Source organism: Marinimicrobium sp. ARAG 43.8, assembly GCF_050113635.1.
Classification (GTDB): domain Bacteria; phylum Pseudomonadota; class Gammaproteobacteria; order Pseudomonadales; family Cellvibrionaceae; genus Marinimicrobium.
Map to the genome: position 1 here is coordinate 113,252 of NZ_JBNJLT010000002.1, position 230,686 is coordinate 343,937.

General features: G+C 56.9%; 207 protein-coding genes, 3 tRNA genes, 1 other RNA gene, 1 pseudogene and 2 CRISPR repeat arrays (1 of these 214 only partly in view). Of the genes and pseudogenes, 111 read left to right on the forward strand and 101 right to left on the reverse strand.

Features of this window, described 5'->3' with window-relative positions; all coding sequences use genetic code 11:
* The 3 genes in view from ACQCLF_RS05740 to ACQCLF_RS05750 are tightly spaced (at most 2 nt apart) and all read right to left on the reverse strand, a layout consistent with a single transcriptional unit that may run on beyond the window.
* Window positions 1-159: the 5' end (the start) of a HipA domain-containing protein gene (locus ACQCLF_RS05740; protein WP_426985348.1), read on the reverse strand. It extends 828 nt beyond the left edge of the window; the window shows 159 of its 987 coding nt (coding positions 1-159); it begins with the start codon at window positions 157-159; its stop codon lies off the left edge, out of view.
* The gene (locus ACQCLF_RS05745; protein WP_426985349.1) at window positions 156-488 is read right to left on the reverse strand and encodes a HipA N-terminal domain-containing protein; all 333 of its coding nucleotides are present in this window, start codon (window positions 486-488) and stop codon (window positions 156-158) included. Before ACQCLF_RS05745 ends, ACQCLF_RS05740 begins: the two co-directional genes overlap by 4 nt.
* Before the next feature lie 2 nt (window positions 489-490).
* Window positions 491-793, reverse strand: a complete 303-nt coding sequence (locus tag ACQCLF_RS05750) for a helix-turn-helix domain-containing protein (RefSeq protein ID WP_426985350.1) — start codon at window positions 791-793, stop codon at window positions 491-493.
* Window positions 794-1,189: 396 nt separating this feature from the next.
* On the opposite strand from ACQCLF_RS05750, the gene ACQCLF_RS05755 reads away from it, so the two are divergent.
* The 5 genes from ACQCLF_RS05755 to ACQCLF_RS05775 all read left to right on the forward strand — a co-directional run bounded on the left by ACQCLF_RS05755 (window position 1,190) and on the right by ACQCLF_RS05775 (window position 7,872).
* The gene (locus ACQCLF_RS05755; protein WP_426985351.1) at window positions 1,190-3,673 is read left to right on the forward strand and encodes a ThuA domain-containing protein; all 2,484 of its coding nucleotides are present in this window, start codon (window positions 1,190-1,192) and stop codon (window positions 3,671-3,673) included.
* 36 nt (window positions 3,674-3,709) lie between these two features.
* Window positions 3,710-4,432 carry a spermidine synthase gene (locus ACQCLF_RS05760; protein WP_426985352.1) on the forward strand — a complete coding sequence of 241 codons (723 nt, stop codon included), beginning with the start codon at window positions 3,710-3,712 and terminating at the stop codon, window positions 4,430-4,432.
* A 114-nt stretch (window positions 4,433-4,546) separates the two neighbouring features.
* The gene (locus ACQCLF_RS05765) at window positions 4,547-6,268 is read left to right on the forward strand and encodes a glycoside hydrolase family 43 protein (RefSeq protein WP_426985353.1); all 1,722 of its coding nucleotides are present in this window, start codon (window positions 4,547-4,549) and stop codon (window positions 6,266-6,268) included.
* A gap of 135 nt (window positions 6,269-6,403) precedes the next feature.
* Window positions 6,404-7,588 (forward strand): WD40/YVTN/BNR-like repeat-containing protein, encoded by a 1,185-nt coding sequence (locus ACQCLF_RS05770; protein ID WP_426985354.1) that lies wholly within the window; start codon window positions 6,404-6,406, stop codon window positions 7,586-7,588.
* A gap of 5 nt (window positions 7,589-7,593) precedes the next feature.
* Window positions 7,594-7,872, forward strand: a complete 279-nt coding sequence (locus tag ACQCLF_RS05775; RefSeq protein WP_426985355.1) for a MoaD/ThiS family protein — start codon at window positions 7,594-7,596, stop codon at window positions 7,870-7,872.
* On the opposite strand, the gene ACQCLF_RS05780 is transcribed toward ACQCLF_RS05775, so the two are convergent.
* The 4 genes from ACQCLF_RS05780 to ACQCLF_RS05795 all read right to left on the reverse strand — a co-directional run bounded on the left by ACQCLF_RS05780 (window position 7,859) and on the right by ACQCLF_RS05795 (window position 12,984).
* Complete coding sequence (locus ACQCLF_RS05780) at window positions 7,859-8,803, reverse strand: alpha/beta hydrolase (RefSeq protein ID WP_426985356.1); 945 nt, start codon at window positions 8,801-8,803, stop codon at window positions 7,859-7,861. The genes ACQCLF_RS05775 and ACQCLF_RS05780 overlap by 14 nt on opposite strands.
* Before the next feature lie 171 nt (window positions 8,804-8,974).
* Entirely contained in the window at window positions 8,975-10,273 is a 1,299-nt protein-coding gene (locus tag ACQCLF_RS05785; protein ID WP_426985357.1) for a type II toxin-antitoxin system HipA family toxin, read from the reverse strand.
* Window positions 10,267-10,638 (reverse strand): helix-turn-helix transcriptional regulator, encoded by a 372-nt coding sequence (locus ACQCLF_RS05790; RefSeq protein ID WP_426985358.1) that lies wholly within the window; start codon window positions 10,636-10,638, stop codon window positions 10,267-10,269. Before ACQCLF_RS05790 ends, ACQCLF_RS05785 begins: the two co-directional genes overlap by 7 nt.
* Before the next feature lie 222 nt (window positions 10,639-10,860).
* Window positions 10,861-12,984: a hypothetical protein gene (locus ACQCLF_RS05795; protein ID WP_426985359.1), complete on the reverse strand. Its 2,124-nt coding sequence runs from the start codon at window positions 12,982-12,984 to the stop codon at window positions 10,861-10,863.
* Window positions 12,985-13,266: 282 nt separating this feature from the next.
* On the opposite strand from ACQCLF_RS05795, the gene ACQCLF_RS05800 reads away from it, so the two are divergent.
* Complete coding sequence (locus ACQCLF_RS05800; RefSeq protein WP_426985360.1) at window positions 13,267-14,466, forward strand: lytic murein transglycosylase; 1,200 nt, start codon at window positions 13,267-13,269, stop codon at window positions 14,464-14,466.
* A gap of 354 nt (window positions 14,467-14,820) precedes the next feature.
* On the forward strand, window positions 14,821-15,108 hold the full coding sequence (locus ACQCLF_RS05805; RefSeq protein WP_426985361.1) for a hypothetical protein: 288 nt from the start codon (window positions 14,821-14,823) through the stop codon (window positions 15,106-15,108).
* A gap of 52 nt (window positions 15,109-15,160) precedes the next feature.
* Here ACQCLF_RS05805 and ACQCLF_RS05810 read toward each other — a convergent pair whose 3' ends face one another.
* The 8 genes from ACQCLF_RS05810 to ACQCLF_RS05845 all read right to left on the reverse strand — a co-directional run bounded on the left by ACQCLF_RS05810 (window position 15,161) and on the right by ACQCLF_RS05845 (window position 26,140).
* Complete coding sequence (locus tag ACQCLF_RS05810) at window positions 15,161-15,748, reverse strand: serine protease (protein ID WP_426985362.1); 588 nt, start codon at window positions 15,746-15,748, stop codon at window positions 15,161-15,163.
* Window positions 15,748-17,238 carry a phospholipid carrier-dependent glycosyltransferase gene (locus ACQCLF_RS05815; RefSeq protein ID WP_426985363.1) on the reverse strand — a complete coding sequence of 497 codons (1,491 nt, stop codon included), beginning with the start codon at window positions 17,236-17,238 and terminating at the stop codon, window positions 15,748-15,750. Before ACQCLF_RS05815 ends, ACQCLF_RS05810 begins: the two co-directional genes overlap by 1 nt.
* 158 nt (window positions 17,239-17,396) lie before the next feature.
* Window positions 17,397-21,467 (reverse strand): YhdP family protein, encoded by a 4,071-nt coding sequence (locus tag ACQCLF_RS05820; RefSeq protein ID WP_426985364.1) that lies wholly within the window; start codon window positions 21,465-21,467, stop codon window positions 17,397-17,399.
* A 65-nt stretch (window positions 21,468-21,532) separates the two neighbouring features.
* Window positions 21,533-22,996 (reverse strand): ribonuclease G, encoded by a 1,464-nt coding sequence (gene rng, locus ACQCLF_RS05825; RefSeq protein WP_426985365.1) that lies wholly within the window; start codon window positions 22,994-22,996, stop codon window positions 21,533-21,535.
* 16 nt (window positions 22,997-23,012) lie between these two features.
* On the reverse strand, window positions 23,013-23,615 hold the full coding sequence (locus tag ACQCLF_RS05830; RefSeq protein WP_426985366.1) for a Maf family protein: 603 nt from the start codon (window positions 23,613-23,615) through the stop codon (window positions 23,013-23,015).
* 26 nt (window positions 23,616-23,641) lie between these two features.
* Window positions 23,642-24,133: a rod shape-determining protein MreD gene (gene mreD, locus ACQCLF_RS05835; protein WP_426985367.1), complete on the reverse strand. Its 492-nt coding sequence runs from the start codon at window positions 24,131-24,133 to the stop codon at window positions 23,642-23,644.
* Complete coding sequence (gene mreC / locus ACQCLF_RS05840; protein ID WP_426985765.1) at window positions 24,126-25,013, reverse strand: rod shape-determining protein MreC; 888 nt, start codon at window positions 25,011-25,013, stop codon at window positions 24,126-24,128. The genes mreD and mreC overlap by 8 nt, the downstream gene beginning before the upstream one ends.
* A 92-nt stretch (window positions 25,014-25,105) precedes the next feature.
* Complete coding sequence (locus ACQCLF_RS05845) at window positions 25,106-26,140, reverse strand: rod shape-determining protein (protein ID WP_426985368.1); 1,035 nt, start codon at window positions 26,138-26,140, stop codon at window positions 25,106-25,108.
* Between the two features lie 430 nt (window positions 26,141-26,570).
* Between ACQCLF_RS05845 and gatC the strand changes: the two genes are divergently transcribed.
* The 5 genes from gatC to rrtA all read left to right on the forward strand — a co-directional run bounded on the left by gatC (window position 26,571) and on the right by rrtA (window position 30,967).
* On the forward strand, window positions 26,571-26,858 hold the full coding sequence (gatC, locus tag ACQCLF_RS05850) for an Asp-tRNA(Asn)/Glu-tRNA(Gln) amidotransferase subunit GatC (protein ID WP_426985369.1): 288 nt from the start codon (window positions 26,571-26,573) through the stop codon (window positions 26,856-26,858).
* A 103-nt stretch (window positions 26,859-26,961) separates the two neighbouring features.
* Entirely contained in the window at window positions 26,962-28,416 is a 1,455-nt protein-coding gene (gene gatA, locus ACQCLF_RS05855; RefSeq protein WP_426985370.1) for an Asp-tRNA(Asn)/Glu-tRNA(Gln) amidotransferase subunit GatA, read from the forward strand.
* A gap of 183 nt (window positions 28,417-28,599) precedes the next feature.
* Entirely contained in the window at window positions 28,600-30,045 is a 1,446-nt protein-coding gene (gene gatB / locus ACQCLF_RS05860; RefSeq protein ID WP_426985371.1) for an Asp-tRNA(Asn)/Glu-tRNA(Gln) amidotransferase subunit GatB, read from the forward strand.
* 12 nt (window positions 30,046-30,057) lie between these two features.
* Entirely contained in the window at window positions 30,058-30,357 is a 300-nt protein-coding gene (locus ACQCLF_RS05865; RefSeq protein WP_426985372.1) for a PA4642 family protein, read from the forward strand.
* Between the two features lie 64 nt (window positions 30,358-30,421).
* The gene (gene rrtA / locus ACQCLF_RS05870; protein WP_426985373.1) at window positions 30,422-30,967 is read left to right on the forward strand and encodes a rhombosortase; all 546 of its coding nucleotides are present in this window, start codon (window positions 30,422-30,424) and stop codon (window positions 30,965-30,967) included.
* Between the two features lie 463 nt (window positions 30,968-31,430).
* Here the strand turns inward: rrtA and gdhA are convergent, their stop codons facing one another.
* Genes gdhA through ytfE form a run of 3 tightly spaced genes read right to left on the reverse strand, consistent with a single transcriptional unit; the run spans window position 31,431 to window position 35,900 of the window.
* Complete coding sequence (gdhA, locus tag ACQCLF_RS05875) at window positions 31,431-32,777, reverse strand: NADP-specific glutamate dehydrogenase (RefSeq protein WP_426985374.1); 1,347 nt, start codon at window positions 32,775-32,777, stop codon at window positions 31,431-31,433.
* Between the two features lie 59 nt (window positions 32,778-32,836).
* Complete coding sequence (locus tag ACQCLF_RS05880) at window positions 32,837-35,257, reverse strand: nitric-oxide reductase large subunit (RefSeq protein WP_426985375.1); 2,421 nt, start codon at window positions 35,255-35,257, stop codon at window positions 32,837-32,839.
* Window positions 35,199-35,900 (reverse strand): iron-sulfur cluster repair protein YtfE, encoded by a 702-nt coding sequence (ytfE, locus tag ACQCLF_RS05885; protein ID WP_426985376.1) that lies wholly within the window; start codon window positions 35,898-35,900, stop codon window positions 35,199-35,201. The genes ACQCLF_RS05880 and ytfE overlap by 59 nt, the downstream gene beginning before the upstream one ends.
* 150 nt (window positions 35,901-36,050) lie before the next feature.
* Here ytfE and ACQCLF_RS05890 point away from each other — a divergent pair, with 150 nt between their 5' ends.
* From ACQCLF_RS05890 to ACQCLF_RS05905, 4 genes are read left to right on the forward strand one after another with little or no spacing between them, the layout of a single operon-like run.
* Entirely contained in the window at window positions 36,051-36,452 is a 402-nt protein-coding gene (locus ACQCLF_RS05890; protein WP_426985377.1) for a YbaN family protein, read from the forward strand.
* On the forward strand, window positions 36,452-37,636 hold the full coding sequence (locus ACQCLF_RS05895; protein ID WP_426985378.1) for an NnrS family protein: 1,185 nt from the start codon (window positions 36,452-36,454) through the stop codon (window positions 37,634-37,636). Before ACQCLF_RS05890 ends, ACQCLF_RS05895 begins: the two co-directional genes overlap by 1 nt.
* Before the next feature lie 26 nt (window positions 37,637-37,662).
* Window positions 37,663-38,100 carry an RrF2 family transcriptional regulator gene (locus ACQCLF_RS05900; protein WP_426985379.1) on the forward strand — a complete coding sequence of 146 codons (438 nt, stop codon included), beginning with the start codon at window positions 37,663-37,665 and terminating at the stop codon, window positions 38,098-38,100.
* 14 nt (window positions 38,101-38,114) lie between these two features.
* Complete coding sequence (locus ACQCLF_RS05905) at window positions 38,115-38,483, forward strand: SirB2 family protein (protein ID WP_426985380.1); 369 nt, start codon at window positions 38,115-38,117, stop codon at window positions 38,481-38,483.
* A 139-nt stretch (window positions 38,484-38,622) separates the two neighbouring features.
* Here the strand turns inward: ACQCLF_RS05905 and rhlB are convergent, their stop codons facing one another.
* Window positions 38,623-40,266 (reverse strand): ATP-dependent RNA helicase RhlB, encoded by a 1,644-nt coding sequence (gene rhlB / locus ACQCLF_RS05910; RefSeq protein ID WP_426985381.1) that lies wholly within the window; start codon window positions 40,264-40,266, stop codon window positions 38,623-38,625.
* A 320-nt stretch (window positions 40,267-40,586) separates the two neighbouring features.
* On the opposite strand from rhlB, the gene ACQCLF_RS05915 reads away from it, so the two are divergent.
* Window positions 40,587-41,300, forward strand: coding sequence for a type 1 glutamine amidotransferase (locus ACQCLF_RS05915; protein ID WP_426985382.1), 714 nt, complete (start codon window positions 40,587-40,589; stop codon window positions 41,298-41,300).
* Between the two features lie 24 nt (window positions 41,301-41,324).
* On the opposite strand, the gene ilvD is transcribed toward ACQCLF_RS05915, so the two are convergent.
* Entirely contained in the window at window positions 41,325-42,998 is a 1,674-nt protein-coding gene (ilvD, locus tag ACQCLF_RS05920; RefSeq protein WP_426985383.1) for a dihydroxy-acid dehydratase, read from the reverse strand.
* A gap of 218 nt (window positions 42,999-43,216) precedes the next feature.
* On the opposite strand from ilvD, the gene ACQCLF_RS05925 reads away from it, so the two are divergent.
* Complete coding sequence (locus ACQCLF_RS05925) at window positions 43,217-44,002, forward strand: ZIP family metal transporter (protein WP_426985384.1); 786 nt, start codon at window positions 43,217-43,219, stop codon at window positions 44,000-44,002.
* Window positions 44,003-44,004: 2 nt separating this feature from the next.
* Here ACQCLF_RS05925 and ACQCLF_RS05930 read toward each other — a convergent pair whose 3' ends face one another.
* The 9 genes from ACQCLF_RS05930 to urtA all read right to left on the reverse strand — a co-directional run bounded on the left by ACQCLF_RS05930 (window position 44,005) and on the right by urtA (window position 52,697).
* Complete coding sequence (locus ACQCLF_RS05930; protein WP_426985385.1) at window positions 44,005-44,364, reverse strand: FmdB family zinc ribbon protein; 360 nt, start codon at window positions 44,362-44,364, stop codon at window positions 44,005-44,007.
* Window positions 44,365-44,369: 5 nt separating this feature from the next.
* Window positions 44,370-45,602 carry a formamidase gene (gene fmdA / locus ACQCLF_RS05935; protein WP_426985386.1) on the reverse strand — a complete coding sequence of 411 codons (1,233 nt, stop codon included), beginning with the start codon at window positions 45,600-45,602 and terminating at the stop codon, window positions 44,370-44,372.
* Window positions 45,603-45,696: 94 nt separating this feature from the next.
* Window positions 45,697-46,818 (reverse strand): AAA family ATPase, encoded by a 1,122-nt coding sequence (locus ACQCLF_RS05940; protein ID WP_426985387.1) that lies wholly within the window; start codon window positions 46,816-46,818, stop codon window positions 45,697-45,699.
* Window positions 46,819-46,824: 6 nt separating this feature from the next.
* Window positions 46,825-47,868 carry an aliphatic amidase gene (locus tag ACQCLF_RS05945; RefSeq protein ID WP_426985388.1) on the reverse strand — a complete coding sequence of 348 codons (1,044 nt, stop codon included), beginning with the start codon at window positions 47,866-47,868 and terminating at the stop codon, window positions 46,825-46,827.
* Window positions 47,869-47,895: 27 nt separating this feature from the next.
* The gene (gene urtE / locus ACQCLF_RS05950; protein ID WP_426985389.1) at window positions 47,896-48,585 is read right to left on the reverse strand and encodes an urea ABC transporter ATP-binding subunit UrtE; all 690 of its coding nucleotides are present in this window, start codon (window positions 48,583-48,585) and stop codon (window positions 47,896-47,898) included.
* A 17-nt stretch (window positions 48,586-48,602) separates the two neighbouring features.
* Complete coding sequence (urtD, locus tag ACQCLF_RS05955; protein WP_426985390.1) at window positions 48,603-49,352, reverse strand: urea ABC transporter ATP-binding protein UrtD; 750 nt, start codon at window positions 49,350-49,352, stop codon at window positions 48,603-48,605.
* A complete protein-coding gene (gene urtC / locus ACQCLF_RS05960) occupies window positions 49,339-50,490 on the reverse strand; it encodes an urea ABC transporter permease subunit UrtC (RefSeq protein ID WP_426985391.1) in 1,152 nt (383 codons plus the stop codon). The genes urtD and urtC overlap by 14 nt, the downstream gene beginning before the upstream one ends.
* A gap of 13 nt (window positions 50,491-50,503) precedes the next feature.
* Window positions 50,504-51,430: an urea ABC transporter permease subunit UrtB gene (urtB, locus tag ACQCLF_RS05965; RefSeq protein ID WP_426985392.1), complete on the reverse strand. Its 927-nt coding sequence runs from the start codon at window positions 51,428-51,430 to the stop codon at window positions 50,504-50,506.
* 106 nt (window positions 51,431-51,536) lie between these two features.
* Window positions 51,537-52,697: an urea ABC transporter substrate-binding protein gene (gene urtA, locus ACQCLF_RS05970; RefSeq protein WP_426985767.1), complete on the reverse strand. Its 1,161-nt coding sequence runs from the start codon at window positions 52,695-52,697 to the stop codon at window positions 51,537-51,539.
* Between the two features lie 497 nt (window positions 52,698-53,194).
* Here urtA and ACQCLF_RS05975 point away from each other — a divergent pair, with 497 nt between their 5' ends.
* The 5 genes from ACQCLF_RS05975 to yacG all read left to right on the forward strand — a co-directional run bounded on the left by ACQCLF_RS05975 (window position 53,195) and on the right by yacG (window position 59,103).
* Window positions 53,195-56,581: a hybrid sensor histidine kinase/response regulator gene (locus ACQCLF_RS05975; protein WP_426985393.1), complete on the forward strand. Its 3,387-nt coding sequence runs from the start codon at window positions 53,195-53,197 to the stop codon at window positions 56,579-56,581.
* A complete protein-coding gene (locus ACQCLF_RS05980) occupies window positions 56,556-57,473 on the forward strand; it encodes a response regulator (RefSeq protein ID WP_426985394.1) in 918 nt (305 codons plus the stop codon). Before ACQCLF_RS05975 ends, ACQCLF_RS05980 begins: the two co-directional genes overlap by 26 nt.
* Window positions 57,474-57,565: 92 nt before the next feature.
* On the forward strand, window positions 57,566-58,684 hold the full coding sequence (locus ACQCLF_RS05985; protein WP_426985395.1) for a phospholipase A: 1,119 nt from the start codon (window positions 57,566-57,568) through the stop codon (window positions 58,682-58,684).
* A gap of 65 nt (window positions 58,685-58,749) precedes the next feature.
* Window positions 58,750-58,845: a DUF3833 family protein gene (locus ACQCLF_RS05990; RefSeq protein WP_426985396.1), complete on the forward strand. Its 96-nt coding sequence runs from the start codon at window positions 58,750-58,752 to the stop codon at window positions 58,843-58,845.
* Between the two features lie 57 nt (window positions 58,846-58,902).
* Window positions 58,903-59,103: a DNA gyrase inhibitor YacG gene (gene yacG, locus ACQCLF_RS05995; RefSeq protein ID WP_426985397.1), complete on the forward strand. Its 201-nt coding sequence runs from the start codon at window positions 58,903-58,905 to the stop codon at window positions 59,101-59,103.
* Here yacG and ACQCLF_RS06000 read toward each other — a convergent pair.
* The 22 genes from ACQCLF_RS06000 to rsmI all read right to left on the reverse strand — a co-directional run bounded on the left by ACQCLF_RS06000 (window position 59,069) and on the right by rsmI (window position 85,415).
* Window positions 59,069-60,073: a Nudix family hydrolase gene (locus ACQCLF_RS06000; protein ID WP_426985398.1), complete on the reverse strand. Its 1,005-nt coding sequence runs from the start codon at window positions 60,071-60,073 to the stop codon at window positions 59,069-59,071. The genes yacG and ACQCLF_RS06000 overlap by 35 nt on opposite strands.
* Complete coding sequence (argJ, locus tag ACQCLF_RS06005) at window positions 60,054-61,274, reverse strand: bifunctional glutamate N-acetyltransferase/amino-acid acetyltransferase ArgJ (protein WP_426985399.1); 1,221 nt, start codon at window positions 61,272-61,274, stop codon at window positions 60,054-60,056. The genes ACQCLF_RS06000 and argJ overlap by 20 nt, the downstream gene beginning before the upstream one ends.
* Window positions 61,275-61,314: 40 nt before the next feature.
* Complete coding sequence (gene secA, locus ACQCLF_RS06010; protein ID WP_426985400.1) at window positions 61,315-64,038, reverse strand: preprotein translocase subunit SecA; 2,724 nt, start codon at window positions 64,036-64,038, stop codon at window positions 61,315-61,317.
* Window positions 64,039-64,144: 106 nt separating this feature from the next.
* Window positions 64,145-65,083 (reverse strand): M23 family metallopeptidase, encoded by a 939-nt coding sequence (locus tag ACQCLF_RS06015; RefSeq protein ID WP_426985401.1) that lies wholly within the window; start codon window positions 65,081-65,083, stop codon window positions 64,145-64,147.
* Between the two features lie 348 nt (window positions 65,084-65,431).
* The gene (gene lpxC / locus ACQCLF_RS06020) at window positions 65,432-66,343 is read right to left on the reverse strand and encodes a UDP-3-O-acyl-N-acetylglucosamine deacetylase (protein WP_426985402.1); all 912 of its coding nucleotides are present in this window, start codon (window positions 66,341-66,343) and stop codon (window positions 65,432-65,434) included.
* A 375-nt stretch (window positions 66,344-66,718) separates the two neighbouring features.
* Window positions 66,719-67,900: a cell division protein FtsZ gene (gene ftsZ, locus ACQCLF_RS06025; protein ID WP_426985403.1), complete on the reverse strand. Its 1,182-nt coding sequence runs from the start codon at window positions 67,898-67,900 to the stop codon at window positions 66,719-66,721.
* A gap of 64 nt (window positions 67,901-67,964) precedes the next feature.
* Window positions 67,965-69,200, reverse strand: a complete 1,236-nt coding sequence (ftsA, locus tag ACQCLF_RS06030) for a cell division protein FtsA (RefSeq protein WP_426985404.1) — start codon at window positions 69,198-69,200, stop codon at window positions 67,965-67,967.
* 83 nt (window positions 69,201-69,283) lie between these two features.
* A complete protein-coding gene (locus ACQCLF_RS06035; RefSeq protein ID WP_426985405.1) occupies window positions 69,284-69,976 on the reverse strand; it encodes a cell division protein FtsQ/DivIB in 693 nt (230 codons plus the stop codon).
* Window positions 69,977-70,077: 101 nt separating this feature from the next.
* Window positions 70,078-71,022: a D-alanine--D-alanine ligase gene (locus ACQCLF_RS06040; protein WP_426985406.1), complete on the reverse strand. Its 945-nt coding sequence runs from the start codon at window positions 71,020-71,022 to the stop codon at window positions 70,078-70,080.
* 27 nt (window positions 71,023-71,049) lie between these two features.
* The gene (gene murC / locus ACQCLF_RS06045) at window positions 71,050-72,438 is read right to left on the reverse strand and encodes a UDP-N-acetylmuramate--L-alanine ligase (RefSeq protein ID WP_426985769.1); all 1,389 of its coding nucleotides are present in this window, start codon (window positions 72,436-72,438) and stop codon (window positions 71,050-71,052) included.
* Between the two features lie 43 nt (window positions 72,439-72,481).
* Window positions 72,482-73,576 carry an undecaprenyldiphospho-muramoylpentapeptide beta-N-acetylglucosaminyltransferase gene (murG, locus tag ACQCLF_RS06050; RefSeq protein WP_426985407.1) on the reverse strand — a complete coding sequence of 365 codons (1,095 nt, stop codon included), beginning with the start codon at window positions 73,574-73,576 and terminating at the stop codon, window positions 72,482-72,484.
* A complete protein-coding gene (gene ftsW, locus ACQCLF_RS06055; RefSeq protein ID WP_426985408.1) occupies window positions 73,573-74,793 on the reverse strand; it encodes a putative lipid II flippase FtsW in 1,221 nt (406 codons plus the stop codon). The genes murG and ftsW overlap by 4 nt, the downstream gene beginning before the upstream one ends.
* Window positions 74,790-76,133 carry a UDP-N-acetylmuramoyl-L-alanine--D-glutamate ligase gene (gene murD / locus ACQCLF_RS06060; RefSeq protein WP_426985409.1) on the reverse strand — a complete coding sequence of 448 codons (1,344 nt, stop codon included), beginning with the start codon at window positions 76,131-76,133 and terminating at the stop codon, window positions 74,790-74,792. Before murD ends, ftsW begins: the two co-directional genes overlap by 4 nt.
* A gap of 16 nt (window positions 76,134-76,149) precedes the next feature.
* Entirely contained in the window at window positions 76,150-77,232 is a 1,083-nt protein-coding gene (gene mraY, locus ACQCLF_RS06065; RefSeq protein ID WP_426985410.1) for a phospho-N-acetylmuramoyl-pentapeptide-transferase, read from the reverse strand.
* Window positions 77,232-78,596 (reverse strand): UDP-N-acetylmuramoyl-tripeptide--D-alanyl-D-alanine ligase, encoded by a 1,365-nt coding sequence (locus ACQCLF_RS06070; protein ID WP_426985411.1) that lies wholly within the window; start codon window positions 78,594-78,596, stop codon window positions 77,232-77,234. Before ACQCLF_RS06070 ends, mraY begins: the two co-directional genes overlap by 1 nt.
* Window positions 78,593-80,158, reverse strand: a complete 1,566-nt coding sequence (locus tag ACQCLF_RS06075) for a UDP-N-acetylmuramoyl-L-alanyl-D-glutamate--2,6-diaminopimelate ligase (protein ID WP_426985412.1) — start codon at window positions 80,156-80,158, stop codon at window positions 78,593-78,595. The genes ACQCLF_RS06070 and ACQCLF_RS06075 overlap by 4 nt, the downstream gene beginning before the upstream one ends.
* Window positions 80,155-81,891 (reverse strand): peptidoglycan D,D-transpeptidase FtsI family protein, encoded by a 1,737-nt coding sequence (locus ACQCLF_RS06080; RefSeq protein WP_426985413.1) that lies wholly within the window; start codon window positions 81,889-81,891, stop codon window positions 80,155-80,157. Before ACQCLF_RS06080 ends, ACQCLF_RS06075 begins: the two co-directional genes overlap by 4 nt.
* Entirely contained in the window at window positions 81,884-82,186 is a 303-nt protein-coding gene (gene ftsL, locus ACQCLF_RS06085) for a cell division protein FtsL (RefSeq protein ID WP_426985414.1), read from the reverse strand. The genes ACQCLF_RS06080 and ftsL overlap by 8 nt, the downstream gene beginning before the upstream one ends.
* A 16-nt stretch (window positions 82,187-82,202) precedes the next feature.
* Window positions 82,203-83,132 carry a 16S rRNA (cytosine(1402)-N(4))-methyltransferase RsmH gene (gene rsmH, locus ACQCLF_RS06090; protein ID WP_426985415.1) on the reverse strand — a complete coding sequence of 310 codons (930 nt, stop codon included), beginning with the start codon at window positions 83,130-83,132 and terminating at the stop codon, window positions 82,203-82,205.
* Between the two features lie 186 nt (window positions 83,133-83,318).
* Window positions 83,319-83,759 carry a division/cell wall cluster transcriptional repressor MraZ gene (mraZ, locus tag ACQCLF_RS06095; RefSeq protein WP_426985416.1) on the reverse strand — a complete coding sequence of 147 codons (441 nt, stop codon included), beginning with the start codon at window positions 83,757-83,759 and terminating at the stop codon, window positions 83,319-83,321.
* A 354-nt stretch (window positions 83,760-84,113) separates the two neighbouring features.
* An RNA gene (rnpB, locus tag ACQCLF_RS06100) (RNase P RNA component class A) lies at window positions 84,114-84,465 on the reverse strand.
* A gap of 47 nt (window positions 84,466-84,512) precedes the next feature.
* Window positions 84,513-85,415 carry a 16S rRNA (cytidine(1402)-2'-O)-methyltransferase gene (gene rsmI, locus ACQCLF_RS06105; RefSeq protein ID WP_426985417.1) on the reverse strand — a complete coding sequence of 301 codons (903 nt, stop codon included), beginning with the start codon at window positions 85,413-85,415 and terminating at the stop codon, window positions 84,513-84,515.
* A 114-nt stretch (window positions 85,416-85,529) separates the two neighbouring features.
* On the opposite strand from rsmI, the gene ACQCLF_RS06110 reads away from it, so the two are divergent.
* The 7 genes from ACQCLF_RS06110 (at window position 85,530) to ACQCLF_RS06140 (ending at window position 92,938) form a co-directional block, all read left to right on the forward strand.
* A complete protein-coding gene (locus ACQCLF_RS06110) occupies window positions 85,530-87,467 on the forward strand; it encodes a penicillin-binding protein activator (RefSeq protein WP_426985418.1) in 1,938 nt (645 codons plus the stop codon).
* Window positions 87,436-87,819 carry a YraN family protein gene (locus ACQCLF_RS06115; protein ID WP_426985419.1) on the forward strand — a complete coding sequence of 128 codons (384 nt, stop codon included), beginning with the start codon at window positions 87,436-87,438 and terminating at the stop codon, window positions 87,817-87,819. The genes ACQCLF_RS06110 and ACQCLF_RS06115 overlap by 32 nt, the downstream gene beginning before the upstream one ends.
* Window positions 87,820-87,845: 26 nt before the next feature.
* On the forward strand, window positions 87,846-88,433 hold the full coding sequence (locus ACQCLF_RS06120) for a D-sedoheptulose-7-phosphate isomerase (protein WP_426985420.1): 588 nt from the start codon (window positions 87,846-87,848) through the stop codon (window positions 88,431-88,433).
* Entirely contained in the window at window positions 88,433-89,017 is a 585-nt protein-coding gene (locus ACQCLF_RS06125; RefSeq protein WP_426985421.1) for a BON domain-containing protein, read from the forward strand. Before ACQCLF_RS06120 ends, ACQCLF_RS06125 begins: the two co-directional genes overlap by 1 nt.
* 27 nt (window positions 89,018-89,044) lie before the next feature.
* Window positions 89,045-89,644: a LemA family protein gene (locus ACQCLF_RS06130; RefSeq protein ID WP_426985422.1), complete on the forward strand. Its 600-nt coding sequence runs from the start codon at window positions 89,045-89,047 to the stop codon at window positions 89,642-89,644.
* 15 nt (window positions 89,645-89,659) lie between these two features.
* The gene (locus ACQCLF_RS06135; protein WP_426985423.1) at window positions 89,660-91,549 is read left to right on the forward strand and encodes a M48 family metallopeptidase; all 1,890 of its coding nucleotides are present in this window, start codon (window positions 89,660-89,662) and stop codon (window positions 91,547-91,549) included.
* Between the two features lie 111 nt (window positions 91,550-91,660).
* Window positions 91,661-92,938 (forward strand): aminotransferase class I/II-fold pyridoxal phosphate-dependent enzyme, encoded by a 1,278-nt coding sequence (locus ACQCLF_RS06140; RefSeq protein WP_426985424.1) that lies wholly within the window; start codon window positions 91,661-91,663, stop codon window positions 92,936-92,938.
* Between the two features lie 123 nt (window positions 92,939-93,061).
* Here ACQCLF_RS06140 and ACQCLF_RS06145 read toward each other — a convergent pair whose 3' ends face one another.
* Together ACQCLF_RS06145 and dinB are read right to left on the reverse strand one after the other, a co-directional pair.
* Window positions 93,062-93,487 (reverse strand): ExbD/TolR family protein, encoded by a 426-nt coding sequence (locus ACQCLF_RS06145; protein ID WP_426985425.1) that lies wholly within the window; start codon window positions 93,485-93,487, stop codon window positions 93,062-93,064.
* Between the two features lie 170 nt (window positions 93,488-93,657).
* Entirely contained in the window at window positions 93,658-94,716 is a 1,059-nt protein-coding gene (gene dinB, locus ACQCLF_RS06150; protein ID WP_426985426.1) for a DNA polymerase IV, read from the reverse strand.
* Window positions 94,717-95,010: 294 nt separating this feature from the next.
* Here dinB and ACQCLF_RS06155 point away from each other — a divergent pair, with 294 nt between their 5' ends.
* Window positions 95,011-95,811, forward strand: coding sequence for a hypothetical protein (locus ACQCLF_RS06155; RefSeq protein WP_426985427.1), 801 nt, complete (start codon window positions 95,011-95,013; stop codon window positions 95,809-95,811).
* Between the two features lie 44 nt (window positions 95,812-95,855).
* On the opposite strand, the gene ACQCLF_RS06160 is transcribed toward ACQCLF_RS06155, so the two are convergent.
* From ACQCLF_RS06160 to ACQCLF_RS06170, 3 genes are all read right to left on the reverse strand, one after another.
* Window positions 95,856-96,563, reverse strand: coding sequence for a hypothetical protein (locus tag ACQCLF_RS06160; protein WP_426985428.1), 708 nt, complete (start codon window positions 96,561-96,563; stop codon window positions 95,856-95,858).
* A 64-nt stretch (window positions 96,564-96,627) separates the two neighbouring features.
* Window positions 96,628-97,305: a flagellar brake protein gene (locus tag ACQCLF_RS06165; RefSeq protein WP_426985429.1), complete on the reverse strand. Its 678-nt coding sequence runs from the start codon at window positions 97,303-97,305 to the stop codon at window positions 96,628-96,630.
* A gap of 136 nt (window positions 97,306-97,441) precedes the next feature.
* Window positions 97,442-98,077, reverse strand: a complete 636-nt coding sequence (locus ACQCLF_RS06170; RefSeq protein ID WP_426985430.1) for a cyclic nucleotide-binding domain-containing protein — start codon at window positions 98,075-98,077, stop codon at window positions 97,442-97,444.
* Window positions 98,078-98,477: 400 nt separating this feature from the next.
* Here ACQCLF_RS06170 and ACQCLF_RS06175 point away from each other — a divergent pair, with 400 nt between their 5' ends.
* Window positions 98,478-99,599 (forward strand): TonB family protein, encoded by a 1,122-nt coding sequence (locus tag ACQCLF_RS06175; RefSeq protein ID WP_426985431.1) that lies wholly within the window; start codon window positions 98,478-98,480, stop codon window positions 99,597-99,599.
* On the opposite strand, the gene ACQCLF_RS06180 is transcribed toward ACQCLF_RS06175, so the two are convergent.
* The 5 genes from ACQCLF_RS06180 to ACQCLF_RS06200 all read right to left on the reverse strand — a co-directional run bounded on the left by ACQCLF_RS06180 (window position 99,600) and on the right by ACQCLF_RS06200 (window position 105,624).
* Window positions 99,600-101,177 carry a peptide chain release factor 3 gene (locus ACQCLF_RS06180; RefSeq protein ID WP_426985432.1) on the reverse strand — a complete coding sequence of 526 codons (1,578 nt, stop codon included), beginning with the start codon at window positions 101,175-101,177 and terminating at the stop codon, window positions 99,600-99,602.
* Window positions 101,178-101,285: 108 nt separating this feature from the next.
* On the reverse strand, window positions 101,286-103,226 hold the full coding sequence (locus tag ACQCLF_RS06185; RefSeq protein WP_426985433.1) for a sensor histidine kinase: 1,941 nt from the start codon (window positions 103,224-103,226) through the stop codon (window positions 101,286-101,288).
* Window positions 103,227-103,289: 63 nt separating this feature from the next.
* Window positions 103,290-104,654, reverse strand: a complete 1,365-nt coding sequence (locus ACQCLF_RS06190; RefSeq protein ID WP_426985434.1) for a sensor histidine kinase — start codon at window positions 104,652-104,654, stop codon at window positions 103,290-103,292.
* Window positions 104,651-105,322 (reverse strand): winged helix-turn-helix domain-containing protein, encoded by a 672-nt coding sequence (locus ACQCLF_RS06195; protein ID WP_426985435.1) that lies wholly within the window; start codon window positions 105,320-105,322, stop codon window positions 104,651-104,653. The genes ACQCLF_RS06190 and ACQCLF_RS06195 overlap by 4 nt, the downstream gene beginning before the upstream one ends.
* Window positions 105,319-105,624 (reverse strand): PepSY domain-containing protein, encoded by a 306-nt coding sequence (locus ACQCLF_RS06200; RefSeq protein WP_426985771.1) that lies wholly within the window; start codon window positions 105,622-105,624, stop codon window positions 105,319-105,321. The genes ACQCLF_RS06195 and ACQCLF_RS06200 overlap by 4 nt, the downstream gene beginning before the upstream one ends.
* A gap of 255 nt (window positions 105,625-105,879) precedes the next feature.
* Here ACQCLF_RS06200 and ACQCLF_RS06205 point away from each other — a divergent pair, with 255 nt between their 5' ends.
* Window positions 105,880-106,353 carry a hypothetical protein gene (locus tag ACQCLF_RS06205; protein ID WP_426985436.1) on the forward strand — a complete coding sequence of 158 codons (474 nt, stop codon included), beginning with the start codon at window positions 105,880-105,882 and terminating at the stop codon, window positions 106,351-106,353.
* A gap of 97 nt (window positions 106,354-106,450) precedes the next feature.
* Here the strand turns inward: ACQCLF_RS06205 and ACQCLF_RS06210 are convergent, their stop codons facing one another.
* From ACQCLF_RS06210 to ACQCLF_RS06220, 3 genes are read right to left on the reverse strand one after another with little or no spacing between them, the layout of a single operon-like run.
* On the reverse strand, window positions 106,451-106,969 hold the full coding sequence (locus tag ACQCLF_RS06210; protein ID WP_426985437.1) for a response regulator transcription factor: 519 nt from the start codon (window positions 106,967-106,969) through the stop codon (window positions 106,451-106,453).
* A 3-nt stretch (window positions 106,970-106,972) separates the two neighbouring features.
* A complete protein-coding gene (locus ACQCLF_RS06215; protein WP_426985438.1) occupies window positions 106,973-108,190 on the reverse strand; it encodes a sensor histidine kinase in 1,218 nt (405 codons plus the stop codon).
* Entirely contained in the window at window positions 108,177-109,580 is a 1,404-nt protein-coding gene (locus ACQCLF_RS06220; RefSeq protein ID WP_426985439.1) for an MATE family efflux transporter, read from the reverse strand. The genes ACQCLF_RS06215 and ACQCLF_RS06220 overlap by 14 nt, the downstream gene beginning before the upstream one ends.
* Window positions 109,581-109,807: 227 nt before the next feature.
* Here ACQCLF_RS06220 and ACQCLF_RS06225 point away from each other — a divergent pair, with 227 nt between their 5' ends.
* Both ACQCLF_RS06225 and ACQCLF_RS06230 read left to right on the forward strand, forming a co-directional pair.
* Window positions 109,808-110,119, forward strand: coding sequence for a hypothetical protein (locus tag ACQCLF_RS06225; RefSeq protein ID WP_426985440.1), 312 nt, complete (start codon window positions 109,808-109,810; stop codon window positions 110,117-110,119).
* A complete protein-coding gene (locus ACQCLF_RS06230) occupies window positions 110,120-111,340 on the forward strand; it encodes a type II toxin-antitoxin system HipA family toxin (RefSeq protein WP_426985441.1) in 1,221 nt (406 codons plus the stop codon).
* A gap of 13 nt (window positions 111,341-111,353) precedes the next feature.
* On the opposite strand, the gene rimI is transcribed toward ACQCLF_RS06230, so the two are convergent.
* Both rimI and ACQCLF_RS06240 read right to left on the reverse strand, forming a co-directional pair.
* Entirely contained in the window at window positions 111,354-111,848 is a 495-nt protein-coding gene (gene rimI / locus ACQCLF_RS06235; RefSeq protein ID WP_426985442.1) for a ribosomal protein S18-alanine N-acetyltransferase, read from the reverse strand.
* A gap of 20 nt (window positions 111,849-111,868) precedes the next feature.
* The gene (locus ACQCLF_RS06240) at window positions 111,869-112,657 is read right to left on the reverse strand and encodes a hypothetical protein (RefSeq protein ID WP_426985443.1); all 789 of its coding nucleotides are present in this window, start codon (window positions 112,655-112,657) and stop codon (window positions 111,869-111,871) included.
* A 151-nt stretch (window positions 112,658-112,808) separates the two neighbouring features.
* Between ACQCLF_RS06240 and cysQ the strand changes: the two genes are divergently transcribed.
* The 3 genes from cysQ (at window position 112,809) to ACQCLF_RS06255 (ending at window position 114,394) form a co-directional block, all read left to right on the forward strand.
* Window positions 112,809-113,582: a 3'(2'),5'-bisphosphate nucleotidase CysQ gene (gene cysQ / locus ACQCLF_RS06245; protein ID WP_426985444.1), complete on the forward strand. Its 774-nt coding sequence runs from the start codon at window positions 112,809-112,811 to the stop codon at window positions 113,580-113,582.
* On the forward strand, window positions 113,583-114,149 hold the full coding sequence (locus ACQCLF_RS06250; protein ID WP_426985445.1) for a sugar O-acetyltransferase: 567 nt from the start codon (window positions 113,583-113,585) through the stop codon (window positions 114,147-114,149).
* A gap of 77 nt (window positions 114,150-114,226) precedes the next feature.
* A complete protein-coding gene (locus ACQCLF_RS06255; protein WP_426985773.1) occupies window positions 114,227-114,394 on the forward strand; it encodes an EAL domain-containing protein in 168 nt (55 codons plus the stop codon).
* 74 nt (window positions 114,395-114,468) lie between these two features.
* Here ACQCLF_RS06255 and ACQCLF_RS06260 read toward each other — a convergent pair whose 3' ends face one another.
* The 3 genes from ACQCLF_RS06260 to ACQCLF_RS06270 form a co-directional block, all read right to left on the reverse strand.
* Window positions 114,469-114,723, reverse strand: a complete 255-nt coding sequence (locus ACQCLF_RS06260) for a DUF4282 domain-containing protein (RefSeq protein ID WP_426985446.1) — start codon at window positions 114,721-114,723, stop codon at window positions 114,469-114,471.
* 129 nt (window positions 114,724-114,852) lie between these two features.
* Window positions 114,853-116,163 (reverse strand): hypothetical protein, encoded by a 1,311-nt coding sequence (locus ACQCLF_RS06265; RefSeq protein WP_426985447.1) that lies wholly within the window; start codon window positions 116,161-116,163, stop codon window positions 114,853-114,855.
* 61 nt (window positions 116,164-116,224) lie between these two features.
* Window positions 116,225-116,752, reverse strand: coding sequence for a pilin (locus ACQCLF_RS06270; protein WP_426985448.1), 528 nt, complete (start codon window positions 116,750-116,752; stop codon window positions 116,225-116,227).
* A gap of 432 nt (window positions 116,753-117,184) precedes the next feature.
* Between ACQCLF_RS06270 and pilB the strand changes: the two genes are divergently transcribed.
* The 15 genes from pilB (at window position 117,185) to ACQCLF_RS06345 (ending at window position 132,667) form a co-directional block, all read left to right on the forward strand.
* On the forward strand, window positions 117,185-118,906 hold the full coding sequence (gene pilB / locus ACQCLF_RS06275; protein WP_426985449.1) for a type IV-A pilus assembly ATPase PilB: 1,722 nt from the start codon (window positions 117,185-117,187) through the stop codon (window positions 118,904-118,906).
* A gap of 5 nt (window positions 118,907-118,911) precedes the next feature.
* Window positions 118,912-120,186, forward strand: a complete 1,275-nt coding sequence (locus ACQCLF_RS06280) for a type II secretion system F family protein (protein WP_426985450.1) — start codon at window positions 118,912-118,914, stop codon at window positions 120,184-120,186.
* Window positions 120,187-121,056, forward strand: a complete 870-nt coding sequence (locus tag ACQCLF_RS06285; RefSeq protein WP_426985451.1) for a prepilin peptidase — start codon at window positions 120,187-120,189, stop codon at window positions 121,054-121,056.
* Window positions 121,057-121,059: 3 nt separating this feature from the next.
* Window positions 121,060-121,662, forward strand: a complete 603-nt coding sequence (coaE, locus tag ACQCLF_RS06290) for a dephospho-CoA kinase (RefSeq protein ID WP_426985452.1) — start codon at window positions 121,060-121,062, stop codon at window positions 121,660-121,662.
* A 337-nt stretch (window positions 121,663-121,999) separates the two neighbouring features.
* Window positions 122,000-124,813 carry a monovalent cation/H+ antiporter subunit A gene (locus ACQCLF_RS06295; RefSeq protein ID WP_426985453.1) on the forward strand — a complete coding sequence of 938 codons (2,814 nt, stop codon included), beginning with the start codon at window positions 122,000-122,002 and terminating at the stop codon, window positions 124,811-124,813.
* Window positions 124,813-125,160 (forward strand): Na+/H+ antiporter subunit C, encoded by a 348-nt coding sequence (locus tag ACQCLF_RS06300; protein WP_426985454.1) that lies wholly within the window; start codon window positions 124,813-124,815, stop codon window positions 125,158-125,160. The genes ACQCLF_RS06295 and ACQCLF_RS06300 overlap by 1 nt, the downstream gene beginning before the upstream one ends.
* Window positions 125,157-126,668 (forward strand): monovalent cation/H+ antiporter subunit D, encoded by a 1,512-nt coding sequence (locus ACQCLF_RS06305; RefSeq protein ID WP_426985455.1) that lies wholly within the window; start codon window positions 125,157-125,159, stop codon window positions 126,666-126,668. Before ACQCLF_RS06300 ends, ACQCLF_RS06305 begins: the two co-directional genes overlap by 4 nt.
* Window positions 126,669-126,671: 3 nt before the next feature.
* Window positions 126,672-127,199, forward strand: coding sequence for a Na+/H+ antiporter subunit E (locus tag ACQCLF_RS06310; protein ID WP_426985456.1), 528 nt, complete (start codon window positions 126,672-126,674; stop codon window positions 127,197-127,199).
* The gene (locus tag ACQCLF_RS06315; RefSeq protein WP_426985457.1) at window positions 127,184-127,453 is read left to right on the forward strand and encodes a K+/H+ antiporter subunit F; all 270 of its coding nucleotides are present in this window, start codon (window positions 127,184-127,186) and stop codon (window positions 127,451-127,453) included. Before ACQCLF_RS06310 ends, ACQCLF_RS06315 begins: the two co-directional genes overlap by 16 nt.
* Before the next feature lie 12 nt (window positions 127,454-127,465).
* Window positions 127,466-127,804 carry a Na+/H+ antiporter subunit G gene (locus ACQCLF_RS06320; protein WP_426985458.1) on the forward strand — a complete coding sequence of 113 codons (339 nt, stop codon included), beginning with the start codon at window positions 127,466-127,468 and terminating at the stop codon, window positions 127,802-127,804.
* A gap of 108 nt (window positions 127,805-127,912) precedes the next feature.
* Entirely contained in the window at window positions 127,913-128,179 is a 267-nt protein-coding gene (gene rpsT / locus ACQCLF_RS06325) for a 30S ribosomal protein S20 (RefSeq protein ID WP_426985459.1), read from the forward strand.
* Window positions 128,180-128,352: 173 nt separating this feature from the next.
* Window positions 128,353-128,688: a DUF413 domain-containing protein gene (gene maoP / locus ACQCLF_RS06330; protein WP_426985460.1), complete on the forward strand. Its 336-nt coding sequence runs from the start codon at window positions 128,353-128,355 to the stop codon at window positions 128,686-128,688.
* 89 nt (window positions 128,689-128,777) lie between these two features.
* Complete coding sequence (locus ACQCLF_RS06335) at window positions 128,778-129,293, forward strand: gluconokinase (RefSeq protein WP_426985461.1); 516 nt, start codon at window positions 128,778-128,780, stop codon at window positions 129,291-129,293.
* A 91-nt stretch (window positions 129,294-129,384) separates the two neighbouring features.
* Entirely contained in the window at window positions 129,385-130,734 is a 1,350-nt protein-coding gene (locus tag ACQCLF_RS06340) for a GntP family permease (protein WP_426985462.1), read from the forward strand.
* Window positions 130,735-130,915: 181 nt separating this feature from the next.
* Window positions 130,916-132,667, forward strand: coding sequence for an alpha-amylase family glycosyl hydrolase (locus ACQCLF_RS06345; RefSeq protein ID WP_426985463.1), 1,752 nt, complete (start codon window positions 130,916-130,918; stop codon window positions 132,665-132,667).
* 60 nt (window positions 132,668-132,727) lie between these two features.
* Here ACQCLF_RS06345 and ACQCLF_RS06350 read toward each other — a convergent pair whose 3' ends face one another.
* From ACQCLF_RS06350 to ACQCLF_RS06360, 3 genes are read right to left on the reverse strand one after another with little or no spacing between them, the layout of a single operon-like run.
* Window positions 132,728-133,939, reverse strand: coding sequence for a glycosyl transferase (locus ACQCLF_RS06350; RefSeq protein WP_426985464.1), 1,212 nt, complete (start codon window positions 133,937-133,939; stop codon window positions 132,728-132,730).
* 46 nt (window positions 133,940-133,985) lie between these two features.
* The gene (locus ACQCLF_RS06355) at window positions 133,986-134,807 is read right to left on the reverse strand and encodes an HAD-IIB family hydrolase (protein ID WP_426985465.1); all 822 of its coding nucleotides are present in this window, start codon (window positions 134,805-134,807) and stop codon (window positions 133,986-133,988) included.
* Window positions 134,804-135,781, reverse strand: coding sequence for a hypothetical protein (locus ACQCLF_RS06360; protein WP_426985466.1), 978 nt, complete (start codon window positions 135,779-135,781; stop codon window positions 134,804-134,806). Before ACQCLF_RS06360 ends, ACQCLF_RS06355 begins: the two co-directional genes overlap by 4 nt.
* Before the next feature lie 137 nt (window positions 135,782-135,918).
* On the opposite strand from ACQCLF_RS06360, the gene ACQCLF_RS06365 reads away from it, so the two are divergent.
* The 4 genes from ACQCLF_RS06365 (at window position 135,919) to ACQCLF_RS06380 (ending at window position 140,428) form a co-directional block, all read left to right on the forward strand.
* Entirely contained in the window at window positions 135,919-136,464 is a 546-nt protein-coding gene (locus tag ACQCLF_RS06365; protein WP_426985467.1) for a GbsR/MarR family transcriptional regulator, read from the forward strand.
* A 13-nt stretch (window positions 136,465-136,477) separates the two neighbouring features.
* A complete protein-coding gene (locus ACQCLF_RS06370) occupies window positions 136,478-137,866 on the forward strand; it encodes a cytochrome ubiquinol oxidase subunit I (RefSeq protein WP_426985468.1) in 1,389 nt (462 codons plus the stop codon).
* Complete coding sequence (locus ACQCLF_RS06375) at window positions 137,863-138,870, forward strand: cytochrome d ubiquinol oxidase subunit II (RefSeq protein WP_426985469.1); 1,008 nt, start codon at window positions 137,863-137,865, stop codon at window positions 138,868-138,870. Before ACQCLF_RS06370 ends, ACQCLF_RS06375 begins: the two co-directional genes overlap by 4 nt.
* A gap of 82 nt (window positions 138,871-138,952) precedes the next feature.
* On the forward strand, window positions 138,953-140,428 hold the full coding sequence (locus ACQCLF_RS06380) for an AAA family ATPase (RefSeq protein WP_426985470.1): 1,476 nt from the start codon (window positions 138,953-138,955) through the stop codon (window positions 140,426-140,428).
* 15 nt (window positions 140,429-140,443) lie between these two features.
* Here the strand turns inward: ACQCLF_RS06380 and ACQCLF_RS06385 are convergent, their stop codons facing one another.
* From ACQCLF_RS06385 to ACQCLF_RS06420, 8 genes and pseudogenes are all read right to left on the reverse strand, one after another.
* Window positions 140,444-140,917 carry a DUF4442 domain-containing protein gene (locus tag ACQCLF_RS06385; protein WP_426985471.1) on the reverse strand — a complete coding sequence of 158 codons (474 nt, stop codon included), beginning with the start codon at window positions 140,915-140,917 and terminating at the stop codon, window positions 140,444-140,446.
* Entirely contained in the window at window positions 140,914-142,050 is a 1,137-nt protein-coding gene (proB, locus tag ACQCLF_RS06390) for a glutamate 5-kinase (protein ID WP_426985472.1), read from the reverse strand. The genes ACQCLF_RS06385 and proB overlap by 4 nt, the downstream gene beginning before the upstream one ends.
* A 38-nt stretch (window positions 142,051-142,088) precedes the next feature.
* Complete coding sequence (gene cgtA / locus ACQCLF_RS06395; protein WP_426985473.1) at window positions 142,089-143,279, reverse strand: Obg family GTPase CgtA; 1,191 nt, start codon at window positions 143,277-143,279, stop codon at window positions 142,089-142,091.
* A gap of 512 nt (window positions 143,280-143,791) precedes the next feature.
* Window positions 143,792-144,049, reverse strand: coding sequence for a 50S ribosomal protein L27 (gene rpmA, locus ACQCLF_RS06400; protein ID WP_426985474.1), 258 nt, complete (start codon window positions 144,047-144,049; stop codon window positions 143,792-143,794).
* Window positions 144,050-144,063: 14 nt separating this feature from the next.
* Entirely contained in the window at window positions 144,064-144,375 is a 312-nt protein-coding gene (rplU, locus tag ACQCLF_RS06405; RefSeq protein WP_426985475.1) for a 50S ribosomal protein L21, read from the reverse strand.
* 146 nt (window positions 144,376-144,521) lie between these two features.
* Window positions 144,522-145,283: a rhamnogalacturonan acetylesterase gene (locus ACQCLF_RS06410; protein WP_426985476.1), complete on the reverse strand. Its 762-nt coding sequence runs from the start codon at window positions 145,281-145,283 to the stop codon at window positions 144,522-144,524.
* A gap of 73 nt (window positions 145,284-145,356) precedes the next feature.
* Window positions 145,357-145,917: pseudogene (locus ACQCLF_RS06415) on the reverse strand (alpha/beta hydrolase); the annotation flags it as partial.
* Between the two features lie 13 nt (window positions 145,918-145,930).
* The gene (locus ACQCLF_RS06420; RefSeq protein ID WP_426985477.1) at window positions 145,931-146,311 is read right to left on the reverse strand and encodes a hypothetical protein; all 381 of its coding nucleotides are present in this window, start codon (window positions 146,309-146,311) and stop codon (window positions 145,931-145,933) included.
* 143 nt (window positions 146,312-146,454) lie between these two features.
* On the opposite strand from ACQCLF_RS06420, the gene leuS reads away from it, so the two are divergent.
* The 7 genes from leuS to ACQCLF_RS06455 all read left to right on the forward strand — a co-directional run bounded on the left by leuS (window position 146,455) and on the right by ACQCLF_RS06455 (window position 155,876).
* The gene (leuS, locus tag ACQCLF_RS06425; RefSeq protein ID WP_426985478.1) at window positions 146,455-148,917 is read left to right on the forward strand and encodes a leucine--tRNA ligase; all 2,463 of its coding nucleotides are present in this window, start codon (window positions 146,455-146,457) and stop codon (window positions 148,915-148,917) included.
* Window positions 148,918-148,955: 38 nt separating this feature from the next.
* Window positions 148,956-149,522, forward strand: a complete 567-nt coding sequence (lptE, locus tag ACQCLF_RS06430) for an LPS assembly lipoprotein LptE (protein WP_426985479.1) — start codon at window positions 148,956-148,958, stop codon at window positions 149,520-149,522.
* A complete protein-coding gene (gene holA / locus ACQCLF_RS06435) occupies window positions 149,503-150,555 on the forward strand; it encodes a DNA polymerase III subunit delta (RefSeq protein WP_426985480.1) in 1,053 nt (350 codons plus the stop codon). The genes lptE and holA overlap by 20 nt, the downstream gene beginning before the upstream one ends.
* A 49-nt stretch (window positions 150,556-150,604) precedes the next feature.
* Complete coding sequence (locus ACQCLF_RS06440; protein ID WP_426985481.1) at window positions 150,605-151,360, forward strand: GDSL-type esterase/lipase family protein; 756 nt, start codon at window positions 150,605-150,607, stop codon at window positions 151,358-151,360.
* A 2-nt stretch (window positions 151,361-151,362) separates the two neighbouring features.
* Window positions 151,363-152,505 (forward strand): GDSL-type esterase/lipase family protein, encoded by a 1,143-nt coding sequence (locus tag ACQCLF_RS06445; protein WP_426985482.1) that lies wholly within the window; start codon window positions 151,363-151,365, stop codon window positions 152,503-152,505.
* A 289-nt stretch (window positions 152,506-152,794) separates the two neighbouring features.
* Window positions 152,795-154,528 carry a hypothetical protein gene (locus ACQCLF_RS06450; RefSeq protein ID WP_426985483.1) on the forward strand — a complete coding sequence of 578 codons (1,734 nt, stop codon included), beginning with the start codon at window positions 152,795-152,797 and terminating at the stop codon, window positions 154,526-154,528.
* Between the two features lie 112 nt (window positions 154,529-154,640).
* Entirely contained in the window at window positions 154,641-155,876 is a 1,236-nt protein-coding gene (locus tag ACQCLF_RS06455; protein WP_426985484.1) for a hypothetical protein, read from the forward strand.
* 67 nt (window positions 155,877-155,943) lie between these two features.
* Here the strand turns inward: ACQCLF_RS06455 and ACQCLF_RS06460 are convergent, their stop codons facing one another.
* Window positions 155,944-158,484, reverse strand: a complete 2,541-nt coding sequence (locus ACQCLF_RS06460; RefSeq protein WP_426985485.1) for an efflux RND transporter permease subunit — start codon at window positions 158,482-158,484, stop codon at window positions 155,944-155,946.
* Window positions 158,485-158,665: 181 nt separating this feature from the next.
* On the opposite strand from ACQCLF_RS06460, the gene ppa reads away from it, so the two are divergent.
* A complete protein-coding gene (gene ppa, locus ACQCLF_RS06465) occupies window positions 158,666-159,199 on the forward strand; it encodes an inorganic diphosphatase (protein WP_426985486.1) in 534 nt (177 codons plus the stop codon).
* Here ppa and ACQCLF_RS06470 read toward each other — a convergent pair.
* On the reverse strand, window positions 159,196-159,894 hold the full coding sequence (locus tag ACQCLF_RS06470) for a hypothetical protein (RefSeq protein WP_426985487.1): 699 nt from the start codon (window positions 159,892-159,894) through the stop codon (window positions 159,196-159,198). The two genes, ppa and ACQCLF_RS06470, sit on opposite strands and share 4 nt — an antisense overlap.
* Window positions 159,895-160,089: 195 nt before the next feature.
* Between ACQCLF_RS06470 and ACQCLF_RS06475 the strand changes: the two genes are divergently transcribed.
* Window positions 160,090-160,371 (forward strand): hypothetical protein, encoded by a 282-nt coding sequence (locus ACQCLF_RS06475; RefSeq protein WP_426985488.1) that lies wholly within the window; start codon window positions 160,090-160,092, stop codon window positions 160,369-160,371.
* A gap of 7 nt (window positions 160,372-160,378) precedes the next feature.
* On the opposite strand, the gene cysE is transcribed toward ACQCLF_RS06475, so the two are convergent.
* From cysE to ACQCLF_RS06490, 3 genes are read right to left on the reverse strand one after another with little or no spacing between them, the layout of a single operon-like run.
* Complete coding sequence (cysE, locus tag ACQCLF_RS06480; protein ID WP_426985489.1) at window positions 160,379-161,194, reverse strand: serine O-acetyltransferase; 816 nt, start codon at window positions 161,192-161,194, stop codon at window positions 160,379-160,381.
* 12 nt (window positions 161,195-161,206) lie between these two features.
* Window positions 161,207-162,565 (reverse strand): MFS transporter, encoded by a 1,359-nt coding sequence (locus ACQCLF_RS06485; RefSeq protein WP_426985490.1) that lies wholly within the window; start codon window positions 162,563-162,565, stop codon window positions 161,207-161,209.
* A 36-nt stretch (window positions 162,566-162,601) separates the two neighbouring features.
* Entirely contained in the window at window positions 162,602-163,288 is a 687-nt protein-coding gene (locus tag ACQCLF_RS06490; protein ID WP_426985491.1) for a M15 family metallopeptidase, read from the reverse strand.
* A 207-nt stretch (window positions 163,289-163,495) separates the two neighbouring features.
* On the opposite strand from ACQCLF_RS06490, the gene ACQCLF_RS06495 reads away from it, so the two are divergent.
* The 4 genes from ACQCLF_RS06495 (at window position 163,496) to ACQCLF_RS06510 (ending at window position 166,914) form a co-directional block, all read left to right on the forward strand.
* On the forward strand, window positions 163,496-163,774 hold the full coding sequence (locus tag ACQCLF_RS06495; RefSeq protein ID WP_426985492.1) for a TfoX/Sxy family protein: 279 nt from the start codon (window positions 163,496-163,498) through the stop codon (window positions 163,772-163,774).
* Window positions 163,775-163,817: 43 nt separating this feature from the next.
* On the forward strand, window positions 163,818-164,591 hold the full coding sequence (locus tag ACQCLF_RS06500; RefSeq protein ID WP_426985493.1) for a Crp/Fnr family transcriptional regulator: 774 nt from the start codon (window positions 163,818-163,820) through the stop codon (window positions 164,589-164,591).
* 385 nt (window positions 164,592-164,976) lie between these two features.
* Entirely contained in the window at window positions 164,977-165,867 is an 891-nt protein-coding gene (gene htpX / locus ACQCLF_RS06505) for a protease HtpX (RefSeq protein ID WP_426985494.1), read from the forward strand.
* A 6-nt stretch (window positions 165,868-165,873) separates the two neighbouring features.
* Entirely contained in the window at window positions 165,874-166,914 is a 1,041-nt protein-coding gene (locus ACQCLF_RS06510; RefSeq protein ID WP_426985495.1) for a S1C family serine protease, read from the forward strand.
* A gap of 12 nt (window positions 166,915-166,926) precedes the next feature.
* Here ACQCLF_RS06510 and sfsA read toward each other — a convergent pair whose 3' ends face one another.
* On the reverse strand, window positions 166,927-167,637 hold the full coding sequence (sfsA, locus tag ACQCLF_RS06515; RefSeq protein ID WP_426985496.1) for a DNA/RNA nuclease SfsA: 711 nt from the start codon (window positions 167,635-167,637) through the stop codon (window positions 166,927-166,929).
* A 25-nt stretch (window positions 167,638-167,662) separates the two neighbouring features.
* Here sfsA and ACQCLF_RS06520 point away from each other — a divergent pair, with 25 nt between their 5' ends.
* From ACQCLF_RS06520 to pelA, 11 genes are all read left to right on the forward strand, one after another.
* Window positions 167,663-167,800 (forward strand): hypothetical protein, encoded by a 138-nt coding sequence (locus ACQCLF_RS06520; protein WP_426985497.1) that lies wholly within the window; start codon window positions 167,663-167,665, stop codon window positions 167,798-167,800.
* Window positions 167,801-167,981: 181 nt separating this feature from the next.
* Complete coding sequence (gene dksA / locus ACQCLF_RS06525) at window positions 167,982-168,425, forward strand: RNA polymerase-binding protein DksA (protein WP_426985498.1); 444 nt, start codon at window positions 167,982-167,984, stop codon at window positions 168,423-168,425.
* Window positions 168,426-168,485: 60 nt separating this feature from the next.
* Window positions 168,486-169,481: a tRNA glutamyl-Q(34) synthetase GluQRS gene (gene gluQRS, locus ACQCLF_RS06530; protein WP_426985499.1), complete on the forward strand. Its 996-nt coding sequence runs from the start codon at window positions 168,486-168,488 to the stop codon at window positions 169,479-169,481.
* Entirely contained in the window at window positions 169,478-169,657 is a 180-nt protein-coding gene (locus tag ACQCLF_RS06535) for a hypothetical protein (RefSeq protein ID WP_426985500.1), read from the forward strand. Before gluQRS ends, ACQCLF_RS06535 begins: the two co-directional genes overlap by 4 nt.
* The gene (locus tag ACQCLF_RS06540) at window positions 169,647-172,613 is read left to right on the forward strand and encodes an ATP-binding protein (RefSeq protein WP_426985501.1); all 2,967 of its coding nucleotides are present in this window, start codon (window positions 169,647-169,649) and stop codon (window positions 172,611-172,613) included. The genes ACQCLF_RS06535 and ACQCLF_RS06540 overlap by 11 nt, the downstream gene beginning before the upstream one ends.
* 79 nt (window positions 172,614-172,692) lie before the next feature.
* Window positions 172,693-174,102 (forward strand): sigma-54-dependent transcriptional regulator, encoded by a 1,410-nt coding sequence (locus tag ACQCLF_RS06545; RefSeq protein WP_426985502.1) that lies wholly within the window; start codon window positions 172,693-172,695, stop codon window positions 174,100-174,102.
* Between the two features lie 967 nt (window positions 174,103-175,069).
* On the forward strand, window positions 175,070-176,410 hold the full coding sequence (gene pcnB / locus ACQCLF_RS06550; protein WP_426985503.1) for a polynucleotide adenylyltransferase PcnB: 1,341 nt from the start codon (window positions 175,070-175,072) through the stop codon (window positions 176,408-176,410).
* Window positions 176,411-176,420: 10 nt separating this feature from the next.
* On the forward strand, window positions 176,421-176,921 hold the full coding sequence (gene folK, locus ACQCLF_RS06555) for a 2-amino-4-hydroxy-6-hydroxymethyldihydropteridine diphosphokinase (RefSeq protein WP_426985504.1): 501 nt from the start codon (window positions 176,421-176,423) through the stop codon (window positions 176,919-176,921).
* 12 nt (window positions 176,922-176,933) lie between these two features.
* The gene (locus ACQCLF_RS06560; RefSeq protein WP_426985775.1) at window positions 176,934-177,608 is read left to right on the forward strand and encodes a deoxynucleoside kinase; all 675 of its coding nucleotides are present in this window, start codon (window positions 176,934-176,936) and stop codon (window positions 177,606-177,608) included.
* Window positions 177,609-177,628: 20 nt separating this feature from the next.
* A complete protein-coding gene (panB, locus tag ACQCLF_RS06565; RefSeq protein WP_426985505.1) occupies window positions 177,629-178,456 on the forward strand; it encodes a 3-methyl-2-oxobutanoate hydroxymethyltransferase in 828 nt (275 codons plus the stop codon).
* 113 nt (window positions 178,457-178,569) lie between these two features.
* Complete coding sequence (gene pelA, locus ACQCLF_RS06570) at window positions 178,570-179,769, forward strand: pectate lyase (RefSeq protein ID WP_426985506.1); 1,200 nt, start codon at window positions 178,570-178,572, stop codon at window positions 179,767-179,769.
* Window positions 179,770-179,791: 22 nt separating this feature from the next.
* Here pelA and ACQCLF_RS06575 read toward each other — a convergent pair whose 3' ends face one another.
* The 8 genes from ACQCLF_RS06575 to ACQCLF_RS06610 form a co-directional block, all read right to left on the reverse strand.
* A complete protein-coding gene (locus ACQCLF_RS06575) occupies window positions 179,792-180,262 on the reverse strand; it encodes a nuclear transport factor 2 family protein (protein ID WP_426985507.1) in 471 nt (156 codons plus the stop codon).
* 192 nt (window positions 180,263-180,454) lie between these two features.
* Window positions 180,455-183,062: direct repeats of the CRISPR family, unit length 28 nt; unit sequence TTTCTGAGCTGCCTGTGCGGCAGCGAAC.
* A gap of 129 nt (window positions 183,063-183,191) precedes the next feature.
* Window positions 183,192-183,755 carry a type I-F CRISPR-associated endoribonuclease Cas6/Csy4 gene (gene cas6f / locus ACQCLF_RS06580; RefSeq protein ID WP_426985508.1) on the reverse strand — a complete coding sequence of 188 codons (564 nt, stop codon included), beginning with the start codon at window positions 183,753-183,755 and terminating at the stop codon, window positions 183,192-183,194.
* 3 nt (window positions 183,756-183,758) lie between these two features.
* Window positions 183,759-184,778, reverse strand: coding sequence for a type I-F CRISPR-associated protein Csy3 (gene csy3, locus ACQCLF_RS06585; RefSeq protein WP_426985509.1), 1,020 nt, complete (start codon window positions 184,776-184,778; stop codon window positions 183,759-183,761).
* A 26-nt stretch (window positions 184,779-184,804) separates the two neighbouring features.
* Window positions 184,805-185,785: a type I-F CRISPR-associated protein Csy2 gene (gene csy2, locus ACQCLF_RS06590; protein ID WP_426985510.1), complete on the reverse strand. Its 981-nt coding sequence runs from the start codon at window positions 185,783-185,785 to the stop codon at window positions 184,805-184,807.
* Complete coding sequence (gene csy1 / locus ACQCLF_RS06595) at window positions 185,778-187,136, reverse strand: type I-F CRISPR-associated protein Csy1 (RefSeq protein ID WP_426985511.1); 1,359 nt, start codon at window positions 187,134-187,136, stop codon at window positions 185,778-185,780. The genes csy2 and csy1 overlap by 8 nt, the downstream gene beginning before the upstream one ends.
* Before the next feature lie 43 nt (window positions 187,137-187,179).
* Window positions 187,180-190,584, reverse strand: a complete 3,405-nt coding sequence (gene cas3f / locus ACQCLF_RS06600; RefSeq protein ID WP_426985512.1) for a type I-F CRISPR-associated helicase Cas3f — start codon at window positions 190,582-190,584, stop codon at window positions 187,180-187,182.
* On the reverse strand, window positions 190,581-191,561 hold the full coding sequence (cas1f, locus tag ACQCLF_RS06605; RefSeq protein WP_426985513.1) for a type I-F CRISPR-associated endonuclease Cas1f: 981 nt from the start codon (window positions 191,559-191,561) through the stop codon (window positions 190,581-190,583). The genes cas3f and cas1f overlap by 4 nt, the downstream gene beginning before the upstream one ends.
* Window positions 191,562-191,677: 116 nt before the next feature.
* A complete protein-coding gene (locus ACQCLF_RS06610; protein ID WP_426985514.1) occupies window positions 191,678-192,514 on the reverse strand; it encodes a WYL domain-containing protein in 837 nt (278 codons plus the stop codon).
* Between the two features lie 248 nt (window positions 192,515-192,762).
* Between ACQCLF_RS06610 and ACQCLF_RS06615 the strand changes: the two genes are divergently transcribed.
* Both ACQCLF_RS06615 and ACQCLF_RS06620 read left to right on the forward strand, forming a co-directional pair.
* Window positions 192,763-193,059 carry a type II toxin-antitoxin system RelE/ParE family toxin gene (locus ACQCLF_RS06615; RefSeq protein ID WP_426985515.1) on the forward strand — a complete coding sequence of 99 codons (297 nt, stop codon included), beginning with the start codon at window positions 192,763-192,765 and terminating at the stop codon, window positions 193,057-193,059.
* A 3-nt stretch (window positions 193,060-193,062) separates the two neighbouring features.
* Window positions 193,063-193,365, forward strand: coding sequence for an addiction module antidote protein (locus tag ACQCLF_RS06620; RefSeq protein ID WP_426985516.1), 303 nt, complete (start codon window positions 193,063-193,065; stop codon window positions 193,363-193,365).
* 164 nt (window positions 193,366-193,529) lie between these two features.
* Here the strand turns inward: ACQCLF_RS06620 and ACQCLF_RS06625 are convergent.
* Window positions 193,530-193,606: transfer RNA gene (locus ACQCLF_RS06625), tRNA-Pro, on the reverse strand.
* A 174-nt stretch (window positions 193,607-193,780) separates the two neighbouring features.
* On the opposite strand from ACQCLF_RS06625, the gene ACQCLF_RS06630 reads away from it, so the two are divergent.
* Complete coding sequence (locus ACQCLF_RS06630) at window positions 193,781-194,194, forward strand: tetratricopeptide repeat protein (RefSeq protein ID WP_426985517.1); 414 nt, start codon at window positions 193,781-193,783, stop codon at window positions 194,192-194,194.
* Window positions 194,195-194,447: 253 nt separating this feature from the next.
* Here ACQCLF_RS06630 and mrcB read toward each other — a convergent pair whose 3' ends face one another.
* Window positions 194,448-196,784 (reverse strand): penicillin-binding protein 1B, encoded by a 2,337-nt coding sequence (mrcB, locus tag ACQCLF_RS06635; RefSeq protein ID WP_426985518.1) that lies wholly within the window; start codon window positions 196,782-196,784, stop codon window positions 194,448-194,450.
* Window positions 196,785-196,903: 119 nt separating this feature from the next.
* On the opposite strand from mrcB, the gene ACQCLF_RS06640 reads away from it, so the two are divergent.
* Window positions 196,904-197,905, forward strand: coding sequence for an adenosine kinase (locus ACQCLF_RS06640; RefSeq protein ID WP_426985519.1), 1,002 nt, complete (start codon window positions 196,904-196,906; stop codon window positions 197,903-197,905).
* Window positions 197,906-197,908: 3 nt separating this feature from the next.
* On the opposite strand, the gene ACQCLF_RS06645 is transcribed toward ACQCLF_RS06640, so the two are convergent.
* Genes ACQCLF_RS06645 through hemA form a run of 4 tightly spaced genes read right to left on the reverse strand, consistent with a single transcriptional unit; the run spans window position 197,909 to window position 201,941 of the window.
* Window positions 197,909-198,655, reverse strand: a complete 747-nt coding sequence (locus ACQCLF_RS06645) for a HesA/MoeB/ThiF family protein (protein ID WP_426985520.1) — start codon at window positions 198,653-198,655, stop codon at window positions 197,909-197,911.
* Window positions 198,656-198,691: 36 nt separating this feature from the next.
* On the reverse strand, window positions 198,692-199,534 hold the full coding sequence (gene prmC / locus ACQCLF_RS06650; RefSeq protein ID WP_426985777.1) for a peptide chain release factor N(5)-glutamine methyltransferase: 843 nt from the start codon (window positions 199,532-199,534) through the stop codon (window positions 198,692-198,694).
* Window positions 199,535-199,578: 44 nt separating this feature from the next.
* The gene (gene prfA / locus ACQCLF_RS06655; protein WP_426985521.1) at window positions 199,579-200,658 is read right to left on the reverse strand and encodes a peptide chain release factor 1; all 1,080 of its coding nucleotides are present in this window, start codon (window positions 200,656-200,658) and stop codon (window positions 199,579-199,581) included.
* Window positions 200,655-201,941, reverse strand: a complete 1,287-nt coding sequence (hemA, locus tag ACQCLF_RS06660; protein ID WP_426985522.1) for a glutamyl-tRNA reductase — start codon at window positions 201,939-201,941, stop codon at window positions 200,655-200,657. The genes prfA and hemA overlap by 4 nt, the downstream gene beginning before the upstream one ends.
* Window positions 201,942-202,170: 229 nt before the next feature.
* Between hemA and ACQCLF_RS06665 the strand changes: the two genes are divergently transcribed.
* The 10 genes from ACQCLF_RS06665 (at window position 202,171) to ACQCLF_RS06710 (ending at window position 211,340) form a co-directional block, all read left to right on the forward strand.
* A complete protein-coding gene (locus ACQCLF_RS06665; protein ID WP_426985523.1) occupies window positions 202,171-203,952 on the forward strand; it encodes a tetratricopeptide repeat protein in 1,782 nt (593 codons plus the stop codon).
* Complete coding sequence (gene lolB, locus ACQCLF_RS06670; RefSeq protein WP_426985524.1) at window positions 203,949-204,569, forward strand: lipoprotein insertase outer membrane protein LolB; 621 nt, start codon at window positions 203,949-203,951, stop codon at window positions 204,567-204,569. The genes ACQCLF_RS06665 and lolB overlap by 4 nt, the downstream gene beginning before the upstream one ends.
* Window positions 204,566-205,408: a 4-(cytidine 5'-diphospho)-2-C-methyl-D-erythritol kinase gene (ispE, locus tag ACQCLF_RS06675; protein ID WP_426985525.1), complete on the forward strand. Its 843-nt coding sequence runs from the start codon at window positions 204,566-204,568 to the stop codon at window positions 205,406-205,408. Before lolB ends, ispE begins: the two co-directional genes overlap by 4 nt.
* Before the next feature lie 25 nt (window positions 205,409-205,433).
* Window positions 205,434-205,508: transfer RNA gene (locus ACQCLF_RS06680), tRNA-Gln, on the forward strand.
* A gap of 225 nt (window positions 205,509-205,733) precedes the next feature.
* Window positions 205,734-206,663, forward strand: a complete 930-nt coding sequence (locus ACQCLF_RS06685; protein ID WP_426985779.1) for a ribose-phosphate pyrophosphokinase — start codon at window positions 205,734-205,736, stop codon at window positions 206,661-206,663.
* A gap of 108 nt (window positions 206,664-206,771) precedes the next feature.
* Entirely contained in the window at window positions 206,772-207,419 is a 648-nt protein-coding gene (locus ACQCLF_RS06690) for a 50S ribosomal protein L25/general stress protein Ctc (RefSeq protein WP_426985526.1), read from the forward strand.
* Between the two features lie 134 nt (window positions 207,420-207,553).
* Window positions 207,554-208,138, forward strand: a complete 585-nt coding sequence (gene pth / locus ACQCLF_RS06695; protein WP_426985527.1) for an aminoacyl-tRNA hydrolase — start codon at window positions 207,554-207,556, stop codon at window positions 208,136-208,138.
* Window positions 208,139-208,217: 79 nt separating this feature from the next.
* Window positions 208,218-209,309, forward strand: a complete 1,092-nt coding sequence (gene ychF, locus ACQCLF_RS06700) for a redox-regulated ATPase YchF (protein WP_426985528.1) — start codon at window positions 208,218-208,220, stop codon at window positions 209,307-209,309.
* A gap of 298 nt (window positions 209,310-209,607) precedes the next feature.
* Window positions 209,608-210,366, forward strand: a complete 759-nt coding sequence (locus ACQCLF_RS06705) for a type IV toxin-antitoxin system AbiEi family antitoxin domain-containing protein (protein WP_426985529.1) — start codon at window positions 209,608-209,610, stop codon at window positions 210,364-210,366.
* Window positions 210,367-210,374: 8 nt separating this feature from the next.
* Window positions 210,375-211,340, forward strand: a complete 966-nt coding sequence (locus tag ACQCLF_RS06710; RefSeq protein ID WP_426985530.1) for a nucleotidyl transferase AbiEii/AbiGii toxin family protein — start codon at window positions 210,375-210,377, stop codon at window positions 211,338-211,340.
* 106 nt (window positions 211,341-211,446) lie between these two features.
* On the opposite strand, the gene ACQCLF_RS06715 is transcribed toward ACQCLF_RS06710, so the two are convergent.
* Window positions 211,447-211,523, reverse strand: a tRNA-Met gene (locus tag ACQCLF_RS06715).
* 172 nt (window positions 211,524-211,695) lie between these two features.
* On the opposite strand from ACQCLF_RS06715, the gene csm6 reads away from it, so the two are divergent.
* The 16 genes from csm6 to ACQCLF_RS06795 all read left to right on the forward strand — a co-directional run bounded on the left by csm6 (window position 211,696) and on the right by ACQCLF_RS06795 (window position 230,638).
* On the forward strand, window positions 211,696-212,823 hold the full coding sequence (gene csm6, locus ACQCLF_RS06720; RefSeq protein ID WP_426985531.1) for a CRISPR-associated ring nuclease Csm6: 1,128 nt from the start codon (window positions 211,696-211,698) through the stop codon (window positions 212,821-212,823).
* Window positions 212,820-213,845 (forward strand): RAMP superfamily CRISPR-associated protein, encoded by a 1,026-nt coding sequence (locus ACQCLF_RS06725; RefSeq protein ID WP_426985532.1) that lies wholly within the window; start codon window positions 212,820-212,822, stop codon window positions 213,843-213,845. Before csm6 ends, ACQCLF_RS06725 begins: the two co-directional genes overlap by 4 nt.
* Before the next feature lie 10 nt (window positions 213,846-213,855).
* A complete protein-coding gene (gene cas10, locus ACQCLF_RS06730; protein ID WP_426985533.1) occupies window positions 213,856-216,933 on the forward strand; it encodes a type III-B CRISPR-associated protein Cas10/Cmr2 in 3,078 nt (1,025 codons plus the stop codon).
* Entirely contained in the window at window positions 216,930-218,069 is a 1,140-nt protein-coding gene (locus ACQCLF_RS06735; RefSeq protein ID WP_426985535.1) for a type III-B CRISPR module-associated Cmr3 family protein, read from the forward strand. The genes cas10 and ACQCLF_RS06735 overlap by 4 nt, the downstream gene beginning before the upstream one ends.
* A gap of 137 nt (window positions 218,070-218,206) precedes the next feature.
* Complete coding sequence (gene cmr4 / locus ACQCLF_RS06740) at window positions 218,207-219,106, forward strand: type III-B CRISPR module RAMP protein Cmr4 (protein WP_426985537.1); 900 nt, start codon at window positions 218,207-218,209, stop codon at window positions 219,104-219,106.
* 2 nt (window positions 219,107-219,108) lie between these two features.
* A complete protein-coding gene (gene cmr5, locus ACQCLF_RS06745; RefSeq protein ID WP_426985539.1) occupies window positions 219,109-219,480 on the forward strand; it encodes a type III-B CRISPR module-associated protein Cmr5 in 372 nt (123 codons plus the stop codon).
* Entirely contained in the window at window positions 219,480-220,598 is a 1,119-nt protein-coding gene (gene cmr6, locus ACQCLF_RS06750; RefSeq protein WP_426985541.1) for a type III-B CRISPR module RAMP protein Cmr6, read from the forward strand. The genes cmr5 and cmr6 overlap by 1 nt, the downstream gene beginning before the upstream one ends.
* A gap of 34 nt (window positions 220,599-220,632) precedes the next feature.
* Window positions 220,633-221,820, forward strand: coding sequence for a Card1-like endonuclease domain-containing protein (locus tag ACQCLF_RS06755; protein WP_426985543.1), 1,188 nt, complete (start codon window positions 220,633-220,635; stop codon window positions 221,818-221,820).
* A gap of 155 nt (window positions 221,821-221,975) precedes the next feature.
* On the forward strand, window positions 221,976-222,806 hold the full coding sequence (gene cas6 / locus ACQCLF_RS06760) for a CRISPR system precrRNA processing endoribonuclease RAMP protein Cas6 (RefSeq protein WP_426985545.1): 831 nt from the start codon (window positions 221,976-221,978) through the stop codon (window positions 222,804-222,806).
* Window positions 222,807-222,912: 106 nt separating this feature from the next.
* Window positions 222,913-224,888: direct repeats of the CRISPR family, unit length 36 nt; unit sequence GGCTGAATCATTGCCCCGTCTAAAGGGGATTAAGAC.
* A 94-nt stretch (window positions 224,889-224,982) separates the two neighbouring features.
* Window positions 224,983-225,360, forward strand: a complete 378-nt coding sequence (locus ACQCLF_RS06765; protein ID WP_426985547.1) for a hypothetical protein — start codon at window positions 224,983-224,985, stop codon at window positions 225,358-225,360.
* Window positions 225,357-225,689 carry a CRISPR-associated protein Csx16 gene (gene csx16, locus ACQCLF_RS06770; RefSeq protein ID WP_426985549.1) on the forward strand — a complete coding sequence of 111 codons (333 nt, stop codon included), beginning with the start codon at window positions 225,357-225,359 and terminating at the stop codon, window positions 225,687-225,689. Before ACQCLF_RS06765 ends, csx16 begins: the two co-directional genes overlap by 4 nt.
* Window positions 225,690-225,694: 5 nt before the next feature.
* Window positions 225,695-225,976 carry a CRISPR-associated endonuclease Cas2 gene (gene cas2 / locus ACQCLF_RS06775; RefSeq protein ID WP_426985551.1) on the forward strand — a complete coding sequence of 94 codons (282 nt, stop codon included), beginning with the start codon at window positions 225,695-225,697 and terminating at the stop codon, window positions 225,974-225,976.
* 31 nt (window positions 225,977-226,007) lie between these two features.
* Window positions 226,008-227,000 carry a CRISPR-associated endonuclease Cas1 gene (cas1, locus tag ACQCLF_RS06780; protein WP_426985553.1) on the forward strand — a complete coding sequence of 331 codons (993 nt, stop codon included), beginning with the start codon at window positions 226,008-226,010 and terminating at the stop codon, window positions 226,998-227,000.
* Window positions 226,997-227,752 carry a hypothetical protein gene (locus ACQCLF_RS06785; protein ID WP_426985555.1) on the forward strand — a complete coding sequence of 252 codons (756 nt, stop codon included), beginning with the start codon at window positions 226,997-226,999 and terminating at the stop codon, window positions 227,750-227,752. Before cas1 ends, ACQCLF_RS06785 begins: the two co-directional genes overlap by 4 nt.
* A 1-nt stretch (window position 227,753) precedes the next feature.
* A complete protein-coding gene (cas2, locus tag ACQCLF_RS06790; protein WP_426985557.1) occupies window positions 227,754-228,023 on the forward strand; it encodes a CRISPR-associated endonuclease Cas2 in 270 nt (89 codons plus the stop codon).
* Between the two features lie 230 nt (window positions 228,024-228,253).
* A complete protein-coding gene (locus ACQCLF_RS06795; RefSeq protein ID WP_426985559.1) occupies window positions 228,254-230,638 on the forward strand; it encodes a TonB-dependent receptor domain-containing protein in 2,385 nt (794 codons plus the stop codon).
* Window positions 230,639-230,686: the final 48 nt, after the last annotated feature.

Consider the following 230,686-nt stretch of genomic DNA (forward strand, 5'->3'; position numbering starts at 1 on the left):
ACGGCCTCCGGCCTGGAAGAATTCAGCTCGGGTAAACGGTAATACAGGTTTCATTTTCAAGCTGCCGAAAAGGCGCTTATATTCAGCATCCCGGTAGCCTGGGTGCGTCTCTTTGCCCGTCAGGGGCTTGAGGCTGATGTGACAATACTCATTCATCATTCTTTACTCGGCAAAATGCTGACCGCACCCACCAGGTCACGGCCATTGGCCAGAAGAAGCCCAAATCGATCCTCTTCGGCAATACGCTGGGTTTGCGATTGGGTGCGTCGCAGCCAGCCCTCGGACACCAGGTTGTCGAAATACCCGGGAAAGTGTTCAAACTCATAGACCGCTTGGCTCAACGGAAACTGAACCCCGATCGGCCGACCGCCGTTGACTGGGTAGTTGGGGTCATAGGTGAACCGGTACCCGGCACCGGTTTCCTCGAGGACGCCAGCGAATACTTCCAAAAAGTACACATCTGCCTTTCGTTTTTCGGCGCTGGCCATAATTACTCTCCGATGTACAGTCTCAGCCCCAGGGCGCCAGCGAGCCGTTTCAGAGTATCGAGCTGCACCGATAGCTGTCCGTTCTCCACATTGACGACAGAGGTGATGCCCACGCCCGCCAAATCCTGGAGGTCGGCCTGCTTGAGCCCTTGGCGGAGCCTGGCCTCGCGGATCACCTCACCAGCGTTTTCAATGGGCACCGGTGGCGCCGCCCCTTTGGACCGGTACTGGGCCAACTCCTGCTCCAAGGCCTTTGCCAATTCGGCCAACTGCTCCAGTTGCTGGCTCAAACGATTAGTCTCCATAGAAAATCACCAGAAATCTATAAATTGATATATTTATCTATTAAAACCTACAGAATTTCGTTAATTCTATAGAATAGAACCGGTTATTCAACTATTTACTCTATTTTTTTAGATAAAAACCGCAAATTAATAACTTCGCACTGTGTAGTGCCTAGTGGCGATATCCCTTGAATCCAGTGACACGTTTTCGCACAGATTGTTTGGCAAATTGCGCTCTATAAGAGAAGCACTGCAAAGGCTTTTCCGTCCCAGCCTCACCTTCGGATCGTTATTGTCATTGCGACTCGCATCACTCCCCCGTCTGGTTTATAGTGACGGCCGTTCGATTTTCGCACTTAGCTTGTACCCCCATAAACAAGCGAGTAATAACACCCCATAGGCAATGTGATATTCCCCATGACTGTGAATACCCCTCGTATTTTCGCTGTTTTCGCCCTCGTACTCTTGGGCGCCTTTACCGCTGCTTGCTCTGAATCCGACCGAGAGGCGAAACAGCCCTCCACCGCTGAGCAGGGCGCTACTCTGAACTCTGTGCTGATCTTCTCCAAAACCACCGGATGGCGGCATGATTCAATTCCGGCGGGCATCGAGGCTGTGACGGAACTGGTGGAAGAGAAAGGTCTGACGCCGGTGGCGACGGAAGATGCCAGTGTGTTCACTGACGAGGAATTGCAGAAGATGGCCGCGGTGGTGTTTGTAAACACCACCGGGGATATCCTCAATGGGCAGCAGCAGCTGGCGTTTGAGCGCTATATCCAGGCGGGCGGCGGTTTTGTGGGCATTCACTCCGCCACGGATACAGAGCACGGAGGCGACTGGCACTGGTTCCAGCGCCTGGTGGGCGCGGCTTTTGAGTCCCATCCGGGTGACCCTTCGAATGTGCAGGGGGCCACGCTCAACGTGGTTAACCCGAACCACCCCGCGACTGAGGCACTGCCGGAGCAGTTTCGGCTGGCCGACGAATGGTATGACTTCAAGCTGCTCTCAGACCGGCGCCATGACCTGCTGACCGTTGACGAACGCAGCTACCAGGGCGGCCAGCATGGTGCCTACCACCCTATTGCCTGGTATCACGAGTTTGATGGTGGCCGGGTGTTCTATACGGGCCTTGGCCACACCAGCGAGATGTTCAGCAACACTCTGTTTTTGCAGCATCTGGACGGTGGGCTTGAATATGCGTTGGGTGAGCGTCAGGCACTGGATTACACCCAGGCGAAGCCCGATCCGCGCCGCTTCCAGCGTCATGTTCTGGTGGATGACCTGAACGAGCCGATAAGTTTCGACGTGACCAGCGATTACAGCGCGGCCATGATTGCCCAGCGCGAGGGCACGCTGTTCTGGCTGGATGTGGCCACTCAGGAAACGTCTGTCATGGCCGAGTTTGATGTCTTTGCGCCGGAGAAGCGCATCGAGTTTGGTCTGATTGCGGTGGCTTTCGACCCCAATTTCGCGGACAACCAGATCATCTACGCCATGTACAACCTCCCGGACGAGAGCGGTGAGCACGATTTGTTGCAGCGTCTGGCGCAGTTTACGGTGAGCGGCAAAACCCTCGATATGGACTCCGAGCAGGTGTTGATGGACATTCCCAACGATAACACCTGTTGCCACACCGGCGGCAATCTGGAGTTTGACCGTCACGGCAATATGTTTGTCGCATTGGGGGATAACACCAACCCCTTTGAGTCCAACGATTCCGGCCCGATGAACAACACCGCCGAAGGCAAGCACAGCGACGCCCTGCGCAGCGCGGGCAACACCCAGGACCTGCGCGGCAAGATCCTGCGCATCCACCCGGATAAAGACGGCGGCTACACCATTCCCGAGGGCAACCTGTTCACCTCGGCCGAAGAAGGTCGCCCGGAAATCTATGTCATGGGCACCCGCAACCCTTACACCATCGCCGTGGACGACAAAACCGATACCCTGTACTACGGCGATATCGGCCCCGATGCCAAAGAAGAGACCGACGACTTCGGCCCGCGCGGTTACGATGAAATCAACAAGGTGACCGAAGCCGGTAACTTCGGCTGGCCCACCATGGTGGGCAACAATATCCCCTATCGCATGTACGACTATGAGGCCGGCACCAGCGGCGAACTGTTCAACCCCCTGGCACCGGAGAATTTCTCACCGCGCAATACGGGGCTGAAAGTGCTCCCTCCGGCCCAACCGGCGCTGATCTGGTACCCCTACAACAGCTCCGAACGCTTTCCTGAGCTGGGCCAGGGCGGGCGCAATGCGTTGGTAGCGGGTGTGTATCCGGAATCTGGCGACCTGGCCTACCCTGAGTACTATCAGGGCAAGCTGATTATCGGCGACTTCATGCGCAGCTGGATCAAAGTCGTCACGCTGGATGAGTACGACAATGTGGTCAAGATCGAAGACCTCGCTCCCACCGTGGACTTCGCTGGCCCGCTCGACTTGAAGATTACCGACGACGGTCGCCTGTGGGTGCTTGAGTACGGCTCCCAGTGGTGGGCCGCCAGCAAAGCGGCCAAACTGAGTGTGGTGGAATACGACGCGAACGCCGACCTGTCAGAGCTGCAAGAAGAAGACACCGCTGTTGCCGCTGCCGCTGAAGGACTGGGCCATGAAGCCCAGATGGAAATCGCCGAGGGTAAAACACTCGCCAAGGACAGCAGCTGCTTAGCCTGCCATCAGGAGCGCGACGTCTCCGTGGGGCCAAGCTTCCTGCAAATCAGCCAGAAATACGGCGAGCTGGACGACCCCAAAGGCTACATTACCAACACCATTGCCAACGGCAGCACCGGCAAATGGGGCGAGCACACCATGCCCGCTCATGGTTTCCTGGACGACGATACCCGGGCGAAGCTGTCCGCCTATATCCTGTCCATCACCCCGGAAGGCGAGGAATAAAGGCCCGCCGACCAACATCGCCGGAAACCAATCGTTATGGCCTTCATGTTCGAGGAAATTGACAGCCAGGCATCCCCGCTGGGCGAGATATCCCTCCGCCGCCGTCGCATGCCGGCGTTCGGCGACAGGGATATTTACGAAGTCAAACTGGGCGAGGAGTTTCTGATGTCCAGCATGTTTGTCGAGGCCGAAGAAGCCTTGGCGACGCTGGGGCTGGCGGCCACTCAGAGCGATCCGCTCCGCGTGGTCGTCGGCGGGCTCGGTCTGGGTTATACCGCTGTGGCCGCACTTAACGACGCACGAGTATCGGAGTTGTTAGTGGTCGAAGCGCTGGAAACCGTCATCGGCTGGCACAAGGACGAAAAAGTACCGCTCGGGAAAACGCTCAATGCGGATGCGCGCCACCGTTATGTGTTGGGCAGCTTCTTTGATTTGGCCACGAACCCCGACGCCGGTTTTGACCCGGACAGTCCCACCCGGCGGTTTGATGCAATCCTTCTGGATATCGACCACTCCCCGACCGAGTACCTGAACGCCAGCAATGCCGGTTTTTATACCACGGAGAACCTGACGCTGATGGCGGAGAAGCTGACACCCAAGGGGGTGTTTGCCATGTGGTCCCAGAATCTCCCGGACGAAGGCTTCGAGGCTTTACTGAACACCGTGTTCAAACACGTCGAGTCGCATGTGGTTTCATTCTATAACCCATTTCAACATGGCGAATCGACAAACTCGGTGTATGTGTGCGTGAAGAGTTAGCGTATTTGTACGCGACGGCAATAAGCATTATAGTTACACTTACCATAAGATATTGTCATAATATATTAGAATCGTCTTAGCACACGATTTCAGAACCTCCCGAGGATTGACCCCATGAAAAAAATGATGAGCATGCCGCTTATGGCACTGGTCGCCCTGCTGGCCGGCTGTGATTCGACCAACGATAACACCCGTGAATCCCAGGCATCGTCGGCCCAGGAAGCCACTTCATCCAACGAGAACGCCCCGGCTTCGGCCCGGTTCACGAAGTTTGACTACCAGGGGCAATCCCAGGAGCAGGTCACCCTTGGCGAGAACGAGTTTCGCAACCCTATTATTTCCGGCTATGCGCCAGACCCCACCGTGACGCGCGTGGGTGACGACTATTACGTAGTCACCTCTTCGTTTACCCACTTCCCCGGGCTACCGATTTATCACTCCAAAGACCTGGTGAACTGGACCCAAGTAGCTACCGCGATTGACCGGCCAGACCAGTTCGACTTTTTCGGTCTTGAGGTCTCTCGCGGGATTTTCGCACCGGATATCTCTTTCCACGAAGGCACGTATTATCTGGCCTCTACTTGCGTCGACTGCGGCGGCAATTTTGTGATGACCGCCGACCACCCCGAAGGCCCCTGGTCGGACCCCCACTGGCTGGGTTTTGAGGGCATTGACCCCTCCATCCACTGGGATGACAGCGGCAAGGCCTATATCCTCAATAACGGCGCGCCCAACGAGGAGCCACGGTATGACGGTCACCGGGCGATCTGGATACAGGAGTTCGACTGGCAAAACCTGACCATGACCGGCGAACGCAAGCAATTGATCAACGGTGGCGTGGATATTTCCGAAGAGCCGGTATGGATTGAGGGGCCGCACATTATCCAGCGCAATGGCTATTACTACATCACAGCCGCCGAGGGCGGCACCAGTGTGCACCACTCCCAGACGATTTTCCGTGCAGACGATGTCTGGGGCCCCTATAAGCCGGCCGATCATAACCCGATCCTGACCCAACGCGATCTGGCGTTCGAGCGTGAATATCCCATTATCGCCGCCGGACACGCCAAATTTGTACAGATTCCCAATGGGGACTGGTGGGCCACTTTCCTGGCGATCCGCCCCTATGATAACGACATGTTCAATATTGGCCGGGAGACGTTCCTGCTGCCGGTTCGCTGGGAGGACAACTGGCCCTATATCCTGCCCCAGGGCGAGCGCATTCCGTTTGCGCTGGAAAAGCCGAAGCTACCGGAGCAGAACGAAGCGACACCACCGAACGCTGGCGATTTTGGCTACACCGACGAGTTTGACGGTGACGAGCTGGCCTTGGGCTGGATGGGTATTCGCGCCCCGGAAACGGCCTTCTACGACGTCAATAACGGTGCGCTGACTCTGAGCTGCCAGGGCGGACTGGGCAATCTCGACGCGGTGCCCGCTTTCCTGGGCAAGCGCCAGCAGCACCATGTTGCCACGGCGTCCACCACCGTCTCATTCGATCCCGCCACCGCCGATGAAATGGCCGGTATTGCCGCGGTTCAAAATGACGAGCATTTCATTTTCCTGGGCATCACTGAGCACGAGGGAGAACCTCAGGTAGCGCTTTACCGGCACCAGGGCTCTGGTGAGAATACGCTGGTCAAGGCCGAACCGCTGACCAGCACGGAAGACGTTACTCTGTCTTTGGAGTTCAACGCGGGGACGATGAACGCCCACTACGAGGTCGGCGGCGAACGCCACACTCTGGCCGAGAACGTGGATGCGACCAACCTCAGCACCAACGTGGCCGGAGGGTTCGTCGGCACCTTGATCGGACCTTACTGCACTACTCTATAACCCGCCTCACCCTTTTGGTTCCGCTTCCTGTTGCCGGGAGCGGAACCTCTCAATAAATTACGCCTGCCCGCCCGCTTCTTGTCTATATTGACTATTGCCACTCGACCAGCTTTGGGATCTGATGAGGGCAATTTTATGACTGACACTCTGCTTCTGGGCACCCGCAAGGGCACCGTTATTATTGATCGACACGCCTCCGGCTGGCGGGCTCGCCCGATTCTTCATCCCGGCATGCCCGTCTGCTATGCCACACGAGACCCGCGCGACGGAACGCTGTGGGCCTCGCTGGACCATGGCCACTGGGGCCCCAAACTGTCACGCTCGCGGGATGGAGGCGAGAGCTGGGACGATATTTCATCTTTGAAGTACCCGGAGGGCGCACGCCACATCGCCCAGGTTCTGCCGACGCCGGATTTCGACCCCGAGGCGCCGCTCGGCCAACCCGACTATGCGGACGCCACGGTGTACAAAATCTGGCACCTGGCTTTTGGCGGCCCGAAGCAGGCCGGGCGAATGTATGCCGGAACTATTCCCGGCGGACTGTTTATCAGCGATGACGGCGGCGATACCTGGACGCTCAATCGGCCACTTTGGAACCATGAAAGTCGCGGCGGTAATCTGTTCTCCGGCGAAGCCACTCATGAAAACCACTGGGGTGGTACGCCAGCAAGTATCGACTATGGGGTATTTGAGCCTGGCATCCATTCCATTATGGTGGACCCGCTTGATCCCGATCACCTTTATGTGGCCGTCTCCTCGGCGGGAGTGCTGGAAAGCACCGACGGTGGCCAGACCTGGGCCGGACGCAATCGCGGCATGCTGATGGATTACCTGCCCAATCCCGAAGCCGAGTGGGGGCACGACCCGCACTTTGTGGCGCAGTGCCCCGGGCAGCCAGATCATCTATGGCAACAAAATCACTGCGGTGTGTTTTATAGCGACGATGGTGCCAGACAATGGAAAAAGGTCAGCCAGCCGGAACTCGGTGTGCACTTTGGCTTCCCGATAGCCGTGGATGAGCAGGACGGGCGCACGGCCTGGGTGGTGCCGGGGCGCAGCGATGCCCAACGCATGACGCTCGACGGCAGCCTGTTTGTTGCCCGCACGGAGGATGGCGGCCAATCCTGGCAAGCGCTGCGCAACGGGCTGCCGCAGGAAAATGCCCACGACATCGTGCTGCGCCACGCTCTGGACGCTTCGGGTGACTGCCTGTGCTTTGGCAGCACCACCGGTAACGTCTACCTGTCGGAAGATCGCGGCAACCACTGGCAGAGTCTGGGTCACCACTTTCCGCCGGTTTACTCGGTGCGTTTCGGTTAACGCCTATGCCAGCCATAAAGATGACCTCGCACCTTTACCGGTTCTTCCCTCACCTGAAGGGCCGAACCCTCACGGCACCGCCAGGCTCCGTCGCCGAGGTACTGCATACCCTCAACGAGGTGGCGCCCGGCTTTACCGATTATGTGCTGGATGACCGAGGCGCGGTACGACGACATGTAAAACTGAGTATTAACAACACCGTCGTACTTGACCGAAAGGCGCTCACAGATCGTGTCGGTGAAAACGACACGCTGTTTATTTTTCAGGCACTTAGTGGTGGTTAGGCAGGAATCCGTTGACATCCAGCCAGTGTATAAAGGCGTCAAACCACTTATTACTGGTGCGGTCGGGGTTCCCTAAACCAAAGCCGTGACCGCCGTTTTGGTAAAGGTGAAATTCCACCGGCACATCGGCTTCGTACCAGGACTGAATCAAACCGAACTGACCGTTAAACAGGAAGTCATCCGAGGCGATGGCCGCGAACATGGGCGGCGCGTCTTCGGGCACATCAACCGCGTTCATACCCCCGTAAATCGGGCCGATAAACGCCAGGTCCACTTTCTTAGATTCCAGCGTGGTCGCCATGGTCAGGCCCGCCCCGGCCGAGAAACCGATCATCCCGATTCTATCGGTATTGACGCCCCACTCGTCTGCCCGCTCCAGGATCATCGCGTAGGCCGCTTCAACATCTTCGAGCTGGTCTGAAAGATCCCAGCGAGGGCGCTCGGGGGCAGACTCCGAATCGCTTTCCTCCGACGACTCGCCCGCTTCCTCGAAGCGGCGATTCATTTGTTTTTCAAATGCTTCCAGAGACGGCTCTGTCGGCTGAAGGCGGTATTTCAATACAAAAGCGTTGATGCCCTGCTCGGCGAGCGCCTCAGCCACTTCCCAGCCTTCATTGCCCATCGACAGCCACATAAAACCACCGCCTGGGGCAACAATCACGGTTGTGCCATTGGCTTTCTCAGGGTCCGCCAGTACCGGTGTCAGCGTTGCTTTTGAAATATTGCGCGCCATGGGATCGCCCCATTGACGGAACCAGCTCTCCGACGCCGTCTGCCCCTCCACGCCGCCGGTTTCCAGCGGAATAGCCCGAGGTTCATCGGGTGCGTCTATCGGATACATTTTGCCATCCTGCGCCCATACCAGGGTGCTGAACGTCATCAATAAAGCCATCAGGCTCCGACAGAAGAAAAAAGTCTGTTTCTTGTTCATCACGTGTCTTCCTGTATTTATTGGTTGGTTGGAGTGCAACGGACAGAAGCGTTATGGTTATGTTAACCATATGCAATTATCATAATATATTGCAATGGCCTGCGTCGACCCATTCAGGAAAAGAACGCTGATCAGGAAAAGAGTGCTCGTTCAGGTGGTGCGCTTATCGTTTTACGAAAACAGGCGGAGGTTGCTTTGAATTTCTTTTGCCAGTGAAGCAGGCACCTGGGCTTGCTCGGCATATTTGGGCCAGCGCGCCACGATATCACTGATTTCTTCAATCACCCGCCGGGCTTCGGTCTTGAACTCTCCGATCTGACCCGCCACGGCCAGCAAGTCATCCACGGTAAACTGCTCGCGCTTGCCGTTCAGGGACAGCTGGTGACTGTTCACCCAGGGGGAACCCGGTTTATAGCTGTACGCGACATCGAAGGCGGGAGCCAGTCTCCAACGGGCGGCCGGCCCATCGAGCAGGAAGCCAAAGTTCTTGGTGTGATCGTCGTGGTTGCGGGCCATGACGTTGAACACCATTCGCCGGTAGAGCTGAATCGCTTCGGTGCGGCTCAGACGCAGGCGTCGAGCCGTTGTGAACAGTTCTTCATAGCTGTAATGACCGGGCTTTTTATAATCGGCATGATCGATTGCACACAGGGACTGATAGTGGAGCTTGTCGTTGCCATCCCGATCAAACCGCCGCGTCAGAAAGTGGGCCCTGTTACCCTCTTCAAGCAGTTCACAGGGTTCCATGGTGATGCCGGCATCGGTCGCCATCAGGGAGTAAGCGTATTCCATTCGTCCAAAACCCTGGGGATCACCAAACGTCTCTTGATCGGTGCGGTGTTCCATCACGCCGTCAAACTTCAGCAGATAGTGGGTGAAACCTTTCGGGGCGTCCACCTGGCCGGAACGGATTCGGGTGCGATCCTCGTTAATCGCCACGATGGCTTTGGGCCGCGCGCCCCCAGCGGAAGTACCGACTTGCAGGATACTTTTCAAAGCGCTTGCTTCGCTGAGCTTTACACCGAGCTTCGCCCGCTGGTCGAGAATGTCCTGCGCGACCTGTAATAGGGAGTCCAGTTGAATATCCTCGCCGCGGTCATCCGACAGGCGTTTCGCCGGGTGGTACTCCAGCGCCCCCATGCCACGGGAGCCGGTATAGAGCAACCGATCCAGCGTTCCAAAGTCTTCCCTGGGGATACCCTGGCGCTCAAGCCACGCATTAATCACCGCATTTCCAAAGTCATCCGGCAGCGTATCGGCAAAAGCGCCGGGCAGGCCTCGAAAAGTCTCTGGATTCAGGCCGGGAAACTGAAAAATGCCGGGCCTGGCCGGTAGCCTCAACGGTGAAATTTCAATGCCGCGAGCCAGCCATTGAGGGTCGTACTCAAACGCGATACTGGCGTCCGGCTGTTGAGCTAGCGCGCCGACCGTATGCCCCCAAAGGGTTACCCTCGCCACCGTGGCTACCATTTCAGATCATCCTCTGGCCGGAGTGAATCCGTGGAGCGCGTTGAGGCTTTGGGTTTGCGCACGCGCTTACGCTTCGATGGCTTTTTTTGTTCGCTCGCCAATTGCTTCAGGGGGCTCAGGGTGGCACCTTGCGGCAACCACTGTTCCAGAAGATCCAGACGATCCAGTTGGCGAAGCACAGCCACTACCGTGGAAAGCTTGCCGGAACCCGAGCTTTCCAGGCGACTGATTCGTCCCCGATCCATACCAATAGCGTCGGCCAGCTCGTCCTGGGTCAGCTCGGCGTTAATACGAACCTGAGCCAAGCGCTGGCCCAGCTCTTTCGCAATCGCCTCATCGGTCATGGCGTTTCGAATTTTGGGCATACCCGAACCCCGAATAATGATGCACTAATAAACCATTAAATCTTAATATAGGTATAAAAACCCAATATTACAACAATAAAAACATCCATCAGATAATTTAAAATAGCAAAAACGCAGCATTATATTTAAAAATTGATTTAGTGATGCAAAAAAGCACCATTAATAAAAAAGCCGCCCAGAAGGCGGCTTTTCAAAACGCTCAGCATCCTTGCCGACACTCTATTACTGGCGCTGATAGCGCACCAGATTAACGTGCTCGTCCTCAACCGAAGAGCAAAAAAAGCCTTCATCGTCCACGGCCAACACCTCACAGGATACTCCCGGCACATCCGCCACGGTCTCCCACTCCTCCTCACAGGACGAGCGGAACTCTTGCGACCCCGGGGTCTGCACCATCAGGCTGCCGGTCAGACTCCATTCAAATTCACTGCGGAAGGTATCGCACTGCGGCGCACTTTCATCCGGCCCGACGAAGCCACCATTGAAACCACCCGTGCCATCTTCCTCCAGGGTTTCCGTACCAAACTCGTTCCAATTGCACGAGTATGGATCAAGCTGGCTCAATGCATAAGTGCCAGACAGCTCGCTCATTGAGGCAGGCCCTACTGTGGTGATTTCAAAGCCAAGCTGGCCATTCCAGCCGCGCTGAGTAAACTGCTCCTGATACGTGGCCGAGAACGGCATTTTAGTCAGTGAAAGCAAGGCATCGTATACCCGGCCACACTCACCCATACCGGCAGCGGAATGGCTCAACGCTGGCTCAATAATGTCAAACAGCTCGCGCGGCTGCTTCAGGTTTAACGCCAGTGCCGACACACCCGTAGCTTCTAGCGGCTCACTGCTCATGTCTTCCGCCACTTCACGCGCGGCCTCACCACGATAAACCACCAGGTGCTTGCCTTTTATGGCCACAAAATTACCACCGAGCCCCATTGGATCAGGGATTTCCACCGCCGTACCATCGGAGGGAATCTGCAGCCCACTCACACCCGGCATATACGCCGAGGCCATGGACGCCAAAGCGGCCGGATTTTCGGAGCTGAGGGTGATGAGGGCAGAGCCGTCCAGTCCCAGCGGGGTGGTATCGCTTTGCTCAATATTGAACAACGCCACACCGACGCCGCGCACCGAATCAAACATGGCAGTTCCCATGCCCAGCATGGCAGGGTTAGTCATCTGGACGCTGCGCTGCATTTCTTGCAACTGCGGACAGCTGAACGTTGCCGTAGTGAACTGATTCCAGAATTCCGTCAACACCGGCACCAACTGGCTGACGTTAACGCCCAGGGCAAACGCGCCGAGCTTGTCTTCTGTGGTACGAGCGTAGGCCGGGATATGGCCGTGAAGTTTTGGTAACGCCGCCACCACGCTCTGGTTTTTAATTTCCCACAGGAAGCTCATTGCCTGCTCCACGTCGTCACCGCTGACGGAAAGACTGTCGGAGCCAAAGGTCAGGCGCGGGACATTGCCGGCCAGCGCCAGGTAATCATCACGGCAAGCTGCATCCATTTCGCGGTCAAGGGATTCCCGCAATTTCGGAAACCACTCGCGCAATTCACGTCCGGTGCTGCTCTGTTCCGGCAACAGCATGGCACGGGTCAGCTGCTCTATATCGAGAAAGCCCATAGCCTGATCGGCAGCGGCGTAATCCTCGCGCAACTGTTCGATAATATCGCTTCCCGCCAGACTTTCCGACACGGGTTGACGGGCAAAGCGAACCATTCGTGCTTCATCATTTTCTCCGTCTTTCAGCAGCGACAGAGTCCAACTGTTTTCAGCAATCGCAAAACCCAGAGCAATGCCTTCGTCTTCGCTCAGCTCCACCTGGTACAACGAGGCGCTACCCAATGTGCTCTCTTCCAGAGTGACACCCGTGGCTTCTTGAGCTTCCTGAAGGACGGCGTGCAGAGCCTCCGCATTGGTCAGGCTGCCGCGTAATACGGGTGCGGCGCCACTAACGTACAAGCCAAACGGTGCTTCCAGATCAATGCCGTAGCGAGTCTTCAGGCCTTCATAGCCGCCAGAGGCCGCCGTCTTGAGGTAATCATCCAACAGCCAGAGCAGCGCGTAAGCGGGAGAGTCATCATCCATCCCCTCCAGCAACTCAAACACCGGCCTCAGCTCTTCCGGATTCGTGTTGCGCAGAGTCTTGTCATACGCTTCCAGATATTCGGCGTCCGTTTGCCCCACAATCACAAACGGGGAATCCGCGGGAATATACCCCAGAAAATCATCCAGGCCACTGCCCGTATTTTTCTGGCTGTTGAAAACACCGGCGGCAATCGCTACCACCACGGCGCCGACCACTAGCAGTAGCGCTATTGTGATTTTTGCAGTTTTCTGCATAACGGGAGATTTCCTTAAGTTGAAACGTTCAGCGTGTCCTGAGAGACATGACCTGCCCTGAAAGACATAACATAAAGAGGTACGCGAATCAGCGCGACGCATATTTTGCCAGAAGGCTCACGCTCACGCCATGACAGAGTTCACGTCGCCTGAATGATCTAATGAGTGCGGTCGCACAGTTGATTTCTCTCACTGCCTTGTGATTTATTGGTACGACGTCAACCATTTGTCCCCGAGCTGGTCTCGGGGCAAGACTATCGTAGCCTGTCTACCGGAGCGTGTATGAAGTGGGGTATTGTGGGATGGGCGGGTGCGCTCATATTGAGTTCGGCCAATGCGGCACAAGCCATGACCGATGAGGCATTTTCGCAGTGCCGTGAACGCTTCGCGCAACAGGCTGAGCAGGAAGATCTCACCTCCGAGTCCGTGCGCAATGCACTGGCGGGATTGCAATGGTCAGAGCGCGTCATTGAACTCGACCGGCGCCAACCGGAATTCACCACCCCTTTCTCAGACTACCTGGGCCGCCGGGTCACCGACCAGCGAGTAGAGGACGGGCGTCGCCTGTTGCGGGAAAATCGCGACCTGTTGCGTAAAGTAGAGCGCCAATACGGCGTACCCGCCCCTTATCTGGTGGCTTTTTGGGGCCTGGAAACAAACTTCGGCCGCTTTTTCGGAAAGATGTCCGTGCTGGACTCACTGGCTACGCTCGCCTGTGACGAGCGCCGGAGCACATACTTCACCCGAGAGCTAATGGCGGCACTGAAAATCATTGAGGAAGGCGCCATCAACCCTCCGCAAATGGAAGGCTCCTGGGCCGGAGCCATGGGTCACGTTCAATTCATGCCGTCGGTTTTCCTGCGCTACGCGGTGGACTATGACGAAGACGGCAAACGCGATTTATGGAACAGCCTGCCGGACGCCATGGCATCGGCGGCCAATTTCCTGAACCATCTTGGGTGGGACGATGAGTATCGCTGGGGTCGCGAAGTCACCCTTCCGGAAAACTTTCCCTATCTTGAGGCCGGATTGAAGAATCGTAAAACGCTGGCCGAGTGGCAGCGCCAGGGCGTGCGCCAAACCAGTGGGGCCGCTCTGCCCGATGCCGATATTGAGGCCGCATTGCTCATTCCTTCAGGCCATCGTGGACCCGCCTTTCTGGTGTATAGCAATTTCCGCGTGATTATGGGTTGGAACCAGTCCGAGTACTATGCGGTGGCAGTCGGTCACCTGGCTGACCGTATTGCCGGTGCCGGTCAATTGCATCAAGCCCCTCCGGCGGACAGCCCACGCTTGAACCGCGAGCAGGTGATGGCTCTGCAAGAGGCGCTGAATGATAAAGGACATGATGCCGGGAAAGTGGATGGCATCTGGGGTCCCGGCACTCGCGCCGCGCTCAGCCGTTTTCAGGATGCACAAGACATGGTCGCCGATGGCTTCCCGGACCCGAAAGTCCTGTCCGCCCTGGGCATTACTCTATAGGGACCACACTGATTTGGCGAGGCGGGATCGCGTGCTCAACACACGTAATCCCACCTCTGCTGGAGCGCCATGTTTTCGACGAAAACCCTCCAACCGCCCTACCCCAAGGCACGATCGCCAGAATGCCGTGACAGGCGTGCGCATTGACAGGATTTTGATAACTTTTCCCTGGCATATTCCACTATTCCATAACTAAAAGTTCCTTTTAGAACCTTTTCTAATAGTAAGGCTTGTGGGAAAATGCGCCGCGTGATCAGGATATTGCGAAGTCGGTCACAGATCAGTCTGTCAGTGAACGGTTCCAGGGTGGGTGACGCCACTGGGCCGACGATGTCAATGAATAGGTATTTGACCATGAAGAAGTTGTTGTTTGCAGCTGCCTGCACGGCGGTCCTTAGCTCTCCAGTGTTAGCTTGCACCGCTCCCGGTAAGGCGCCCGAGATCCCCGATCCGGCCACGGCCGTTACGGCTCAAATGGTAAAATCCAATAACGAAGTGAAAGAATACGTTCGCGCCCAGGAAGAGTACATTGCGTGCTCCGGCCTGGGAAGTCGCGAAAAACGCCAAGCGTTGGAAAGCTTGCAAGAGTACGCGGACCGGTTCAACCAAGCCGTTCGTGCATTCAAACTGGCGTCGAACTAAGTTCGGACCCAGCGTTTGATTCGGGGTTCACTGCCCCACCGCTTTTTCAGATTTAGCCCCCGTTTTTCGGGGGCTTTTTTTTGAAGCGCATCCAGTCAGAATTCTCGCCATAAAAGTAAGCCTGGTCTGCACCTTGAGGCAGGTATTCCACCGTCAGCCCCGCAAATCCGCCGCCTTGAAAGTAGGACATTTCGAAACGGTGCTCCCCTTTTTCGAGTTGCACGGCGCACGTCTGTTTTCGGTAGGGCCGATCACGATCAAATCGACACAACGCATTGCCATCAATTCGGGCGGAAAAACCATCGTCACTGCCAATCAAAAACCGATAGGTTCCTGTCTGAAGCACCTCAAAGGTGTGGTCGATATCAATAAAGAAGTGTTCGGCGTAGCCAATTTGCCCCAGCTTGGGATGGCGCAACTGGTTTCGATCAGAGAAATTCAATTGATCCACCCACAGGGTACGCTGGTACGCCACCTGGCGTGGCTGATCAATGGTGCGAATCGCCGCGTCGTTTTTTACCAGCGTCAATTGAATCACATCGGGAACAAAGGGCGGCAGCAGGCGCAGCACAATGGCCAGCAACACCACCCCCAACACCCCGGTAAAAACCGTATTTTTATTCCACCAGGCCATTGTCATCAGCGCACCACATTCATTTGCCAGAGCCGAAACCAATTGCGAGCTTCAAACTGGTCCTCGTTGATGGGCAATCCATAGGTGAACGGTGAGAACCAGGCAAAAATAGCGACAACCAACAGAACAAACAACCCCAGGTTCACCATGGTGTGTCGTCGATTGACCCGTATGTCGTCGTGATAGATGTATGTAAAAAGCACCGCCAGATTCAACATGCCAAACACCAGCGGCACCAGATAGTGATACAGGTACATGACCCTTTCGATTTGCAGGATCGCCGCCATGTAACTCACATAGAGCCCGGTGAACGCCAGTACCCAATAGAATAACCGGACGTCCTTCACGGGGTTGCCGTAGACGAACCGACTGATTAACAACCCCAGCGATAACACGATACCCGCCGCCACGGAGAACCACACAACCGGGTTGGCGATAATCTGGATGTAGCGAACTCGGGTCTCACCGTCGATGGTGTTTTTGTCCCATCGGTAGTTAATGCTTTTATTGCCCAGCGGCCAGCCAATCGCGTAGCTGCCGTTTTCCCCCGGTTTGCAAATATCCAGACGCGCCACGCCATCGGAGTACTCCAGCATATAACGCAAGTTATCGCGAAAGCCGTAATAGAACGCTTTGGGCCCGGCGCTGTGGCCCTCGCGCACTTCGTTCAGATACGCTTCCGATGCTTTGTAGGTGCGGTTGCTGACAATGTTTTCCCCCAGGGCAATATGCACGTACAACACGCTGGCAAAACTCGCCACCAGCGGCACTACCGCTGCGGGCACCGTCACTGCCAGGCGCTTAAACAGCGCAAGCCAGTCGAAGCGTTTGATATTTTGCCACTGGTCCACGCCCCACAGCATGACGAACAATAGCAGCAGTACCGCACCATTGAGCTTTACCGATATCACCAGACCGACCAGAACGCCAAGCATGGCGTACTGAGGAAGGCGCACAGGCCGGTCTCGGGTGAGTACCACCACGAAATAGTAGAGCGCCGCCAGGATAAAGAACAGCTGAATGCCTTCCAGCATTGCCGAGCGGGAGTGAACCACCAGGGCATTGTCGAAAATCAGCAGCGCACTGAAGCCGGCGGCCACCCAGGTGCGCCGGGAAATTCGCCAGACAATGCCATAAAAAAACAGCACCGATGCGGCCATCAGGAAGGTGGAAGCGAACCGGAACCCGGTGTAGCTCATACCGCCCGGCACTTGTGAGCCTTGCAGGTAGTCTGTGCGGCTGAAAGCGCGTTTATCCAGCGCTTCATTACCACCGAATACCGCCTCTCCAGCCGCGATCAGTAATTTGCCCAGCGGCGGATGAAGCTCCATGAAGAGGGTGCCGTCCAGGTATTTCTGGCCGGAGGTGATATGGTAATTCTCATCCCAGAACATGGATTTCGGCGAACCGTAGTTGATGCCGTAGACCAGTAAAGAAACAAGCAGAACCAGAGCGGGCACCCAAAAGCGCCGGTAACGTGCGATGGTTTGAAGCATGGTTTTATTAATGTCGTTATGAACCCGGGCCGTCCCTGGACGACCACCACGAACGGGCCGCTCATTGAATCGCGTGAGCCAGCCTGCCTCGGAAACACTATCACAAACCACCGCCGAGCGGCAGTCCCAGAGGGGAAAGAGGTCAGCTATTACGCTCTTCAGGGGGATTCAGACGCCTCTTCCGGCTCTGGATGGGCCGGATCATCGCTGACGTCCAGATTGGCGCCGCCTTCAAACAGTCGATCAAATTTAATCACCGGATCGTCCCAATCGCCCCGAATGGTGTAGCTAATGCTGGTCGCCTGATCCATTTGCTTCTCGAACAGTTTACTCACCAGAAATACCCCGGCCGCCGCCGGCAGCCCGGCGGCAAGCGCCGTGAGGAATGTCAGGTTACCAGCGACTGGCAAGGTGGCCACCAGACGCGCATCCAGCGTTTCGTTCAACAGATCCGCTCGTCCGCCCAGTTGCAGGCGACTCGAGGGGCTACGCACCAGAACGGGTTCGGAGAACACCACAGAACCTCGCTCAAAGGTCATTCGCCCTTCGATACTGTCGAAGGCCAACCCGCTTTGATACAGGTCTGAAAAATCGAGGCGCAAGCGGCGCGCCAGCGCATCAAAATTCAGGATTGAAAACAGCCTCAGGATACCTTCGCTGCCCGCTGCGGGATTTCGTTTGAAGCGCCCGGCACGCACATCAAAGCCTACGTCGCCTTCTAGTTTTTCCAATTGAACGCTTTGCGGTGGTCCTGTCCATTCCAAGTCCACCCCATAGGTGGCAGCCTCACTCTCAATGATGTCGCCTTGCCCCCACTGGCTCATGACGTCGGCCAAATCCCCCGCCCGCAGAAGCGCCTGAAGACGGGTGCGCTCGGCAGCCCCGCCGGGTGAATGCCAGACCAGTTGAGCGCCCTGCCCTTCCTCTTCACCCTCGATGTGAATCCCGCGAATGTCACCCACCAGGTTTTCCAGACGGATGCTATCGCTGCCGGGACGCCAATGAAACGACCAGTGGCCATAGTCCTCTCCATCTATTGTCAATTGGTCCACCGCGACATTCGCCGCCGGCACGGTGGTGGGGTCAAAAGGCTTTTGCGCTTCCTCAGCGCTGGCTTCCGTGTCTGCGGCATAATCGCTCAATGCACTTTCTGACAAGGCGAGCCTGGCGAGATGAAGTTCCGGCACAGCGTCTTCGCCCCAGACCACGTCTCCCATCGCTTGCGCGCTCTCGAATGACAGCCGCCAGCCTTGACGACGAGAGGTAAGGTTCAGATGCAGATCTTCCAGGTGCAGCGGCCCCAAACGATGCGACGCCAGTGTGAGGTTGGCTTGTAATGGCAAACGCTGCAACACTGCGGAGGGAGTCGCCTCCGGCGCCCTCGCCAGCGTCGTGGCGTCGTTCTGTGGGCTCAACCCGTCACCCAGCCCGTCAACTGGCCCAAGCGGTGAAGCCAATGCCTGATACCGTTCAAACGCGGCCTTCCATCCTTGCAAGTCAAGCGACGCTAGTTGACCATCCAGCCGAATGCCCGGCGCGTCTGGCAACGTGGCGGCGGCATCGAATCCCAGTGCCGCACGCCGTAACTGTTTCTCCTCGTTCAACTGGGCCACGGCGTGCACCTCGTCTCCATAACGCAGGTCTGCCAATGATGAGCGACGGCCCAGTATCAGATTGAATACCGCTGGCCGGGCCTCGTCGGCCGTTTTTCCGATGGGCGCGGGTAAGTTCACCGTTACCCTAGTGAGGTCCGTCGTCACCGTCAGGGATGCCAGCCGCTGGTCCTGTTCAGAATCGGGAGCCGGGTGATGATTTAGAATCAGGGTGCTATCAAAATCAAACTGGCCTTCTATCAACCGTAGCTCGGGGTGCTGACTCCACTGCGCCAGCCGTGCGCCGGACACTGTTCCCGAAAAGGCCAACTCCGTGGTGGGTGTGCCGTCTTGCTCACCCCCGGAAATGGCCAACGTCAGTGGTGCACCAAACAAGTGTCCTTCAATCCCCTCGCTGCTCAACCCGCCGTCATTGGACCCGCTACCACTAACGTAGCGCAGCGGACCCGTCACATCCCTCACGGTCAGCCCCAGATCTCCCATCGTCAACCGGGGCAGCATCAGTTCCATATCGACCCGCTGGTACGCGCCCGGTTGGCCGTCATCCAACGGGATGGCCAAATCAAGGTCGGCCACCAGTGACCCCTGCACACTCCAACTGTCCATGTTGTCGCCGACGAACCGGCGCAGGTAATCGCCCCGAAGCAGTTGCAACCCATCGCTGGCCAGCGCTTGAACCTGGCCATCAACGGTCAGTAGTAACCCCTCACCCTGCGGGTTGTCTTTAACAACAATACGGGCGGCGCCCACCTCACTCTGATACAAGCGGGCATGATCCACGCGCGCGTCCACCCGATTATCATTCAGTACCAGTTGCCCGGATAGATCGCTCAACACAGGCCAATCCGGGTGATAGGCGAGGTCGGCTCCCGTCATATCCAACGCCAGCTGATAGCTGCGTGACAAGGGGTGGTCGGGCCGGTTAATCGTTCCGCGAAACACGAAATGCGCTTGCGCCGCGCGACCGGCGTTATCACGGCCAATGCTTTGCTCCAGCCAACGACGGAGTGAATCCGGAACAACTTCCGGCAGATATTTTTGATAGACGTTAGCACTCAATTGCTCGCCGTATACATCCAGATACAGGTCGATATCGCCGGTGTTTCGCTCCCAGGGCAACGACAGCCACATACTGCCCCGCGCCTGCTCACCCTGCCCTCTTAACGTCAGTGGTCCAGAGTTAACGTAGATCCGGTTCTGTTCTGGCAACAGGTGCCACGCCACTTGCCCGCGAGCCGTTTGATACTCCATCGGCCCGGCGTAGGTTTTGGCAAAGTACATGCTGAAACCGTTGCGACTGTCGAGATCGATAAAACCGCCGTCCCGGCCCGCTTCCAGGTAGCCCGTCACTCCGCTAAGGCCCGGCACTCCCTGCCAGGGCTCCACAGCGACCGCCTCCATTTCGGCTTGCAGCGTCCAGTCCTGCCACTCTCCGTGTGGCAATTCCAGGTTGAGGTGGCGCAGGCTGCCGTTCGGGGCGAGCGTCGTGATCACTTCCCTCAACCGGGGCGGATTCAGTAAACCGAGTTGTTCGGCCAATTCCGTCCAGTAATCGAGTTTCAGGTGATCCACTTGTACGGCCACCGGGGCTTCGCGCCCTTCAGAGGAGATTGACACTTGCAGGGGCTCCAGCTCGCGGTCACGCCAGTCCGCGGAGAGGTTGCCCAGCGCCAGCTCCCAGGCACCGTCACGCTGCCACTGACCACTGAGATCGGTGCTGACACGATCGAGCGTCAGCGACTCTACGGGCAGCGCGACATCGTCCAGCGATACTGTGCCGCTCCAGTCGTATCCCAGACCCTCTTCCTGACTGGAAAACCAGAGGCTCGCGTCCATATGGCCCTCGCGATACCACTCCTGTTGCGCCCCTTCACCCAGCAAAATGCCACCGAGTACACTCAGCGGCTCCAGCGTGGGAAAATCGCGCAATTGCAGATAACCACGGGTGCGAAACTGCTCAGGTTCCCGAGGGTCTCCCTGTCCCTCAATCACGGCCACCAGCGCCCGGTCCTGCGCTTCAAAATCAATTTGCAGCGACATTCGATGGAAGTTGTCGCGGTGTTCCAGCAGGAGGTACGGCGCCACGAACCGCTGTTCGTGGCCACTGGCGAAGCTCAGATCAATACGAGCCTCGAGCAATTCCACACGAGTACCCAGCTCAAACAGGGTCAGCAGGTCGTCGGGGGCCAGGGGCTCATTGTCAGAGGAGGAAAGAACCGGTAACCCCCAAAACCCATCCGCTCCCTGGGACAAGCTCAGACGCGGTCGGCGCAGCTCGACTTTGTCCCAGGCAACGCGGCCCTCAAGCACGCTGCTCAGTAAATTCAGTCGCAGCAGTACGCGATTGGCATCCAGCAGCCGGCGACCCTCGCCGTCATTGACCACCAGATCGTGAAGCACGATTTCCGGGCGCAAGTCTTGCCAGTCTGCCTCCAGGGAAGCCACCTGGATATCGAGATCCAGCTGCCGGGACAACCAGCCGGTCAGCTCCGTATCGTAGTGCTCGAGCAAAGGGAAAAGGCTGCGGCCACCCTGAATCAGCACTGCCAGACCAATGATCACGACAGCGCACAGGATGTAGAACTTTTTCAGTAAATACGCTAACACTGAAACCATAATTCGAGGTTGTTTCCAAAGCGGCGGTCGCTATTCCCGCCAACCCTCATTCCGCGTCACTGTCTTTAAACCAATACAATGTCGTATTGTTCCTGAGTAAACAGTGCCTCGACCTGAAATTCGATAGTACGACCAATAAACGCTTCCAGGTCAGCCACGTAGGCCGCCTCCTCGTCGAGCAACCGATCCACGACCACCTGGGAGGCCAGCACCAGAAATTTGTCATTATCGTATGCTCTCGCCTCGCGCAATATTTCGCGAAACAGTTCATAGCACACCGTCTGCGCTGATTTTAGCTGGCCTCGGCCAGAGCACAGCGGGCAAGGTTCGCACAGCATTTGCCCAAGCGACTCGCGCGTGCGCTTGCGGGTCATTTCCACCAGCCCCAGCTCGGACACGCCGGTAATGCTGGTTTTGGCGTGATCCTTCTCAAGCGCCTTTTCCAGTGTTCGCAACACTTGGCGCTCGTGCTCGGGGTCTTTCATATCGATAAAATCGAGTACGATGATCCCACCGAGGTTACGCAGCCGCAATTGTCGCACAATCGCACTGGCCGCCTCCATGTTGGTTTTGAAGATGGTTTCTTCAAGGTTGCGCCGCCCGACGAATGCTCCGGTGTTCACATCCACCGTGGTCATTGCCTCGGTCTGCTCTATGATCAGGTAGCCATTGGACTTGAGCGGTACGCGCGTATCCAGCGCTCGGGCAATTTCATCCTCCACACCGTACAGGTCGAGCAATGGGCGTTCGCCACTGTAGCATTCGATCAGTTTTTCCAGTTCGGGATAGTAGCTGGCGGCGAATTCCCGCATCTGGGCCCAGCTCATGCGGGAATCCACCCGGATTTTTTCAATCGGCGCCCGGGCCATATCCCGCAACGCGCGCAGGAACAGCGGCATGTCGGTATGAATGGCCTCGGGGACTGTGGCGCTGCTGCATTTGTCTTGAAAGTCTTTCCAGAGTTTCTGCAGAAAATCGATGTCGTTGCGCAGTTCATCCGCCCCGACGCCTTCGGCCACGGTACGAAGGATAAAACCGCCTGGCACACCCGACTCGGACGCCAGCGTCTCTACCAGCGTCCGCAGGCGCTGACGTTCGTCTTCGTCATCGATACGCGTGGACACACCGATATGTGTGCTGTTGGGCATGTACACCAAATAGCGCGAAGACAAGCTAAGGTTGGTGGTGAGGCGGGCACCTTTGGTGCCTATCGGGTCTTTACTGACCTGCACCACCAACATTTGGCCTTCGCGCACCAGCGTGCGGATATCCGGCACGTCACCGCGACGCTCTTCTTCATCAGTGTCCGCCATATCCGAGGCATGGATGAAGGCGGTACGCGCCAGCCCGATCTCCACAAAAGCGGCTTGCATACCGGGCAGGACCCTGACCACTTTGCCTTTGTAGATGTTGCCAACGTACCCTTTGCCGTGACTGCGCTCGACATGCAGCTCCTGCACTACGCCATTCTCTACCAGCGCCACCCGGGTTTCTACCGGGGAAACGTTTACCAGCAACTCTTCTGTCATCTAGTGTCCCACCTGTTTATCCCCTTGAGACGGAGCCCCACCAGGGTACTTCAAACCGGTTGAGCAGCGTCGCCGTTTCCGCCAAAGGCAACCCAACCACAGCACTGTAGCTGCCCTCGATTCGCTCGACAAAAACACCGCCCAACCCTTGAATGCCGTAGCCACCGGCCTTGTCCCTCGGCTCGCCCGTGGCCCAATACGCCAGCATCTCTGCTTCTGACAGAGTCCGAAAATGTACGCGAGTACTTACTCGACACACCTGCTCTTTCTCGACGGAACACAGGGCCACGGCCGTCAGCACTTCGTGCGCGCCCCCGGACATCAGGCGCCACATTTCCAGCGCCTGCTCCCGGTCCTGAGGCTTCTCCAGCACGCGCCCGCGACAAACACCCAGGGTGTCAGATCCCAGCACGGGCCTCAGTGCTGATCCCGACTCCTGTATATGCGCCAGCCCGGCCCGGGCTTTCTCCAGCGCCAGTCGCTCCACATAATCCTCAGGCGCTTCCCCGTCAGCCCGCACCTCTGGCACTGAAAGGCTCAGAGTGGAAAACCGAACACCAAGTTGTGCCAATAATTCGCGGCGACGTGGAGACTGGGACGCCAGGTAGAGATCGGTCATGGAGTCGCCCTTAGTTCATTGGTCAATTACTGAATACGGTAGCGGTGCCGCAGCGCTTCAAACAGAAGGTGTAGAGGGAACCAGAGGAGGGCGCTGGTCAGCGCCGGATACAAAAACTGCATACCACCGACATGCCCCCCATCCAGCGTGTGTACCCAGTTACTGGTGACCTGAGCGATCCCTACCAAGAGAAACACCCAGCAAGCCTGCTGCCACAACGCAAAGTTAGCCACCCGCCGATAGGATTGCAGCCCGATATAGGCCACAATGACCAGCCCCAGGGCATGCTCTCCCAACGCCGTTCCCTCGACAAGGTCCTGAACCAGTCCCAATAGGAAAACCAGCGTAAGACTGATTTGATCGGGCAAAACAAACACCCAGTAAATCACGACCAGCATCAGAAACTCCGGTCGCCACCACCGCCATTCCAAGGGCAGCGGATACACCGCCAACATCAATGCCACGACCACCGCCACGCCGATCAGCCAGCGATTTCGGCCTCGTGTCGGGTCAATCACCTTGACTGTCTCCCGCCGGGCTCATTTCCACCTTGGGGGCCAACACCTCCGCGTCCACTTTCTCGGCCTGCTCACGCCCGAATACCAGTAACAGATGGCGGCTGCGATCCAGTCGCGCCATGGGGCGGGCAATAACGGTCGAAAATGACTGGCCCGGGTCGCGTACGACTTGCTCAACCTCTGCCACGGGATATCCCACTGGAAAGCGGTTCCCCAGGCCAGAACTGACCAAAAGGTCCCCCTCTCGAATATCCGTGGTGTTGGATACATGCCGCAAGCGCAGCCGATTAATGTGGCCCGTCCCCTCGGCAATGGCCCGCACACCGTTGCGATTGACCTGAACCGGTAAAGCATGACTGGTATCGGTAATCAGGAGCACACGGCTGCTGTGGGGGTTGGCCTCCACGACCTGCCCCATCAGGCCGAAGGCATCCAGTACGGGCTGGCCGTTGTAAACGCCATCAGAAAGGCCTTTATTAATGACCACTGAGTGACTGAGCGGATTGGGGGAGACGCCGACCAACTCGGCGACCAGCACATTATCCTGAAGCATATCGCTGGAGCCGAGCAGCCGGCGCAAGCGCACATTTTCAGCGGCGAGCGCCGCCATTTGCTGGAGCTTTCGTTGAAGGATGAGCAGCTCGGATTTCAGCGCCTGGTTTTCTTCGTGCAGGGCCTGTTTGGAAGCAAAGGCCTCATCGCCCCAGTTGCCGATACGCTTGGGAAGATCCGTGACCCAGTAGAAGGGGGCCGCCACCACACCGAGCTGGGCACGGACCGGCGCCAGCCAGTTGGTATAAAGGCTTACGAGAATAAGGCCCACCGCCACCACACTAAAAAACAGTGCACGCGAGGCAACCGCCGGCCCTTTGGTAAACAGCGTTTTAATAGCTTTCTCTCCCGCTTATCCCGACCGATTCCCGCACCACCAGCCCAGGTCAGCCGCCCTGGGTAAGAAAGGGGTGCGCGCCGTCAGGAAGACAGCAGGTCGATATTGCGTTTGTCCATCATTTCCATGGCCAGGCCGCCACCGCGCGCCACGCAGGTCAATGGATCTTCGGCAACGATAAACGGCAAACCGGTTTCGTTGGACAACAGCCGATCAATATCGCGCAGCAGCGCCCCACCCCCGGTCAGTACCACGCCGCTTTCGGCGATATCCGCTGCCAATTCCGGCGGTGATTGCTCCAGAGCGCTTTTGACCGATTGCACAATCCCCGCCAACGGCTCTTGCAGGGCTTCCAGAATTTCATCGCTGTTCAGCGTAAAGCTGCGCGGCACACCCTCGGCCAGATTGCGACCGCGTACATCGATCTCACGCACTTCGCTGCCGGCAAAGGCACAACCCACTTCCTGCTTGATGCGCTCGGCGGTGGCATCCCCAATCACGCTGCCGTAGTGGCGGCGCACATAATTGACAATCGCTTCGTCAAAACGGTCACCACCAATGCGTACCGAGTCGGAATACACCACGCCATTCAGAGAGATAACCGCGATTTCCGTGGTGCCACCGCCGATATCCACCACCATGGAACCACTGGCTTCGGATACTTTCAAGCCAGCACCAATTGCGGCCGCCATGGGCTCTTCAATCAGTCTGACCTCGCGGGCACCCGCCCCCATCGCCGACTCACGAATAGCCCGTTTTTCCACTTCGGTGGACAGGCAAGGCACACTGATCAGAACCCGTGGACTGGGCTGAAACCAGCTGGCTTCGTGCACTTTCTTGATAAAGTGCTGCAACATTTTCTCAGTCACCTGGAAATCGGCGATCACACCATCCTTAAGCGGCCGGATAGCCGTGATATTGCCCGGCGTGCGACCCAGCATTCGCTTGGCTTCGGTACCGACGGCTTCAACAATCTTATGGCCATTGTGGTGACGGATGGCAACCACCGACGGCTCATTCAGGACAATGCCGCGACCGCGGACGTAAATCAGTGTGTTGGCGGTACCCAGATCAATGGAAAGGTCGTTGGAGAAGGCTCCACGCAGGTGTTTTAACATTGGTTCACGCAACCCTAATAATGTTCTGTCACGCGGGCCGCCGAGAAAGCGCCCCGCCTAAATTCTGTCGCGCCGACCGGAGGAGGGTTCCAGTGTCGGGGCGAATGTCGTCCTTTGCCACATTCTTGCTCGCGGCTTAGACCCGCGCAGGGCCGACGAATTCAGTCGCCGTCCCAAAACTCTGTCGCCTTCCCAAAACAGAATGGCTGGGCCGAACCTGTGGAGCGGCACGGACTTGGCAGGCGTCGCCGGGAGGCGCGCACCTCGGTGCATTGGCGCGGATGCTGGCACTCTATCAACGGCAGGGATTTAGGGCAAGGCGCAAATGTGATAACTTTAACCGCTTATCGTATAAACGCGAACTTTTGGACCTTTTCGGGCCCGGTTGCGCACATTCTGTACCGAAGCCCTATCGAATTGGAGCACCTCGATGGCCATTGCCTCTTCTGATATTGCCAAACTGGCGCATTTGGCGCGTATCGCCATTTCCGACAACGAGGTCGGACAGGTCACTGAACGGATTTCCGACGTCCTGAAACTGGTAGACCAGTTACAAGCCGTCGATACCCAGGGCGTCAAGCCCATGGCTCACCCTCTAGACGCGGTGCAGCGCCTGCGCGCCGACCAGATCACTGAGCGCGACGAGCGCGAGGCCTTTCAGGCCATTGCTCCGGCGACTGAAGACGACCTTTACCTGGTACCCCGCGTGATCGAGTGACAGCACGGCACACTTCGTAACTTGTCTCGTAACTTGTCGTAACTTGCCATACTTTGGACGTCCCCTGGACCCCGACCGATTTGATTTGAGGAATTGATTCGCAATGCACCAACACACCATGGCCCAACTGGCTCAGGGACTGCGCGACCGGGCGTTTTCCAGCGTCGAGCTGACCCGACATTATCTCGAGCGCATCGAGCGGCTGGACCCGGCTTATAACAGCTACATCACCGTCACTGCCGAACGCGCCCTGGCCCAGGCGGCCAAAGCCGACGAACGCCTTGCGAACGGCAATGCCCCCATCCTGTGCGGCATTCCCATCGCCCATAAGGATATTTTTTGCACCTTGGGCGTGCGCACCAGCTGTGCCTCGAAAATGCTCGACAACTTTATTGCCCCGTATAACGCCACCATCGTCAGCAACTACGAAGCCGCTGGCGCCGTCATGCTGGGCAAAACCAATATGGACGAGTTCGCAATGGGCTCCTCCAATGAAACCAGCTTCTACGGCCCGGTAAAGAACCCCTGGAACACCGGCTGCGTACCAGGAGGCTCCTCTGGAGGCTCGGCGGCCTCGGTGGCGGCTCACCTCGCCCCGGGCGCCACCGCCAGCGACACGGGAGGCTCAATCCGCCAACCCGCCGCGCTGTGCGGCCTGACCGGCCTCAAGCCCACCTACGGCCGCGTCAGCCGCTGGGGCATGATCGCCTTCGCCTCAAGCCTGGATCAAGCCGGCACCCTGACCCGCACCGCCGAAGATGCCGCGCTGATGCTCAACACCATGGCCAGCTTCGACCCGAAAGACTCCACCTGCGTCGATCACCCCGTGGAGGATTACACCGCCCAGCTGGACCAGCCATTGTCCGGTCTGAGAATCGGCATCCCGAAAGAATATTTTGGCGACGGCCTGAACGCCGACACCGCCAAGCGCGTGCAGGACGCCATCAACGTCTACGCAAGCCTGGGCGCCACGCTGCACGACATCAGCCTGCCGCACACCCATCTGGCCGTACCCGCCTATTACGTCATCGCCCCGGCGGAATGCTCCGCCAACCTGTCGCGCTTTGACGGCGTGCGCTACGGCCACCGCTGCGAAAACCCGAAAGACCTCAACGACCTGTACGAACGCTCGCGCAGCGAAGGCTTCGGCGAAGAAGTCAAACGCCGCATCCTCGTCGGCGCCTACGCACTCTCTGCCGGCTACTACGATGCGTACTACAACAAAGCCCAGCAAGTGCGCCGCCTGATCAAACAGGACTTCGTAGACGCTTTCGAAAACGTCGACGTTATCCTCGGCCCGACATCGCCCTCCCCGGCCTTCGCCTTCGGCAGCAAAACCCAGGACCCCGTGGCCATGTACCTGGAAGACATCTACACCATCGCCACCAACCTGGCCGGACTGCCGGGCCTGTCCATCCCCTGCGGTCTGGTCGACAGCAAACCGGTTGGACTGCAATTGATTGGCAACTACTTCGCCGAAGGAAAACTGCTAAACGTCGCTCACCAGTTCCAACAGGCGACGGACTTTCACGAGCAGTGCGCACCGGGAATTGAGTAACCAAGAATATGACACTGAGGCTTTGGGTGGGGCGTAACGGTTGAAGACTCTCTGAGGCATGGATGCCGATGAGAAGCCTATAGGGACATATTTACGGCGGGTCTTCAACCGTTACGCCCCACCCAAAGCCGGACTCAAACAGATACAACCAAACGATCAAAACCGAATTAAAGGTTATTTGAGATGGAATGGGAAACCGTTATTGGCTTGGAAGTTCACGTACAACTTTCAACTCAAACCAAATTATTCTCCGGCGCCAGCACCGCATTTGGTGCCACACCCAATAGCCAGGCCTGCGCCATCGACCTGGCCATGCCCGGCACCCTGCCCGTGGCCAACGAACAAGCCTTCAAAAATGCCGTCAAATTCGGCCTCGCCGTTAATGCCGAGATCGGCAAACGCTCCGTCTTCGAGCGCAAAAACTACTTCTACCCCGACCTCCCCAAAGGCTACCAGACCACCCAGTTGGCCGAACCCATCGTAGGGCCGGGGCATATCGACCTGCAGCTCGAAGGCGGACGCACCAAACGCGTACGCATCCATCATGCGCACCTCGAAGAAGACGCCGGAAAATCCTTGCACGAAGATTACCACGGCATGAGCGGCATCGACCTCAACCGTGCCGGAACCCCGCTGATTGAAGTCGTGACAGAACCGGATATGCGCAGCGCCGAAGAAGCCGTCGCTTTTGCCAAACAACTGCACAACATTGTCACCTCACTGGAAATCTGCGACGGCGACATGTCCCAGGGCTCCATGCGTTTCGACGTCAACATCTCCGTGCGCCTCAAAGGCGAAGACCAGCTCGGCACCCGCACCGAAACCAAAAACCTTAACTCCTTCCGGTTTATGGAAGAAGCCATCGCCCTGGAAGTCGAGCGCCAGATTGATGTCCTCGAAGACGGCGGGAAAATTGTTCAGGAAACACGACTGTACAACGGCGATACCAAAACCGCCCGCTCCATGCGCACCAAGGAAGACTCCAACGACTACCGCTACTTCCCCTGCCCCGATCTGCTGCCGGTGATGATTGACGATAAGTTCATCGAAGCTGTGCGCAAAGATATGCCGGAGCTACCGGAAGCTCGACGCGACCGGTTTATCAGTGCGTATGGCCTGCCTGAATACGATGCAGCCCAATTGGCAGGCGACCGGGCCACGGCCAACTATTTTGAAGCCACCGCCAAGGCCAGCGGCGAACCCAAGCTCGCGGGCAACTGGATCATGGCCGACCTGGCTGCTTACCTGAACAAACAAGACCTGAGCATTGAACAATCTCCGGTCACCCCCATACAACTGGCCGGGCTCATTACCCGACTGAAAGACGGGACGATTTCCAGCAAAATTGCCAAGACCGTTTTCGAAGCCATGACGCAGGGTGAAGGCGACGCCGATGCCATTATCGAAGCACGAGGCCTCAAACAAGTATCCGACACCGGTGCCCTGGAAAAGATGGTGGACGACGTGATCGCCAACAATCAGGCGCAGGTGGATAATTACCGCAGCGCCGATCCGGACAAACGGCCCAAAATGCTGGGCTTCTTTGTCGGTCAGATTATGAAAGCCAGTAAAGGGCAAGCGAACCCGCAAGCCGTCAACGAGATTTTGCGCAACAAGCTGGAAGGTTAACGAGACATTACCATGAGTGAATTACGTAAAGACAAGAAAAAAGTCATCGGCGAACATTTCGATGACGAACGCATACAAAGCTTTTTCCAGCACCCCGCACCAGAGGGGATGAATCAGGACTACCACTTACTGGAAAAAGCGTACCGCGGCATGCGGGAAGAAAATTTTGCCACTTTTGTAACATTTTTCGTCGAACGCGGGCACGACCTGAACGCACCCGGCCCCGATGGCAAAACCTTCCTTCAAGGTATTCAGGACCACCGCATGGCGGACGAGTACATCACCGCACTGAAAAAGGCGGGCGCCCATTAACCGCCCCACCCCTTTCCTTCAATTCACGCCCAGCCTCTGGTTCACACTGGGGCTGAGCGCGCTGATGATTCTTCTCGGCGCCCTGCAAAGCGTCACCGAACCCGCGCTGGAATACCATCGAGAAGCCATTCTCAACGGCGAATACTGGCGACTGTTTACCGGCCAATGGATTCACTATGGCCGCTACCACCTGGCCATGAACCTCGGCGCGCTGATGCTCTGTGGCTGGATTCTGTTCCAGGACATCCCGTTAAAACACTACAGCCTGCTACTGCTCGCCTGCCTGGCGGGCGTAGGCGGCGGACTGCTGGCCTTCAGTCCCAGCCTGGATTACTACGCCGGCCTGTCCGGCGCCCTGCACGGGCTACTGGTGGCGGGCGTGATCATCACCTGTCGGCAAACCCCTTGGATGAGCGCTTTGGCATTGATGGTCGTCACGTACAAAATCGTGCAGGAGCAATGGCCGGGCTACGACACCTCGCACCCGCTGTTGCCGGTGCCGGTAGCCGTGGATGCGCATTTGTATGGAGCTTTGACGGGGTTAATCTGGGGGCTGGGGTTCTGGGCTGGTGCTTTGCTGCGGCTCCGCCAGCGCAGAGAGAGTGAGTGATTGTGAGTCGCTTCATTGGCAACCCGTTACTCTTGGGAGTGTTGCCGCCAGCCCAACAGGTTCATGCTCTCTCAACCGGTCGATCAGTGCGTATGCCTGCTCTCGTACGCCATCAAGAGAGCTATAGCCTTTTTTAGTATTTCCTTCTCTTCCTCCACCCGCCATAGCTTACGCTTGAGATCCTGAATCTCACGCTGCTCCGGGGTTAGCGCCTCACCTTTCTGTGGGGCCTTGCCTGAACGCTCAGTCCGAAGCCTGCGTACGCAATACGCCATGGTAGACTTGCCGACTCCCATGGCGTCGCAAGCCGCTTTCACTGTGAGTGATAATACACTCAAAATCAGGTGGCCGGAATCACTATGCCACTACACAGTGTTCGGTGGCGGCAGTACGTACAAAGTCCGCTTAGAGGAAAAACCCAGTCGAGCTCGAAACCATAGCGCTATGGCTTCGAGTCCTCGTCTTAGATAACACCAAATGCCAGCATGGCTTCAGCAACCCGGCGAAAGCTGGCGATGTTGGCACCCACCATGTAGTTGCCCTTATAGCCGAACTCTTCGGCGGTGTTATAGCAGTCATTGTGGATATTGGTCATAATTTCCTTCAAGCGTTTCTCTGTATGCTCGAAGCTCCAGGAATCCCGGCTGGCGTTTTGCTGCATTTCCAAAGCAGAGGTGGCTACGCCACCGGCATTGGCCGCTTTACCTGGGCCATAGGCGACGTCACTGTCCAGAAACAGCCGGACGGCTTCAGGGGTGCAAGGCATATTGGCCCCCTCACTAACCGCCATACAGCCGTTATTGATCAAAGTGCGCGCTGAATTCTCGTCCAGTTCGTTTTGGGTGGCGCAAGGCAAAGCCAAGTCACAAGGGATGTCCCAAATATTGTCGTTTTCATGGTATTCGGCATCGGGATGTTCATTGACATAATTCTTGATTCGCTGACGCTCGACTTCTTTAACCTGTTTGACGGTATTCAGATCAATGCCCGTTTTATCGTAAATAAAACCTGCGGAGTCCGAGCAGGCCACCACCTTGGCTCCCAGAGATTGCAGCTTTTCCATTGCATAAATCGCGACATTACCTGAACCAGAAACAAGACACTTCGCTCCCTCTAGGTCCCGGCCTTTTATTTTCAACATTTCTTCGGCAAAAAATACCGCTCCGTAGCCGGTGGCTTCTTTACGCACCAGCGCGCCCCCCCATGAAGGGCTCTTGCCCGTCAGGATGCCGGATTCGTATCGGTTGGTAATTCTCTTGTATTGGCCAAACAGATAGCCTATTTCGCGTGCACCCACGCCCATGTCTCCGGCCGGCACATCCGTAAGCTCACCGATATGACGGTAAAGTTCGGTCATAAAGCTCTGACAAAACCGCATGACTTCACTGTCGGACTTGCCCTTGGGGTCAAAATCCGAGCCGCCTTTACCACTCCCGATGGGCAAGCCCGTCAGAGCGTTTTTGAAGGTCTGCTCAAACGCCAGAAACTTAATGGTACCCAACATAACGCTGGGATGAAAACGCAAACCGCCCTTGTAGGGCCCCAGTGCGCTGTTAAAGCCAACGCGAAAACCCCGGTTTATGTGAACCTCACCGTTATCATCCTGCCAGGGAACGCGAAAAATAATTTGCCGTTCGGGTTCGCAAATGCGCTCGATAATTTTCTGCTCGGCATAACTTGGGTGCTTTTCCAATACCGGGGCCAGGGTATCGATCACCTCCCGCACGGCCTGGTGAAACTCCGGCTCGCCCGGATTTCGCTTTATGACTTGCTCGAAAATCGCCTCAATGCGTTGTTGGGCATTAGTCATAGATTAATTACTCCCACTGTAGGTAAAAAGCGGGCTTAAAGCCCGCTTTTTGTCTTGGTTTATTGTTTACCTCCACAGCTTCCGCAGCACATACCTTCGCCTTGGTGGGCATCTGCCATGGCTTGGTCCGACTCGGTGTAAGCCGGCTCAACTGCCGCCCCTTTGCCAAGAGTCCCCGAAGCCAGGACAGGTGCATCGGGGAAATATAACCCTTTAACCACCTGCCAAGTCACTGCCAGAGCGCCGATAATGAAGACAACGTCGCCGAACGTGCGCACCCAACGCAAGCCCTGCAATATCGGCTGCTGCATAAAGGTTTCACTGCGGGCATACCACAGCCCTTCCGAGGCGCTGGCGACAAACTGGATAATACCGACTGGCAGCAGACTGGTAAACAGCATGAGCGCCAACCCGATGTTCATCCACCAGAAAGCCACCTTCATCAGTTTTTCGTCGAACAACATTTGCGGCCGGATATAACGCAGGATCAGTAGTACAAAACCCAACGCCAGGAAGCCATAGACGCCGAAGAGTGCACCGTGGGCATGAGTCGGTGTGGTGTTCAAGCCCTGGACATAGTAGAGCGAGATCGGCGGGTTGATCATAAAACCAAGCACCCCCGCGCCCAACATATTCCAGAAAGCGACAGCAACAAAGAACAACAACGGCCATTTAATGCGCTGCATCCAGGCCGCTTTGTGCTGTAAGCGCCAGTTTTCCCATGCCTCGTAACCCAGTACGATCAACGGCACAACTTCCAAAGCGCTGAAGGTAGCACCGATGGCCATCACCGGCGTGGTGGTGCCAGAGAAATACAAATGGTGGAAAGTCCCTGGCACACCGCCCAGCATGAAAAGCGACGCCGATGCCAGCGTAGCCGCTGTGGCCATTTTGCGCGACACCAGCCCCATGCTACAAAAGATGAATGCCAGAGCGGCCGTTGCGAACACTTCAAAGAAACCTTCCACCCAAAGATGCACTACCCACCAGCGCCAGTACTCCATGATGGAAATGTGAGTGCGCTCACCGTAGAACAAGCCAGCACCGTAGAATAAACCGATGGCAACCACGGACGCCGTTAGCAGAGCCAAAAGGTTCTTGTCGCCAGGCTGACGCAACGCCGAAACAATGCCCCGCAACATCAGTACCAGCCAGAAGACAATGCCAAGGAATTTGGCGATTTGCCAGAGGCGCCCCAAATCAACGTATTCATAACCTTGGTGGCCCAACCAGAAGCTCCAGTTAGCCGGCATGATTTGAGCGATGGCGAAGAAGTTGCCCGCGAACGAACCGACCACCACCAGAATTAACGCCCAAAACAAAATATCGACACCCAGCTTCTGGTACTTGGGGTCTTTACCGCCATTAATGATTGGAGCGAGGAACAGGCCGGCCGCCAGAAATCCAGTGGCAATCCAGAACATAGCCGCCTGCAAGTGCCAGGTGCGCGCCAGCGTGTACGGGAACCATTTAGAAGTATCGAGCCCGTAAAAGCCCTGGCCTTCAATGGTGTAATGCGCCGTAAAGCCGCCGAGAAACACCTGAAAAGTGAACAGCGCTACTACCACGAACAGATATTTGCCCAGCGCCCGCTGAGAAGGCGTTAACTCGAGCGTGGTAATGGGGTCTCTCGCAGGGGATGCTGGCTCTTCCTCATCGTGCTTACGCAAAAAGGCCCAGCCCCACACCAGGGCGCCGATGCCAGCCACCAAAAGCACCACACTAATGATGGACCAGACTACATTCTCCGCCGTCGGCTTGTTGTCGATCAGCGGTTCGTGAGGCCAGTTGTTGGTGTAGGTGGCCGTCCCTTCGTAACGCTCGGTCGCGGCCGCCCAGGCCGTCCAGAAGAAGAAGTGGGTCATTTGCTCGCGCCGCTCAGCGCTAGGCAGGGTATTCTCCTTCATCGCATAGCTTTGACGGGTGCCCTGCAGTTCAGGGGCGTCGCTAAACAGTCGGCTGTAGTAATCGGCGGTTTGGGCAATAGCTTGAGCACGTCGGCCCGTCAATACCAGGGTATCGGTGCCGGCATCATAGGTGTTGGTCCGGTAGGCCGTTTTCAGTTCGTACTGCAAAGCATTCTGCTCGCGCCCAATGAGCTCGGCATAGGGGAAGCCGTATTCTTCCTGCGCCGCCAGTTCCAACCAGGCATTCAGCTCGCGATGTAACCAGTCGGCCGTCCAATCAGGCGCCTGATACGCACCATGCCCCCAGATCGAGCCCAGCTGCATGCCTCCAACCGATTGCCAAGCAGTCTGTCCATCAAGAATGCTTTCATTGGTCATTAATGGCTGACCGTCTTCGGTGATCACTCGGTCAGGGATCGGTGGCGCCTTACGATAAACTTCAACGCCAAAGTAGCCTAACAGTGCAAAGGTAAAGCCCAGAATACCAATTAAGGTCCACCATAATTTGCGGTACTCACCCATGGTTTGTTCCTCTTTCAAGGTTGTGGTTTTGGTCGGAGTCAATCCGTTCAAAGAGAATGTTGTTCTCCAGGTGGATGTGCTCCTTTAAGTCTGTTTCCAGCACCGCCAATCCCAGGTAAAGTGCTCGCCAGGTATTGCAGGCTCCCTTGGGGAGGTTAATGCCCTGGGTCAACTCACTGATGCGATCAACGGAAGCTCCGTGATCATCGTGCTCGTGACGCATCATCGCGACTGGCCCCCGGGCCATGCCTTTGACTCCCAGAGTAATCATGGGAAACAAAATCTGTTCTTCTTTGCGCATGTGCGCTTCGAGTTCAGCGTGCATGAGCTCCAAGTGATCCGACAGACCGGCGGGGCAATCGGGGCGCCCCCCGTGCACCAGCTCCACTCGCTGACTGAGCCGAATCAGTTCGGACAACTGCTGTCGGTGGACGTCGTGGTAGTGTGTCAAAATATGTTCTATCAAATCGGCATCCGGCGCTTGGTACCAGCCCTCGACGCTGGTCGTGTGCCGTGCCGCCGACTCCTTCAGGGCCAGCACCAAAGCGTCAATGTCCGCCCCTTTGCGTTCAGCTGCCTTGGCCAGGCTTTGCTTTCCGCCACAGCAAAAATCCAGCTGGTAGCCGTGAAATACCGCCGTGGCCCCCGGTATCTCACGGGCCAGTTCACTTAACGTTCGCTCTAACATACTCATTGGTTTTTTCTCTCGGGGACTCAGGCAGTACCCCACTCGCTCGGCCTATCGACTTAATAAGATACATCTAAAATGAATCTTATGGCGAAGTTTACATCGGCTTTTTAAAGATGTAAAATAAATCCATCTTTTAAGGTGGGAGTACTACCTATGCCCAGTCCACGCCTACGCTTTCTCACCCACCTTCGCCACCTCCCTTGGCAGTGCCTGACCTGGGGCTGTATCGGCTTGGGGGCGGCTGGCACCGTGCTGCCATTATTACCCACCACTCCTTTCTTGCTGATAGCCGCCTGGGCTGCGCCGAAAGGCTCCCCCCGGCTCGGACGGTGGCTGCACAACCATCCGCATTTCGGGCCGACTCTGCACGCATGGCGAACCGAGCGTGCCGTCCCCAAGCGAGCCAAAGCCATTGCCTTGGCACTACTTATTAGCAGCTGGCTGACGCTCTGGTTATGGCAAAGCGCTCCCGGCGTATTAATTTTCACAGCTATCCTGTTTCTGGCCGTCGCCAGTTTTCTATTGACGCGACCCAGCCCACGAGGAGTTCACTAATGTCCAACGCACAGCCTCCCATTTTGTTAGCCTATGGCTTTCGGCCATTCTTTCTGCTTACCGGAGCCTATGCCACCCTCGTGGTGCTGGGGTGGATGGGTTTTTTATTCGGCGACTGGGCCTTGCCGCTAGGCTGGTCGCCCATGAAGTGGCACAGCCACGAAATGTTGTATGGCCTGGTGCCCGCCGCTATCGCCGGCTTTCTTCTCACAGCGGTGACCAACTGGACCGGAGCCAAGCCGCTGGCAGGCGGAAAACTGCTATCGTTGGTATTGCTCTGGTTGGCGGGGCGGGCGGTCATGTGGATGGCAAGTTGGTTGCCGGGCACATGGGTAGCTGCCGTAGACTTGGCATTTCTACCCATAGTGGGTATCTATATGGCGCGTGTGCTCCTGAAGCACGGGAACAAACGCAACCTGATTCTGATCGCGGTACTGGCGCTTATGACCCTGGGTAATGTTCTGATGCACTGGGGCTTTTTGAAGGGCTCTACCCAGATGCTCAATATGGGTGAACAACTGGGATTCAACCTGATCATTTTGATGATGGTGGTGATCGCCGGTCGAATCACTCCAGCATTTACCGCTAACTGGCTGAGCGCTCAAGGCAAAGACCCCGAGCGGGTCACTCGTTCTGCCATGACCGACAAGCTGGCCATGTTCAGCGTAGCACTGTTGATTCCACTGGATGTTTTTCTTGCACCCAGTGCTTTAATCGGCGCGAGTGCGTTGTTAGCGGCAGGCATCAATGGCGTGCGCCTTTTACAATGGTCCAGCTGGAGCGCGGCGCGCGAGCCTCTGCTGTGGGTGTTGCACGTCGCTTATCTGTTTATTGTTCTAGCGCTGCTAATTCGCGGCCTGGGCATTTTTGCCAGCAGCATCTCTGACAGCGTATGGCAGCACACTTTGGGCCTAGGCGGCATTGGCCTACTGATCCTGGGGGTTATGACTCGCGTCGCCGTTGGCCACACCGGGCGCCCCCTCAAACTAGTTCGGTTTGGGCTGCTGACTTATCTGGCCTTGATCGCCGCCACAGTGTTGCGCACAGGCGCTGCACTGCAGTGGTTCGACTACCGCATCAGCGTGACCCTGGCGGCCATCGCCTGGGTTCTGGCTTTCAGCCTGTTTGTGGTACTTTACTGGCCCATACTCAGCCAGCCTCGAGCCGATGGCCGTACTGGATAACAACAACGACACCTCAAGGTAAGCACATGCGCATCACTCGCTATACCGACTACTCCTTACGCGTTCTCATGTATGTCGCGTTAAAAGGTGAAGAGTTATCCACCATTCGGGAAATCGCGGATAGCTACGGCATCTCCAAGAACCATCTTATGAAAGTGGTCCAAGAGCTTAATAGCAAGGGCTATTTAACCGCGATTCGGGGAAAGAATGGCGGAGTTCGGCTGTCGGGACCGCCGGAGTCCATCAACATTGGCGCTTTGGTGAGGGATACTGAACAGGATTTTGCGTTAGTGGAATGCTTCGATACCGGTGGGGGCTGTGTTATCACGCCCGCCTGTCAGCTTAAACTGGTCTTGGCCGAAGCACTCAACGCCTTTTTCAAGGTTTTGGACCAGTATACTCTCGCCGACTTGCTGCCAGGAAAAAAAGCACCGGAAATGGTGCGTTTGCTAAATATAGGTTAACAGGTTCTACGATAATGATTGATGTTGTATTGTTAAAGCACCTGCACGTCAGCTTGGTGTTTATATCCATCAGCTTCTTTCTGGTACGCTTTCTAGGGCGACAGTTGGGTGCGGGCTTTATGCAGGCACGCGCCGTGAAAATCGCGCCCCATATTATCGATACCTTGCTGCTGGCTTCGGGCATTACCTTAGCCAGCATTTACCGGTTGTCTCCGCTTGACGCTCATTGGTTACTGGTCAAGCTGATATTAATTGGGGGTTATATTGGCTCAGGCTTCGGGGCTATGAAGGCGCCCGCCGAACTGCACAGAAATCTCTTTGCCCTACTCGCGCTAAGCCTGATTACCGGGGCGATCGTGCTGGCGGTCATTAAGCCATTCTAGCGTTGGCGGGCTCTCAGGCCCGCCAAGACCTTGTAGCGGCATAGTGATTCTGGCCACCTGATTTTGAGTGTATTATCACTCACAGAGAAAGCGGCTCCCCCTCCGGGCTGGCTACTCTCTAGAGGCGTAACAGTTCTATCTAACTACGAGGCCGACGACGACCACCGTTGCGGTTACCACTCCCGGAGCGGCCGCCTCCTCCACCGGAGCGACGACGGGGTGCGCCGGGTTTCATCGGCGGTGTTTCTACTAACAGAGACTCCGGGGGCTGTTCGCATTTGATCGGTTCGCCCAACAGCTCTTCAATCGGCTGCAAACGGAGCGCATCATCCTCACAGGCGAAACTGATGGACGTGCCGCTTTTACCGGCCCGACCCGTGCGACCGATGCGGTGCACATAGTCCTCGGGCTCTTCAGGTAAGGTGAAATTCACCACATGGCTGATGCCACTGATGTGAATACCACGCCCGGCTACATCCGTCGCCACCAGTACCTTCAACGTTCCTTCTTTAAAATCATTCAGCGTACGCACCCGCTTGTTCTGGGGAATTTCCCCGGACAACAAACCTGCGCTGATGTCGTGCCGCTTGAGCTTATCGTGCAGGTCCCGACACTCATCGCGCCGGTTGGCGAACACAATCAAGCTCTCCACGTCATCCTGCTGAATCAGGTTGTAGAGCATGGGGTATTTTTCGTCGGTCGCCGCCAGATACACATGCTGGGTGACCGTGTCGGTTGCCACGCTGTCGGGCTGAATTTCAATGGTGGTGGGTTCGTGAGTCCACTGCTCCACCAACCGCTGCACTTCCTCGGTAAAGGTGGCGGAGAAAAACAGCGTCTGGCGGTCTTCCCGTTTGGGGGTCTGCCGCACGATTTGCCGAACCTGAGGGATGAACCCCATATCCAGCATGCGGTCCGCTTCGTCGATCACCAGGATTTCCAGTTGATCGAGGAACACATCCCTCTGACGGCAGAAATCCAGCAGGCGGCCCGGTGTCGCCACTAAGATGTCGACCAGGCTGTCGTGTAAGCGGCGCTGCTGTTTACCGTAGTCCATCCCACCGACCAGTGTGTGAATTTCCAGATCGGTGTATTTGCACAGGCTTTTGGCATCATCGGCGATTTGCATGACCAGCTCACGAGTCGGCGCGATCACCAGAGCCCGTGCTTCACCCGCGTAACGCTGCTCGGTAATCGGGTGTTTCAGCAGGTCGTCAATAACGGCGGTCAGAAACGCTGCGGTCTTGCCCGTGCCGGTTTGTGCCTTGCCCACCACGTCCTTGCCTTGCAGTGCCAACGGCAGGGATTGCGCCTGGATAGGGGAGCAGTACTCAAAGCCGAGATCGGCAATGGCGTGCATCAGGTCGTTTTCCAGGCCGAAGTCATGGAAGCGGAGTTTGCCTTCGACTTTGGGCACGGGGAACTGCGAGATGTCCCAGGGTTGTTTGGCCATAGGGGGATGTTGGCTCTTCTGAGGGCCGCTGCGGCGGCGATTGTTGTTACGGCGACGCCGCTTGCCCGAGGATGATGGCGGGTTCGAGCGACCGTTCTGATTCGTGCCTTGCTCCGTACCTTGCTGCGTGTTTTGCGCCTTTTTGCTGGCGGTTCCAGCGCGGGGTTTTTGGGCACGGCGCGGTTTGTGACCGCGAGGGTTGTTGCCTTCGCCGTTAGGGCCGCTACGCTGCTTCTGGGTTCGATTTTGTTGGGGGCGCTCTTTGCGGGTGTCTGTGGTGCTGTCCGGTTTGCTGTCCCCGGAGAGCTTTTTTAGGAACTTTCCAATCAAAATGGTCACCTGTTGTACAAACTGTGCGCGGAGTATACACGAATTTGCTCTTTCTCTCCCACCTTGACCTGGTAGAGCGCCTTGAGGGAACGTTTGTTGAGGTGGCTTCGTAGAGGGGGCGTCAGGAGGCCATGCCCCTTGGAGACACGCTGTGAATACGTCCCTGTACGCTCTGCACCGGCCGTCCAGGCCGGTGACGGTCTCCAAGGGGCATGGCCTCCTGACGCCGTCTCAGCATCGAGTCCTGATAAACAGGGCTTTGCGGCTTTTCTCAGCGGTTATAAAATCGGGGCTGATTTGTACCAGAGGAGATTGTCGCAATGCCTCGTATTCACAGTTTTCACCATGTGCCGTTTGAGGGGCTGGGCTGCTTTGGCGATCTGTTTGAGCGCCGTCAGTGGCCGGTGACGCAGACGCACTGGTATCAAGAGCGCGCTACGCCATCACCCGATCAGTACGATGCGCTGGTGGTTATGGGCGGCCCGATGAATATCGATGAGGAAGACCGATATCCGTGGCTGAAAACGGAGAAAGCGGCCATTAAAGAGGCGATTGAGGCCGGGAAAACGGTAATTGGTGTTTGTCTCGGGGCGCAGTTGATTGCCTCGGTGTTGGGAGCAAGTGTTAAGCGCGGTGCGCACCGGGAGATCGGCTGGTTTGATGTGATTCGCCAACCGGGCGCAGACTCGTCCCCATTGGCGGCCCTGTTACCCGAGCGCTTCCCGGCGTTTCACTGGCACGGCGATACGTTTGAATTACCCGTCGGTGCCACATTGCTCGCCAGCAGTGAGGCCTGCAAACATCAGATTTTCAGTGTCGGCGAGACGGTGCTGGGGTTTCAGTGTCACCTGGAAACCACGCCGGAGACCGCCGCCGCACTGATTGCACACTGTGGCGATGAACTCGATGGCTCGGCATTTGTGCAGTCCGCCGAGGCAATGCTGGCCCAGCCCGCCCGTTTTCACACGATCAATACACTGGCAGAGCAAGTGATTGAGACCATGATTGCGCCTCGGGGCTCAACCGCGAGCTAGGACCCGTTTTTTACACGCGCTCAGCTACCGGTCCGTCACCGCACCTTCGGACGCCGAACTGACGACCTTGGCGTATTTGGCCAGCACACCGCGCTGATAACGCGGTGCGGGTGCCTGCCACTGCTGGCGGCGTTTCTGCAGCTCCGTTTCGTCCACTTTCAAAATGATGGAGTCCGCCTCGGCGTCGATCACGATTTCATCGCCATCTTCCACCAGCGCGAGGGGGCCACCCTCCTGGGCTTCGGGGGTCACGTGACCGACCACGAAACCGTGGCTGCCACCGGAGAAGCGCCCGTCGGTGATCAACGCCACGGCATCGCCCAGCCCTTTACCCATGATGGCGGAGGTCGGGGTCAGCATTTCGCGCATGCCTGGTCCGCCTTTTGGCCCTTCATACCGAATAACCACCACATCACCAGCCACTACCTGGCCTTCCATAATGCCGGCGGTGGCCGCTTCCTCGGAGGCAAACACCCGGGCTGTGCCGGAAAACCAGGTGCCTTCCTTGCCAGTGATTTTGGCCACCGCGCCTTCGGGCGCCAGGTTGCCGTACAAGATCCGCAAGTGACTGTCTTTTTTGACCGGGTTATCCAGCGCATGAACAATGGTCTGATCGTTTGGGTATGGCGCTACTTCTGCCAGATTTTCCGCCAGTGTCTGCCCAGTGACCGTCAGACAATCACCGTGCAGCAACCCGGCTTCCAGCAGGACTTTCATCAGAGGTTGTATACCGCCGATGGCGACCAGTTCACTCATCATGTAGTGCCCGCTCGGCCGGAGGTCAGCCAGTACCGGCACGCGCTGGCCAATGCGGGTGAAGTCATCCAGAGACAGCGGGACACCCACCGTATGCGCCAGTGCCAGCAGGTGAAGGACAGCGTTCGTGGAGCCACCCAGTGCAATGACTACCGTAATGGCATTCTCGAACGCTTCACGGGTCATGATATCGCTGGGCTTGAGATCTTTTTCCAGCAGCGTGAGCACCGCCGCGCCGGCCGCACGGCAATCAGCCAGCTTGTCATTGTCTTCGGCATTCTGCGCGGAACTGCCGGGCAAACTCATGCCTATGGCTTCAATCGCCGAGGCCATGGTGTTAGCGGTATACATGCCGCCACAGGAACCCGGACCAGGAATGGCGGTTTCTTCGATGTGCTTGACCTCAATCAGGGATTTATCGCCCTTCGCGTAGGCCCCGACCGCCTCGAACACAGACACAATATCCGTGTGCCCCTCACCGGGCTTGATGGTACCGCCGTACACGAAAACCGAGGGACGATTCAGGCGCGCCAGCCCCATCATACAGCCGGGCATATTCTTGTCGCAGCCACCAATGGCCACGAGACCATCAAACCCTTCACAGCCCGCCACCGTTTCAATCGAGTCGGCGATCACTTCGCGGGAAACCAGCGAATATTTCATTCCCTCGGTACCGTTGGCAATGCCATCGGAGACGGTAATGGTGTTGAAAATCAGGCTTTTCCCTCCGGCACCATCCGCGCCCGCTGCGGCCTCTCTGGCCAGCCCATCAATGTGCATATTGCAGGGGGTGAGATTGCTCCACGTGGAGGCCACGCCCACCTGGGGTTTGCTGAAGTCCTCATCCGTAAAACCGGTTGCGCGCAGCATAGCGCGACTGGCGGATTTACCCAGCCCGTCCACGACAGGGGCTGAATAGCGGCGACGATGATCCTGGCTCATAGAATTCACTCCTCCCGAAAATCCAATGGGTCTGCTCAACAGGCGCGCACGCGCTGACTTTAGGACCCCGCATTTTACCCGGTGCAGAATCTTGCGTATTACCCGGTGTTAGCCCCTATACTGGGTGAGTCAGCATTGTTTGGCAACCAGTGCCAATGATCCGAAAGTCATCGCGCTACGTTATCGCTCCGTACCGCACATAAAAAAGAGTTCTCTGGATGGAAAGTAGTCACCCCGTCATTCTTCTGGGTTTTATGGCAAGCCTGATCGCCAGTCTCGGCACAACACTCGGGGCCGCAGGTATCCTGTTTGTACGTCGGCTCACTCATCGTTCCCAGGATATGCTGCTGGCATCGGCGGCAGGGGTGATGCTGGCCGCTGCGATTTTTTCGTTATTGATTCCCGGCATTGAACAGGCGCAAAGCGTTGGGTACTCCCTGTCCGAGTCTTCCACCATTGTCGTCGCCGGCATGCTGCTCGGGGCGATTATGCTGGCGCTCATCCATCATTTCACGCCCCATGAAAACTTCCTCAAAGCCGGGGAAGACTGGGAGGTGAGACGCGCGAGCGGGATTTCGCTGTTTGTCATCGCCATCACACTGCACAATTTTCCGGAGGGAATGGCCGTGGGGGTTGGCTTTGCGGAGGGCAACCTCGGCAACGGTATACCCTTGGCGCTCGGCATTTTTATACAGAACATCCCCGAGGGGCTGGCGATTGCCGTATCGATTTTCAGCATTGGCTATCGCAAGCGCACAGCGTTTCTCGTCGCCGTGCTGACGGGACTGGTAGAGCCCATGGGAGGGTTATTTGGCGCCGCGCTGGTGTCCGTTGCCGTGCCCTTGCTGCCGTGGATTCTCGGCGGTGCCGCCGGTGCTATGCTGTTTATCATCAGCAATGAAATCATCCCCGAAACCCACAAGGACGGACACGAAAACGCGGCCACCTTTTCCCTGATGGCCGGTTTCGGTTTAATGGTTATTATCGACAGTTTAATTGTTTGATGTCAGTGACTGATCATCCATGGGCGCATGCCGGGAAACATCTTTTTGCCATCGGCGGTGTACATCAGGGCGGAACGCCGAGTCTCACCGCAGCAGCCTTTACCATGCTTATGCTCGTGGCGTGCCCGCCGTTCCACCCGCTCCTGCGGCGTGGAGAACACCGGCTCGTGGCGGCTGCGTTCGTTGCGTTCCATGGCCTGACGATCGTGCGCCTGCAGCCCCCTCAACTCCGGTGGCAGAACAATCACCCGGGCGGACAACTGACCGCACTGTGGGCAGGCGCACGGCTGTGCACTTTGCTCAAAGGTCGCCAATTGATTGAAAAGCCCATGGTCGGTGCATTTGTAATCGTAGACGGGCATGGCGCTTACTCCTTATCCTTGGACAAGGGAACATCCATTGCACCGGACACCTTCGCTCCCGGGCCGTCCGCACTTGGATTGACGTCGATATCGAAGATATCGGTGGGCAACCATAACGTCGCGCAGGCATTGGGAATATCCACCACGCCGCTGATGTGTCCCTGCACCGGCGCGCAACCGAGAATGGCGTAGGCCTGGGCCCGACTGTAACCAAACTTGGTTAAATATTCGATAGCATTGAGGCACGCCTGGCGATAGGCCACATGCACATCCAGGTAATGTTGCTTGCCTTGTTCGTCAACGGAAATCCCTTCAAAAATCAGGTAGTCATCGTACTTGGGTGCCATGGGGCTGGGCTTGAAAATCGGGTTCTTGATACCGTACTTGGCCATGCCATCCTTCACCAGTTTTACGCGCAGGTGGATCCAACCGGCCATTTCAATCGCGCCACAGAAGGTAATTTCCCCGTCGCCCTGGCTGAAGTGTAAATCCCCTACCGATAAGCCGGCCCCTTTGACGTACACCGGAAAGTAGACTTTGGAACCTCGCGACAGGTCTTTAATATCGCAGTTCCCCCCGTGCTCTCGTGGAGGCACTGTACGGGCGGCTTCGGCGCCCGCTGCTTTCGCGTCATCCTTACCCATACGGCCCATATGCGCGGTATCGGCATAGGGCAAGGTCGCCAGGGCCGGAACGCGGTCTGGTTCAGTGTCGTACAACGCTTTTTCACGTTGATTCCATTCGTTCAACATTTCTTTCGAGGGCAGACAACCGATCAAGCCGGGATGAATCAGACCGGCAAATTCCACGCCGGGAATATGCCGGGATTTGGTGAACATTCCATTGAAATCCCAGATGGATTTCTGGGCCTCGGGAAAGTGCTCAGTGAGAAACCCACCACCGTTCTTTTTGGAAAAGAAGCCGTTAAAGCCCCACTGGCTTTCGTCAAAGGCACCGATATCGAGAATATCCACTTCCAACAAATCACCGGGCTCTGCGCCCTCCACGCCCACCGGGCCGGACAAAAAGTGTACCTGGGTCAAGTCGACATCACGCACATCATCGGCACTGTCATTATTGGCGATCTGGCCGCCCGTCCAGTCGTAGCACTCTATAATAAAGTCGTCACCCGGTTTCACTGTGGCGGCCATGGGAATGTCGGGGTGCCAGCGATTGTGGACCTTGTCGTTCTCGTAAGGGGTTTTATTAAGATCGATCTTGATAATGGTTTCGGTCATGGCATGGCTCCTGACAGGATGGAATTCATCGGGCGTCGGACGCCCCTTGTCCATGCCATTATGAAAATTGCACCCCGTAGAGCCCATACGGCAATTAGCCCTGCACCTGCGTTATTTGACGTAGTGGTCTCTCGACATCCAGCGCGCTTACAAACACACGCCCTTCTCGCCAGTCACAGTGCAAGGCATACACGACAACGCCCGCTTTCTCTCCACTGTCGCTCACCTGGAAATTCTCGGTCAGCAGGTGGCGCGCTACTGGCGTTTCTACCATTTTCCGAAAATGTCTTTTCATAGAACGGGCGCCGTAACGGGGGTCAAAGCCTTCACTGACCAGCTGTTCACACAGGCGATCGGAAAGACTGACAGCAACACGTTTCCTGGCGAGCCGCTGATTGAGGTTTCGCAACAAGCGTTCGACAATGGCCGGCTGGTTTTTGGTGGCCAAGGGGTAATACACCAGCGTATGATCGATACGGTTGAGAAATTCGGGATCCAGCCCGTTTTGTAATGCTCGATGGACCGTATAGCGCAACTGACGTTTCTGGATGCTCCCCCGACCGAGCCAATACCATCGCTGCGACCGTTCCAGACAACGGGTCAGCTCCCGGGAACCGAGATTCGTGGTCATAAACACCAGGCTGTTGCGAAAATCCAGAACTTTTTGCCCGGAGGTGAGGCGCAACTGGCCGTAGTCCAGTACGCCAAGCAAACTTCTCAGCACCTCCGGCCCGGCTTTTTCAAGCTCATCAAACAGAACGACACCCGGGGTGCTAAAGTTGCCCCGTATGTGCGTTTCATCAATTAATGTATGACTCTCGCGACTTCCGGCGTAACCCGGCGGCGCACCGGTGATCGCAGCGGTGTAATGATCCTGGGTAAGTGTCCCCATATCCACTCGACAAAACGCATCGGTTTGGCCATGCAGGGCTTTGGCCAACAGGCGCACCGTTTCTGTTTTACCCACTCCGGTCGGACCCGCCAGCAAAAATACCGCCAGCGGACGTCCGGGCTCACCGATGTCAGCTTTAATCCGCATCAGCTCATCGCTCACAACCGAGAGCGCCTCTTCTTGTCCCTGCAAACCATCCCGCAACTGTGCCGATACAGCGAGCGGGTCAAATCGAAAGCGTGACGGAAACACTGCGGGCCCGTCAGTCTCACGGGTGGACTGTTGCAATGCTTCATCCTGCAAACGGTCGGTCAAATAAGGCATTGCACCCTAGCCCACCGTTTTTTCCCGGCCCGGATGGGGCAAGTCACCCACGGGGCACTCGGCCACGCCGACCGTCTTCCGGGTAAGACTCTCTACCTGTTCGCGGGCCTTCTCCGCATCCAGAACCCAGGTGCGATAAAAATCGAACGGACACTCGGCCACACCGCGTTCGCCGTCGCCCGAGTTGTAGATGCCGGAGTAGCCGCGGTGCAACAACTTGAACAGGTGGTTCTGCGACTGGTCATTGGCGCGAGCATCGCGAATCTGGCTGACCGACAGTTGCGCATACTGCACACCCATGTCCTCTTCACCACACTCACCCATAGTGCGCCCATCAAAACCAATAATGGCGGAATGACCAAAGTAGGAATAGACGCCATCAAAACCGGTGGCATTGGCCACCGCCACATAACTGTTATTGGCCCAGGCCATGGATTTGGCCATCATCACCTGCTGCTCCTTGGCCGGGTACATATAGCCCTGGCAACGCACAATCAACTCGGCCCCTTTCATGGCGCAATCGCGCCAGATTTCCGGGTAGTTTCCGTCGTCGCAGATAATCAGGCTGATGTTCAGGCCCTTGGGGCCCTCGGTGACGTAGGTGCGATCTCCCGGATACCAGCCTTCAATCGGACACCAGGGAATGCACTTACGATACTTCTGCACGATGTCGCCATGATTATTGATCAACACCAGCGTGTTGTAAGGGGCTTTATGCGGGTGCTCTTCGTGTTGTTCCCCGGTGAGGGAAAATACACCCCAGGTATTGGCCGTCCGACAGGCTTCTGCGAAAATATCCGTTTCCTCTCCTGGAATAGTGGCCGCTGTGGCCATCATCTCGTCGGGGTTGTACATGATGCCCATTGTGCTGTACTCCGGAAAGATCACCAGGTCCATTCCCGGTAACCCCTGCTTCATACCCACGATCATGTCAGCAATGGCTCGGGCGTTATCAAGCACTTCCGCTTTGGTGTGCAGCCGGGGCATTTTGTAATTCACCACCGCCACGCCAACGGTATCATCACTGCTGGAAATATCACCGTGTCGCATTGTCGTCTCCTCGAATATACAGTCGGGTTATACCGATAAATAAGATGCCACTTTTTGCGCATCCACACTGGCCCGCTCTTCCTCGTGAACAACCTGCCCCTTCTCTACAACCAGAATTCGATCTGCCACCTCCAATGCAAAACTCAGAACCTGCTCGGAGACAATAATCGTCAGTCCTCTCTGGTTGCGAATGTCTTTCAGCGTTTGCGCCATTTCTTTGATAATCGAAGGCTGGATGCCCTCTGTCGGCTCGTCCAGTAACAGGACTTTGGGGTCACTGGCCAGCGCGCGGGCAATCGCCAGCTGTTGCTGCTGTCCGCCCGAGAGGTTACCGCCGCGCCGATTGCGCATGTCCAGCAACACGGGAAACAGGTCGTACAAGTCCCGAGGCACGGACCGGCGTCCGCTGACGGTCAGCCCTGTTTCGATATTTTCCCGTACCGTCATACTGGAGAAAATCATTCGTCCCTGGGGGACATAGCTCAGCCCCTGCTTCACCCGCTGGTGGCTTTTCAGGGTGGTAATATCATGGCCTTCCAGTGTTGCCTGTCCGCCCGAGCAGGGAATGACCCCCATTAGTGACTTCATCAGGGTCGTCTTACCCATTCCATTGCGCCCCATCACCGCTACAATTTCGTTGGGCTTAACCGAGAAATTCATCCCGTGTACGATTTCACTCTGGCCATAACTGACCCGATAATCCGCTACGCTGAGCATGGCTTGCCCTCTTTGAGTTAATGGCCCAGATACACTTCCACCACTTTGGGATCGTTCTTCACCGAATCGATGGCACCTTCGGTCAGAATTCGTCCCTGATGCAAGACCGTGACCTTGTCAGCGATATCTGCCACAAATTGCATATCGTGCTCGATCACGATCACAGATCGGTTCTCGGATATACGACGCAGCAGCTTGGCGGTTTCCTGCCGTTCGGTCACGGACATACCCGCCACCGGTTCATCCAACATGAGAAGGTCCGGGTCCTGAATCAACAACATGCCGATTTCCAACCACTGCTTCTGACCGTGACTCAGTAGCCCCGCGGACTCATAAAGCTGATCCTTGAGCAGAATCATGTCCGCGATTTCCTCACACTTTCTGACCACCTCGGCATCGCGTCTGAAGAACAGGGAGCCGAACACATTGCGACCCCGTGGATAGGAAATCTCCAGATTCTCAAATACCGTCAAGTCCGTGTACACCGACGGCGTCTGGAATTTTCGTCCCACCCCGGACTTCACAATGTCGGACTCGGTCATTCGGGTAAGCTCCTGGTTGCGAAAACGTATGGAGCCCTCGGTGGATCGGGTGCGACCACAAATCAGATCAAGAACCGTGGTCTTCCCCGCGCCGTTGGGACCAATAATCACCCGGATTTCACCTTCATCGACGTATAAGGTGAGATCATCTACCGCTTTAAAGCCATCAAACGATACCGTGAGATTCTCCACGGCCAGAACAAAATCAGTATTACTGGCGCTCATGAGCAACTCCTTCAAGCGATGGGTTACCACTTTCACGTTTCAGACGACTCACCCATTCATCCATCTTCCGGACGACATGACCTCGCGCGTAGGTGTCGTAAAGACCCGCGATACCATTGGGAAAAGCCAGTACCACACCGATGAACAGTGCGCCCATCGCAAACAACCAGAGCTCGGGAAAACTTTCGGAAAACATGGAGCGGGCCCAGTTCACCAGGAGCGCACCGTAAATGGCGCCAAACAGCGACAGGCGACCACCCACCGCGCAAAAAATTACCATTTCAATGGACGGCACAATGCCGATAAAGCTGGGGGACATAAACCCCACTTGCAAGGTGAACATCGCGCCGCCGATGGCCGCGAATGCCGCGCCCAGGCAGAATACAAACACTTTAAAGTTCGCCACATCGTAGCCGGAGAACCGAATCCGGTCTTCGGAGCCCCGCATCGCCACAAGAATACGGCCGAACTTACTCTGTCGAACAAACTGGGCAACGACCAGGCAGGCCAGCAAAAGTCCGACACAAATAAAGTAGAAGACGTACTTCGCGAAATCTGATCGAATATTCCATCCGAGCAATGTGCGAAGATCCGTGATGCCATTAACGCCACCGGTATAGCCTTGCTGGCCGATGATCAGAATCGTCAGGATCGCGGCGATGGACTGGGTGATAATGGCAAAGTACACCCCGCTGACTCGGCGCTTGAACATCGCCACGCCGATCAGGTACGCAAACAGCGAGGGCACCAGAACGACAGCAAGCAGCGTAAACCCGAAGCTGTAGAAAGGTTCCCAGAACCAGGGCAACTCGGTAATCTGGTTCCAGTCCATGAAATCGGGAATACCCGGTGTGGACTGGATAGCGGTACTTTCAGGGTCCGAGGCTTCCAGCTTCAAGAACATAGCCATCATGTAGCCGCCAATCCCGAAAAACACACCCTGCCCCAAACTGAGTACACCGCCATATCCCCAGCACAACACCAGGCCGAGAGCGACGAACGCATAGGTGAGATATTTCCCCACCAGGTTCAGGCGAAAGATGTCCAGCGCCAATGGGAACACGACAATTAACACAACCGCCAGCACGGCAAAGCTGAGTAAGTCGTGCCGGGAGAACAGTGAACGTATGCCAGTCATGATTGAGTTCTCCTTAGCGACGAACTTTCAATGTGAACAGGCCCTGAGGACGAGCCATCAGAACACCGACCACAAACAGCAATGTAAGCACTTTCGCCATGGAACCGCTCAAAAAGAATTCCATAGTGGATTGTGCCTGGGAAATCGTGAACGCCGATGCCACCGTTCCCAGCAAACTCGCCGCGCCACCGAATACCACGACAAGAAAGGTATCGACAATATAGAGTTGACCCGAAGTGGGTCCGGTAGAGCCGATCATTGTAAACGCCGCACCAGCCACTCCAGCGATACCGCACCCCAGGGCGAACGTCATACGATCCACCCGCTGGGTATTGATACCCACCGCGTCGGCCATGGTACGGTTCTGTACAACGGCACGCACTTGAATGCCCCACCGTGACCGATACATCAATATCGCTACCACGATGGTGATGGCCACCGAGAGACACATGACAAACAAACCGTTAATGGGAATTTCCACCAAATCCGTCACGGGGTAGGACCCCATCATCCAGTCAGGCATGCTGACGCCAACTTCCCTGGCCCCAAAAATGGATCGGTAGCCCTGTTGCAAAATCAAACTCAGACCCCAGGTGGCCAACAAGGTATCCAGAGGCCGGTGATAAAGATGGCGAATCATCGCCCACTCCACCAATGCCCCCAGTAACCCCGCTGCGATGAAGGCCAATATCATCGCCACAAAAAAGTAGGAGCCATAGAACCCCGGAAGGTACTCGGAGAACAGGTTGGACGTCATATAGGTTATGTAGGCACCGAGAATCATAAACTCCCCATGTGCCATATTGATCACCCCCATCTGGCCAAAAATAATCGCCAGGCCCAGGGCCATCAACAAGAAGACGGAAAAGAGTGTCAGCCCGGCAAAACCCTGCATGGCAAATATCGACATCAATTCCGAGGTGGAATAGTCTGCAAACATGAAAGTCGTCTCCGCGTGCATGCTCCTGATCAGGCCACAGGGCCATTCGGTCAGTCAGCCCCGCCGTTGCGAGGCTGACCTTTCATCGAGCGCTTTACGTTTTTTATTATTGGTAACCTTCGGGGAAGGGGTCTGGCTCGATCAGCTCACCCGTTTCGAAGACAACCTCGTACTGACCATTTTCTTTTGCACGGCCAATGCGGGTTTTGGACCACAGGTGATGGTTGGGGTGAATCTTGACGTAACCTTCCGGTGCCGTGGTTAATTCAATGCCTGGCGACGCCTCGCGAACCTTGTCCACATCGAACGATCCAGCTTTTTCGACCGCCGCTTTCCATAACCAGGGGCCGAGGTATGCCGCCTGCGTGACGTCACCAATGACGATGTCATCACCCCACCGCTCTTTGAACGCCTTGACGAACTCTTCGTTGTTCTGGTTGGTCAGGCTCTGGAAGTACTTCATCGAGGCGTAGGCCCCTTGTACGTTCTCGCCACCAATACCCAGAATCTCATCCTCGGTCACCGAGATGGTCAGCACCAGAGGTTTTTCCTTGGTCATATCGATGCCAGCCGCCTTGAGCTGTTTATAGAACGCCACATTGGAGCCGCCCACCACAGAGGCAAAAATAACATCCGGTTTACGCAGCTTGATTTTGTTGATCACCGAGTTGAATTGGGTATGACCGAGGGGGTAATACTCTTCGCCCACCACTTTCAGGCCCAGCTTATCAATGTGCTTGCGAGCAATTTTGTTGGAGGTACGCGGCCAGATGTAATCGGAGCCGAGCAAGTAGAAGGTCTTGGCTTCTTTGGCGTCAACCACCCAGTCGATACCCGCAAGAATCTGTTGGGTTGCTTCCTGGCCGGTGTAGATAACGTTAGGAGACTGCTCCAGCCCCTCATAGAACGTCGGGTAGTACAGCATGCCGTTGTATTGCTCAAACACCGGCAATACCGCTTTTCGGGACGCTGAGGTCCAACAACCGAACACCGCTGCCACCTTATCCTGGCGCAGCAACTTACGGGACTTTTCGGCGAAGGTCGGCCAGTCACTGGCACCGTCTTCCTGAATAAACTCGATCTGACGACCCAGCACACCGCCAGCGGCGTTGATCTGTTCGATAGCCAGCTTCTCCGCCTGTACCGAGCCGGTTTCACTAATGGCCATTGTTCCGGTTACGGAGTGCAGGATACCCACTTTCACGGTATCGTCCGTCACCGCCAGGCCCGTCGTATTGACCTCTTGGGCCACTGACGCCGCGCTCATGGCCAAACCGGCCGTAACGGCCAGCAGACTTTTGAGAAGGCCGCCCCCAACGCGGCGCGATCCCGAAGGATTACTAAAACCCGAAGGATTACTAAAAAGAGTCACCATGGTCTTTCCTCGTTTCATTGGTCTGTGTTTGAGTGGTCTATGAGTGCGAAACCCGACTGGCTAACCCTGTCCGCTACCGCCATGACAGCGAAAAGCCATACTGGCATTCTGCTAGTGCTCATCGTCCGCGCCCATTCGACAAATGCCGCAGGCTTCTACGTCAAATGGCTTATATGGCTAAAGCTTGGATGGCATAAAGCTTGATAGTGGTTTGCAGAGGGGCCTTTGGAGAAAACACCCGAGTGCGGTGCGGAGGCCACGTCCGCGAACGTCGACGAATATCGAGCACCATTTTGAGTCAGGCGCTCGAGCCATCAGCCCCAAGAAGCAGCACATATTTGGCAGAGGGACGTCGCCACAACCTCAAATGGCGAAGGTAACTCAGTGCAATGACGGCCAAACAAGCCATTTTCCGCGTGCGCCGCAACTACAACCAGTGGGTCGCTAACCAGACACTGGAAGACTATGCGTTGCGCTTCACCGCCAAGCGAGCCAGGCGCTGGTCGCCAGGACGAGTGGCGCATACGGCCCTGGGGGCCATTTCCTTTCTGGCACTGGAAGCCATCGGTGGCGCCATCACGCTTCACTATGGCTTCACCAATGCGTTGGCCGCTATCGTGGTCGTCAGTCTGGTGATTGCGCTCACGGCGCTACCTATCAGTTATTACGCGGCACGTTATGGGGTCGATATTGACTTGCTGACCCGGGGAGCGGGGTTTGGTTATATCGGCTCAACCATTACTTCCCTGATCTATGCCTCTTTTACGTTCATCTTTTTTGCGCTCGAAGCGGCTATCATGGCCATGGCGCTGGAAATCCTGTTTGGTCTGCCCGTGGCCTGGGGCTATGTATTGTGCTCGCTGGCTGTTATTCCCCTGGTGACTCACGGCATCACCTTTATCAGCCGTTTTCAGCTTTGGACCCAACCGCTGTGGGTCATTCTGCAAATACTGCCCTTCGCTTACATTCTTTGGGCCGACATTCAGTCCGTTTCGAATTGGACACAGTTCGCCGGCCCCGCCGGTCATGACTTCAATTGGCTGCTTTTCGGCGCAGCCTGCGCTGTCATATTTGCGTTGATCGCACAGATTGGCGAACAGGTGGATTTTTTGCGGTTTATGCCTGAGCCCAAACCCCATCAGCGCAAACGTTGGTGGCTGGCATTGTGCGCCGGCGGGCCGGGCTGGATTGTTATCGGCGCGATTAAAATGCTCGCTGGCTCCTTTCTTGCGGTGCTCACCCTGAATCACGGCGTACCGGCCGAGGAAGCGCTGGACCCCACCCACATGTACCAGATCGCCTTTGGGTACGTCTTCCACTCACCTCAGGCGTCCCTGGCGGTAGCGGGCATTTTTGTGATTCTGTCACAGCTGAAAATCAACGTGACCAACGCCTACGCCGGTTCCATTGCCTGGTCGAATTTTTTCTCAAGATTAACCCACAGTCACCCCGGCCGGGTGGTGTGGCTGGTGTTTAACGTGACCATCGCGTTGCTGGTCATGGAGCTCGGCGTCTACCGCGCCTTTGAAAATACCCTGGGATTCTATGCGCTAATCGCTATCGCCTGGGTGGGCTCACTGGTCGCTGACCTGGTGATCAATAAGCCCCTTGGATTAAGCCCCCGGCATATCGAGTTCAAGCGTGCCCACCTTTACGACATCAACCCTGTCGGCGTTGGCAGCATGCTGATTGCTACGATTGTCGGCATCATTGCCTATCTCGGTTTTTTAGGGGAGTGGCTCAAAGCGCTAAGTCATTTCCTGACGTTAATCAGCGCGCTTATCATCGCGCCACTGATCGCCTGGCACACGCGCGGGCGCTATTACATTGCCCGCGAGCCCGTGCATTTAACCCCATTGGCTTCGCGACAAAGCTGCTGCATTTGCGAGCACGCCTTTGACATTGAGGACCTGACACACTGCCCCGCCTACGATGGTTCGATCTGTTCACTGTGTTGCTCTCTGGATGCCCGTTGTAACGACTTCTGTAAACCGGGCGCGAGCTATCCGCAACAGATTCGCACCTGGATCAAAGGCTGGCTACCGGGTTGGCTCATTCCCGATATGAATGCAAAGCTCGGTAATTTTCTGGCGCTGGTGCTGGGTATCAATGGTTTTTCCGGCTTATTGCTGGCCTTGATCTATCATCAGACACCGTTTCCCGAGCCCGCCACAGAAGCCATGTTTGCGGCACTGCTGTGGAAAGTATTTTTTATTCTGCTCATTATCACGGGCGTCGTAAGCTGGCTCTTTGTGCTGGCTCACGAGAGCCGTGTGGTGGCCCAGGAGGAATCACAACGACAGACGCGACTGTTAATGGAAGAGGTGGATGCGCATGAGCGAACGGATCGCGCTCTGCAAAAAGCGAAAGAACAGGCCGACGCTGCTAACCAGGCCAAGAGCCGTTATTTAACCGGCATCAGCCACGAGCTACGCTCCCCCCTCAACGCGGTACTCGGCTATGCACAGCTGCTGGAGCGTGACAGCAGCATTCCAGAAAATCGTCGCGATGCGCTGGGTGTTATACGTCGCAGCGGTGAGCACCTCTCGGATTTAATCGAGGGCTTACTGGATATCTCCAAAATTGAGGCGGGCCGTCTGGATCTACATCGGGATGCCGTTCGTCTGGGACCGTTACTGGAGCAGCTGGTCCACATGTTTCAGTTCCAGGCGGAGGCCAAAGGGTTGACCTTTGAGTATGAGTGCCGGGACCGGTTACCGGCGCTGGTGAGAACCGATGAAAAACGCCTGCGCCAGATTCTGATCAATCTGCTCTCCAACGCCATCAAATACACGGCCAAAGGCTATGTGCGCCTGACTGTCCGCTATCGCAGTGAAGTCGCCGAGTTTATCATCGCCGACTCCGGCACCGGCATTTCTCCCGACGATCAACAACGCATTTTCCGGCCCTTTGAGCGTATTCGTCGGCCCGGCGAGCAGGTCTCAGGTACCGGGCTCGGTCTCACCATAACGCAACTGTTGACCGACATTATGGGCGGCGACATCAACCTGTCCAGTGAGCTGGGCGCAGGCAGTCGTTTCAAGGTGACCTTAATGATGACCAGCTTGCAGGCACCCACCGAACCGCATACCGCAGAGCCGCTGGCCATTCGTGGCTACAGCGGTGAGCGCCGTCGCATTATGGTCGTGGATGATGAAGCCTCGCACCGCCAACTGGTAGAAGCGACATTGACGCCGATTGGCTTCGACGTCTGCCAGGTGGACAACTCGCTGACAGTGCTGGATCGGGTACGACGCGAGCACCCGGACTTAATTCTGCTGGACGTTTCAATGCCCGGTCTCGATGGTTGGGAATTACTCCGGCAACTGCGCGACACCGGTTACCGAAAACCGATTGTTATGATTTCCGCAGACGCCAGTGAAGGTCAGTCCGAACGCGAGCGACTCGAAGACGCCTATCTGGTTAAACCCGTGCGGCTGGTATCGCTGCTCGACACGCTTGCCCAGCAGCTGAAACTGGTGTGGGAAACGTCACACACACAATCGGCCGCTCCCAGAACCGCGCACAACGCCGCCCCGGAAACGATCGACCTGTTGCAGCTACCCGCCGATGCTCATTTACAGCACTTGAGAAAGCTGGCTCTGATTGGCCACAAGAGCGGCTTGCTGCAAACCCTGACCCAACTGAAAGAGAGCGGCGAGGCCGATGCCCGCTTTGTGCATACCCTCTCTCAGCTCGCGTCCCGTTTTCAGTTTGAAACCATCATCCGACTCCTACAGGTAACCGACCATGAACGCCAAAGCGACCTCTCCTGAACCCGTGGTGCTGGTAGTCGACGATGCCATCGACAGCATTCACATGCTCAGCGATGCGCTGGAAGCCGAGCATATGACCGTGTTGGTAGCGCTGGAAGGCCAGCAGGCACTCACTATCACCCGCAATATTACACCGGATATTATTCTTCTGGACGCGCTCATGCCGCACATGGACGGTTTCGAAACCTGTGAGCATCTCAAGCGCAACCCCCGTCTCACTAATGTGCCCGTTATCTTCATGACCGGGCTGAGTGACACCGAGCACGTGGTGAAGGGGCTGGGCGCTGGTGGAGTGGACTACATCACCAAACCGATCAATCCCGAAGAGCTCGTGGCTCGAATGAAGGTACACATCGCCAACGCCCGACTAACACTCAGCGCGCATCGGGCGCTGGACACAGCGGGACAGTACTTGTTCGCCATCGACCGGGAAGGGCGGCTGTTGTGGACCACCCCACAAGTGCAGGAGCAACTGGACAGCGCCGGGCTTCAGAACCCGGAAGCCCAGACCACGCTGGCCAGCCAGTTGCGCGAGTGGCTGTCGCACCAGCCAGAAACCGGTCACAAGCTGCCGCTCACCCCGATGGCGCGACATCTGACGCTGGAGTTCCTCGCGCCGCTGAACGAAACCGATCTGTTGTTGCGCTTGCTTGAGCAACGGCCCGAAAACTCGGAAACCCAATCGCTGCGGCACACCTTCGGCGTCACCAGCCGGGAGGCTGATGTACTGCTGTGGATCGCCCAGGGCAAAACCAACCGGGAGATCGGCCAGATATTGTCCATGAGCCCTCGTACCGTCAACAAGCATCTCGAACAGGTATTCCGCAAACTGGAGGTGGACAATCGCACGTCTGCCGCCGCTGCGGCCATACGCTGCATGGCGCGACATTGACCCACTGCTCAATTTTCTCGACATAACCCGACGACTCTCTCAATATGCGTTATCCTAAGTAGCGTGACCCGTTGTTTTTTCAAGGATTCAACATGCTACTGAGATACGCCGCCCCGTTAACTGCGCTTCTAATGACCCTGATATCCCTGCCGCTGAGCGCAGAAACGGACGAGGAGGAGTCTGGCAGCGCCGAGTTGCCCGAAGAACTCATGGTTCAATGCCTGAAGATTGCGGCACCGGGTGCTGGCGGAGAGCTGACCATCAAACAGCTTCGCGAACTGTGTAATACGTTGGCCCGGGAAGACGCCAACCAACAGGACGCCGTACGGCGTGCCCTGGAAGCGTTAAGCGATGAAGCTGAAGGCAAAGACAACGACAGTGACCCGACGGGCAACAGCCGCATCCTGGAGCGACGCCTGGGTATGGAGGCGCTCAACCGGGCCAACCGATTCCTTCTGACGCCGCACCGCCGTAATTATCTGCTTCCGGTGAGCTATCAGGAAGGGCGCAACATTGAGCCCTATACCCAGGCGGACAGCCAGTTGACGGATCAGAAAAAGATCGAAGTGGAATTTCAATTAAGCGTCAAAATTCTGATTCGTGAAGGAATTTTCGGCGACAACGGCCACCTTTACATGGCCTACACCAACCACTCGTTATGGCAGGCCTACAACGAAGATATTTCTCGCCCCTTCCGGGAAACCAATCACCAGCCCGAGCTGATCCTGAGCTTCGTCAATGACTGGGAAATCTTCGGGTTCCGCAATGTGCTGAACGAGGTAATGCTGACGCACCAGTCCAATGGTCAGAGCGGCGCCCTTTCCCGAAGCTGGGACCGGGTGATGGTCAACACCGTGTTTGAACGGGGGCCTTTCGCATTCAGTTTCACGCCCTGGTATCGCCTGCCAGAAAGCGAGGGAGACGGGCCGGACGACCCCACGGGCGATGACAACCCGGATATCGAAAAATATATGGGCCATTTTGAACTGTCCGGCGCCTATCAACGTAAAGAGAATATACTCAGCCTGATGGTGCGCAATAATCTGCGCTCGGATAACCGGGGGGCGGTGGAATTGGGCTGGAGCTTCCCGGTCTCCTCCACCACTCGCGGGTACCTGAAAATTTTCAACGGCTACGGACACAGCCTGATTGACTACGACCATCACACCACCGCCGTGGGCCTCGGTGTTATCTTTACCGATTTGTTCTGAAATCGGTTTATCCGCAGGGGGCACGGCCAAAACCGGAGCTGAGCGTGGAAAACTGGATGTAGCTGGTGGATGAGAACACCGTGATCAACCAATCCACGTTGCGTAAATGGGGCTTTCGGGTGGGCAGCATCCAATTGACCATTCTGCGTCAGCGGGATTGAACCGGTGGGCACACGGTGCTATAACGGCCGCCCCATGCATTAATCTGGGACAAGCCCATGACCGAGCACACCGCCGAGCCCATCACACTGAACTGCCCGACTTGCGGAAAAACCGTGCGCTGGACCGACGCCTTTCCCTACCGCCCTTTTTGTAGCGAACGCTGCAAACTGATCGACCTTGGAGAGTGGGCCAGTGAGAATCACAAGATTCCAGGAGAGCCCGTCATACCCGACCCAGAGGACGACTCTGGTTATTAGAGAGGCTATTAAAGAGAGGCCATCCAAACCTGATGCCGGCAATGCCCTGTGCGCCGCTGGCTTTGGCCTGCTCCAGATCCTGAGCTGTCATACCACCCAGGGCGTACACGGGTAACGGCGTATCAGCAACCCACTGCGCGAACTGCCGCCAGCCCAGCGGGGCAATGTCCGGATGGGATTCCGTAACGTTAACCGGAGAGAGCGTTACATAGTCCACGCCGAGTTCCACCGCCCGAGCCAGTTCTCCGGGCGAGTGGCAAGACGCGCCCCACCAGCGTGACGGCGGCACCGGGCGCTGCGAGCAGCGGGCCAGTGCCTCCCCATTCATATGCCATCCACCGAGCGCTTCATCACAGTGAGCTTCCGGGCCGTGAGCCAGCAATCGCGCGTCGAACGCCTGACACAACGCCAGTGCCTGTCGAGCCCTGTGGCGATATTGCTCGACGGAAAGCTCCGGCGCCCGCAAAATCAGTGCACGCGCACCACGCCGCAATGCCTCCTGCAACCGCTCCATCCAATCGTCTTCGGACAGTGAAGGCCCAGTGATCACCCACTGGGATGGCAGACGGATGGCATTCACTATGGGACGATTGGCTGCTGGAAAATCATAGTCCAGCAGCGCCTCGGGGCTGACCCAGCGAACCGGCTGCCCTTCATTGCCCTGCGGCTCCCCCTCAAAGCAAGTGACCCGGCACACCTGCAACCAGACGGATTTATCCGGGTAATGGTGCCGAATATCAATCAACGACTCGGCTTCGCGCACCCGAATCGCCAGCTCTTCTTCAAGCTCGCGGGTAAGTGCGTGAGTCAGCGTTTCCCCCTCGTCCATCTTGCCACCGGGAAATTCCCACAGTCCGCCCTGGTGGACATGATCCGGTCGGCGCGCGATCAGCACCCGACCAGAGGCGTCCTGTACCACGCCCACGGCGACCCGAACCACGGCGGCCATATCAGCTTCGGTAGTCAGCATTGATTCGCACATACTCGTGCGACAGATCCGTGGTCCACAGTCGCTGTCTGGCGTCGCCCCGACCAAGATGGATGCGGATGGCGATCTCCTCGCCGTCCATCACCGCCTGCCCCTGCTCCTCGGTGTAGGACTCCGCTCGCGCGCCATTTTCCACGATCACCGTGTCGTTAAGCTGGATACATACCTTACTGGGATCAAGCCCGGAAACCCCGGCGTACCCCACCGCCGCCACGATACGCCCCCAGTTGGGGTCGCACGCGAACAGCGCAGTTTTGATCAGCGGGGAGTGGGCTACCGCGTAGCCTACCTGCAAACATTCATCGTCATTGGCACCACCGCTGATTTCCAACGTGACAAATTTGGTTGCTCCTTCGCCATCCGCCACAATACACTTGGCCAGATACTCATGCGCTTCAATCACAAGCGCGCGCACTTTCTCGTAAAGCTCCCCAACGGGTTTTTCAATCAGCGGAGCTGCGGAAGTACCTGTCGCCATCAACACACACGCGTCGTTGGTCGAGGTATCGCCATCAATGGTAATGCGGTTAAACGAGCGATTGGCGGCCTCTTTGCAAAGGTCCTCCAGCACCGTCTGCGCAATATCGGCATCGGTCGCAATATAGGCCAGCATCGTTCCCATATTGGGCCGTATCATGCCGGCCCCTTTGGCGATGCCGTTAACGGTGACCGTGTTCCCCTCATGCTCTACGGTTCCGGTAAAACCTTTGGGGCGGGTGTCCGTCGTCATAATGGCTTTGGCCGCGGCTTCCCAGCCGTTGTCACTCAAGGCCTCGTAGGCCGACGGCAGAGCGCCTTCGATTTTTTTCAACGGCAGCGGCTCGCCAATGACTCCCGTGGAAAAGGGCAATACCTGTTCGGTCATGACGCTGGCCAAACGGGCGACGGCGCTACTGGTCGCGATGGCATCGCGGCGCCCGCGCTCACCCGTGCAGGCATTGGCGTTGCCCGAGTTGATCACCAGGAAGCGGGGACGACTTTGCTTGAGATATTCCCGGCAAAGTGTCACTGGCGCGGCGCAAAACGCGTTGCGTGTAAAAACACCCGCCGTGCGAGTGCCTTCGGCCAATTCGATAAGCACCAGGTCCTGCCGACCGGGTTTTTTAATACCCGCGCTGGTCGTGGCCAGACGAACGCCTGTCAGGGCAGGCATGGAAGGGAACGAATATTCACCGACAGCCATTGAGGAAACTCCGTTTGTTCATCCAGTGGATAGGCCCGAATCAGCTTAGCTTTCCGTGGCATTGTTTGTACTTTTTCCCGGACCCGCATGGACAGGGATCATTGCGCCCCACCTTCCGGCTCTCGCGCACAAACGGACGCCCGCCGGGTTCCCCTTCTGCCGGCGCTTGATCGGCGGCCTGTTCAGCACCGCCCAACGCGGACACCTCATCGTGCTTCAATTGCATTTGCTGCTTCTCGCGCGCCTCGCGGCGGCGGCGCTCCATCTCTTCCATCTGTTCACGGCTCACCGGCTCGACTCGAGCCAGCAGGTGCACGACTTCGTGCTTCACCTTCTCAAGCATGGACTGGAACAGATAGAACGCCTCGCGCTTGTATTCCTGTTTCGGGTTACGCTGAGCGTAGGAACGCAGATTGATCCCCTGACGCAGATGGTCCATATTCTGCAACTGCTCTTTCCAGGCGTTATCCAGAACCTGCAACATCACCTGCTTTTCAATCTCGGTCATCATTGGCCCGATGCGGGCACATTTCGCATCGTACGCACCCTGCACTTCTGTCTGCAGCCGCTCGCGCAACTTTTCCTCATGCAATTGATCGTCTTCATCAAGCCATTGCGCAACGGGCAGTTGCAAACCGAACTCCTGTTCCAGACGTTTTTCCAGCCCCGGGGCATCCCACTGTTCCTCAAGGCTTTGGGGCGGGATGTACTCGCTGACAATATCATTCACCACATCGAAGCGCACAGAGTTGATGGTATCGGTGATGCTCTCCGCTTCGAGTAGCTCATTACGCTGCTGATACACCACTTGCCGCTGATCGTTGGAGACGTTATCGAATTCCAGTAACTGTTTACGGATATCGAAGTTGCGCCCTTCCACTTTGCGTTGAGCTTTTTCAATCGCGTTATTCACCATTCGGTGCTCAATCGCTTCCCCTTTCTCCATGCCCAGCGCTTGCATAAAGCCACGGATGCGATCCGAAGCAAAGATACGCATCAGGCTGTCTTCCATGGACAAGTAGAATCGGGTCACACCAGGGTCCCCCTGACGACCGGCACGGCCCCGCAACTGGTTGTCGATACGGCGCGATTCGTGCCGTTCAGTCCCGATAATGTGCAAACCTCCGGCTTCCAGCACCTGGTCATGGCGTTTCTGCCAATCCGCTTTGACCGCTTGGATCTGGGCTTCGGTCGGGTTCTCCAGTTTAGCCACTTCAGCTTCCCAGTTACCACCAAGCACAATATCGGTACCCCGGCCCGCCATGTTCGTGGCGATGGTCACCGCGCCAGGCCGACCGGCCTGAGCAATAATTTCTGCTTCCTGCTCATGGTATTTCGCATTGAGCACCTGATGAGCGATACCAGCCTTTTTCAGGCGCTGGGACATTTCCTCAGAGGTCTCAATAGAAGCCGTGCCCACCAGAATGGGTGCTTTTTTGTCCTGAAGTTTCTTGATGTCATCAACAATCGCGTCGTACTTTTCGGCAACGGTCAGGTAAACCAGATCGTTCAGGTCAATCCGCTGTTTAGGCCGGTTGGTCGGAATCACCACCACATCCAGACCGTAGATTTCGCGGAATTCAAAGGCTTCCGTATCGGCGGTACCGGTCATGCCGGACAGGGTTGGGTACAGGCGGAAATAATTCTGAAAGGTGGTGGACGCCAGCGTCTGGCTCTCACTTTGAATCGTTACGCCCTCTTTGGCCTCAATGGCCTGGTGCAGCCCCTCGGACAGACGCCGACCGGCCATGGTCCGGCCGGTGTGCTCATCAATGAGTACGACCTGATTGTTCTGTACGATGTACTCAACATCCCGGCGAAACAGGGCGCGGGCGCGCAACGCCGAATTCACATGGTGCAACAAGTTCAGGTTGGTCGCGGCGTACAGGCTTTCACCTTCAGGAAGCATTCCGGAGCGGCTCAACAGGTCCTCTACCTTTTGATGGCCTTCTTCCGTCAACTCCACCTGCCGACTTTTTTCGTCAACGGTGTAATCCCCTTCATCGCTGCCTTCCTTCACAACGTTCAGGCTTTGGATCAGTTTGCACATGCGCATGTACAGCTCTGAGCTGTTTTCCGCGGCGCCGGAAATAATCAGTGGCGTACGCGCCTCGTCGATCAGGATGGAGTCCACCTCATCCACCACGGCAAAGTTGAGCGAGCGCTGTACTTTGTCTTTGACACTCAGCGCCATATTGTCGCGCAGGTAATCAAAGCCGAATTCATTGTTGGTGCCGTAGGTAATGTCCGCCGCGTAAGCGTCACGCTTGTCGGCGGCCGGCTGCATGGAGCGAATCACGCCCACACTCAACCCCAGGCGCTCATAGACTTTTCCCATCCAGGCCGCATCACGCGAGGCCAGGTAGTCGTTCACGGTCACCACATGCACGCCTCGACCGGTCAGCGCATGCAAATAACACGGCAAAGTGGACACCAGCGTTTTACCTTCACCGGTGCGCATCTCGGCAATTTTGCCTTCATGCAGGGACATACCACCGATCATCTGGACATCGAAATGACGCAGGCCCAGCGCCCGCTTACTGGCCTCCCGAACGGCAGCAAATGCCTCGGGCAGCAGTTGGTCGAGCGTTTCGCCCTGTTCATGGCGTTGCTTGAACTCTGCGGTTTTAGCGGTCAACGCCTCATCGCTGAGCTTCTCCAGGTCGCCCTCCAGCTCATTAATCTTGGTGACGACTTTACGCATACGCTTCAGCTCGCGTTCATTCTTGGAGCCAAAGAGGGATTTCACTATAGTACCGAGCATTGTTATTACCGTATTTGAGCTGTAAACAGGTGAACGATTGTCGCCTCATCGGAGGCCGACGAGTTAACCGGGAGCGACTTGCCAAAGCAAGTGAGGAAGGGAAAACTTAACGACTGGCGCGATGAATGTACGTGGCAGGATCGACCGCGCGGCCGTTTTTATAAACTTCGAAGTGAACGTGCGGCCCAGTGGATCGCCCACTGGAGCCCATCAAGGCAATCACCTGCCCTTTCTTGACAACGTCACCCACCTTGACCAGGTTTTCCTTGTTGTGCGCATAGCGAGTGGTGAAGCCACTGCCATGATTGATTTCGACCATTCGACCGTAACCGTGCCGATCCTGTGACCAGGTAACGACGCCAGCCGCCACGGAGATGACTTCGGAACCATCTTTACCCGCAAAGTCCACACCGCCATGCCAGGCGACTTGACCAGTGAATGGGTCGGTACGGCGACCAAAACGCGAGGACATCCAGCCTTTTTTAATTGGCCGACCAGCGAGGAACACATCATCCTGTAATTTGCGCTTGGCCAGCAGGGTATCCAACATGGCCAGCTGCTGCTCGCGGTTTTCAATCTGGGACGACAACTGGTCGATCACCGAGATAAAGTCCGGCGGGGCGTAGGGGTCGCCGATGGTGTCCGTCTCCGGACCGCCCAGGGCCGGAGGCTGGCTGAAGTCAAACTCGCCTTCATCCAGATTGGCAATGCTGGTGAGGTGTTCACCCAACGCATCCAGTCGCATCAGCCGCGCCTGCAACTCGGCTACTCTTAGCGTCAGCGCGGCCACCTGTGATCGGGCATGCTCTCGGGTTTGCTTGATCTGCTGCTGCTGTTCGGCCAGGGTGGCTTCCCAGGCCCGGCGTGACTCCGCCGTAAACATATCACTGTCACTGCCCCAGCCATTCAGCCACTGCATGCCCAGAACACCCGCCGCAGTGACGGGCACCCCCAGCAGGCAGATCGACAGCAGAGCCCGCGTCCACCCTCCCAGGGTGACGCTGCGCGTCTGGCCGTGCTGTTTGCTGACAATGATGATCTTCATGGGCGGAATATTACCCGTTTTTGCTACCAAATTGCATAGTGATTAACGGGAATTTATGGCGATAATCTATACCGAATCCATATAAAACCCAGCGCCTTATAACCAAAAGCACTAAAAAGGCGTTGTTTGCCCAAGCTATTCTGGAAATTCTTCCAACGCAACCAGAGAACTCTAGTCACTGGTATGGTCACTGGCCTGCTCACTGGAAAGAAACTGCCCGATCTGAGAAACCGGGGCCAATATGGCATATTCAGGGCGTGATTACCAATTTTTATGCCTGGCCGTTTATCGAAAAAAGCCGCATAAGGCTCGGCCTTATGCGGCTTTTTGTGCCAGACCGCAGTCAGTTCACACGGCCAGCAGCGGCTTCATGTAGGAAATCGGCGCGGTGCTCTCATCCTCAAAGGTCACCACTTCCCACGCATCGCGCTGGGCGATCAACTGACGCAGAGACTTGTTATTCAGGCCGTGGCCGGATTTGTGGGCCTTGAACTCACCAATCAGGCTGTTGCCGAGCAAGTACAAGTCCCCAATGGCATCCAACACCTTATGCTTGACGAACTCATCTTCGTAACGCAGCCCATCTTCATTAAGAATGCGATAGTCGTCCACCACAATGGCGTTATCTACGCTGCCGCCTTTGGCCAGGCCCTTGGAGCGCAGGTACTCAATTTCGTGCATAAAACCAAAGGTTCGGGCGCGACTCACTTCCTTTACAAAGGAGGTGCTGGAAAAATCCACCGAAGTCTGCAGGTTACGCCCCTCAAACACGGGGTGGTCAAACTCGATGGAGAACGACACCTTAAAGCCGTTGAAGGGCAGGAAGCTGGCTTTTTTGTCGCCCTCTTCCACGGTCACCGGCTTTTTGATGCGAATAAATTTCTTGGCCACCGCCTGTTCCTGAATGCCTGCCGACTGAATCAGGAATACGAACGGTCCGGCACTACCATCCATAATCGGCACTTCCGGCGCACTGACTTCAACAATGGCATTATCAATACCCAGGCCAGCCATGGCTGAGAGCAAGTGTTCTACCGTGGACACGCGAACATCACCTTTGACCAGGGTAGTGGACAGTGTGGTGTCGCCAACGTTTTCGGCTTTGGCTTCGATCTCAACGACCGGGTCCAGATCAACCCGACGGAACACAATGCCAGCATCAGCCGGCGCCGGCAAAAGCGTCAGATACACTTTCTGGCCAGTGTGTAAGCCAACACCGGTTGCCCGGATGGCGTTTTTGAGGGTGCGTTGTCTGATCATTACCTTAAGTAGCCCACCTTTGGCTGTGGCGTTGGTGCCCTTGTGAGGCTCCGCCGCCGAATTGTAAAAAGGACGCGATTGTAGCAACTTTTCATTTTAGCCACTACTGAAACTGTCGCTAAATGCACCAAATTGGTGACTTTTACCTCACTTTACGTTTCACAACGGTACAAACCCGTCAGCCTGACCGTTCCCGTGGAGAGCACTTCCAGCACTTGGCTCAGCGCCATCGGGAACACACAACTCAGGCTCTCACTCAGACAACGTACACTCCAAAGGTTCTATAAAAAGATCACAATCCCTGTGATTGTCTGAGCCTATCGCCCTCTGGGCGACCCATAAACCGGGTCATAAAGGAGGGTTTGTATGACACCGTTAGTCTGCTTGCCGACGCAGAAATGCCGGGATATCCAGATATTCCATTTCTTTTTCCGTGGCGGGTATGGCAGCCGCCGCCGAGGACTGCCCGCCCGCCGCCGGGGCACTTTGGCGCATCACGGTCGGCCGCTCGTAACTGCTGTAATCCACTTCGCCGGTATTTTTGCGACGCGTATTATCCACGACCACCTTGGTTTTACCGGTAGGCTTTTCTTCCTTTGCCGGTGCTCCCAGGCCAGTCGCCACGACCGTCACGCGCAGCTCGTCGGACATTTCCGGATCAATAACTGTGCCAACCACGACTGTAGCATCGGCCGACGCGAACTCTTCGATGGTGTTGCCCACTTCAGAGTACTCGCCCAGAGACAAGTCGATACCAGCGGTGATGTTCACCAGGATGCCGCGCGCACCCTGCAGGTTCACATCTTCCAGCAACGGACTGCGAATGGCAGCTTCGGCGGCTTCACGAGCCCGGTTCTCACCCGTGGCGTGCCCGGTGCCCATCATCGCCATGCCCATTTCGGACATCACAGTGCGCACATCGGCAAAGTCGACGTTGATCATACCCGGACGGATGATCAGGTCCGCGATGCCCTGAACCGCACCGAGCAACACATTATTGGCAGCCTTGAACGCGTCCAGCAGACTGGTGGACTTGCCCAGAACGGCCAGCAACTTCTCATTCGGAATCGTGATCAATGAGTCGACGCGCTCCTGCAATTCTTTAATCCCGGCATCGGCCACCACCATACGTTTGCGACCCTCGAACGGGAACGGCTTCGTGACCACGGCCACCGTGAGAATACCCAGATCGCGCGCAATTTCGGCCACGATAGGCGCACCACCTGTGCCCGTACCGCCGCCCATACCGGCCGCGATGAACACCATATCGGCGCCTTGCAGAACCTCGGCGATGCGCTCACGATCTTCCATCGCGGCTTGACGACCCACCTCTGGGTTTGCACCGGCACCGAGACCCTTGGTCATGCTGTGTCCCAGTTGCAGGACCGTGCGTGAGTCAATGTCTTTCAGCGCCTGGGCATCGGTGTTGGCGCAAATGAATTCAACGCCTTCAATGTTGCTGTCGATCATGTGCTTGACGGCGTTACCGCCACCGCCACCGACACCGACCACTTTAATAACAGCGTTTTGCGGGATGTTATCTACCAGCTCAAACATAGTAAGTCCCCTTTTCCTTTGACAAATTAAAAATGTGACCAATCAAAAAGTTTTAGCGAAGCCATTAAAAATGGCTTTGAAACAGTTTTTTCAAGCGCCCGAACCAGGAGTCGTCGCTGTCTTTAACATGAGTAATAGCCCTCCCCTCTTGTTGCTGCTTGACGGCGTATTGCAGTAAACCAACGCCGGTTGAGTAAATCGGGTTGTTAACAATATCTTTCAGGCCGCGAATGTTCTGCGGCGCACCCAGGCGAACCGGCATATGAAAAATCTCCTCGGCCAGTTCCACCACGCCTTCCATTTTCGCGGTGCCGCCGGTCAGTACGATCCCGGCGGCGATCAGATCTTCGAAGCCACTGCGGCGCAGCTCGGCCTGCACCAGCGTGAACAATTCGTCGTAACGCGGCTCGACCACCTCGGCCAACGCTTGTCGTGACAGATCCCGAGGCTGGCGATCCCCCACACTGGGTACTTTGATCGTCTCATCCGGGCCAGTCAGTTTAGCCAGCGCGCACGCGTACTTGATTTTGATTTCTTCGGCATGCGGCGTGGGTGTGCGAAACGCCATGGCAATATCATTGGTCACCTGATCACCCGCGATCGGAATCACGCCGGTGTGTCGAATGGCGCCTTCTTTGAAAACGGCAATATCCGTCGTACCGCCGCCGATATCCACCACGCAAACGCCGAGTTCTTTTTCATCATCGGTCAGCACGGAGAAGCTGGAAGCGAGCTGTTCCAGAATGACATCCTCCACCTCAAGACCGCAGCGGCGAATGCATTTTTCAATGTTTTGTGCGGCGTTGACGGCGCAGGTCACCAAATGCACTTTCGCTTCCAGGCGCACGCCCGACATCCCCAGGGGCTCTTTGACGCCCTCCTGGTCGTCGATCAAAAATTCTTGCGGCAGTATGTGCAGAATTTTCTGATCCGCCGGAATCGCTACCGCTTGAGCCGCATCGATCACCCGTTCGAGATCCTGCGGGTACACTTCACGGTCGCGGATGGCCACGATGCCATGGGAGTTGAGGCTGCGGATGTGGCTGCCGGCGATCCCGGCATACACAGAGTGGATCTGGCAGCCTGCCATCAATTCAGCCTCTTCAACCGCTCTCTGGATCGACTGAACGGTGGACTCGATGTTAACCACCACACCCTTTTTCAGGCCGCTGGAACGATGGGAGCCAATACCCACCACTTCCACGTCACCTTCGGGGGTAATGGCACCGACAATAGCCACGACTTTGGATGTGCCAATATCCAACCCAACAATCATTTTGTTGTCAGCTACATGGGCCATTGTACGAACCTCGTTTGCATGTCACTGTTTTCCATCGGTTGCTGTTCTGCTGTGTTGTCGTCTTTAAGGACCGGTCTTCGGCCTTACTCATCGTCATCGTCCGTTGCATCTTTCCAGGCTACCGCCACGCCGTTTTGGTAACGCAAATCCACTTGTTTCACCTCGTCCCACTGGCGTTGCAGTCGGCGATCAAACACCAGGGCGAATCGCTGCATTTTCTCCAGCACCTGGTCCCGACCCACCACCAGCACAACACCATCGGCCAATATCAATCGCCACGCACTTTTCCGATCGCTGTGCAGCGCCTTGATCGCTAGTCCCCGATGCCGCAGCAACTGGGAAAGATCCTGATACCGGGCCATCATGCTTGCCGCATCTCTGTCCGACCCTTTCAGTTCCGGCAAACTCTCGAGTGCCGACAAATCGTCCACCGCAATAATATCGCCGCGGCGGTTGAGAAACCCGGTGTCGCCCCAGCGGGCAATGGGCTCCTCTTCATAAATTCTGACCTGCAATCCATCCGGCCAACGCCGACTCAACGACGCCCTGGCAATCCAGGGTTCAGCTTCCAGTGCTGCTTTAATCTGAGCGAGATCCATTTTCAGAAATCCTTCTCCCAACTGCTCGCTCAACAGCGTTTCCACTCGCTCGCGACTCAAGTACCGAAACGCCCCTTCTACACTCACTTCCGCAACGGGTCGATTGAACCAATGGCTCAGCGGGGTAAGCGCCCAGCCCGCTAATCCTCCCAGGCCAATCAACAACAACGCTGGCAACCCCCACCGCCTTATGCCTGCGGTCACCGGCGCCCAGCGTCGCCGGGGAGAGGCTTTCCGACTGGCACCCCGCGTGGGCGAGCTTCTGCGCAAGCCGCTGTTCATGACTCCCGGCAAGACGCCCCAATAATCCGCTGAACCAGTGTCACAAAATCCATTCCCGCCGCGCGGGCCGCCATCGGCACCAGGCTGTGGCTGGTCATACCCGGCACTGTGTTCACTTCCAGTAAATAGAAATGACCGTGCTGGTCCGCCATCACATCCACTCGGCCCCACCCGCGACAACCGAGGCTGTCGAAAGCGTTCAGTGCCAATGATTTCAAAGCCTGCTCACGCTCCTCTTCCAGCCCGCAGGGGCACAGGTAACGTGTGTCATCGGCCAGATACTTGGCATCGTAATCGTAGAAACGATGCTCGGTTTCCAGTCGAATGGGTGGCAATGCTTCGCCGCCCAGAATCGCCACCGTATATTCGCTGCCCACGATCAAGCGCTCAACCAGAACACTGCCGTCGTAACGCGCGGCCAGGGCATAGGCGTCGGCCAGCTCTTTCCCCGACTGCACCCGGGCCATGCCTATGCTGGACCCTTCGTGCGCCGGTTTGACGATGGCATCGCCGCCGAGTGTCTTCAGAATCTGATCCCAGTCACTGTCGTCAGACAAGAGCGCGAACTCCGGAGTCGATAATCCTATGCCCGCCCACAACTGTTTACTGCGCAGCTTGTCCATCGCCAATGCCGACGCGGCCACTTCGCTGCCGGTGTAGGGAATACCGAGGTATTCCAGCACTGCCTGAATACGTCCATCTTCCCCGCCGGGGCCGTGCAGGGCGATAAACGCAAGGTCCATCGGGCTGTCTTGAAGCTGCTTGACAGCATCGCGACCAATGTCGATACCAAAGGCATCCACGCCGCCTTGCTGCAGCGCATCCAATACCGCTTTGCCGGTTTGCAGCGAGATTTCCCGCTCGGCGGAGGTGCCGCCAAAAAGCACACCCACCCGACCGGCAAACGGCTGTGTTTCATTCACTGTTGTGGCCTTGTTCATGCTCACGTCTGCTTCTACCTTCTATGCTCAACGCAATTCGCGTCGGGCCAGTTCTACCGCCAGCGCGCCGACATTCCCGGCGCCCTGGGTAATCACAATGTCACCGGGCTGGACGATGTCCCGCACCACATCCGGCACATCGTCTACAGACTCCACGAAAATCGGTTCCACCGAACCGCGCAAGCGGATACTGCGGCTCAGGTGGCGTCCATCCGCGCCGGGGATAGGATCTTCGCCAGCGCTGTACACTTCCAATAACACCAGCTGGTCAACCGAGGACAGTACTTCCACAAAGTCTTCGTAAAGATCGCGGGTACGGGTGTACCGATGCGGCTGATACACCATCACCAACCGACGCTCCGGCCAGCCATCCCGAATCGCGGCAATCGTTGCGGCCACTTCGCGCGGGTGATGACCATAGTCATCCACCAACATGGCATCCTTATCTCCCACGCGGAAATTGCCGTACACCTGAAAGCGCCGCCCCACACCAGCGAAATTTTTCAAGCCTTCCTGAATCGCCGAATCACTCACGCCCTCATCAGACGCAACGGCTACCACCGCGGTCGCATTGAGTACGTTGTGAAGGCCGGGAATGTTCAACTCAATCGACAACGGTTCATCCCGATCCGGGCGCAACACTTCAAACTGCGTGCGCATTTTGTCTTTCGTGACATTCACGGCCCGGAAGTCACAATGCTCATCGAACCCATAAGTCAACGTGGGACGTGACAGCTCTGGAATAATGTCCTGAATGACCGGGTCGTCGCCACACAACACCGCGAGTCCATAGAACGGAAGATTGTGAATAAACTCGACAAAGGTACGCTTCAACTGATTGAAATCGCCCCCGTAGGTGTCCATATGATCCGCATCGATATTCGTGACGATGGCCACCATTGGCTGCAAGTGCAAAAAAGAGGCATCGCTTTCGTCCGCCTCTGCCACCAAATAGCGGCTTGCCCCCAACTGCGCGTTGCTACCAGCGCTGTTCACCAGACCGCCGATAATGAACGTCGGGTGACGACGACCCGCCGCGAGCACGGAAGCCATTAAACTGGTGGTCGTGGTTTTACCGTGCGTACCCGCAACCGCAATGCCGTGACGATAACGCATCAATTCGCCCAGCATCTCGGCACGTCTGACAATCGGGATACGACGCTCCCGCGCGCTTTCCATTTCCGGGTTGTCCGCTTTAACAGCGCTGGAGTTCACCACCACATGTGCATCGGCCACATTGTCCGCCCGATGACCAATAAACACAGTGGCGCCCATGGCCGTCAGTCGCCGTGTGGTCGACGACTCTTTCAAGTCCGAGCCGGTAATCTCGTAACCCTGATTCAACAACACCTCGGCAATACCGCTCATACCCGCGCCACCGATACCAATAAAATGGATGCGGCGAATACGGCGCATTTCGGGCACTTCGTAATGTTGCACGGCTTTATCCACAGCGTTATTACCCACGAGCTACCTCAATACAGTGTTCAGCCACTACCTGCGCCGCTTCGGGGCGAGCCAGTGCGTGACCTTTCATCGCCATCTCGAGCAACCTCTGGCGATCAGAAAATTCTTCACGAATCAGCGCGGCCAGTTTTTCCGCATCCAAGTCCCGTTGGGATACCGCTTCCGCCGCTCCCGCGTTTACCAGTACCGCCGCGTTGTGTGTCTGGTGATCATCAATGGCGTGAGGAAACGGAATCAACAACGCCGCCAAACCGACGGTCATCAATTCCGACACCGTCAAAGCGCCCGCCCGGCAGATAACCCAATCGGCCCAGTGGTAAGCCTCGGCCATATCCTCAATAAAGGCCTCCACCTGCGCGTCCACGCCCAACTGCTCATACAGCGCCTGTGTCGCATCGCGATGCGCCGCACCGGTTTGATGACGAACCTCGGGGCGTCCCTCGTCGGGCAACCGCGCCAGCGCCTCTGGCAACAATTCGTTGATCGCCTTCGCCCCCAGACTGCCGCCCAGCACCAGCAATCGCAAAGGCTGCTGCGCACGATTCGCAAAGCGCACCTCCGGTCCGGCGATGGCCGCCAATTCCCGGCGCACAGGGTTGCCCACTGTCTGAGCACCTTTCAGTCTCGTCGGGAAGGCCGTCAACACCCGTTTTGCCATTGGGGCGAGATACCGGTTGGTGGTTCCAGGCACGGCGTTCTGTTCATGAATGACCAAAGGCTTGAACGACAACACCGCGGCCAATCCCCCAGGGCCTGACGCAAAACCGCCAAACCCCACCACCACATCCGGACGAAAGCGCCGAATGACGTTGAGTGCCTGAACCACAGCCGCCAGAATCAAAAACGGCGCCTTGAACAAACCCACAACACCCCGGCCGCGCACGCCCTGCACAGAAAGGCAGTGCAACGAAATGCCCGCTTCGGGCACCACTCGGGCTTCAATACCGCGTGCGGTTCCCAACCATGCCAACTGATAACCTTGCGCCCGCAGTTCACGTGCCACGGCCAGTGCCGGGAACACATGGCCACCAGTGCCACCTGCCATAAGCAGCGCCTTGCGAGCGTTGGGAGAGGCTGGTGTCATCATGCTGCCTCCCTCAGTTGAGCCCGTACCGACACCGGGCGAATACGCGCACTGGAGGAACGAACGACGGAGACCGCCTGACGCTGTTCCCAGTCCACCCGAATTACAAAAGCCACCAACGCACAACCCACCAACAAACTGCTGCCGCCATAGCTGATGAATGGCAGGGTCAGCCCTTTGGTGGGTAGAAGCCCGGAGGCGACTCCGACATTAATAAACACCTGGCAAGTGAGCAGAATCGCAATGCCGTAGGCCGCGAACGCCGCAAAAAGCCGGTTGGCAGACAGACTGGCCCGCGCGATTCGGAACACCCGCACAATCAACGCCGCAAACACGCCAAGAATCGCCACCAGTCCAGTCAGTCCCAGCTCTTCCGCCATAATGGCGGCAATAAAATCGGTGTGCGCCTCGGGCAGATAAAAAAGCTTTTGCAAACTGTTGCCCAACCCGAGGCCAAACCACTCACCACGCCCAAAGGCGATAAGTGATTGCGTCAACTGATAACCGGAATCAAACTGGGCGGCCCAGGGGTCGAGGAACGTCACCAGCCGCTGCATGCGATAGGGCTCAAAAATAGCCAGCGCTGCCAGCGCTGCCAGCGCGCCAATCAACAGCAATCCAAAGTGCCACAATTTGACGCCGGCGATAAACATCATCGCCAGTGCGACTCCGGCGAGTACCACCGCACTGCCGAAATCCGGTTGCAGCAACAACAAGATGCACACCAACGCCAGCACCAGGATGGGTTTCACAAACCCCTGCCACCCGGTATACAGTTCCTGGTGTCGACGGGCAAAGAAACTGGCAAAAAACAATACGGCGGCAAACTTGGCCACTTCCGACACCTGAACAGAAATAACACCGAGATTCAGCCAGCGACGCGCTCCATTTACCTCTCGCCCAATACCCGGCACCAACACCACGCACATAAGAACCAGTGTGGCCACCATTAACCAGCCCGCGTGTTGCTGCCACCGTTTAATCGGAACGGCCGCCACGACCAACGCACCCAACAGGCCGAGTACCAGGTAGAAACCATGGCGCTTGGCGAAAAACCAGGGGTCACCATACTGCTCTGACGCAAACGCAATGGAGGCCGAAGTAATCATCACCAGCCCAATACTGAGCAGTGCCAGCCACAATGCAATTAAGGTACGATCCGCTCCGCCGCGAAACACACCGACCGACTCTTCCCACTGCTGTTTGAGCCACTCGATCATGACAGTTCCTCCACCGCTTGCCGGAACTGATCGCCCCGATCCTGGTAGTTGCGGAACATGTCGAAGCTCGCACAGGCCGGAGATAACAACACCACATCGCCCGATTCGGCGACCTCAGCGGCTTTTTCCACCGCCTCACTCATGCTGCCAGCGCGAATTGTGGTCGCCAGTTCGTCGAGGGTTTCTTCAAGCTGAGCGGCGGCGCGACCGATCACCACGACAGCCCTGACATAGCTCGCGACCGGTTTGCGCAAATCGGTAAACGCCACACCTTTAGGATCGCCTCCGGCAATCAACACCACTTTGCCGTCGGCTGGTGCCAGCCCTTCAATAGCAGCAACGGCAGCGCCCACATTTGTGCCTTTGGAGTCATTGAAAAACGTGACACCATTGCGCTCTGCCACCCATTCACAACGGTGGGGGAGACCAGTGAAATGACGCAATGTTTCTTTCATGGACTCCATGGGCAGACCGGCGGCATAACCCAGCGCCAAAGACGCCAGCGCATTGTCCACGTTATGGCGGCCGCGAATTTTCAACTCGCTCGTGGCCATCAGCGGCGTCAACTGCCAGTACAGCCAATCCTCACCGTTGTGTTCTGCTACTCCAAAGCGCTTGAACTCCGGGCGACCACCGAACGTAATCGGCACCGCGCTAACACTCATCGGCGGCTGCGTCAGAACACTCTGACTGTTGTACACCACCTGCTCGGCTCCGAAATAAACGCGCAGCTTGGCCTGATGATAGGCTGGCATGTCGGCATAGCGATCCAGATGATCGGCACTGACATTCAGAATCGTCGCCACCTTGGCGCCGAGCTTGCTCACGCTTTCCAGTTGGAAACTGGATAACTCCAACACGTACAGTTCAACATCATCGGTCAGCAGGTCCAGCGCCGGTGTTCCAAGGTTGCCCCCGACGGCCACCTTCACGCCCGCGTCCGACGCCATTTGTCCCACCAGCGTGGTGACTGTGCTTTTGGCGTTGGAGCCGGTAATCGCGATCATCGGCGCCGTCGCGTAGCGAGTGAACAACTCAATGTCACCCACCAGCCGTGCGCCAGCATTGCGCGCCTGCTGTAGCGCCGGGGTGCGCAAATCAATGCCGGGGCTGACCACTACCTCTTCCTGCTGTCCCAGCCACTGCGGGTCCAGTGGCCCGAACTGGACACGCTGTGCGCCGAACTCGCGCACTAATTCTTCGCGCTGCGGATGGTTTTCGCGAGTATCAAGCAACTTGAACGCCTGGCCCCGGCGCACCAGAAAACGCGCCACCGAGACGCCGGTAATACCGGCGCCGACAATGGCCGTTTGGCAACTGGTGGCGATTAACTGAGGCACAGTGTTCACAGCTCCACTAACGCAGTTTCAAGGTCGCCAGTCCGAAAGAGACCAGCATGACAGTAATAATCCAGAAGCGCACAATCACGCGCGGCTCTGGCCAGCCTTTCAATTCAAAATGGTGATGCAGCGGCGCCATGCGGAAAATCCGCCGACCCGTTAACTTATAAGACGCCACTTGAAGGATCACAGAGACGGTCTCCATCACGAAAATACCGCCCATAATGAACAAGACGATTTCGTGTCGCACAATCACGGCAATCACTCCGAGCGCAGCACCGAGTGCGAGTGCGCCGACATCCCCCATGAACACCTGCGCCGGGTAGGTGTTGAACCAGAGAAAGCCGAGCCCCGCCCCCGCGAGTGCGGCGCAGAAAATTACCAGCTCGCCCGCTCCGGGGATGTGGGCAATGTGCAGGTAACTGGCAAACTCCACGTGACCCGACAGATAAGCAATGACGCCCAGTGCCGCACCCACCATGACGGACGGCATGATCGCCAGCCCATCCAGTCCATCGGTCAGGTTCACGGCGTTACTGGAGCCGACAATCACAAAGTAGGTCAGCACCAGATAGAAAACGCCAAGGTCCAGTGCCACATTCTTGAAAAACGGAACAAACAGCTGGGTTTCTGCCGGAGTGATGGCGGTGTAGTACAAAAACAACGCCGCGCCCAGTCCGCCGACGGACTGCCAGAAGTATTTCCAGCGCGCAGGCAACCCGCGCGAATTGGCGTGCACGACTTTGCGATAGTCATCCACCCAGCCCACAGCGCCGAATATCGCGGTGACAACCAGCACCACCCACACGTAACGATTCGTCAGATCACTCCACAGCAACGTGCTGATAAAAATCGCCGCCAGGATGAGGGTGCCGCCCATGGTGGGCGTCCCGGATTTGCTCAAGTGCGTCTGTGGTCCATCGGTGCGCACGGCCTGGCCGATTTGCAGATAGTTCAAGCGACGAATCACCCAGGGCCCCAGTAGCAGCGACAAGCCGAGTGCGGTCAGAACGCCGAGAATTGCGCGCAACGTCAGATACTGAAACACGGCCATGCCGCGCCAGTATTCCTGTAGATAGTCTGCCAGCCACAGTAGCATTAGCGGGATTCTCCACTTTCGCTCAGACCGCGCACGATTCGATCCATTTCGGCGCTACGGGAGCCTTTGATTAACACTCGGGTATCTCCATTCAATTCGCCCTTGAGGGCTTCAATCATTGTGTCGTGATCGGGAAACGTCTCTGCCCCCTCGCCAAACATTTTGGCCGCGCCTGCACTCAGTGGACCCAATGTCAGCAATCGGTCAACACCGCGCTCGCGCGCCAGCGCGCCGACCTCATCGTGCAACGGCGCGCTGTGCTCACCCAGTTCCCCCATATCGCCCAGCACGAGAATGCGACGGCCAGGCTGGGAAGCCAACACATCGATAGCGGCCCGCACCGACCCCGGGTTGGCGTTGTAGCTGTCGTCGATAATCAGCGCTCCGCCCCAACCGCGACACGCGGACATACGTCCGGCCACCGGCTCGAAGCCCTCCAGGCCGCGTGCAATCGCTTGCGCGGAAAGGCCGAGAGCATAAGCGCACCCCGCTGCGGCCAGAGCGTTGCGCACGTTGTGCTCGCCGGGCGCCACAAGCTGTACCCGGGCTTGTTCTTTGGCCACCACCAACGTGAAGGTGGTGCCATCCGGGCGGTAGTGAATGTCCTGTGCGAAGCAGTCGCAACGCTCGTTATTCAGCGAAACGCTGACGATTCTTTGTGACGGCAGTGTTTGTAACCAGCCCTCGGCAAACGCATCATCCTGGTTAATCACCGCCGTGCCATCCGTCGGCAAGGCCTGATAAATTTCTCCTTTGGCCCGCGCCACTCCGGCCACCGACCCAAAGCCTTCCACGTGAGCTGGCATCACGTTATTAATCAGTGCGACATCGGGCGAGGCCCATTGGCAGTAGCTGGCAATCTCACCTGGGCCGCTGGCCCCCATCTCAATCACAGCGTATTGATGGTGAGCTTCCAGTTCCAGCAAGGTGAGGGGCACCCCGATGTGGTTGTTCAAATTGCCGCGCGTGGCCAGAACGCTGCCCGCTCGCACCAGAATGCCGGCCAGCATGGTTTTTACCGTGGTTTTCCCGCTGCTGCCGGTAATCGCCACCAGCGGCCCGGCGAAACGTTCGCGATTTACCTTGGCGATTTTCCCCAGAGCGGGCAACGTATCGGGAACTACCCATTGCGGCACGGCCAACTCAGGCAGAGGTTTCGCCACGACGAGTGCGCAGGCGCCACGCTCAACCGCCGTTTCAGCAAAATCGTGACCATCAAAACGTTCGCCTTTAATGGCAAGGAACAGGTCGCCATGACGAATCGTGCGGGTGTCGATACCCAGCCGTTGAAATTCGGCATCCCCGTTCAATAAGTCACCGCCGAAGCGCTGGGCGAGTTCCGAGAGCATCATCGGTCCGATCATGCGATACCCTCCGCTGAAAGCTGCTTGTTCAGTCGCCGACGCAGGGAATGGCTGACCACATCCCGATCGCTAAACGCTATCGTTTCCGTCGCAAATATCTGGTAATCCTCATGCCCTTTCCCTGAGACCAGGACCGTGTCTCCCGCGCGCGCCTGTTGAATGGCGAGATCGATGGCCTGCGCGCGGTCGGCAATGACCAAACACTGGTGATCATTGTTCATCCCTTTGAGAATATCCGCCGCTATTTGTGCCGGGTCTTCAGTACGGGGGTTGTCGTTGGTCACCACAACATAATCGCTAAGCTGCTCGGCAATGCGCCCCATTAGTGGCCGCTTGCCACGATCGCGATCGCCCCCACAACCGAACACACACCAAAGCCGCCCGGTGTTATGTTTGGCCATGGCTTTCAGAGTGTTTTCCAGTGCGTCAGGCGTGTGGGCATAGTCGACCACGACCTGCACGTCCTGGCGTTGCTCGTCCAGGACCACCGGTTCCATGCGCCCCGGTGCCGGACGCAATGTCGGCGTCGCGGCCAGGGCTTCCGCCAGCGGCATACCCGCAGCGCACAGTGCGGCGATGGAACCCAGCAGGTTAGACAGATTGAACTCTCCAAGCAGCGGACTGTGCAATTCCCCCTCGCCCCACGGCGAATGCATCAGGGCGCTGACGCCGGAACGCTGCTCCACACGGTCTGACACCCAGATATCCGCGTCTTCCTTATTGAGGGAATAACGCAGCGTTTTGACCGAGGCGGGCGCTTTTTCGGACAGCGCATTGGCCCAGTCATCGTCGGCATTTAAAAGAGCGGTTTGCAAACCAGGCTGCTGCAAAATCAGCGCCTTGGCGTCGCCGTAGGCTTTCAGGTCACCGTGGTAATCCAGGTGATCACGGGTCAGGTTAGTGATCAGTACCACCGGCATGGAAACGGCCGCTGCCCGACGCTGAACCAGGCTGTGAGAGGACACTTCCATCGCAACCGTGTGCGCGCCCTGCTGCACAAGCTCGTGCAACATTTTTTGCAGGCTTGCCGCGTCCGGCGTGGTTAACCCCGTGTGGGTCAAATTCGCCAGTTCATCCGTCAAGCCGTAGCCCAGTGTTCCGATCACGGCGGCGGGTCCCTTGCGATCCGCTCGGGCGGCGGCCAATTGAGCCATCAGCAATGCGCAGCTGGTTTTACCATTGGTGCCCGTTACGCCGATGACCGTGGCCCGCTTGCTGGGAGCTTCGTACAGACGATCCGCGAGAGCACTGAGCTGCGCCGCTAATAACGGCACTTCCACCACGGGCACTTTAACCACTGGCACATTGACCACTTCACCGGGGAATGCCTCTACTGGAGTGTCAGCCTCCACCAGAGCCGCTACGGCTCCGTTTGCGACAGCGTCTTCTATATAGTCACGTCCGTCAGTCACATCACCTTTAAGCGCAACAAATACGTCACCGGGCACCACCTTGCGGCTGTCCAGCGCCAATCCACTCACCTGTGGATCACCACCACCCACGGCGGCAGAGGTGAAACCCGCCAGCAATTCAGACAAGTAGACATTCCGGAGCGCGCTCATGACCAAGGCTCCCCGGAAGATTTCTTTTCATCGGCCACAGACCCACGGTCCGGCAACACCGGGGGTTCCTGGAGAAGGCGCAACGCACCCTCAGCCACCCTGGAAAAGATGGGAGCTGCTACCTGCCCACCGAAGTATCGTTCGTCCGAGGGTTCATCAATGATGACGGCCGCTACAATGCGCGGATTATCCACCGGTGCCATCCCGACAAACGAGGCAATATAGCGATTCTCCACATAACCACCCACGCCGACCTTGTGTACGGTCCCGGTTTTACCGGCGACCGGGTAAGCGGAGATTTCCGCCCGGTGCGCAGTACCATCTGAACCCACGGCGTGCCTCAGCATGCCCACCACTTTGTCGGCCAGCGCTTCATCGACCACCCGCTCAGGTTCAGGCACATGGTCGACTCTGAGCAGGGAAGGCGTTTGTTTCAATCCGCCATTCGCCACCGTGGCATACGCATTAGCCAATTGCATGACGGTCAGGTTCAGGCCGTAACCGAACGCGTAGGTCGCACGCTGAATCGGTCGCCAGTTTGCGTAATTGGGCAGCAACCCCACCGCTTCACCCGGAAAGCCGGTACCCACGGCCTGCCCGATACCGAGGCGACGGTACATATTGCGAATCACCGCCGGGTCAAGTTTTAGTGCCAGCTTGCTCATTCCCACCTGACTGGACTTGGCAATCACGCGAGTTAAGGTCAGGGGACCGTAGTTCACCGGATCAAGTAGCGTTTTGCGACCGACCTGAACATAGCCGGGCGTCGTGTCGATCACCGTATCGGGAGTAAAGTTGCCGGTTTCCAGAGCGGCCATCACCGCAAAGGGTTTCATCGTGGAGCCCGGCTCGAACAGGTCGGTAAGCGCGCGGTTACGCAGCGCATCGGAACGCAGACCCGACCGATCATTGGGGTTATAGGAAGGCTGATTGGTCATGGCCAACACTTCACCGGTGTGGACGTCGATAATCACCAACGAACCGCCTTTGGCATGATTAGCCCGCACAGCTTCTTTAAGTTCACGGTGCGCCAGGTATTGCAAACGCAGATCGATACTGAGCGCCAGGTTACGACCCGGCCGGGCCGATTTGACCAGTTGCAGTTCCTTGACGGTGCGACCCCGCAAGTCTTTCAAAACCTGCTTGGCACCACTCTCGCCAGAGAGCCAGGCATCGTAAGCCAGTTCGATACCTTCCTGCCCGCGATCGTCGACATCGGTAAAGCCCACCAAATGCGCTGCAACCTCACCGGCCGGGTAAAAGCGGCGATATTCCCGCTGGCTGTAGACACCCGGCACCTCCAGCGACAACACCGTTTCCGCAGCGTGAGGCGCCATGTTGCGCTTGAGGTACATGAACTCCTTACCGCTGTAGCGGGACAGACGCCCCTCCAGATCCGACTCCGGCATATCCAGCGCCCGCGCCAGCTCGCTCCAGCGCTCCGGGGATTGCAGCAACACTGAGGGATCCGCCCACAGCGTGGTCACCGGCGTACTGACAGCCAGCGGCTCACCATTACGATCCGTAATTACGCCTCGATACGCACTGACGGGTTCGGTCCGCAAGGTGCGCGCCTGCCCCTGCCCCTGTAAGAACTGATAACCCTGATCGGTGTGCGGCAGCACCTGCAAGCTGGCAAGACGCCAAAGCAAAGCGGCCCCGAGCAGCACAACGGCCAGGGCCACCAGCCAGACTCGCCAGCGGGCGATTGTTAATGTCTGCCGCTTACTCATGGACCACCATCACAATGTCATCATCCGTGGGGAGGCGCAGATCCAGTTCGCGCCGTGCCAGCCGCTCTACTCGCGTGTAAGCTCCCCACGTGCTTTGCTCCAACATGTATTGGCCCCACACCACCTGTAGCTCAGCCGCCTCCCGACGCAAGGTTTCCAGGCGGTCGACCCGCTGCCGGGTTTGATGGGTGGAGGCAATCACCGCGAGCGCCGATACCATGACCAACAGCCACAACACCGCCACGCCCAGAGCGATGCTCCGGGGTGACGTCGGCTTGGCTGAGGTGTTGGCCATGATGCAAGCGCTCCGGTTATAGTTTTTCCGCAACGCGCATAATCGCGCTGCGGGCTCGAACATTCGCACTCACTTCCTGTGCTTCCGCCCGGGCGGCTTTCCCCAGGCTGCGTGCCCGCCGCTCCAGCTGGGCGTCTGTCACCGGCAGGCCTCGCGGCAAGGGCTCGCCTTGCTCCTGGCGCCGAATAAAGCGCTTGACCAGCCGATCTTCCAAAGAATGAAAGCTGATCACCACCAGCCGTCCGCCGGGTGCCAACACATCCATGGATTGCGCCAGAACAGCTTCCAGATCCGCCAGCTCACTGTTCACATGAATGCGAATTCCCTGGAAGGCCCGGGTGGCCGGGTGTTTTCCCTTTTCCCAGGCCGGGTTAGCGGCCTTGACGATCTCGGCCAGCTGTCCGGTACGAACAATCGGTCGCTCTGCTCTCGCACTGACAATGGCGCGGGCCATGCGCTTGCCAAACCGTTCTTCGCCGTACTCTTTCAATACTTGTGTAATTTCTTCCTCTGGAGCCTGGGCCAGCCACTCCGCCGCACTTTGGCCGCGCGTCTGGTCCATGCGCATATCCAGAGGGCCATCGTGCAGAAAACTAAATCCGCGCTCGGCATCATCCAACTGCGGAGAGGAAACGCCCAGATCCAGCAACAGTCCATTCACATGACCCTTCATCCCCAGCGCTTCGACCTGCTCGGCCAGCTCAGCGAATGACGCTTGAACCACGGAGAACCGATCATCGTCAGCGAAACGTCGGTGCGCCACGTCTATCGCGGCCGTATCCTTATCAAAGGCCAACAGACGTCCCTGGTCCGAGAGGCGATTGAGGATGGCGGCGCTGTGACCTCCCCGACCAAAAGTGCCGTCCACGTAGAAACCGTTGCGGTCTTGAATCAAGGCCTCAACCGCTTCATTCAGCAGCACTGTCTGGTGGGGCAGATCGCTCATTGCATCTCTATCTCGTTTCTGTTGACCAAGCCATCAGACGGCGTGTCTTCCAACTTGCCTCAGCGCCGACTCACGTTCACCGCTTACATTTATGGGTGAACTGAACCGGGCTGTTTTTGTTCGGCGACCGCCGTCTGTACTCCCTCACCCCTGTTCGGCCGATCCGGCGGCCTGGATCGCCTCGAATCAGAACGTCAGCGATTGCAATTCGGGGGAAATTTCAGTTTCCGCAGGCTCTTCCAGCAGGTCGAGCCAATGTTCTTCGTTCCACAGTTCAATTTTGTCCCCAAGCCCTACCAGCATCAGCTTCTTGTCGAGACTGGCAAAGCTGCGCAAGGTCGGCGGGACCAGAATTCGACCATTGCCGTCCATCTCCACCGGCGTGGCATAACCGATCCACAACCGCTGAATGCGACGGGCCGCCGGATCTAGTGTCGGCAGCGCCTGAATAGTCGGCAGCTTGGCCTGCCAGTCGGGCTCGGGGTATACCAACAGGCAACGCTCCTGCGTATGCGCGGTCAGCACCAGACGGCCATCGCACGAGGCGACCAACGACTCGCGAATGCGAGTCGGGATCGCCATGCGACCTTTTGCGTCCATATTGATGGCGTGACTGCCTGTGAGCACGATGCGTTTTCACCTGTTGGTTATGGGCCGACGAAACACTATTGACCACTTCGCCGAACTAAAAATCCACAAAAAACCACTAATAACCACTTTTTACCACTTAATGGCACACTATAAATCCGGCCCAACCAAAGTCAAGCAATAGAGAAGGAAAATGCGGCGAACTTCACGGCATCTGTCGGGAAAACTGTAGGGATACACAGGAAACTGCCAGAACGGCAACAAGAGGAAAGTCGGGTCTTTCTTAAACTTTCAACCAGTTGGCCAACAAACTTAAAGTATTACATTAAGTTTGTGATTTTTTAGCATTAAAAAGAGGAGGGGATAGAAGCGAAAGCTCTAAAAAAACAGGCAATACGGAGTCGGCCTGTAAGCCGGGTTCTGTCAAGGACAGTCATTCATCTGGGACACGCGTCACCGCGTACCTCAAGCGACCTACCCGAACCCGGTACGGGCCGCACCATTGGGTTCCTATTTGGTCTTGCTCCGAGTGGGGTTTACCATCGCCACGCACTGTTACCAGGCGCGCGGTGCGCTCTTACCGCACCCTTTCACCCTTACCGGCGACCAAGGCCGCTTAGGCGGTTTACTTTCTGCTGCACTTTCCGTGGACTCACGTCCCCCAGGCGTTACCTGGCACTCTGCCCTGTGGAGCCCGGACTTTCCTCCCCGGTGCGAACACCGAAGCGACTGCCGAGCCGACTCCGAGCCAAAAGGATACCGGCAGAGGCTGACGCGCGCAAGCGCGCCGTGTCACTGTGCTGACTTCTGCTCCAGCCCCCATTGGTACAACGCGTTCTTTTTAACACCGGTGATTTTCGCTCCGAGCGTTGCGGCCTGCTTTATGGGCAACTCCTCCAACAAAAGGGCCATTACCCGTTCGGCCTCCACCCCGAGCACACGCTCATGTCTCACCGGTGCGCCCGCCACCAACAACACAATCTCGCCCCGCTGCTGATTCGCATCCTGCCGCACAAATTCCACAAGCTCCCCCAACGGAGCCAACCGGATCGTTTCGAATGTTTTCGTCAGCTCACGGGCCAGCACGGCGGATCGCTCCTCCCCAAACACTTTGGCCATGGCTTCCAGGCATGCCAGCACGCGATGGGGTGCCTCGTAAAAAATCAGCGTCTGGGTCTCTTGTGCGAGGGCGCTGAGCCACTGTTCACGAGCCTGGGCTTTCGGGGGCGGGAACCCCTCAAAGGAAAAACGATCTGAAGGCAGACCCGAGGCACTCAACGCCGCCACCAGTGCGCAGGCTCCAGGCACCGGCACCACGGATACTCCGCGCTGTCGAGCGGCACGCACCAGGCGAAATCCGGGATCGGACACTAAAGGGGTGCCGGCATCTGAAATCAGCGCGATGTTATCGCCACCGAGCAAACGCTCGATCAACTGATCGGTTTTGTGCGCATCATTGTGGTCATGATACGAGATGGCGGGTGTCGTGATCGAAAACTGAGACAGAAGTCTCGCACTATGGCGGGTATCCTCAGCCGCAATCAGATTGACCGATTGTAGAATTTCCACCGCACGGGGTACCATATCGCCCAAATTGCCGATGGGTGTGGCAACGACGTACAAAACACCGCCGCCCTCAATACCATCGAGAGCGCCATCGAGTTCACGGTTGTTGGACGCAAGGCTGTCATTCATGGCGTTTGCCTTTTGGTTACATCGCCCTGGCCGACTACCCGACAAGGGCTTGTTAAGTTGTGGCTTTGCCGGACCGAGGAACGACTGGCCGACACATCACTGGAGAAACGCATCATGCATTATCGGGGACCTTTAGGCACCTTGTCGGCCCTGTCGGCCTGGCTACTGGTGGTTTGGTTGCTAGCCAGTTGCAGCAGTACCCCGCCCTCCGAGACAGGCCCTCAGGGAGAGGAATTATTGTCTCGCGAAGCCGTAGAGGCACGAATCAAATCTCTCGTAGATGAAGCTCGTGCCAGCCAATCCCCGCAGCGCGAGCGCTACCTTCTGGAGGCCGCCGACCTTCTGGTAGACCAGCAAGAGTTTGACTGGGCGCGCAACCTGCTGAGTTCCATCGACAGTCGCCAGCTCGATCCTGTCGCCTTTCGGCTCCACACGGAGCTGCTGGGCACACTGGCACTGGATGAAGGCTCCTATTATTTAGCGGAGCGCATTTTAACCAACCCCCGCCTCGAACAACAGTGGAGCGAGATGAGCCCTGAGCGGGAGATTGCCCTGCGCGAGCTGCGGGCTCAGCTGTTCAACCGCACGGGACAGGTGATAGCCAGTGTCAAAGAACGCATCCAACTGGACAGCCTGCTGGCCGAGGAAATCTCGGCCACCGAAAACCGGGAAGCCCTATGGCAAGGTCTGATGAGCCTCTCGCGAGAGGAACTGGAAACCGCCTCCGACGAGGCAGAGGAGCGCCAGCTGCAAGGATGGCTAAGCCTCGCCGCGATCAGCAAAAATAACCAGGCCAACCTAGAGCGCCAACAAAGCCGTATCGATCAATGGCAAAGCGATTGGCCCGATCATCCGGCCAACCGCCACCTGCCCAATGATCTGCAACTGTTGAGGAAAATGATCGAACAGCAGCCCCGACAGATCGCCCTGTTGTTACCAGAGGAAGGGACGTTGGCCCGAGCCGCTGACGCTGTGCGCGACGGTTTCCTCGCGGCTTATTACCGTTCTCAACAGGAGCAAAGCCGGGTCCCGCAAATCCGCCAATACAATACCAGCGGCGACACCGACATACTCGATCTGTATGAGCAGGCGATTGCCGAAGGTGCCGATCTGATCATCGGCCCTCTGGACAAGGAGAAGGTTCAGCGCCTTTACGAGCAACCGGACCTCCCCATTCCGGTGTTGACGCTAAACTATATTGATGCGCCCATGGATCAGGAGCGTCCCGAGGCGCCCGAAGGGCTGTACCAGTTCGGTCTGGCCGCCGAAGACGAAGCTCGCCAGGTGGCGCGCCGCGCCTATCAGGAAGGTCGCCGCAACGCCATGATTCTGGCCCCTGACCGCAACTGGAGTTCGCGTAGCGCCCAGGCTTTCACCGAAGAGTGGCGCGCGCTTGGTGGCGAAATTTCCATCGACAGCCAGTTCTCTGGCACTGATGATTATTCCAGCATTATCCAGCAGGCCTTGCTCATCGATCAAAGTCAGGCACGGCGACAGGCCGTCACGCGTCTGCTGGGAAGTTACCTCGAATTCGAGCCTCGTCGCCGCCAGGATATCGACATGATTTTCCTGATGGCCGAGCCCGGCCAGGGCCGACAAATTCGCCCCACCCTCGCGTTCCATTACGCCGGGGATCTGCCTGTGTACGCCACTAGCCACATCTATACCGGTGAGCAGGACACCAAAAGCAACCGGGATTTGAACGGTATCCGTTTTAACACCTTGCCCTGGCTGCTCGGCAACCATTTCGAAGAGAAAGCCACGCTGGCAGAGCACGCCAACGCACCCGCTATTTACGGTCGACTCCATGCCCTGGGCGTCGATGCGTACCGGCTTTACCCCAGACTCCCGCAACTGGAACAAGTCGAAGATGCCCGCCTTTACGGGGCGACCGGTGCCCTGCGTATGCGCCCCGGAAGCCGCATCGAACGGGAACTGGTCTGGGCACGATTTCAAGGCGGAGAGGCCCTGCCACTGGTCACCGTCACTCCACGTATGGACACTCAGGAGGAACAAGACAATGAGGAACTGCAACCACCCGGCGCGCGCTGAGCGAGGTCGCCTCGCTGAACAGGAAGCCGAGCAGTATCTGACCCGTCAGGGGTTGACTCTGCGCGAACGCAACTACCGCTGTAAACTGGGTGAAATTGACCTGATCATGGCGGATCGCGATACCCTGGTGTTCGTGGAGGTGCGGTTACGCACCCACCACGCGTTTGCCAGCGCCGCGGAAAGTGTGGATTACCGCAAGCAACAAAAGCTGCTTCGGGCCGCCCGGCATTATTTATTGCGAACGGGCCTGACCGATAAGGTCAACGGTCGTTTCGATGTCGTGGCGATCAACCCTCGCTCCGACAACGGCGAATCCATTATCTGGCTCAAGGACGCCTTTGGCGCTACTTGAGCCTGCACTGTGAGAACGGAACTACTATGGAACAACGGGTCATCACCCTGTTTCACGAAAGTATCGAAGCCACCATGCAAACTGGCGAAGAGCTGGCGCCCGCCATTGCCAGGGCCAGTGAAATCATGGTGGAAGCCCTGCTGAACGGCCACAAAATCCTGACCTGTGGCAATGGTATTTCCGCCGCGCAGGCTCAGATTCTAACCAACTGCCTGCTGCACCGGTTCGAACAGGAACGTCCGAGCCTGCCCGCTCTGCATATTGGTTCGGACCTGGTCTCTGGTAGCGCCATGGCCACCGACGGTGGCGGCAATGACGTGTACGCCAAACCGCTTCGGGCCGTCGGCCAGGAGGGCGATGTGCTGGTGCTGTTCACCAGCACCGGCAGCGACAGCAACCTGCTGCAAACCATCAGCGCCGCACACGAACGTCATATCCGTGTCATAGCATTAACCGGTGGTGATGGCGGGGACGCCGCCTCATTGCTGGATCACGGAGACATTGAGTTGCGTGCGGCCCTTCCTTCCCGCACGCGAGTACAAGAGGTACATTTACTGACGCTTTTCTGTCTGTGCGACTTGATTGATCAGCACCTGTTCGGAGGTTTTCACTGATGGGTTATCCGCGACTGTCTTTATTGACGCTGCCCCTGCTGCTATTGCTGCTGAACGCCACCGGCTGCACCACCATTGTCGGCGCCACCACCGATGAGCCCATCGAGCTCAATCCGGGCAAGCGCACATTTGGCATGCGTATCGATGACCAGCAAATCGAAACCATCGCCACCGTCAACATCAACAAGGTAAGCGATACCCTCTCCGATGCCCCCATCTCTGTACACAGCTACAACGCTGTAGTGTTGCTGGTCGGACAGGTTCCCAACCAGGATGTCCGCAGCCTTGCCGGGCGCACCGCCGGCCAGATTCACAGTGTGCGCCAGGTCCATAACGAACTTGAAGTCTCAGAGCCCATTTCGTTCATGACCCGGACCAACGACACCTGGCTCACCACCAAAGTCAAAACCAAGCTGTACGCCAGCCGCGATGTGGAAGGTGGCCGGGTGAAAGTCGTGACCGAGAACAGCAGCGTATACCTGATGGGTTTGGTCTCTCGCGCCGAAGCCGATAAAATCACCGATATCGTCCGCAACACGGGCGGTGTGCAACGAGTTGTGCGAGTATTCGAGTATATTGACTGAGTCGGCCTAATAACCAAGGATCTTGCTATGGACTTATCCACGCTTATCATTCTCGTGATCACCGGGTTGGTGGTCATTTACCTGATCAGTGTCTATAACCGCCTGGTCACGTTGAAAAACCGCTACCAAAACGCATTTGCCCAAATCGATGTACAACTGAAGCGCCGCTACGACCTGATTCCTAATCTGGTGGAAACTGCTAAGGGCTACCTCAGTCACGAGCGCGAAACCCTGCAAGCCGTTACCGAAGCCAGAAACCAGGCCATGGCCGGTTTGAACGCCGCTCGCTCCGCACCCGGTGATCCCCAGGCAATGGCCCAGCTCGGCGGTGCAGAGCAGGCGCTCGGCGGAGCCCTCGGCCGTCTCAATCTGGTCATGGAGGCCTACCCCGACCTGAAAGCCTCCGGCAACATGATGCAACTGAGCGAAGAGCTGACCAGCACCGAAAACAAAGTGGCGTTCGCCCGGCAGGCTTTCAACGACTCCGTGATGACCTACAACACCTACAAACAAAGCTTTCCTCCCGTCGCCATTGCCGGACTGCTCGGCCACAAAGAAGACGCCGCGCTATTGGAGTTCCAGGACCGGGAAGCCATTCAGGAAGCGCCCAACGTGTCTTTTCGTTAACACACCCGTCTTCCCATGGATTTTTTTGAGCAGCAGGAGTTGGCCCGGCGTAACACGCGCCGGCTGGTGCTGTTGCTGACCCTGGCGGTCACTGCCATCATCGCCACCACCATTCTGGTATTTGCGGTAGCGACCGCCGGGTTCAAGCCTTTCCTGCTGGAAAGCGGGCAGAGTTTTTGGGTGGCACTGTACTACTATCACGGCTGGCAGCCATTTGCGCTGATCGCGGTATTTATCGTGCTGATGGTGTTAACGGGAGCCGCCGTGAAATGGTTGCAGCTGCGCTCCGGCGGCCAGGCGGTCGCCGAAGCGCTGGGCGGGCAGCGTATACCCGGTAACACCAGTCTGCCCGAGCAGCGGCGCCTGTTGAATATTGTGGAAGAAATGGCGATTGCCTCCGGTACGCCAGTGCCGCCAGTCTACCTAATGGACGAACCGGGTATTAACGCCTTTGCTGCCGGCCACGGAACACATGACGCTGTCATCGGGATTACGAAAGGAGCTCTCCACACGTTAAATCGCGAAGAATTACAGGGAGTGATCGCCCACGAATTCAGCCACATCCTGAACGGCGATATGCGTCTCAACCTTCGGCTGGTGGCTATTCTTAACGGCATACTGCTGATCGGCCTGCTCGGAGAGCTGTTATTGCGTTCCGGGAGCCTGCCTCGCTCCCGAAAAAACGCTCAAGGGGGGCAATTGGCATTGGCGGGCCTCGGGCTGATCCTGCTCGGTGCCGTGGGGACGTTTTTCGGGCGCTGGATCAAGGCCGCAGTCAGTCGGCAGCGAGAATTCCTGGCCGACGCATCGGCCGTGCAGTACACCCGCAACCCGGAGGGTATCAGCGGCGCGTTGCTGAAAATTGGCGGCCACACAAACGGGTCTCGCCTGCAGGCTGCCGACGCATCTGAGTTTAGCCACATGTATTTTGGAGAAGGCGTCCGTGTGCGATTCCACCGCCTAATGGCCACTCACCCTCCTCTGGAAGCGCGCATCCGTCGCGTGTGGCCCCAATGGGACGGTCGCTTCCCCACCCCTTCCAAAAACGCCGAAACTCAATCTCCAACGGCAGAAACACCATCGTCATCCGAGCATCGCGGTGACAGCCAGCGGGAACGCATCCAGGCTGTGTTAAGCGGCGTTATAAGCGCGGAGAGTCTCCACCAGGCCCGCGAGTTGCTCGACCAAATTCCCACTGCATTGCGGGAAGCCGCACAGGAACCCTTTTCCGCGCGAGGCGTTCTCGCGGGTTTATTGTTGAGCCGCACTCCTTCGGATCGCGAAATGCAATGGCACATCCTGCAGCAACAATGGGACGCCCCCACGCTTGCCCAGTTGACCCCGGTTATCGAGCTGGCCGAACAAACCCAGCCCAGCCACCGCCTGCCATTGATTGAATTGTCCCTGCCCTCGCTGACGGCGTTATCCGAGCCCCAAAAAAAGGACTATCTGACACTACTGGATCAACTGGCCCGTGCCGATCAGCGCATTGTCTTAAGTGAGTGGATTGTCTGCCGCCTGGCCCAGACGCACTTGAATCCAAAACCGGTCGTTACGCAGCGGCTGCAATTGAAGTTTTGCCGGGACGAAGCGCGCACCCTGCTCTCGGTCGCCGCGCTGATCAGTGGTGCCAGAGCGACTTCAGCCTATGAAGCCGGCGCACAGGCACTCGAAGAAACACGCCCGATGCTGTCCCGACACGAGCTATCGTTCGATCAACTCGACCAGGCCGTGGAGCGCCTGCGACACCTGCAGCCACTGAGCAAGCCCAAACTGCTCAAAGCGCTGCACCAATGCCTGGTCGCCGACAAACTCATCACCACATCGGAAACGGAGCTGTACCGGACGCTGGCCGATGCTCTGGACTGCCCTGTGCCACCGCTAAACGTTCCAGACACCCGGTAATTCGCTTCCAACGACCCAATAACCTAACAGCCACGCCATAAAGCCGGTTAAATCCTGGCCGCCCAACAGTTATAATGGACCTTTCGCCCACCAACCATTGAGGTAGCAACCTTGCAACTGGATCAAGCGACACAAGAACAATTGCGACAGTGGGAATCCGAACTGGCCGAGCAATATCAGGCCATTGTCGACCAGAAGCTCAGCCTGGACCTGACTCGCGGCAAGCCCTCCCCCGAACAACTGAGTCTTTCGGATGCGTTGGACGGTATCCTGAACGGCCACTACAAAGCCGAAGACGGCACAGATACCCGCAACTATGGCGGCCTGGACGGGCTCCCTGAAGCCAAACAGCTGGGTGCCGACCTGATGGGAGTCAACCCGGCCAATGTCCTGGTGGGCGGCAACAGCAGCCTGACGCTGATGTTCCAGATGATGTTAACCGCTCACCAGTTCGGCTTGAGCGGCCCCGAGAGTGCCTGGAAAAACGAAGGCCAGGTGAAGTTCCTGTGCCCCGTTCCCGGCTATGATCGCCACCACACAGTGTGCGAGCAGCTCGGTATCGACATGATCCCCGTTCCGATGACCGACACTGGCCCGGACATGGATAAAGTCGAGGCGCTCGTCAAAGACGACCCGCGCATTAAAGGCATGTGGTGCGTCCCCAAGTACTCCAACCCTACCGGCGTTGTCTACAGCGACGATACGGTTGAGCGCATCGCCGCGCTCGGGAAAGTGGCCGGGTCAAACTTCCGGGTATTCTGGGACAACGCCTATGCGGTGCACGATCTGGTCGATAATCCGCCGGAGCTGGCGTGCGTCATGAAAGCCTGCCAGCAAAATGGCACCGAGGACTCGGTTATCCAGTTCGCCTCCACCTCCAAGATCACTCACGCTGGAGCGGGGGTAGCGTTTGTAAACGCCAGCGAAGCCAACCTCAAGGGCTTCAAGCAGTTCCTGGGCAGCTGCACCATCGGACCGGACAAAGTCAATCAAATTCGCCACAGCCGTTTCCTGCCAGATCGTGCGGCATTGATGAAGCATATGCAGGGGCACGCCGAACTGCTGAAACCGCGATTCGCGGCGGTACTGGAAGCCCTCAATGGGGCATTCAGCGGCACCGATCTCGGGCAGTGGCAGGAACCGAAAGGCGGCTATTTCGTGTCGTTCGATACCCGTCCCGGCTGTGCAAAAGACACGGTTCGCCTGGCCGCGGAAGCCGGTGTAAAGCTCACTCCAGCGGGAGCTACTTTTCCCTACGGCGAAGACCCTCGGGATTGCAACATCCGCATCGCTCCCTCCGTACCCAGTGTGGAAGAAGTGAAGGGCGCCATGAAGGTGTTTGTGGTGTGCGTGAAGCTTGCCTCAGTGCGCGCACAACTGGGCGTATGACAACACAGCGCTAACGGACGAGCAGCCATGGATGGCTGGAAAGAGGCAAAATGACAAACGGACCTGCATAAAAAAACCACCGGTTTTCACCGGTGGTTTTTTTATGCCGCAGCGCAACCGGCTCTAACGAGCCCGTGTTTCCTCAGGCATTGGCACCAATACCACACCGGGTGCGTTAGCCGCCCTTGCAGCATCTGCCACTGACACGTATACAGAAGCGTCTGACCGGTCATGAGCGCGGATAATCACTGTGGCTTCCGGCAGCTCCGCCCGCATCCGCTCGATATTGGAGCGGATCGCCCGGGCGTCCACCCGGCGGTTTTCAATCCACACCTGATTGTCCTGGCGAATGTCCACCACGATATTGGGGTCGGCATTCTCTGGTGGCGGCTGATCATTCTCCTCAGGCACATTCGTGTTGAGGCCGACTTCTTTGACGAACGACGCCGTCACAATGAAGAAGATCAGCATGATGAACACCACGTCCAGCATGGGGGTCAAATCGATATCGTTACTATCTTCACCGCTACGGCTCTTCTTTCTTCTCACCGCACTTACTCCCGTTGTTATCTGACATCACCGGGCTATCTGGGACAGATGCCCGGAAAACAGACCCGAATACTAACAGCTTTTATGACCAAATGACCAATGCTTTCTCGCCAAAACAATGATTACTGCGCCATTTTGGGTGATTATGCCCACTCCAACGGCGCCCCTTCTTACTCGAATAGATCCAGCTGAAAAAAAGCCTGATCTTCTCGCAAATCCACAAATCGAACGCCCAGGCCCAACAATCGGACCGGTCGATTGCCCCGGGCAAACGCTTCTTCACAAAGCCCCCGATAAACGGCGGCATTGATCGACGTTCCGGCCCGCTCCAGAGTCGTGGCCGTAAAGTCATCGAACTTGAGCTTCACAAACGTCTTTACCACGCGGTAATCTCCATCCACCCGCCTCAGCCGCAACCCCAGGGACTGTAGTAAACCCGGAATCTGGCCCAGGCAGTGCGGTAAGTCCGGCAAATCCTGGGCAAAAGTGTGCTCCACGCTCAATGATTTTCGTCGACGGCTGACCGTCACTTCCCGCTCATCCCGCCCGTGGCTCAAGTGGTGCAAGCGCGCTCCAAACGCCCCGAAGCGTTCACTGAGCGCGAAAACATCAAACGCCCTCAGATCTCCGCAGGTTTTTACCCCCAGCTCGGCCAGGCGCTGGGCCGTGGCACGGCCCACACCGGGCACACGGGTGACCGGCAAGGTGCGCACGAAATCGGCTACTTGATCCGGGGTCACCACGAAAAGCCCATCGGGTTTCCGCCAGTCACTGGCCACCTTGGCCAGAAACTTATTCGGTGCCACTCCGGCGGACACGGTAATGCCCAGTGTCTCCCGGATGCGCTCCCGAATGGCCTCGGCCATGCGCGTAGCGCTGCCCTGACAGTGATCGCTATCGGTCACATCCAGATAGGCCTCATCCAGAGACAAAGGTTCCACCCGATCAGAGAAATCATAAAACACATGCCGCATCGTCAAAGACGCCTCGCGATAAGCCTCCATACGGTGGGGAACAATCAACAGATCCGGACAAAGGCGTTTCGCGTAGGCCGATGCCATCGCCGAACGCACGCCATAGCGACGCGCTTCGTAATTACAAGTGGAAATAACACCACGTCTGTCAGCCCCACCACCCACGGCCATGGGCCGATGACGTAAAGACGGATCATCGCGCATTTCAATCGCGGCAAAAAAACAGTCAGCGTCGCAATGAATAATCTTTCGCACCGGGCACTCCCCACATTCTTTACCTGTAATTATATACAGAAAAAGGAGTCTGTTCGATGTGTGACTGACCATTGGCACTGGCTTCGAAAATAATCGAGGTGGCCTGGAGGCTATGCTTCAAACGCAAAAAAAAGAGCAAATCGTTTGTTTTTTATAAAAAAAGTGCTGTTTTTGGGGAAATTCGCAATAAAAAACTTGAATTTTTATCACAAAGTTTTAATTTACTACCTGTTTGTATTTCACTTTTCCACTCATTGTATTTTTTCTCTTCCAAAAAGATAAAGGAAGCACACCATGGCTGCACGCAAAACCAAATCCGTTGACGCGGTCGCGCAACTGGAAAAAGACTTGGACACCCTGAAGGCGCAACTGAAGAAAGCCCGCACCCAACAGGAAGCCGACGCTCAAAAAACGGTAACGGCTCTGAATAAAGAAGCCACCAAAGCTGCCACCAAAGTGAAGTCCTCCCGGACCAAGCTGGCCGCCGCCCGCAAAAAGAAAACCGCCGCTGCAGCCCGTCAAGCCGAAGCCGCCAAAGCCGCACTGGCTTCTGCTCAAACCGTCCACAACAAAGTAAAAGCGGAACTGGCTACCGCCAAGCAGCTGCTGGCGGAAATCAAAGCCTCCAACAAACTGGCTGACGAGCATGACAAGGCCATCGCCAAAGCCGAAGCTTCCATGGCGAAAGTTCAGAAAGCCGCCGCTCGCAAAGAAGCCGCCAAAGCCAAGGCCGCCGCTAAGAAAGCCGCTGCCAAAGCGAAGGTAAAAGCCAGGAAAGAAGCCGCGCGCGCCAAAGCCGCTGCCAAGAAGGCCGCCGCCCGTCAAAAAGCTGCGGCTAAGAAAGCCGCCGCTAAAGCCAAGGCCAAAACGAAAAAGGCGGCCGCTAAAGCTAAATCCAGCAGCAAGAAAACCGCCACCAAAAAAGCCTCTACTCGCAAAACTGCCGCGAAGAAGCCGACGGCCAAAAAAGCCACTGCCAAAAAGAGCACCGCTAAAAAAGCAGTCGCCAAGAAGCGTACGGCCAAGAAGTCAGCCGCTAAAAAGGCACCTGCCCGTCGCGGTCGCCCACGTAAGAAAGCTGCTACCACCGCGTAAGTCTGCGCTGGCAGTGTCAAAAAAGGGTCCTTCGGGGCCCTTTTTTATTGGGCTTTCCGTTTATTAGCACCCGCGGTTTGATCCCGCGCACCAATATCCAACGTCACGCCATCTTCGGATTTCATGCAAACCGCCCGGTAAAATAACGGCTCGCCCTGATAGTTCTCAGCGTTAAAATCCACGGTGTAGGACAACGGCGGATGATAATCCAATGAGGGGGTTTCTAGCACGGCGGGCTCCGGGCGAGCGCTGTTCAGCCACTCCAGCGCCTGCATGTTGCCCACTCGCTCTCGCAGCGCCACCACACACTGCTCCCACAACCGCTCGCGGCGCTCATTTTCCACTTCCCACCATTCGATCCATTCGCGACGCTCCTTTTCAGAGGCCCACACCTGCGCCTGCAGCGCATCCCTTTGCGCCAATCTGGCTTGCCGCTCACGCTCTTCGGCATCGATTTCGGCCTGCTCTTTTTCTAATTGATCAAACGACACCAGCCCTTCGGGTCGGGTTTCGTCCACTTTTTGCAAAGTCGGGCCATCCACTACCAGACTGAACGTTCGTCCGGCTTCATCGCGGCAGACAAACCTGAAAACCGGGTGTTCAAGACGGGTTTGATCCAGGAGAGAGGTGCCCTCCAGCAATTCATCGCACGCTGACCAGGCTTCCACTTCTCGTGCTGCATCATAAAGGCGGGGTAAATGGCGTAGATAAGACGAGGGCAACCAGAGCTTGTCCAACAATGCATCATCCACGCCCAACACATCGGCCGGCGTAGCTGCGAACAGCCACACCAGGAGTATAATAAGGCGAGGGGGATTACGCTTTAGGCAGCTGTTCCTGGGCAATCTGGGCATAGACATACGCCGCCAGCAACAGCCGGCTGTCCTCATCGTTTTCAGTGAATTCCACCCCGTAGACCACGGGCATTTTCTGCTTGACCTCCTGAGTGCTGCGCTCCACTCGTGATCGAATCACCGCCGTCAGGGACAATGACCGGTAGATTTCCGCCACCTCGACCTGACCGGTAAGCGTCAGCTGGTCTCCATTGCCTCCCGCCACCTGATCAAACTCCAGGCGAGCGCCCGACAAACTGATATCGGTGATGCGAGCCTCCAATACTTCATTGCTCAGGCTGCTGCGATTGACCACTTGAACCGGAAGCTCAACCTCAACCCGGGTGGACTGACGGATACCTTTGAAGCCGACCTCACTGGGGTAAGTGAGATGCAGCAGCGGATAAGGCTCAGTGGTTTGGGCTTCCACCTGACAGGAGAATACGGCGGCTCCATTCGAGACCACCATACGCGCTACCACTTGCTGTCCAGGCCGCAGCCGCAGGAAACGCCCATTGATTCGAGGGATGGTCAGCATAAGCGCACGCCCCGGAATAGCGCCGAGAAACCGGCAGGGGTAGCGCTCAGACATTCCGGAACTCGTCTGCACCTCTAGCTGTAGAGCGTAGCCCGGATGAAGTTTCAGATCATCAAACGTCATAAATTCACAAGGTAGCTGGTATCAGTCTGTACCGTTGGGAAACGGCTTCTTTGGCCTCATGATAGCAAATTCACTGGCGCTATCATCGATTCATCGACTCTGAGTCTCCACGGGCTGAGACTCCACCGACCAATACTCAACCACCAAATTCGCCGTTCCATTCGAGCAGGAGGCGTGCCAGAGCCTCCGCCTGGGCGTGTAACGCCAGCAGCTCCTCCTCTGTGTCTCTAGGGCCGTTGAACAACTTGATTTGCCGGTGCCGGTTGGCAAAGCTGTGCAGCGGGTTCTGAGCCCGGTACACCTCCAGTTTCCAGCGGAGGCTGTGGACCGTGTTGCGATAGTAGGTCAGTTTACTGGCAAGGGTCACTGGATAATGATCAAACAGGTCCGCAAAGTGCGAAAAGTCTGCGCTAAGAACCACGGCTTGCCGACCATTCTCCGGGGCGATTAACGTGGCGGTTCGCTCTCGCCCCGTTAACATCGCCAACTCACCAAACACCTCACCCGGGGTGATACGATTGATCGGCTGCCCACGTGCAGCGGCGTTGGCATAGACTTCCAACTCCCCGCGCAACAGAAAATACAACTGCTGGTCTCGCTCGCCCCGCATCAATACCACTTCACCTGGAGAGTAGGACAACACACGCGCTTCACTCAGCAACCACTCGAACTGAGCGATATCCTGCTGCTGAACCTGTTTGTAAAACGGTATCGTCAACAACCAGCGCTCGATACTCTCTCGAGGCAGCCTGGACAGCGGTTTGGTTTCCATAAGGGACCATTTCAGCTTTTATTATCGGGTTCACCGCCGCCCTGGCCCGAGCTCGCGGCAAATTCCCTTGAATCATAGCGCTGCCCCGCGGACTGTGACAACCGCTACGCCATCAAGTTGAGACCTGCGCCCTTAATTAACACTTTCCACAAAGACTATATCGCCCGTAGGCACCGTCGATCCGACAGTCGATCCGACAAAGGTACATTACCAGGCTAATTATTGTATGATTGACCGTCAGGGTACGGGCCGTGGCCCCAGTGCAGTACGCTGGGTACCGCCACCGCGATAGTGACAACAACCGCCCGACTGAAAAATAATGATGCTGAAGTGGGATTAGCTTATGTACAAAGCCTCAGTCATTTCTTTTTTAACCGCCTCTCTGTGGGCAGGATTCATCATGAGTGTCCAGGCGGCCTCCAGCCTTAACGGGTTGGCGTCACATCAGGAACTGGGACACGAAAGCTTTATTGGTGCACTGTACCTGGAGTCCACCACCGACAGCGCTGACCGGGTTCTGAACAGCAGCGGCGCCAAGCGCATGGAGTTGCGCATAACGGCTGAGAGCGGTATTCCGGCCAGGCGTTTCAGCCGCATGTGGATTGAAGGGGTGTCGATCAATAACAGCGGCAGTGTCTTTGCCGCCCAGGCCGATAACATGGTGGCCTTTTCCAACCTGTTCGCAGACCGGCTGGAAAAGGGAGATATTATCACCATTGCCCTGGCACCCGATAATGGCGTGGCCGTCGGGGTGAACGGTGTGGAACTAGGGGTGATTGAAGACGATCAGTTTTTCAATCTGCTGGCACGCGCCTGGGTTGGTAGCGTTCCTCTGTCTTCTACCTTTCGCAACAACCTGTTATCTCCCAACGATATCTCATCGGACTTGCGCTCCCGCTTCGAAGCCATCGAACCCACGGCGGAACGCATTGATGCCGTAGCGCAGTGGCAGGAACCAGAAACTGAGCCAGAGGAGCCCCCCTCGGCTCCTCGCCCACTGCCCGGCAACGGCGCTCCACTCGTTACCGCTCTGGACATACCCCAGGCCAGGGTCGAACCTGCCCCAGAGCCGGAACCGGAACCCGAGCCAGAACCGGAGCCTACCCCCGCGCCACAACCTCAACCGGAACCAGAGCCTGAACCCGAACCGGCGCCAGCACCACCGCCTACAACGGTGGCAGAGGAGGAGGATGAAGACGATGAACCTTTGTTGACCGCAGAGTCCCTGCGTGCACAACAGGTGTACTTCTCGGACTTGTTGCGGGGCATTCTCAGCAACACAGCCTACCCCCGCCGCGCGATGCAGCGCGGGCAAGAGGGGGAAATCCGGGTGGCGGTGGTCATCAATCGCCAGGGTCGCATCCAAAGCATGGAAATGATGGAAGAGTCCGAGCATTCCATGCTCAACCGCGAGGCGGTCCGCGCTATCGAAGCAGCGGCTCCCTTCCCCTCAGTGCCGGATATCATTCGCGGCGATATCTATGAGTTCTCGGTACCGTTTACGTTTTTGTTGCCGGACTGATTAATGCTCCCGGGTGGCGCGGAGCTTAACATCCGGGTAGCGTTCCTCGGTCAATGACAAGTTAACGCGAGTGGGGGCCAGGTACGTGAGGTGGCCCCCACCATCCAGCGCCAGATTGTCTCCGCATTTACGCTTGAACTCTTCCAGTTTTTTGGGATCCTCACACTCGGCCCAGCGGGCCGTCGCCACGTTCACCGGCTCGTAGATCGCCTCGACTTTATATTCGTCCTTCAGTCGATAGGCCACCACCTCGAACTGCAAAACACCGACCGCCCCAACCACGATATCGTTGCTGTTGAGTGGGAAAAATACCTGGGTGGACCCCTCTTCCGCCAATTGCTGCAAACCTTTTTGCAATTGCTTGGTCTTCAACGGGTCTTTCAGACGTATGCGCCGAAACAGTTCGGGCGCAAAGTGGGGGATGCCGGTGAATTTGAGATTTTCTCCCTCCGTAAAGGTATCCCCAATCTGGATAGTGCCGTGGTTGTGCAATCCGATAATATCGCCGGCAATCGCCTCATCCACTGCACTGCGATCGCCCGCCATGAAAGTGACTGCATCTGCGATTTTCACATCCTTACCCAGTCGCACATGCTTCATTTTCATGCCCTGCCGGTACGTGCCGGAGCAAATACGCATGAAGGCGATGCGGTCCCGGTGCTTCGGGTCCATATTCGCCTGGATCTTGAAGACAAAACCGGACAGTTTTTCTTCCACGGGCTGAACGTCCCGGTCATGCGTCGGCCGGGACAGCGGTGCAGGTGCCCAGTCCACAAAATGGTCCAGCATTTCGCGAACCCCGAAATTCCCCAATGCCGTACCGAAGAAGACAGGGGTCATCCGCCCCGCCAGGTATTCTTCCACATCAAAGGGCGACGTTGCCCCCCGTACAAATTCAATCTGCTCACGAACGTCTTCCAGGTCATCACCCAGCAAGGCGGCCGCTTCCGGACTGTTCAGGCCGTTTATTCGAGTATCTTCCGGCAGCACATTGCCCTGCCCTTTGTGGTAAACGTGGATGGTATCGCTATAGAGGTCATACACACCTTTGAAATCCTGCCCCATCCCGAGTGGCCAATTGATGGGGGCGGCGGTAATATTGAGCACCGATTCAATTTCATCCAGCAGATCCACCGGGTCGCGCGCTTCACGGTCCAGCTTATTCACAAACGCCAGGATAGGAGTGTCGCGCAGCCGACACACATCCATGAGTTTAATGGTTCGGTCTTCCACCCCTTTGGCGCCATCAAGCACCATCAATACCGAGTCCACCGCCGTGAGCGTGCGGTAAGTATCTTCTGAAAAGTCCTCGTGCCCCGGTGTATCCAGCAAATTGACCATTCGCTCCCGATAGGGAAACTGCATCACCGATGAGGTAACGGAAATGCCCCGTTCCTGCTCCATCGTCATCCAGTCGGACTTGGCGTGTGGGCCGCGCTTGCCTTTGACTGAACCAGCCTGCTGGATAGCGCTGCCCAGCAGCAACAGTTTCTCGGTAATAGTGGTCTTACCCGCATCCGGGTGGCTGATAATAGCGAAGGTACGACGCTTGGCAATTTCCTGGGGGAGCGAACTCATGGGGCCTCTGACACTGACATTACCCGCCCGCCAGAACGGAGGGCGCGGAAAATTTGACGAATTCTAGCACGGGCCACTGGATTTCGCAGACTCTAACCCAACGATGGCTTAAGCTTGTGGCAGTGTCAGCTCGAACCGACAGCCTTGTGGGGAGTTCTCCACTAGCGCCAGGTCACCACCATGGGCTAACGCAATCTGGCGGGCGACGTGAAGCCCCAGGCCGGCACCTCCAGATTTGTTCATCGGCGCGCTCGCGCGGCGGTAGCGGTCAAAAACAAACGGCGCTTGCTCGGGATCAATTCCCGTGCCCTGATCCGTAACACTGACCACAAGTGCGCCTGATCGCTGCGAGACATCCACAAGAATCTGGCCCTCACCGGAATACTTCACCGCATTATCCAGAAGATTGGAAATCGCGATGCGCAGTAATCCCGCATCCGCTGAAAGGCGAAGGGGTTCCTGGCCATCCGGTTCACCACCGTTGACCGTCAAATACAGGCGGGCGTCATTATCGGCGCCGATGCTGCCCGCCAGCTGGGCGGCCTCCCGGGTCAGATCGGGCAAATTCACATTCTGCCGGTCAACATACAGTTTGTCGGCTGACAGGCGGGCATCGGCCAGACAATTATCGGTGAGCTGCACCAGCCGGTCAGTCGCCCTCTGAATCTTATCGTACCGCAAATGCCGCTGATCCACATTCATCCGTGGCATCAACTTCAGATTAGCGAGTGCACTGGACACAATCGCCAGTGGCGTACGGAACTCGTGAGAGACCATGCCAATAAACTGGCGCTGATGAAAACTGGCTTCCCGCTCAACCTGTAACTCGCGTGTCAGTTGATGCTTCTCTTTGGCGAGCCGATTCTCTTCCCATATTCGATACACCGCCAAAGCCAGAACCGCCACCATGTTCACCATGAGTATGTACTGCCAAATACCATAAATAGCGTTGGAGTACGGAATGAGACCAAACAGGGACAGCAATGCCATGGTAGCGGCAAACACGTAAAACAGCGGCGCCAGCCCCAGCAAAAGATAAATCACACCAGGTCGTTTAAGCCACCAAAACCGAAGCGCTCCTCCAGTGAACACAAGAGCGGTAATCGTGGAGATGAGGGTTTGTAACTCAATGGCTGTCCCATAGACATTCAGGGGAATACTGATCTGCAAGCCAATGATCAACCAGAACCCGACCATCACACCGGTGTATGCCTTTGGCGAGTATTCTTTTAAGCCCAGTGCTTCCGCACTCATCCACAGCAAGCTTGCATAGGCCAGGAGCGTCAATACACTGGTCAAATGATGTTGGAGGTTCCAGGAAGAAGGACCCATCAACCAGTCGACAAACCCCTGGATACAGGCCACCAGCATATAACTCAACGAAAACAGGCTAATGGACCACAACAAACGACGCCGCAAAATAAGCGCCAGCAGCAGTGCCAAACCGCTGGAAACGGCGGCCAGCCCAAAGTAAAAACTCCAAAATGCGGTGCTGCCTGCGGCGTGCGAGGAAAATGTGGCCGGAGACCAGAGCGTAGCATTGGCCAACACGGCACTGCTGCTTTGCACACGCAGCACCAGATCATAACCCTCACTGCCCGAGGGCAACGGCGGTATCACAAACACAGGGAAGCGGTAATCGATATCACCGCTGGCGACCGGTACCAGGTCGCCGGCGGAACGACGCTGCCACGGTAAGTCTGTCCCTTGGGGACGAAAAAACAATGACAAGTGGTCCACAAAGTTAGGTCCCAGTTCCAGCCATTGTTCGCCAGACTCGAAATAACGAGCTGGCAGAGAGAAACGAATCCACAGTGCCGATGTCGTGTAACCCAGAGAGAGGGGGACGCTGCGGGCTGTCAGTTCAGAGGCGGGCACTTCGAGAAATTCGTCAAGCGTCAGGGCGGCCTTCTGATCCTCATACCACTGAAAGGGGAAATCCTCCCCCAGTAAGCGTTGCGCCCACGCCTCCTGTCCCGCAAACGGTAACGTCAGCAGGAAGCAAACCATCAGCAGTAACCGCTGAACAACCAACCGTCGGGCGGGCATTAGGCATCGCGACATGAAAAAAGCTCAGGTAAAATCGCCATTAACAAACGAGCAGGAGAAAGGCTATCGCACACGACGCGGCGCAGCCGGTGGCACCGGCAAGGTCACCGTCACTTCGAGTCCTTCCTGAGTCGCACGGTGCAGCGTCAGGCTCCCACCATACAGCGTGACCAAGTCTTGCACAATTGCCAATCCCAGCCCTGACCCCGAACGGTTTTGATCCAGCCGCATACCGCGATTGAGCGCCTCACGCGCTTCTTCCTGAGACATCCCCGGGCCATCGTCCAATACCGTCAGCGTCACCAAGCTCCCGTTCATGGAGTAATTCAGTTCTACTTTGCCATGGGCCCAGTTCACCGCATTTTCCAACAGGTTCCCCACCATTTCCTGGAGATCCTGAGGGTCTACATTCAAGCGTGCCGCCGGGTCCGCGCTTACAGTAAAGCGTAACCCCCGGCGCTCGGCCAGGCGTGCAACGCCGGTTACCACGGGCTCCAGAGTCGCCACCAGATCCAGTGTTCGCCCCAAAGAGACCGGCCCCGCCGCAGAGGCGCGGGCCAGATGATGACGCACGGCTTCGTCCAGGCGGCGCAATTCCGCCTCCACTCCCGCGCGCGACTCTTCAGGAAGACGCTCCGCCAAGGTCGTCAGTACCGCCAGCGGGGTTTTCAAGGCGTGGGCAAGATTGCCAGCAGCCGTGCGCCCGCGCTCAATCAAATGTTGATCCCGTTCCAGCACGGTATTGATGGCCGAAGCCAGACGAGCCAGCTCTTCTGGCAAGCGCGTATCCAGATACGGCAACGCACCTTGCTCCACGGCCCGCAGACTGCGTTCAATACGACGCAAGGGCGCCAGCCCCCAGCGCACTTGCAGCCAGATCAGCAGCAGCAACAACGCGCCCAGTGTTACCAGAGAAATTGCCAGCAATTGCCCAAATCGCGCCACCTGGGCATCGACCTCCGTCAGGTCAGCCGCAACGGACACGTGTAGCGTTTCCCCCAGACCCGGCAACCGGATATCGCGTTCAGCCAACCGCAAAGGCTCTTCGCGAGGCCCGGCAATATCACGAAACGTCAGACCGGCGTCATGAGCGTGCGGCAAGCGTTGGTCCCACAGGGAACGAGAGGTCAGCACCCGATCGCCATCGTCCCGAACCTGCCAGTACCAACCGGAGAAAACCCGATCAAAGCGAGGGTCACCCAACTGCCGCTGGCGCCCGAGATGGTTCTGGGTCTGATCGTAACTGATACCGGCTATGACGACATTTAACAGCGATTCCAATCGTTCGTTAAACGCCGAATTCACCGCACCGCGAAGATTCCAGAACAGCAGCCCCCCGGCGAGAGGCAATATCACTATCACTATAATCAGAGCCGTCACCACCATTCGGGTGGCAATGGGCATTGAATACAGGAATCCCGCTTTCATGGCTCGCGGGGCTCCACCACCATTCGATATCCCTGCCCTCGTACGGTTTCGATCACCTCGTTACCCAGCTTGCGGCGCAAGCGGCTGACTTGCACATCAATCACATTCGAGTCTGGCTCCTGGTCGCGATCATAGACATGCTCCGCCAGCTCGGTGCGACTGACAATGCGGGGGGCCGCATGCATGAGCCGGGAAAGCAGGCGAAATTCCTGAGCGGTAAGCGACACCGGAAGCCCTGCCCGGGTGACTTGCGCATTGTGTGTATCCAGCGATACATCGCCCACGGCGATCACTGGGTGCGCGTGACCGTGGGCGCGGCGCATCAACGCCCGCAAACGAAACAAAATTTCGGCGGTTTCGAACGGCTTGACCACATAGTCATCCGCACCGGCGGAGAAGCCCGCGGCTTTATCCGACCAGCGCTCCCTGGCGGTCAGAATCAGCACCGGGAGATCAATGCCCTGTTCCCGCCAGGCCGACAACCATTGGATTCCACTGCCATCAGGCAGGCCCAGATCCAGCACCACCGCATCGTACGCTTCGGTGCTCATCAGAAAATCCGCCTCGCGACCCGTCGCTACCGACTCCACCAGCAAGCCCGACTCCTGCAAAGCCGTGGCGAGCCCCTCGGCCAGCGGTGCATCGTCCTCAACCAAGAGCACTTTCATCGACGCTCCATCCCTTTAATGTTGCTGCCTTCGATACTCAACAGCTCGCCGGTGACGGCATTGATCTCGAATTCCACCACCTGGCCCTGCGGGCCGAGCAGTTCGACTTCATACACTCTGATGCCGTCTTCATCATCCAGATCCACATCAATCACCTGTCCCACATAATCCTCGGCGAGCTGGTCCAGAATCTCACTCAAAGGTTTGATTCTGCCCTCTTGGACTTCCTCGTGCAGCCGCAACCAATCCTGATCGTCGTCCGCCGTTGCGGGCAGCGCCCCCAACCAACAGGCCATCAGCACCGCGCTCAAAAGCGCTCCGCCTATCGAGAATATCACACGGAATCGATTGTCGGTTTTCATAAGCAGGTTTCGGGCAAGGAATTGAAAATGTCACACCTCACATTATCACAAAGCCAACATGAACAGACCATGAACAAAACGCTCACGCTACGGTAAGCCTGACTTTTGTAGGATGGTTCCAACGCTGTAGCAAAACACGTCTTACTGGCTCAGCGTCTGATGATTAACTTTATGTCGAAAGACAGGAGATGAACCATGAAAAAGATGATCAGTGCAGCCCTTATTGGTACGTTCGTTACCACTTCCATGGCAAGCTCTCTGGCGCTCGCGGCCGGCACCCAGGACGATGTGAAACGGGCGTTGGACGTGGGTACCGAGTACGGCATTACACACTTCCACAGCATTGAGCTGGACGACGACCCCAATGATTTTGCAGAAGTGGAAGGCTGGCTGGACGAGCAGTGGTACGTCGAGCTGGAAATTAATCCCGATGGCACGATTCACAAAGAGGAGCGCCACAAACGCAACGGAGGCCCCTGGGGATTAAGCGCCGACCAGACGATGGAATACCTCAATGCAGCGTCTGAGCGCGGCCTGGATCAGATCGAGGAAATCAAAATGAACAAACGCGGATCGGTCGAAATTGAGGGCCGCCATACCAATGGCCGCGAGCTGGAACTCGATTATGAACAGGGCAACATGGAGCCGGTGAAAGAAGATCTCGACTAACGGTGAGCGAACCGCTACCGATTCAAACTCCCTCCAGCATTAGCGGCCTCGCCCAGAGGCCGCTCTCTTTTTAACGATCTTCCTTTTAACAATTTCCCTAGAACGGTGAATGCTTTTTCAGTTTTCTCTGCAACGTTCGGCGATGCATGCCGAGCGCGCGAGCCGTGAGTGAAATATTGCCCTCGTGCGCCAGCAACACGCGTTGAATGTGTTCCCACTCTAACTCTGCCGGGGAGGTGTGCCTGGTCTGCTCATCCGCCGAGTAAGTGGCCTCGCCGGTCAACACCGCCAGCAAATGACCCATATCCACCGGTTTGGCGAGATAGTTGGTAGCGCCGCGCTTCATGGCTTCCACCGTGGTGGCGATACTGGCGTAGCCCGTCAACACCACCAGTTGGCGCGGTTGAAACCGTCTATTCAGCGGCTCAATAGCGGCTAGACCCGTTTCTTCGCCCAACATCAAGTCCAGCAGAATCAGTTCCACTGGCGCCACCGCCTCTGACTCGGCTTCTTCCAGGTTGGCACAGGCCGTCACTTGCAAACCCTCACGAGCCAATCGCCGGGCCATCAGGTCCCGGAACACTGGGTCATCATCAATCAACAGCAAATGGCTCATCACTCATGCACTCTTGTCTATCGGCAATTCCAGCAAGGTTCGCGTTCCGCGCTCGTCCCCGCTCCAATACACCCGCCCACCGAAGCGCTCCAGCGTGGCGTAGCTGACCAATGCGCCCACGCCGAAACCGGTATCGCTGGCCACAAATTCCGCACCGAGCCTCGCTTGTAGCTCCGGGGCCAGCGAGCGACCATCGTTATCGATCACCAATTGCCACACGTCGCCGTTAATGTGGCTTTTCGCCTTGACTTGACCGTCCGCATCCAGTGCATTGTGCAAAAGGCTTAAAATCGCCGGAATCAACGTGCGATCCGCCCGCACCTGGATGTCGCCCAGCGCCGACTGTACCGCCCACATTACCTGCTCTCCTGGGCGGGTAATCAGCAACAGATCCCGCACTGACTGCAACAATGCTTTTACAGACAACGGTTGCAAACGCCGCTCACGGACATCTTCCGCAATGAGCCGCCAATCCGACAGCAAGCTCTGCATACGATCCAATTGCTGGCGGATCATCTCGCGCTCGATCTCCGTCGCCGCTCGGGAGGACTCATTCAACCCCACCTCCATCTCATCCATCAGCAGCCGGACAGATTGAACAGGCGTTGCCATTTCATGGGTCAATTGCGCGGCGGCGGTACCGACGGCCAACAACTGCTCATCGCGTAACTGCGCCTCGCGCAGTTGCTGGATGTCCTGATCACGCTGGTGTAGCTGTCGCCGAAGATACAACAGCGTCACGGCCATCAACACCGCCGCAATCACAAAACCAATCACCATGGCCTCGAAATGGCGATCCATACCGTGAGCACCAGCGTGCATATCCGGAATCGCCACCAGTTGCACGAGTTGACCGGTGATGCTCACCAACAACAGACCGGCCGCCCAACGGGGCGGTAACAGCAAAAACGCCAGGACCAGCGGAATCAGCAACAAGGCCGCAAACGGGTTGGTGGCACCGCCGGTCAGCCACACCACACCGTTCCACAATAAAATATCCAACAAGAGATGCACCGCCAGCCGATGGTGGTCCACCCGTGGCCAGGGCACATAAGAGAGAAGCTGTACCAACCACACGGCGCACCACAGAACCAGCCAACCCTGTTGCGGTGACGTATTACCGATAAGCGCCTCTGCACCAATCACCAGTGATAAGGCGGCGGCCAGTAACCATCGCACCCATTGCAGGTACAGCTCAGGAGGCCGGTCATTGACTGTCATGGGTCGCCTCCATTAATACCGGAGTGTTACTCTGCCTGAGGCCTTTCTCCTGAATTATTCGTACATAATGACGCAGCCACCACCAGGCCCACAGCCCTACTAACACGTTGGAGAGCGCTGTGGCGATGAAAATACCCTCCAGTCCGAGCCACCATTGCCCGATCAAAGCCAAGGGTAAAAAGACATACACCACTCTACCCGCCGAGAGCGCCATGGCCGGCAGCGGTCGACCCAGGCCATTGAACGCCGCATTCACAGCCATCACGAGCCCATAGGCCCCGTAACTGAAGGGCACCACCGCCAAATAAAACGCCGCCACTTTCAGCACATCGTCATGCTCGCTGAACAAACTGGCCAGGGCGCCACCAAACCACCACAGCAACACGGCCACCAGCAGCCCGAAACCGAGACTGAAGCGCGTCAGTACGGACAGCGCCCGCGCCAGCCGATCCGGCTGTCCGGCCCCAAAATTCTGGCCAAAAAACGGGCCGATAACCCCCGAGAGCGCATAGAAGGCGATCAACATCAACGGCTCAATGCGCATCGCCACACCGAGTCCTGCAACGGCATCAGTGCCGTACCGCGCCACCATCAGGGTCACCACCGCGGTCGCCAGCGGCACAATCACGTTGGCCACCATGGCCGGGACACCGACATGCACAATGGTTTTCCAGGAACGGCTTAACGCATGCCAAGCCACCCACGGATAGGTCAGCAGGTGCACCCGCGCCGCCAGAATGTAAAACGCCACCAGAAAGGTCAGCACTCGAGTGATCAGCGTTGCCAACGCCGCACCCTGCAATTCCAGCGCCGGAAAGCCCCAAAGCCCAAAAATCAGCAGTGGATCAAGCAACGCATTGAACAGCGCCGCCGCCCCCATCAAATAGCCCTGAATCTGGCTCAGGCCCAGGGCCCGCAACGCCGACAAACACACCATCGGCACCATCAGGAACGGGGCACTGATAAACCAGATAGACATATAATCACGAATCAGCGGCAGCAGGTCCGGCGTCGCACCGAGCAGTGAAAACAAGGGATCGAGAAACAGCCAGCCGAGCAGACACATGGTGGCAGAAATCAGGAAGGTCAAGCTGATCGCGTCGGTGGCCAGTCGCCTCGCACTGTTTGAATCCCCCTCGCCAATGGCCCGGGAAATCGCGGACGACGTTCCAGCGCCCAGCCCAATACCCAGGCTGGTAATGGTGAGCACGACGGGAAAGGTAAAGCTCATGGCCGCCAAAGGCTGGTTGCCGAGCTGAGCCACATAAAAGGTATCCACCACATTGAACGACATGGTGGCCAGCAACCCCCACACCATAGGGATGGCCAGAGTGCGCAGTTGCCCCGCTACGGACCCTTCAGTAAGCGTTGCTGTCAGTGGTCGCGCCATAAACTCCCAGCGGTCAGCCCCGTTAGTGATAACGGGTTTGTGATGGCGGATTTAAAGCGCCATAGTATAACCGATACACAAACCCAACTGATCCGGACCCGCATTAAAACTTGCCAACCCATAAGACCCGGGTTGACAAAATACCTTTATAGGCATAAATATATACCCATACATTCTTATATAGGCATTTTAATCCATTTCTGTATCCGCTTCCGGACGTCCGCTCAATGCCAAAAACCGACTATCAACAAGGCTTATCCGAAGAAGCGCGGGTTGCGCTTGGAATAATGGCCTCTAACCTTCGGGAAGCCCGAAAAGCCAGAGGCTGGACAATTAAAGAAACCGCCAGACGCTCCCTGCTTTCCATCAATGCTTATCGAAACGCTGAGGCGGGTAACCCGGGCACCGCCCTGGGTGTCTATCTCGCGGTGCTGGACACGTTTGGTTTAGCGGACGGCGTAGCCGACCTGGCGGCCCCCCACCGGGATGAAACCGGACGCCGCCTCAAACAGATAAAATCTCTGGGGAAAGAGGTCTGAATGGTTGAGCCGTACTATGACGCCTACGTCTTCACACGCACTTCGGGGGGAGAGTTGACCCGAGTCGGCCAGCTCTCAGCCCGACCTCCCGTTGGCACCTTTCGCTACGACAGCCAATGGCTAGAGAACCGTGACGCCTACCCTCTTGATCCGGAAAACCTACCGCTTAAAGCGCATACTTTTCGCACCACAAACCGCAAGGCCGTGTTTGGCGTTTTTACCGATGCCGGTCCGGATGACTGGGGGACCCGGGTTTTACTTCTCAACAACAGCAGCACGCCCAAAAATGAGATAGAGCGCTTGCTACGCACCAGCGGCAGCGGTGTAGGGACACTGGCCTTTAGTTTGTCCCGGTCAGCAACCCGACCGGCATCTCAGCCCCCCGATATTACCCTGCTGGCCGAACTTTCCAACGTCATTCAAAAGGTATCTGAGCGAGAAACACTAACCAGCGATCAGCTCGCACTTATTGAACCGGGTTCCAGCATGGGTGGAGCCCGGCCCAAGGTCGTTGTTTGCGAGGGAGAAGAAAGCTGGCTGGTGAAGTTTTCTCGAGTGAGTGACCCTGTCGATATTCCACGTCTGGAATATGCCACGATGAAACTGCTTTTTCAGGCCGGCTTTCACGTTCCCGAAGTCCGACTGGAAGAGCTTGGAAATGGACAAACTGCCTTCTTGATAAAACGCTTTGATCGCACACCGGGGCAGCCCGTCCACTTTCTTTCCGCCAACAGTCTGTTTAATCTGGATAGAGTCAGAACCGTTCGAGATTCAAAACTCAACCCATACAGCTATATCAATCTTGCCCGAATCCTTCGGCATCACTCATCCGAACCAGAAAGGGACTGTCACGAGTTATTCCGAAGAATGGTCTTCAATATTCTGATTGGCAACGTTGACGATCATGCACGCAATCACGGCATGATCTACGAAATCAACCAACAACGTTGGGGAATTGCGCCTGCCTATGATGTGCTCCCCACGATTCATGGGGCGCAGGGACGGCAAGCCATGGGGGTCGGGGTTGACGGAGCGAACAGCACGAAAACCAATGCACTGTCTTACGCCAACCTCTTTATGCTCGACAAAACGACGGCCAACCGATTTTACTCAGAGGTCAAAGCGATTGCAGAGGAGCTGCCTCACTTTGCTCAGCAAGCCGGGATGGCAGCGGCAGAGCAAAGCATTTTGACCTCTTTCCTCAAAGCCACAACCTCGTGAGCGGTAATAAGACTCAAGACAACTGGCGGGCCAGAATCAACGCATCTTCCCGGCCGCCGTTAGCCGGGTAGTAATTGGGGCGATGGCCTACCTCAAAGAACTGCTCGCGCTCATAGAAGGTAATGGCCTGGGTATTAGAGACACGCACTTCGAGGAATAACATACTGGCGAAAGGCTTTATCTGTTCCAACGCCAGTTCAAGCAGCGCTTTTCCCACGCCGTGGCGCTGCTTTTCAGGCGCTACCGCAATATTCAGCAGCTCTCCGTCACCACCGGCCCAAGCGACCACGACAAAGCCCACCAAGCGGCCTTCATTGTGGACAGTCCAGCAGTGGTGCCGCCCGTTCAGACAATCTTCATAGCTGGAGCGTCGCCATGGATGCGTTTGCACCCGTGCTTCCAGCGCCATCACATCGGCGATGTCCGAGGCCGCCAGCGGCCGGACCTGAAGCGCAGCGCCGGACTGGGTCGTTAATTGCTCGGGGAGTGGATAACCTTTCAAAACCATGACGTGCCGCAATATCCGAGTCAGGAAGCCATGGGCAGCCAGGCTTGCAGCGCCTGCCACAGCGGGCGCTTCAGAGAACAATCCCGAAGCAGCTCGGCCAGGCTGGGGGCCACGAGGGCCTGCCGGTCAACCACCGGCAAAACGAACGACTGCCACAGTGCCTCGTCATAACGCTGTTCATTGGGCAGGAAGTGCCGGGCGGCATTTTCCCCCATGAGCAGCAAATGCTTGACCGGACGCTTGCGCAACTCCGCCTCCAGCCAGGAATGCAGCTCCTGTCGCGCGTCTTCGGTTGTTAAGCGCACCTTGGGATTGTTAATCAATGGCCAGGGCAGCACCTCCTCGCTGACTCCCTGGCCCGTTTCGGCCCCCAGTGCTGCCAACAGGTTGTGCAACAACCGGTCCGTGGGCAGCGCCGCTTTGGGTTCCCGGGCATCCAGCACCAATAAAGGCAAGGGTGAACGCCAGATACTGAGCTTGAACGGTGCCACCGTCGCCGCGTCCGCGGCCTTTTCGGGCACGGGCGCCGCTTCAGGGTCTATGGGGCGTGGACGACGGTCGGTTTCAGGCGCCGTCATATCCCTGAGTACATCCGTCATCACCGGCGGCGTCACCGCAGCGCCCGTGACGGGCTTCTGCGGCGCCGAAGCCGCTCTCGTTTCGCTGGATGGCTGCTCGACGGATCTCACCTCATCCAGCACCGACAACTCGCACGTTACCGGCTCGGGAGCCTGAGCGAACTGCCAGCGCGGAACATACTGCTCCACACCGAGCACATCGAGGTAAGCCTGTCGCTGGTATTCGTTCATCAGGGGCTCTGGCTATTCGCCAATCGCAAGAAATGTCCGCGTATTCTAGCAAACTTACCCGCGCTTGAGCGCGTTGGCGCCAACCTTCGGTGGCCGGTATACTCGACGGCAAGTTTACAACCGTCCTGAACAGAAGAAGGAGCCCCGCCCCATGCCTGATATGCCCTACGCCGATGTCGTCACCACCGCCTGCCGCGCGGGAGACGCCATTATGGCCGTGTATTCGCGGGACTTTGCCGTTCACCAAAAAAGCGACGACAGCCCGGTGACCGAAGCCGACCTGGCAGCACATCATATTATCGTCGCCGACCTCCAGCGGCTGACTCCAGATATCCCGATCCTTTCCGAAGAGAGTGCCAATGCACCCTGGGAGGAGCGTCGTCAGTGGGAGCGCTATTGGCTGGTAGACCCCCTGGACGGGACCAAGGAGTTTATTCGCAAAAACGGGGAATTTACCGTCAACATTGCCTTAATCGAGCAAGGCAACCCGGTCTGGGGGGTTGTCTACGCGCCTGCACTCGATACCTTGTACTACGGTGGGACAGCCACTGGCGATGCGGTCAAGGTGCGGGCCGAACAGGCATCCCCCATCCATGCCAGTGCGGCCCCCGAGGGACGAGCGGGCTGGCGCATCGTCGGCAGCCGTTCTCATCAGAGCCCAGCCTTTCTGGAATTTCTGACTGGTTTTGACGAGCCGGAAATCAAAAGCCTGGGCAGCTCCCTGAAAATATGCCTGGTGGCCGAGGGCGAGGCCGATCTTTATCCTCGCCTCGGCCCCACCAGCGAATGGGACACCGGCGCGGCCCATGCCGTCCTGCTCGGCGCAGGCGGGCAACTGGTGGTCGCTGACACCGATGAACCTTTACGCTATAACCAGACAGACTCGGTGCTGAACCCCTTCTTCATTGCCAAAGGGAAGGTGTAAATGACTGAAGCGCTTTCCATCGAGCGGGAAAAAATGCTCGCCAGCGAGCTGTACGACCCAATGGACCCGGAGCTGACCCAGGCACGACGGCGCGCACGCCTGCTCTGTGAAAGCCTGAACGCGAGCCGCGATAATGAGGTCAAAAAACGGCGTCAACTATTGCGCGAGTTGATACCGGATGGCGGGAACACCGTTTGGATGCAGCCACCGTTTTATTGCGATTATGGCGACAATATTCACTTGGGCGACAAAGTCTTCTTCAATTTTAATTGCGTGGTGCTTGATGTGGCTGAAGTACACATTGGTGCCCGCACGCTGTTCGGCCCCGCAGCGCAAGTCTACACCGCCACCCATCCACTGAACGCACAGGAACGGGCCTCCGGGCTTGAGTCCGGCTTGCCGATTCATATCGGTGAAGATGTCTGGGTTGGGGGCGGCGCCATTATTTGCCCCGGCGTCACTATCGGGCATCGCAGTGTGATCGGTGCGGGCAGCGTCGTGACCAAAGATATTCCTGCGGATGTGTTTGCGGCGGGCAACCCCTGTCGCGTAATCCGGGAACTGTAAAACCGCACTTACTCCCCCAATACCTGCTCCGCGATGTCACCACCGATCCCGAGGATGCCGCCGTCGTAAAAGCCATTATTTACCTGGGGAGGAGTTTCGGTCTGAACGTGATCGCCGAAGGCGTTGAAACCGAGGAACAGCTCGCCTTCTTGCGCAACAGCCAATGCACCGAGGCACAGGGGTACTTATTTGCTGAGCCGATGCCCGCCGAGGATTTTTTACAGTGGATAACAACATTAAAGTGAGGTGCTGTTAAAACGACAGTTTTTGAACTATTTTCTACCAAACAATAATTAGCGCCGTCCTTGGCGCCGACGCATTACTTATCTGCGATTCTTTTAATGTTTTCGTGAATTTTGAACAGCACGATCAACAGCTCACACCAGATTCTAGCACCTACTGCACCACCGATAATAATACCGAGCCCACCGATAAATTTACCGAAAGTCACGCCACCAAAACCGGTAAACATCGTGCCGAAACCGGAAACCACGGCGAACAGTAACAGCAACCAATAAACAAAAGTGATGATTTTTGGAGTCAGCATGGAATCGAAAAAGAAAACTTCCTTCATGATTGTTCCTCTTGAGCGTTATTAAAACAGACAAAATCGTTGGTGCATTAAAAACCACCCATACATCAGTGGATTAACATGCCATACCAGATGCCAGTTGACAACAAGCCAACCAGATTGAGGCGAAAGTCATCTAACTGCCTCTTTTTCATCGGAAAAAAATTCGCGCATTTCGCCCATAATACGGCGGTGGTTATATTGCCAGAAGCCCAAATGTCCATGAAGCAGTTCAAAATCATAAGATCCGCGCTGGCCGGAATCGGCCCAATACTCTTCAAACCCCTTGAACGTCAGTCGTGGGTGGCTCCCGTCCGCCGCCTCGAACTCCCCAGGGGCCACCGACTGATAGGTCACCACAAACGATTGAGCACCCATGGCATTGAGCCGCAGCGCCGCTGGCCAACAGGCGGCTCCGACACTCACCCCAAATAACAGAGTGACCACCAAATGCTCAAGGCGTGGAGCCCCTTTGCCTAATCCCGCACAGGCAGCCATCAATACCACGCTCGTGAATACAAAGACCAAGACAGATGGACCCTCGGCATAACGCCAAGGGGAAACAAAAAAGTAATCAACCAGAAAGTAAGCCAGAAAACCCAAGGCCGCAAACGTCAAGACCTTTAAACCCCGGTGCTGCATAAGGTCAAAGCGACCCTCATCCGTATAGCCAGGCCGAACGCTTGTCTGCAATGGCCCGGAATCAAAAGCCGGCCACCCACAGGCCGCCAGATCCTCCACCAAATGACTCTGTAACGCCATCCGGTAGCGCATTTGCACCGCCCCGGCTGTGGACATACTGTAGCGCAAGTCCTTCATTCGCAGACCAAAGTCTGGCCGGTCTCTATTGCCATCAACCCACCGCGTCGGATCCAGCCGTCTTACCGAACCGCTTCGCGCATGTAATCGGATCTGTCTCAGCCAAGGCTTGGCCGTGCCAGGCTTGAGACTGCCTTTGTACTCGACCCTCTGCAAAGCGCTCCAGGATACAAACCATGAAGGCTTTACCAACGACGCCAAAGGTACAGGATTATTGAAACGGATACCGTTGCTATCCAACACCAAGGAAACCCGGCGGGCGATATAAGCGGCGCCAACATATCCCCCCAGAAACATCACCAGCAACCCAACAAATGGCATGCCTATATCGACCATCAGTTGCTGTTTGTTGTCAGTCTCCGCGAACAGCACCGAAAACGCCAATAGCAACAAGACGATAATGGCCACCGGCATGATTAGGGGGCGCTTGCCTTGATCCCTATGAAAGGGATTAGTGCGTCCAGCATAACGAACTCTGACTAAAGGGTTGGAATCCATGGCATCACTGTGCTCAACGAATGCAAGTCGAAGCCTCACATAACTAGTCAATAAGAGGATATAAGGTGAACCGATACAAACCTTAAATAAATGAGCAACAAATTTAATACGAAGCCAATAAAACAAAGGCCGAGGGTATAAGCCTCGGCCTTTGTTTTAGTTTCAAACATAAGGGTTTACAAAGCTATCAATCATCCGAACCATCGGAGGAACCACCAGAGCCGATGCTCGGACGATATTGTGAGGATACAGTACCACCTGACACAAAGTAGCTAACAGTGCCCACGTCATTTCTCTCGGCGGAGATTTCTACTGTCTTGCCATCCAGCTCTTGGTTTCCGGTGGCGTTCGCTTCAGAAGCTTCCAAGAAGGTGACGGTGATTGTGCCGTTATTGGCATCTGTCCGGCCCCAACCAACAGATGCTACAGCACCAACACCGAGGTCGGTTGCCGCCAGTGCCCCTCCTTGATCATCACAAAACTGAACCCGAGTACACATATCAGAAAATGCAGGGGGCAACTGCGCAAACCGCGAGCTATATTCAGATACGGCAATTTGTAAAGAGCGAATTGCATTGGCAGTTTGAGCCTGGGACTCAGAGCGAGTTACATAGGATTGATACTGCGGAATCGCTACTGCCGCCAAAATACCAATGATCGCTACCACGATCATCAATTCAATCAAGGTAAAACCTTTTTGCATTTGTTGTTTCATCTTTATATCTCCGCTTTGAGAAGAAAGTTACCGACGCTCAACCCAACGCAATAGGTATGCCAACTCTGGCAAGTCACCATCGACTAATCCTGCCCATCCCGAAATTCCACTAAAGACCTCAAAAGTTCACCCAAAAAGATGCTTTTTGCGCCAAACCTAATCGTAACCGCCCTAACTGTGACAATTTACGTCACATAACCGGCCGCAATACTGCCCATCGCTGCCTATTGACGCTCTTTCACGACCAATAAGTTTTTGTTTTTGTGATGCCTGTCACACTTAATCGGCAACACTCATCAGAGCAACAGGCGATGGCGCAATTCCTGCCTGTCAAAAAGGTAGAATCTTCATAGACTTATCGGATAGAGTGACGGCTTAAACATCGCTCTTTCGGCCCACGACCAGAATAACATTCTTGGAAACCAGGCATTTATGAATACCTCCGCTCCCGTGCTCAGTGGTCTGGCGCGCCGTTTGGTGCAGGACGGACTGATGGACTCCGAACTGGCCGCCAAAGCCCAGGCGCAGGCTGTCCGTGACCGCGTACCCTTTGTTATCCATGTGGTGAGCCACAACATGCTGGACGGCGCCACGATCGCCCGGGTCGCTTCCGAGGAGTTCGGCACTCCCATGTTTGACTTGAACAGCCTGGCAGCCACCGCCATTCCCACCAAGCTGGTGGACCCGAAGCTGATTCAAAAACACCACGCTCTTCCTATCACCAAACGGGGCAACCGCCTGTTTGTGGCGGTGGCCGACCCCACCAACCTGCATGGCCTGGATGAGATCAAATTCAATACCGGCCTGAACACCGACCCCATATTGGTGGAAGCGGATAAGCTGGGACAGGCCATTGAACGCTATTTGAACGCCCAAGATGAGTCGCTGGGCGAGGCACTGGGCGGACTGGACGATGAGGCTTTGGAAGGGCTGGACACAAGCGCGACCGAGTCCGAGTCGGCGAAAGAAGAAAAGGAAGAAGACGAAGCGCCCATTGTCCGCTTTATTAACAAGATTCTGCTGGATGCCATCAAGAGCGGCGCCTCGGATATCCATTTCGAGCCTTATGAAAAGGCCTACCGGGTGCGGTTTCGCACCGACGGCATTCTTCAGGAAGTCGCCAAACCACCGATCAATCTGGCCACCCGGTTGGCGGCCCGCCTGAAGGTGATGTCCCAGATGGACATTTCCGAGCGCCGTGTGCCGCAGGATGGCCGGATCAAGATGAAGATTTCCAAAAACCGAGCCATTGATTTCCGGGTGAACACGCTGCCCACACTGTTTGGAGAGAAGGTGGTGCTGCGGATTCTCGACCCCAGCTCGGCAAAAATGGGAATTGATGCTCTGGGGTATGAGGACGATCAGAAGCAACTGTATATGGAAGCGCTGAACGAACCCCAGGGTATGATTCTGGTAACCGGCCCCACGGGTTCGGGTAAAACCGTGTCTCTTTATACCGGGCTGAATATTCTCAACACGAGCGAGCGCAATATCTCCACCGCGGAAGACCCGGTGGAAATCAACCTGGAAGGTATTAACCAGGTACAGATGAACACACGGGTGGGGCTCACGTTTGCGGAGTCCCTGCGCTCGTTTCTCCGCCAGGACCCGGATGTGGTGATGGTGGGGGAAATTCGGGACCTGGAGACAGCGGAAATCGCGATCAAGGCCGCCCAGACCGGGCACTTGGTGCTCTCTACCTTGCACACCAACAGTGCGCCGGAAACCCTGACGCGCCTGTTGAACATGGGGGTTCCCGCCTTCAACGTTGCCACCAGTGTGAGCCTGATTATTGCGCAGCGGCTGGCCCGCCGCTTGTGCAAGCACTGCCGGAAACCGGCCACGGATATCCCGAGTGAAATCCTGACCGAGGAAGGCTTTGACGAGATCGGCATTCCCCGCGACGAAATAGAGTTGTACCATCCGGTAGGCTGCTCGCAGTGCAGCAATGGCTACAAAGGCCGTGTCGGGGTGTATGAAGTGGTTCGCATCACGCCTGAGATCGCGACCCTTATAATGGAGGGCGGCAATTCATTGCAAATTGCCAAGGCAGCCCGTGCCGCGGGTTTTAATAACTTGAGGGTGTCCGCCCTGCGCAAAGCCGCCCAGGGTATGACCAGTCTAGAAGAAGCCAACCGAGTCACCAAGGACTAACGATTATGGCCACTACCGCCCAAGCGCAAAAACCGGCCCAGAGCACCACCCGACGAAAGGCAGCGGGTAAAAGTGCCACCACCTCAACCTACACTTACAAAGGGTTGGATAAGAAGGGCAACAAAATCGATGGGGAAATCGAAGGCGTTAGTCCCGCTCTTGTGAAAGCGCAACTGCTCAAGCAGGGCATCCGCGCCAATAACGTGCGCAAAAAGCCCAAACCCTTGTTTGGCGGTGGTGGCAAAAAAATCAAACCCGGCGATATCGCGGTATTTTCTCGCCAGATGGCAACCATGATGAAGGCCGGTGTGCCTCTTGTACAATCCTTCGATATTGTGGCCGAGGGTGTTGACAATATAAGGCTTCAAAAACTAGTTTTTGACATTAGAGATGATGTTGCTGCGGGTGGTGGCTTTGGCTCAGCTCTCAGGAAGCATCCTAAATATTTTGATGACCTTTTTTGCAGCCTTGTAGAATCCGGTGAGCAGTCTGGTTCTCTGGAAACTATGTTAGACCGAATTGCCACGTACAAGGAAAAAACTGAAGCCCTCAAGTCAAAGATTAAAAAAGCTCTGACCTATCCTGTGGCAGTCGTCATAGTAGCTGTTGTCGTTACTGCCATTCTACTGATTAAGGTTGTCCCACAGTTTGCTCAGACATTCGCCAGTTTTGGGTCAGATCTCCCAGCCTTCACCTTATTTGTCGTCTCGTTATCGGAAACCATGCAGGAAATGTGGTATCTGTACCTGCTTGCAGTCATCGCCTTCGTTTTTTGCTTTCGAGAGCTTAAAAGACGGTCAGAGAAGTTTGCTTACGCGATGGACAAATACATTCTCAAGGTACCTATTATTGGGGAAATTATTTTCCTATCAGTAATTGCGCGTTTTTCTAGAACACTGTCTACAACCTTCGCCGCCGGGGTTCCGCTCATTGATGCATTAACCTCTGTGGCCGGCGCAGCAGGAAACAGGGTTTACAGCGAGTCAATTTTTAGAATCCGCGATGAAGTGGCAACAGGCATTCAACTAAACACAGCCATCCGAGCACAAAAGAAGTTTCCAACCCTGCTAGTCCAGATGTCTTCGATAGGCGAAGAATCCGGAGCCTTAGATGAAATGTTGGAAAAAGTCGCTGTCTACTATGAAGACGAGGTGGATAATAGAGTAGATAGCCTGACATCCTTGCTTGAACCTATCATTATGTCTGTTCTCGGTGTTCTTGTAGGCGGTCTGATGGTGGCAATGTATCTCCCTATCTTCCAATTGGGTGCAGTTGTTTAAATGTCCGCTGTACTCGAAGCCCTCACCCTTTACCCTACCCTCGCTCTGATCAGCGCCGCCATTCTGGGGCTGCTGGTCGGCAGCTTTCTCAACGTGGTGGTGTACCGCCTGCCCAAAATGATGCAGACCGAGTGGCGCACTCAATGCTGTGAGCTGCTGGAACAGCCACGCCCTGAGCAAACCCGCTTCAACCTGATTACCCCCAACTCCACCTGCCCCCACTGCGGGCACGGGATTCGCGCCTGGGAAAACATTCCGGTGGTCAGCTATCTGTTTTTGCGCGGACGCTGCTCTGCCTGCCGCGCGCCCATTTCCCGGCGCTACCCTATTGTGGAGTTGGTCACCGGGCTGCTGAGCGTGTTTGTGATTCATCACTTCGGTGTGACGTTCGAAGGTGCCGTTGCTCTGGCGTTCACCTGGGCCTTGATCGCCCTGACGCTGATCGATGCCGACACGCAACTGTTGCCTGACGCCATTACCCTGCCGCTGCTCTGGCTCGGGCTGATCGTGAATCACCTGGGCGGATTTGCGACGCTGGAAAGTGCGTTGTGGGGGGCCGTGGCCGGTTATCTTTCCCTCTGGAGCATTTACTGGGCCTTCAAGCTGCTCACGGGCAAGGAAGGCATGGGCTACGGTGACTTCAAATTATTGGCGGCACTCGGGGCCTGGCTGGGCTGGCAATTGTTGCCGGTGGTGATTTTACTGTCATCACTGGTGGGCGCCGTCATCGGCCTCGGCCTGGTGCTGATGCGTGGGCGGGGGCGCAATGTGCCAATGCCGTTCGGTCCCTATCTTGCCATTGCGGGCTGGATCGCCTTTATCTGGGGTGATGCCATCGTTCGCACCTACCTGCAATTTGCACTCCCCTGAGTCATGGCACGTTTTCGGGTAGGCCTGACTGGCGGCATTGGCAGCGGCAAATCGGCCGTGATGCGGGCCTTTCAGGCGCTGGGCGTGGAAGCCTGGGACGCCGACGATATGTCTCGCGTGGTGGTGGAACCGGGCCAACCGGCGCTGGCCGCTATTGCCGAACACTTCGGCCCTCAAATTCTGGCTGATGACGGGACACTGAACCGGCCCGCGCTGCGGCACATCATTTTCTCCGATCCCTCGGCCAAAACCTGGCTGGAGCAACAGCTACACCCCCTGATTAACCGCGAACTTCGTCAGCGGCTGGATGCCGCCCAAACCCCCTATGCATTGCTGGTATCCCCCCTGCTGTTCGAAACGGGACAGGACCAACTGGTGAACCGCGTGCTGGTAGTGGATGCGCCGGAGTCAGTGCAGCTCTCCCGGGCCCGTCAGCGCGACGGGGCGTCAGAGGAGCAGATCCGGCGCATTATCGCCAGCCAAATGCCCCGTAAGGAGCGCTGCTCCCGCGCCGATGACGTACTGGATAACAGCGGCAACCTGGACGCCCTGGGCCCGGAGGTTCAGCGCCTACACCACTTTTATCTCGAGCTTTCAAAGAGTTAACGTGCCCCATTACCGGACCAACAACAGCCTGGCACCGCTGTTAACATTGGTTAAGAGCTTCGCTCAAAACTGGCACTCACCCCCATTTTCACGGTATAACAGCGGTTGTCTGTTTTCGGTACGACGTCCACAATGACCTAAAACGCAGGAATAACCGCGATGCCGCACCAACATAAGGCTGCTCAAAGCAGGACACTAAGGGCCAAACGGCGCCCGTTCTTTACCGACCCTCCCGAGTCACACTGAACCCGGCTACACTTGTTCACGACGCACGCCATGGCGACGGTGTCACGTACCGGATCGCATGGATGAACTTCAGTAAGGTGTGAGAGACCTTATGACGCTGCTATTGATTGTGTTTTTACCATTGCTCGGTGCGCTGTTGCCTATGGCCACAGAGCGCTACGGGCGAAATATCTGTGCCCTGTCGGCCATGTTGGCGCCACTGATTGCGCTGGGATTGCTGATCAGCACTATCCCGACGGTATTATCGGGTGAGACCCTGTTTTACCATCAGCCCTGGCTGCCCGGGCTGGGCCTGGATCTCAGCTTGCGGCTCGATGGGCTGAGCCTGATGTTCGCCTTGCTGATCACCGGCATCGGACTGCTGGTGCTGCTCTACGCCCGCTACTATTTATCCTCCAAGGATTCTCTGGGCAAGCTCTATACGTTGCTGCAGGTGTTCATGCTGGCCATGCTGGGTATTGTCATGTCCGACAATATTCTGCTGTTGCTGGTCTTCTGGGAACTGACCAGTCTTAGCTCTTTTCTATTGATCGGTTACTGGTCCCATCAGTCCACAGCCCGTAAAGGGGCGAGGATGGCGCTGGCCATTACCGGGGCCGGGGGGTTGTGTCTGCTGGCGGGTGCGTTGCTGCTCGGCCATATTGTCGGCAGCTTCAACCTGGGAGATATTCTGGCGGCAGGGGACCAGATCCGCGCCCACGCCCTTTACCCCATCACCTTGATTCTGGTGTTGCTCGGCGCGTTCACCAAATCCGCCCAGTTCCCGTTCCACTTCTGGCTTCCACATGCCATGGCGGCGCCCACGCCGGTATCGGCCTATTTGCATTCGGCTACGATGGTAAAGGCCGGGGTATTCCTGCTGGCGCGGATGTACCCCGCCCTGGCCGGCACTGAGTTGTGGTTTTTCATCGTCAGTTTTACGGGGTTGGCGACGCTGGTCTACGCCGCTTACACAGCGCTGTTCAAGCACGATATCAAAGGTTTGCTAGCCTATTCCACGGTGAGCCACCTGGGCCTGATTACGCTGCTGTTTGGTTTCAGCACACCCCTGGCCGCAGCCGCCGCCGTGTTCCATATTATTAACCATGCCACGTTTAAAGCCTCGCTGTTTATGGCCGCCGGGATCATCGACCATGAAACCGGCACCCGGGATATGCGGAAAATCAATGGGCTATGGAAGTACATGCCGCATACGGCGCTGCTGGCCATGGTGGCCGCCGCCGCCATGGCCGGTGTGCCACTGCTGAACGGTTTCCTTAGCAAGGAAATGTTCTTTGCCGAAAGCCTACACCTGTCTTATATGGGCGGGTTCGACTGGATCATGCCATTGTTCGTAACGCTGGGGGCGCTGTTCTCGGTCGCGTATTCTTGCCGCTTTATCCACGATGTGTTCTTCAATGGAGAGCCCAGGGACCTACCCAAATATCCGCCGCACGAGCCGCCGCGATTCATGAAAATTCCGGTAGAGCTACTGGTGGTGCTGTGTCTGGCGGTGGGCATTTTCCCGAACTTTACCGTTCTGCCCTTTATGGAAGCGGGTGCATCGGCGGTGCTGGGAGAAACCATGCCGGAGTACCACATCGCCCTTTGGCACGGCCTTAACCTGCCCCTGCTGATGAGTGCCGTGGCACTGGCGGGCGGCATTTTGTTGTATGTTCAGCGCAAAGGGCTGTTTGCCTTCTACGAACGCAAGTTTCGCCGCGACGAGAAACTGGTGTTCGAGCGCCGTATTCAGTGGGGCGAGCAATCGGCCCGCTGGTTGACCGATCGGCTGGAGAATGGCTCCCTGCAACGCTATCTCGCGCTGTTTTTTGGCTCCGCCGTCGTGGCGGGCGCCATTGGGCTTTGGCCGTTGACCACCTGGACCGGCCCGGTCGCCTTAACACCGATCGATCCGGTCAGTCTGGTCGCGACGGCTCTATTGATGATCGGCGCTTTCGGGACCGTGCTTATTCACCACAACCGCTTTGCCGCGCTGCTGCTGTTGAGCGTGGTGGGGTTGATTGTGGCGCTGACGTTTATCCGTTTTTCCGCCCCCGACCTGGCCCTCACACAGCTGTCTGTGGAGGTGGTCACCATTGTGCTGCTGATGCTGGCCCTGTACTTCCTGCCACAGTTGACTCCCAACGAGTCCGGACCTAAGCGGGTGGGCCGGGATATTGTGATCTCCGGCGCCGCCGGGCTGGGTGTCGGGTTGCTGTGTTGGACCGTACTCACCCGGCCGTTCACCTCCATCTCGGACTATTTTCTGGAAAACAGTGTGAGCGGCGGCGGTGGCACCAATGTGGTCAACGTGATCCTGGTAGACTTCCGGGGCTTTGATACGCTGGGCGAAATTACCGTGTTGGCGCTCGCCGCCGTTGGCATCTATGCCATTCTCCACGGCTTGAAACTGCCGTTGCCCATGGCCGATGGCGATGGGCGCCGCTGGGCGCGCGATCCACACCCGCCGATTCTCTCGGTGATGACCCGCATCCTGATGCCACTGGCCATCATGGTGTCCCTGTATATTTTCCTACGGGGCCACAATATGCCCGGCGGCGGTTTCATCGCGGGCCTGGTGACCAGCGTGGCGCTGATCCTTCAGTACATTTCCACTGGAACCGAGTGGATGCAGCAGCGGTTGCGCTGGAATTACCGCAAGGTGGCTGCCACTGGGGTGCTGATTGCTACCTTCACCGGTTTTGCGAGCTGGCTGTTTGGCTATCCGTTCCTGACCTCCACGTTTACCCATGTGCACTGGCCTTTTGTCGGCGATTTCGAGCTGGCCTCGGCCATGGCGTTTGATATCGGGGTGTACGTGAGCGTTGTGGGCGCCACCATGTTGATCCTGGCGCATCTGGGTAAGTTGGCCCAGACCACACACGAACCCCCTCCCGTTAACGACCAAGGGGAGAAAGTTTAATGGAATTGCTGATTTCTCTGATGATTGCCGTCATGACCGCATGCGGCGTTTACCTGATGCTGCGCGGGCGCACCTTCCCGGTGATTGTGGGCCTGACGCTGTTTACCTACGCCGTCAATCTGTTCATTTTCGTGATGGGCCGCCTCAATAGCGGCATGCCGCCGGTGATCGGCACTGGCGAACAATACGCCGACCCTTTGCCTCAGGCACTGGTGCTGACCGCTATTGTTATCAGCTTTGCCATGACGGCTTTTGTGCTGGTGCTGGCGCTGCGTGCCCGCGCCGAACTGGGCAACGATCACGTTGACGGAAAACCGGTCGACGAGCACAAGGAGTCGCGCGTATGAATCATTTAACAGCCCTTCCTGTGCTGTTGCCCCTGTTCACCGGGGTCACGCTGTTGCTGTTGGCGGGTAAAGGGTTTGTACTGACCCGGACAGTGAGTCTTATTGGGGCCGGACTGCTGGTTCTGGTTGCCGCGCTGCTGTTCCAGACCGCCTCCACCGGTGTCATTCAGGTATACGCCATGGGCGACTGGGCGCCGCCGTTCGGTATCGTTCTGGTACTGGACCGGCTGAGCGCTTTTATGGTGCTGGTTACCAGTGTGCTGGCGTTTTTCAGTATCTGGTACGCGGCCAGTACGATGGACCATCCCGCCTATAACCTGAACGGCTTACTGCACTTGCTGTTGTTCGGTGTTAATGGTGCCTTTCTGACCGGCGATCTGTTCAACCTGTTTGTGTGTTTCGAGATTTTGCTGCTGGCGTCCTACGGGCTGCTGGTACAGGGCGGTGGTCCCGAGCGGGCTCGAGCGGGATTGCACTATGTGCTGCTGAACCTGGCGGGCTCAAGCCTGTTCCTGATTGCCGTCGCTACGCTGTACGGCGTTACCGGGACCCTGAACATGGCCGATATGGCGGTACGCGTCGCGCAGCTGCCCGCCAGTGAAGCGCCCATCGCCGCCGCTGCGGGTCTGCTGTTTATGGTGGTGTTTGGCCTGAAAGCGGCCATGGTGCCGCTGTACTTCTGGTTGCCCAGAGCGTACAGCGCCGCCAGCGCTCCCGTGGCCGCAATGTTTGCGATCATGACCAAAATTGGTGTGTACTCCATTGCACGTATGTACACACTGATTTTTGGCGATCAGGCGGGCGAGCTGGCCAATCTGGCGCAGCCCTGGCTCTGGCCTCTGGCACTGCTTACCCTGACGCTCGGCTTTATCGGCGTGCTGGCCGCCCGCACTCTGCGCATGCAGGTTTCCTATCTGGTCATCATTTCCGTGGGCACTTTGCTGGCCGGTTTGGCCATTAATACCGCCGACGCCCTGAGCGCTACTTTCTATTATCTCGCGCACTCCACCTGGATTTGCGGTGCCCTGTATTTGATCGCCGACCTGATCCGCCGCCAGCGCGAAGATGGCAGTGATGAGATCGTCAGTGGCCGGGCACTGCCACAAAGCACGTTACTCGGCCTGCTGTTCTTTGTCGCGGCGGTGGGCGTGGCCGGTATGCCGCCGCTGAGTGGTTTCGTTGGCAAAGTGCTGCTACTGCAATCAGCGGGCACTGGCTACGACGCTATCTGGCTGTGGTCACTGGTGCTGCTCGGCGGCCTCGCCTCCATTACGTCACTGAGCCGCAGCGGCAGTACCTTTTTCTGGCGTACTCACGACGGCATCAGCACTCAGCCACGATCCACGCTGTTACCTCTGGCCGCCGCCGGAGGCCTGCTGGCCACGGTGCCGGTGCTGGCCATTTGGGGAGAGCCGGTGCTGGCGTACACCCAGGCCATGGCCGAACAGTTGTTAAACCCGGAACAGTACATTCGCAGCGTACTGGGCCACACTACGGTAGGAGGTTGATCCATGGCTACTCTGTCCCGACGCCACCGTCGGCCCCGGCGCTGGCTCCCTCACCCGGTACTCAGTCTGTTCATGTTGTTTCTGTGGTTCCTGCTGGTCAACCAGATCAGCGGCGGGCACCTCGTGCTGGGCGCCATCCTGGCCTGGTTTATTCCGTTCGTCACCCAGTCTTTCTGGCCGCAGGAGATGACGCTAAGCCGTCCCTGGGTGGCGCTCAAGTTCTTATTCCTGGTGGTCGGCGACATTATCGTTGCCAACTGGAGTGTGGCCCGCATGATCCTCGCCTCCCCGCGTAAACTAAAGCCCGCCTTCATGCGGCTGGAGCTGGATCTCAAGCAGGATTTCTCCATTACATTGCTGGCCAGTACGATTTCCCTGACACCGGGGACCGTGTCTGCCGATCTGACGGCCGATGGCAAAGCGTTGATCATTCACACCCTGCATGTGGATGACCCGACCGAAGCCATCGCCACTATCAAGCGTCGCTATGAGGCCCCGTTGAAGGAGATTTTCGAATGCTCGACACCGTAGTGCAGATCACACTGCTGATGATCAGCCTGGCGCTGGTGCTTAACGTGTGGCGGCTGGCGCGCGGGCCCTCCCTGCCTGATCGCATCCTGGCACTGGACACCATGTACATCAATTCCATCGCGCTTTTAGTGCTGTACGGCATCGCCCAGGAGTCCATGCTGTATTTCGAGGCCGCGCTGCTGATTGCCGTCATGGGCTTCGTCGGTACGGTGGCGTTGTCCAAGTACCTGTTGCGCGGCGATATTATCGAATAGGAGGGTTTCACCATGAGCGATATCCATTGGATCGAGTGGCTGGTGTCGGCGCTGCTGCTGATCGGCGCGACCTTCGCCCTGATCGGCTCTTTTGGACTGGCGCGGCTGCCGGACTTTTTTATGCGCCTGCACGGCCCCACCAAGGCCACAACGCTGGGCGTGGGAGGGATGATTGTTGGCTCCATCATTTTTTTCAGTACCCGGGGGGAAGGATTGAGCCTGCACGAGCTGTTGATCGCGCTGTTTTTGTTCATCACCGCACCGGTCAGCGCCCATATCGTGGCCAAGGCCGCTTTGCACGTCGGACTCCCCTACCGCAAAGATACGCGCCATTGGGACGGGGACAGTTGACATGACGCCCCAAATCGGCATAATGTCGCGTCCTTGATTCCGGCTTGCGACTCGACCTGCGCCGGACGACCGAATTGAAAGCTTGAAATACGAAACAGGAGCACTACGGTGGCCAATACCCCCCAATCCAAAAAGCGCGCTCGCCAGAACGAAAAGGCTCGCAAGCACAACGCCAGCCTGCGCTCCATGACGCGCACCTACATCAAGAACGTGGTCAAGGCGATTGACTCCGGCAATAAAGAAGCCGCTCAAAAAGCCTACACCGCTGCGGTACCGGTCATTGACCGCATGGCTGACAAAGGCCTGCTGCACAAAAACAAGGCCGCTCGCCATAAGAGCCGCCTGAATGGACACATCAAGGCCATGGCGTCTTAAGGCACCACTGGACCCCCTGGTCGCCAGCCTCCGCTGGCCCCCAAAAACCGGCTTCTGGCCGGTTTTTTTGTGGTGAGAAATTTTTCTCAGGCGTTGACACATTTCTGCCAGATTTATCGTATACCGTGGCTGTATCTACCCACCTCAGCCACGGTCTTTTTAAGGAGCAGAATATGTTGCCGCGTGAACATTACCTCAAACAACCTTTTCAGGACCTGAAACATTTCCCCAAGGGTTTTGAGCAGGACGCTCAGCTGTCCGCCCTGCAGGCGCGTCTGATTCGCAAACACGGCGCCCTGATTACCGCCTTGCTACGGGGGGAAGTCAGCAACCCCAACGCAGAAGACCACCACCTGCTTAAGGTCATCGAGCGGCAGGCCGCCCCCAAGAACCCGGTGGAGCAAGCCTGGTTGAAATACAGGCTCACCATTGAAGCGACCCAGGAACCTCTCAAACAACCACTTATCAAACAAGAACCTCTCAAACAGCCACTCCGCAAAACGGCCTGAACAGAACCGGGCCACAGGTTTGCTCCGTCAACGCAAACAGGTTAGTCTTCCCGGCACCGTAAAATCACCCGTGGAGATGTAAACCACCTGTGGCCGACCTGATCATTGTTATAGGGGTTGCCGGATCGGGGAAAACTACCCTGGCTCAGGCGATTGCCAAGCACTGTAACCTGACCTTTCTCGATGCCGACGACTTCCACAGCGCGGAAGCGAAGGCCCATATGGCCAGTGGCCAACCGCTGACCGACACCATGCGAGTCCCCTGGATTGAACGCATTGCGAGCAGCCTGACCAGTCTGGCCCAGCGCAACGAGTCGGCGGCGCTGGCTTTCTCAGGTCTGAAACAACGGCATCGCGAGCCACTGCGGCACTGCGGACTCACCCCCCACTTCCTGTTCCTCTCTGGTGATCAACGCCTGATTGCCGAACGCATGAGCGCCCGGGAAGGGCATTTTATGCCGCCCGCCCTGCTCGACAGCCAGTTCAAGAGCCTGGAAGAGCCGGATCCGTCCCGGGAACCGGATGTGACGGTACTGGACATTACCCCGCCTCCCGAGGAGCTTCTCCAGCAGGCCATTGCGGCTATAAAAGGTTCAAACCGCTGACGTCCCAATAAAACCAGACTCACAACCACAAAAAACCAAAACACCAACAACAATCCCAACATCGGCAATATTAATAGGAGAGAACACAATAATGTCCGCCACATACCTGTTATCGGTCACCGTTGCCAGTATCGCCATACTGCTGTTTTTAATTATGGCCATGCGCATGCAAGCGTTCGTTGCCCTGCTGCTGGTCAGCATGGGCGTTGCCATCGCCGGGGGCGTTCCGCTTGGAGAAGTGGCTGACGTTATCCGCGAAGGCATGGGCAGTACCCTTGGGTACATTGCGATTGTGATCGGCCTGGGTACCATGATCGGTGAGATTCTTCAGGTATCCGGGGGCGCCCAGCAAATCGCCAATACACTGACGCGCAAGGCCGGCGTCGAACGGGCACCCTGGGCGTTGATGACCCTGGGCCTGATCGTCGCCATTCCGGTGTTTTTCGAAGTAGCGTTGCTGCTGTTTATTCCGTTGGCCTACAGCCTGGCCAAACGCACCGGCAAGTCGCTGCTGCTCTACGGCATGCCGTTAGTCGCCGGGATCGCGGTGGCTCACTCCTTTATCCCCCCCACCCCCGGACCGGTCGCCGTAGCGTCCTTGCTCGGAGCAGACCTCGGCTGGGTGATTCTGGTGGGGCTCATCGCCGGTATACCGGCGGCCATCGTGGGCGGTATCGTATTCGGGCGCTATATTGGCAACCGCATTCACGTCGAATTGCCGAAAACCGCCCTGGCACACCTGGATACCCAGAGCGACAACGAACGTCCCCAGCCCGGCTTCGCGCTGGTGATCAGCCTGATTCTGATTCCGCTGGCCATGATTCTGCTCAACACCGCCGCCCAGGCTTTACTGGGAGAGGAACACTCGGTGTCGCAGGTCATGGCGTTTGTCGGACACCCGTTCACCGCCCTGCTGGTCGCCTGTCTGCTGACGTTCTACTTTTTGGGAACACGGCTGGGCTTTAGCCGCGAAGAGGTTCAGAAGATCGCGACCCGCTCCATGGAGCCGGTGGGGATGATTATTCTGCTCACTGGTGCCGGGGGGGTCTTCGGTAAGGTACTGGTGCATGCCGGTGTCGGCGATGCACTGGTGGAAGCCATGACCGCGAGCAACCTGCCCATTGTGCTGTTCGCCTTCCTGATCGCTACCGTTATTCGGGTGTCCCAGGGCTCCGCTACCGTCGCCATGGTTACCACTGCGGGTCTGGTGGCTCCTCTGGTATCGGCTGGTAGCTATTCCGAGCCGGTCGTCGCCTGTGTGGTCATTGCCGTCGCCTGTGGGGCCACGGTGCTGTCCCACGTCAACGACTCCGGTTTCTGGCTGGTCAAACAGTTCATGGGGATGACCGAGCGACAAACCCTCGCCTCCTGGACCGTGCTGGAAACCATTCTCGGCGTCGTCGGTTTGGTCGTCGTCCTGGCATTGAGCCTGATCTTATAGCAAGCCGATAGGTTCGGCTGTGGTGGATGCACCTTGGGCGTGTCCGCCGTTTTGGCCGACCATTCGCATCACCTGCCGGGCTTTCACGGTACGAATCTTGCTGCCTGTTTTGATCAGTGCCACTGCACAGACAAGACAACACGCTGATGAGCCAACACGTCGATGAGAGAGCCCTGTTGCTATGACCACCGATTTCCTGTCACTGCCCGAACTCGAAAGTAAACTGCGAGCATTGCTCGGTTTTCTTTATCCACAATCTGACCCGGACTCACTCGCCCAACAATGCCTGGAAGCGATTGGGGATCGATTGAATAAAGCGATTGTGCCCCCAGAGCAGTTGTGGTCAGAGCAGGACTGCCTGCTCATCACTTACGGCAACTCGATTCGCACTCACCAGCAAAAACCGCTCGATACTCTGGAGCAGTTCCTGCACGACCATTTGCAAAACACCTTCAGCGCCGTTCACGTGCTGCCCTTCTTCCCCTACAGCTCGGATGACGGTTTTGCGGTCGTGGACTACACCAAGGTGGATGCCGAACTGGGTGAGTGGGAAGACATTGAAGCCCTGGCCGGGGACTTCAAGCTAATGGGCGATCTTGTCATCAACCACGTCTCCAGCCACAGTGGATGGTTCCGTAACTACCAGTATGGGAAAGACCCGGGACGGGACTACTTTGTGGAAGCCACGCCGCACTATGATCTTTCCATGGTCGTGCGTCCGCGTACCAGCCCTTTATTGCGAGCGGTGGAAACCAGCGAAGGGATTAAGCATGTGTGGTGTACGTTCAGCCACGATCAAATTGATGTCGACTTCCGCAACCCACAGGTTCTGCTGGAATACCTGAAGATTATCGGCCTTTACCTGGATCACGGCATTCAATGGTTGCGCCTGGATGCGGTCGCTTTTTTGTGGAAAGAAATCGGAACCTCCTGCATTCACCTACCGCAGACCCACGAGGTCGTTAAACTGATCCGTTTGCTGATGGAGTATAAAAACGCTCACGCCATTTTGATCAGCGAAACCAATGTGCCGAACCGTGAGAACCTGACGTACTTCGGCAATAGCAACGAAGCGCACATGATTTACAACTTCAGCTTTCCACCGCTGGTGATTCATGCGCTGCTTTCCGGTGACGGGCAATATCTGAAAAGCTGGCTGATGAGCATGCCGCCCTCGCCCATGGGTTGTGCGTATTTGAACTTTACCGCATCGCACGACGGTATTGGTTTGCGACCGGCGGAAGGCCTCTTGTCGGACGACGAACTGACCCAGTTTTTAAGCACACTGCAATCGTTCGGCGGGCGCATTTCCAGTCGCACCGACCAGGCCGGTAACAGCAAACCCTACGAGGCCAATATCAGCCTGTTTGATGCGTTTAAAGGCACTTATAAAGGCACGGACCGCTGGCAGGAAGCGCGCTTGCTATGCTCGCAGAGCATTATGTTGGCGCTTGAGGGAATCCCGGCGTTTTACATCCACACGCTGTTCGCCACGCCCAACGATCTGGACAAACTGGAAGCCACTCAGCACAACCGTTCCATTAACCGCAAGAACTGGCAATTGAGTGAACTGGAAAGTTTGCTGGCAGATCCGGAAACCGCCCAGCACCGCGTTTTCAATGAGTTAACCCGGTTGATTGGCCTGCGTCGCGCGCAGCCAGCGTTCCATCCCAACGCCACTCAGTTTACGCTGCATTTGCAACCCGAAGTGTTTGGGTTCTGGCGACAGAGCCTGCGCCGCACGCAAAGTATTTTTTGTCTCAACAACCTGAGCGACCGCCCTCAGGAGGTGAGCCTGACCAGCATCAACCTGATCAGCACGGAAAACTGGCGCGACCTGATCAGCGGGGAATCGGTGAAGGATTTGTACGGCACGTTGACACTCGCACCTTACCAGTGCGTGTGGCTGACAAACTACGAGAAGAAGGTGTAGAAGAGGATGTAGTGGTTGAGCGGCGGATAAGCACAGGCACCTCCGCCGCCGATCGCTCTATTACTCGCGATCCTGTTCCACTGCGTCGATCAGTCGCTCGTACACGTCCGGCACAGCGGAGAGCACCCGTGACCAATTGGACATAAAGGGACGTTCGGTCGGATCGTTCAAGAACTGTTCACCAGCGCGCATGATGCACTTGGTAAACAACTCCACCGTACTCTCCTCCCGGTTGCGATCCAGTGACATGCCGTTGATTACGGCATCGTTGTGGTACCGATCCACTAGGTCCAACGCCAGGCGGTAGTAGCTCGCTTTTATTGTCCGGAACGCCTCGGGCGTAAAGACGGTGCCTTTAATGGCAAGCTTGCGAAACAGCGACTTGGAAATATCCGTGCTCATTTTGGACAGACCGCCCTCCGGGTTGTCCTGGGACAGGTCCTGGTGCTTGTGATCGTACGCATCGGCAATGTCCACCTGACAAACACGCTCATCCGAATAACGCCGGTTCACCTCGGACAGCACACCGATTTCCAGGCCCCAGTCGCTGGGAATGCGGATGGAACTCACCACGTCCATGATCATGGAAAACTCTCCCGCCAGCGGATAGCGGAAGCTGTCGATGAAGTCCAGATAATCGTCGTGACCAAAGACTTTTTCCAGAGCGCGGACCAGCGGGGAGACCAGCAGTCGGCTGACCCGGCCGTTGAGTTTTCCCTCGGCCGCCCGGTAGTAATACCCTTTGCAAAACGCGTAATTAAACGTGGGATGGACCACGGGATAAAACAGCTTGGCCACGATATCGCGTTTGTACGTCAGAATGTCGCAATCATGTAACGCCACCGCACGAGCCCGACCCGATGCCAGCGCATACCCGAGGCAGTACCAGACGTTGCGTCCCTTCCCCAGCTCCGTGGGCGCCAAGCCATATTCGGCCAACATTTTGTCGATGGATTTAAGGCGTGGGCCATCGTTCCACAAAATATGGTGGCGCTGCGGAAGGCGGGAGAAAAACTGCTTGGCGTGTTCAAACTCCGCCTCTGTCGCACGATCCAGGCCGATTATAATTTCATCCAGGTACGTTACCTGACTGAGTTCCTGGATAATATTCTCCAAGGCAGGCCCTTCCAACTCGGAATACAAACAGGGCAGCACCAGGCACATGGGCTTTTTATCTTTCCATTCGTTCAGCTCGGCTTCCATCTGTTCCAGGGGGCGGTTACCAAGATTGTGCAGAGTGGCAATGCGACCGTTCTGAAAAAAATCACTCATGGTGCAATCCTCGTTCGAGTTATGACTGTGGCAAATGCCCGGCGCCTCAGGCGCGGTCGATCAGGGTCAAAACGACATGATTCCAACCTTGAGCGCCCTCTTTTGGTGCAATCAATGCCTTTTTTAGGGCATCGTCCTGCAAATGTGTCCCATCGCTGTGCGGGATGATCGCAGGTGCTTCAACCTGCTTCAGCATATCCAGGTCATTGGGGCTGTCTCCGAGCGCAATGGACCAGGGGGGTACGCCAAAGTGGTGCGCATAACGATTCTGCAAGTACTGTACCGCATCACCTTTGTCGCACTGGCCCATCACATGATAAAAGCGGCCACCTTTCACCACTCGCAGGCGGTACGCCGCCAACGCCTCGGCAAACTTTTCCAGCGCTTCGGGGGAATCCCGCCATATGATGGGCTCGGAGGCCTTGCGATCACTGGCCAAGGCCGCCGCCTCCTCGCTCAACCCCGTATGACGCGCAATATCTTCCACGGTCATCCAGGCAAAACCGGTGAACAGGTAGTCTGGCTTCATGTCATTCAGCGCCGCCAGAATCTGCTCCCGGGGCAGGCCGCGATAATCGTAGTAATAACCCTCAAACACAGCGCGTTCGTCCGCCTCCACCCCCAGCGGCCCTAGCCAGGCCTCCGGGATCAAAATCAGGCTGCCGTTCTCGCAGACCAGCGGGTCCGTATTCCCAAGCGCTTGGCGCAAGGGCAGCATCTCACTGTCGGTTTTGCTCGATACCAGAATCAGGGGAATATTCCGCGCTTTTAACGCCTTCAACGCCGGCTTGGCCGCCGACCAGTCGTAATCGTGATGATTCAGCAACGTGCCGTCGAGATCGGTAAACACCAGTGTGGGCTTGTTCATAACGCTGTTCCTCGGGAAGGGATGACCCGCTCGATACGATGCGCGGGATTCAGCTCAAAGACCAGATCCGCCCGGTGGGGCATCTCTTCCAGAATCCACCGGGTAAGACGTTCATAATGACTGATAAACTGTTTCAGTTCGTCCTCCGACATCAACCCCGGCGCTGTGCGGCCCTCTTGCGCGACACGGCGTGCCAGGGCCGCCTCCTGTTCGGCGCGCCACTGATAGACCTGCTCAAAGGAAGGCGCGCGCAATAACACGAGATGATCCAGCCCATCAAACAAACGTTGATAGTCCTGCAACCGGTCATTCACATAGCGCCGCCAATGGCCCTCCGGATCACGATCACGCTCCAGCGCATTGACCGGTTCGGACAAGGCCCCGTGTTCTTGTGGCCTGGCCCCCACACACCACCCTTCGAGAATAATGAGGTGTGGTTTTCCCTGCCACGCGGGCCAATCCTGAGGGGGAAGACGATCATCCCGCGCCTTGTCAAAGCGCGGTATGGCAACGGTTGTGGTCGGGTCGGCACGAAGCAGTTCATCCATGACTCTCAGACCCAGCACCAAGTCATGAGTGCCGGGCACGCCCCGGGTAGCCAGTAATGGATGTACCGTCTTTGCCAGTGTTTGCCGCTCATGGCGGGTCAGGTAAAGATCATCGATGGACAGACGACAGACGCGAAAGCCCTGTCGTTCCAACAAGTGGGCAATCACTTCAGCCGCCGTCGACTTGCCCGTGCCCTGAGCGCCGTTAATTCCCAGTGACAGCGGCTGCGACCGGGACGACACCGTGTGCGCCAACCGCTCGACCAGAGGCCGATACACCTGCATTAAATGGCCGGTGATCTCCGGCGCCAATCCCAGATCGTCGGATAACGGAAGGAGATCAGCAGGTAGCGACGACTCAGTGACGCCCCAGTGCTTTAGTAAAGCAGGGGGCCACAAGTGCCCCACAGATGGTGATTCAGACATAGCGGCGACTCCCTGAAACCTTTCGCTCAACAGTACAGCTTAGCAGTGCAGGAACCGGGCCATGATGAATTTACCTTGACGGATTCCTGCATTTACAGTAATTTCAGTAATTACTGAAGTTACTGGAGAACGCGCTCATGAGCAGCACGCTCACCCCCATGATCCAATCCTGCGTACTACACTTTGGTGAGATGGGCAGTCGTTGGGGTATCAATCGAACCGTCGGGCAGATGTATGCCCTGCTGGTGCTCAGCGAAGCCCCGCTGTGCGCCGATCAAATGTCCCAGGCTCTGGGTTTTTCCCGTTCTAACATCAGTATGGGCCTTAAGGAGCTGCAATCCTGGGAACTGATTCGCATCAAGCACATTCCCGGAGAGCGGAAGGAGTTCTACACCGCACCTGACGATATCTGGGAAATTGCCAAGATTCTGATTGAGCAACGGCGCAAGCGGGAAATGGACCCAACCCTGACCACACTGCGCAGTTTACTGCTGGAACAACCCGCCAATCAGGAGGAGGAATTTGCGCAACACCGCATGCGGGAAATGCACGAACTCATTGAAATGCTGACCCAGTGGACGACCGAAATTCAACGCCTGAACCGCAGCAACCTCAAAGGACTCCTGAAGCTCGGCGGTAGCCTGGGCAAGGTTCTGGATATGAAAGACCGCTTACTGAAATAAGAGGCCCTCTAAGATGGAAACGTTATTGCTATCGCGCATCCAGTTCGCCGCGAATATCAGTTTTCATATTTTATTTCCCACCATCACCATCGCACTGGCGTGGTTCCTGTTTTATTTCAAGGTGCAATACAACCGCACCAACGACGACGTGTGGATGCGCGCCTACCGCTTCTGGGTCAAAGTGTTTGCATTGAGTTTCGCCCTGGGCGTGGTCAGCGGTATCACCATGTCGTTTCAGTTCGGCACCAACTGGCCCGGCTTTATGGCGACCGTCGGCAATATTGCCGGTCCCCTGCTCGGCTATGAAGTGCTGACCGCCTTTTTTATGGAAGCCACCTTTCTCGGCATCATGCTGTTCGGGATCAACCGGGTATCAAACCGGGTGCACACCATCGCCACATTACTGGTGGCCGTGGGCACCAGTCTATCGGCGTTCTGGATTCTGGCCCTCAACTCCTGGATGCACACACCAGCCGGTTTTGAAATGCGCGATGGCGTGGCCTTTCCGGTCAGTTGGCTCGCGGTTATTTTTAACCCGTCACTGCCCTATCGCCTGTCCCATATGCTGGTAGCGTCCGGCCTGACAGCGGCGTTCCTGATGGCGGGCCTCTCCGCCTATCGTCTGTTGAAAGACGACCACAAACCCGCTCCCAGACTCACCCTGAAAACCGCTGTGTATGCGGCTGCGCTGCTGATTCCCTTGCAGATTTTCCTCGGCGACCTTCACGGTCTGAATACGCTAAAACACCAACCGGCAAAAGTGGCCGCCATGGAGGCCCTGTGGGAAACCACCGAGGGCGCCCCACTGGTTTTGTTCGGGCTGCCTGACCAGGACGAACAACGAAACCGCTATGCCCTGGAGATACCGCACGGTGCCAGCCTGATTCTTACCCATGAACTCAATGGCGAAGTCAAAGGCCTCAATGAATTCGAAAATGAGCACCCTCCGGTATCGCCTGTATTCTGGGGGTTCAGGATCATGGTGGGGCTCGGTATGTTGATGTTATTGGTCTCCTGGAGCTGCGGCTGGCGGCTGTGGCGTTCCGGCTCACTGCCGCCCTGGATGCTCAGAGTGCTCGTGGGTATGACGTTCTCCGGCTGGCTCGCTACACTCGCCGGCTGGTACGTCACCGAGATCGGGCGTCAGCCGTGGCTGGTCACTGGCGTTTTAAGTACGCACGATGCCGTCACCGATGTCCCCACCGGCAACGTCGCCCTCTCACTAGTCATGTATCTGTCGCTCTACGCGGTATTGCTGGTGGCCTACCTCAGCACCCTCTTTCTCATCGCCCGCAAAGCGGTGCTGGTGGACCGGGACGAGGAAGTCGAAACCCTGCAGGATCGACATAACCCGCTGAGTCCAAACCAAGAGAGCGTAAACGACGAAGGAGAAACACGATGATACCGTCCGGAGAAGCGTACTGGTTACCCTTCATTTTTATGGCGCTGATGGGCATCGCGTTTTTGGTATACGCCGTACTGGATGGCTACGATCTGGGTGTGGGTATTCTTTTGCCCAAAGACTCAGAAGCCCAGCGCGATACCATGATCGCCTCCATCGGTCCCTTTTGGGACGCCAACGAAACCTGGCTCGTGCTCGGCGTGGGTATTATTCTGATTGCCTTCCCCGCCGCTCATAACGTTATTTTGTTCCAGCTGTACCTCCCGGTCACACTGATGCTCGCCGGCCTGATCCTGCGCGGCGTGGCATTCGACTTTCGCGCCAAGGCACCCGTGGACCACAAAGAGCGCTGGGACCTGGCGTTTTTTGGAGGCTCATTGCTGGCGACCCTGTCGCAAGGGTACATGCTGGGCCTCTACGTTATGGGTTTTCAACAAAGCCTCGCGGCCTACGCCTTCGCCACACTGAGTGCGGTGTGCGTGACCGCGGGCTACTGTCTGATTGGGGCGGCCTGGCTGGTGCTGAAAACCGAGGGCGACTTGCAGGCGCGCGCGGCACGCTGGGCAAGATATTGCGCCTGGTTAATGGCCATTGGTCTGGTGACCGTATCGGTCGTCAACCCACTCATTAGCGAGCGCGTGTTCGATAAATGGTTGAGCGACGGTTTAGGGCTGTTTCTGTTAATCATTCCAGCGCTGTGTTTTCTGCTGTTTTTGATCAATGACCGATACCTGGCCAAATTTCCTTACGATAACGATTTTGGGTGCTGGTTGCCTTTCGCCGCGACCATCGGCTTGTTTGTACTGGCGTTCTCGGCACTGGCTTACAGCTTCTTTCCCTACGTGGTTCCGGAGCAGCTGACCTTTTGGCAGGCCGCCAGTGCGCCGGAATCGCTGAAGTTTATTCTGGTGGGCGTAGTCATCGTATTGCCGGCCATCGTAGGCTATACGATTTTTGCCTACCGGGTGTTCTGGGGCAAGGCCAGCGAGCTGACCTATTATTGAGCCGCTGAGCTTGCTTTGTTGACAAGCCTGGCGGCACTTTTTAATGTTGCAGACTTGAACAACGATAAAGGAAAACGCTGGCATGCAAGACGCGCATGACCTCAAGCTGATGCTGGACTCCAAAGTCCCGCTGGTGGTGATCGAGAGCCACGAGGAAACCAAAGCCATTAATCTATTACAGCGTGTCGCACGGGAAACCGGGCGACCGCTGTATCACTGGTCTATCACCGATGGACTCACTCAGCTCGGCTTTGGTCCTCAGCTACAACCCAAGGGTCGGCAGATGGAGGAGCCCGACGCGGTGCTTGAACACATCAAGCAACAGAATACGCCCGGCATTTATACCCTCTGTGACTTTCATCCGTTTCTGACGGACCAGCCCCGCACCATCCGACTGCTCAAAGATATCGCCCTGAATCAATCGCGGCTGCCTCACACTCTGGTGCTGCTCAGTCACCGGTTAAGTTTGCCTGAAGAAGTACAGCGCTTCAGTGCCAGCTTTCAGCTGTCCCTGCCCAGTGACGAGCGCATCCTCGCCATCATTCGCGAAGAAGCCCGCGCCTATGCCGAACAGCATGGACAAAAACGCATCAAAACCGACAACACGACACTGCGCCGACTGATGACCAATTTGCAGGGGCTCAGCGCCAGCGATGTGCGACGTCTGGTGCGCGTCGCCATTTGGCAGGATGGCGCGATCACCGAAGAAGACCTACCGGTAGTGAATCAGGCCAAATTTGCATTGCTAGATATGAACGGCGTGATGAGCTACGAGTACGAGACGGCGGATTTTTCCCAGGTCGCCGGGCTTCCCAACCTAAAGCGCTGGCTACAACGTCGCGGTGAAGCGTTTCACAGTGACGATTCAGGGGCCGGACGTCCACGCGGCATTTTATTGCTGGGCGTACAGGGCGGAGGGAAAAGTCTGGCCGCCAAAGCTGTCGCTGGCACCTGGAACCTGCCTTTGCTGCGCCTTGATGTCGGGGCGCTCTATAACAAATACCACGGGGAAACCGAACGTAACCTGCGCGAAGCGCTCGCCATGGCCGATGCCATGTCGCCCTGTGTGCTCTGGCTGGATGAAATCGAAAAAGGGCTGGCCCAGGGCAACAGTGATGACGGCACTTCCCGACGCCTGCTGGGCACGCTGTTGACCTGGATGGCGGAACGTAAAAAACCGGTTTTTTTCACAGCCACCAGCAACGACATCAGCAAGCTGCCGCCGGAATTGATTCGCAAGGGGCGCGTGGATGAGATATTTTTTGTCGATCTGCCGGATGCCGATGTACGCCAGCACATTGTGGACATTCACTTGCGCAAGCGGAACCTGGATCCCGTGCGGTTTGATACGGCGGCCATCAGCAGCGCCACCGAAGGTTTTTCCGGCGCAGAGATTGAACAGGCGATTGTGGCCGCGCTTTACAGCAATGACCGCGATGCGCTGAATACAGACTCAATCCTGACAGAGGTGGCAAATACCAGCCCGCTATCGGTCGTGATGGCGGAGCCTTTGCTTCAACTTCGTCAATGGGCAGCCGAGCGAACGGTACCGGCCTGAGGCATTATTCAGCCCTCAGCGGAGGGGCTGCGATGGGGGTCGGCGATGGGGTTTGGCTCGCACGTACAGGGTGCGGTGCACCCTGGCCACCAGTCGACCACTGGTATCGGTAACCTCGACCACAAAGTCAGGCAGGTATTTGGCGCCGCCCGCCGTATGCTCGCGGATGCGCTCCAGAATGGTGTCGTTCACCGTAAAGACCGCTTTGACGGCGCTGCGCCCCGGCGCCAGAAAATCGATGTGCGCGCCTTTGTCCCACACATAGTAATCCTTCCCCAGGTGATAGGTCAGCATCATCATGTACCAGGGGTCTGTCATGGCAAACAGGCTGCCACCAAACTGAGTGCCCACCATGTTGCGATTGAAAAAACGCAACTTGAGGCTGACTTCAATATGACGAAAGTCTTCGCTGATATGGGTCGCGCGGATACCCGCAAAAAACAGCGGCGGCCAGAAGTTGACCAGGCGACGCACCCACTTCCAATTCATCCGGTATAGCCTTCGGTCAACACGAGGTTATCCCGATGAACGAGTTCTTCATCATCTTTATAACCCAGCAGCGGCAAGATCGCCGAAGTGGGCTGTCCGATAATTTTACGCGCTTCCTCGGCGTTGTAATTGACCAGCCCACGCGCAATTTCCTGCCCGTCCGGCCCGACACAGACCACCATGTCCCCGCGCGTGAAGCGGCCTTTCACGGCCTTTACGCCCACCGGCAAAAGACTGCGACCTTTTTCCCGCAACACTCGCACGGCGCCTTCGTCGAGCACCAGCGTGCCCCGGGTTTGCAGTTGTCCGGCAATCCAGCGTTTACGGGCCGCCTGCGGCTCCTGATCCGCGCGCAGCAGCGTTCCCAGCGTTTCACCGCGACGGGCACGCAGCAGGGCCTGTTCGGTGCGCCCCCCCAGGATCAGCGTATCCGCTCCGGATCGCGCCGCCACTCGGGCCGCGCGGACTTTGGTCAACATACCGCCGCGCCCCAGGGCACCACCACCGCCCGCCATCGCTTCCAGGCTGGAATCTTCCGCGGACAACTCCGGCAACAATCGCGCGTCCGGATTTGTGCGCGGATCGCTGTCGTACATACCCGCCTGGTCAGTCAAAATCACCAGCAAATCGGCTTCGATCAGGTTGGCGACCAATGCACCCAGCGTGTCATTGTCGCCAAACCGGATTTCGTCAGTAACCACGGTGTCGTTCTCGTTGACGACCGGCACCACACCAAGATCCAGTAACGTGCGCAAGGTGGAGCGGGCATTGAGGTAACGTTGGCGGGATGACAGATCGTCGTGGTCGAGCAACACCTGAGCGGCGTGCAAACCGTATTGCTGAAAAGCGCTTTCGTAAGTTTGCACCAGTACCATTTGCCCAACCGCGGCCGCCGCCTGGAGTTGATGAATGGCAGTGGGACGACGATTCCAGCCCAACCGCGTCAACCCTGCGGCCACGGCGCCGGATGAAACCAGCACCAGCTCGATACCCTGCTGACGCAGTTGTGCCATTTGCGCGACCCAGTCATTGATCGCGGGCACATCCAGCCCCTTGCCATCATTGGTCAACAGGGAGCTGCCGATCTTGACGACCCAGCGCTGGGTCGTGGTTACTGAACGTCTGTCTGTCATGCTAGGCGTATTCCATTGGCTGAGTTGGGCGCGGCCACTTATCGGACGTATTCTACTTCGACATCGTAATCGTCGTCATCGAAGTCGTCATCATCCTCCTCTGAACGCTGGCTCCGACGACGCTCCCGCAAGACTTCCACTCGCTCGCGCACTTCGTCGGCCATATCCGTCTGGAATTGCCGTTCACGATTACGAGCGTCCTCGTCATTGGCCTCTTCGTCCCACACGGTTTCGAGATGCGTCATGATCTGACCGCTCAGCGCCTCAGTACCCACTTGCTGCAACGCCGAAATTCGGAACACGGGTCCTTTCCAGCCCAGTTCGTTCACTAACGCCTGGCAGCGCGTTTCCACTTCCTCTTCCGGTAGCAGATCCACTTTATTCAGCAGCAGCCAGCGCTCACGCTTGGCGAGTGTGGGGCTGAAGTTGTCCAGCTCCCTCATAATCGTACGCGCCTGCTCCGCCGGATCAGCGCCATCCAGCGGCGCCATATCGACGATGTGCAGCAGCACCCGACAACGCGTCAGGTGTTTGAGGAACCGAATTCCCAGTCCGGCGCCTTCGGAGGCACCTTCGATCAGTCCGGGAATGTCCGCAACGACGAAGCTGCGGTGCTTCTGAACTTTTACGACCCCGAGGTTGGGCACCAGTGTGGTAAACGGGTAATCAGCCACTTTCGGTTTGGCGGAACTGACGGCGCGAATAAAGCTGGATTTGCCGGCATTGGGCAAACCGAGCAGACCGATGTCGGCCAGCACTTTCAGTTCGAGTTTGAGGTTTCTTACTTCGCCTTCCGAGCCATTAGACGTTTGCCGGGGTGCCCGGTTTACGCTGGATTTGAAGCGGGTGTTGCCCAGCCCGTGAAAGCCGCCTTGAGCAACTTTGAGGCGCTGGCCGATGTCGGTCAGGTCTCCGAGGGTTTCGCCGGTGTCGCCATCAATGACGGTGGTGCCGACGGGCACGGGTAGCAGCAGGTCTTCGCCTTTGCTGCCGGTGCAGTTCTTGCTACCGCCTTTTTCGCCGCTCTGGGCGCGATACCGTGGCTGGTAGCGGTAGTCGATCAAGGTGTTGAGGGCTTCGTCGGCGACGAGGTATACGCTGCCACCATCGCCACCGTCACCGCCATCGGGGCCACCCTTGGCAATAAATTTTTCCCGCCGGAAGCTGAGGCAGCCATTGCCACCTTTGCCCGCTTCGACGTGAATGGGCGCTTCATCTACAAATTTCACTTTCTTACTCCCGACAGAATTTATCGAACCGATCAAATGCCAGCCAGCCGTGTAAGCCACTAGTAAGCCCGGCCCGCAAAGCGGTGTCCCCTTCCCGGACACGCCGTAAATACATCCCTGTAGGCTCGCATCGCGGGTCCCCCGCTCCACGGTCCGGAAAGGGGACACCGCTTTGCGGGCCTCAGTGCCAATGAAAAAGCTCGTGCCGATAGCAATCCATTAAAGATTACCCCTCTGACATACTCAATCAATGGCTCTGTCTTTGAAAAAGCTGCCCAACGCGAGGGCCTTGGTGGGGAACACCCATGCAAGACCGTGGAGCGGGGGACCCGCGATGCGAGCCCCCAGGGATGGGTTCACGGCGTGTCTTGCATGGGTGTTCCCCACCAAGGCCCTTCTCCCAACCAGCCTCTAAAAAGTCAGAATCAACCAACAAAAAAGCCCCATCGACAGTTCGACAGGGCTTTTCCGAGGTGTTTTACGCCCGAAGGCGAAAACCGATCCGCTGCGTCTTACGCGACTTCCACGCTGACGAACCGGCGGTTCTTCTCACCTTTGGTTTCAAACTTCACCCGGCCTTCGGCCTTGGCGAACAGGGTGTGGTCCTTACCAATACCCACGTTCACGCCGGGGTGAAATTGAGTGCCGCGCTGGCGAACAATGATGCCGCCTGCCGGTATGGCCTGACCGCCATACACTTTCACACCAAGGCGTTTACTTTCGGAATCGCGCCCGTTGCGCGTACTACCGCCTGCTTTTTTGTGAGCCATTGCTTAAACTCCTCTTAACCTTTAATTCCAGTGATTTTCACTTCAGTGAACCACTGACGGTGACCCTGGCGCTTCATGGAGTGCTTACGGCGGCGGAATTTGATGATTTTCACCTTCTCACCGCGACCGTGGCTGACCACTTCGGCCGATACTGTCGCACCTTCCACGACGGGAGCGCCGATTTTGACGTCGTCACCGTTGGCAACCAGGTAAACCTTGTCAAATTCCACTGTCTCACCAGTGGCGACTTCGATTTTTTCCAGCTTCAGGGTTTCCCCTTCCACAACGCGGTGTTGCTTGCCACCACTTTCAAAAATTGCGTACATAATTGCTCCAAAGACTCTGTTTGGACGACACGAAGCAGCGCCAGGGCACTTTCGGGGGCTTGCGCCGTAGGTTCGGTTTTTCAGGGGCGGCGATTGTATGCGATGTAGCGCCCAATGGCAATAGGGCCATTGGCGTTAATGTCGCCCTACCGGAAGTACCGCGCCAACGGCAACTCTTGTCGCTTTATGTCGGCCACGAACAGTCCGGCCACACGCCGGGCGCCGCGCCGTTGCAAGTGGGTATTATCGTCTTTGCCTTCCGGCAGATTGGCGTACTCCCCCGGGGCGACTTGCATATAAATGTCGGCTGACGCTTCAGGGCCGGCGTCCAGGAGCATCTGACGGGTGAGCACATTCAGGTCCACCAAAGGCACGCCGCGCTCGCTGGCTACGGCCCGCGTTACTTCCGGGTAATCTCCCAGGGTCGAGCGGGGCTGGCCGCTGTCGTGAAAGGCACGCCGATAAATGGAGGTCACCAGGATTGGCGAGGCTCCGCGAGCCCGGGCTTCATCCACCATCCGCTCAAGGTTGTGGCGATAGTCGGTCCAGGGCGCTGCGTAGCGCGTGTCGTCGTACTCTTTTTGATCATTGTGGCCAAAACCCATCACGACAACATCACCCGGTTGCAGCTGTTTAAGCACAGCATCCCATCGCCCCTCTTCAATAAAGCTTTTGGTGCTGCGCCCGTTTTTCGCGTGATTTTCCACTACGATGCCATCATTCACCAGGTCTGGCAGCGCCTGCCCCCAACCCGTTTCAGGGTATTTCTCGTCGGGCTGGTCAGCCATGGTGGAGTCACCCACCAGAAACAAGGTGGGCGCAGCCTCCTGGTCACCGGAGTCCGTTGTTGCACAGCCCACGGTCAAAATGGCGGTCGCCAGGAGCAGAGCCAGATTTCTTAACATCATGCGCATTCTTCCTTCTTGTCGGTCAAATCAGGTGGTACGCCAAATGAAACGGTTTTCAGTGGTGCGGACAGGCCTACTCGCCCAGAACCTTATTGAATCGCAACCACGCTTCGGCCACTTCGGGCCAGTTGGAGGCAGTGCCCTCGTTGGGCTCCAGTCCGAAACCGTGTCGGTCTGTCTGGAAGACATGCAACTCAGAGCGAGGACTGAACGGCAACGCCGCTGCAAATAACTGGAGGCTGTTAGCCACCGGCACCGTCTTGTCGCCGCTGCCGTGCACCAAAAACAGCGGCGGTATGCCGGCTTTGACCTGTTCTTCCAACGAATTCTCCCGGCGCTGCTGAGAACTGGGGTTTTCACCCAGCAGAGCCGCACGCGAACCTTTGTGGGTATTGGGGTTCTGCATCGTCGCGACCGGGTACAGCAGCATGGCAAAATCCGGCTGGGCACTGACCTCCGCCAGCGGATCGGGCGCTCCGGGGACGGTAAAATCAGAGCGCAAAGCCACGCTGCCTGCCAGATGCCCCCCGGCAGAGAAACCCAGCACACCGATTCGAGCCGGGTCCAGCCCCCAGTTTTCCGCGTTGGCGCGCACGGTTCTCACGGCACGCAAACCATCCAGGAGAATGTCGGGGTGCCCGTACTCTTTAAGCCGGTATTTGGTTAAGCCGGTATTTGGTCACGAATGCCGTCACCCCCAATTCATTGAGCCAGCGAGCTGCCTTGACACCCTCTTTTTCAAACGCCAACCAGTGATACCCTCCGCCAGGAAAAATGACCACCGCTGCGCCATTGGGCGTTTCGGGCCAGAATGGAGTGAGGGTTGGATTATCGACCTCCACCACCCGATCATTGCGGATGTGCTCGCGATCAGGCGCGACCGGAGCTTGCTCCGCCCAGAGCCGAATGGGCTGATCAGGACGGTTATCCGCCACCACGCTGCCCACCATACAAACCACCAACATCACCAGCAGCCCGATGGCTCGTCGCGTCCAAAATGATGATTGAATGCTTCCAAGTCTTCTCATCTCTTTATACTCCCCCAATCTCTGTTATTGTTCCGAGCATAACACAGCCCTCGCGCGCACCCTGAGCCCTTCGCTTTATGACGCTCCAGGCTCTATAATTGCGCCTTTTACACTTCGCACTCAGAAACAGGCCCAACAACCCGATGGAAGAGCAATACCACCCCGCGCACGTCGAATCCCAGGCTCAGTCGTATTGGGACGAGCACCAGACCTTTTCGGTCACCGAAGATAAAAGCCGCGAAAAGTTCTACTGCCTGTCCATGTTCCCCTACCCCAGCGGCAAGCTGCACATGGGGCATGTGCGCAACTACACCATCTCTGATGTGATCGCGCGCTATCAGCGTATGCAGGGCAAAAACGTTCTGCACCCCATGGGATGGGACGCGTTTGGCTTGCCCGCGGAGAACGCCGCCATCAAGAACCAAACGGCACCCGCCAAATGGACGTATGCCAACACCGACGCCATGCGGCAGCAGCTCAAGGAACTGGGCTTTGGTTTTGACTGGTCGCGCGAGCTGGCCACCTGCAAGCCTGATTACTACCGTTGGGAGCAATGGTTTTTCACCCGTCTGTACGAAAAAGGGCTGGTTTACAAGAAAAACTCTGCCGTGAACTGGTGCCCGGAAGACCAGACCGTGCTGGCCAACGAACAGGTGGAAGAAGGCTGCTGCTGGCGCTGCGGCACCCAGGTAGAGCGCCGTGAGTTGGCGCAATGGTTTATCAAGATTACGGACTATGCCGATCAGTTGCTGGCCGACCTGGACAAGCTGCCCCACTGGCCCGAGCAGGTCAAAACCATGCAGCGCAACTGGATTGGCAAAAGCAAGGGCGTAGAAATGCGCTTCGACCTGGCCGAGCCAGTCGGTGAACACCAGGGCTTTGAGGTCTACACCACCCGACCGGATACCTTGATGGGGGTCACCTATGTCAGCCTTGCGGCTGAACACCCCATTACCCTGGCGCTCGCCGAGCACAATAATGAGTTGGCGGCGTTTGTCGCCAGCTGCAAGAAGCAGTCAGTGTCCGAAGCCGACATGGCCAATATGGAAAAACGCGGTATGGATACCGGCATCAAGGCACTGCACCCGATTACTGGTGAACCGGTCCCGGTCTGGGTGGGCAACTATGTGCTGATGGATTATGGCTCCGGTGCGGTCATGGCGGTTCCGGCGCACGACCAACGCGACTTCGAATTTGCTCACAAATACGACTTGCCTATTCAGCAGGTCATCGCACCAGCCAACGATGAGCCCTGTGATCTGGCGACAGAGGCTTTCACCGACAAAGGCGTACTGATTAATTCCGGCGAATACGACGGTCTGGACTTTGAAGCCGCGTTCGAAGTCATCGCCCAGGCGCTGAAAGCCGCCGGTCAGGGGCGCGTTACAGAGAACTATCGTTTGCGCGACTGGGGTGTATCCCGTCAACGCTACTGGGGTGCGCCCATACCGATGTACAACCTGCCCAACGGCGGGGAGATTCCGGTACCGGCCCACAAGCTGCCTATGTTGTTGCCCGAAGATGTGGTCATGGACGGCGTACAATCCCCCATCAAGGCAGATCCAGAGTGGCGCAAAGACGAGCTGGATGGCCAACCCGTCGAAAAGGAAACCGATACGTTCGACACCTTCATGGAATCATCGTGGTACTACGCCCGCTATACCTGCCCACACTATGACCAGGGCATGCTGGACCCGGAAGCCACGGCGTACTGGCTGCCCGTGGACCAGTATGTCGGCGGCATTGAGCACGCCATTTTGCACCTGCTCTACGCGCGTTTTTTCCACAAGCTGATGCGCGACGAAGGTCTGGTCAGTTGCGATGAGCCGTTCGAGCGGCTGCTGTGCCAGGGCATGGTGCTTAAAGACGGCGCCAAGATGAGTAAATCCAAGGGTAACACCGTCGATCCGGGCGAGCTGATCAGCCAGTACGGCGCGGATACCGTACGTCTGTTTTCCATGTTCGCGGCCCCTCCGGAGCAAAGCATGGAGTGGAGTGACTCGGGTGTAGAGGGTGCCCACCGCTTCCTGCGTCGCCTCTGGAAAACCGTGCATGCGCACCTTCAGGCCGGCGCTCCCGGTGAGCTAAATGCCGATTCGCTCCCCGATGCACAAAAAGACCTGCGCCGCAAAACGCACGAAACCATTGCCAAGGTGGGCGACGATTATGGCCGCCGACAAACGTTCAACACCGCCATCGCCGCCGTGATGGAACTCATGAATGACGTCAGCAAACTGGCGGATCGTGCCACTCCCGCTGGGCTGGCCGTGGAACGCGAAGCGCTGGAGGCGGCCGTGCTCTTGCTGGCGCCGATCGTGCCTCATATCACACAGTCTCTTTGGACGGCACTCGGTCATGATGATATCCCGCTCGATGCCCAATGGCCTCAGCTGGACGAGTCGGCCCTGACCCGCTCCACCATTGAAGTCGTGGTACAGGTCAACGGCAAGGTGCGCGATAAACTGCAGGCGCCAGTGGATGCGCCTCGGGAAGATATGGAAAAACTTGCACAGGAGCAGCCCAACGTGCAGCGTTTTCTCGAAGGCGTGACTGTACGCAAAGTGATCGTTGTTCCCAACAAACTGGTCAACATCGTCGCTAATTAATCGCTTGCCCCGCAAGCTTGACGAACACAGGAGAGCCCATGCGCGTTCGACTCATGCTGGTGATTACCCTGGCTCTGGCCACCAGTGCCTGCGGCTGGCAGCTGCGCGGTTCGGTGGCCCTGTCCAGCCTGACCGACAGTCTGTACCTGACCGGTAACGACAACTACGGCCTGCTGATGACCGAGCTACGCAACCGTCTGGAGGCTGAATCCCTGACACTCACGGAAAGTCAGTCCGGCGCCCAATACACATTGCGCATTCGTGAGGAAACACTGGAGCGGCGCATTGCTGCCGTCGGCAGCGACGCGCTGGCCAGCGCGTATGAGCTTACCTTAAGTGCTCAGTTCGACGTGCTCGACCACCGAGGCCTTCCACTCGCGGGCGATCTCAGGAGCCGTGTGGTTCGCTCCTACACCGCGGGTTCCGGGAACGTAGGCAGCGGCAATCAGGAGGAAGCCCTGTTGGTCAGCGAAATGCGCTCGGAGCTATCACAACAAGTGCTTCGCCAATTGCAGGCCGTCATCAGCGCCGGGCAAGCCAAAGGAGCGTCTTCCACTCCCGCCACCGACCAGGTCGAGGCCCCCGATGGCAAAACTGCGCCCTGAACAGTTAGCGGAGTCGCTCGGAAAGGGGCTGGTCCCTCTCTATCTGGTCAGCGGTGAAGAGCCCCTGCTGGTGCAGGAAGCCTGCGATCAAATTCGTGCCACTGCACGCCAGCAGGGTTTTACCGAGAGGGAGCTTTTCCACACGGATACCGCTGGCTTTGACTGGTCGCAGCTGCTGAGCGCTACCAACAGCCTGTCGCTGTTTGCCGAGCGCAAAATACTGGAAGTACGTATTCCTAACGCCAAGCCCGGCGATAAAGGCGGAAAGGCCCTTCAGGAAGTCGCGCAGGCCCCTGCCGAGGACAATCTCCTGCTCGTGGTCACCGGCAAGCTCGACCGCAATGCCCTTAAGGCCAAGTGGCTCAAGGCGCTGGAAAAAGCCGGTCACCACATTCAAGTATGGCCGGTCAGCCCGGCACAGCTGCCACGCTGGATTGCGCAGCGTATGAAATCTGCAGGACTGAGCGCCGACTCCGCCGCCATTGATCTTCTCGCCTCGCGAGTGGAGGGCAACCTGCTGGCCGCCGCCCAGGAAATCGAAAAACTCAAGCTATTGAGCGATTCCCCCCAGATCACCACCGAACTGATGGCCTCCGTAGTGGCGGACAGCGCCCGCTACGATGTATTCGGCCTGGTGGATCGCGCTCTGCATGGCGACGCGCGCGCCGCCGCCCGTTCCTTACACGGGCTGAGGGAAGAAGGCAGCGAGCCCCTGGCGCTGTTATGGGCACTGGCCCGGGACATTCGAGCGCTGGTTCAAATCACGCAGGCGCAGTCCCAGGGTCAGGATTTCAGCCGCGCGGCCCAGGCCGCCGGCATTTGGCCCAAACGCCAACCGTTAATCCAGGGCGCTCTGCGTCGCCTGAAACCGGCCCAGTTGCAACAACTGCTACGCAAAGCCAACGGCATTGATCGCGCCACCAAAGGCATGCGCGCCGCCGACCCATGGGATGAACTGCTGGACCTGACACTGAATCTTGCCGGCGTCCAAAGCCTGCACCCCCAGAACGAGCGGTTAGCGCTGAAGCTGTAAACGCTCACCGGAGCCACCGCGAAAAATCACACCACGAGGAGATGTCCCCATGACCCAGACTGTCCGATTGCTGGGCGCCCTGTTACTCGGAGCGGTACTGTTCGGCTGCTCTGAACAGGAAGCAAACTTACCCAACCCTGCTGACCGACCTGCGGCCATCACCCCGTCCCCGCGCACCGTAGAATACGAATGGATGAGCATTGAGCGCTGGAACACACTGCACGCCGAGGACGTCGCCATCGCTGAAGAGGGTGATGTAGACCTGCTCTTTATCGGCGACTCGATCACCGAAGGCTGGCCGCCAGCACTTATGGAAGAATATTTCGGCGACTACCAGTGGGCCAACTTTGGCATCGGTGGCGATAAAACCGAAAATCTGCTGTGGCGCCTGAACAACGGCGCCGTCGGAAACCTTGATCCGCAAGCCGTCTCCCTGCTGATTGGCGTCAACAACCTTGGATTGAGCCAGCACAGCCCCGACGACGTCGCCCTCGGGGTGCAGGCCGTGGTGGAAACACTGCTGGATGCCTTTCCCAATGCCAGGATTCTGGTGCATGGCGTCTTCCCCTATCGGGAAAGCCCTGACGACCCGGCCCGCGATCAGGTCCGTCAGATCAACCGCCAGATTGCCAACCTGGCCAGTGAGGAGCGGGTGTTCTACCTGAATATTGGCGATCAACTGGTCGAAGAAGACGGCCACATCAGCACCGACATCATGCCGGATCACCTGCACCTGTCCGAACAGGGCTATCGCATCTGGGCCGGCAATCTCCAGCCTATTTTCGCGGACTGGCTGGAGGAATAACGGTGCATTGCCTTTGGCTTCCCCGACACCTGATCCTGGTGTTGGGCGTTACGTTATGGCTGGTCGGCTGCCAGCCTGTTTCACCCGTTTCCAACACTCACCAGACCAACGGCACCGCCATGAACTCACCCCTGATCACGGCGATCAACCCCACCATCGCAATTGAAGGCCGCAGCCAGACCCTGGACGATGGCAGCCTTCTCATCGGCTACCCAGGCGTTTCTCTGCATACTCACTTCGAAGGTCAACATTTATCACTGGTGGCCAAAAGCTCCGGCCGCGAAAACGAGTTGGAAATACTGATTGAAGGAGAAGCACCCCGCACCATTCGCCTTACCGAGAAACAGCAGGAGTGGGTGCTGATCGATGCCGGGCAAGTGGTGCATCGCGATGTGCGCATTATTAATCGCGGCGAAACCTGGCTGGGGCGCGTTACCTTGCAGGGGTTCATCACAGACGCAGGCGCGCACTTAAGCCGTCCTGAACGACCAACGCGCAAACTGCTAATTGTGGGCGACTCCGTTACATGCAGCTACGGCGCGGGCGATCGCAGCGCCCCCCTGAACACCGCACCCTGGTGGAATCCGCGCGCCTCCTATGGCATGCGGCTGGCCGACAGTCTCAACGCGCAAGTCCACCTGGTATGCTACGGAGGTCGGGGACTGATCCGAAGCTGGAATGGCAACACAGACGAAGGCAACGCGCCGGAATTCTTCGAATGGACCATAGCCGACAAGGCCAACCCTGTTACCTGGGACCACGACCAGTACACACCGGATCTTATTCTGGTCTCACTGGGCACCAATGATTTCAGCCTCGGCATTGGCCCTCTGCCAGAACGACAAACCTTCGTGACCGCTTATGTCGATTTCCTGAAACGCCTGCGGGCAGTTCACCCTGACGCCGTCATCGCACTCACGGAGGGCAGTATTGTGAACGATACCGATGATCCAGCCCGACCGCAGAAAAGCGTCTTAAGGCAATATATTCAGGACGCCATTCAACGATTTGACGAGCCGAACGTCTATTTCATCCCCGCACACCACTATCCCGGCGACGCTAAGGACGGCCACCCAACCGCCGCTCAGCATGCCAAAATGGCGCGTGAATTAGCCGATCAGCTCTCCCCCATCATGAATTGGTAAATTGTCCCAGGCCCCGTGAACCGGGGCCTTCGCGCCTTTTTTTGCCTTTCTCCAGCCCTTTCCGCCAACACTCCGCCCCTGCTCTTCCCGAAAAGCAATAATTTTTCTCATGACTTATGGTCAATAAGAACATTTGTGTGCTATGTTATCTCTCACGCCGTCATCCGGGGTTATCCGGCCCCGCCTGAGTTCCGGATTTCCAGGATGTGGCCACTTGTAACAACGTCGGTAGGCAGGCGTCGACCTGCTGCATTGGCGCTTAAGATTAGAATAATAGAGGGTTAACACCATGTTGCAAAAACTGCTTATCGCGCTTTGCACAATCTTTGTGCTCTCCGCTTGCGGCGGAGATCTTGATCTGGGGCCACAGAATCCGCCATCACCCGACACCGACAATGGAGGAAGCGACGGCGATGGTGATGGTGGCGATTTCGAGCCAACGGAACCACAACGCTGGCTCTACCAAACCTTCTCCGAAGAAGGCAGCGCTGACACCTGGCAGCACCGCTGCGCCGAGGGCTGCAATGCCACGGCCAGCCTCAGCCTGAACACCGAACAAGAGGTACTCGCGATTACCCCTGAGTGGGCCAGCGAAGAAGACTGGCTGGAGATTTATACCCCGATCGACGAGATTGCCGACATGGCGGGCGCTAACGCCAACATCTGGGTGTACGTCACCGAAGACTATGTCAATGATGGCCACTTGAGAATGCGGCTGTTCTTTGAGAACGCGGCGGGCGGCTCCGCCTACACGCGCCCGTACCAACCTGCCCAGGTGGGCTGGAATCAAGTGGCTATCTGGGAGATGCAAGCCGGAACCGGCGAGCCCATTACCGATGGCGATGGCGAGGAAGTCATTGACTACGGCAGCTTTGCCCAACACAGCGAGGGCTTCACACTTACCGACATCAACACTGTGGGTGTGCAATTTTCTGCGAATGGCAAGCCTGTAGAGGTGGCCGGAGATCTTTGGCTGGATAACCTGCTGCTCACACCGAGTTCCGGTTCAGCGCCACTGTTGCTCAATATCACTGAAGGCTGGTTCAGCAAAGGGGCTTATAACATCGAGGGCGACGAAGCCAACGATCCGGTTTACGCTGAAGGCCATGTCAGCCTCGCCGTTACCAACCCGAACCAACAGCTCGTCTACCCGGTACCGGGACCCGTCAATTTAAGAGGGGCGGATGTGGTTTTCACCCTGTCCATCGACCAGCAATACATTGACACCGCCGATGGCTACCAGCCTTTTGGTCAGATCTTTGACGACACCGACCCAGACGGCTACGCCGACGACGAAGAAGTACCGGATGCAGGCCAGTGGGGCTGCTGGACCGGTCTGAGTGGCGTAGTCGCCGATGAGGAGTTCGAAGTAACCTGCTCTATGCCCGACAGCGACCTGTTCGAGGTTGACGAAAATCAGTACGCGCTGATCGGCGTTCAATCCCAGACTGAGGGTGTCGAAGGCACACTGCGTATCCATCGCGTCGAAATCCGCGGAGCATCAGGCCCGGACACTGGCCCCTTCGAAATCGTCCCCACCGCCGAAAATATCGGCTCCTGGGACAATGATAACTACCAGAGTCTGGAAGGTGCTGCCGATCTGTCCTACAACGCGGAAGAAGGCGCACTAAACATCGTCCCGAACTGGCAGGCAACGGATAGCGACGAGCGCGCCGTTATTTACCTCGCCGGGGAAGATGAACTCCCCGATCTCGAGGGCGCGACAGTGGGAGTAGAGCTTTATTTAAGCGATTACTACATCACCACAAACCCCGGAATGGAAATACAAATTTATATCCAACAGAACGGCGGCGACTATGCCGGGAGCTATGGGGGCTATCTCACACTGGACACTGGCGAAGACTTGGGCGATGGCTGGTATCGCTTCGAGCGCTCAATGAGCGGCGTCCCCACCGATCCAACAGCGCAACGTATTGGAATCAAACTGCAACGCCGCAACGGCTGGAACTCAGAGGCTGAGGCGGGCGACGATATTCTGCTGCGCAAGATTACCGTTGAGTAACTACGAGGAAACCAGAAGTCGTTAAACGTATCCGGACCCATTTTATGGAGTCCGGATACGCCTCCCTAACAACATTCATCGGTCCGCACAATAACGATAGAGGATTGACACGATGTACCATAAATTATTAATCGCACTATGTACTCTTTCCATGCTCACCGCCTGCGGTGGCAGCGACAATGACGGCGATCCCAGCCGAATGATTTTGAACCCGCCCGAGGATTTAAACAGCGGGGACGACGATACGGAAGACGGCACCGACGATGAGGATGAAGACACCGACGGTGAAGGCGAAGAGCAGCCCCCGGTCGAATGGGTGCTGCAAACTTTTGAGACCGATAGCGCGGTGGATGCCTGGCAATTTGAATGCGTCAGCGCAGACTGCAACGCAAGCGCCACCTTTGCCCATAACGCCGACGAGCAAACACTGGACGTTACCCCGGAATGGACACAAGACGGCGAGCAACTGGAAGTGTTCACCGCCATTGATCCGGAAATAGCGGATATGACAGAAGGCAGCTTGTTCGTTCACCTTTATGTGCCCTCCGCGTACACCGAAGCGGGCAGCATGATCACCCAGGTCTTTCTGAAAGATGCGTCAGATCGCAAGGGCTATATTGGTTACACCACGGTGGAGGCTGGCTGGAACAAGTTCAGTGCCGACAACCTGGCCAGCGGCACTGGCATAGATGGAGACCACGGCGATTTTGGCTACCATAATGAGGGATTCAACCTGCAAAACATCAACACCATTGGCCTGCAATTTGAGGCTGACGCGGGGCTGGTAGGTGTCAATGCCACCCTGCAAATTGACGATGTAGTGCTCTCTCCAGATCCTATTACGGTTGATGAGAAGGAGGCGTCCGAGGATCCCTCCGCACTTGATCCCCTGCCTGCTGGCGATGAAAGCTTTACGTTCACAACTGGCGTCGACGGCTGGACCAATGATGACTCCAGCGGCTCAGCCATCAGTCACGACGCCACTGCCGAAGCATTGGTGCTTGAACCAGACTGGGCCAACGCCGATACCGGCGGCAGTCGTCCCAAAGCCATGGGCGTCACCACGAATGATATTTCGGAGGCCACCATCCGTTTCGTGGTCACTCTTACTCAGGCTCAGATCGACGACGGCTTGCAGATACAGCCCTACATCCAACAAAACTCAGGAAGTTATTCGCAAGAGTTCGGCGGCTTTATCAGCGACCTGAGCGCTGGCGACAACGAGCTTTCCTGGACAGCACCCGAACTGGAAAACGCTCAGCGTTTTGGCATCCAGATCGTGGGCACAGCCACTGACTCCACGGACGATGTGGTGCTGATCAAGCAAGTGGAAATTGATCTCCCCTAGCTCACCGCACACAAAAAACCCGGCGTGAACTGAACGCCGGGTTTTTGTGTCACACTCCTACCTCGATTTACTCCCTTTCTTTCCCAAACGGCCTGGTTAACAACACCAGTTTTGGGAGCAGTGTCAGAGAACCCAGAATCGCCGCCAGCATTGCCGTGGCCGTCAGCAGTCCGAAGTAAATGGATGGGATAAACTGCGACAGCGCCAGTATTGAGAAACCGATAATAATAATGATCGCCGTGTAATACATCGCCCGGCCAATTGAGGCATGCGAGGCGTGCATGGCATCAATGTAGCGACCACGCTCCGCAAATTCACGACGGAACCGGTAGAGGTAATGAATCGCGTGATCCACCCCCACCCCGACGGTGATCGCGGCAATGGTAATGGTCATCATATCCAGCGGGATGCCGGTCAATCCCATACCACCCAGCACGACACCAGCGGCCAGGATGTTCGGCAGGATGGAGATGATGGCAATCGTCAATGAGCGGAACAGAATCAGGAACATCGCCATAATGCCGATAAACACGGCAGCCAGTGTCAGGATCTGGGAGTTGAACAGGCTTTGCAGCATGTTGTTGTACAGCACCAGCATACCGGTAAAGTGAACCTGCTCCGGCGCGAACCCAAGTTCGTCAATAGCATGGGTACGAATTTTCTCCACCAACTCTGTGCGTTTCAGTTCCGGGCTGGTTTCTTTTACCCGCAGGCTGATTCTCGTCTCGCCATTGGCATCGGACAAATACGGTTTAATCAATACATTCTTGATATCATCCGACAGAGCGTTACGCATAACGCCGAGTTCAAAATTATTGAGCCGTCCGCCGTTAATATCCGAGGCCACTTCATAGGCAATCGCCAGCGAGTTGACTTTACCGACCTCCGGCAAGGATTCCAGATACTGGTGCAGGGCCTGAACCTGTTCCAGTCCCGAACGAGTGAACCAGGCACTTTCCTGTGAGGCCGATTCGGCATCGTCTCCGGTGGCAAACGGGTCTTCCCCTTCATCCGGGGAGGCAAACGGATCGTCTTGCTCGGCGGGTTCCGCGAAGGGGTCTTCTTCATCTGACCCCGCATCGGCCTGCTCCGATGGCTCCGGCGCCGTCAGAATAATATCCAGGTTAATCGTACCGCCCAGCTGCCGATCAATGACCGACATACCCTGATAGATTTCCGTGTCTTCATGGAAATAATCGATAAAGCGGTTTTCCACCTGCAAACGGCTGCTGCCGTACGCGCTGACCAACAACGCCACCAGCGCGATGCCAATCACCAGCGCCCCGTGGCGTTCAGCAAAACGGGAGAAAATCAGGGTAATGGCTCCGGATTGATCCCCTTTGTCCTTGGGTTCACCTTTGCGCCACAACATCAGGCCAGAGGGGATCACCAAAAACGCCAACAGAAACGCGAGGCTGAGGCCTATCGTCATCATCCAGCCAAAATCAATGACCGGGCGAATACCGCTAACCACCAGGGACACGAACGCCACAATGGTGGTCAGCGCCGTATACAGACATGGCAGCACCATTTGCCGAACCGTTTCGTGTACCAGCTCCTCTTTCGATGCGTCCGGCGCACGCGCGTGAAGCTCCCGAAACCTCACAATCAAATGAATGGTGAGCGCCAACGTCATGATCAGCAGCAAGGCCACAAAGTTGGAGGAAATGACGGTCATCCGCCAGTCGATCCAGCTCAGCCAGCCCAGCATCAGCACCACCGACAGAACACACGTGCTCAATGGCAATACCACGAACCGCCACTGCCGGAAAATGATCGCGAGCATCACCACGATAAACACCAGGATGGCACTGCCGAACACCACCAGATCGCTCTTGATGAAAGAGATCATATCGGCGGTAATCATGCTCACCCCACCGAGGAAAACCTCGGCGCGGTCATCGTAGCCCGACAGAATTTCCCGAACTTCCTGCACACGTTCATGGCTGCGGGTCGACGCCTCCGTCCGGTAGGCCCGGAACGTCTGGCTCACTTGTTCCAGTTCGCGCGCTTCTTCATCGGAAAGCCCTTCGCGCGATGCTTTGAGCCGCAGCGCGTCCCGCTCACGGGCCAGCTCGATATAACGATTATCCACCTTCAGATTCAGTTGCAGCGCCGTGGTTTTTTCGTCCGCGCTTAACAACGTGTCACGGTAGATAGGGCTGGTCAGAAACTCTTCCTTCGCCGCTTCGCGGTCCACGCCTTCCGTCATCAACGTCCGGGTGGACTCCTGCTGTTCAGACAGCGGCCGCATCGGCGTATAGAGAAGCGGCACATCCAGAATGGAGTTGATATTGGCCACGCCATCCACTTGTGCCAACTCATCCCGCAGGGATTGCAGGGTTTCAAGCGACGCATCGGAGAACATGTCCGTTTTCGGTGAATAGGTCACCACCAGGAAATCACCGCTTTGATACCGCTGATTGATTTCCCGGAAGTAATCCAGAGAGCGGTCATTTTCCAGGGTGAGAGAATCGGCCGAAGCGTCCAGCTTCAGATTGGGAAGCCCCGCCGCCGCTGCGAGAGCCAGCAAACCAACCAGTAGCAACACCCACCCGGGGTGGCGCAACACCGTCGACCGGTATAAACCGTTGAGCATCTTCAGCATAGAAAACCCTAATTCCGTCGCTAATGGGGAAACGGAGAGTGTACCCGAAAGCGCGACATGGCGTGATACAGCCTGAGTCGGTGCTGTGCCTTCTACCTGACCTTCTCCGTGCCGGGGAGTGGAATTGTGATAGAATTTTGCGGTTTTTTCATTCACCGACTCTGTTTAGGACCAACACCCCATGAGCTTTGAGAAGGTAGCTTCCGGCAAGAACGTGCCCGACAATATCAACGTTATCATCGAAATCCCCGCCAATGGCGAGCCCATCAAGTATGAAGTGGACAAGGACAGCGGTGCGATTTTTGTGGACCGCCTGCTGGGCACCGCCATGCATTACCCCTGCAACTACGGCTACGTGCCCCATACTCTATGCGGCGACGGCGACCCGGTAGACGTGCTGGTGGTCTTCCCCCACGCCTTGCCTGCCGGCTCCGTCATCCGCTGCCGCCCGGTGGGTGTACTGAAAATGACCGACGAATCCGGTGAGGACGCCAAGATCCTGGCGGTGCCGATTGATAAAGTGACCCCGCTGTACAGCCAGGTAAAGTCCGCCACAGACTTGCCGGAGATCCTGCTGAACCAGATCACCCACTTTTTCGAGCACTACAAGGATCTGGAAAAAGGCAAATGGGTAAAAGTGGAAGGCTGGGCCGATGCGGAAGCGGCTCGCCAGGAAATCCTGGAATCCGTGGAGCGCTACCAGAAGGAAGGCTAATCGCCTTCCAGGCGCAGTCCACTGATATCGGGCGCCACGGGCGCCCGATGTTGTTTCAGCTCCCCCAGATCGCTCCCCACAGGTGCCACCTCCAACGTAGGTGCCGTCACGGCAGGAACCTCGGAGCGCCGTTCTTCGCAGGTCAGCAAATCACTGCCCACCTCCGCCAGCCCCCAGTCGCCGGGCGCCACCGTCGCCAACGGCAAATCCCCACGAGCCTCTTCGCTGAGTAAATACTCACCCACTGCCGCGAGATCCAGCTCAGGCACTATGACCGGCTCCGGTACAGCGCGGAACACTTCTTCGCGGTCCAGCAACGGCCCTTCGGCGGGGCGCAGGGTAAACGCGCCAGCCACCACCGGAGGCGGCGCCGGCTGAAGCCGCTCACCGGGCTTCAACAACAATCCGCCCAGCGGGGCCAGAGAGAAACCGTGCTTTCCCGCCGGACGCTCAACAGAGGCCCGTGAGCGCACCACCTCAACCAGAGCACCGGCCTGTTGCAGAACCTTTTGATACTTTTGCGCTGTGGCGGCATCCAACTGGCGCTTCAGCGCTACCGGGCGCCCCGTGAACAGGCCTTCAATACGCGCCTCATCGGCCTTGAACAGCCGCTGAAGGCGCTGCTTAACGTCAGACAATGGCTGGCCCAGCACAATGTCACCCCGAAAAATCAGATCAAACCGGTCATCCGCCATCTCTCAATCCTCGTAATACCCTATCCCGGCGCGCGCACGGCGCGGAGCAAACACTATCAGCACTATATCCAGATGGTCTTTAGTCTAAAAAAATATGGAATACCGCTGGCCGCGGACAGAAAAACAGACAATACTCAAAAGAGTATTCCCACAACATCGGCCCGGCCGATGGTAACCGAAACGGAGGGAACAGCTATGCCGACACATACATCTTCACAGTCATCGACAAGAACCCAGTCGCGCCTGCTGGCCAATGGACAACTTCAACAGGTCCAGCATGTTCGATTAAAAGTTGAGCAGGATATCGCGTTTCTCCGCCATCGTATCGATGCGCTTGAGGCGCAGCTTCGCCCCAACCAACCCGTCATCGACACCTACCGGACCATGCTGGAGAGCCGTCGTTCCGTATTGCATTGGCTCAATGAGGGCCATATTGACCTCGCCGAGCGTCACGTCAAAGCCCGTCACGCCTGCTGAGCACCGCTTATTCCAGGCCATTCAGCCCCTGATCCATATCCCGGGCGGGCATTTCACTTTTAGGACGGCCCACCACTTTGGCGGGCACGCCCGCCACGGTCGTGTGGGGCGGCACAGAGTCCAGCACCACACTGCCCGCGCCAATTTTTGCACACTCGCCAATATGGATGTTGCCCAGTAATTTGGAGCCAGCACTGATCAGCACGCCCCGCCCCACTTTCGGATGCCGGTCTCCCCGCTCGCGGCCCGCGCCACCGAGGGTCACCGAGTGCAACATGGAGACATCGTCTTCCACCACCGCCGTTTCCCCAATCACCAACCCTGTCGCATGATCCACCATAATGCCCCGACCAATGCGGGCGGCCGGGTGAATATCGACCCCGAACTCCTGGGAGATCCGGTTCTGCAGATACATCGCGAGGGCGCGCCGGTCACAGTTCCACAAATAATGCGCAAACCGATAGGACTGCATGGCGTGAAAGCCTTTGAAAAACAGCAGGGGCATCGAAAATTTGTCGCAGGCGGGATCACGCTCACAATGCGCCCGAATATCGGCGCGCATGGCCGCTTCAATGTCAGGGTCGGCGGCCATCGCGGCATCAAAGACTTCGCGCACCATCATCGCCGGCACCGCCTGGCTGTCCAGTTTATTCGCCAAATGGAAACTAATAGCACGAGCAAAGCTGTCGTGGTTGAGAAGTGTGGCGTGGTAAAAGCTGGCCAACGTGGGCTCTTCTTTACTGGCGGCCAGGGCTTCCACGCGAATGGCCTGCCAAAGTTCATCGGTCAGTGAAGGCTGCACCAAAGCGTCTCTCCCGGTCATGGCAACAATTCCTTATTGTCGCACAAGGAGAAAGCGCTGACGAAATCGCTCCCAAAATTCCCGTTGCCGCCAAAACACCAGCAGCGTCAGCAGCAGATGCATTGCCATCACAACCTGAAACAGCTGCGGAATACTCCACTCCAGTCCGCCGAGCACGATCAGCCCGACCAGCGACGCGGCCACCATAAACAGGGCATTGATCACATTGCCCGCCGCAATCACCTGAGCGCGATGCCTGGCCTCACTGCGGTGCTGAATCAACGCCGACAACGGCACCACATAGAGGCCGCCCGCCACCCCCAGCATCAGCACATCCAGCGCCACCCGCCAGGCCCTTGGCCATTGCCGCATCATCTCCAGTGTGTGTAACCCGTCTTCCGTCACAGGTGGGTGGGCGGCGGCAAACGCCTGCCCGGCCCAGGCCAAATCGAGACCAAACAACAGGACCAACAAGGCTCCGAGTGGCACCACAGCGGGCTCTACCTGCCGACGTGCCAAGCGATCACATAGCAGCGCCCCAAAACAAATGCCAACCAGAAAGAGCACCAACAGCATCGAGACTACGAGCGACTCGCCAGAGAGCACCGAGCGCGTGAAATTCGGCAACTGCGTCAGGTATATCGAGCCGAGAAACCAGTACCATGAGGAGGCAATGATGCACCAGAACACCATCGGGTTCTCCCAGCCACGCAGGAGCGTACGCCGCATTTGCCGATAGGGGTTGGATTCCAGTCGCAGCGCCGGGGCTGCGGCCGAGGCCTCTGGTATTCGCACGCTCGCCCGCCAGCCGAGCCAGGCTACCAGCAACGCACCGGCGGCGACCCACCAGTATCCACCCACGACACCCAGCGCCAACGTTCCGGCAATCATGCCCAGAAAAATGGCCAATGACGTACCGGTGTGCAACAGCGCGTTGCCCCCGGTCAGCGCGTCGGGCGACAGATGTTGGGGTAAAATTGAATACTTCAGCGGGCTGAAGCAAGCGGACTGCGTCCCCGTCATAAACAACACCAGCACCAGCAAAGCCGCACTGTTGAGCCATAGCGCCAATGCGCCCAACGCCATAATACCGATCTCGGCGATTTTTAAGCCCCGGATGAAGCGCGCCTTTTCGAACTTGTCGGCGTATTGCCCCGCCACGGGGGCGAACAGCAAAAACGGCACAATCAAGGTGGCGGCCACCACATTATTTATCACATCAATGCTGAATCCCCAGCGCTCAATATCCCCGTAGGTAAACAGCATCAACAAGGCGCTTTTATAGAAGTTGTCATTGAAAGCGCCCCCCAGCTGGGTCAGGAAAAGGGGCAAAAAGCGGCGGTGGCGCAGCAACGAAAACTGAGAGGTGGCAATACCCGGCTTTGCACTCATGGTGACGACCCTTGGGCGGCTAACGCGATAGAAAGTTTAGTGAGCACCATACTCCGGCACACGAACAAAGCGCTCATGAATGTTCTCCAGGTTCTGCATCACCAACGGTTTCAGTGCAAAAGACTGTCCGGACAGAAACTCACGCAACCGCAGCACGGTCAGCTCGCGCTGGAAACGGTCGGCCACCGGCGCATAGCTCAAATGCCAGGGTTCCGGGGCCACCCCGCCGCGATCCCGGTCGTAGGGCCGATAAAAACCGGGATTCTCCGCACTGGCGAGGTAACGGTCCAACCATTGGTGAAACGCGGCAAAGGGGCCGCCAGGGCGGGTTTCCGCCACCGTCAGGGACAAGGTTTCACCCGCTGGCAGTGACGAGCGATCAAAGACGTCCACCTCCGTGCCCCAGTGATGCCGGGACGCACCAGGCAAGGCGGACCAGCGAAGAATCGCCCACATCCGTTCGCGGTCGGTCAACTGGCGGGCGTCCAACGGCTGTCCCCGTTCATCGAGCAGCGGGCGTTCGCCCGAGGCCTTCGCGTCCCAGATCCACTTCTGTCGCTCAAAATCCCGAAAACCGCTGGCCACAGCCAGTTCAAAACCCGCTTGCTGAGCGGCTCTCGCCAACACCGTCAGAAATGGCAGCACCTCACACCGGATTCGGCCGCCGAGCACACAATCCGTCATCGACGCTTGAGAAAGACCAAACAGCTCACCATCGATCATTTAAACGCTCCAGAGGTGCCTTTCTTTCGCAGAATTCATCCGGCCCGCCCTTTCTATTTTATAAAATGCGCCAAATACCGGAAAAGTTTTGCGCTATTTCAGGAAATGGGTACTATTGCGGAGGGCTGGCGATAAACAATAGTCAACCAAGCCACCCGCAGGACATTACCACAACCATAATCATAACGAAGAATGGAGCAAATCCGTATGACTCCCAGTCATAGTGAATTACTTCAGCTCAAAAACCTGGGCATGGCCACCGTGAACATTCTTCAGGCCGTAGGCATCAACACCCGGGAAGACCTTCAACAAGTCGGGGCCGTGCAGGCCTACCGTCGAATTCTGGCCCGCGATATCAACGTGTCCAAAGTCATGCTGTACGCGCTTCAGGGGGCATTGATGGACAGGCACTGGAACGATCTCCCATCCGATCTGAAACGGCAGTTGGTGAACGAGGCGGAACAGGATACGCTTAGCGAGGTGTAATGCCTTAACGGACTGTTAGGGCGTGTGTCTTTGGAGGTCGTCCATGCATTTGCCCCATAAACAGTCGGACGCGATCAGCGACTGCGCCGCTCACGTCAGTGATGCCGTCGTCGATTTGCTCGCCGACCTGAAACCGGCGGGAGAGCCGGTCCATTTCCAGGCCGAACCCAACCTGCTCGACGGCGGGACCTCGGAGTGGGTCTGGCAGATCACCCAAGGCGAAGCGTTTTATAGAGTGGGCGGCAAACAGGTGTCCCGACATGGCGCCGGTGATTTGCTCGGACTCGATCAGGCCCTGCCCATCGCCACTGGCGTTTATGGGTGCCACGCCCCGGTAACGCTGGTGCCCTACCACCGGAAGGACCTGGAGGAGCGCCACCCTCAACGCTTCATCCGTTACCTGCTCTACGCCAATGCGTTCCACCGGGCCGCACTGTCCCAGGAAATACGGAGCGAATTTCAACCCGCCACGGGCTTTATGCATTTTCAGGCGGGAGAGACCATTATTCATCAGGGCACCGAGGCAGATCGCGTCTACACGCTGCTCGAAGGTGAAGCCCAGGCCATGCGCGATGGCATCAAAGTGGGCGACGTCCGGACCGATGAAATCTTCGGCGCGCTCGCCGTGTTTACCCGCCAAAAGCGCATGGCATCCGTCGTTGCCATCAGCGACTGCACCGTTCTCGCCGTGCGCAAAGAAGAATTTGCGGATCTGGTGGAGCTGCAACCCCGCATCTGCCTCGGCCTGATCGAAGAATTAGCCGCCAAAATCAATGAAATGAACGCCCAGCTTCTGGCACTTCAAGAAAAATCATAAATTTTTCGCTGTAAATGAGAAAAGTTCTTGACTTTATAAATGATAATAATTACTATTTACAAACCGTCGGGCAATCCACATCTCCCTGCCCGACGGGAGTGAAGGTGAGCCTACAAGTGCTTCGCAGTCTTGTTTCCCGCTCACTGGATCTTCTCCTGAGGCCTTCGGCCTCTGGCTAATCACGGTTGCTTGGGCCACCCTTCGGGGTGGCCACTTTTCTCCTCTCCCACCTTTTCGTCCCGTACCCAACGTTTCTTTACACGTATTCGCCTATTGAATTTCTTGCGGCGGCACCTATATAACGCTCAAACTATTGGCGGCAGGGCTTGCGTCGCCCTCCGTGTACCCGGCAACGGTATTGAAAACCCATCAGGAGATTTCCGCTGTGATGCGAATTGGCTTGTTTCTGTTGACCAACCTGGCCGTATTGGTGGTGGCGAGCTTTACGCTCTCCCTGCTTGGCGTCGACCATTACCTGCAACAGAATGGCGATCTCAACTTGCAGAGCCTGCTGATTTTCTGCGCTATCTTTGGTTTCGCGGGTTCTTTTATCTCGCTCTTCCTGTCCAAGTTCATCGCCAAGAAAACCACCGGGGTGCAACTGATTGAAACACCCCGTACCGCCGATGAACAATGGCTGGTGAGCACCGTACAACAACTCTCCCGTGAAGCGGGTATCAAAACACCAGAAATTGGTATTTTCCCCGCCCAGCAAGCCAACGCCTTCGCCACCGGCTGGAATCGCAATGCCTCGCTGGTGGCTGTCAGCCAGGGACTGTTGCAGCGATTTGAACGCGAGGAAGTTCGCGCCGTGCTCGCCCATGAGATCGGTCACGTCGCCAATGGCGATATGGTGACGTTGAGCCTGCTACAGGGCGTGGTGAACACCTTCGTCATGTTCTTCGCCCGCATTATTGGTCACACGGTGGACCGTGTGATTTTCAAGACCGAGCGCGGCCACGGCATTGGCTTTTATGTGGTGACGTTCGTAGCCGAGATCGTTCTGGCCATTCTCGCCTCCATGATTGTAATGGCCTTCTCCCGCTACCGTGAATACCGGGCCGACGCCGCTGGCGCTCAGCTGGCTGGTCGCGGCGCCATGATTCGGGCCTTGCAGCGCCTGCAGGCTGAAGTCCAGGCCGGTGTGGAGAGCCCCATGCCGGACAGCATGAAAGCATTCGGTATCAGCGGCGGCTTCAAGCAAAACCTCGGCAAGCTGTTCGCCAGCCACCCGCCCCTGGAGGCGCGCATCGCCGCGCTGCAAAGCGGACGGTAAAACCCGATGCGCCGGGCCGTCTTCACCCTTCTGTTTGCGCTGGCACCACTATGGGCCAGCGCCCAGCCCTTCGCCACGGACGACGAACGCAATACCATCGAGGTGTTCGAGTACGCCAGCCCCAGCGTTGTGTACGTCACGAACGAACAACTGGTACGCGATCCGCGCTCATTCGACCTGCTGACCGTGCCACGGGGCGCAGGCACCGGCTTCGTGTGGAACGAGCAGGGTTATATCGTCACCAACTTTCATGTCATCGAGAATGCCCGCAAGGTAGTCATCACCCTGCAAGACCAAAGCGTCTGGCCGGCCACCCTTATCGGGCTGGCCCCTGAGCGGGATCTCGCGGTACTGAAAATCGATGCCCCGGACAAAAAGCTCAAGCCCCTGACCCTGGGCGACTCCGGACAACTGGTGGTGGGCAGCAAAGTGCTGGCGATCGGCAACCCGTTTGGGCTCGACGCCACGCTCACCACGGGTGTGGTAAGCGCGCTGGGCCGGGAAATTGAAGCGCCCAACAAACGTAAAATCCGCAATGTGATCCAGACCGATGCCGCCATTAACCCGGGCAACTCCGGCGGGCCGCTGCTCAACTCCAGCGGCGAGCTGATCGGCGTTAATACCATGATTTACAGCCCGAGCGGCGCCAGCGCCGGCATCGGATTCGCCATTCCAGTCAACACCGTCAAGGATATTGTGCCGCAGCTGATTGAGCATGGCCGCATGGTACGCCCGATCATTGGTATCGACATCGCCCCCGACCACTGGGCCCAGCAGGCCGGGGTTCGGGGCGTCCCGGTGTTAAGAGTGGCTCCCGGTTCACCCGCCCAGCGGGCCGGCTTACAAGGGGTGGAACGCAGCCGCTGGGGCAGCATCATTCTCGGAGACATCATCACGGCGCTGGACCAATACCCGACGCGCAACTATGACGAACTAATGACCGCCCTCGAAAAATACGAACCTGGCGATCGCGTACAACTGGTATTTGAACGGGCGGGTAAGACCGAGCGCCGGGAAATTACGCTCGCGGCGCCAGAAGGCCGTTAATCCAGAAGGTCGTTAATAACGCACGGCTATCGGGCGAGTCAGCTCGATCGCCTCCTCCTCAGGGCGAATGTCGGCTCGGTAAGCCAGCACCTCGACACCGGCCGCCACCGCCTCTCGCAACGCCCGCCCGTAAGCAGGGTCGATGTCGTCCGCCGGCTCCACCCACTCGATCCCCGTGTGCTGCACGCAAAACAGCAGCACCGCTCGGGCGCCACCGCGCACCAGCTCGGTCAGTTCTCGTAAATGCTTGGTGCCCCGTGTACTGACAGCATCGGGGAACCACCCCTGCCCGGGGGCCTCCATCAACGTTACGCTCTTGACCTCTACGTAACAGGGCCGGGCGCCGTCCTCATCAGACAGCAGGAAATCAATACGCGAACGCTCCTGTCCGTAGGGCACTTCACGGCGCCGTTGGGCGTAACCGGCTAACTCACCAATCACACCCGAGCGAATGGCCGCTTCCACCAGCGTGTTAGCCCGTCCGGTATTCACACCCGCCAGGTGCTCCCCGGGCACCGTCGCCACCTCCCACGTATGGCGGTATTTACGCTTCGGGTTCCCGGAATCGGAAAACCAGCAGGGCGACCCCGGCAGCACACAGTGGCGCATCGAGCCCGTGTTCGGGCAATGAATGGTCAACTCCTGCCCAGTGGGCAGGCGGACATCGGCCAAAAATCGTTTATAGCGCCGCAACAGGGTGCCGCGCTGCCAGGACTGGACCAAAGACTTCTCCCGAGTGAGCCAAAGAATGACCGCGATAACAGCGGTCTCCATCAATGACGCATTATTGTTGCAGTTCCCGTCCGATGGCTCAAACCTTTTGCAGCCGCCCCCGGTCCCGGTAAGAGGTAAAAAAACACTGGCAGAGCACCCGGATATCTGGTAGCTTGCCAACCCTTCAAAATTCGCCCCCGGAAAATGGACGGCGAACGAGGAGTGAGCGTGCCGGACGCCACAAAGCTCCGCCAAAACCGCTCATACCGCCCCTGCTTCGAGATTTCGTAACCTGATTCGAAATTTCGTGAGAGGGCGCCAGTCAAATGGGAAGTCACACGAGGCGCTAAACCATGCCGAAAAGTTCAACGAGCGCAGAAAGCAATTCGCTGAGCAATTTCACCCCTTACAAGGAAAAGAAGGGCGAAGAGTACATGAACGAAAATCAAAAAGAGCATTTTCGTCAATTGCTGCTGGCCTGGCGGCGCGAGCTGATGGAAGAAGTGGATCGCACCATGAGCCACCTGAAGGATGAAGCCGCCAACTTCCCCGATCCGGCTGACCGCGCCAGCCAGGAAGAGGAATTTAGCCTGGAGTTGCGTACCCGCGACCGCGAGCGCAAGCTGATCAAGAAGATTGACAGCACTTTGGAGTTGATCGAAAACGACGATTACGGTTTTTGCCACGCTTGCGGCGTGGAAATCGGTATTCGCCGTCTGGAGGCCCGCCCCACTGCGACCTTGTGCGTGGATTGCAAAACCCTGGACGAAATCAAGGAAAAGCAGGTCGGAGGCTAAGACTTGCTGCGGGGCGCGCCCATCGCGCCCCGGCTGTCCTTTTGATATACACGCTGCCTCATGCCCACCTCGTCGCCAGCTTTCCAATCCCCCACTCCCGCCCGCCCCGAGAGACCGTATATCGGGCGCTTTGCTCCCTCGCCAACCGGACCTCTGCATTTTGGCTCTCTGGTCAGCGCACTGGCCAGCTACTTGCACGCGCGCCACGCTGGCGGGCAGTGGTTGATTCGCATGGAGGACCTGGACCCACCGCGGGAGGCCCCCGGGGCCAGGCAGGCCATTGAACAGTCCCTGCAGGATCACGGCCTGATCGCCGATGCCCCGACGCTTTATCAGAGTGACCGGCTCGACGCCTACGCCCAACTTCTGGAGCAGTTGCACACCCAGGGACTTGCCTACCGCTGCCGGTGTACACGCCGGGAGGTGCAGGCCATGGGAGGCGTCTACGATGGCCGCTGCCGGAGCGCCAATGTCCCGGCTGACGAACCTCACGCCTGGCGGTTAACACTGTATGATCTGCCCCCTGGCACAGGCTCGCCAGCCACCCCTTACCGCTGGCATGACCTTTTTCAGGGTGAGCAGTCACAAAACCTGCGGCTCACCGTGGGCGACCCTATTATCAAGCGGCGCGATGGGCTGTTCGCCTACCCGCTTGCCGTAGTGGCTGACGATCTGCATCAGGGCATCACCCACGTCATCCGCGGCGCGGATTTGCTGCCGGTCACCGCCGCACAGTCCGCCAGCTTTGCCCTCCTGGGCGGTGCGCCGCCGCAATACGGTCATGTCCCGATGGCTATGAATCGGGCGGGGCAGAAACTCAGCAAACAGAATTTTGCGCCACCATTGAAGACAAGCGACGCCGCCGCTAATCTGTGGCTGGCTCTGGCCTTTCTCAACCAGCGGCCCTCCCCGGCTTTGCGCGATGCGCCAATTGACCGCCTGCTGAGCTGGGGGATCGAACACTGGCAGCCCGACCGTATTAGCGGCACCGAGCGCCCGGCCTCTGAGGAGGGCGACCACGACCATTGCGCCGGGCAACCGAGGACACCGACATGAACAATCAGCGACTGGTTATCCTGCTGCTGCTGATCGCCTACATCTTCTCTCCCACCCTGTTCACCTGGATTATCAATCCGGAAGGGGCCTGGTACCGGCCCTATATCATTTGGGTGCTGGTCATCATCATTGCCTACGTCGTTCAAAGCCGGAAAAAGAGGCCTCATGATCTTTGAGCTTAGTCATGTCGCCCTGATTGGCGTCAGTTACCTGTTGGTCCTGTTCGGCGTGGCCTGGATTGCGGAGCGCGGCTGGATCCCCCAGTCCATTTCCCAACACCCGCTGACCTACATTCTGTCGCTGGGTATTTTTGCCAGTGCCTGGGCTTTCTATGGCGTGATCGACCTGGCGTTCCAGTTTGGCTACGGGGCCCTTGCCTACTACCTGGGCGTGGGGGCGCTGTTTCTGTTTGCCCCGGTCGCCCTGGCCCCGCTCGCCGAGCTGGCGCGCCGCCACCAGGTTCACTCCCTGGCGGATCTTCTGGTGTTCCGCTACCACAGCCACGGCGTCGGCGCGCTGACCACCCTGTGCATGCTACTGGGAATCCTGCCGCTCATGGCGCTGAATATTCAGGCCATCGCCGACACCATGTACATTCTCACGGTGAGCAGCAACCCCAGCCTACCGGCCATGGGCACCGGCTTTACCTTCAAAGACCTGATGGCCATGGCGTATTGCGCCTTGCTGGCGGTCTTCACCATCCTCTTCGGCTCCAACCGCGATCAGCACCGCGGCCTGTTTACCGCCATGGCGTTCGAATCACTGATCAAAGTGTTTGCGCTGTTCGCGATTGGCTTGCTGGCGGTGTACGGGGTTTTTGACGGTGTCAGCGGCCTGGAGCAGTGGCTCAACCAGAACCCCGAAAACCTGGCCTTGCTGCACGCACCGATTCAGGACGGCGCCGCGCACACCTTGCTTCTGGTGTTCGTGGCTACGGCCATCACCATGCCCCACATCTTCCACATGGGTGTGACTGAAAACCTGCTGATGCGCAACACCCACACGATCACTTGGGCGTTTCCTCTATTCCTGCTGTTAATGGCGCTGCCCATTTTCCCCATCCTCTGGGCCGGGTTCGAGCTGTCAGTGCCATTGCCCGCGCAATACTTCACGTTGGGCGTACCCATTCTGGCCGAGTCGCCCTGGCTGACTATCCTGGCGTTTATCGGGGGCCTTTCGGCCGCCACCGGCGCCATGGTGGTGATGATGCTGGCTCTGACTACTATGGTCATGAACCACTGGATTCTGCCAGCACTCAGCCTGCGCAACCGGGATGATCTGTACCGTCAATTACTCTGGCTGCGCCGGGTACTGATCGCTACGCTGTTCTTCGGCGGCTACTTTTTCTACTGGCTGCTGGACAGCCGCCACAGCCTGACCAACCTGGCGCTGCTCACGTTCATCGAAACCCTGCAATTCCTGCCAGGCATGTTCGCTATTGTCTTCTGGCCACGCGGCAACCGGCGAGGGCTCCTCTCGGGCCTGACGCTGGGGACCTTGATCTGGGCTGTCGGGCTGCTACTCCCCGTATTAACGGGTATTCACTCACTGCCCTTGCCCGGTTTTGATATTGCGGTGCCACTGGGGATGGACCAATGGAGCAACATCGCCTTGATCTCGGTCGGGGCCAACACCGCCCTGTTCGTGGGCCTGTCACTGATCACCCGCCAGACCGAGGAAGAACAGTACAGCGCCGACCTGTGCGCAGCGGACGAACTCAGCCAGCCAGTGCGCCAGGCGCTGGATGTGCACAGCGCCTCCGAGTTTAAAACCCGGTTGAGCCGCTCCCTGGGCAAAGTGACGGCCAACCGCGAAGTGGATGTCGCCCTCAGCGAGCTGGGGCTGCGTATTACCGAGCGCCGACCCTACGCCTTGCGCCGCCTGCGCGACCAGATTGAAGCCAACCTGTCAGGCCTGATGGGCATCCATGTGGCCGGTGAAATCATGGATCGCCACTTGCCCTACACCCTGGCCGAGCGGCGCGACACGCTGGATATCAACCTGATCGAAAACCGCCTCGCCGAGTACCGCGACCACCTCACCGGCATGGCGGCGGAGCTGAATAATCTGCGGCTCTATCACCGGAAAACGCTTGAAGAGCTGCCCATGGCGGTGTGCTCTCTGGGGAGAGATGGTGAAATCCTGATGTGGAACCGGGCCATGGAGCTGTTGACGCAAACCCCAAGCGACGATGTGACCGGCTCTCACCTGGACGACCTCGGCGAGCCCTGGCGCGCCCTGTTGATTGACTTCAGCCAAAGCAGTGAACCCCATTACTACCGCCAGCAGATTGAACTGAACGACCGGCCGCACTGGATCAGCCTGCACAAAGCCAATATCGAAGGCAGCCTGCACAGCGGCGAATACGATCAGGTGATCCTGCTTGAAGATGTGACCGAAACCCAGTTGCTGGAGCAAGAGCTGATTCACAGCGAGCGCCTGGCCTCCGTGGGTCGGCTGGCCGCCGGGGTTGCTCATGAAATCGGCAATCCCATTACCGGCATCGCCTGTCTGGCACAGAACCTGCGCTACGACTCAGAGGAACCTGAGGTGCTGGAAACGGCGGACCAGATTCTGGGGCAAACGGATCGCGTGAGCCGTATCGTGCAGTCACTGGTCAGTTTCTCCCACAGCGGCCAGAACAAGAAAAGTGAATTTGAAGCCGTGGACCTTCGTGCCTGCGCCAATGAAGCGGTACAGCTCTTGTCGCTGCAAAAAGACAAAAATGAGGTGGTCTACGTCAACAATATCGCCAAAAACGCCATTATTGCGGGCGACAGCCAGCACCTCATCCAGGTATTCATCAACCTGCTGTCGAATGCAAGAGACGCCAGTCCGACCGGCAGCCGTGTTATGCTGGACAGCAGCGAGGATGAATACAGCATCATCTTCTCCGTGACCGACCAGGGCAGCGGTATCCCACCCGAGAAAATGGACCAGATTCTGGAGCCCTTCTTTACCACCAAGGACCCGGGGGAAGGCACCGGGCTGGGGCTGGCCATGGTCTACAGTATCGTGGAGGATCACGGCGGCAAACTCGACATCAAGAGTCCCGTGGACACGGTGCACCAGCGCGGTGCGCAGTTCACCATCAAGTTGCCGCGCCATATTGATTCCATGCGGCCGGAGTGATATTTTCCGGCAACGCACAGGCTAGGCTGGCCCGTTGGGCCGGCCCACTGTCTGCCAGACCATAGGCGATGTGAGCACTATGAGCAAAATCCTGATCGTTGAAGACGAACCCATCATCCGCACGGCATTGCGCCGCTTACTTGAGCGCAATAAGTACGAGGTGAATGAAGCGCCGTCGGTTAAAGAAGCCACCGGCAAGTTCACCCTCACGGATTTCGATCTCATCATCAGTGACCTGCGTCTGCCCGGCGCGCCAGGCACTGACCTGATCAAGCTCGCCGAGAGTGTCCCGGTCCTGATCATGACCAGCTACGCCAGCCTGCGCTCAGCGGTCGACTCCATGCGCATGGGCGCCGTGGACTATATTGCCAAGCCCTTCGATCACGACGAGATGGTAACGGCGGTCAAGCGGGTGATTGGCAAGGCCAACGCCGCCAATCTGCAAAAACACAGCTCCAACACTGCAAGCCACGCCATCGCCGGCATGATCGGCTCAAGCGATGTCATGCAGGACCTGTACAACCGCATTCACAAGGTCGCGCCCACCAAGGCGACCGTACTGGTACACGGCGAAACCGGCACGGGCAAAGAGCTGGTAGCACGCGCGCTGCATGAAGAAAGCCCGCGCCGGGAAAAGACCATGATCTCGGTGAACTGTGCCGCCATCCCGGAAACCCTGATCGAATCCGAGCTATTTGGCCACGAGAAAGGCGCCTTCACTGGCGCAGCCAGCACTCGTGAGGGACTGGTGGCCGCCGCCGATGGCAGCACGCTGTTCCTGGATGAAATCGGTGAGCTGCCCCTGGAAGCCCAGGCCCGCCTGCTGCGTGTGCTGCAGGAAGGTGAGGTCCGCCCCATCGGCTCGGTGGAGTCCCACAAGGTCAATGTCCGGCTGGTGGCCGCCACCCACCGTGATTTGCGCAAACTGGCCCAGGAAAACAAATTCCGGGAAGACCTGTATTTCAGGATCAATGTCGTCCAGCTGGAACTGCCTCCGCTGCGCGAGCGGGGCAAAGATATCATTACCCTCGCAGAATCGCTGTTACAGCGGTACTGCCACGAGCTGGGCAAACCCAACCTCAAGCTGTCACCGGAAGCTGTCCAGGCCATTACCACCTACACCTGGCCCGGCAATGTCCGGGAGCTGGAAAACGCCATGCAACGAGCGGTAATTCTGTGCGAGGACAGCCAGGAGATCAGCCACGAGTTGCTGGACATCGACTTGGATCTGGTGCGTTTTGATGACGATGAGGACAGTGAAGACGGTACCCGGCAGGCTCCAGAGCGCATCAAGCCGCGCGGGGCAGCGCCTCAGGACCCCACCGAGGACCTCTCTCTGGAAGATTACTTCCAGCGCTTTGTGCTGGAACATCAGGATACGATGAGCGAAACCGAGTTGGCCCGCAAGCTCGGCGTCAGTCGCAAATGTCTCTGGGAACGTCGGCAGCGCTTCGGCATTCCCCGCAACAAGGCCGCGAGCGCCAAATAACCCCTCCCTGGATTGCCAAATAACGTCCTGAATTTGAGAGCCGCCTGAACCGAACCGGGTTTGGGCGGCTCTTTAACTAACTCTTTAACACCTCGATAACATTGATACTAACAACCCCGGTACCACAGCCCATTTCAAGCCCGCAACTGGCCTGACCACCATGCCACCTGTTACCTAATGGCTTCAAAAAGAACGAAAAAAGCGTCAAAAAGAGATTTTTTGTGCCGAAGACGTTACCCGCCGTTACCAACGCCCCACCCTGTTACCACGGTAGCATTTGTTACCTCAGCACGTTGCCGTAACAAACCGTTTCCGAATTTGTAACCGTTCGAAATAACAAAAGCTGATAAGAGATCATACAATTTACCTAAGCCATTGATTTTATTGATTTTTACATTATTGGCACGGGACATGCTCTATACACGGCACATAACAACAACAAACATAAAAAAGCGACGTAATAATAAGAACAAGAAACAATAAAAAATGCAGACACGATAATTACAACAATAGACAATAAGAAACGAAGAAGTTCCTAATAAAAACAACAAACAATAAAAAACGAGCTATTCATAATAACGACAAGAAACAATAAAAAAAGACGCTATAAAAACGACAAAACCAATAATAAGAAGCGAAAGCCATGAGCTTTACGCGCATAAAACGATAACGATAAGAGACAAGAAGAAGCGGAAAGACTGACTAGACACTGGAGCGGGATTGCAAGCACGCATACTTGATACGAGGGCACGGACGCGCCGATTTGAAGGCCAAAGGAACCTTGGCGAATCAATCCCACGGGAAGGCTTCGGCCTTCCCGTTTTGCTTTCAGATACCCGCACCTCCACGCCTCATCTGGCGCTCAACGTTTCCAGTACCCTAACCCCATGCTAAACTGCCCGCCTTTCAAGCGCTGCATGGTCCGTCCGTCGGCGACCAAACCCAGACACAGTACTCCAATTTGCCCATGTTAAAACGGCTCCTCGATAAACTGCGCCCCCGCACCCAACGCACTGACCAGCCTCTCGTGATCCCGCGAGACCAACACAATGTGTCTCGCCGCGATATCAGCCAGGCCGCGCTGCGCATCATGAAACGGCTGGAAGACGCCGGCTTTCAGGCCTTCCTGGTCGGCGGCGGCGTCAGAGATCTGCTGCTGGGCGGCCACCCCAAAGACTTTGACGTCGCCACCGACGCACGGCCCGAGCAGATCAAACGGCTGTTCCGGGGTGCCCGCATTATCGGCCGACGCTTTCAAATCGTGCATGTGCGCATGGGGCGCGAGATTATCGAGGTCACCACCTTCCGGGGACACCACGACCAGTCTCGCAGCGAAGAGGGCATGCTGCTGCGGGATAATGTCTACGGCACCCTCGAAACCGATGCGGTGCGACGCGATTTCACCGTCAACGCCCTTTATTACACCCTGAACGAATTCGCGATTCACGACTACACCGGTGGTCTTGAAGACCTTGAAAACCGCACGCTGCGCATCATCGGCGACCCGGAAACCCGCTATAAGGAAGATCCGGTGCGGATGCTACGTGCCGTGCGCTTCGCCGCTAAGCTCGGCTTCCAGATAGCGCCAGACACCGCTAATCCCATCTACGAGCTGGGCGAAATGCTGCACAACGTGCCGCCGGCACGGCTGTTTGAAGAAGTGCTAAAGCTGTTTATGGCAGGTTCCGCCACCGCCACGTTCAACCTGCTGCGTGAATACCAGTTGCTCGGCCATCTGTTCCCGGCCACCGAAGCCGCACTTGAAGCCGGAAACCCGCTGGGCCTGGCGTTGATTGAAGAAACCATGGCGAATACCGACAAGCGGGTCAGAGCCGACAAGCCCGTCACCCCCGCGTTTATTTACGCCGCACTGCTGTGGGTGCCCGTGGTGGCCCGCTCGGATCAACTGGTGAAGGACATGCCACCACAAGCCGCGTTTCAGCAGGCTGCCACCGAAGTTATTGGTCACCAACTGGGACACACCGCCATTCCCAAGCGCTTTCTGATACCCATGCGTGAAATGTGGGACATGCAGCACCGCCTCGTGCAGCGTCGCCAGCCCCAGAGACTGGTAGAACACCCGCGCTTCCGGGCGGCCTATGACTTCCTGTTGTTGCGCGAAGCCGGTGGAGAAAAGCTCGACGGAGCCGGTAGCTGGTGGACCCGCTTTCAGGATGTCGATGAAGACACACGGCAAACCATGATCTCCGACGCCCGTCGCCAGGGCCCCAAAACGCGCAGCCGCCGCCGCAAGCGCAGTGGGCCGAAAGCCCAGGGCGACAACACCCCCAGCCCGACTCAGGGATAAAGGGGTAAGCATGATCCCCTGCTACATTGGCCTCGGCAGCAACCTGGATTCACCCCGGCGCCACATTGCACAGGCGCTCAAGGAGCTGGCCGAGTTACCGAACAGCCGCCTGGTCAGCACCTCGCCGTGTTATCGCACGGCTCCCGTCGGCCCGCCTCAGCCCGACTTCATCAATGCCGTGGCCCGTCTTGACACCACGTTGGCGCCGCTCTCGCTGCTGGACGAGCTACAGACGCTGGAACAGGCGCACCAGCGCCAACGCGGTGAGCACTGGGGGCCACGCACTCTGGATCTGGACCTGCTGTTGTACGGCCAGCAAACCCTTCGTGAGCCGCGCTTAACGGTCCCCCACCCGGAAATGCCCCATCGCGCCTTTGTGCTCTATCCACTGATGGATATTGCGCCGAACCTGGTGCTTCCCTCCGGGGCCTCTCTTGAGTCATTATTGAGCCAGTGCCCGCCAGAGGGCATTGAACGCATTCCTTCAGAGCGCCAGCATCGGGAGTCCTGAATCGTGGCAGCCATGTTTGACGAACAGCGTGTGGATCTCGACGGGGTGGAACTGCCCCGGTACATTGCCGTGGAAGGTCCCATCGGCGTGGGCAAAACCACCCTCGCCAAAAACCTCGCCCGACTCTTCAACTACGAGGTGCTGTTGGAGCAGCCCGAAGAAAACCCCTTTTTGGAGCGCTTCTATCGGTCGCCCCGCTCGGTTGCCTTGCAAACCCAGCTGTTTTTCCTGTTCCAGCGCGCCAACCAGCTCCAGCAACTGCGTCAGAACGACTTGTTTGAGCCCGTGCAGGTAGCCGACTTCCTGCTGGAGAAAGACCAGCTGTTCGCCCAGGTGACGCTGGATGACGATGAACTGGCCATTTACCAGCAGGTGTACGACCGCCTGACGCTGGACGCCCCGGTGCCCGATCTTGTGATCTACCTGCAAGCGCCCTCCCGAGTGCTGAATGACCGCATTCGTCAGCGCGGTATTGCCAGCGAGCAGAACATCAGTGCCGAGTACCTGGAGGCGCTGAACGAAGCCTACACCCAGTTCTTCCACTACTATGATCGATCTCCCCTGTTAATCGTGAATGCACAGGACCTGGATCTGGCCAGCAACCGCGAGCACTTCCAGCAATTGATCGATACGTTGTTGACTATCAAGAGCGGGCGCCACTACTACAACCCCACCCCGGCGCTGTAACCCCTCGGCGGAGATGCACTATGCCCTACAGTTCCCCCATTCCGGACAACACGCCAGCCAAGCCGGTCACCATCAAAACGTTGCACAAGCGCAAAGCCGACGGTGAAAAGTTCGTGATGATTTCCCTGTACGACGCCCCCATGGCGGCCATGGCCCAGAAATGCGGCGTGGAAACCGTACTGATCGGGGACTCTCTGGGCATGACCGTGCTCGGCTACCAGAGCACCGTGCCGGTTACCATGGAACAAATGATCTACCACGTGGAGGCCGTCGCCCGCGGTAACCAGAAGTCACTGATCATCGCCGACCTGCCCTTCATGACCTACGCCACGCTGGAAGACGCGCTGAAAAACGCCACCCGCCTCATGCAGGCCGGGGCGCAAGTGATCAAGATCGAGGGTGGCCGGTGGCTGGCGGACACCGTGCGGCGGCTCTCCGAATGCGGTATTCCGGTGTGTGCGCATCTCGGGCTCACTCCCCAGGCGGTCAACAAATTCGGCGGTTTCCGGGTTCAGGGGCGCGACCCCGAGCGGGCACAGGAAATCGCCGAAGACGCCCGCATTCTGGCCGAGGCGGGTGCCGAACTGGCGGTACTGGAATGCATCCCCTCCGCCCTGGCCGCGCAAATCACCCGCGACGTTCCCATTCCCACCGTCGGCATTGGCGCCGGGCGCGATACCGACGCCCAGGTACTCGTGATCAATGACATTCTGGGGCTGACCGAACAACCGCCCAAATTCGCCAAGAACTTCCTCGTGGAAGCGGGTGATATCCCCGGCGCGATGAAACAGTATGTCGACGACGTCAAAGCCGGCACTTTCCCCGGCGACGAGCACATCTTCCTCTAAAGCCCCCCGAATGCGGCCGATTTTTCAACGGCCGCTCAATCCGGTATTCTCTCCAGACAACAAGATCAACCTTAAAAAACCAAAGTCCCACAATAACGAGAGTGAGAGAAACCATGAAGTATCGCTACTATGCCCCACTGGTGTTGGCAGGCTGGGCTGTGGTCCTGGTTGCGTGCCAGTCGCCCAAGGCTACCCGTCCAGAATCCACCCCTGAGACCACCCCGGCTCAATGGCAGGCCTACGAGGAACGCTCGAACCAGTGGCTCGAACAAGACCGGGCGGTTCTCGCCCAGGAACTCGACTCACTGGGGCAGGATGAGGCCACCCTGCCCCGCCGTGCCAACCGTTTCGGGTTCGATCCCGACCAGCCGTCTGCCTGGTATCACAGCGCCGAAGGCCAGCGCATCGCCGATATCCTGCTGTCGTTCCAGACGCCCTCTGGCGGCTGGGGCAAACGCACCGACATGGGCACCGCACCCCGTCAACCGGGAGAAGCCTTCGGCGCCGAACCGAACTACGCTCCCACGTTCGACAACGACGCTACCACCACCCAAATCACCGTACTGGCCAAGGCCTACAAAGCCACCGGCAACCCGGACTATCAGAGCGCCTACCGGCGCGGTATCGAGCTGTTGCTCACCTCGCAATACCCCAACGGCGGCTGGCCGCAAACCTTCCCGCTGCGCGGCGGCTATCACGACTACATCACCTTCAACGACGAAGCCATGGAAAACACCATGACCGTGCTTCATCGGGTCAGCACCGGCCAACCGCCGTTTGACACCGCGCCAGAGTCCCTACGGGCGCGGGCCGCCGACAGTCTGGCGCAAGCGCTTGACCTGGTCGTGGCCGCTCAAGTGGTCGTCGATGGCGAACCCACCATCTGGGGCGGTCAGCATGACCCCAAAAACCTGGAACCGCGCAAAGCGCGTGCCTATGAAATGGTCTCCCTGGCCACCGCCGAAAGCATTTCCCTACTGAACTTCATGATGGATTTGCCCCGACCGCCGGACAATGTGCAACGTGCGGTGCACGCCGCCATGCATTGGTATCAGGAAAGCCAGATAAACGGCTACCGCTGGGACCGAGACACCCGGGAAATCGTACCCGACGCCGACGCGCCACCGCTGTGGCCACGGTTTGCCGAAATCGGCACCAACCACCCTTTATTTGGGGATCGGGACCACTCCATACACTACGACATCCGGGAAATTTCTAAAGAAAGACGCGACGGCTACGCCTGGTATACCACCGCGCCCAACCGGGTGCTGGAAAAATACCAGGATTGGAAAACGCGCTTCCCTCAGCGCTGACGCCCAGAGCAACGCTTCGCTGTCAGTGCGGCTCCGTATTGCTCCAGACCTTCATCGTCTGGTTCGACAACAACTGGCAATGCCCATCCACAAGGACGTAGGTGCGCATAAAGTGATAGCGGTTCACACGAACCGCCTCGCCCGCTTTTCGCGGTGACTTTTCCACCGTCGTCACTCCATCCAGCACCGCCGTGTTCGCCAGCCGCCGATACGACACCGACTCAGAGCGTCGCGTCAATGGCGTCTCATGGCCCTCGCCCAACCGGGCCAGCAACGTCCTCTTATCTTCCGAGGCCACCGCGTGGTTATGCACCCATACATAGTCCTCGGCTAACACACTCTCCAGAAAATCCACCTCCCCCACACGTAAGGCCTCCTCATAACGATGATCCAGAGCCTTCAATGGCGACGCTTCAAGGCAACGATCGGCGGCGAGGGAGAACGGGGAGAGCAAACAGGCAGCGATTGCTAAGTAGCGGAGGTTAGTTGGCATGGGTCTGTACCTGTTGGGCTAATCGTTGATTATAAAGTCGTCATGCTCTGGAGATCTTATAATACCCCCTAATACGCAGGCTTGCGTAAGGGACAACAAATATGCCTTGTGGCAGAGCCGATCAATGTATCTACCTTCATCTGCCTATACGGCAGCAAGCTGCTCGCCGAAACCCGCGCAGCGGCCCCAGCTTTTCTGAGCTGCCTGTGCGGCAGCGAACTAAGGGGGGCAAGTGATCGTAGAGATTGCCCATTTCTGAGCTGCCTGTGCGGCAGCGAACTAACCGCAGGTTTGCGGTACCACGTAGGCATATTTCTGAGCTGCCTGTGCGGCAGCGAACTCTATTTCCAGCTTGCGATTCAGTGTATCGCGTTTCTGAGCTGCCTGTGCGGCAGCGAACTCCGCTACCACACCACCGGCAAAATCCAGCGATTTCTGAGCTGCCTGTGCGGCAGCGAACTCCGCGCTGAGCCCGGCAATCTCCATGGCTGTTTTCTGAGCTGCCTGTGCGGCAGCGAACAATGATGCCCTTCTCTTTTGCGGACACGGCCATTTCTGAGCTGCCTGTGCGGCAGCGAACCTGAATTAGAGGGAGCGCCCGATCTGTCGCCTTTTCTGAGCTGCCTGTGCGGCAGCGAACCATCGTCCATGCCAGCGCACACGGATTTAGGTTTTCTGAGCTGCCTGTGCGGCAGCGAACTACGGCGACTTGAAGCGCTTCCAATAAATTTTTTTCTGAGCTGCCTGTGCGGCAGCGAACGTGACTGTGGGCCGTATTCGTGACGCGCTTAGTTTCTGAGCTGCCTGTGCGGCAGCGAACACGCGGGATATCACTCGGTACTACCTGCATAATTTCTGAGCTGCCTGTGCGGCAGCGAACATGCCCTGCATCGCACGATTGTATTGCTCGACTTTCTGAGCTGCCTGTGCGGCAGCGAACAGGTGGTCACCAGCGGCGGCACCGGTGAGAGTTTTCTGAGCTGCCTGTGCGGCAGCGAACGATTTACCTGGTGCGCGCGAGCTGGCCGAAGTTTTCTGAGCTGCCTGTGCGGCAGCGAACGATTCCGTGTCGTTTTCATGCTCCGGCGCGTATTTCTGAGCTGCCTGTGCGGCAGCGAACGTCGTGAATCGGTTGCCGCCTGGGCCGGAGAATTTCTGAGCTGCCTGTGCGGCAGCGAACTGGCCTTTGCGGCGGAAGCAAACCGTAGTGAATTTCTGAGCTGCCTGTGCGGCAGCGAACACCGCCGCTTATCCCCTCGGCCCATCGTGATATTTCTGAGCTGCCTGTGCGGCAGCGAACTGGTGGCCAAAAAATGATTGAAAAGCGCTCGTTTTCTGAGCTGCCTGTGCGGCAGCGAACGAGGCCGTCACGGCATACTCACAGACGCCCAATTTCTGAGCTGCCTGTGCGGCAGCGAACGCGAGGCGCTTGGTCGGAGTTTGGTTGCAAGTTTTCTGAGCTGCCTGTGCGGCAGCGAACGACTGATACAGCGACTCGCCTGACAGATCAATTTTCTGAGCTGCCTGTGCGGCAGCGAACTTGTACGTGCCTATCAGGGTGTGGAGGCGTTTTTTCTGAGCTGCCTGTGCGGCAGCGAACTCGGACGTTGTGAAGACCGCGTTACGCACTGATTTCTGAGCTGCCTGTGCGGCAGCGAACATCTCAACCGTCAGCGCGGAGATCATGGCCCCTTTCTGAGCTGCCTGTGCGGCAGCGAACGCGGAAGTCTCACTGTGACGCAAACCGATTACTTTCTGAGCTGCCTGTGCGGCAGCGAACGTTCGTAGGTGCCGTCTGAGTTTTCATCTACCTTTCTGAGCTGCCTGTGCGGCAGCGAACTGAGGGAGCCGCCCCTAGTGAGGCTATGGGGTTTTCTGAGCTGCCTGTGCGGCAGCGAACGGTTGTCAGTGCCGGGTGATATCGCTCAGCGATTTCTGAGCTGCCTGTGCGGCAGCGAACGCCTGGCTGCTCGCTAACGAACAAACGACAAATTTCTGAGCTGCCTGTGCGGCAGCGAACGGCCAGGCGGTTGCTCAGCTGCATCATCATCTTTTCTGAGCTGCCTGTGCGGCAGCGAACGTGAGCCAGGGCGAAAAAATTATTTACGTGAATTTCTGAGCTGCCTGTGCGGCAGCGAACGCGTCACCTCCACGAGATTCGCTGTTTTTGTCTTTCTGAGCTGCCTGTGCGGCAGCGAACGACGGCATTCTCGCTGAAAACCACGAGCAGCTTTTCTGAGCTGCCTGTGCGGCAGCGAATGGCTGGTACATCGACCAGGCTATCGCCACTCATTTCTGAGCTGCCTGTGCGGCAGCGAACTCCGTGCCGGTGCTGGTCAACCTCGGTTTTAATTTCTGAGCTGCCTGTGCGGCAGCGAACAACGACAGCGCCACTGCCAGCGAAAAACGCCATTTCTGAGCTGCCTGTGCGGCAGCGAACGCGGTGGCCGAGGAACGAGGCCAGCTCATCCGTTTCTGAGCTGCCTGTGCGGCAGCGAACTTCCGTGTGGGCGGTTAGTATTACGCATCTGATTTCTGAGCTGCCTGTGCGGCAGCGAACGAGCAGGAGCAGATGGCGCGCATCATGGTCGATTTCTGAGCTGCCTGTGCGGCAGCGAACACCTGGTTCAAGTTCAAGCGCGGGTTCCAGCATTTCTGAGCTGCCTGTGCGGCAGCGAACACGTTTCCGTTGCGGGGGTCGTATCGATGCACTTTCTGAGCTGCCTGTGCGGCAGCGAACGATTACGACAACAATACCCTGCTGTGGGGTGATTTCTGAGCTGCCTGTGCGGCAGCGAACCAGAGTATACTAGCTGTAACATGCTGATTTTTAAAGAGATTACTCAAAACTTACCGATAACCCAAAGTTTTTGAGCTGGCGCTAAGCCATTGATTTCACAGGGGGTTTCAAAGCCCCTGTGAAAAAGGGTCAAAAGACCGGGACAGTAGCCCCTTGGCTAAGACCGTAACTATTAAAATGTCCAGCAACGGCTTTAGACTGAGGCTGCCCCAACTCCACGAAGAGGTGAAACGCTTGGCCAGTACTCTGGCTACGCATCACTACAAACGGCACGTCGGGCCGTTGCTCCACTGAGCACGGAATTGCATCAGACGCCTCTTGATACGTCTCCCCTTTGCGAGTCATTCGTCGTCTACGCAGTCGATCCACGTTAGTTTTGTACTGTCGACGCTTAACCGTACGGTGCTGAGCGGAATCAGGCACACGACGAATAGATGACACCCGAACATGATCATTCATGCCCTTGAGCCACTCCAGCGCCTGAAGCTGCTCTAATTCTCGGACTGAACCATGAACTCTAAAGGTGTCTCCCAGTCCTTTGGGTTTGAGGCTATACTTGGGGAAACTTACCCCAATACTCTGCGACTCCAATATCACCAAAGCACGATGGAATTTACTGCAAAGTGCGCCCATAAGCATAGGCTGCCCAAACTCTAGATCTGGCAATAATTGAATTTCCAGATAATGGTCCATAAATCACCCCGCGTCACCAAATACACCACCGCGAATCAGCGTTGCTACCACAAAGTGCTGTTGCTCAACCTCTGGTGCTTTGTCCTTTAATACCCAATTGTCCAGAAGGTTATAGAAGTCCAGTTTCTGCTTAGGCTGCCGGTATGCTTTGCCCTGGGTGGTAACTGATCCGTATGGCTCCACGGCAATGGGGCCGAGTTCCTCCGCTTCTGGATACCAGGTATCAATGGTACGAACTGCATTACCAATTTTCTGAGAGTGAATCGCCGCCACTTTATCCACGTGGTACAAAGTTTTGCTTTTATCACCCCGCCCGCGATCCAGAATCAATTCCTGTGACGGAAAAACTTCTTGCCCTGCGCCAAGACGTACAAACGCCATAACCTGCAAAAGAACATGCTCCTCCCCCATCAGTCCCGACTCAATCACCTGCGCCAAAGCCGTAACATCGTCGTTGTCGCTACTAAAATCTCGAAGAGATAGAGCCAACGCATCACACTGCCAGCTCTGGGCTGATTGACCTCTCTGCATGCGCGCAATATGAACCTCCACTTCTTCGGCACCTATCCGGTTGCGCCATAGAAATCGTCCATTTGCCAAATTGGCCGCGTAACGTTTGGCCAGCTCACCGAAACCATTGTTAACAACGTAGTCGCCTACTGTTTTCTGCAACTTTTCCTGGTACGCTGGCTCATTACAAGCAGAAGGCTTTCCTGTACCGGCCAGAACACGCAGAGTAAAAGTAACTTTCAAGGTGTCTGCACCTGTAGGCAGAGCCGCTACGTCAACCGTTTGCAAATTGGGGTTTTCAATGGCTGCATCCAGTTTTGCAGGATCCTGGTCCTTAGCTTTAAGCCGATTCGATATAGTGCCACGAACGGATTTTTCTTTAATTGCCACGGTCGACCAATCCACATGATTTTTTCTGTCTTCCCAATCACCACAGTAAAAAAGCGCATCTGACGGATCGAGTTTACGCTCAAACGCCAATACGGAAGCTGTTTTCAAAGTATCGTTCGCCATGATAGTTTCCTCTTGTTCCTGGGTTGTTAGTCAAAATCGTATTCAAATTCAGGGGTTTCTTCTGAACGGTAGTCATTCCGGCAGCGGTACAGCCCCTCATTCGGCTGACTATCCGGATACCAGAGCATTTGTTCCGCCGACTGCACACGGTGAGGACTGAGCCACTGCCCAATGCCATAAACACTCTCTACAAAGCAAAACGACGTGGTGCTATCTCTCGCGTTGGCAACGGAACCCGGCGCTTGCAATTCTGTGAGTGCGCCATACCCAAGCGTAATCGGCACCAACCAACCTTGTCGGTCGTGCAGCCATCGTCCTTCTGCATTGTTCTCGCTGCCCTCCCAGGTCCAATTGACACGGGACAAAGACAGCCAGGCGTCCAGCCGAGTAGCGTCTTGCTCGGTCTTTTGGATGTCGATCAAGCGCTGCTCCAAAAGATCGCTGCGTTCTACCAGCACAAAGCCCGGCAGCAGACGCATTTTCAAGCGGTTGAACATTTGGCGTTGCGTTTGCGCATCCCCCGTAAACGGCTCGATATAAGGCGCTTGCCAGCGCCTATGCTGACCTGGTAATACCGTTCCTCCAGCAACGCGCATGCTGCTGACAAGGTTACTTACTTGCTCGGCAACCTCCTGAGCCCTACTGGGTTCTCGCAGCTCCGAACCGCGTATTGCAAACACCAGGCTGATCTCCAAATGAATGCGCCCCTCCTCCACAATCGCGGCGGGTTTGCCGTCTTTGCCCATGGGGTTACGGGTGAGGTGAAAACTGTTGGTGTAACCGGATTTATGGATTTGCTCACCATAATCGTGAGCCACAACACTCACTGCATTAAACTGCACATCCAGCCCTTGCGCCTGAACCTTGCGCTCAAGCGCCCACATCAGACCGAGAAATGCCGTCATTGAGGGAAAACCATGCGTGAGTGGGCTGGAAATGGCATTGGCATTCTGGACCCGCAAGCGGGGTAACACCATCAGGTAATCGAATGGAGGGCACTCAAGCATTGGTCACCTCCTGAGTTCGTATCGCCTGGGAACCTCGTCCCCGCATGGTCGCTGGCCAGTCGGCATCGATCAACGCTTGCTTGGCCCAGTGGGCAAGCTCTGTATCACCAACTGGAAAACCCTCTGTGACAAGGATATGGTTAAGCCAATTCCCAAAACGGTTTGCTACCTCTTTCGGCCAGTCTTTCCACGTCAAAGCCTGCTCAAACGCTAAGTCAGCAGCCTCCAGCTCGGGGCGTGGTGGTAAATTGGCCCGCTCGGGGTCCAACCAAAGTTTTTCACAATCGGGCAACTGACAGTCTGAATCGCGAGTCCAGCCCGGTTCTTTAGACTGCCTAACTGCCCAGCCGAAAGCGACCAGAGACTCACCCAGGGAGCGCTCTATTTTCTCCCGTTTCTTACGGGTTTCCATCGAGGAAGCCGGATCGTCTTTCAGCAATTTGATTAACGCTTTAATAAGACCGTTGACACCTTCATAGCGACGAAAATTCTGCAACACAGAGTCGGCGGAGAGTAGTGGGCGTTCGCCAAATTGGCGCCACCGCGGCGGTACAGAGGAAAACAAATAGTTTACACCCCCACGTTCACTATTGAGCTGACTGATATTCTGAGGTTTAGTCCCACCCAGCTTTCGGACCGCCAAACCACTGTACTCAGCATAAGGCGCAGGGTGCGCGGCGCGTTTGTAATACGATTGGCGGGCCTCTTTGTTTTTCTCCCCAAAACGGACGTTATTAATCTGGGAGTGCACTTCATGAGCCAAGCTGCTGGAGAACATGGGCTGAAGCAGATGAAACGCCGAATTATCAGAGGGTTCACCAGAGACACACCAGTAAACCTGTTTTGCGAGGGCATGAGAGACTAGCGCCGAGGGCGGGCGCACCAAGACTTTAAATGCCTCGGCCCATTCCTGTGCCACCACTTCCTCTGCATCCAGCGCAGCTAAAAGACTAGGGTTATCTTCTTGCAACCAGTCTAAAAGTCGCTTGCCATCAACTTTCAACTTGAGGAGTTTGTAGACATCAAGGGCGGCTGCGTTACCCACAACATCTTCCGCAAAATCCTCGCCCAGTAGGTGACTGCCTACTTCTATCCGTTGACTCAGGGTATATGGGGGAATATGCAAGCTACTGCCCTTGGCATCAGGATGCGTCGCCTTAAGCACATGGGTCACTGCCTGGATCTGTGATACGCGCCGGGCAGCATCAGCCAGCCAGGTGTGGTACTCATACTTTGCAGCCAGCTTTTCGGCCGCTTCACCCTCCTGACCTTTAAGCTTTGCATCTCGTCGCTCCTGTATAAATTCCGAGATAGCCTGATAAAAACGCCTCTTCCTATCGTTGTCATTCATAAATCACGCTCCTATTAATAAAAATAATTTCCACTGTTTTCATTCATTGCTTTTTACTGAATCCAAGCACCGCGTTATAACGCCATCCTTGGGCGCTCTCCAATACGTTGACCATCGTGAACTTCTCTGCACAACGAGTTAGGTTCTGCCCCTGGGCAGCCGCCAGCTCATCCAGCAGCGTCATTAAGTCGTGGTGACCCCAAGGTTGAATCCGCAAGCCGCATTCAAGGGGGCTATTTACTACTAAACCTTCTGCCGACGTATAGAGCGCTGGTTTGCCGTGGCTCGCTTCCTGGAAAATACGGTGAGGCACCAACCGCTCCTCATCTTCATCGGGCAGGAAGACCAGGGTGACCTCCTTTTGGCCCTCGTCAGCGCGAAAGGGCTGTTGCTGGGGCAACACCCAAGTAAGCATCGCTTGGGAGTACTGCCACGCGGAAGCGGCATTAAGCGGATTGTTCTGCCTGTCATAACGCCCCCCAGTTTTTTCAACCACTTTTGGGAGCATGGTCTCGGCCAGGCGAGCGTGCTCCAAATCCACCAAGCTCTTTTTGTCTTGCCAGGGCGTAGGACCAGGCTGGATACGCGGGCGGGCGGTAATAATGCCGTACTCTTCCTCTCGAAGAAGTTTGCTCAGTTTGTGAGTGACCAAACGGAAGGGCTTGTCGGCCCGCGCGAAAGCATCCTCAAACCCAGGGTAGACAAAAGCGGCCTTGGGCAGATTGTCCGGCCCATTTCCACCGGTGTAATGGCGCAAGTTGGTCTCAAATATCGCGATATTGGGGCTTTTGCAGGGTTGTTGTCGGTGACGTTGGACACGACCCGCCAACTGGATCAGCGAACGCATGGACGAAGGCTCCACCACCGCCCAGTCGTAATCATGATCGCGTCCCACCTCGGTCACCGGAGAGCCCAGCACCACAAACAGATGATTTTCCTCAGATTCACTATCCAGAGCGGCCCGAATATCAGCGCGCTCGAACACCGCCTCGGGCTGACGACGGTTTAAGGTGGTATCCAACTGGTTCTCGATAGCCGAGCGCAACAGCAACGGCAGTCGTGAATGATAAACACACAGGTGAATCCGGGTTCCCTCCGGCGAACCCAGTTGAAACAGCGCTTCGGCGACGCGAAATAATGGCTCGATATTGGCCATACGTACCAAACCAAAGCTGACGCGTTTATCCGTATAGGGGCAGACTTGGCAGTGGTCAGTGTGCAAAGGCAGCATCGCATCGCGCACGGCACCGGCGAACGCCTCGTAAACCTGCTCTTTCGGCAGTGACTTTTCAATAGACAGCGGCACCAGTTTGCCACACCGTTTGGCCCCTTCGTCCTTGTTTGCCTTATCCAGAGCCTTTACTCGCTGTTCCACAAACTGGTGGTGTGCCTGAGTGTAATCATCATTTGAAAGTATTTGCTTTCGTTGAACACCAAACTCATCGACCCATAGGCAGGGAACCTCTAACGTACCACCCGGTTTAAGGGGATTCACACCACGATTGCTGTGATAATGTCGCCGCCCCGCGCGGTAAGCCTGGAACATGCCCTCCAGCAAAGCAGGCGGCAAGGTCGCTGACGACAACACTACGCGGCTGCCCAGTAAGCCGGCCCAGTAGACTAGTCGAGTCAGTGCCGGCAAATCCTCCAAATCGAAGTCATCCAATTCATCGAGCACGAGATCGCTGCTCATCAGGCGCAGCATAGGTGCTATTTGGCGTCCGGCGCGTTGAGCTTCGGTAGCGGGCATCAAGTGATCAATCGTACAAACCAGCACCGGGGCAGACAGAAGGGAACTGATCTTGGGGTTGGCCATGGCTTTGGATAACAACGGGTGGTCGGCATGCTCGCCCTCAAAGAGGACATGGCTATCCTCTTCGATAAGCGCCTGAGTCGACGCTGATCCGGTTTTCTCCGCCTCATCCTCGTAGTATTCAAATAAGGCGCGGCTCGCGGAGCCACCCACCCGGATAGCCAGCTCATCTTCACCCAAGTGTAGATCTTCGCGATAGCTGCGCCCGGTTTGCAAGGTCAGGGTCCGCAGTCCGAGGGCAAAAGTGGCGCGCATGCCAAATACAGGGTCCGCCAACGCATTTAGAATGCGGGCATTAGCCAATGTTTTACCGCACCCGGTGGAGGCCATATTAACAATAAAGGCACCCCGTTCTTGCGCAACTTCCCGTATTGCTGTGGCCGCATCTGCGGCTTTGTCCTGCCAGCGAAAACGTTCAACACTACTGCGCTTCTTGAGGCCTTTGTGCCGAGCCAGCCTCGGCAGAAATCGCTCAAAACCTGGCAGAGCATGACTCACACTCCCAGCCAACCTGGCCACCCCCAACAGATGCTCGTCCAACGTTTGCTTAAGCTTGCCGTCCTTGTGGGTATTGGCAAACAAAGGTCCCTGGCTATCCGCTCTAACCCGCTCGGAACTGTTTGGAGGCAAAGACGAGTAATGATGGTCTGCCAACATTAGGCTTAGACGGGCCAGATGCATTACATAGGGGTTATCCAGCCAATTGCTGTGGCCTTTATCCATCAGGGCCAGCAGGCGCTTGGCCAACTTAGCCGACTGGGTCCTCCATTTGGGCATATTGATCGGGAGGTCGTCCGCCATTTTCCAGTACGGCTCAATGGTAGCGATGTCAGCTTCGCGTTTCTGTTCATTCCAGTCGTGAGTAACTCCTTGAATCAAATCCGCCAGTGCGTCAGCCTGATCAAAAGATGCTTTTTTCCCAAGCCGCTCTTGTTGCTGTTTTTGTGTATCCCAAACAGGCATGACCGGCAAACGATGATGGGTCAACACCAACCAGGCGACGGCAGCGGCCAACGGAGGCAACGCCTTGAGCGGTGCAGGTGTTTTTACGTCGAGACCGTCGCGCCAATAGCGACCACTCTGTAACCAGCTCTGATCATCCTCCGGCGAAGGCTTGATCAGCCGTCGCAACCAGCCAGCATCATCATCGTTGCCAACAAACGCCAGAAACAGGCGCAGGGAAACCCATTCATGCCGGTAAAAGTTCTTTTCTTTTCGCTCATTTCTCAAGCGTTGCTGAAAGGCTACACTGGCCTTTCCCAGGTCATGCAGCAGCGCAGCCAACTGAGCCAATAGTTTAATATCTTCTCCAGTGTGCCAGTCGTTCTCATCGGCGCTACGCACGATATTGCGTCGAGTCGTATTCGTGGGTACCGCCCCCTGGAGATTAAACTGGCTCGCATTACCCACGATCCACATCAATTCGCTGTGGTCTTTGCCTCGAATCCAGTGACAGGCCACCGCTGTGTTTTTGCGGGCGGTTTTGCGCAGTAACTTGCGTAAAGTGTTTAAGCCCTCCATGGTAATGGCCGTCTGCCACGCTCTGCCCCCACGGCGCTCGGCGAACTGATCCAGTATCCGGCGGGATTCCTTCAGAGCGCGTTTATTACATTGAGAGACGAGTAGAACGTTCATTCCTCCCGCCCCACTAACGCAGCTGTTTTCTCGGCGATCAACTTCAATGTGTCGATCATAAAATCCAGAGACTCACTTCGGGTCAGTGTTTCTATGCAGTTCTGGCGAAACTGCTCCTCATCGCCGCGCATCGCCGAGAGAAAGGCCTGGGGCAATATAGCCGCATCTTTGATCAAGTCAGCAGCATCAAATACCAAACCACCACGGCGCGTCTTACCGTGCAGCACTGCCAAACCATGTGGCAAACCCAGGGTCCAGGTCGCGGTGGCACCCAGGCCATAGGCCAGATAGTTGCCATGATCCAGAAAACGGTTAGCGGGATCGGCGCCAGTCCCCCGCTTGGCTCGAGTGAAATCTCCATAGCCGACGGCATCCACCGCCAGCTTAAATAACGCCTTGGTCAGTCGGGCTTCTTCTGTCAGCAACGCAGAAGTATCGGATTGCGAGTCTATACGCTGGGAACTGGCCATTATCAGGCTAGCCAGACGGTCAACATCAACAGCAAAATCAGCATCACGTAAAGCCCTTTTTTGCCACTCTTGCTGCAAGCGCACCAAACGACACTGCTGTAGCGCCTTGGCGGCAGTGAGACGCAGATCATCATCAAACCAGAACTTGACCCAGGATTGCAGATATTCTGTAGGGCGATACTCGCTCTGAGGCGAAAGCCAGGCCACATCAAAGTCCATTTCGTTCGCGCAGAATAACGGAGTGCCTCCACCCCCACAAAAACCGACTAGTACACCGGCTTTCGCCAGTTCTCGCATAGCGGCTTGCGTTATGGACGTGCCCGTACCCAATAGAATGCTGGTGGTATTGGCAATAGGGATGTTCCAGTACAACGATTCCTTTCCTTGGTCAGTGACATATTCCACCCTCCCGCCATTGACCAACACACGACAATATTGGAGGTAATAGATGTTGGCCCTCTTGGAGTGCAAGATGGTTTTTAAATCGGACGGTGAGATATCTTCCACGAGCTACTCCATTTCTCAATTAAGGCATCCAACGTTAGCGAATTATTATGATTCGAAAAATACTGAGCAAAAACACAGGTAAACTTTGTTGTCATGTTTCCTGGGTAGTTCAGCCTTTATCCTTCAAACAACCATTCTCGTATGTCAGCTTGGTTGACAAGCACCAGTTGCTGAGCCTCAGGCGTGCCATCCAATACTTTAGTATTTACTTGCATCTCATTGAGTAAATACTGAGCCAAGCAAGCTCTAGTGATAATACGAAGCTCACCGTTGCACATTTGATAATCGTGCTCCAGAACCTGGCGTTTAGCAGGAGAAAGGCGAGGATCAGGCTGAAAGATAAGGGTAACCTTGGTATTCCAAGCCTCATCTTGTTCTTCGGTATTGGGCGACTTACCCATCAAGTCGGGGGCACCGCGAAAACGACTGAGCACAAAATCACGGTAACTTTGTTTTTTTTCGCACCACGCTCTTAGATGCCAACGTAAACCCGTTTTTACAAAGGAGTGAGGAGCGATAATTCTCCCTTGCCTGTCTGGGTTGGACAGCGATACGTAATCCACATCCAGTCTACGCTTTTCCCGAATGGCACAAACCAATCCACGCATTATTTCTGGCGAAACCTGACGGGGTGGCAATGTTAGAGCTTCGTTAGAAACATTATGGCTTCGCCGTTCGACATATCCAATGCTGAGCCAATTTAAGTATTGTGACGGGTCACTATTGATAAAGCAGGGGCTGAAACCTGTATTGGCAAGGTAAGACTTGTCGGAGGGGGAATATCGCAAGTTGCCTGGAGCTAGATCCCGATAGCGCTTCAGATCCACACTGGCATACTGACGGGAAATACCAAAATGCCTAGTGAGCAAGGTGGTATTAACTTTACCCTCCCAATAAGCCACAAGCTCTAGAAGGGTCAAACGTTCTGATTGAGTATCCTTGGGTATCGACATACATGTCTGCTGAATATTCAGTTATCCGATGAATCATGCCATGTTAGGTGACGCTTGTTACATAATGCCACTTCACAGCATAGTTACGCCAAACAACGACTTCCAGAAAACAAGCGGGATGAGGTATGGAGCAGCTAGTCTAGCAGTAAAGCAGTCTCGGAAGATGACATGAATGATGGAGACCAGCCCGAACCTGAGTCGGCGGACGCCGTATTGACCGTACCCAAACTGTCAGATATAGTTGACACATGATCGAGCTATTCAAAACAGACACCTTTGACCGGTGGTTGTCTGGACTGAGGGACCGACAAGCGAGAGCAAGAGTGCAAGCTAGGCTTCGTCGACTGAGCCTCGGCAACCCCGGAGACGTGAAGCCTGTGGGTGAGGGTGTGTCGGAACTGCGGATTGATTATGGGCCGGGTTATCGAGTGTATTACGCCTCGAAAGGGCCGGTCATTGTGGTGCTCCTTTGCGGTGGCGATAAGCGCACCCAGAGGCGCGACATCGAGCAAGCCAAAACCATTGCCAAGCAGTGGGAGGAGTAAAACGTGGAAGCCAAAAAAGTTGAATTCAGCCGTTACGATACCGTGGATTACCTCCAGAGCGAGGAAGACATGGCGGCTTACCTCAATGCCGTGATGGAGGATGGTGACCCTTCCTTGATCGCCGCAGCCCTCGGCGACATTGCCCGGTCACGGAACATCAGCCAGTTGGCCAGAGACGTGGGGATGAGCCGGGAGGGGCTGTACAAAGCTCTATCAGGTACCGGTAACCCCACCTTCGCCACCATGACCAAAATTGCCAAAAGCCTTGGTTTGCGCTTCTCCGTCCAGCCCTCCAAACTTGTCTAACAGCGCCACCAGAGCGTGAATCCCCGCTCCGGTTTTCGGGTGTGGTGTTGGAGGGGTTGACGCTTATTTGAGCGTCTTCGTTTTTATACATGTATAAAAAGAGTGTCAAAACGAAAAAGCCCCTGAAATTCTCTAGGAAAATCAGGGGCTTAGTCTTGAATCAGTGGTCGGAGCGAGAGGATTCGAACCTCCGACCCCCTCGTCCCGAACGAGGTGCGCTACCAAACTGCGCTACGCTCCGACAGGCTGGCTGTGCCAGCGAGGGCGGAATTATAACAGCTGTTTTTCGTCTGTAAATGGCCGATTGGTATTTACCAGGCCCGGACGCGCGGATTCCCGCTTCAGAACGGCTTCATTCTGGCTCGGCAACTGGTATCATGGCCCGGTTTTGACCCTTAAGCATGAGGTATTGCTCGTGAACAACGCTTTTCGACTGGTTTGCGCCGGGGTTTTGGCGCTGGGAATGGCCGGCTGCGTGGGTCCGCTGGAGCGGCCCTCTGATGAAGAACAGGATGCGGCTGAGGCCCCTGAGGTGGATACCACGGCGGCTGCGGTGGTCTCGCTGATTGATCAGGCGCGACTGGCGTTTGAACAGGGGGACTTCCAGGGCGCGATTGCTTCTGCCGAACGCGGCTTGCGCATTGACCGCCGTGAACCCGAGCTGTATCTGGTACTCGCCCAGAGCTATATGACGCTGGCCCAGCCGGAGCAGGCCCGGCAGTTCGCCCGCCAGGGGTTGCGGTTCAGCCCGCCGGATTCGCACCTGTATCAGGCGCTGGAAACCGTGCATGACCAGGCGGCCCAGAATACCGGTACGCTGCGCTTCTAAACCCGTTGCGGCTGTCCCCCCCCATCAAATATAACTATTCCTGATAGGCGCTGCGGCGCCTATTTCAATTCTGTTTAACGCACCGGCTTTGTTCACTGGCGATTCCGCTCAGAGCACCAATACTTATAGGTACTGGTGCTTGCCGTCTCCGGTTGGGACCCCACCAGTGTGGCCCTGCGGGGTCAAGTCAGGAGCTTTCCTTAATGTGCACTCCTATCTTTACCGGTGCTTTGGCGCCGGTTTTTTTATGGCATCAATTCCACAGCCGATCCCACCAGCTGGGGGAGGATGAGCGATCAATACGGCAGCGTTCGGAATCGGTCGGCCCCTGACCTGCCCGCAGAGGCAGCCAGACGGCACCTTCACAGCGCTCGGCGCTGAGTTTTCCGGTGCGGCTGTCGAGCCAGTCGAAGCTGACATCCCCCGGCGGCTCCAGCGGAAGGCCCTGCGTGGGCAATTCCGCCATCAGGTCGGCCCACACATGCAGCGCACCGGAGGAGCCGGTAAGTGAGGTCTGTCGGTTGTCATCCCGCCCCATCCAGACCACGGCCAGGTGCTGGCCGCTGAATCCGGCAAACCAGCTATCACGGTAGTCGTTGCTGGTGCCGGTTTTGCCAGCCATGGCCAGCCCCTCCGGCAGTTGTTGATAAACGGAGCGGCCGGTGCCTTCACGCAATACCAGTTGCATCAGGTACTGCATCTGAAAGCTGGCCTCGGTGCTGAAGCGCTGCTCCATGGTCAGCCGGTAGCGCTTGAGAGGCTGGCCTTCGGCGGTCAGCACTTCCCGAATGGCACGCAGAGGCGTGTAAACACCTTCGGCCGCCAGCGTGTGGTAGATGCCGGCCACTTCATAGGGCGTCATTTCCACTGAACCCAGAAGGATAGCCGGCACACCGGGGATGTCGCCTTCAAAACCAGCCGCTCTCAGTGTGTCGTAAACGGCACCCAACCCGAGGTTCATGCCCAGGCGCGCGGTGGCCTGATTATAGGAGTGTACCAATGCCTGGTAGAGTGGCACCTCCCCGTGGTTTTTCAGGTCGGCATTGCGCGGCTCCCAGCGGTTGCCGTTGCGCGCCTCGACCACCACCGGTTCATCGCTGATCAAGGTGGCCGGGTGGTATTCCTTCTCCCGTTCCAGCGCCGTTAAGTACACAAACGGTTTGACCAGCGAGCCAATCGGTCGCCGGGCATCCAGCGCGCGGTTGAAACCATTGAACCGACCATTGCGGTCGCCCACCAGGGCCAGCACTTCGCCCGCCCCCACCGAGGTCACCACCGCCCCCACTTGCAGGTTTTCCGTGCCGCGTCGCTGCTCCAATTGATGGACACGCTCACTGACCACGCGCTCCAGACGGCGCTGAATCATGGGAGACAAGCTGGTGAAGATGCGCAGTCCCTCACTGCGCAAATCTTCCTCGCGATAGTCCCGTTGCAGTTGCCGATTGACCAGCTCGATGAACGCCGGATAGCTCTGCAAGCTGTACTGGGTGTTGGGGACAATACCGAGCGGGGCACGCTGCGCGCGCTGCAACTCGGCCTGGTCGATTAATCCTTCCCGGGCCATCACCCGCAGCACGAGGTCGCGCCGTTCACGCACGCGCTCCGGATGCCGCCAGGGGTTATAGAACGAGGCCCCCTTCACGATCGCCACCAGCAAGGCGACCTGCTCGGTGTTTAATTCATTCAAAGGCTGGCGAAAATAGTGTTGCGCGCCCAGGGCAAAACCGTGCACGCCTCGTGCGCCACTTTGGCCGAGGTACACTTCGTTGATGTAGGTTTCCAGAATCTCTGACTTGCTGTAGTGCACTTCCAGCAGCACCGCCATAATGGCTTCCTGCAATTTGCGTTGCAGGCTTTGCTCGCGGGTCAGGTAAAAATTCTTGACCAGCTGCTGGGTCAGAGTACTTCCACCCTGAACCACCCGACCAGCTTTGAGGTTGGCCCAGGCCGCCCGCAATATGGAGGACGGTGACACACCAAAGTGATGCAGAAAATCGCTGTCTTCCACCACGAGCAGAGTTTCCCCCAGCAAGGGCGGCAAGTCTTCCAGACGCACCAGCAGTCGGTCTTCGCCGTGCGCTGGGAAAATACCGCCGATCTCTTCTGGCTCCATGCGCATCAGCGCCAGGTCACGGCCATCAGAATTGCTAAGGTTGGTAATACGCCCACCGGAGAGCGTCATCGTAAAACGCCGGGCGGGCTCTCGTTGATCCCAAAACAAAAAGCCACGACTGTAAATGTCGTAGTGGCGGGTTCCACCGGCCATTCGACGCGCGTACTGCCCCGGACCGGACACCCGTTCGACGGGACGATACCCCAAAGCCAGCAGCTCTTTCTCGAACAGGTCCGCCGTCAGCGGTGCCCCTTGATACAGTTCCAGCGGCCGCGCATAGACCCGCGCCGGCACCGACCATTTTTTGCCTTCAAACTTTTCCCGCACCACACCATTGAGGTACAGCACCCATAGCGCGAACAGCAATGTAAAGATGCCCAGAGCGTACAGCGCCCAAAGACGAAACAGTGCCCAGCCGTGGCGTCCACGGTTCTGGCGGCGGCGGGGAGATGATCGACGAGATCGGTTCTTGCTCACTACACTCTCACTTCAACACAGGCACTTCAATTTGACTCTGGCTTTCACCAGCGGCGCTTATTTTGCATAATGGTCGACCAAAACCCAAACCCATACCCAACTCCCATAGAGAGGGCTTCATGACAGACCACTATCACATCTACGGCATCGGCGCGGCGTTGGTGGACACCGAAATCCAGGTCACCGATGGAAACCTGCGGGCCATGGCCGTTGCCAAGGGTGTGATGACGCTGGTGGATGAACCGCGCCAACACGAACTGATGGACTACCTGCAGGATCACTTGGTTCACTCACAGCGTGCCAGTGGTGGTTCCGGTGCCAATACCATCATCGCCGCCAGTTACTTCGGCTGTCGCAGTTTTTACTCCTGCAAGGTCGCCGACGATGAGAACGGCGCATTCTATCTGAATGACATCAAAGATGCCGGGGTGGACTATCCCGCACACCTGGGCGGTGCCGAGGGCATTACCGGCAAATGTCTGGTACTGATTACCCCCGACGCCGAACGCAGTATGAACACCTTCCTCGGCATCAGTGCCGAACTGTCGGTGAATGAACTCGACACCGCCGCCATTGACGCGGCGGACTATGTGTATATCGAAGGTTATCTGGTCAGTTCCGACACTGGTCGGGCCGCTGCCATCGCATTGCGCCAGCGGGCCGAAACCCGCAATACGCTCACCGCGCTGAGCCTGTCAGACCCGGCCATGGTACAGTTTTTCCGCGATGGCCTGCTGGAAATGATTGGCAATCGGGTGGATTTGTTGTTCTGTAACCGCGAGGAAGCCATGGGCTTTACCGGCTGTGACAACCTGGAAGATGCCGCCCAGTCACTGCAGGATTATTGCCGGAGTTTTGCCATTACCTGCGGGGCCGAGGGCGCACTGGTGTTCGATGGCAAGCATTCCTATTCTATCGATGCGCAAGCCGTAGAGGCCGTGGACAGTAATGGCGCGGGCGATATGTTTGCGGGCGCGTTTCTGTATGCGTTGAGCCAGGGGCACGGTTACGACACGGCTGGCCGGTTTGCCTGTCTCGCCGCCAGCAAGGTGGTGAGCCAATACGGCCCGCGGTTGCGGCCGGAACAGCATCAGGAGCTGAAGCAGGCGTTTTTCGGCTAACGTTTATCCGCCGCCGCAAACCGGGCAGTTCGGATCACGTGGCAATGCCAGTTCGCGCCATTCACTGCGAGCGGCATCAAAAATCAACAAACGGCCGGCGAGGCTATCGCCGACACCGGCCAGCAGCTTCACCGCCTCCAGTGCCTGCATACTGCCAATCACGCCCACCAGCGGCGCCATTACACCGCTGGTGGCACAATTGAGCGGTTCATCGTCGTGGACATCGTACAGGCAGCGATAGCAAGGGCTGTCTGACCGACGTGAATCAAACACGGTTACCTGCCCCTCAAGGCGAATGGCTGCCCCGGACACCAGCGGGGTGCGAGTGCGCACACACGCCGCATTGATGGCATAGCGCACACCGAAATTGTCCGTGGCGTCCACCACCAGGTCCACCTGCTCCGTCAACGTCGCCAGGCGCTCGGCATTCAGCGCCTCATGCAGCGGTGTCACGAGGGTATCCGGATTTAACGCCTGCACCGCCTGGGCAGCGGACACCACTTTGCTCTGCCCAACGCGCGCGGTGGTGTGCGCAATTTGCCGTTGCAGATTGGAAGGCTCAACCTCGTCGTGATCCGCCAACCATAACTCGCCCACGCCGGAGGCCGCCAGATACAGGGCGACCGGTGAACCCAGCCCGCCGAGCCCGACGATCAACACGCGTGATCTCAGCAATGCTTCCTGACCGTCGAGGTCAATCTCCGGCAGCATAATATGACGGCTGTAACGCAGCAGTTGTCGGTCATCCATTGCGCTCACCTCGCATTGGCTTATCTCGCAGGTTGCTTATGGGCTCAGACACCCCAGAGTGACTCGATCCCGGCCACCGAGATCCTGCTCGGTGGTGATTGACTGGTAGCCACAGCTCCGGAAGATGGCTCGCACAGCTTCGCCCTGAGTCCAGCCGTGTTCGATCAGCAGCCAGCCGCCGGGTGATAAAAAGTTACGGGCACGGGCCAGAATATGCTCGATGTCGGCCAGCCCGTCCTGCGCGGCCACCAGCGCCGAGCGGGGTTCAAAACGCACATCGCCTTCATTTAAGTGCGGATCGGCGTCGGCAATATAGGGCGGGTTACTCAGAATGATGTCAAACCGGGCGTCGGGGCTCACGCCATCAAACCAGTGGCTGGTGAAGCATTTTACATTGGGAAGCCCCAGTGCTTCGCGGTTTTGTTCCGCCAGACTGACCGCCGCCGCAGAGACATCCACAGCGCTCACGTGCCAACCGGGCCGCTCACTGGCGAAGGCCAGTGCAATAGCGCCTGTGCCAGTGCCCAGATCCAGCGCCGCTCCCGAGGGCGACGACTCGGTCAACAGGAGCGACAGCTCCACCAGACGCTCGGTGTCTGGCCGGGGAATGAGCGTGCTGCTATTCACCGCCAGCGGCAGCGACCAGAACTCCCGCTGACCGGTGATGTGCGCCAGCGGTTCACCCCGACGACGGCGCGCAAACGCGGCTTCGAAGCGTTGCCGGTGCGCATCGGATAAGTCGCTTTCTGGCCAGGTGTACAACCAGGTGCGGTTTTTTTGCAGCACCCAGGCTAACAAGAGTTCAACATCCAGACGCGGCGTATCGCTGATGGGCGTCAGTTTCGCGGCCAGGCGCAGCGCTTCGGCCACCGTCATAATGCGCCGCCCTCTTTCATGACGTTTCGTCCATTACGCTTCGTCCATTACGCTTCAGACAATGCCGCCAACTGATCGGCCTGATACTCGTGCACCAACGGTTGCACCACTTCATCGAGATTGCCCTGCATAACTTCGTCCAGTTTGTAGAGCGTCAGGTTAATGCGGTGATCGGTTACCCGGCCTTGCGGAAAATTATAGGTGCGAATGCGCTCGGAACGATCGCCCGAGCCGACCAGGTTACGTCGTTCATCCGACAGGTGTTTGGCCGCCGCTTCTTCGCTGGCGTTTTTCAGTTTTGCGGCCAGCAGCGACAGTGCCCGCGCCCGGTTTTTGTGTTGCGAGCGTTCGTCCTGACACTCGACGACAATACCGGTGGGGATGTGCGTTACCCGAATGGCGGAATCGGTTTTGTTAACGTGCTGCCCGCCCGCGCCAGATGCGCGAAAGGTATCAATGCGCAAGTCCGCTTTGTTGATATCGACCTCTTCCACCTCATCCGCTTCGGGCATGATCGCCACGGTACAGGCGGAGGTGTGAATGCGGCCCTGCGACTCGGTTTCCGGTACGCGCTGCACGCGATGGGCACCGGATTCGAATTTCAGTTGTGCATACACGTTATCTCCGGCAACCCGGGTGATAATTTCCTTGTAGCCGCCGTGCTCGCCTTCGCTCTGGCTCAGCACTTCAATCCGCCATTTTTTCTGCTCGGCAAAACGGCTGTACATGCGGAACAGGTCGCCGGCAAAAATGGCGGCTTCGTCACCGCCGGTGCCCGCGCGAATTTCCAGGAACACGTTCTTGCCATCGTTCGGATCTTTCGGCAGCAACAGACGTTGCAGCTCTTCTTCAAGTGGCCCCAGATGTTCGTCGCATGCGGCGAGTTCTTCGCGTGCCATATCGCGCATTTCGGGATCGTCGAGCATCGCTTCGGCTTCCTCGCGATCCTCCTGCATGCGGCGATAGCGGTCGTAGCTTTGCACCACCGGCTCGAGCTCCGCGTACTCCTTTGACAGATCACGGAAACGATTCTGGTCGCCAATAATGTCGGGGTCCGACAGCAATTGGCCGACTTCTTCGTAGCGTTCAGTCAAACGGGACAGTTTGTCTTGAATCGAGGCTTTCATTCGCGTTCTTGCTTTCCATCGGTGTGAGTGTCACCCGCCGCTAAACCAAACAGTTCACGCGCGGCCGAAACGATCTCATTGCGCCCCTCGGCGCCAGCCTGGCGCAATGCCACGCTCGGCGGGTGCAACAGTTTATTGGTCAGCGCGCGCGAGAGTTGCACAAGCAACTGCTGGGGATCGCCCCCCGCCTCCAGTGCGCGCTGCACTTTGTCCAGTTCCGCCGCGGCGTGCGCCTCGGCCTGGGCGCGATAGGCACGGATCGTGGCGGAGGCGTCCTGGGCACGCTGGGTTTTCAGATACTCCGCCACCCCTTCGGCGATAATTTCACGGGCTTTCCCCGCGGCCGCTTCGCGAGACTTTTTATTCTGGTCGATCACCGCATGCAGGTCATCCACCGTATAAAGGTATACATCGTCCAGCGCACCGACCTCTTCCTCGATATCCCGGGGCACGGCGATATCGAGCATAAACATCGGTTTGTGTTTGCGCTTTTTCAGCGCTGATTCCACCGCCCCTTTACCCAACAGCGGCAACTGACTCGCGGTGGAGGAAATCACGATGTCGGCCCGGTGCAGATGCTCGGGAATATCGGCCAGCAAAATTGCTTCGGCGCCAAACTCGCGGGACAATACCTCAGCGCGTTCCAGCGTCCGGTTGGCCACCACCAGACGGCGAATGCCCTGCTCCTTGAGGTGGCGGGCGACGAGCTGAATCGTTTCGCCAGCGCCGACCAACAGCGCCGTATCTTCTTTCAGATCCGAGAAAATCTGTTGCGCCAGGGTAACCGCCGCATAGGCCACCGACACCGGATTTTCGCCAATCGCGGTTTCTGAGCGTACTCGCTTGGCCACACCGAACACCCGCTGGAACGTCGCGTGCAAAGTGGCGCCCACGGTGCCGACCTGACTGGCGACCGCGTAGGCGGATTTCATTTGCCCGAGAATCTGCGGCTCTCCGAGCACCAGGGAATCCAGGCCTCCGGCGACCTTCATCATATGGCCCACCGCATCGGCATCCCGAAAACAATAGTAGCAGCGGCTGAACGCCTGGGCGTTCATTTGGGTGTGATCCAGCAGCCAGGCCAGCAACGCATCCAGCTCGGCATCGCTGGCAGCGTAAATTTCGGTGCGGTTACAGGTAGAAAGAATGGCGACTTCGCTCAAGCCGGCCCGCTCGCGGGCCTGCAGGAGCGCCTGCTCCAGCGTATCCGGCGCAAAGGCCACCCGCTCGCGTATCGCCAGGGGAGCGGTGTTGTGGTTGATGCCGAATGCCAACAGGGTCATAAACTCGGAGCGGTTTTGCCAGTCAAAGGGACGCCATTGTCCGGCCCCAGAAGGCCGGGCGCAAGGGGCGCGGCCCGAAATCGACCCCGCACACGAGGAATTATCCTCCCGAACGGACGTCGAAGCCAGCGCCGCCTCATTAACGGCTCACGCTGGCACAGATCGCGCGCACTGTTTATGATGACCCAACCGCTCATGAAACTGTCCATCCACAACACCATGGGATGCTATGAACGCTCATGCCTCTTTTGTCACGATTTTGCTCGCCGGCGTCCTGCTGATTGGCTGCGCCCAGCAGCCTACCTCACCTGAGGGTGAAGCCGCCCCCAAGGTCGAGCAGGATCAGGACACACCGGCCAAGGCCAATGAACCCCCGGTCGAGCCTTCCGCGTCGTCGGACCAGCCCCGCTCGCTGCCGCACACGCGGTCATTCACCAGCGACACGCTGTATGCCTTGCTGGCCGCCGAAATCGCCGGCAGCCGCCAGCAGTTTGATATTGCGCTGTCCAACTACCTGCAACAGGCCTACGAAACACGCGACCCCCAGGTAGCGGCCCGCGCCACTCACATTGCGCGCTTTCTGTCCGCCGAAAGCGCTATGCTCGACGCCTCTCTGATATGGGTGGAAGTGGCGCCCGACGACAGCGAAGCCCAGCTCAACGCCGCGTTGGCGCTGCTCAAAGGCGGGCGTCTCCAAGAGGCGTTTGAGCTGTCACGGAAGTTGCAGGAAAAAGGCGAGCACACCCTTTTCCAGAACATCGCGGCCAGCGCGGCCGAGGCCACCGACACACAGCGGGAACAGCTGTTAAACGGTTATCTGGAGCTTTTGAAAACCTACCCCGAACACACGGAACTGCTGGTGGGCACCGGCTTGCTCCTGCAACAGGAAGAGGAACTGGAGCCCGCACTCGACTACGCCAACCTGGCACTGAAAAGTAACCCGGACAACGAAGCGGCCCACATTTTGAAGGCCACGCTGCTCAGCCAGATGGACCGCGGAGGGGACGCCTTGCGCCTGCTGATGGAAGCGCTGGAGGACGACCCCCAAAGCCTGCGGCTTCGCCTGCAATACGCCAGGCTCCTGACCCAGCACGATATCTCGCTGGCTCAGGAGCAGTTTGAGGTGCTAGTCCAACAGGAGCCCACTGATCCGGATTTGCAGCTCTCGCTCGGTATTGTCGCGCTTGAGAACGGCGATACCGACACCGCCAAAGAAAGCTTTGAAACACTGCTGGATGTCGGCGAACATACCTCTCCGGCCAACTTTTATCTCGGCCAGATCGCCGAACACGAAGACCGGCTGGAAGAGGCCCTGCTGCACTATTTGCAGGTCGAGCCCGGTGGCGACTTTCTTCAGGCCACGCTGAACATTCAGCACATTCTGCTGGAAAACGGTGAGCTGGAAGCCGCCAACGATCACTTGAACCGCCTGCGCAACCGCTTCCCGGACCGTGCCGCCGATCTCTACTTGCTACAGGCGCGAGCCCTGCTTCAGCACGGTTACACCGACTACGCCGAGCAGGTGCTGGACAGCGCCCTGGAACAGCATCCCACCCATAGCGACCTGCTCTACAGCCGGGCCATGCTTTATGCTCGACAGGGTGACCCGGAAGCCACCGAGAGGGACTTGCGGGAACTGCTTAAATACGACCCACAAAATGCCACCGCCCTCAATGCTCTGGGCTACACCCTCGCGGACAATACTGACCGTTACGAGGAAGCCCGGGACTTGATCGAGCGAGCCTTGACGCTGCAACCTCATGAACCCGCTATTCTCGACAGTATGGGGTGGGTGCTCTATAAACTGGGGCAACCCGAAGAGGCCCTTCCCTATTTACAGGAAGCCGCCGAGGCCTATCCGGACCAGGAGATTGTCGCTCACCTGGGTGAAGTGCTCTGGCAACTGGGACGTCGTGAAGAGGCCCGGCAAGTCTGGCAACAAGGCCTGGAGGTTGACCCAGACAGCGAATTGATTCCCGCCACCATGCGCCGCTTGCAGGTAACGCCATGATTCGCGGGCTTCATGTCTTGGCCATCGGCATTCTGGTTCTCGCGGCGGGCTGTGCCCGCCAACCCGTGCAACCGGTGGACAACTGGCAGGCTCACGAGGCCCGCGCTGCCGCGCTGACACACTGGCAGTTGAGCGGTAAGCTCGCAGTACGGGTGCCAGACGACAACGGCAGCGCACGCCTGGGGTGGCGCCAACGGGGCGATGATTTTCGCATCGACCTGAGCGGCCCGTTTGGACAGGGTCGCGTTATTATTGATACCACCGACACCGGCGTGCGTCTGCGCCAGGGCGGCGAACCACCTCTGGAAGCGACCAGCGCGAGCGAACTGGTCTGGCAGGCCACGGGCTGGCAGCTTCCCGTGGAACCCTTGCTGTACTGGGTACGCGGCATCCCCTCCCCCGAGACCGATTACCGAGTGCTCGAGCGCACTGCAGAGGGGTTGCTGGGAACCCTGTCCCAGAACGACTGGACGTTACACTTCAGTGACTATCACGCCACCCGCCTGCTGCCGCTTCCGGGCCGGATTGTCGCCGAACGCGACGACATTCGTCTTATTTTGGTGATCCACCGCTGGACGTTCCCCGAGGCCGCCCCTGCGGAGCGCTCCGACACATGACCCAGCCGCTGATCTTGCCCGCGCCGGCAAAGCTCAACCTGTGCCTGCATATTCTCGGGCGTCGCACCGACGGGTATCACGAGCTACAAACGGCGTTTCAGTTACTGGATTACGGCGATGAGCTGCGCTTTTCATGTCGTAAGGACGGCGATATTCGCCTTGCTCCCGCGCTCGCCGGCGTTTCCCTTAAAGACAATTTGATCTATCGGGCGGCGGCGGCGTTGCACCCGCTCGCATCAGATCCCACCGGCGTCGATATTCATCTGACGAAACGATTGCCGATGGGCGGCGGACTCGGCGGGGGCAGCAGCAACGCGGCCACTACACTGATCGCCCTGAATCAGCTGTGGGACTGCGGACTGGATACCCCCACTCTGCAAGCCATCGGGCTGAAACTCGGCGCGGACGTACCGGTTTTTGTGGGCGGCCACAGCGCCTGGGCAGAAGGCGTCGGTGAGCGACTGACGCCGCTCGAATTGCCCGAACGCTGGTACCTGGTGATCACGCCAAATACCGCCGTTTCGACCGCTGGGGTTTTTTGTCACAAAGATTTGACAAGAGACACAGCGCCCATTACAGTAGCGGCCTTTCTTGAGCGGGGCGGCAAAAACGACTGCCAATCACTGGTCAGAAAGCTTTATCCCGAAGTCGATAAAGTGCTGATTTGGTTGGAAAATTTTGTCAGCAACGCTAGAATGTCCGGCACCGGCGCCAGTGTCTTTGCCGCCTTCGATTCGAAAGCGGATGCACTGGAAATACTGAGGCAGACGCCTGAATCCTGGTCTTCTTTTGTCGCCAGGGGCGTGAACCAGTCACCGGTCAGCCAGATGGGCGATTAGCAGTAATCGCCGGAACGATTGCCACTGGGGCGTAGCCAAGCGGTAAGGCAGCGGGTTTTGATCCCGTCATGCGTAGGTTCGAATCCTACCGCCCCAGCCATTTTCGTTAAGGCGCCGCTGTTGTCAGCGGCGTTGTTCGTTTTGGGTCGACGCCTATAGCATCTCACCTTAAGAGCTCCCGTGGATCGAATACCGGCACCGTCGCCCGCTGCTTTACAGGCGCACACCCCGCCCCCCTCGCTCCCGGCCCGACCCAACAACGCAAACCAGCAAGACCGACAAACAAAGCAAGACAGACAAAAAGGTACCGACCGTGACTGAGTTAATGGTATTCACCGGTAACGCCAACCCCGAACTGGCCCACAAAATCGTGGATTGCCTGGGCATTGAAATGGGGGACGTCTCAGTCTCGCAGTTTTCCGATGGCGAAATATCGGTGGAGCTGAACACCAACGTTCGGGGCCGCGATGTCTTTGTGGTGCAACCGACCTGCGCACCCACCAATCGCAACATCATGGAACTGATGATCATGATTGATGCACTGCGCCGCGCCTCCGCCGGAAGAATCACAGCGGTAGTACCCTACTTCGGCTACGCCCGACAGGATCGCCGCGTGCGTTCCGCGCGAGTGCCAATCACCGCCAAGGTCGTGGCCGACATGATGGTGGGCGTGGGCATTGATCGCCTGCTGACTGTAGACCTGCACGCCGAGCAGATTCAGGGCTTCTTCGACGTTCCCGTCGATAACGTGTACGGCTCCCCGGTGTTGCTCGAAGACGTTGAGAAACAAAATTTTGAAGACCTGATTGTGGTCTCGCCGGATATCGGCGGTGTAGTACGCGCCCGAGCACTGGCCAAACAACTGAGCGTAGACCTGGCAATTATCGATAAGCGTCGGCCCAACCCGAATGTGGCCGAAGTGATGAACATTATCGGTGAAGTGGATGGCCGCACCTGTTTGTTGGTGGACGATATGGTCGATACCGCCGGCACACTGTGCAACGCTGCCCAGGCGCTGAAAAATCAGGGCGCCAGTCGCGTTCTGGCCTACTGTACCCACCCGGTACTGTCCGGCAACGCTATTGAAAAAATCAACAACTCCCAACTGGATGAACTGGTCGTCACCGACTCGATCCCGTTGAGTGAAGAAGCACAACAGTGCTCTCGCATCCGCACACTGACGCTGTCAAAAATGTTGGCCGAAGCGGTGCGTCGCCTGAGCAATGAAGAATCACTGAGCGCCATGTTCCGCTAACACGGTCATGGCACTCGGTTAACGGCCGTCCGATAACGGGCGGTTTTTTAGAACCCCGCTGACGGTTCTGGTCGCGGACCCCAGCGGACATCTTTTTGAGGACTGATCATGTCTGAAGAGTTTAAATTGAACGCCGAAGCCCGGGACGACTTGGGGAAAGGTGCGAGCCGCCGCCTGCGTCGTCTCGAAGGCAAAGTACCCGCCATCGTTTACGGTGGTAAAAAGAAACCCGCTTCCATCATGCTGAGTCAGAAAGAACTGAGCAAGCAGCTGGAAAGCGAAGCTTTCTTTTCTCACATTATCGAACTGAGCATTGATGGCAAGTCCGAAAATGTCATCCTGAAAGATCTGCAGCGTCACCCCGCCAAAGGGTTCACCATGCACGCAGACTTCCAGCGCGTTTCCAAAACCACCAAACTGCACACCAGCGTCCCGCTGCACTTCCTCAACGAAGAGACAGCCAAAGGCGTCAAGCTGCAAGGCGGCAAGATCGTGCACAACATGGTGCAACTGGAAGTGACCTGTTTGCCAGCCGACCTGCCGGAGTTCATTGAGGTGGACGTGGCCGATCTGGAACTGGGCAACAGCCTGCACATTTCCGATCTGAAACTGCCCAAAGGGGTTGAGTCTGTGGAGCTGAGCCACGGCGCGGATCACGACCAGCCGGTCGTATCCATCAACAAACCGCGTGGCATGGCTTCTGACGACGCCGAAGGCGAGTCAGGCGAAGCCGAAGGCGGCGAAGAAGAGAAGTAAGTTTCCGCACGCCGAAAACACCCCGGGGGCTAACGCCACCGGGGTGTTTTTTTATGTCTGGCGTGTTCTCGCGCTACAATGTCCTCGAAGCAGTTTTCACACCTTCTTTCATTGCACAGACAGGACCCTCATTCATGGACACCCCGTTGCAACTGATTGTCGGCCTGGGAAATCCCGGATCGGAATATGACCGAACGCGACACAACGCCGGTGCCGACTTTGTCAGTGAGCTGGCACGCCGCGAAGGTGCCACACTCACCCCGGAGACGAAATTCCACGGCCTGACGGCGCGCATCACACTGAACGGACAGGACATCCGCCTGCTGATCCCCACCACTTTTATGAACCGCAGTGGCCGCGCCATCGGCGCCATGGCTCAGTTTTTCAAAGTGCCTCCAGAGGCCATACTGGTCGCTCATGACGAGCTGGATCTGCCCCCAGGCACCGCGCGACTGAAACACGGCGGCGGCCACGGCGGCCACAATGGCCTGCGCGACACCATTCAGGCACTGGGTAACAACAAGGATTTCAACCGCCTGCGCCTGGGCGTCGGCCACCCGGGATCGGCCTCTCAGGTGGTGGGGTATGTTTTGAAAAAAGCCCCCGCCAGCGAACAGCAACTGATCGACGAAGCGATTGAGCGCTCGCTGGACAGCCTGGCTCTCGCGGCCAGCGGCCAGTGGGCCAAAGCGATGAACCAGCTTCACACCAAGGCGTGAGCGGCCCCTACTACGAGCCCGCCCCGCCCTGTATAATTCCGCCCTGTTTTTCATTCTCTAACCTTGGATACATTCTCCCATGGGCTTTAACTGCGGTATTGTCGGACTTCCCAACGTGGGCAAATCCACGCTATTCAACGCACTGACCAAAGCGGGAATCGGCGCAGAGAACTTTCCTTTCTGCACCATTGAACCCAATGCGGGCGTGGTGATGGTCCCCGACCCGCGCCTGGATAAACTGGCCACCATCGTAAAACCGGAAAAAGTGATCCCCACCACCATGGAGTTTGTGGACATCGCCGGCCTGGTCGCCGGTGCCTCCAAAGGTGAAGGGCTGGGCAACAAGTTCCTGGCCAACATCCGCGAGACCGACGCCATTGCTCACGTGGTTCGCTGTTTTGAGGACGACAACGTCATCCATGTCGCCAACGCTGTAGACCCGGCGGCGGACATTGAGGTCATTAATACCGAGCTGGCACTCGCCGACCTGGAAACCGTGGACAAAGCCCTGTTGCGCTACGCCAAGGCCGCCAAAGGCCAGGACAAGCACGCCATGGCCATGAAAGCACTGCTGGAGAAAATCCAGCCGCACCTGGACGACGCCAGGCCATTGCGCTCCTTCGGTTTGAGCGACGACGAACTGCTGCAACTGCGGGAGCTGAACCTGCTGACCGTCAAGCCCACCATGTACATTGCCAATGTGTCCGAAGATGGCTTCGACAACAACCCGCTGCTGGACAAAGTGCAGGCCATCGCGACCGAAGAAAATGCGATTGTGGTGCCCATTTGCAACAAGCTGGAAGCGGAAATTGCCGAACTGGAAGACGATGAGAAACTGGAGTTTTTGCAGGACCTCGGCATGGAAGAAGCCGGGCTGGACCGCGTTATCCGCGCCGGCTACGAATTGCTGGGGTTGCACACCTATTTCACCGCTGGCGTGAAAGAGGTCCGAGCCTGGACCATTCCGCTGGGTGCCACCGCGCCCCAGGCTGCCGGAAAAATCCACACCGACTTCGAGAAAGGCTTCATCCGGGCCGAAGTGGTGGCCTACGAGGACTTCGTCACGCACAACGGCGAGCAGGGTGCCAAAGATGCAGGGAAGTGGCGCCTGGAAGGCAAGGAGTACATTGTGCAAGATGGCGACGTCGTACATTTCCGGTTCAACGTCTGAGGACTGGCTGCAACCCTGACATAGGCCTGTAGACCTTAAAAGACGCTAATAGACGCAAAAGTGGCCCTAATTGGGCCATTTTTGTTGTTAAATATAGATAAACCCCAAAATCATACTCCTGTTACAAGTCAAGATATTTTGGGGTGCAAATGGGGGCACCGAAACGAGTGGTAAAGTCCGTATATAGCCAACCTCTCCCGATTAGATATTGTTATAAAAATAAAACCATATAGTAATTTCAAACCAAAATTCATACACAAACCTTTTGAATGATTAAATTATGTGCTAGTTTTCACGCATGAATGAAAAATCCAGACACCATATAATCAAACGCCTGCAAGCGACGTTGCCACGTGGGACACCATTCGAGCTGGCCACCCTTGCTCAATTCGAGGTATCGCCGCAACTCGCCGCCCATTATGCGGAGGCAGGATGGCTCGTGCGCCTGGCTCAGGGCGTTTATGCCTTTCCGAACGACGACTTCGACATCTACGGCGCACTGAAATTTTTGCAGCAACGTGTGCCTGGCCTGCATATCGGTGGCAAGAGCGCTCTGGCCCTGCAGGGCGTGCGACATAATCTGAGCAATCGAGAAACCTGGGTGCTTTGGGGCGACAAGCGCTTCGCATTGCCGACCTGGTTCACCTCACGCTTTCCTGCGCGCTATTCCCACGCCCGCCTGTTCGATTGGCCAGACACAGCGCTGGCTAACAAGACCCTGACCACGCCGCCGGGCCTGCCCGATCATCTCCGGGTGGCCTCCCCCGAACGCGCCGTGCTGGAACTGTTGTACGAGGTAGGCGTCAAGCAAAGTCTCGAAGAAGCCCGCAACCTCTTCGACGGCCTGAGATCACCCCGCAAAACGGTGTTCGGACAACTGCTATCCTGTTGCACCAGCGTGAAAGCCGTGCGCCTGTTCCTCACCTGGGCACGCGAAACTAACCTCCTGGATGTCGATGATTTGCTGGATCAATATCCCATACGCACCGGTAGTGCCTCCCGCTGGATGAGCCGCCTTGATGACGGCACTCTGTTGAGCCTACGCCCTCATGGATGAGAAACATCATGGATAAACACTATGCCGATACCGTTCGCCTGCTACTGGCCATCGCACCCAATGTGTTTGCCAATGACATCTTTGCCATGAAGGGCGGCACGGCCATCAACCTCTTCGTGCAGGACATGCCGCGCTTATCGGTAGATATCGACGTGGTGTACCTCCCGCGGCAGACTCCACGTGACGAAGCACTGCAAACCATCAACCAGGAACTGGCGGCTATCGCCACACGTGTTGCCCCACTGGGATTACAAACTCGCCTTGTTAGCACCAAGGACCTGAGGGACACCAAGCTGATCGTCGAGAACGAGACCAGTCAGGTAAAGATCGAGGTCAATGTCGTCTTCCGAGGCAGCGTACTGCCCGTCGAGCGGCGTGCACTAAGTGCCAATACCAGCAACTTATTCGGCGTAGAGTTCGAACTACCAATGCTGGCGCCGGATGAATTGTATGCCAGCAAGCTGGTGGCTGCGCTGGACCGGCAACACCCTCGCGACCTGTTCGATGTGTGGCGGCTATACGAATCTGGGGGCATCAGCGACAACATGATCGAGTGCTTCGTGACCTATCTGGCCGGACACAACCGGCCACCCCATGAAGTGCTGTTCAGCAACGACAAGGATATCGCCAACGAGTATGAACACGCCTTTGTTGGCATGACCGAAGTGGACTGTTCTCTGGATACCTTGCTGGAGACCCGTACGCAGTTGAAGCATGAATTACCGCAGCGATTAACTACCGCGCACAAACAATTTCTGAGTGGTCTAGTGCGTGCAGAGCCAGATTGGTCGTTGCTGCAATGCCCTTATGCAGCGGAGTTGCCAGCGCTACGCTGGAAACTCCGTAATCTCGAAACCTTCCGCAAGCGGCGCCCTGAAGATTTCGCCGCCCAGGCCAATGCGCTTGATGCTGGCTTGGGCCATGTCGGCAAAGCTTGGGGAAGATGTGGACCTGAACGAAGCGATCGAAGGTGAAGTAGTAATTTGAACTGAGGACAATGTCTGCACAAGCGCTGGGCGTATCTGCAAGGGCTTGCAGGCCCTGACACTGCCGAAGCCTGCAAATCAGGCCTCTGTAAAGTGGTAGCTAGGGGCGGACTTGAACCGCCGACCCCAGCATTATGAGTGCTGTGCTCTAACCAGCTGAGCTACCTAGCCACTTGTTGAGGGCGCGTATTTTCCCTTCATACTCCCCCAAAGTCAAGCGTCTGAAGCCCACGATCGTCAAGTTATTACCCTAAAAAGCTTATAAATACTTGGAGCTGCAAAACCCGGACAGAATGGATACTATATTGGCACACAAATAAACCAAGCAAGGGAGGGACTACACTTGCCCGCACAACGCTCCCGCAAGGTCCTTCTGGCGGTCAGCGGTATGTCTCCGCAGATCATCACTGAAACGCTTTATTCGCTGATCCAGGAGCAACGCTGGGTTCCAGATGAAGTCAGGCTGATCACCACAGAACAAGGGAGGCTCAATGCCGTACAACATCTGCTGGAAGGCGAAAAGCACTTCCAGCGGCTGCTGAATGACTACCAGATCAGCCATCCTATAGCATTTACCAAGCAGCACATCACCGTCATCCAGGCCCCAGGCACTCCGCCTCTCTCCGATCTGCGTACTCCCGAGGATAACGAAGTCGCCGCCGATGTTATTGCCTCAAGCATTCGTGACCTGACCAACGATGAAGGGACAGAATTACACGTTTCACTAGCTGGCGGCCGAAAGACCATGGGCTTTTATGCGGGCTACGCCCTGTCGTTGTTTGGCCGCCCGCAAGATCGCCTGAGCCATGTACTGGTGAGCGAACACTATGAATCGAACCAAAACTTCTTCTACCCAACGCCCTATACCAATCACATTCATACCCGTGATGGCAGAACCCTGGATACCCGCGAGGCCAAAGTCTGGCTGGCACAAATTCCCTTTGTACGCCTGCGCAACCGTCTCCCAAGCAGCCTGCTGCAAGGCACTCACAGCTTTAGCGAGACAGTCCGTCTTGCCCGGGAAGCCACTGAAAAAGTGCACCTGATCCTCTACCCAGGCAGCGGGAGTTATCGTGTGAATGACCGGACAGGCAAGCTATCCCCGGGACAGATGGGCTTGCTGCTATGGGCCGCCATACGTAAACAACGTCACCAGCCACCTATAGAGCCCGTGGTGGAAGGCGAAAAGCGTTCTCCCGATGAATTACTCAGCATTAGCGAAGATCACTGGCTTTCCCTGAGTACCAAGACAGAAAATAAATTAAAAGCCGAAGGTATCACCCAGCAATGGTTGGAGCAGACGGTGTCCAGGCTGAATGGCACTCTGATTAACAGCCTGGGGCCAGAGCTGGCGGAGCGCTGCAAGCTTGCCAACTGCACCGTTCACGGGCACAAAGGCTATGCTCTGCCTGAAGACTTGGACGTGCGTATCGAGTCGATCTCTAATCGCAATATTCAGGATAAACAATGAACACCGTGACCAGAGAGAATGCGAGCATGAAGCAGTTGAGCTACACAGTGAGATTCCTCACCCCTGCCTTTCTTGGCAATGCCGAGCAGAACGGCCAGTGGCGTACCCCGCCGTTCAAGGCACTGCTGCGGCAGTGGTGGCGGGTGGCCTATGCCGCTGAAAAGCAATTCAAGGTGGATATCACCGCCATGCGCCGGGAAGAAGGTTTGTTGTTTGGCCATGCCTGGCTGGAAGATGACAAGGATAAGCAAGGGCAGAAGGTGGCGGCGCGGAAGAGTGCGATTCGACTGCGGTTGAATGCACTGGAGCAGCAAACCGCCTGGACCACTGGCAGCCAGCAGGGGATAGCACCGCTTAGTGACGGCCTGAGTACCAGCTATGCCTGGTTCGGGCTGATCCAGCGAGGCAACGGACTGCCAAACCGCACTGGCATCAAATCCGAAGTTGTAGCCGAAGCCGTGCGCCAGTTGGTTCTGGCGTTCCCCGATGAGCTTCAGCCGCGCATGGAAGAGACCATCGCACTGATTCACGCCTTCGGTCTGTTGGGCAGCCGCAGCCGGGGTGGCTGGGGTGCCCTGAATGTCGAAGGTGCGAAGGCTTTGCAAACCAATGATATGCAGCGTTATGCGCGAGATATTGACGCTTGCCTGCAAGACGATTGGGCCATGTCCCTGGCAAGCGATAAAAAAGGGCTTTGCGTGTGGGAAAGTAAAAACACATTCGATAGCTGGGACAAAGCGATGACGTTCATTGCAGGTGAGCGAAAAGCCGTGCGAACCGCCCTGAAAAATGGCAAGGATTTACGCCCGGCACTGGGGTTTGCCTCACCTGGAAGAATGCCCAGCCCGCTGCGCTGGAAAGCCATAGCCTCACAACCAGGCAAACTGACCGTGCGTGTCTTTGCTTTGCCACACTGCATCCCGGATGAAGGCGGCAAGAGGCTGTCACTGCAGGATCTGCAATCAGCCTGGCGCACTGTCTCCAGCACATTGGATAACTCCAGCTTGCAGCGTCTGAACTAAGGAGCCAAAGATGAGCAACCCGAACGAAAAGAGCAATAATCTCTGGCAAACCAAACTCGCCGCTCGCATCCACGACCCAGCAGAAAAAGCGCTGGTACTGCTGCGCGACCCGGCAGGACATGAAGGCGGCACCAGTCGTGCCCTGACGCGCCTGTTGGGTTTCCATGAAATCAACGCTGACAGTGTAGATAGCGACAACGACGAAGCGCTGACCCATACCCTATTCAAGAAAGGCATTCCGGCAGACATGTATCGGCATGTACAACGCGCCGACTGGTGGGCGGCAGCGGCGGATCGTCCGCAATGGCCCGTGGAGGAGTGGCCTGATAAGCAAGGCGTGATGCGAATTGTCAACTGGGCACAGGCACACTGGGCCAAGGAGCCTGTGCTGATTCACCCACTTACCGGCGAGCAGTTCGATCTGGGAAAATCCGGCGGCTTGAGCGCAACCGCCATTGAGGCGGTAAAAACTCGCAGCTTCGATCATTTTTCCGAGCTGATGCTGAAGCTCGGGGTCGGCAAGGACGATCAACAGGACTGGCGCAAACTGCTACTCACTTTTTGGCGCTTTGGTCCGGAACTGGGTGTGACCGATGCGGATACTGAAGACAATGACAAGCTCGGTAAGCTGTGGGAAGTATTACCATCGGATACCCGCATTCCCGACCACAGCATCTGGGATCACCTGGACCTCACCTCCGCCTTTGCCGGTGCCTTCGCCGCCGACCCAGATGGCGAGGTGGCGCTGCTCAGCCTTGCCATCGGCCCTGTGCAGCCCTTTATTGCCGCTGCGCGTAAAACCGATGACCTGTGGGCCGGTTCGCACTTGCTGTCGCGTTTGAGCTGGGAGGCCATGCGCCCGGTGTGCGAGCGACTGGGGCCGGATGCCATTCTATTCCCGCGCCTGCGGGGTATTCCACAGGTGGATTTGTGGCTGCGTGACCAGATGCAACTGCCGGACGAACTGTTCAAGGATTGTGACTGGATGAAGGGCGGCACCGACAGCAACCCGTTGTTCTCCGCCGCCTTTCCCAACCGCTTTGTTGCGGTGGTACCCGCTAGCCAGGCCAAAGCCATTGCTGAAACAGCGGAAAAGAATGTACGCAAGTGGCTGCAAGGAAAAGGTGAAGAGGTGGTCATCCGGTTGCTGAGCGAAGCAGGTTACAGTGGCGAGCAGGAAAATATCACCACCCCCTTTGCGCAGATGAAAGAACAGCTTGCTGGCTTCCCGGAAGTCCACTGGGCCGCCGTGCCTTTCTCAGTGATTCACTGCCGCGATAAGAAAAAGCAATGTGATCTGGATATAACGCAACTATCTGAATCCATGAAGCCATTTTTTGAGGGTGAAGGCGAACCCGGTTTTCTGAATACCCCCGCCTGGAAAGTGCTGCAAAAAAAGCGGGAGCTGCTGGATGACGACGGCAGGAAAAAAGTCTTCTTCGCTCCCAACCCCGGCGTACTGTACCCAGCCGTGTTCGATCTGGCCGAACGGGTACTGGCCGCCGCCAAGGCGTCGCGCACCTTTGCGCAAATGCAACAGAAAGGCTGGCGCTGCTCGCTGACTGGTGAAGCAGAATGGCTGACCACTGACCGCGAACAACTTCACTGGAACCAGCATTATCGGCAAAAACAGGGCACCCTGTGGACAGCCATTGCCGACAAGAAACTCTCGTGGGCTAAAAAGGACGAACACCTGAGTGCCTTGCCTGCCATTAAACGCCTGTGGCCAACGCTATTTAAGGAAGAGGTGGGTAAAGCGTTGGCCGCAAAGGATGATGGCTCCTTAGCGCAAATCGACCGCTTTGTGGTCTCCACCCACACCATGGCGCTGGCCCACCAGTTGGCAAACAAGCTGGACATCAGCCTCAGTGACGAACTGAAAGACACCCTGCAAAACCAGCCCCGTGTCGCTCTGCCACGTAAATTGGCAAAGAAGATCCATTCATCGGAACAAGCGGCGCTGATCGCCCGTATCCCCGGCTGGCTGGAGTCGGCACGGGATGAAGACGATGACGGTAAGGCACTGGAGCAGGCTCAACGCGGCATCAGGGATATACTGGGACAAAAAGCCGAAACCTACTACAGCCTGCTGATGATGGATGGCGACAAAATGGGGGCGATTCTGTCCGGTGACGAAAACACCCAAACGGTGATTTCCTACCAGCAAAGCTTTCACCCCGAGGTACAAAAGGGCTTTGCCCAGCGGGCGGAAAAACAGGCTGACCTTAAAGCCTACGGCGGGCAGAAACGCGCCATCAGCCCCAACCGCCACCTGGCGATTTCCGGGGCGCTGAATGATTTTTCGCAAACCGTGGTGCGTCATGTGGTGGAAGAAGAACACCTGGGGCGGCTGATCTACGCCGGGGGCGACGATGTGCAGGCCATGCTGCCGGTGGTGGACTTACTGCCCGCCATGCAGCGCCTGCGCCACGCCTACAGCGGCACCGTGCCGGAGGACGAGCCGGTGGATTGGGGTGAGCTGCGCAAGCGCAATACTCTGGTGTGCAAGGGCGGCTTTGCCTGGCTCAAGGGCCGTTTGATGCGCATGATGGGGCAGAACGCCACCGCCTCCTGCGGTGCCATCATCGCTCACCATCAAGCCCCACTCTCCGCCGTGATGCGCGAACTGCGCGCTGCCGAGCAGCGGGCCAAAAATGAAGGGGGCCGCGATGCTTTTTCCATCACCATCGTCAAGCGCTCGGGTGGCGCGCTTTATCTCACCGAAAAATGGGGCGAGCCGGTGGCCTTGCTCAACAAGCTGCGGGATTTCCTGACACAGGATGGCGTATCGCGCCGTGCCGTATATCACACCCTGCAATGGCTCAATGAAAGTGAGCTTCCTGACAATGCGTTCGACGCTTCAGCAAACGAAAAGGGTATGGCCCACAGCCTGCTAGCCTATCAGCTCGACCGGCAGGCACAGGGCGAGGCCAAACAGCAAACGCCGGAATTAGCCGAACGGTTGATTACCCTCGCGCAGAGCTGGCCTGCGGAAAAACGCATCGAAAAACTGCGCAACTTCCTCTGCGTGGCCGAATTTCTCGCCCGTGAAACCCGCACCGACAGCACTCAGGAGGGTGACGCATGAGCACCGTGAATTACCGTTTTATCGAACCGCTGGATGTGCTGTTCCTGCGAGGCAACAAACTGTTTGGCGACCCCGGCAGTTTCGGTGAAAGCCTGATCCCACCCTGGCCGTCGGTAGCGGCGGGTGCCATTCGCTCACGGATGCTGGTGGACGATGGTGTCGATCTGGCCGCGTTTTCCAGAAATGAAAAACCTCATCCCACGCTGGGCACGCCAGACAAACCCGGCAGCTTCACCCTGGCAGGCTTTTATCTCGCCCGCAGGCAAAACGGCATAGCCGAAATCCTGCTGCCCCCGCCCACCGACCTGGTGATCAGCAAGAACGATGATGGCAATGTGCAAGTGAACCGCTTGCAACCCACCCAGGTTGATCTGCCATCGTCTTTCAGCTTGCCCCTGTTGCCGGTGCTGGCCCAGGGCGCTACCCGCAGCAAACAGGTATCCGGCCACTGGCTGACCCAGGCCGGTTGGCAAGCCTATTTGCAGGGCAAGACACCCGATGCCACGCATCTGGTGTCCTCCAGCGAGCTGTGGAAACTGGATGCCCGCGTCGGCATTGGCATGAGCACCGCCACCCGCAGCGTGGAAGAGGGCAAGCTGTTTTCCGCTCAGGCGGTGGCGCTGGCTGAAGGTGTTGGTTTCCTTGCTGCCGTCACTGGTGCTGCACCATCGGAAAGCGGCCTGCTGCGCTTCGGTGGCGATGGTCGTGCGGCCAGTATTGAGAAGGTCAATATTCAGCTTCCTGAGCCGGATTATCAGGCGATCAGCAAGGCGGGCCGCTGCCGCATCGTGCTCACCAGCCCCGGACTGTTCCCCGATGGCTGGCAACTGCCCGGCAGCCATGGCCACAGCAATAACGACAACCGTGTCACCTTGCCCGGCGGCATCAGCGGCAGGCTGGCCTGCGCCGCCGTGTCCCGCGCCGAGGTGCTATCCGGCTGGGATTTAGCCAACAAGAAACCCAAACCCGCCCAACGCATTGCACCCACTGGCAGTGTTTACTGGATGGATGAACTGCAAGCCACACCGGAACAACTTCGCAAGCTTGTGGAAACGGGTTTGTGGGGGGACCTGTGCGAAGATGCAGGCCGTCGATCCGAAGGCTTTAACCGCATCGCACTGGCAATATGGAAGTAAAGAAGACAACCGTGAGTGAACTGCTGATCTACAGTACCGACAACCAGACTCGCCTGGCCGAGCGCGATATCACCAAAGCCGAGCAAGCCTTGAATCTGCTGGCAACCAGCGATACGCATCAATAAGGAGAAAGCATCATGTTCCAGAAACAAGCCACCGTATTCCTGTATGCCATCAGCCCCGTGCATATGGGCGCAGGCCAAGCCATCGACGTGATCGACAACCCCATTCAGCGGGAAAAACACACCGGCCACCCCAGCTTTGCCGGTTCCGGCATCAAGGGCGCGGTGCGGCACAACTTTGAGGCACTGGGCGGGCAGCCAGCGGATATTGACCGCCTGCTCGGCCCGGATTCCAACAGCGGCGACAACCTGCACGCCGGGGCGGTCAGCTTTGGTGATGCCCAGCTGGTGGCGCTGCCGGTTCGTAGCCTGAAAGGGGGTTATGTGTATGCCACTTGCCCCCAAGCGCTGGCGCGGGCGCAGCGGCTGCTGAACCTGACGGGTGCAAAAGTGCAGTGGACAGTACCCGCTGTGGAAGAAAACCAGGCGCTGGTTATCAATGACAAATTACTGTCTGGTGACAAGCTGCATTTGGAAGCCTTCGAGTATTCAAAAAGCAGTGCTGGCGAACTGGAGGGAATTGCACAAGATTTGGCCAGCAAAGCTCTGCCCGGCAGCGACGAATACGCCTTCTTCCGCGAAAAGCTGAAAACCGACCTCGTTGTATTACACGACACGGATTTCGCCTACTTCGCCAAAAACGCCATGCTGGTAGAGCCTCATGTGCGCATCAATCCTGAAACCGGTACTGCTGATAGCGGCGGGCTGTTCTACACCGAAAACCTGCCGCCGGAATCCATCCTCGTCGCCCCGCTGATGGCCAGCCAGACGCGCACCGGCAAGCCGGACAACCATCTGGAAGCCGAAGCCGTGCTGTCGCAAATCAAAACCCTGATCAACAGCCGACTGCTGCAAATCGGCGGCGACGCCACCACCGGGCGCGGGCTGGTGGTGGCCAACGTGGTGGAGGGTTGATCATGACTCAGACACTCGAACAGCAGCGTGCCGAAAACGCCTGGCAGGTGAGCGAAAAGTACGACAGGGAACACGTCAATATCGCCAAGGGCTTGCCCGCGCTGATTATGAACAGCGGCCTGATGCAGGTACTGGCCTTTGCCCATGAGAAAGGTAAAAAGCATGAAGTGGTGGCCACTGATTTGCGGGCCTGGCTGGTAAAACGCATCAGCAATAACAAGATAACTGACGATCCCGGCTTTGCGCAGTTTATGAATGTGCTGATGAGCGCCAAGCCTCAAGATTACCAGTTTATCAACGCCGAAGCCCTGGCCTGGCTGAAATGGCTGCGTCAGATGGCTGCCGCCCGCAAACCTGAAAAAGGAGGTGAGTGATGGTGACTATTGCTGCCGTACCTGACTATCTTGGAACTGACTTCAATACCGCCTCGCCGGGCTTACGTTTTGGTATGTACCTGCAAGTGTGGAATAACCGTTTTGGCAAGGAGACAAGCAGCGTCGAATCGTTGAAACGGGCAGGCAAACTGAACGATAACGACAAGAAAACGATGTCTGCATTGGCAGAGCGCCAACAGGCCACTTTCAACGTCGTTGCAGATACCACCCGTGGCTTACAGCTGGACGCCCTGGCCACCGCTCCCTTCACCACCGGCCTCGGCAACGAACACCCCACCGAAAACGGCTTTGCCTTTCTCAACCCCTACGGCCTGCCTTATTTGCCTGGCAGCGGCGTAAAAGGTGTATTGCGTCAGGCGGCGCGAGAGCTGGCATCCGGTGAATGGGGCGAGAACCACGGTTGGAATGACGCCACTATCACCGCCCTGTTCGGGCTGGAAAGTAAGGACGGAGACAGCGATCACCTGCGCGGTGCACTCACCTTCTGGGATGTGATCCCACAGATAAAGGGCGACAACAGCCTCACTGTGGAAATCACGACACCGCACCAAAAGCACTATTACCAAGATGGCAAAACCCCGCACGACTCCGGCCAGCCCATCCCCATCAGCTTCCTTACTGTACCGCCCGGCTCCGGTTTTACCTTTTATTTACAGTGCAACTTGACTCTGCTGAAGAATAGTGCCCCGGATTTACTGAACAACAACCAGTGGCAAACGTTGCTGCATGCCGCCTTTGAACACGCCTTCAACTGGCTCGGTTTTGGTGCCAAAACGGCCGTGGGTTATGGCGCGATGGTGAATCAGAAAATATTGCGCCAGAAGCAAGAAGATGCTCGGAAAGAAAGCCTGAAAGAGGCTGGGATTGCCATGGGTAGTGAACTTTGGAAGGCTGCCGAAGTGCGTGATGTCAATCCAGGTTCCGGTGAGGTTAGAGTGGTTGATGGTGATGGCCGGATTGCTCGGGGGAACTATTACGCAGCACTGTCCGATGCGGCAAAAAAACGATTAAAGAAACGCAAAAAGGTGTTGGTGAGTGTAGAGGTAGAAGTGCAGGGAAATCAATTTGTCATCACTTCAATCAACGACGCTGAATAAGCGTAATAGTAAGCATTCTGACTGAGGATACAGTATGACAAACCTGCACCTGTGCATTATCACCGGCCAGCCGCTGGCCAACCTCATCCCGCTGCTGCAAGAGCGGCCCGATGAGATGGTGCTGATGCATACCGACGATAAAAAGGAAGATGCCAGTGCCTTTGCCCGCACATTGGAGAAAGCGGGCTTTAGCCAGGCCCATATCCACATCAGGCCCGGCCTGCCCGCCCATCCGTTCGATGACATCAGAATGTATGTCTTGGAGCGACTGGAGGAACTGCAAAACCAGTTCCCCGATAGCCGCCTGACCTGGAATGCCACCGGTGGCACCAAGCAGATGGCACTGGCCATCTGGGATGTGCTGGACAGTAAAAAAGATCGAGTGATCTACAGTGACACGCGCGTGGGATATATGGAGGAATTAACGCCAGAGGTGGGCAGCATTGCACTGGAGTCACAGCTCACTCCCGAGCTGTACCTGCACGCGCTGGGAAAGATCAAGCGCCGTGCTGAATCCGACCAGGACGCATGGTGCGAGCGTGCCCAGTCACGCAAAGAGGCAACCCGTCACCTCGGGAATCATGCCGAAGCGCTGGCTGGTCTTGTGCAACAGTTCAATCGCAAGTTGGACAGCGACGGCGGCGAAAGGCAGTCTCTGGCCCTGAACAATATTGGCTCCCAATGGCGTCAGGCATTGCAGCGTCTTGAAGAACACGGTGTACTCAGTGGTCAGGGCGACGGACGTTATAACCTGGTGAATGCCGATGCTGCACGTTATCTGACTGGCGGTTGGTTGGAGGAATACGTCTGGCATGCCGCCAAGGATCAGCAGGTTGACCATGTGCAAGCTGGACTTAAGTTTGGTGACCTGGCACATCGCAAGCAGGGCCAGGACAACGAGGTCGATGCCTTTATCGTGCATTGCAACCGTCTGCTGTTGATCGAATGCAAGTCAGGGTGGATGGGTAAAGATGCTCGCAAGGACAGCAGTATCATTTACCAGCTTGACAGTATTGGTCAGCATGCCGGTGGCAGCCAGGCCACCCGTGTGCTGGTATCGGCTCAACCCTTGGAGCATGAAACCAAAGAAGGTCGTAAAGTGAATACCAAGGCCAGGGCATCCGCCACAGATATTCATACGGTTGAGGGCCAAGAGTTAAAAGGGCTAGGTGCCGCGATACGTGAGTGGAAAGAAAACGGACAATGGAGCGCAAAAGGATGAAGAGTTTGCATCTGGCCCGCTACCGATTTCACTGGCAGGTCACAACACCGTTACGCCTGCCTCCTTACGCCAGCTCCACCTTACGCGGTGTTTTCGGGCGCGCACTCAAACAGCAGGCTTGTCTTACCCGCGCTAACGACTGCCGGGGGTGTGCCATGATAGACACCTGCCCCTATCCGGCAATCTTTGAACCTCAAGTCACACCCCGTGCTTCTGGACAGCCACCGGCATTGGCCCCTTATTCCATTGAAACTCCTTTTGATGACGCCGCCCGGCCCTCCCCTCAAAGCCGCTGTTATCAGCCCGGCGAACATTATCGCTTCGACATGGTACTAATGACGCCCATTGCTATTCAACAGTTACCATTGATTATTGCTTCCTGGGAAAGAGCTTTTTCTTATGGGGTCGGCCCTTTGAGTGGTACAGCCAAACTGACAAGAGTTGAACAGTGTCAGGCAAACGGATCGGCAGACATACTTTACAGCACCGAGAAGCCACAACTGCAACGCCACAATACCGAGTTGTCTGTACCGCGGCTTACATTACCAATGGACATACAGTTGCACCTGAAAACTCCTTTACGCCTTCAACAGAAAGGAAGGCTTGTTAGCGCCAAAGACCTCACCCCCGGTTTATTCCTGCGAAACCTGATTCGACGAGTCAGCTTTCATGTTTGCACCCAACAACCGGATGCCTACACCCTGGCCGACATCCACCAGCTCAATACATTGGCCGATCAGGTGCAAGAAGGCGAACGCGAACTGACCTGGAGCGACTGGCAACGCTATTCCTCCAGGCAAAAACAGAAAATGACGTTAGGTGGGCTAATCGGTCACTGGCAATTACTCCATGTGCCACCCGCATTGTTGCACCTGATCTACCTGGGTCAGTGGCTGCATATCGGCAAAGAAGCCACTTTTGGGTTGGGGCACTACGTTATGATACCTTCAAGCGAGCTTGAATACTTTGATAAGCGGCAGGCCTAAAATGGAGAGTCGCGCCCGTTTGAATAAAAGCAACTTTCTGACAATGATTTTTTTCTTGAACCCACTGGTCAACCTATTGATTATAAAGGAAGTATTTCTGAGAGCAGGCTGAATCATTGCCCCGTCTAAAGGGGATTAAGACGGTCGTTATTGTGTTTATCGCCATCTTTGTGGGCTGAATCATTGCCCCGTCTAAAGGGGATTAAGACATTTTGGAAAATACGCCCTTCTCTTCATTGAAAGGGCTGAATCATTGCCCCGTCTAAAGGGGATTAAGACCAATAAACTGATCGGAAAAACCATCGATTTCCATATGGCTGAATCATTGCCCCGTCTAAAGGGGATTAAGACCAATCGCTTCGAGGACTTGCTGCTGACCCGGAGGGCTGAATCATTGCCCCGTCTAAAGGGGATTAAGACGATCGAATCTGAGACATGGACTCCGATATAGCGGGCTGAATCATTGCCCCGTCTAAAGGGGATTAAGACAGCTCGTCGCGCTCTTCTCGAAGCCTATCAATGGCTGAATCATTGCCCCGTCTAAAGGGGATTAAGACGCCTTGTACTCCCGGCAATGCCCATCCACACTTAGGCTGAATCATTGCCCCGTCTAAAGGGGATTAAGACTCGTCTGCGCGCTTCATGCGGAGGCGTTCGATTGGCTGAATCATTGCCCCGTCTAAAGGGGATTAAGACCCCTCATCGACGCAATTACAGTACAGCTCACGGGGCTGAATCATTGCCCCGTCTAAAGGGGATTAAGACATTGTACGTTTAGTCCAGTAGGCGCGGGAATCAGGGCTGAATCATTGCCCCGTCTAAAGGGGATTAAGACCACAATATCAAGCTTTTATGTCACGCAATTATGCGGCTGAATCATTGCCCCGTCTAAAGGGGATTAAGACGATTACTTATAATCGCATCCCGCGACACCCGGCCGGCTGAATCATTGCCCCGTCTAAAGGGGATTAAGACTTGGGTAGGTTGCCTTATCCTGTATGTATAAGGCTGAATCATTGCCCCGTCTAAAGGGGATTAAGACCCCACGTCAAAGGGTTTGGCTTCTTCTACAGGGGGCTGAATCATTGCCCCGTCTAAAGGGGATTAAGACAGGAAGGGAGAACCAAAGCAGCGGTAACCGTGGGCTGAATCATTGCCCCGTCTAAAGGGGATTAAGACTTTGCCAAAAGCGTTGGCCGCCAGTTCCAAAGTGGGCTGAATCATTGCCCCGTCTAAAGGGGATTAAGACATCCGTGTAAAACCCATAATGTCCAGCTTCAGCCGGCTGAATCATTGCCCCGTCTAAAGGGGATTAAGACTCTGATTTTCGTACATTGTGTGTCTATCATGAGGCTGAATCATTGCCCCGTCTAAAGGGGATTAAGACACCCCAACCATGTTTTTTTCATCAATCCGCCGAGCGGGCTGAATCATTGCCCCGTCTAAAGGGGATTAAGACCCCGATTGCGCGTCTAGCCGCCGCCAGTCGATAGGCTGAATCATTGCCCCGTCTAAAGGGGATTAAGACAACGGACTGCCATTACTTTACAGTTCGGACTAGGGCTGAATCATTGCCCCGTCTAAAGGGGATTAAGACTTGGAGTATCTGGACATGGCGTTGCCTTTTCCGTGGCTGAATCATTGCCCCGTCTAAAGGGGATTAAGACGGACACGTCACACCCCCTTGACGATCTCGTCAGGGCTGAATCATTGCCCCGTCTAAAGGGGATTAAGACTGTAGGGCCGCCAGGCTTTCCCAGCTGTGGGTGGCGGCTGAATCATTGCCCCGTCTAAAGGGGATTAAGACTCAATATCTACGTCCTTTCCCTCCCAAAACTCGGCTGAATCATTGCCCCGTCTAAAGGGGATTAAGACCTTGTAGCGTTCACCGTCTTCATCTTCAGCGTAGGGCTGAATCATTGCCCCGCCTAAAGGGGATTAAGACCGCTTTACCCAGTTCCTCTACCGCGTCCCGCGGCTGAATCATTGCCCCGCCTAAAGGGGATTAAGACCTTTCAGAATCTCTTCCTGCGTGTATTCGTAGAGGGCTGAATCATTGCCCCGCCTAAAGGGGATCAATCTGTTATCTGCGATTTTCGCAAGCTTGCCAAATACTCATATGCGTCAATACGAAGCTAGAATTCTCTCATCGTTATCAGAAAGCACCGAAATCGTTATGAATATGACCTCCACCCAGAAACAGAAGTGTCACACCATCATCCACTCCTCTGCACTGGCTGCTGGAGCAGGTAATATCTCTCCAGTACCAGGCACGGGATTAGCGGCAGACACTTTAGCACTCACCAGTATGGCGGTTGGGTTGGCCACGGTGTTTGGTGCCGATCTCTCTAAGGAAGCTGCTCGAGCCCTGGCGTTTTCTGCTATCAAAAACACCACACTTAAGCAGCCGGTCAAAGTGATCAGCAAGGAATTATCCAAAATAATTCCGTGGCTTGGACAGCTGGTTTCTCCGGCCGTGAGTATTGGGCTGGTAGAAGCCGCTGGGTGGACTATGGCAGAAGAAATGGCTCAGCGCACCCAGGAGGTAAAATGATTTACTTCATTACTCGCCACTCAGGTGCACTGGAGTGGTTGCAGCAGCAGGTTGCAGAACCAGCAGTGCATATTTCACATTTGTCAGACATTAGCTCTATTTCACATGGAGATACCGTAATTGGCACTTTACCGGTGAACCTGGTGGCCACCCTATGCAAGCGTGGCGTCCGCTATCTACATCTGGAAGTAAGTCCTCCACCACACCTTCGTGGCCAGGAGTTATCGGCCAAACAGCTGTCCGAGTTGGATACAGTATTGGTGGAGTATTTTGCGTATGCACCATGCCCGGACGAATGGATTTTAGAACGCGCCTGTGAGCTGGAGTAAAAGTGATGACACGGCTACTTTATCTTGTCGCCTATGATGTCCGTAATCCGAAACGTTTGCGCCTGGTCCACCGCGTACTTAAAGACTTCGCCTGCGGAGGCCAGAAGTCTGCGTTTGAGTGTTACCTGACACAGGCTGAACATGATGAGTTGACAACGCGAGTAGAGGAGTGCATGGATACCGACGAGGACGCCCTATTGGTGATTCGCCTGACCGACCGGGACAGCGTATCCACAATGGGTATTGCGGTAAAACCCGCTGACGAACTCTATACCTACCTAGGGTAATACAGTTAAGGCAATGCATGGGAGGTTTTCAATGGAAACGCTGTATATAGATCGCAAAGGTTCCGAGCTGGAGATTCAAGGGAGCCGGTTACAGGTACGAGTGCCCGGCCCCCAAAGGCCTTTTTCTACACCATTGAACCTGCTGGAATTTCTGGTTATCAGTGCTTCAGTGCAGTTTTCTTCCACCCTGCTTTCCCGACTGACCCAGGAGGGGATCACCGCGGTATTCCTGAACCCGCGTAAAGAGGAAGCCACCAGCATTGCCTACGGCTTACTGCACAACGCCGCCGAACGACGGCTGATGCAGTATCGTGCTATTAGCAGTGACTCTCTCTCGTTGTGCTATTCCATTGCGCTGGTGAAACAGAAGTTGCGTGGCCAGCGAGCCATGCTGCAACGTGCACTGCGGCGTCGCCCGGATCAGCGCCGCACTTTGTCCAAGGGTATTGAACGTCTGGCCAGCCTGGAGCCTCGGCTGGGGAACGTGGCTAACACAAGCTCGCTGCGAGGTATCGAAGGGGCTGGTGCCGCAATGTATTTTGAAGCCTTCCAGTGCCTTTTTGCACCACGCCTGGAGTTCACTGGACGCAACCGTCGGCCACCGCGAGACCCGGTAAATGTGATACTGTCACTCACCTATACATTGATGCATGCCGAAGCCATTCGCGTGCTTGTATCCATTGGTTTTGACCCACAATTGGGAGTGTATCATCTGCCCAGTTTTGGCCGTGAGTCGTTAGCCTGCGATTTACTGGAAATGTATCGGCCAATCATCGAGTACTGGATATGGCGCTTGTTTGCCAGGGAGACTTTACGCCTGGACCACTTCTCTCTTTCATCAGCCCCGGACAAGCCTTGTATTCTGGGCAAAGCGGGGCGTAAGGAGTATTACCAAAACTATGAATACCAGGCTCGCCTGTGGAGGAAGATGCTCCGCCGCACGGCACGCCATTGGTTAACCCGGCTTCAGAACGACACCCTTCAGTTATCAGTAACTGAGCGCGTACCCGGAGCTATAACATGAACGATGTTGCATTGACCTCGTTGGTTATCGACAGCCGAAAGTTGTGTCTCATAGCAATGGACGGCCCGGCCCTTAAAGTAATCATGCAAAGGCACAGCCCCGTTCTGTTCCCTTTACGCCGACTGCTCCGCATCCACATACTCGGCACACCGGGCAAAGGCATGGATGCCCTGCTATTCTGTGCCGAACAACAAGTGCCCGTGGCGTTCTTCCACTTTAATGGTCGACTGCGGTGTCGACTGCATCCGGCTTCAGGGGCACCCAGTCTGATGGATCACTGGTTTGAGCATGTGGAGTTTGATCCTCAAATGAGTCAACTATACGATGAATGGGCACTAAACCAGCGGCTGTATGTCATGTCTCAGTTAGGAGTCAATGCTGGAAACTGCCCGTCACGGAAAAAACTGTTAGAAGAAACACTTCGCGGTTATTGCCGCCAACAGCTTGGAAGGGAAAGATTAAAAGATGCGTTAGAGTGGCTGAACGGGCTGTTATGTTTTCACCTCGAGCACACTATTGATGAGTTTGGCTTTTCCCAGCAACGAGGTCGCCAGAAGCTCTTAGCGGATATCAAGCCCATTTGCGACCTTTGGCTGCTACACGCTCTAGCCGGACGTCTACAACAGAAAAGAAAGCTCAGGGTATCCGCACAGAGCATGATGGAATTTTATCAGCAGCAAGCAAGGTCACTTGAGTTTTCCATACGGCGAATGCTTGTTCAACTGACCAACATTCTGGAGTCGCTGGTTTAACATGGCTCACTACCTCGTCTGCTACGATATTGCTAACCCCAGAAGGCTGGGGAGAGTGCACAGGCGGGTTATAAAACATGCTCTGTTTATCCAGTTTTCCGTTTATTACCTGCAAGGCACCAGGCAGTCGGTAGAGGCACTGATGGATGACTTGCGGGAAGTCATCGACGAGGGACATGACGACATCCGTATTTATGCCATAAAGCCCTTATCAGGTGCACTCCACAAGGGCTGTTCTTGGTTACCGGAAGGCATCGAGCTATTCGAATAATTCTACCCACATCTCACCCAAAATTCTTTCAACCCATTGTTTTATATGGATTTTTAATCTCAACAGAGAAATCAAGACGCCCTCAACACCCCTCACAACCCCAAGGCAGCCATTTTAAGCTCTCAAATGAAAACAATTATCAAATGCTTCTAAATTCTCATTTTAGTGTGTAGAATGCGGTCTCCTTAAGCTTTTGCCTACGGACTTACAACAATCAGGAGACAGTACCGATGAAATGCACACTTCCCGCTTCTCTAGTGGCGCTGGGGCTCGCCACAGCGGCCAGCCAGGCAACTCTGGCACAGTCTGCCGGGCAGGCAGATCCTTCCGAAATGGAAACCATCGTGGTCACGGCAACCGGCTTTGAGCAGAAAATTACCTCCGCTCCAGCCAGTATTTCGGTGATTACCGATACCGAAATTCGCACCCGCCCCTTCACTTCTCTTCTGGATGCGGTGAAGTACCAGGAAGGCATTGATATCGGCACTACCCGGGACAAAAGCGGCCAGGGCAGCATCAGCATGCGCGGGCTCACGGGGGAATACACGCTGCTGTTGATCGATGGACGTCGGCAGAACAACCACGGTGATATCTACCCGAACAATTTCGGTGGCAATGCGTTTGGCCATATGCCACCACTGGATGCCATTGAACGTATCGAGGTTATTCGCGGGCCGGCATCCACCCTGTACGGTGCCGACGCTCTGGGCGGTGTGATCAATGTCATCACCAAGAAAACCACTGACCGGTGGATGGGTTCCATCAGCTTCGGGCGCAGCCTGCAAGGGGATGACCAGTTCGGTGATGACATTACGACGGACTTCTCCGTGATGGGACCACTGATTCCCAACACATTGAATCTGGCCCTGCGCGGTAGTGTGTATGAACAGCTGGCCTCCTCTCCAGAGTTCGAACCCGCTGTAGACCCCAATGGCGATGTGCACTACCGCTCGCTCGGCTTTGGCGGTGGCGGCAAGACGGTGGACAACACCAACCAGCAGTACGGGCTGTCACTGGTGTATACCCCCAGCCAGAAACACACTATCCGTTTCGACTACGACTCCTCCAACCAGGAGTATGACAACACACCGTCCTACGATATCAACAGTGACGAGATTACCTACCCGCTCGGCACCAAGGATAATATCGACTCCATCTGGCAAGCCGATGGAGACACCGGGCAAGTCATGCCCCGCGCCGGCTATGCCGCCGACCAGGAGTTTAACCGTGACTGGTGGTCACTGAGCCACGAGGGCGAGTGGGGCTTTGCCGACAGCTTTGTCTCATTGGCTTATGTAGACACCAGCAACGACGGCCGCACACTGCCACTGACCGTCAGCGAACGGCAACGGCTGCAGGAAATGTACGATGGCACCGGCGACTATGCGGGGCTGGATGAAGAGGAGCGCCAAGAGCTGGCGGAGGCGACGTTCCTGCCCCGTCCCAAGCGCCCGCTGGAGAGCAGCCAATATACGCTGGATGCCCGCCTGGATATCCCGGTCAAGGACTTTGCCGGGGAGCACCTGCTGGTGATCGGTGGTCAGGTGATCGACGGCGAACTGGAGGATGGTGTATTCGGCATGGAGGATAACCGTACCGACGGTATCCAGGAACAAAAAATGTATTCGCTGTTTGTAGAAGACAACTGGACCCCAGTGGACCCGTTCACCTTGACCGCCGGGGTCCGATACGATGACCACGATACTTTCGGCAACCAGGTGTCCCCGCGCCTGTACGGCGTTTATACCCTGAGCGAGCAATGGACTGTGAAGGGTGGCGTGAGCACTGGCTACAAGACACCGCAAACGACCGATCTCTATGATGGCATCACCGGTTTCGGTGGTCAGGGTACATCGCCTTTTGCGGGCAACCCCGAGCTGGAGCCGGAGACCAGCGTCAACAGTGAAGTGGCGTTGTACTGGAGCGCACGCGGACACAACTTCAACATCACCTACTTCAACACCGAATTCAAAGACAAGATTGCCAGCGGAGACACGGTCTATAGCTGTGAAGTCACCGGTGGAGTACGTCCCTGCGTGAACCTCGGCGCCTATGATGACCTGGGATACACAACGTACAGCCAGAAAATCAATATTGACCGGGTGGACATCCAGGGTGTAGAAGTGGCCGGACGGGTCCAGTTCTCCACCAACTGGTCACTGAATGCCAACTACACCTGGACAGACAGTGAGCAGAAAAGCGGGGCTCAGGAAGGCCAGCCACTAACATATACGGCAGAGCACATGGCAAATGCCACTCTTAACTGGGACCCGACCAGCGACTTGAGCGTGTTTTTGCAGGCGGAATTGCGCTCGGACCGTTACCGCGGTTGGGACAGCACACTGGACAAGCCCCAGTATTACAAGAATTACGAAGTGCTTAATCTAGGGGCACGCTATCAAATTACGGAAAACGTCAGCGTGACCGGTCGCATCAATAACTTATTGGATGAAGACTTCACCTCTTACACGACCGAATACATCGACTTGAACAATAACGGCGTTTATGAATACGCTACGGGCCGTGGCGCGGTCAGTGAAGTGATATTCACCGATGACTACAACGTCAAGGACAAAGCCCGCAATTTCTGGGTCAGTGTCAACGTGTCGTTCTAAACAGGTTTCGACACAGCAATAAAAAACTCACGGTGCCGCCGGTACCGT

Excerpts from the sequence above, each read along its gene's own strand:
- gluQRS (WP_426985499.1), top strand. The coding sequence starts at position 168,486 with ATGCCCACCTCGTCGCCAGCTTTCCAATCCCCCACTCCCGCCCGCCCC.
- lpxC (WP_426985402.1), bottom strand. The coding sequence starts at position 66,343 with ATGATCAGACAACGCACCCTCAAAAACGCCATCCGGGCAACCGGTGTT.
- rrtA (WP_426985373.1), top strand. The coding sequence starts at position 30,422 with ATGATTCTTCTCGGCGCCCTGCAAAGCGTCACCGAACCCGCGCTGGAA.
- cas3f (WP_426985512.1), bottom strand. The coding sequence starts at position 190,584 with ATGAACGTTCTACTCGTCTCTCAATGTAATAAACGCGCTCTGAAGGAA.
- ACQCLF_RS06685 (WP_426985779.1), top strand. The coding sequence starts at position 205,734 with ATGGTATTCACCGGTAACGCCAACCCCGAACTGGCCCACAAAATCGTG.
- ACQCLF_RS06130 (WP_426985422.1), top strand. The coding sequence starts at position 89,045 with ATGGACTTATCCACGCTTATCATTCTCGTGATCACCGGGTTGGTGGTC.
- pth (WP_426985527.1), top strand. The coding sequence starts at position 207,554 with ATGGACACCCCGTTGCAACTGATTGTCGGCCTGGGAAATCCCGGATCG.
- ACQCLF_RS06710 (WP_426985530.1), top strand. The coding sequence starts at position 210,375 with ATGGATAAACACTATGCCGATACCGTTCGCCTGCTACTGGCCATCGCA.
- pcnB (WP_426985503.1), top strand. The coding sequence starts at position 175,070 with ATGTTAAAACGGCTCCTCGATAAACTGCGCCCCCGCACCCAACGCACT.
- ftsL (WP_426985414.1), bottom strand. The coding sequence starts at position 82,186 with ATGGCCAACACCTCAGCCAAGCCGACGTCACCCCGGAGCATCGCTCTG.
- ACQCLF_RS06765 (WP_426985547.1), top strand. The coding sequence starts at position 224,983 with ATGAATATGACCTCCACCCAGAAACAGAAGTGTCACACCATCATCCAC.
- ACQCLF_RS06500 (WP_426985493.1), top strand. The coding sequence starts at position 163,818 with ATGCATTTGCCCCATAAACAGTCGGACGCGATCAGCGACTGCGCCGCT.
- ACQCLF_RS06210 (WP_426985437.1), bottom strand. The coding sequence starts at position 106,969 with ATGAGCCATTTGCTGTTGATTGATGATGACCCAGTGTTCCGGGACCTG.
- rng (WP_426985365.1), bottom strand. The coding sequence starts at position 22,996 with ATGACAGAAGAGTTGCTGGTAAACGTTTCCCCGGTAGAAACCCGGGTG.
- yacG (WP_426985397.1), top strand. The coding sequence starts at position 58,903 with ATGACCGAGCACACCGCCGAGCCCATCACACTGAACTGCCCGACTTGC.
- ACQCLF_RS05845 (WP_426985368.1), bottom strand. The coding sequence starts at position 26,140 with ATGTTAAAACACCTGCGTGGAGCCTTCTCCAACGACCTTTCCATTGAT.
- ACQCLF_RS06280 (WP_426985450.1), top strand. The coding sequence starts at position 118,912 with ATGGCCACTACCGCCCAAGCGCAAAAACCGGCCCAGAGCACCACCCGA.
- ACQCLF_RS06015 (WP_426985401.1), bottom strand. The coding sequence starts at position 65,083 with ATGAAGATCATCATTGTCAGCAAACAGCACGGCCAGACGCGCAGCGTC.
- ACQCLF_RS05900 (WP_426985379.1), top strand. The coding sequence starts at position 37,663 with ATGCGCATCACTCGCTATACCGACTACTCCTTACGCGTTCTCATGTAT.
- ACQCLF_RS06195 (WP_426985435.1), bottom strand. The coding sequence starts at position 105,322 with ATGAAAGTGCTCTTGGTTGAGGACGATGCACCGCTGGCCGAGGGGCTC.
- ACQCLF_RS05815 (WP_426985363.1), bottom strand. The coding sequence starts at position 17,238 with ATGCTTCAAACCATCGCACGTTACCGGCGCTTTTGGGTGCCCGCTCTG.
- ACQCLF_RS06180 (WP_426985432.1), bottom strand. The coding sequence starts at position 101,177 with ATGAGTTCGCTCCCCCAGGAAATTGCCAAGCGTCGTACCTTCGCTATT.
- ispE (WP_426985525.1), top strand. The coding sequence starts at position 204,566 with ATGACCCAGCCGCTGATCTTGCCCGCGCCGGCAAAGCTCAACCTGTGC.
- cysE (WP_426985489.1), bottom strand. The coding sequence starts at position 161,194 with ATGACCGGGAGAGACGCTTTGGTGCAGCCTTCACTGACCGATGAACTT.
- ACQCLF_RS06300 (WP_426985454.1), top strand. The coding sequence starts at position 124,813 with ATGGAATTGCTGATTTCTCTGATGATTGCCGTCATGACCGCATGCGGC.
- mraY (WP_426985410.1), bottom strand. The coding sequence starts at position 77,232 with ATGCTACTGTGGCTGGCAGACTATCTACAGGAATACTGGCGCGGCATG.
- ACQCLF_RS06725 (WP_426985532.1), top strand. The coding sequence starts at position 212,820 with ATGAACACCGTGACCAGAGAGAATGCGAGCATGAAGCAGTTGAGCTAC.
- ACQCLF_RS06340 (WP_426985462.1), top strand. The coding sequence starts at position 129,385 with ATGTCCGCCACATACCTGTTATCGGTCACCGTTGCCAGTATCGCCATA.
- ACQCLF_RS06640 (WP_426985519.1), top strand. The coding sequence starts at position 196,904 with ATGACAGACCACTATCACATCTACGGCATCGGCGCGGCGTTGGTGGAC.
- ACQCLF_RS06320 (WP_426985458.1), top strand. The coding sequence starts at position 127,466 with ATGAGCGATATCCATTGGATCGAGTGGCTGGTGTCGGCGCTGCTGCTG.
- murC (WP_426985769.1), bottom strand. The coding sequence starts at position 72,438 with ATGCGCCGTATTCGCCGCATCCATTTTATTGGTATCGGTGGCGCGGGT.
- lptE (WP_426985479.1), top strand. The coding sequence starts at position 148,956 with ATGCGCGTTCGACTCATGCTGGTGATTACCCTGGCTCTGGCCACCAGT.
- ACQCLF_RS05765 (WP_426985353.1), top strand. The coding sequence starts at position 4,547 with ATGAAAAAAATGATGAGCATGCCGCTTATGGCACTGGTCGCCCTGCTG.
- ACQCLF_RS05745 (WP_426985349.1), bottom strand. The coding sequence starts at position 488 with ATGGCCAGCGCCGAAAAACGAAAGGCAGATGTGTACTTTTTGGAAGTA.
- ACQCLF_RS05915 (WP_426985382.1), top strand. The coding sequence starts at position 40,587 with ATGCCTCGTATTCACAGTTTTCACCATGTGCCGTTTGAGGGGCTGGGC.
- ACQCLF_RS06370 (WP_426985468.1), top strand. The coding sequence starts at position 136,478 with ATGGAAACGTTATTGCTATCGCGCATCCAGTTCGCCGCGAATATCAGT.
- rplU (WP_426985475.1), bottom strand. The coding sequence starts at position 144,375 with ATGTACGCAATTTTTGAAAGTGGTGGCAAGCAACACCGCGTTGTGGAA.
- ACQCLF_RS06000 (WP_426985398.1), bottom strand. The coding sequence starts at position 60,073 with ATGCTGACTACCGAAGCTGATATGGCCGCCGTGGTTCGGGTCGCCGTG.
- ACQCLF_RS05890 (WP_426985377.1), top strand. The coding sequence starts at position 36,051 with ATGCCCAGTCCACGCCTACGCTTTCTCACCCACCTTCGCCACCTCCCT.
- ACQCLF_RS06410 (WP_426985476.1), bottom strand. The coding sequence starts at position 145,283 with ATGATGTTAAGAAATCTGGCTCTGCTCCTGGCGACCGCCATTTTGACC.
- maoP (WP_426985460.1), top strand. The coding sequence starts at position 128,353 with ATGTTGCCGCGTGAACATTACCTCAAACAACCTTTTCAGGACCTGAAA.
- ACQCLF_RS06185 (WP_426985433.1), bottom strand. The coding sequence starts at position 103,226 with ATGCCCGCCCGACGGTTGGTTGTTCAGCGGTTACTGCTGATGGTTTGC.
- csy2 (WP_426985510.1), bottom strand. The coding sequence starts at position 185,785 with ATGCTTGAGTGCCCTCCATTCGATTACCTGATGGTGTTACCCCGCTTG.
- rimI (WP_426985442.1), bottom strand. The coding sequence starts at position 111,848 with ATGGTTTTGAAAGGTTATCCACTCCCCGAGCAATTAACGACCCAGTCC.
- ACQCLF_RS05780 (WP_426985356.1), bottom strand. The coding sequence starts at position 8,803 with ATGAACAAGAAACAGACTTTTTTCTTCTGTCGGAGCCTGATGGCTTTA.
- ACQCLF_RS06690 (WP_426985526.1), top strand. The coding sequence starts at position 206,772 with ATGTCTGAAGAGTTTAAATTGAACGCCGAAGCCCGGGACGACTTGGGG.
- cysQ (WP_426985444.1), top strand. The coding sequence starts at position 112,809 with ATGCCTGATATGCCCTACGCCGATGTCGTCACCACCGCCTGCCGCGCG.
- ACQCLF_RS05820 (WP_426985364.1), bottom strand. The coding sequence starts at position 21,467 with ATGGTTTCAGTGTTAGCGTATTTACTGAAAAAGTTCTACATCCTGTGC.
- ACQCLF_RS06440 (WP_426985481.1), top strand. The coding sequence starts at position 150,605 with ATGACCCAGACTGTCCGATTGCTGGGCGCCCTGTTACTCGGAGCGGTA.
- ACQCLF_RS05940 (WP_426985387.1), bottom strand. The coding sequence starts at position 46,818 with ATGCCTTATTTGACCGACCGTTTGCAGGATGAAGCATTGCAACAGTCC.
- ACQCLF_RS06470 (WP_426985487.1), bottom strand. The coding sequence starts at position 159,894 with ATGGCGGATGACCGGTTTGATCTGATTTTTCGGGGTGACATTGTGCTG.
- cmr5 (WP_426985539.1), top strand. The coding sequence starts at position 219,109 with ATGACTCAGACACTCGAACAGCAGCGTGCCGAAAACGCCTGGCAGGTG.
- csx16 (WP_426985549.1), top strand. The coding sequence starts at position 225,357 with ATGATTTACTTCATTACTCGCCACTCAGGTGCACTGGAGTGGTTGCAG.
- lolB (WP_426985524.1), top strand. The coding sequence starts at position 203,949 with ATGATTCGCGGGCTTCATGTCTTGGCCATCGGCATTCTGGTTCTCGCG.
- ACQCLF_RS06135 (WP_426985423.1), top strand. The coding sequence starts at position 89,660 with ATGGATTTTTTTGAGCAGCAGGAGTTGGCCCGGCGTAACACGCGCCGG.
- ACQCLF_RS06355 (WP_426985465.1), bottom strand. The coding sequence starts at position 134,807 with ATGAACAAGCCCACACTGGTGTTTACCGATCTCGACGGCACGTTGCTG.
- ACQCLF_RS06270 (WP_426985448.1), bottom strand. The coding sequence starts at position 116,752 with ATGAAACAACAAATGCAAAAAGGTTTTACCTTGATTGAATTGATGATC.
- ACQCLF_RS06155 (WP_426985427.1), top strand. The coding sequence starts at position 95,011 with ATGGCTGCACGCAAAACCAAATCCGTTGACGCGGTCGCGCAACTGGAA.
- ACQCLF_RS05930 (WP_426985385.1), bottom strand. The coding sequence starts at position 44,364 with ATGCCCGTCTACGATTACAAATGCACCGACCATGGGCTTTTCAATCAA.
- ACQCLF_RS06075 (WP_426985412.1), bottom strand. The coding sequence starts at position 80,158 with ATGAGCGCGCTCCGGAATGTCTACTTGTCTGAATTGCTGGCGGGTTTC.
- ACQCLF_RS05790 (WP_426985358.1), bottom strand. The coding sequence starts at position 10,638 with ATGCCCAAAATTCGAAACGCCATGACCGATGAGGCGATTGCGAAAGAG.
- cmr6 (WP_426985541.1), top strand. The coding sequence starts at position 219,480 with ATGGTGACTATTGCTGCCGTACCTGACTATCTTGGAACTGACTTCAAT.
- ACQCLF_RS05865 (WP_426985372.1), top strand. The coding sequence starts at position 30,058 with ATGAGTGAATTACGTAAAGACAAGAAAAAAGTCATCGGCGAACATTTC.
- ACQCLF_RS06485 (WP_426985490.1), bottom strand. The coding sequence starts at position 162,565 with ATGAGTGCAAAGCCGGGTATTGCCACCTCTCAGTTTTCGTTGCTGCGC.
- ACQCLF_RS06350 (WP_426985464.1), bottom strand. The coding sequence starts at position 133,939 with ATGAGTGATTTTTTTCAGAACGGTCGCATTGCCACTCTGCACAATCTT.
- ACQCLF_RS06250 (WP_426985445.1), top strand. The coding sequence starts at position 113,583 with ATGACTGAAGCGCTTTCCATCGAGCGGGAAAAAATGCTCGCCAGCGAG.
- pilB (WP_426985449.1), top strand. The coding sequence starts at position 117,185 with ATGAATACCTCCGCTCCCGTGCTCAGTGGTCTGGCGCGCCGTTTGGTG.
- ACQCLF_RS06535 (WP_426985500.1), top strand. The coding sequence starts at position 169,478 with ATGAACAATCAGCGACTGGTTATCCTGCTGCTGCTGATCGCCTACATC.
- ACQCLF_RS06495 (WP_426985492.1), top strand. The coding sequence starts at position 163,496 with ATGACTCCCAGTCATAGTGAATTACTTCAGCTCAAAAACCTGGGCATG.
- ACQCLF_RS06385 (WP_426985471.1), bottom strand. The coding sequence starts at position 140,917 with ATGAATTGGAAGTGGGTGCGTCGCCTGGTCAACTTCTGGCCGCCGCTG.
- cas10 (WP_426985533.1), top strand. The coding sequence starts at position 213,856 with ATGAGCAACCCGAACGAAAAGAGCAATAATCTCTGGCAAACCAAACTC.
- secA (WP_426985400.1), bottom strand. The coding sequence starts at position 64,038 with ATGCTCGGTACTATAGTGAAATCCCTCTTTGGCTCCAAGAATGAACGC.
- ACQCLF_RS06170 (WP_426985430.1), bottom strand. The coding sequence starts at position 98,077 with ATGGAAACCAAACCGCTGTCCAGGCTGCCTCGAGAGAGTATCGAGCGC.
- ACQCLF_RS06510 (WP_426985495.1), top strand. The coding sequence starts at position 165,874 with ATGCGCCGGGCCGTCTTCACCCTTCTGTTTGCGCTGGCACCACTATGG.
- cas6f (WP_426985508.1), bottom strand. The coding sequence starts at position 183,755 with ATGGACCATTATCTGGAAATTCAATTATTGCCAGATCTAGAGTTTGGG.
- ACQCLF_RS06785 (WP_426985555.1), top strand. The coding sequence starts at position 226,997 with ATGAACGATGTTGCATTGACCTCGTTGGTTATCGACAGCCGAAAGTTG.
- ACQCLF_RS05925 (WP_426985384.1), top strand. The coding sequence starts at position 43,217 with ATGGAAAGTAGTCACCCCGTCATTCTTCTGGGTTTTATGGCAAGCCTG.
- ilvD (WP_426985383.1), bottom strand. The coding sequence starts at position 42,998 with ATGAGCCAGGATCATCGTCGCCGCTATTCAGCCCCTGTCGTGGACGGG.
- ACQCLF_RS06295 (WP_426985453.1), top strand. The coding sequence starts at position 122,000 with ATGACGCTGCTATTGATTGTGTTTTTACCATTGCTCGGTGCGCTGTTG.
- ACQCLF_RS05975 (WP_426985393.1), top strand. The coding sequence starts at position 53,195 with ATGACGGCCAAACAAGCCATTTTCCGCGTGCGCCGCAACTACAACCAG.
- panB (WP_426985505.1), top strand. The coding sequence starts at position 177,629 with ATGCCCTACAGTTCCCCCATTCCGGACAACACGCCAGCCAAGCCGGTC.
- ACQCLF_RS06375 (WP_426985469.1), top strand. The coding sequence starts at position 137,863 with ATGATACCGTCCGGAGAAGCGTACTGGTTACCCTTCATTTTTATGGCG.
- csy3 (WP_426985509.1), bottom strand. The coding sequence starts at position 184,778 with ATGGCGAACGATACTTTGAAAACAGCTTCCGTATTGGCGTTTGAGCGT.
- ACQCLF_RS06460 (WP_426985485.1), bottom strand. The coding sequence starts at position 158,484 with ATGCTGAAGATGCTCAACGGTTTATACCGGTCGACGGTGTTGCGCCAC.
- cmr4 (WP_426985537.1), top strand. The coding sequence starts at position 218,207 with ATGTTCCAGAAACAAGCCACCGTATTCCTGTATGCCATCAGCCCCGTG.
- ACQCLF_RS06225 (WP_426985440.1), top strand. The coding sequence starts at position 109,808 with ATGCCAAAAACCGACTATCAACAAGGCTTATCCGAAGAAGCGCGGGTT.
- ACQCLF_RS05805 (WP_426985361.1), top strand. The coding sequence starts at position 14,821 with ATGAAGAAGTTGTTGTTTGCAGCTGCCTGCACGGCGGTCCTTAGCTCT.
- urtA (WP_426985767.1), bottom strand. The coding sequence starts at position 52,697 with ATGAGCGCGGCGTCAGTGGCCCAAGAGGTCAATACGACGGGCCTGGCG.
- ppa (WP_426985486.1), top strand. The coding sequence starts at position 158,666 with ATGAGCTTTGAGAAGGTAGCTTCCGGCAAGAACGTGCCCGACAATATC.
- ftsA (WP_426985404.1), bottom strand. The coding sequence starts at position 69,200 with ATGGCCCATGTAGCTGACAACAAAATGATTGTTGGGTTGGATATTGGC.
- ACQCLF_RS05830 (WP_426985366.1), bottom strand. The coding sequence starts at position 23,615 with ATGACCGATCTCTACCTGGCGTCCCAGTCTCCACGTCGCCGCGAATTA.
- ACQCLF_RS06705 (WP_426985529.1), top strand. The coding sequence starts at position 209,608 with ATGAATGAAAAATCCAGACACCATATAATCAAACGCCTGCAAGCGACG.
- rsmI (WP_426985417.1), bottom strand. The coding sequence starts at position 85,415 with ATGAATGACAGCCTTGCGTCCAACAACCGTGAACTCGATGGCGCTCTC.
- ACQCLF_RS05785 (WP_426985357.1), bottom strand. The coding sequence starts at position 10,273 with ATGGTAGCCACGGTGGCGAGGGTAACCCTTTGGGGGCATACGGTCGGC.
- ACQCLF_RS06040 (WP_426985406.1), bottom strand. The coding sequence starts at position 71,022 with ATGAACAAGGCCACAACAGTGAATGAAACACAGCCGTTTGCCGGTCGG.
- ACQCLF_RS06540 (WP_426985501.1), top strand. The coding sequence starts at position 169,647 with ATGATCTTTGAGCTTAGTCATGTCGCCCTGATTGGCGTCAGTTACCTG.
- ACQCLF_RS06125 (WP_426985421.1), top strand. The coding sequence starts at position 88,433 with ATGGGTTATCCGCGACTGTCTTTATTGACGCTGCCCCTGCTGCTATTG.
- ACQCLF_RS05985 (WP_426985395.1), top strand. The coding sequence starts at position 57,566 with ATGCTACTGAGATACGCCGCCCCGTTAACTGCGCTTCTAATGACCCTG.
- ACQCLF_RS06285 (WP_426985451.1), top strand. The coding sequence starts at position 120,187 with ATGTCCGCTGTACTCGAAGCCCTCACCCTTTACCCTACCCTCGCTCTG.
- cas2 (WP_426985551.1), top strand. The coding sequence starts at position 225,695 with ATGACACGGCTACTTTATCTTGTCGCCTATGATGTCCGTAATCCGAAA.
- leuS (WP_426985478.1), top strand. The coding sequence starts at position 146,455 with ATGGAAGAGCAATACCACCCCGCGCACGTCGAATCCCAGGCTCAGTCG.
- urtB (WP_426985392.1), bottom strand. The coding sequence starts at position 51,430 with ATGTTTGCAGACTATTCCACCTCGGAATTGATGTCGATATTTGCCATG.
- hemA (WP_426985522.1), bottom strand. The coding sequence starts at position 201,941 with ATGACCCTGTTGGCATTCGGCATCAACCACAACACCGCTCCCCTGGCG.
- ACQCLF_RS06380 (WP_426985470.1), top strand. The coding sequence starts at position 138,953 with ATGCAAGACGCGCATGACCTCAAGCTGATGCTGGACTCCAAAGTCCCG.
- cas1 (WP_426985553.1), top strand. The coding sequence starts at position 226,008 with ATGGAAACGCTGTATATAGATCGCAAAGGTTCCGAGCTGGAGATTCAA.
- ACQCLF_RS06215 (WP_426985438.1), bottom strand. The coding sequence starts at position 108,190 with ATGACAGTCAATGACCGGCCTCCTGAGCTGTACCTGCAATGGGTGCGA.
- rpmA (WP_426985474.1), bottom strand. The coding sequence starts at position 144,049 with ATGGCTCACAAAAAAGCAGGCGGTAGTACGCGCAACGGGCGCGATTCC.
- ACQCLF_RS05980 (WP_426985394.1), top strand. The coding sequence starts at position 56,556 with ATGAACGCCAAAGCGACCTCTCCTGAACCCGTGGTGCTGGTAGTCGAC.
- ACQCLF_RS06420 (WP_426985477.1), bottom strand. The coding sequence starts at position 146,311 with ATGAGAAGACTTGGAAGCATTCAATCATCATTTTGGACGCGACGAGCC.
- ACQCLF_RS05770 (WP_426985354.1), top strand. The coding sequence starts at position 6,404 with ATGACTGACACTCTGCTTCTGGGCACCCGCAAGGGCACCGTTATTATT.
- ACQCLF_RS06545 (WP_426985502.1), top strand. The coding sequence starts at position 172,693 with ATGAGCAAAATCCTGATCGTTGAAGACGAACCCATCATCCGCACGGCA.
- ACQCLF_RS06450 (WP_426985483.1), top strand. The coding sequence starts at position 152,795 with ATGTTGCAAAAACTGCTTATCGCGCTTTGCACAATCTTTGTGCTCTCC.
- csy1 (WP_426985511.1), bottom strand. The coding sequence starts at position 187,136 with ATGAATGACAACGATAGGAAGAGGCGTTTTTATCAGGCTATCTCGGAA.
- ACQCLF_RS06315 (WP_426985457.1), top strand. The coding sequence starts at position 127,184 with ATGCTCGACACCGTAGTGCAGATCACACTGCTGATGATCAGCCTGGCG.
- ACQCLF_RS06220 (WP_426985439.1), bottom strand. The coding sequence starts at position 109,580 with ATGGCGCGACCACTGACAGCAACGCTTACTGAAGGGTCCGTAGCGGGG.
- urtD (WP_426985390.1), bottom strand. The coding sequence starts at position 49,352 with ATGAGCGCCAGTAATACTGATTTTGTTCTGGCCGTGGAGAATCTCACG.
- ACQCLF_RS06665 (WP_426985523.1), top strand. The coding sequence starts at position 202,171 with ATGAACGCTCATGCCTCTTTTGTCACGATTTTGCTCGCCGGCGTCCTG.
- ACQCLF_RS06070 (WP_426985411.1), bottom strand. The coding sequence starts at position 78,596 with ATGATCGGACCGATGATGCTCTCGGAACTCGCCCAGCGCTTCGGCGGT.
- ACQCLF_RS06755 (WP_426985543.1), top strand. The coding sequence starts at position 220,633 with ATGACAAACCTGCACCTGTGCATTATCACCGGCCAGCCGCTGGCCAAC.
- ACQCLF_RS06165 (WP_426985429.1), bottom strand. The coding sequence starts at position 97,305 with ATGACGTTTGATGATCTGAAACTTCATCCGGGCTACGCTCTACAGCTA.
- ACQCLF_RS06735 (WP_426985535.1), top strand. The coding sequence starts at position 216,930 with ATGAGCACCGTGAATTACCGTTTTATCGAACCGCTGGATGTGCTGTTC.
- ACQCLF_RS05755 (WP_426985351.1), top strand. The coding sequence starts at position 1,190 with ATGACTGTGAATACCCCTCGTATTTTCGCTGTTTTCGCCCTCGTACTC.
- ACQCLF_RS06610 (WP_426985514.1), bottom strand. The coding sequence starts at position 192,514 with ATGTCGATACCCAAGGATACTCAATCAGAACGTTTGACCCTTCTAGAG.
- ftsZ (WP_426985403.1), bottom strand. The coding sequence starts at position 67,900 with ATGTTTGAGCTGGTAGATAACATCCCGCAAAACGCTGTTATTAAAGTG.
- prfA (WP_426985521.1), bottom strand. The coding sequence starts at position 200,658 with ATGAAAGCCTCGATTCAAGACAAACTGTCCCGTTTGACTGAACGCTAC.
- proB (WP_426985472.1), bottom strand. The coding sequence starts at position 142,050 with ATGACAGACAGACGTTCAGTAACCACGACCCAGCGCTGGGTCGTCAAG.
- ACQCLF_RS05800 (WP_426985360.1), top strand. The coding sequence starts at position 13,267 with ATGAAGTGGGGTATTGTGGGATGGGCGGGTGCGCTCATATTGAGTTCG.
- ACQCLF_RS05795 (WP_426985359.1), bottom strand. The coding sequence starts at position 12,984 with ATGCAGAAAACTGCAAAAATCACAATAGCGCTACTGCTAGTGGTCGGC.
- gatC (WP_426985369.1), top strand. The coding sequence starts at position 26,571 with ATGGCCATTGCCTCTTCTGATATTGCCAAACTGGCGCATTTGGCGCGT.
- ACQCLF_RS05750 (WP_426985350.1), bottom strand. The coding sequence starts at position 793 with ATGGAGACTAATCGTTTGAGCCAGCAACTGGAGCAGTTGGCCGAATTG.
- ACQCLF_RS06490 (WP_426985491.1), bottom strand. The coding sequence starts at position 163,288 with ATGATCGATGGTGAGCTGTTTGGTCTTTCTCAAGCGTCGATGACGGAT.
- gatA (WP_426985370.1), top strand. The coding sequence starts at position 26,962 with ATGCACCAACACACCATGGCCCAACTGGCTCAGGGACTGCGCGACCGG.
- gdhA (WP_426985374.1), bottom strand. The coding sequence starts at position 32,777 with ATGACTAATGCCCAACAACGCATTGAGGCGATTTTCGAGCAAGTCATA.
- dksA (WP_426985498.1), top strand. The coding sequence starts at position 167,982 with ATGCCGAAAAGTTCAACGAGCGCAGAAAGCAATTCGCTGAGCAATTTC.
- ACQCLF_RS06260 (WP_426985446.1), bottom strand. The coding sequence starts at position 114,723 with ATGAAGGAAGTTTTCTTTTTCGATTCCATGCTGACTCCAAAAATCATC.
- ychF (WP_426985528.1), top strand. The coding sequence starts at position 208,218 with ATGGGCTTTAACTGCGGTATTGTCGGACTTCCCAACGTGGGCAAATCC.
- ACQCLF_RS06455 (WP_426985484.1), top strand. The coding sequence starts at position 154,641 with ATGTACCATAAATTATTAATCGCACTATGTACTCTTTCCATGCTCACC.
- holA (WP_426985480.1), top strand. The coding sequence starts at position 149,503 with ATGGCAAAACTGCGCCCTGAACAGTTAGCGGAGTCGCTCGGAAAGGGG.
- ACQCLF_RS06575 (WP_426985507.1), bottom strand. The coding sequence starts at position 180,262 with ATGCCAACTAACCTCCGCTACTTAGCAATCGCTGCCTGTTTGCTCTCC.
- ACQCLF_RS06240 (WP_426985443.1), bottom strand. The coding sequence starts at position 112,657 with ATGAACGAATACCAGCGACAGGCTTACCTCGATGTGCTCGGTGTGGAG.
- ACQCLF_RS05905 (WP_426985380.1), top strand. The coding sequence starts at position 38,115 with ATGATTGATGTTGTATTGTTAAAGCACCTGCACGTCAGCTTGGTGTTT.
- cas2 (WP_426985557.1), top strand. The coding sequence starts at position 227,754 with ATGGCTCACTACCTCGTCTGCTACGATATTGCTAACCCCAGAAGGCTG.
- ACQCLF_RS05895 (WP_426985378.1), top strand. The coding sequence starts at position 36,452 with ATGTCCAACGCACAGCCTCCCATTTTGTTAGCCTATGGCTTTCGGCCA.
- argJ (WP_426985399.1), bottom strand. The coding sequence starts at position 61,274 with ATGGCTGTCGGTGAATATTCGTTCCCTTCCATGCCTGCCCTGACAGGC.
- ACQCLF_RS06115 (WP_426985419.1), top strand. The coding sequence starts at position 87,436 with ATGAGGAACTGCAACCACCCGGCGCGCGCTGAGCGAGGTCGCCTCGCT.
- ACQCLF_RS06080 (WP_426985413.1), bottom strand. The coding sequence starts at position 81,891 with ATGAGTAAGCGGCAGACATTAACAATCGCCCGCTGGCGAGTCTGGCTG.
- ACQCLF_RS06365 (WP_426985467.1), top strand. The coding sequence starts at position 135,919 with ATGAGCAGCACGCTCACCCCCATGATCCAATCCTGCGTACTACACTTT.
- ACQCLF_RS05760 (WP_426985352.1), top strand. The coding sequence starts at position 3,710 with ATGGCCTTCATGTTCGAGGAAATTGACAGCCAGGCATCCCCGCTGGGC.
- gatB (WP_426985371.1), top strand. The coding sequence starts at position 28,600 with ATGGAATGGGAAACCGTTATTGGCTTGGAAGTTCACGTACAACTTTCA.
- ACQCLF_RS06190 (WP_426985434.1), bottom strand. The coding sequence starts at position 104,654 with ATGAAAGCGGGATTCCTGTATTCAATGCCCATTGCCACCCGAATGGTG.
- ftsW (WP_426985408.1), bottom strand. The coding sequence starts at position 74,793 with ATGATCGAGTGGCTCAAACAGCAGTGGGAAGAGTCGGTCGGTGTGTTT.
- ACQCLF_RS06645 (WP_426985520.1), bottom strand. The coding sequence starts at position 198,655 with ATGGATGACCGACAACTGCTGCGTTACAGCCGTCATATTATGCTGCCG.
- ACQCLF_RS06305 (WP_426985455.1), top strand. The coding sequence starts at position 125,157 with ATGAATCATTTAACAGCCCTTCCTGTGCTGTTGCCCCTGTTCACCGGG.
- ACQCLF_RS06615 (WP_426985515.1), top strand. The coding sequence starts at position 192,763 with ATGATCGAGCTATTCAAAACAGACACCTTTGACCGGTGGTTGTCTGGA.
- ACQCLF_RS06205 (WP_426985436.1), top strand. The coding sequence starts at position 105,880 with ATGAAAAAGATGATCAGTGCAGCCCTTATTGGTACGTTCGTTACCACT.
- fmdA (WP_426985386.1), bottom strand. The coding sequence starts at position 45,602 with ATGACCGAAACCATTATCAAGATCGATCTTAATAAAACCCCTTACGAG.
- urtE (WP_426985389.1), bottom strand. The coding sequence starts at position 48,585 with ATGCTCAGCGTAGCGGATTATCGGGTCAGTTATGGCCAGAGTGAAATC.
- ytfE (WP_426985376.1), bottom strand. The coding sequence starts at position 35,900 with ATGAGTATGTTAGAGCGAACGTTAAGTGAACTGGCCCGTGAGATACCG.
- cas6 (WP_426985545.1), top strand. The coding sequence starts at position 221,976 with ATGATAGACACCTGCCCCTATCCGGCAATCTTTGAACCTCAAGTCACA.
- rsmH (WP_426985415.1), bottom strand. The coding sequence starts at position 83,132 with ATGAGCGATCTGCCCCACCAGACAGTGCTGCTGAATGAAGCGGTTGAG.
- ACQCLF_RS05945 (WP_426985388.1), bottom strand. The coding sequence starts at position 47,868 with ATGCGACACGGTGATATTTCCAGCAGTGATGATACCGTTGGCGTGGCG.
- ACQCLF_RS06175 (WP_426985431.1), top strand. The coding sequence starts at position 98,478 with ATGAGTGTCCAGGCGGCCTCCAGCCTTAACGGGTTGGCGTCACATCAG.
- urtC (WP_426985391.1), bottom strand. The coding sequence starts at position 50,490 with ATGACTGGCATACGTTCACTGTTCTCCCGGCACGACTTACTCAGCTTT.
- ACQCLF_RS06475 (WP_426985488.1), top strand. The coding sequence starts at position 160,090 with ATGCCGACACATACATCTTCACAGTCATCGACAAGAACCCAGTCGCGC.
- ACQCLF_RS06120 (WP_426985420.1), top strand. The coding sequence starts at position 87,846 with ATGGAACAACGGGTCATCACCCTGTTTCACGAAAGTATCGAAGCCACC.
- murG (WP_426985407.1), bottom strand. The coding sequence starts at position 73,576 with ATGATGACACCAGCCTCTCCCAACGCTCGCAAGGCGCTGCTTATGGCA.
- ACQCLF_RS06310 (WP_426985456.1), top strand. The coding sequence starts at position 126,672 with ATGGCTACTCTGTCCCGACGCCACCGTCGGCCCCGGCGCTGGCTCCCT.
- ACQCLF_RS06520 (WP_426985497.1), top strand. The coding sequence starts at position 167,663 with ATGACCGCGATAACAGCGGTCTCCATCAATGACGCATTATTGTTGCAG.
- ACQCLF_RS06230 (WP_426985441.1), top strand. The coding sequence starts at position 110,120 with ATGGTTGAGCCGTACTATGACGCCTACGTCTTCACACGCACTTCGGGG.
- ACQCLF_RS06360 (WP_426985466.1), bottom strand. The coding sequence starts at position 135,781 with ATGTCTGAATCACCATCTGTGGGGCACTTGTGGCCCCCTGCTTTACTA.
- ACQCLF_RS05810 (WP_426985362.1), bottom strand. The coding sequence starts at position 15,748 with ATGACAATGGCCTGGTGGAATAAAAATACGGTTTTTACCGGGGTGTTG.
- pelA (WP_426985506.1), top strand. The coding sequence starts at position 178,570 with ATGAAGTATCGCTACTATGCCCCACTGGTGTTGGCAGGCTGGGCTGTG.
- ACQCLF_RS06560 (WP_426985775.1), top strand. The coding sequence starts at position 176,934 with ATGTTTGACGAACAGCGTGTGGATCTCGACGGGGTGGAACTGCCCCGG.
- folK (WP_426985504.1), top strand. The coding sequence starts at position 176,421 with ATGATCCCCTGCTACATTGGCCTCGGCAGCAACCTGGATTCACCCCGG.
- ACQCLF_RS06110 (WP_426985418.1), top strand. The coding sequence starts at position 85,530 with ATGCATTATCGGGGACCTTTAGGCACCTTGTCGGCCCTGTCGGCCTGG.
- ACQCLF_RS06795 (WP_426985559.1), top strand. The coding sequence starts at position 228,254 with ATGAAATGCACACTTCCCGCTTCTCTAGTGGCGCTGGGGCTCGCCACA.
- coaE (WP_426985452.1), top strand. The coding sequence starts at position 121,060 with ATGGCACGTTTTCGGGTAGGCCTGACTGGCGGCATTGGCAGCGGCAAA.
- ACQCLF_RS06345 (WP_426985463.1), top strand. The coding sequence starts at position 130,916 with ATGACCACCGATTTCCTGTCACTGCCCGAACTCGAAAGTAAACTGCGA.
- ACQCLF_RS05775 (WP_426985355.1), top strand. The coding sequence starts at position 7,594 with ATGCCAGCCATAAAGATGACCTCGCACCTTTACCGGTTCTTCCCTCAC.